Here is a 229,949-nt window from a genome sequence, read left to right on the forward strand (position 1 = left end):
CAAGGGCAACGGCGTTCACCAGGCCATGCTCGGCATCGCCCGGCTACACAACCTGGCCCTCGCCCGATAACCCACGCCCCATACGGGACAACCTCTAGGGCTGCGGGACTGTGTCCATGTGCGGCTCCGCCGCGTGGGCGTGACCAGCCCCCACGACGCGGCACCCGCCGCACCGCCTACGCGTGCACCTCCCGATGCGCCTTCGCCAGCTCGGCGTACATCGTGCCGTTGAGGGTGACCCCCTGCCGCTCCTCCTCCGACAGCTCCCGCCGTACCTTCGCAGGCACGCCCGCCACCAGCGACCCGGGCGGCACGACCATCCCCTGCGGCACCAGCGCCTGCGCGGCGACGAGCGACCCGGCCCCGATCACCGCGCCGTTCAGGACCGTCGCACCCATCCCGATCAGACAGTCGTCCTCGACCGTCGCCCCGTGCACCACCGCGTTGTGCCCGATGCTCACCCGCTCACCGACGCTCACGGGAAACCCCGGGTCGGCGTGGAGCGTGCAGTTGTCCTGGACGTTGCTGCTCGCCCCGACGGAGATCGCCTCGACGTCACCGCGCACCACGGCGCCGTACCAGACGCTCGCCCCCGCCGCCAGCGTCACGCCCCCGATGACCGACGCCGTCGGCGCCACGAACGCCGTCTCGTCGATCTCCGGCTCCCTGCCGCCGATCCCGGTGATCATCGCCCGCTGACCCATGTCCGCCTCCCAGCGCCGTAGACAACGCGCACACCGTACGCCACCCTGTGGGGCGAAGATCACAGGTATCCGACGCAGCGGGTGGAGCTACCGCTGAGTACCGTGAGCGCGTGCCGAAGCGCAAGAACACGTTCTCATCCTGGCGGCGGGGCCTGACGCAGCGCGCCGTCCACGCGGGCTGGGCCTGGGTGCAGCGCAGGGGCTCCGTCACCGCCGAGCACCCCGGCCGCTACCGCTTCGGGGCGATGGGAACAGGTACCAGGCTGGCCTTCCCGCTCGGCACGGTCTTCGGTGAACCCTGGATCCACCTCGGCTCCCACTGCATCATCGGCGAGCAGGTCACCCTCACCGCGGGTCTGATGCCCGACCTCGACCTGGGCCCGGACGCGATCCTGCGGCTCGGCGACGGCGTCGTCCTGGGCCGCGGCAGCCACGTCATCGCCGACACGACGGTCACGATCGGCAGCGACTGCTACTTCGGCCCGTACGTCTACGTCACCTCCACGAACCACTCCTACGACGATCCGCACGAGCCGATCGGCAAGCAGTGGCCGCGGATGGAGCCGGTGGAGATCGGGCCCGGCTGCTGGATCGGAACCGGCGCGGTGATCCTGCCGGGCGCCCGGATCGGGCGGAACGTGGTGGTGGCCGCGGGCGCGGTCGTGCGGGGCACGGTGCCCGACCACGCCGTGGTGGCGGGCGCACCGGCCCGCGTCGTACGGCGCTGGACCGCCGCCGACGGCTGGCAGCCGCCCCTGCGCACCCCGGCGCCGGTCCCGATACCGGAGGGCGTCACCCCCGAGCAGCTGCGCGCGCTGTCGGGCCTGGACGAGGAGACGGCGGCCCGGCTGGCCGAGCTCGACGAGGAGCCGGCGTCCGGACTCGCGGAGCTGGAGCCGGATTCCTGAACCGTGGGTCCGCCCGGCGCCGGCAGCATCCCCGGAGCCGGAGCCGGAGCCGGAGCCGGAGCCGGAGCCGGAGCCGGAGCCCGGGCCGTTCGGGTCAGCCCGACGCCAGCAACACCGTCCCCACCAGCGCCAGCCCCGCCCCCGCGGCCTGCACGGCCCGCAGCCGTTCGCGGAGGACGCCCCGCGCGGCCACGGCCGTCACCACCGGGTACAGGGAGGCCAGCACGGCGGCGACCGTCACCGGGCCGTGCTGCGCGGCGATGGAGTACGTGCCGTTCGCGGCGACGTCCGCGAGGCCCACGAAGGCGAGGGCGGGCAGGGTGCGCCAGGGGAAGCCCTCCGCCGCGAGGGCGGGCGCACCGCGTCGTACCGACACGAACAGCGCGAGCCCGCCCGCGGCGACGTTGGTCACCCGCTGGACGAACAGGGCGAGGAACAGACCGGTCAGCGTCGTCGACGCCTCGGCGATGAGGGCCATCACCGCGCCGAAGCCGAACGCGGCGAGCAGGGTCAGGGCGACGGCCTGACGCTGGACGGGGGCGCCGCGGAACTGGGGGCCGCCGGCGAGGCACACACCGGCGACGGCGACCAGGATGCCGACGAACTGCAGCAGGCCGGGACGCTCGCCCAGCACCAGGCCCACTCCGACCGGCACCGCCACACCGATCGACCCCAGCGGCGAGACCACCCCCATCGGGCCCAGCGCGAGCGCCTTGTAGAAGGCGAGCATCGCCACCGGCCCGACCAGCCCGGCCGCCACGGCGAACCACAGCTGCGGCCCCGCTTCGCTCCAGCCGCCGGTCGCCACCACGACGGCGCCGAGCACCACCACCGCGATCGACTGCGAGACCACGACCACCGTGAGCGCGGGCGTGCGCCGGGTCAGCAGACCGCCACCGAAGTCGGCCAGTCCCCACAACAGGCTGGTGGCCAGGGCGAAGAGCGCTGTCATGGGACGGATGCCTCGCAGTACAGTTCGGTGAACGATCAGGTCAACCACACCGTAGTGCAGTCGGCTGCACTATGTCATACAGAATATTGGACGGAACGTGTCGGACCTCGACCTGCTGACCCAGTCCCTGGCGCGGAGCGTCAAGCACTGGCGCGCGGTGCGCGGCTTCACCCTGGACGTGCTCGCCGCCCGGGCGGGGGTCAGCCGCGGCATGCTCATCCAGATCGAGCAGGCCCGCACCAACCCCAGCCTCGGCACCGTCGTCAAGATCGGCGACGCGCTCGGCGTCAGCATCACGACCCTGCTCGACTACGAACAGGGCCCGCACGTCCGCATCGTCCCGGCCGAGCAGGCCGTACGGCTGTGGCACACCGACGCCGGCAGCTACAACCGGCTCCTCGCGGGCACCGAGGCGCCCGGCCCGCTGGAGCTGTGGGACTGGCGGCTCATGCCCGGCGAGAGCAGCCCGTCGGACCCGCACCCCGCCGGCACGACCGAACTGCTGCACGTCACGGCGGGCGAACTGACCCTCACCGTCGACGGCGTCGAGCACCGGGTGCCCGCGGGCGCCAGCGTCCACTTCGAGGCCAACGTCCCGCACACGTACGGCAACGCCGGTGATGCGCCCATGGAGATGGTCATGGCCGTCTCGGTGCCGCCCGTGACCTGAGACGCCCGGTCCGCCAACGGTCCGCTGTTGTTAGCGTGCGGCCCATGCGCGCACCCATCGGAGACTTCGACAACGCCCGCCCGGCCCCCGCCTGCCTCGACGAACTCACCGCCCCGGTCGCCGACGCCGTACGCCACTGGCGGGGCATCGTCCCCGCCGAGCACCTCGTCTACGTCGACACCGACCCCGAGTGGGCCGACACCGCCACCTTCGTGGAGCACTACGGGCAGGACCTGCTGGAGCGGTCGGCGAACTGCGTGGTCGTCGCGGGCAGGCGCGGCGGCGATTCCACGCTCGCCGCGTGCGTCGTGCCGTCCACCACCCGGGTCGACGTGAACGGCGTCGTGCGCCGCCGGCTCGGTGCCCGCAAGGCCTCCTTCGCCTCCATGGACACGGCCACCGGCGAGACCGGCATGGAGTACGGCGGCATCACCCCGCTCGGGCTGCCGGACGGCTGGCCGGTCCTCGTGGACGCCGCCGTCGTCGACCTGCCGTACGTGCTGGTCGGCAGCGGCCGGCGGCGCGGCAAGCTGCTGGTCCCGGGCAAGGCGTTCGCGGAACTGCCGGGTGCCGTGGTGCTGGAAGGGCTCGGGGTCTCCTGACCTACGCCGCGACGTGGTGGGCCAGTGGCAGATGGGGGTCGCTCTCGCCCGGGGCCGGCTCCGGATCCGCGTGCACCAGGGCCGCGGTCAGGCGCGGTACCGCGTGCAGCAGTGCGTGCTCGGCGTCCACGGCGATGCGGTGGGCCTCGCGCACCGTCACGTCGCCGTCCACCACGACCGCCACCTCGGCGCGCAGCCGGTGGCCGATCCAGCGCAACCGCAGCTCACCCACGCCGCGCACCCCGGGGACCTCGGTCAGGGCCCGCTCGGCCCGGTCCACCAGCGCCGGGTCGACGGCGTCCATCACCCGGCGGAACACCTCCCGGGCCGCGTCCCGCAGGACCAGGACGATCGCCGCCGTGATCACCAGCCCGACGATCGGGTCCGCCCGTTGCCATCCGAGGGCCGAGCCACCGGCGCCCAGCAGCACGGCCAGTGAGGTGAATCCGTCGGTACGGGCGTGCAGACCGTCGGCGACCAGCGCCGCCGAGCCGATCGAGCGGCCGACGCGGATGCGGTAGCGGGCCACCCACTCGTTGCCGGCGAAGCCGACGAGAGCGGCCACGGCGACCGCCGGGACGTGTGTGACCGGGCGCGGATCCAGCAGCCGGTCCACGGCCGTCCAGCCCGCGAAGGCCGCGGAGGCGGCGATCGTCAGCACGATCACCAGCCCCGCCAGGTCCTCGGCCCGCCCGTAGCCGTAGGTGAAGCGGCGCGTGGCCGCGCGCCGGCCCAGCACGAAGGCGATCCCGAGCGGGACGGCGGTCAGCGCGTCCGCGGTGTTGTGCACCGTGTCCCCGAGCAGCGCCACCGACCCGGAGAAGGCCACCACGACCGCCTGGGCCAGCGCCGTCACGCCGAGAACGACGAGCGAGACCCACAGCGCCCGCATCCCGCGGGCCGAGGACTCCAGGGCGGAGTCGACCTTGTCGGCCGTCTCGTGGGAGTGCGGGGCGAGGAGGTGGCCGATCCGATGGCGCAGGCCGTGCCGCTGCCCGTGGGTGTGGTGCTGCGGGTGGGAGTGCTCGTGCCGGTCGCTCACGTGGATCCCCTTTCGGTGCGCGCGAGAGTGGACGTACCCGTGCCGTGGCGCCATTATGTGCGTATGAGCGCACGCATGCACCTGTCAGCTGCGCATGATGCGCATCCGCGCAGCCCCGGCGAGGAGCAGCTCGCGCTCGCCGCGGAACTGCTCGCCCTGCTGGGGGACCGCACCCGGCTCGCCCTGCTGCACGCGCTGACCGGCACAGAGGCCGACGTCACCACGCTCACGGAGGCGTGCGGGGCGGCCAGACCGGCCGTCAGCCAGCACCTGGCGCGACTGCGCCTCGCGGGCCTGGTGGACACGCGCAAAGAGGGCCGCCGGGTGATCTACTCACTCCGCGACGGCCATCTGCGCCGGCTCGTCGACGAGGCGCTGAACGTGGCCGACCACCGCCTCAGCGACCGCCCCCCGCACGACTGAGCACGGCTCGCTCAATGACGCGCCGCCGTGCCGAGGTACTGCTCGGCGAAGGCGGCGGCCGCCGCGGGCGAGGTGAACAGACGGCGCAGCCGCGCGAGCGTGGTGCCCGCGCGGAAAGGGTCGCCCGCCGCCGTACCGTGGTACACCTCGGACAGCCACTGCGAGAACTCCTGGTAGTCCCACACGCGCCGCAGACACGCCTGCGCGTAGCCGTCGAGGCCGCTGCCGTCACCGGTGGTCAGCCGGGCGACCAGAGCGTCGCCGAGCAGGAAGGCGTCGTGCAGGGCGAGGTTCATGCCCTTGGCGGCGATGGGGGCGACCAGGTGGGCCGCGTCGCCGGCGAGGTGGAGCCGGCCGTGCACCATCGGCTCGACCACGTAGTCGTGCATGTCCAGTACGCGCTTCTCGATCAGCCGCCCCTCGGTCAGCGGCGGCACACCGGCCGCCCCGAGCCGTTCCTGGAGCTCCGACCAGACGCGCTCGTGCGGCCAGTTCTCCGGAGCGTCGCCCGGCGGGCACTGGAGGTAGTAGCGGGTCACCTGCGGGCTGCGGGGCATCTGGCCGGCGAAGCCGCGCGCGTGGCAGCCGAACAGCACGCAGTCGGCGGAGGGCGGCGCCTCGGCGAGCAGGGCAAGCCAGCCGATGCCGTAGTCGTGCCGCGCGATCCGGACCCGCTCGGGCGGGAGTGAGGCCCGGGTCGCCCCGCGTGCCCCGTCGCACCCGGCCACGAAGTCGCAGTGCACGACGTGGCGTTCACCCGTCTCGGGGCAGGTGTACGACACCGACGGCCGGTCGGTGTCCAGGTCGTGGACCTGCACGTCCCGGACCCCGAAGCGGATGTGACCGCCCCGGACGTCGGCGTACTCGCGCACCAGGTCCGTCACCAGCAAGGGCTGCGGGTAGACGAAGTGGTGGCTGCCCGTCAGCTCGCCGTACGGGAAGCGGTAGCGCTCCCCGTCGAAGCGGAACTCGCACGCGGTGTGCAGTTCCGCGCGGTCCAGCAGATTGCGGGCGAGGCCGCGCTTCTCCAAGCCGCGTACGGCCCATTCCTCGATGACCCCGGCCCGGGGCCGCCGTTCGATGAACTCCCGGGTCTCGCTCTCCAGCACCAGGCAGTCCACGGACGCGGCCCGCAGGATGTTGCCGACCGTCAGACCTGCGGGACCGGCGCCCACGACAACGACCGGGAAGCGTTGCGGGGCGCCGGAGTCCGCGGGCGGAAAGGCGTGGGTCATGCGCACATTATGGAGGCCGGTCTCAGTGCACGGGCACCTCCTCGACCGTCACCTCCTCGATGCTCCGCTCGATCTCCGCGGACGGGGAGGCGCAGGCCCGGGCCCAGTAGTAGACAGCCAGCGAGAACACCGCGACGACCAGGATGTCCCACCACAGTCCGAGGTGCCCCTGGCCGCCGAAGCCGCCCTGCCAGGAGATGACGCCCATGCCCAGCAGGTAGACGGGCAGCCACCGGGCGGCCCTGAAGTCGAGGCGGGGCGCGTCGGGCAGGCCCTTTCGGGTGGCGTACCAGGCGTAGCCGCCGAGCAGGACGTAGCCGAGGACGATGGCCACGCCGAGCCGCCACAGGGTGTCCCAGGTGGACCAGTAGATGATGAGGTTGGCCACCACGAAGGACAGCGGCGAGAGGGCCTTCCCGGCGGGCAGGCGGTACGGGCGTGCCCGGTGCGGCAGCCGGTCCGCGAAGACGCCGTAGGCCAGCGGGGCGCCCGCGTACATCAGCACGCTCGCCGAGGTGATGAAGCTGACCAGCTGCTGCCAGCTCGGAAACGGCAGGAAGCAGACCACGCCGGTCACGAAGGACACGATCAGCCCGAACCACGGCACACCGCGCGCGTCGGTGCGGACGAAGAGCTTCGGCGCGTAGCCGTTGCGGGCCAGTCCGTAGGAGACGCGCGACGTGGCCGTCGTGTAGATCAGGCCGGTGCCGGCCGGGGAGACCACCGCGTCCAGGTACAGCACCACGCTCAGCCAGCCGAGTCCCACCAGGGTCGCGAGCCCCGCCCACGGACCGCTGATGCCGGGGTAGTCGAGCCTGGTCCAGCCGTGCGCGAAGGAGCTCAGCGGCAGGGCGGCGATGAAGACGACCTGGAGCAGGACGTAGATGGCCGCCCCGATGGCGACCGAGCCGATCGTGGCGCGCGGCAGGTCCCGCTGCGGGTCGCGGCTCTCGCCCGCCAGCTGGATCGCCTGCTCGAAGCCCAGCAGGGCGAAGATGATGCCGCTGGAACTGACGGCGCTCAGCACCCCGTGGGCGCCGAACGGGGCGAAGCCGTGCTCGGTGAAGTTGCCCGGGTGGAAGTTGCCGGCCGCGATGATGAAGATCGCGGCCAGCGGCACGGCCACCTTCCACCAGGTGGCGGCGCTGTTGGTGTGGGCCAGGATCCGCACGCCGAGGAAGTTGACGACGACGAACACGGCCATCAGCAGGACGGCGACGACGAAGCCGCTCGTCGTCAGCGTCCCGTCCTGCGCGTGCTGGAGGCCTTGCGCCCAGTGCCAGTGCCCGGCGTAGCCGATCATGGCCTCGACCTCGATCGGGGCCACCGTCGCCGCCTGGAGCCAGGAGAACCAGCCGAAGGACATGCCCGCCAGTCCGCCGAACGCGTAGTGCGGGTAGCGGGCCGTGCCGCCCGCGACCGGGAACATGCCGCCGAGTTCCGCGTGCACCAGGGCCAGCAGCACGATCGCCACGGCGCCGATGAGCCAGGACAGGATCGCCGCGGGGCCGGCCGCAACGACGGCCTTCTCGGCGCCGTACAACCAGCCCGAGCCGATGATGGATCCGACCGACGCCCACATGAGCCCGATCAGCCCGACGTCCCGGCGCAGACCGTCTCTCTCCATGAATGCGGGGCCTCTCATCAGTGAACTCGAAGAGTCCGGCGAGCAAGAGGCCTCAGGTTAGGAATCGGTCAGCCGGCGGAAGAAGACGAGTTGTGCAGCCTTGACCGGGCGCGGGTATTTCGTGGGAAACGCTTCAGGATTCCTGTACGCGGTGATGAGACAGCCGTGGGATCTCGATCGCCGGGCAGCGGTCCATCACCATCTCCAGTCCCGCCGAGCGGGTCCGGTCGTACGCCCCCTCGTCGATGACGCCGAGCTGGAACCAGACGGCCTTCGCGCCCTTGGCGGCCGCCTCGTCCGCGACGGCCCCGGCGAGGTCGCTGTTCACGAACACGTCGACGACGTCCACGGCGAAGGGGATGTCCGCCAGGCTCGCGTACCCCTTCTCCCCGTGCACCGTCTCCGCCTTCGGATGCACCGGCACGACGCGCTTGCCGAAGCGCTGGAGCACTGCGGCGACGCCGTACGCCGCCCGCTGCCGGTTCGACGACAGGCCCACCACCGCCCACGTGTCGCCGAGCTCGGTGAGGATCCTGCGGACCGCTGCCTCGTCGCCGTACACCGGCGGCCTCCTCGAGAGTCGTGACGAACTGCTCTCCCGGCAACGACGCGGAGTGCGCGGTGATTCCCCGAGAGCCTCCGTGATAGCTTGCCGAGGCCAGTCGAACCCATGTACGTGGGTCAGGGAATCCGGTGCGAATCCGGAACTGACGCGCAGCGGTGAGGGGGACGGGCGGGGCCTCGGCCACTGGACGACTCGGTCGTCCGGGAAGGCGTCCCGTACCGGATGAACCCGAGTCCGAAGACCTGCTGGCGGCCCCCGCGGCCGCACGCGGCGGGGGAGCACCGTACGACCGGGCTCCGCGAATGGGCCCTCGACGACTGAGGACTGGTTCCCGTGCCCCTCGCTCCACCCGCCCGTGCCGCTGCCCTGCTCGCGGCCGGCTCCCTGCTCCTGACCGGCTGCGGCGGCGCCGACTCCACCGACGCGAAGGCCGCCGTCACGCTCTCCAACTGCGGGCACGAGGTCCGCGTCGCGGCCGCGCCGCAGCACGCCGTGTCCCTCAACCAGGGCACCACCGAGATCCTGCTCTCCCTCGGCCTGGCCGACCGCCTCGCGGGCACGGCCACCTGGACCGACCCCGTGATGAAGGGGCTGGAGAAGGCCGACGCCGAGGTGCCGCGCATCGCCGACAACAACCCGTCCCTCGAACGCGTCCTGGACACCGAGCCCGACTTCGTCGCCGCGTCGTTCGTCTCCACCCTCGGCAAAGGCGGCGTCGCCACCCGCGAGCAGTTCGAGAAGCTCGGCGTCCCCACCTACGTCTCCCCGTCCGACTGCGCCGGCAAGGACAACTCGGGCGGCGGTGACGGCGCACGCGACAAGGCTCTGGGCATCGACACCGTCTACGGCGAAGTACATGACCTCGCGACCGTGTTCGGGGTGAAGGAACGCGGCGACGCACTCGTGTCGTCCCTCCGGCAGCGCATGAAGAAGGCCACGGCGGGCATCGACGCCTCCGACGTCACCCTCCTCTACTGGTTCGCGAACTCCGAGTCGCCCTACATGGCGGGCTGCTGCGGAGCACCCGGCATCATCACCCAGGCCCTCGGCGCGAAGAACGTCTTCGACGACACGCACGAGGAGTGGCCGCAGGTCAACTGGGAGACGGTCGCCGACCGCGACCCCGACGTCCTCGTCATCGGCGACCTGACCCGTAAGTCGCAGACCGCGGAGTCGGCCGCGAAGAAGATCGCCTTCCTGGAGTCCAACCCGGTCACCAGGAACATGGACGCCGTCCGGCACAAGCGGTACGTGCTGCTCAGCGGGCAGGCCATGAACCCGACCATCCGCACCGTCGAGGGCGTGGAGCAGGTGGCCGCCGGGCTGCGCCGGTCCGGGCTGGTGAAGTGACCGCCCAAGGTCGGCCGGGTGCCGGGGTCCGGCCCCGGCGCGGGTCCGGGCTCGCCCTGGGGGCGGCCGGGGCCGTCGCGCTGACCGCGTCCCTCGCCGTGACCCTCACCATCGGTCCCGCCGACATCCGCGTCGGCGACGTCTGGTCCGTCGTGGCAGCCCATCTCGGCCTCGGCAGCTCGCAGCTGACGCCGATCCGGGACGGGATCGTCTGGCAGCTGCGGCTGCCGCGCACCCTGCTCGCGGCCGTGTGCGGAGCCGGACTCGCCGTCTGCGGGGCGGTGATGCAGTCGCTGCTGCGCAACCCGCTCGCCGACCCCTTCGTGCTCGGGGTGTCCTCCGGCGCCTCCACCGGAGCGGTCCTCGTGGTCGTGCTCGGCGCGGGCGGCGGTGCCCTCTCGGTGTCCGCGGGCGCGTTCCTCGGCGCCCTGCTGTCGTTCGCGCTGGTGCTGCTGCTCAGCCACACCCTCGGCGGCACCACCGACCGGGTGGTCCTCGCGGGCGTCGCCGCCATGCAGCTCTTCTCCGCGCTCACCTCCTTCGTCGTGATGACCTCCGCCGACGCCGAGACCACCCGCGGCGTGCTGTTCTGGCTCCTCGGCTCGCTCGGCGGCGCCGGCTGGACCGACGTATGGCTGTGCCTGGCGGTGCTGGCCGTGGCGCTCGTGGTGTGCCTGTCGTACGCCCGTACCCTCGACGCCTTCGCCTTCGGGCAGGACGCGGCGGCCGCCCTCGGGGTGTCCGTCGCCCGCACCCGCCTGGTGCTGCTGTGCGCCACGGCCCTGCTCACGGCCGCGCTGGTCAGCTCGGCCGGGGCGATCGGCTTCGTCGGACTGGTCCTGCCGCACGCCGCCCGGGCCCTGACCGGCCCCGGGCACACGCGGCTGCTGCCGGTCACCGCCCTCGCGGGAGCGGTGTTCCTCGTATGGGTGGACACCCTGGCCCGAACGGTCCTCGATCCGCAGGAGATTCCGGTGGGGGTCGTGACGTCGCTGATCGGCGTGCCGGCGTTCGTGGCGGTGCTGTACCGGACGCGGAGGGCGCGGTGAGTGGCGCAGGTGCGACGGCGGAGGCGGGGCTGCGGGCCGACCGGGTCAGCCGCCGTGCCGACGGGCGTCTCATCCTGGACGGCGTCGCCCTCGCCCCGAAGACCGGCTCCACGGTCGGCGTCCTCGGTCCCAACGGCTCCGGCAAGTCCACACTGCTGCGGCTGCTGGCCGGGTTGCTCATGCCGACCTCCGGAGTCGTCACCCTCGACGGCACACCGCTGAGCGACCTGCCCCGCCGCACGGTCGCACGCCGCCTCGCCGTGGTCGAGCAACAGTCGGACACCCAGGTCGAGTTGACGGTCGAGGACATCGTGCGGCTGGGCCGGGTCCCGCACCGCCGGGCCTGGACACCCGCCTCCGCGGACGACGAGCGGGCCGTGCGCGCCGCCCTGGAGCGCACGGGCCTCGACGCCCACTCCGGCCGGCTCTGGCACACCCTCTCGGGTGGCGAACGCCAGCGGGTGCAGATCGCCCGCGCGCTCGCCCAGGAACCCCGCGAACTCCTCCTCGACGAGCCCACCAACCACCTCGACATCCACCACCAGCTCGACCTGCTCACCCTGGTCACGGGCCTGCCGGTCACCACCGTCGTCGCCCTGCACGACCTCAACCTCGCGGCGATGTACTGCGATCGGGTCGTCGTGCTGTCCGCGGGGCGGGTCGTGGCGGGAGGCCCCCCCCGAGGACGTCCTCACGGCCGGGCTCATCGCCGAGGTGTACGGGGTGCGGGCCGCCGTCAGCCGCGAAGGACCCGAGGGGCGGCCCCATGTGCGGTTCCTCGGCACGCTGGGCTGAGAGGAGCGGGCCGGCACGCCATTGGTGGGGCGATTGTCGCCACGGTGGCCGGAAAACGCCGAACCTGCCTGCGCGTGCCCGCCCGCCCGCCCGCCTACGCTCACCTCGTGCTGCGCATCATCGACGCCCGAACCCGCGAGCCGGTCGACGCCGCCCCGGCCCGCCGGGGCCTGACCCGTGTCGTGGTGCACGCTTCCGGCTCCGACTCGACGAACCTGCGGGTGCTGCTCGTCGGGGACCTGCTCGTCCGGACCCTGGAACTCGGCGGCACACCGGTCTGGGCCCTGCTGGCCGGCGGCCGCCGGCAACCGGAGCTGCGCGCGGGCGCCGCGGCGCTCGGCATCCACCCCTTCGAGGACAGTCCCGACGCCGGTGCGGGCCTGGGCGAGGCCCAGGTCGTCCATGTCACCGCCGAGGGCGGGGCGGTGCCCGACGGTGTGCGGATCGCCGTCGCGCCGGTGGAGCCGGATCCACCGGACCACTCCGACCCCGCCGCCCTGCGCCTCGCCCTGATCACCCGTCACCACAGCGCCCCGGTCCGGCTGGAGGCGGCCGGACTCGACGACGCCCGCGCCACCCTCGCCCGCTGGCGCGGTGCGGTCGCCCGCTGGGCACGGCAGCCCTCACGGCCGATTCCCGACACCGTGCGGGGACGGCTGCGCGACGCCTGGGAGGACGACCTGGACGTACCCCGGGTGCTGGGCGTGCTCCATCAGGTCGAGACCGAGCCGGACCTGGCCGACGGCGCCCGGTTCGAGACGTACGCCTACGCCGACCGGCTCCTCGGCCTCGACCTCACCCGCGACCTGGGATCCCCGTCATGATCGAACGCGCCGGAGCAGGCCCGCTGCGCCGCCTGGTCGTGCTGCGGCACGCCAAGTCCGCCTGGCCCTTGGACGTCGCCGACCACGAACGCCCCCTCGCCCCGCGCGGCCGCCGGGACGCCCCCGCGGCGGGGCGGGCACTGGCCGGTGCGGACCTCCTGCCGGACCTCGCGCTGTGCTCCACCGCCGTCCGCGCCCGCCGGACCTGGGACCTGGCCGCCGCCGAGTGGGGCACACCCCCGCCGGTCCGTCACGACCGGCGCCTGTACGCCGCCGGTCCCTCCGGCCTGCTGGCCGTCGTCCACGAGGTGCCCGCCGAGGTGGAGACGCTGCTGCTGATCGGGCACAACCCCGGGCTGGAGGAACTGGTCCTGGCCCTCGCCGGCGACGGCCTCGCCGACACCCTGGAGCAGGTCCGTACGAAGTTCCCCACCTCGGCGATCGCCGTCCTGTCCTGGCGCGGCACGGCCTGGCGGTCCCTCGCCCCCGGCACCGCGCTGCTCACGTCCGTGACCGTGCCCCGGGGCGCGAAGCAGTAGCCCGGGCACCGTGAGAGCAGTCATGCATGCCGTGATTCGACGGTACGAAGGGGTGACCGACCCGGCTGAGGCGGGACGCCGGGTGAACGAGGAGTTCCTGCCGCTCCTCCGTCAGGTCCGGGGGTTCGTGGCCTACTACTGGGTCGACGCCGGCGGCGGGGTGAGGTGTCGGCCGGTGTCTTCCAGGACCGGGCCGGCGCCGAGGAGTCGACCGGGAGGGCGGGGGACTTCGTACGGGAACGGCTCGCCTAGCTGCTGCCCAACCCGCCCCAGGTGACGGCCGGCGAGGTCGTGGCCCACTCGTAGCGGAGGTCCCGGCGGCTCCGGCCGGCCGCCCCGCCGGGACGCCGGCGGCCACGCGATTAGGCTGGCCGGATGCAGGACGAATACCGCACGGTCGCCGCTGCCGGCGTGCACGAGACCGAGGTCAACCGCTCCCGCTTCCTGTGCGCCCTCGCCCCGGCGGCCACCGAGCAGGAGGCGCAGGACTTCATCGCCTCGGTCCGCAAGGAGCACGCCGACGCCTCCCACAACTGCTGGGCCTATGTGATCGGCGCCGACGCCTCCGTCCAGAAGGCGAGCGACGACGGCGAGCCGGGCGGCACCGCCGGCGTCCCCATGCTCCAGATGCTGCTGCGCCGCGACATGAGGTACGTCGTCGCCGTCGTCACCCGCTACTTCGGCGGGGCCAAACTCGGCGCCGGCGGGCTCATCCGCGCGTACGGCGGAGCGGTCGGCGAGGCCCTGGACACCCTCGGCACCCGCACCCGCCGCCGCTTCCGGCTGGCCACGGTCACCGTCGACCACCAGCGGGCCGGCAAGCTGGAGAACGACCTGCGCACCACTGGGCGCGAAGTCCGCGACGTGCGCTACGGGGACGCGGTCACGATCGAGATCGCCCTCCCGGACGCCGACGTGGACGCCTTCCGGTCATGGCTCGCCGACGCCACCGCCGGGACGGCCGGCTTCGCACCGGGCGGGGAGGCGTACGGGGACGCCTGACGGCGGTTCCGTCCCGGACCGCCACGCCGTCGCCGACGGGGTCAGCGGTCTGCGCCGGCCCGGTCCTCGGCGTCCGCCGCGTTCCCGGTCGCCCCACCCGCCGGGACGCGCCCCAGCCGGAACGCGAGCAACGCCGTGCTGACGGCGAGGGCCGCGAGGACGTACGCGGTGAGGTCGAAGGCCCGCGCGAAGTCGGCCGAGTCCGTGTCCGGACCCGGGGACTGGGGATTGCTGCCCAGGAAGCCGCGGTACATGGCCCCGATGACGGCGGCCCCGAAGGCCATCCCCGCCTGGGTCACGGTGTTCAGCACACCCGACCCGGCGCCCGCGTCGTCCGGATGGACCCGGGTGAGAACGGCGTCCACCAAGGGCGCGACGACCAGGCCCTGCCCGGGCCCGGAGACGCCCATCACCGCCGCGAGCGCGACCGCCTGGGCCGAGCGGTCCAGGCCGGTGACCGCGGGCACGGCCACGAGACCGGCCGCCATCACGAGGCCGCCGGCCATCGACACCCCGATCCCGAACCGGGCGGCGAGCCGGCGGCACGCGGCCGAGGCGACGATGAACCCGAAGCCGAGCGGCACGAAGACCAGGCTCGCTGCCGGCGGGGTCTGCCCCAGGCCCGACTGGAGGGGGTGGTGAGCACCAGGAACAGCCCGGCGTTGCCCGAGAAGAACATCAGCACCGTGCCCATGCTCAGCGGGAAGCCCCTGGCCCGCAGCAGCCGGCCCGGCAGCAGCGGGTCGTTGCCGGCGGTCTCCGTCCGGCGCTCCCAGCGCAGGAACGCCAGGACGCCGGCCGCGGGACGAAGCAGAGGTAGGTCCACCAGGGCCAGCCGTGTTCGCCGCCGAGGATCAGCGGGATCAGCACGAGGGGCAGCAGCACGGCGGTGAAGGCCGCGCCGCCGATGTCGAGGAGCGGCAGGTCCGCGCTGCGGCTCTCGCTGACGGCGGGCACGGCCGCGCACAGGATCGCCGCACCGATCGGCACGTTGATCAGGAAGATCATGCGCCGGCCCAGGCCCGCCACGTCCAGGTCCAGCAGCAGGCCGCCGCCGACGAGGCCGGCGATGACGCCCGCGCCGATCGAGGCACCGTAGGCGCCGACGGCCCGGGCCCGGTCGCGTTCGTGTACGAAGACGGCCCGGATGAGGGACAGCACCTGCGGTGTCATCACCGCTGCCGACAGTCCCTGCAGCACCCGGGCCGCGATGAGCGTGCCCGGGCCCGGGGCGAGCGCGCACAGCAGGGAGGTCAGGGTGAAGGCGGCCACGCCGTTTCGCAGCACAGTTGCGACATTCCCCCTGAATTGCCGTCGGATGGGCGTGGCGGTCCGAGGTTGGTGGTGGACCAGGGGCCCACACGCGTTAGCGTGGTGGGTCTGACAGCGAGCGGGTACCGGCTCGTGCCGGTGGAGAGCGACAGCAGGGGGAGACATGCAGGCCGGGGCGGCGTCTTGAGGCTGCTGCACACCTCCGACTGGCATCTCGGCCGCGCCTTCCACCGGGTGAACATGCTCGGCGCCCAGGCCGAGTTCATCGGCCACCTCGTCACGACCGTGCGGGAGCGGGCCGTGGACGCGGTGGTCGTGTCGGGAGACGTGTACGACCGTGCCGTGCCGCCGCTCGCCGCGGTCGAGCTGTTCGACGACGCCCTGCACCGCCTCGCCGCTCTCGGCGTGCCCACGGTGATGATCTCCGGGAACCACGACTCGGCCCGCCGGCTGGGCGTCGGCGCCGGGCTGATCGGGCGGGCCGGCATCCATCTGCGGACCGAGCCGTCGGCGGCAGGCACCCCCGTGGTGCTGGCCGACGCCGACGGGGAGGTCGCCTTCTACGGGTTGCCCTACCTCGAACCGGCCGTGGTGAAAGACGAGTTCGGTGTGGAGAAGGCCGGACACGAGGCCGTGCTCGCCGCCGCCATGGACCGGGTCCGCGCCGACCTCGCCGCCCGCCCGGCCGGCACCCGCTCCGTCGTCCTCGCGCACGCCTTCGTCACCGGCGGCGAACCCAGCGACAGCGAGCGGGACATCACCGTCGGCGGCGTCGCCGCGGTACCGGCCGGGGTGTTCGACGGCGTCGACTACGTGGCGCTCGGGCATCTGCACGGCTGCCAGACCCTCACCGACCGCGTCCGCTACTCCGGCTCCCCGCTGCCCTACTCCTTCTCGGAGGCCGCCCACCGCAAGAGCATGTGGCTGGTCGACCTGGCCGCGGACGGCTCCGTCGACGCCGAGCGCGTCGACTGCCCCGTGCCCCGCGCCCTGGCCCGGATCCGCGGCACGCTGGAAGACCTCCTCGCCGACCCGGAACTGACCCGGCACGAGGAGGCGTGGGTCGAGGCGACCCTCACCGACCCCGTCCGCCCGGCCGACCCGATGGCCCGGCTCGCCGCCCGCTTCCCGCACACGCTCAGCCTCGTCTTCGACCCCGACCGCGACGAGGACGAGTCCGAGGTGTCGTACGCCCGGCGTCTCGCCGGCCGCAGTGACCAGGAGATCGCCGAGGACTTCGTCGCCCATGTGCGCGGCGCCGGCCCCGACGCGCGCGAACAGGGCGTGCTGCGGGACGCGTTCGACGCCGTGCGGGCCGACGAGACCGTCCGGGAGGTGGCCCGGTGAGGCTCCACCGGCTCGCGGTCACCGCCTTCGGTCCCTTCGGAGGCACCCAGACCGTCGACTTCGACGACCTGTCGAGCGCCGGGCTGTTCCTGCTGCACGGCCCCACCGGCGCGGGCAAGACATCCGTCCTCGACGCCGTCTGCTACGCCCTCTACGGCTCGGTGCCGGGCGCCCGGCAGGGCGTCGGGCAGGGCACGACCCTGCGCAGCGACCACGCCGCCCCCGCGACCCGCACCGAGGTCACCCTCGACCTCACCGTCGCCGGGCGGCGCCTGGAGGTCACCCGCCAGCCGCCCTGGGAGCGCCCCAAGAAGCGCGGCACCGGCACGACCCTGGACAAGGCCCAGACGTGGCTGCGCGAGTACGACGCGACGGCGGGGGCCTGGAAGGACCTCAGCCGCTCCCACCAGGAGATCGGCGAGGAGATCACCCAGCTCCTCGGCATGAGCCGGGAGCAGTTCTGCCAGGTCGTGCTGCTGCCGCAGGGCGACTTCGCCCGGTTCCTGCGCGCCGACGCCGAGGCCCGCGGCAAGCTGCTGGGCCGCCTGTTCGACACCCGCCGCTTCGCCGACGTCGAAAAGCGCCTGGCCGAGCGCCGCCGCGCCACCGAGGCCCGGGTGCGGGACGGGGACGCGGAGCTGCTGGCCGACGCCCACCGCATGCAGCAGGCCGCGGGCGACGCCATGGAGCTGCCCGGACTCGCCCCGGGCGAACCGGGGCTCGCCGAGGCCGTCCTGAGTGCGGCCGCAATCGCCCGCAGCACCGCCCGCGAGCAGCTCACCGTCGCCGCGTGCACGCTCACCGCCGCCGAGTCCGCGCAGGCCGCCGCCGGCCGCGCCCTGGACGATGCCCGCGAACTGGATCGCCTCCAGCGGCGGTTCGCCCAGGCACGGGAACGGGCGGCGAGTCTGGAGCAGGGAGCCGCCGCCTACCGGGAGGCGCAGGCGCTCATGGACCGGGCCCGCAAGGCCGAAGCGGTCGCCCCCGCCCTGGACCTGCGGGAATCCTCCGAAGCCGAACACCGCCGGGCAGCCGCCGCCGAGGTACGCGCGCGTGCCCTGCTGCCGGAGACCTTCGCCGACGCGGGTGCGGCCGGACTCGCCTCCGCCGCACGCCGGACCGCCGAGGAACTGGGCGGACTCGACTCGGCCCGCCGCGCCGAGCGGCGGCTGGCCGAACTCCTCGACGAGCGCGTTGGTTTGGACCGTCAGGAGCACGCCGACGCCGACCTCTTGCAGGAGGCGGAGGCCTGGCTCGACGGCTGGGAGGAGACGCGCACCGCACTCCAGGCGCGGGTCGACTCCGCCCAGAAGGACGCCGCCCTCGCCGAGCAGCTCGCCGAACGGCGCGAGCCCGCGCGGCAGCGGCTGCGGGCGGCCCGCCTGCGCGACCAGCTCGCCCACGACACGGACCAGGCGGTCGAACAGGTCCGCATCGCACAGGACAAGACACTGCGGGCCAAGCAACACTGGCTCGACCTCAAGGAACAGCGCCTGAACGGCATCGCCGCCGAACTGGCCGCGAACCTCACCGACGGCGCACCCTGCGCCGTCTGCGGCGCCACCGAACACCCCGCCCCCGCCCGCAAGGACGCAGGACACGTCGACCGCGAGGCGGAGGAGCACGCCCTCACCGCCTACCAGCGCGCCGACGAACAGCACGCCGATGACGAGCGGCGCCTCGGGGTCGTACGGGAGGCACTGGCCGCCGCCACCGCGGAGGCCGGTGACACTCCTACCAGCCAACTCGCCCGGGAAGTGGAGGAGCTGGAGGAGCGGTACGCGCGGGCCCGCAGCGCCGCAGCCGAGCTGCACGCCGCGCAGGAGCGCCTGCGACAGGCCGGGCACGAACGCGAACGGCGCCTCGCCACCCGGCAGGAGGCCGCCGTACGGACCGCGTCCCGGGTCGGCCACCGGGAGCGGCTGGACCGCGAACGGGCCGCTCTGGAGGAGGAGCTGGACCGGGTACGGGGCTCCCTGGGCAGTGTCGCCGCGCGGGCCGCACAGCTGGAGCGGCAAACCGCGCTGCTCACGGACGCCGCCGACGCCGCCCGGGCCGCCGAGGACAGCGCCCAGCGGCTCAAGGACGCCGACGCCCGGCTCGCCGACGCCGCCTTCCGTGCCGGCTTCGATACGCCGCAGGCCGCGGCCGCCGCCCTCCTCGACGACGCCGCCCACCGTGAGCTGCAACACCGCCTGGACGCCTGGCAGCACGAAGAGGCCGCCGTCCGGGCCGTCCTCGCCGAGGCCGACACGGCCGCCGCCGCCCGCGAGCCGCGGGCCGACCTGGACGCGGCGCAGCGGACGGCCGACGAGGCGGACCGGCGGCTGCGCGACGCCGCCTCCGCCCACGACGCCGCCCGTCGGCGCTGTGCCGAACTCGACCGGCTGTCCGCCCGGGCGACCGCCTCCGTGCGCCGGCTGGCGCCGCTGCGCGAGGAGTACGACCGTGTCGCCCGGATGGCCGGTCTCGCCGCCGGCACCTCGGCGGACAACGAACGCCGGATGCGCCTGGAGTCGTATGTCCTCGCGGCCCGGCTGGAGCAGGTCGCCGCCGCCGCGACCGTACGGCTGCGCCGCATGTCGTCGGGCCGCTACACCCTCGTCCACTCGGACGACCGCACCGGACGCGGCCGCAGCGGGCTCGGACTGCACGTCGTGGACGCCTGGACCGGCCGCGAACGCGACACGGCGACGCTGTCGGGCGGCGAGACGTTCTTCGCCTCGCTGGCCCTGGCCCTGGGCCTCGCGGACGTCGTCACGGATGAGGCGGGCGGGGGGCGACTGGACACCCTCTTCATCGACGAGGGCTTCGGCAGCCTCGACGACCAGACCCTCGACGAGGTCCTCGACGTCCTCGACTCCCTGCGCGAACGCGACCGCAGCGTCGGCATCGTCAGCCATGTCCCCGACCTGCGGCGGCGGATCCACGCCCAGCTGGAGGTCGTCAAGGGGCGGTCCGGGTCGGCACTGCGGCAGCGCGGCGCCTGAGGTCAGCGGCCCACCTGCCGACCACGCCTGTGGACACCGGTGACTTCGGCCGCTGAACCCCCGATCTTTTGCCGCGACTTGACCCTGTAGGTTCTTGCGCCATGGTGCGATACGCGGAGCCGGGCGCAGTGGAATGGGTGGAGTCGGGCGGCGGGCCGCTGATAGCGGTACCGGAGACCGTCCTGCCGTTCTGGACGGGCGCCGACGGCGAGGAGACGGCATCGGACTACGACCGGGCCTGCGAGGTGGACGGCCACGTCGGCCTCCTCCCGGTCGGCGACTGCACCGCCCTGGTCCTGGGTGACGAGCCCGCCTCGACCGCCTATCTGCCCGACCACGGCATGTTCGTCCGCTGGTGCGCCGGCGACTCGGAGGACGAGCTGCTGGCGAGCGTCCCGCCGGCCGTCGACGGCGCGGAGTGGGAACCGGAGGTGCACTGGGAGGTGCCGGGCACGGTCCTCCTGTTCGACGCCGCCTGGCCCGGGTCGCACCCGTCGGGGTCCGAGCACGTGCGGGTGGCCCTGGAACCGGGCCGATACGCCGTGCGCGCGGCGAGGGTCCAGCCCGGCCCGGAGACCTGGCTGGGCCTGGTCCAGCTCCGGCTGCTCGCGCGGAGATGACCCAGCGTCACTGACGGGGAAAACCGTGTGCGCCGGGCGGCCGGCCCGATCACGATGAACTCATGCCACGCTTTCCCCACCCCACCCCTGAGGAACTGCGCCGCGACACGCTGCCCCTGCGCGGCCGTACCGCGCTGGTCACCGGAGCCAGCCGCCGCGGCGGCATCGGGCACGCCGTGGCCCGCCGCCTGGCCGCCTACGGCGCGAGCGTCTACCTGCACCACCACGTCCCGCACGACGCCGGCCGGCCCTGGGGCGCTGACCGCCCCGAAGACGTTGTCGCGTCCGTGCGCGCCGCAGCCGGCGATCCCGGCGCCCGGATCGTCGCGGGCCCCGGCGACCTGGCCGGCCCGGACGTGCCCGCCGAACTCGTCACCAGGGCCGTCGAAGCCCTCGGCGGACGCCTCGACATCCTCGTCGCCAACCACGCGCAGAGCGGGTTCGACGGCTCCCTGGACGAGATCGGCACGGAGATGCTCGACCGGCACTGGGCGGTCGGCACCCGCGCGGTCCTGCTGCTCATCCAGGCCCATGCCCGGTTGCGGCCCCCCGGCCCCGGAGGCCGTGTGGTGATGATGACCTCCGGCCAGGACATCGCGGGCGGCATGCCGGGCGAGATCGCCTACGCCCTCCAGAAGGGCGCCCTCGCTTCGATCACCCGCTCCCTGTCGACCACGCTCGTCGAGCGGGGCATCACGGTCAACACCGTCAACCCCGGCCCCGTGGACACGGACTACCTGACCGGCGAGGACTATGAGGCGGTGGCCGCCCGCTTCCCCTCCGGACGGTGGGGCATGCCCGACGACCCGGCCCGCCTCATCGCCTGGCTCGCGACCGACGAGGCGGGCTGGATCACCGGGGAGGTCATCAGCTCCGAGGGCGGATTCCGGCGCTGATCAGAGGGCGGACAGCTCGTCCACCAGATCGTCCAGTCCCAGCGACCCCTGCGACAGCGCGGCCATGTGCCACGCCTTCGGGTCGAAGGCGTCGCCGTGCCGGGCGCGGGCGTTCTCGCGGCCCAGGAGCCAGGCCCGCTCGCCGAGTTTGTAGCCGATGGCCTGGCCCGGCATGGACAGGTAGCGGGTCAGCTCGCTCTCCACGAAGTCCGCCGGCCGGCTGCTGTGCGAGCCGAAGAACTCCTGCGCCAGCTCGGCCGTCCAGCGCTCGCCGGGGTGGAAGGGCGAGTCGTCCGGGATCGTCAGCTCCAGGTGCATACCGATGTCGATGATGACGCGCACGGCCCGCATCATCTGGGCGTCCAGGTAGCCGAGCCGGCGCTCCGGGTCGGTCAGGAAGCCCAGTTCGTCCATCAGCCGCTCCGCGTACAGCGCCCAGCCCTCGGCGTTGGCGCTCACCATGCCGACGCTCGCCTGGTAGCGGGAGAGGTTCTCCGCCACGTGCTTCCACTGGGCCAGCTGGAGGTGATGGCCCGGCACGCCCTCGTGGTACCAGGTCGACACCAGGTCGTAGACCGGGAAGCGCGTCTCGCCCATGGTGGGCAGCCAGGTGCAGCCCGGGCGGGAGAAGTCGTCCGACGGCGGCGTGTAGTAGGGGGCCGCGGCGCTGCCCGGAGGGGCGATGCGCGACTCCACCCGGCGCACCCGCTCGGCCAGGTCGAAGTGGGTGCCGTCGAGCGCGTCCATCGCCTCGTCCATGAGGCTCTGCAGCCAGTCGCGGACCTCGTCGACGCCCTCGATGTGCGTGCCCTGCTCGTCGAGGTGGGCCAGCGCCTCCCATGGTGTGCCGGCGCCGGGCAGGATCTTCTCGGCCTCGCTCTTCATCTCGCCGAGGAGGCGGTGGTATTCGGACCAGCCGTAGGCGTACGCCTCGTCCAGGTCGAGGTCCGTGCCGTTGAAGTAGCGCACCCAGCGCGCGTACCGCTCGCGGCCCACCACGTCCGGCGCGCCCTCGATCGCCGGGGCGTACACGTCCCGCATCCAGTCGCGCAGCCGCACGACGGCCTCGGTGGCCGAGCGGGCGGCCGTGTCCAGCTCGGACCGCAGGGGCTCGGGGCCGGCGGCCGCGTACTGCTCGAACCAGCCGTGGCCCTCGCCGTCCGCGTCGGCCCATTCGCCCAGCTGCCGCACGAACGTGGCCGTGGCGCGGGGCCCGCCGTACAGCTTCCGTTCCAGTCCGAGCGCCAGGGACTCCTGGTAGCCCGCCAGTGCGGCCGGGACCGCGCGCAGCCGCTCGGCGATCGCCGTCCAGTCCTCCTGCGTCTGCGCCGGCGTCACGGTGAACACCTGCCGCACCGCATGGGCGATGGAGCTCAGGTTGCTGACGGAGCGCAGGCTCTCGTCGGCCTCGTGCACCGCGAGTTCGGCGCCCAGCCGCTCGCGCAGCAGCCGCGCGCACCGGCGTTCGATGTCACTGTCCGCGCCGGGCAGCCGCTCGGCCTCGTCCAGCCGGGCCAGCGTCCGGCGCGCCAGCTCCGCGAGTGCCTCCTGGCCCGCGGGCGAGGTGTCGGGCAGCCTGCTCGAACTCTCCTTGTCGCCGAGGAACGTACCGGTGATCGGGTCGAGGGCGACGAGCTCGTCGACGTACGCGTCGGCGACCTCACGGGGCAGCGGGCTCTTGATCTCAGACATGCGGCCATCCTCGTACGACGGACCGCACACGTCACGCGGATTGAGCCGAGGGCGAAGGCGGCAGCAGCGGCCCGCACTCCCACTGCTGGAAGATCAGCCGGGTCTCCACCCGCGCCACCTCCCGCCGTGAGGTGAACCCGTCCAGCACCAGCCGTTGCAGATCGGCCATGTCCGCGACCGCGACATGGACCAGGTAGTCGTCCGGACCGGTCAGGTGGAAGACGGTCCGCGACTCCGGCAGAGCCCGGATCCGCTCCACGAACGGCCCCACCAGCTCCCGCCGGTGCGGCCTGACCTGCACCGACAGCAGGGCCTCGAGCCCTCGCCCGAGCTTGGCCGGATCCAGCTCCAGCCGGTGCCCGAGGATCACGCCCGAGCGGCGCAGCCGCGTCACCCGGTCCAGACAGGTCGACGGCGCCACCCCGACCTGCGCGGCGAGATCCCGGTACGTCGCCCGGGCGTCGTTCTGCAACAGCCGCAGCAGATGGAGGTCCACCGGATCCAGTACGACAGATTCAGCCATCGGCCGAACGTAGCACGGGACGCTCACCCGGTAGCCCGGCCGATGTTCACCCTTGCCCACCATGGACATGGACACAACGAGCACGCGCGCCCACGACGGACACCCCGCACCGCGAGCCCTCGCCACCGAGGCCGTGCACGCCGGGCGGGACGACCTCGCCCGGCAGGGCCTGCACGCCCCGCCGATCGACCTGTCCACCACCTACCCGTCGTACGACAGCCGCGGCGAGGCGGCCCGCATCGACGCGTTCGCCACCACCGGCGCCGAACCCGACGGCCCGCCCGTGTACGGGCGGCTCGGCAACCCGACCGTCGCCCGCTTCGAGACGGCCCTGGCCCGTCTCGAAGGCACCGAGGCGGCGGTGGCCTTCGCCAGCGGCATGGCAGCGCTGAGCGCCGTCCTCCTCGTCCGCGGCTCGATGGGCCTGCGCCACGTCGTCGCCGTACGCCCCCTCTACGGCTGCAGCGACCACCTGCTGACCGCCGGGCTGCTGGGCTCGGAGGTGACCTGGACCGACCCCGCGGGTGTCGCCGACGCGCTGCGCCCGGACACCGGCCTGGTCATGGTCGAGTCCCCGGCCAACCCCACCCTCGCCGAGGTCGACCTGCGGGCCGTGGCGCACGCCTGCGGCTCGGTGCCGCTGCTTGTGGACAGCACCTTCGCCACACCCGTTCTCCAGCGCCCCGCCGAGCACGGCGCGCGGCTGGTCCTGCACAGCGCCACCAAGTACCTCGGCGGCCACGGAGACGTCCTGGCGGGCGTGGTCGCCTGCGACGAGGAGCTCGCGGGCCGGCTGCGCCAGGTGCGCTTCGCCACGGGCGGCGTCCTGCACCCGCTGGCCGGCTACCTGCTGCTGCGCGGCCTGTCGACCCTCCCCGTCCGGGTCCGGGCGGCCTCCGCCACGGCAGCCGAACTGGCCCGCCGCCTCACCGCCGACCCGCGAGTGGCCCGCGTGCACTACCCCCGCATCGGCGGCGCGATGGTCGCCTTCGAGGTGTACGACGACCCGCACGAGGTGATCGGCGCGGTCCGCCTGATCACCCCGGCGGTCAGCCTCGGCAGCGTGGACACCCTCATCCAGCACCCCGCCTCCATCAGCCACCGCATCGTCGACGCGGACGACCGCAGGGGAGCCGGGGTGAGCGACCACCTCCTGCGCATGTCGGTGGGCCTGGAGGACGTGGAGGACCTCTGGTCGGATCTGGACGCGGCGTTGGGACGAGGCCCCTCAAGGGGCGCGGGGAGCTGCGCGAACAGCCACAGCGCACCCGCACTCGCCACCTGACCAACGCCCCCTACGGCGCCGAGGCGCTCCCGACTTCACCCGCACGCGTCGGAACGGGCTCACCCAGCCGCGCGGTGATCACCAGCGTCCCCTCCTCGACCTGATAGTCGAGAGGAAGCCCGAGCCCCCGCATCGCCGCGACCATCCCGGTGTTGGACGCCTGCGTCACGGCATACACGCTCGAGCACCCGGCCTCCACGGCCATGGCCACGAGCCGACTCAGCAACTGCGCACCCACACCCCGCCGCTGCCACGCGTCCTCGACGAGCAGCGCGATCTCCGTCTCGTCCCCGTCCCACAGGAGGTGCCCGAGCCCGACGATCCGCCCGGAGGCCGTCTGTACGGCGAGGGTGCGGCCGAACCTCGGACTGAGCAGGTGGTTGAGGTACCGGTCGGCGTCACGGACCGGCCCGTGATAGCGAAGCCTCAGCGTGCGTGCCGAGCACCGCTCGTGCAGAGCCCGGGCGGCCTCCAGATCACGCGTATCGGCCCGCCGCACGGTGATGTCGCTGCCCTCGGCGAGCGTGAGCACGTCCCGTCCGTGCGGGAGGCGCGGTCCGAGCCGGGCGTCCAGTTCCACCAGAGCCCTGGCCCGGGCGAACTCGGTCGGCGTGAACGGCAGATACGGCCGCTCCACGGTGATCACTCCGCCTTCCGGGGCACGCAGGCGCATCACCGTGTCGTCGAGGGCCCCCTCCACCGCGAGGCCCCCCGGCGCCCGGCCGGCACCGGTCGGAGCGGGCTGGGACCGGATCGTGCACCGGCCCAGCAACTGCCGCAGGGCCAGCGGCAGTTCCGCCGAGTCCAGGGCGGTGCGGGCGGCCAGTCCGAGGATCCGGGTCGGCGCGTCCACCAGGTCGTGGGCGTCGGCCCGCTCGATCCAGGTGTCGGCGCCGCCGGCCGACTCGACGGCCGTGGTGATCGCGGACGCCGGCAGGCCGGCCGGGCCCCGCAGCAGGAACTCGTCGACCGTGCCCTCGGCCAGCGGGTGCGTCTGGAGGCTCAGGATGTCGACGCGCCGCCCGGCCAGGGCGACGCACAGCGCCGCCAGTGACCCCGGCTCGTCCTGAACCGTGGTCCGCATCCGCCACAGGCTGTTCGCCCCCGGCACCGGCTCCGGTGCCGGGGACTCGGTATCACCCGTCGGCGGTGCGTGTTCCTGGCGTCGTGTCCGCCAGGTGTGGAACGCCGCCGCGACCCGCTGCCACGAGGTGGCGGGGCGGCAGTTGTCCTCGGAGTGCGTCACATGGGTCACTTCTCGCGTCATGCACCCACTGTGACGGAACGGTGTTGCGTGATCGCGAACGCATTGTGACCGGCGGGTAAAAGGGGCAGTCTGCCCCCTTTGTCGACGCTTCAAACGTTGCGATCCGTACCTACTGGCCGACCAGGCCCGGCTGGAGCGTCTGCGTGAACAGCACCGTGCCGTCCTGCTCCCGCAGACGGACCGTCAGCTCGCCGCTGTGGCCGTCGATGTCGACCTCGCCGAAGAACTGGAATCCCCCGGCGGGCGAGACGTTGGCGGTCGTCGGCGCCTTCACGAACACACGGTCCGGGCCGAAGGTGCCGTCGAGCGCGCTCGCCGGGAAGGCACCGGCGTTGAGGGGACCCGAGACGAACTCCCAGAACGGCTCGAAGTCGGTGAAGGCGGCCTTCGACGGCAGGTAGTGCTGCGCCGAGGTGTGGTGCACGTCGGCCGTCAGCCACACCGTGCCCGTGATCCGCCGGTGCTTGACGAACCGCAGCAGCTCGGCGATCTGCAGCTCCCGGCCGAGCGGCTTGCCGGGGTCGCCCTGAGCGACGGCCTCGATGTTCGTCGCGTCCGGGACGACGAGGCCGATCGGCATGTCGGCGGCGATCACCTTCCACACCGCCCGGGAGCGGGACAGCTCGCGCTTGAGCCACTCCAGTTGCTCGCGGCCGAGGATGCCCTGCGGGTCGGTGGGCTGGTCGCCCGGCGAGTTCGCGTTGCGGTAGGTGCGCATGTCCAGGACGAACACGTCCAGCAGCGGGCCGTGGTGCTGCACGCGGTACACCCGGCCGTCGGGGCGGCGCAGCGTGGAGATCGGGAAGTACTCGCAGAAGGCCCGGCGGGCGCGGGCGGCGAGCACGTCGACGCGCTTCTCGGTGTACCGGGTGTCGGTGAGGATCTCGCCCGGATACCAGTTGTTGGTGACCTCGTGGTCGTCCCACTGGACGATGGAGGGGACCCGGGCGTTGAAGGCCCGCAGGTTCTCGTCCAGCAGGTTGTAGCGGAAGTTGCCGCGGAACTCCGCGAGTGTCTCGGCGACTTTCGCCTTCTCCTCGGTCGTGATGTTCCGCCAGGTCCGGCCGTCGGGCAGGGCCACGGTCCCGGTGATCGGGCCGTCGGCGTAGATGTTGTCGCCGCTGCACAGGAAGAAGTCCGGGTCGAGGGCGGCCATCGCGTTGTAGATCGTGTAGCCGCCGAACTCCGGGTTGATGCCCCAGCCCTGCCCGGCCAGGTCGCCGGACCAGACGAACCGCACTCCGTCGCGGCGCTTGGCGGACGCCGTGCGGAAGGAGCCGGTGACCGGTTCACCGGTGCGGCGCGGGTCGTCCGGGTCGGCGAGCAGCACACGGTAGTGGATCTGCTCCCCGGACGGCAGACCGCGCAGCGGGGTGGTGCCGGTGAAGTCGGTGCCCGGGCCCAGCAGCGGGCCGTGCCATCTGCGGGGGTTGCGGAACGACTCGGTCGCCGACGTCTCGACGATCATCCGGGCCGGCCGGTCGGAGCGCACCCACACCAGCCCGGAGTCGCAGGTCACGTCTCCCGCCTGCACACCCCACCCCGCGGTGGGGCGCCCCGAGCGGGCGAAGGCAGGAGCCGCGCCGAGAGCGGTGGGCAGGGACAGGGCCGCCGACGCGGCGAGGGAGCCACGCAGGACGCTACGGCGCCCGGGCAACGGACGGTGTGACATGGATGCGCCTCCAGGGACGGGATCCGGCCAAGTGTGCAGAGCCACAACTACTGGCACGCCGCAGCGCACACACGAACCCCAAGTGAACAACTGGCCGCGGGGTGAGGGAACCCGCGAACCGGTCGGCTCACCCGGCCGCCGCCGCCATCAGACGCACCCCTTCGGCGATCCGGGCGGGCGGCACATGGGCGTAGCCCAGGACCAGCCGGATCTCCTCAACCCCCTCGGGCCCCGCCCGTGTGTGGGCGTAGGCCGACAGTGGGCGCACCGCCACGCCCGCCTGGGCCACTCGCGCCAGGAAACGCTCCTCGGGCCCGTACCGCCGCGGCACTGTGGCGATCACGTGCAGGCCCGCGGCGATCCCCGACACCTCCGAGCCGGGGAAGTGCGCGTGCAGGGCGGCGACCAGCGCGTCGCGCCGGTCGCGGTAGGCGCGCTGGCAGCGGCGCAACTGGCGGTCGTAGTCGCCGCGCTCCAGGAAGCGGGCGAACAGGGCCTGGTCGAGGGCCGGGTGACCGAGATCCATGGCGCGCTTGCGTTCGACGATCTCCTCCGCCCAGGACTCCGGCACCAGCATCCAGCCCAGCCGCAGGCCCGGCGCGAGGGACTTGCTGACCGAGCCCGTGTAGGCCACATGGTCCGGGTCGAGGCCCTGGAGCGCGCCGACGGGAGCACGGTCGTAACGGAAGTCGCCGTCGTAGTCGTCCTCCAGGACGATGCCGTCCACCGACCGCGCCCAGTCCAGCAGCTCGGCGCGACGCCTGGCCGAGTAGGCGATGCCGGTGGGGAACTGGTGGGCCGGAGTCGTCACCACGGCCCGGACACCCGATGCCCGCAGCGGTTCCGGGGCCACTCCCTCGTCGTCCAACGGCAGCGGCACGGCGGTGACCCCGGCCGCGCCGTACAGCGCGCTGTGCTGGGGGCTGCCCGGGTCCTCCACGCCGACCGTGCGCACCCCGCGCGCGTGCAGCGCGAAACCGAGCAGGGCCGTCGCCTGGGCCACCCCCGAGACGACCACGATCCGCTCCGGGTCGGCCACCACGCCCCGCCGCCGCGCGAGCAGTTCGGCCAGCGCGGTACGCAGCCCCGGCAGCCCGCGCGGATCGGGGTAGCCCAGCTCCTGGTGCGGCAGTTCCGCCAGCACACCGCGCTGCGCGGCGGCCCACGCCGCGCGCGGGAACAGCGCCAGGTCCGGCGTCCCGGGCACGAAGTCCGCGCGCGTGCCGGGGGAACGCGGAGCGAGATCGTGCGCTCGCGGCTCCACGGCCCGGACGGCCGCGCCCACCCAGGTGCCCGCGCCCCGGCCGCTGCGCAGATACCCCTCGGCCGTCAGCTGCCCGTACGCCTCCGTGACCAGCCCGCGCGAGACCCCCAGGTCCGCCGCGAGATCCCGGCTCGACGGCAGCCGCGTGCCCGGCGCGAGCCGGCCCGAGCGGACCGCCTCGCGCAGTGCCGCCTGCAGGGAACGGCCACGGGTGCGGGCCGGAGCGGATGCGGCGGGGAGCAGCAGCTCCCAGGCGGCGGACGCGGCACCTTCGCCCGGGTCGCTCTGCGATGGCCTCATGAGGGGAGACCTTAGAGGCTCTGCCGCCCGCCCCGGGGCCGGTCAGCGGCTGCCGTCGAGGACCACCCGGGCCACCAGGGCCGGGTCGTCGTTCATCGGGACGTGGCCGCAGCCGGGCAGCCGCACCAGCCGGGCCTGGGGGATGACGCCCTTGGCGCGCACACCCTGGCGGGGGATGAGCAGCCGGTCCCGGCTGCCCCACGCCACGGTGACCGGCGTGCCCACGATGTCGTCGGTGAACTGCACGGTCCGGCCGGAGCGCAGCGTCTCGGAGAACCCCTCGGCCCGGGCGAGCGCGAGGGTCTCGGCGACCACGGCCTCGGGGGAACGGCGGCCCGGGCGGGCGTAGATGGTGCTCGTCAGCAGGGTGCGGCCGAGGGCCGGGCGGGCCAGCCGCTCGACCACGGGCAGCGGCATCCGCCGGGCGATCTGGCGCATCGCCATCAGCACGGTGAAGGCGTAGCGGCGCTCGGCGTCGTTCCAGAACCCGGCGGGGGACAGGGCGGTGACGGAGCGGACGAGTCGCGCCCGGGCCAGGTCCAGCGCCAGCAGGCCGCCCAGCGAGTTGCCCGCCACGTGCGGCCGTTCGATCTCCAGCGCCCCGAAGAGCGCCGTCAGGACCGTGCTCATCGTGGGCAGGTCGTGCGCCATGCCGTCCGGGAGCGCCGGCGACTCACCGCAGCCCGGCAGGTCCACGGCGATCACGTCGCGCTCGGCCGCCAGCGCGGGGATGACCGGGTCCCACACCTGCCGGTGGTGGCCGATGCCGTGCAGCAGGAGCAGCGGTTCGCCGCTGCCCCGGCGCGTGTAGGACAGGGTCACGCTCTGCTCGCCCTGCGCGGAGGCGACTTTGAAGGAGACGGTGGCGGACATGGGGTGCTCCTCGGCTGTACTCGCTGACGGACGCTGTAGACAGCTTGTCAGCAATTGCTACCCGCTGGTAGCCCCATGGTGTCCGCACGTTCACGGCATCGGGCCGCTCAACGGGCCCGCCGCACCTCCAGGTTGAACTCACCGTGCCCGAACTTCCGAAACAGGCCGGCCCTCAGGGGCAGCCGCATCTCCACGGCCCGGGCCGCCCGGACGCCCCCGAGGCCGAGCACACGGTCCGCATTCACCCTCCTCCAGCGCCGGCGGGTCCCCGCGGCGGCGGCCCACTGCACGCGGCCGTGGTCTCCCGCGTGCGCGAGCCGAGCCGCACCTCGTGCCCCAGCTCCGCCAGCCGTCCGCCCGGCGTGCGGCCGGCCTGCCCCGTGCCCGGCACCGCGTACCGCAGCGCCGCCTCCGCGGCCGTGCCGCCGAGCACCGGCGTCCTGTCGGCCATTCTGTCCGGGAAGGGATGATTCGCCTGGACAGAGCCGCACCCGTGGGCTGGGATGGAGCCGTGACCACCGAGACCGCGACCGACGTCTTCGAAACGCACCGTCCCGTCCTGCTGGGCGTCGCCTACCGCATGCTGGGACGCGTGGCCGACGCGGAGGACGTGGTCCAGGAGGCCTGGCTGCGCTGGTCCGGTGCCGCGCGCGACGACGTACGCGAACCGCGCGGCTACCTCGTACGGATCACCACCCGCCTCGCCATCGACCGGTTGCGCCAGATCAGGGCCCGTGGCGAGACGTACGTCGGACCCTGGCTGCCCGAGCCGTACGTCACCGACTTCGGCGACACCGTGCCGGACACCGCCGAGCGGGCCGTGCTCGCCGACTCCGTCTCCCTCGCCGTCCTCGTCGTACTGGAGTCGCTGTCACCGCTGGAGCGCGCCGTGTTCGTGCTGCGCGAGGCCTTCGGCTTCCCGTACGCCGACATCGCCGCCATGCTCGACCGCGGCGAACCGGCGGTGCGTCAGCTGTCCGGGCGGGCCCGCAGGCACGTCGAGGAGCGGCGCCCGCGCTACGAGGTCGACCCCGCCCAGCGGCGCGACCTCACCGAACGGTTCCTCGCCGCGGCGGCGGACGGCGACCTCGAAGGCCTGATGGCGCTGCTCGCCCCGGAGGTCCGGCTGGTCGGCGACAGCGGCGGCAAGTCGAGGGCGCCGCTGCGCGTCCTGCAGACCGCCGACAAGGTCGGCCGCTTCCTCGTCGGCGCCGCGCGGAAGGGTCTACCGGGCCTGTCCGTGCGCTTCCTGGAGCTCAACGGCGGCCCGGCCGCGCTGATCCTGTCCGGCGGCAAGCCCGACTCCGTCTTCCAGCTCGACGTGGCCGACGGCCGCGTGCAGTCGGTCTACGTCATCCGCAACCCCGACAAGCTGCGATCCCTGGCCGCCGCCTGAACGGCCCGCGGGGGCCGGTCCACGGCCCACACGAACGCCCCGTGAACGTTCCCGGCCATTGGTCTTGACCAAGGATCAGGGCCGCCCTATGGTCGCAGAGAAGTGCAACAACCTTTAATAAACAAGGGCGCTAAAAGGCCGCCGACCACGGCGATTGCGGAGGACAGGGTGGGGACCACGCAGCTGGAATCGGTACAGGAACCGAAGTACTGGCATCTCAAGACAGTGCTCAGCCAAGCGCTCGACTCGGAGTTCTCGGTGGGGGAGATCCTGCCCAACGAGCGCGATCTCGCGGCCCGCTTCGGCGTCGCCCGCGCCACGCTCCGGCAGGCCCTGGAGCAACTCGAACTCGAAGGCAGGCTGCAGCGCCGCAGGGGCGTCGGAACGACCGTCGCGCCGCCCCGCGTGGGCGTCTCCCTCGGCACCGGCCCGCACACCTGGCCGGGCGGCCCCGAGGACGCCTGGCAGCCCGTCGACTGCACGACGGCCGTGCCGCCGCCGGCCGTCGCCGACGCGCTGGAGACCGGCCGGGACGAGCCCGTGCACATCGTGCGCCGCTCCCGTGTCTCGCACGGCCGGCCGGTGGCCGCGGAGCTGCTGTACATCCCGCAGTCCTCGGTGCCCGAGCTCTCCGGCATCGACGCGCCGTCCGGAGCGGCCCGCGCGCGGGCGGTGCTGCGGGAACTGCAACGGCTGGAGCTGGAGCGGCAGGAGAATGCGGTGGAGCTCGGCTCCGCCGGCGCCGACGAGGCGAAGGAGCTGGACCGGCTGCCCGGGGCACCCGTGCTGGTGGTGACCACGCGGTTCGTCGCCGGGGGGCGGACGGCTGCGTCGTCGGTGGCGACGTATCGCGCTGACACGTGCCGCCTCACCTTCGGTGACTCGGGGGGTGTGGAGATCCACGCCGGGATTCAGCAGAGGGCGTCCTGACCGTGCCGTTCGGGGTGGTGCGCTGCGTGGCGGGCTGCGAGCCCGTCGTGGCCGGTCGCGCAGTTCCCCGCGCCCCTTGCAGGGCGTTGTCGGCCAGAGGCGTTCCGCTGTGAGGACTGCGCGCTGACACGTGCCGGTTGACCTTCGGTGACTCGGGGGCTGCGGGTTCGTTGTGGCTGGTCGCGCAGTTCCCCGCGCCCCCGGGGGCTACGGGCGTTCCACCGTGAAGAGTTGGTCTTCCACGTGGTCCAGGGCGAGGCGCAGGGCTCCCGTTGCCACTGCCGCGTCTCCGAGGCTGGAGAGGGTCACCCGCGGGGGGCGCAGGCAGTAGCGGGCGAGTTCCTGGCGGAGGGGGGCCAGGACGCCGTCCAGGCCCGCCGCCCAGCCGCCGATGACGACCAGCTCCGGGTCCAGGGCGAGGACGAGTGCGGCCACGTCGTGGACCAGGCGCCGGATGAAACGGTCGACGGCCGCGCGGGCCCGATGGTCGCCCTCGCGGGCCTGCGCGAAGACCTCGGCGACCGCCTGCTCGTCGAGGGGGTGGAGGGGTTCGTCCGTGGTCGAGAGGAGTCTCTCGGGCGTCACCTCCCGGCCCAGCAGGTGCAGCGCGCCGATCTCGCCGGCCGCTCCGCCGTAGCCCCGGTGCAGCCGGCCCCCGATCAGCGACCCGGCGCCCGGGCTGAGCCCCGCCAGCACGAACACCACGTCGTCCGACTCGGTGGCCGCGCCCTTCCAGTGCTCGGCGACGGCAGCCGCGTTGGCGTCGTTCTCGACCAGCACCGGGCATTTGAACGACCGGCTCAGCCGCTCGCCCAGCCGCAGCCCCGTCCACCCCGGCAGCGCCGTGCCCAGCCGCACCGTCCCGTCGGCCTCGACGATCCCGGGCGTCGCCACGCCCACCGCCCGCAGCGACCCGCGTGCGACCCCGGCCCGCCGCAACAGCTCGGCGACGGCCCCGCGCAGCCGCTCCAGCCGCTCGTCGGCCCCCGCCGTCTCGGGCACCTCCCTGGCCTGGGCGCCGATCACCCGGCCGTCCAGGTCGGACAGCAGCGCGGCCACCCGGTGCGCCCCGATCTCCAGCCCCAGCAGATGCCCGGCCTCCGCCCGGAACCGGAACCGCCGCGCGGGACGCCCCTGCCGCCGGGCAGCGCCCTCCTCGGCCGCCTTCTCGACCACCAGCCCGGCTTCGATGAGCCCCTCGACGACGCCCTCGACGGTCGGCCGGGACAGCCCCGTCACCCGGGTGATCTCGGTCAGCGTCGCGCAGTCCGTGGCACGCAGCGCGTGCAGCACCACCGCGGAGTTGATCCTTCGCAGCAGCGAGGGATCCCCGCCGGTCAGCCGCCCCACCGTCCGTCCTCCCAGGTCGTGCGCGTGTTGGCCGGATCGTACTTCGACCCGGCACACCCGGGCGAGGGGCAGACACCGGCCCCTCGGCGATCAGCGCGGCGCCACGAAGCCCGACTCGTACGCCGCGATCACCGCCTGGGTGCGGTCCCGCGCCCCCAACTTCGCCAGCACCGAGCTGACATGCGACTTCACCGTCTCGGTCCCCACGACCAGCCGGTCGGCGATCTCCGCGTTCGACAGGCCCCGCGCCATCAGGCGCAGCACCTCGGCCTCGCGCTCGGTCAGCCGGGCCCGCTCCAGCACGGCCCGTGCCGCCCGGTTCCCGCCGGTGTCGCCGTACTCGGCGGCGAGCTGCCGCACCGAGGCCGGGAAGAGCAGCGACTCACCCTCGGCGATCAGCCGTACCGCGTGCACGATCTCGGCGGGCCGGGCCCGCTTGAGCAGGAACCCGTCGGCTCCCGCCCGCAGCGCCTCGTACACGTACTCGTCGTTCTCGAAGGTCGTCACCACGAGGATCCGGGGCGGTTCGTCGACCGTCCGCAGCAGGGTCCGGGTGGCTTCGATGCCGTCCAGCAGCGGCATCCGGACGTCCATGGCGACCACGTCCGGCCGCAGCTGCCGTACGAGCGGGATCACCGCCGCCCCGTCCGCCGCCTCGCCGACGACCTCGATGTCGGGCTGCGCCTCAAGCACGGCCCGCAGACCGGTGCGCACCAGGGGTTCGTCGTCGACGAGGAGAACGGTGACCGGCATCGGACCAGCGTAGATCAACGCAACGGCAGCTCGGCATGGACCTGCCAGTCGCCTTCGTCGGGTCCGGTCCTGGCCCGCCCGCCGAGCAGGGCCGCGCGTTCCCGGATCCCGCGCAGCCCGCTGCCCCGCCCGGAGCCGGGCGTCCCGGCCGGCAGCGGATTGCGTATCGCGAGGACGAGGGTGTCGTCGGCGACGTCCACACGGACGTGCACCGGGACCGCCCCCGCGTGCCGCAGCACGTTGGTCAGCGACTCCTGGAGGATCCGGTAGCCCTCCCGGGACACCGGCCCGGGCACCGTCTCCACCGGGCCGGTCACCTCGGCGTCGACCTTCGCCCCGGAGGCGCGCGCCGACTCCAGCAGCCGGTCGGCGTCCGCGAGGGTCGGTCTGCCGCTCACCGGTTTCTCCGACTCGCGCAGGACGCCGAGCACCCGCTCCAGATCCTCCAGGGCGGCCCGTCCCGTCTCCTCGATGGCGCCCAGGGCGCGAGCGGTGAAGGCGGGATCGCCCGCCGCCCGAGCGGCCCCGGCCTGCACGACGGCGACGGTGAGCGCGTGGCCGATGGAGTCGTGCAACTCGCGGGCGATACGGGTGCGTTCCAGGAGCTGTTCCGTGCGCTCCTCCAGTGCGGCGAGCCGCTCGGCGGGGGAAGGGCCGAGCAGGCGCAGGGCGATGCGGGTGATGAGGTGCCCCGAGCCGACCACGACCGCGGCCGCCAGGACCAGGGGCAGGGGCGCGAGCAGGGCGTGCCACCAGTGACGGCCCTCGACGGCGAGCCAGGCACCGCCGCGCTCACCGCTGATCGCTGTCGACACCAGGTCCACCGCGAGGAAGAGGAGCTGGAGCGAGAGGTGCGAGACAAGGACGCCGAGGAACAGCCGCGTCTGGAGCCACAGCACCATCCGCCCGCGGTCGCCCCACGTGGCCGAGGGGGCGACGACGATCTCCGAGCTCTCACCGACGTCCCCATGGCCGGTCAGCAGCAGCCTGGCCTGCAATCCCTCCACGACCCGCACGGCGGGGACGAGGCCCGCGAGACCGAGCAGCACGGTCGCCGTGCCCACGGTCCACCACGCCTCGTCGATGAACAGCCACAGGGACGGCCACACGATGGCCATGGCGAGATGCAGCCACCGCGTGTACGTCACCGCCCGGGTGAACGGGCGCAGGATGCGGACCATGGCGTCATCGTGCCAGCCGGCACCGCCGGCGAGCCTCCCCCGCACGGGGGAGACGATCTCCACCACCGGGGGAGGACCGCACCCCGGGCCGACCGCCACGCTGGTGCCATGACCAGCATCGACGTGCAGGACCTCACCAAGGAGTTCGGCAGCCGGCGAGCCGTGGACCGGCTCACCTTCCGCGTACAGCCCGGCCGAGTCACCGGCTTCCTCGGCCCGAACGGCGCCGGAAAGTCCACCACCATGCGGCTGGTGCTCGGCCTCGACCGGCCGACCGCCGGTGCCGCCACGATCGGCGGCCGGCCCTATTCGACGCTGCGCGAACCCCTGCGCCACGTGGGCGCCCTGCTCGACGCGCAGGCGGCGCACGGCTCCCGCACCGCCCGCGACCACCTCCGTGTCCTGGCGGCGAGCAACCGCATCCCGGACCGCCGGGTCGACGAGGTCCTGGAGGAGACGGGCCTGGCCTCGGTGGCCCGGCGCCGCGTGCGGACGTACTCCCTGGGCATGCGCCAGCGGCTCGGCATGGCCGCCGCTCTGCTGGGCGACCCCGAGGTGGTCATGCTGGACGAGCCGTCCAACGGCCTCGACCCCGAAGGCATCGTGTGGATCCGGACGTTGCTGCGCCGGCTGGCGGGGGAGGGCCGCACGGTCCTGGTCTCCAGTCATCTGATGAACGAGACCGCGTCCTTCGCCGACCACCTTGTCGTCCTCGGCCGGGGCCGGCTCCTCGCCGACACCCCGCTGCGGGACTTCATCGAAGCGCGCGTGCGGCCCCGCGTCCGCATCCGCACGACCGACCCCGTCGCCCTCGAGTCGGCCCTCACCCGGCACGGCCACACCGCCGAGGAACAGGCGGACGGGCACTGGGCCGTGCACGACGCGCGCGTGGACGACATCGGCCGCATCGCCTCGGCCGCCGGCGTGCCGGTTCTGGAACTGGCCGCCGACGAGGGCACCTTGGAGCAGGCCTACTTCGACCTCACCGGCGCCGAGACCGAGTTCACCGCACAGCCTCAGGAGGCCTGACCATGGAATTCACGCCCGTACTGCGCTCCGAGTGGCTGAAGATCCGTACGCTGCGCTCGCTCCCGGGAGCGCTGCTGGCGCTGTTCGCGGCCACCCTCGCGTTCTCCGCGATCGCCGGCGTCTCCGATGCCTCGGACCCGGGGTTCGATCCGCTGTTCACGGCCCTGTCCGGCGTCATTCCGGGCCAGATCGCGGCGATTTCCTTCGGTGCCATGGCCGTGTCGTCGGAGTTCCACCAGGGCGCGCTCCGGCTGTCCCTGGCCGCCGTGCCGAGACGCGGCCGGTGGTTCGCGGCCAAGGCGGCCGTCATCGCCGTACCGGCGCTCCTCGTGGGAGTGTCGACGGCCCTCGCCGCCCTCCTCGTGGGGCGGGCCGGGCTCGGCCCGGCGGCCGACGGGCTCAGCACCGGTGAGCAGGTGCGCGGTGTCGTGGGCTGCGGCGTCTACCTCATGCTGATGGCCCTGCTCTCCGCCGGGATCGCCGCCCTGCTGCGCAGCGGCGTGGCCACCCTCTCCCTGCTGGTGCCGTTCATCCTCGTCGTGTCGTTCGTGATCGGCGACGCGACGGGCACCGTCGCCGACTTCCTGCCGGACAAGGCGGGACAGCTCGTCCTCCGGGAGACGTACGACGGCACCCTCGGGCCATGGTGGGGGCTCGCGGTGACCGGGCTGTGGACGGCCGCCGCGCTGCTGGCGGGAGCCTGGAGCGTGCGGCGCAGGGACGCCTGACGGGGAGCCGGATGATGCCCCGCCAAGTGTCAGTGGGGCCGGGTTTACTGGACCCATGAACATCGCACAGCACATCGCCCTCATCGACGAGCTGTGCTACCGCCCCTTTCCGGCGGAGCACGGCCCGTCGGACGTCGGCGTCTCGGGGCCCGGTCACCACATCGCGGTGTTAGCAGCCGCCACCGGCGACGACCCGGCGGCCCGTGCGGTGACGATCGACCAGTTCGAGAAGGACCGGGACGCCGTCCACGAGCTCCTCGCCTCCCGCTGGGGCGACACGGACCCCTACAACCTGCAGACCGTCCTGCTGCGCACCGAGCGGGAGGAGATACCCCGGCCCTGGGCCGAGTTGAGCGCGCGGGCGAGCGTCGCCCACGTGTGGGAGGTGGAGGGCACGGGCCGCTGGGTCGCCGTGGCGGTCGGCGACCGGGACGCGTCCCGGGAGGTCCAGCTGCTGGCCCTGGTCACGGAGACCGACCCGCCGTAGGAGATCAGGCCCCGGCGGCGTCCCGCAGCCGCCCGAACTCCTCCGCCATCGTCTCGAGCGTCCAGTGCGCGTTCAGCCCGCTCGGATTGGGCAGCACCCACACGCGCGTGTCCCCGATCGTCCGCGACTGCGGCCCCACCCGTGCCTTGCGGTCGTCGAACGCGGCACGGTACGCGGTCACCCCCACCACGGCCAGCCAGCGCGGCCGCAGCCGTTCCACCTTCGCCGCGAGCAGCCGCCCGCCTTCCCGGTACTCCCCGGCGCTCAGCTCGTCGGCCCGGGCCGAGGGCCGCGCCACGACGTTGGTGATGCCGAGCCCGTACGACAGCAACTCCTGCTGCTCGGACGGCTTCAGCAGCCGCGGCGTGAAGCCGGACCGGTGCAGCACCGGCCAGAAGCGGTTGCCCGGGCGGGCGAAGTGATGACCCGTCGCGGCCGTCAGCAGGCCCGGGTTGATGCCGCAGAACAGGACGTGCAGACCCTCCGCGACCACGTCGGGCACGACGCGGTCGCGGGCGGCCTCCAGCTCCTCGGGCGTGAAACGCGGCACCGTCGGCTACCCGGCCGGCGCGTCAGAGGATCGCGCCGGGCGTGTAGCCCGCGGCCTGGGGGTGCTGCTTCACGATCTCCTCGATCCGGGCGACGACGGTGGCCACCTGGTCGCCCGCGGCGCCCGTGAAGGACAGCTTGTCGGCCATCAGCGCGTCCAGCTGTTCCCGGTCCAGCGGGATGCGGGTGTCGGCGGCCAGCTTGTCGAGCAGCTCGTTGCGCTCGGCGCCCTGCTCACGCATGGCGAGCGCGGAGGCGACGGCGTTCTCCTTGATCGCCTCGTGCGCGAGCTCCCGGCCGACGCCCGCGCGCACGGCCCCCATCAGCACCTTGGTGGTGGCGAGGAACGGCAGGTAGCGGTCCAGCTCCCGGGCGACGACCGCCGGGAACGCGCCGAACTCGTCGAGCACCGTCAGGAACGTCTCCAGCAGGCCGTCCAGCGCGAAGAACGCGTCCGGCAGCGCGACCCGGCGCACCACCGAGCAGGACACGTCGCCCTCGTTCCACTGGTCGCCCGCCAGCTCGCCCGTCATCGAGGCGTAGCCGCGCAGGATCACCATCAGGCCGTTGACGCGCTCGCAGGAGCGGGTGTTCATCTTGTGCGGCATCGCCGAGGAGCCGACCTGGCCGGGCTTGAAGCCCTCGGTGACCAGCTCGTGCCCGGCCATCAGGCGGATCGTCTTCGCCAGCGACGACGGGGCCGACGCCAGCTGCACCAGCGCCGTGACGACCTCGTAGTCCAGCGAGCGCGGGTAGACCTGCCCGACCGAGGTGAACGCCTGTGAGAAGCCCAGGTGGGAGGCGATCCGCTGCTCCAGGTCCGCGAGCTTCGCGGCGTCCCCGCCCAGCAGGTCCAGCATGTCCTGCGCGGTGCCGACCGGGCCCTTGATGCCGCGCAGCGGGTAACGGCCCAGCAGCTCCTCGACCCGGCCGTACGCCACGAGCAGCTCGTCGGCGGCGGTCGCGAAACGCTTGCCGAGGGTGGTGGCCTGGGCGGCGACGTTGTGCGAGCGGCCGGCCATGACCAGCTCGCCGTACTCGCCGGCCAGCTTGCCCAGCCGTGCCAGGACAGCCACCGCGCGGTCGCGGATCAGCTCCAGCGAGAGCCGAATCTGGAGCTGCTCGACGTTCTCGGTGAGGTCGCGGGAGGTCATGCCCTTGTGCACGTGCTCGTGCCCGGCGAGGTCGTTGAACTCCTCGATCCGCGCCTTCACGTCGTGCCGCGTGACCTTCTCGCGCTCGGCGATGGAGGCCAGGTCGACGGTGTCGAGGACACGCTCGTAGTCGGCGAGCGCCGCGTCCGGCACCTCGATCCCGAGGTCCTTCTGGGCCCGCAGCACGGCGAGCCAGAGCTGCCGCTCCAGCTTCACCTTCTGCTCGGGCGACCAGAGCGTGGCGAGCTCGGCGGAGGCGTAGCGTCCGGCGAGGACGTTCGGGATGCGGGGCTTGGCGGGAGCGGAAGTCACGTGCACGGATTCTACTGGCGATTCGTGCAGGCCAGCGCCGCGGGTGCCTTTGTCGGAAGCTACGAGAGCGCCTCGCCCGTCTCCACCTGCGGCTACGCCGGATCCTCGTAGGGCAGCAGCTCCGGCCGCTTCGGGGGCAGGCCGTCCCCCGAGGAGCGGCCCGTCAGACGGCGGGCGATCCAGGGCAGCAGGTGCTGCCGGGCGAAGCGCGCGTCGGCCACGCGCCGCATGACCCAGCCCGGCGGCAGCGTCGCCGGCATCGGCGTGTGCCAGTCGGCGTCCTCCGGGTCGTAGCCGAGCTGCTGCCACACCGCTTCCGCGACCCGGCGGTGGCCCTCGGCCGTCAGATGCAGCCGGTCCACGTCCCACAGCCGCGGGTCGCTGAGGGAGGGCGCGCCGTACAGGTCGACGGCGATCGCGCCGTGCCGGGCGGCCAGCTCGTCGACGCAGGCGAACAGTTCCTCCATGCGCGGCCGGAACCGCTCCAGGACGGGGCCCTGCCGGCCCGGGCTGCGCATCAGGACGAGCTGCCGGCACGCGGGGGCCAGCTTCTCCACGGCCTCCTCCAGGAGCCCGCGCACCCGGCCCATGTCGCACGTGGGCCGCAGCGTGTCGTTGAGCCCGCCGACGAGGGTGATCACGTCGGCGCCCATGGCCGCCGCGACGTCGACCTGCTCGTCGACGATCTGCCGGATCAGTTTGCCGCGGACCGCGAGGTTGGCGTACCGGAAGCCGGGCGTGCGGGCCGCCATCCGCGCGGCGAGCAGGTCGGCCCAGCCCCGGTACGTGCCGTCGGGCATCAGGTCCGACATGCCCTCGGTGAAGGAGTCGCCGACCGCGACCAGGCTGCTGTAGGTGGGGTTCGTCTGCATGGCGACGGAAATGGTATCCCGTTCACATACCCATCAGTCGGTCGGCCTCCGGCCCGGCACCTCCAGGACGCCGGGCGCCTCCTCAGGCGCGCTGACCGAACAGCTCCCGCAGCACGTCCTCCATGGTCACCAGCCCGGCGAGCCGCCCGTCCGTCCCGAGGACGGCCGCGAGGTGCGTACGGCTGCCCCGCATTGCCGTGAGGACGTCGTCCAGCGGCGTGTGTTCCCGCACGCGGGCGATGGGGCGCATGTCCCGCAGCCGGAACGGTGTGTCCCGCCCGACGGCGTCCAGAGCGTCCTTCACATGCAGGTAGCCGACGATCCGCCGCCCCTCGTCCACCACCGGGAAGCGGGAGAACCCCGACTCCGCCGACAGCCGCTCCAGCCCCTCCGGAGTGACACCCATGCTCGCGTGCACCACGCCTTCCACCGGCAGCACCACGTCCCGCACCGGGCGGCGGCCCAGCTCCAGCGCGTCGCGCAGCCGCTCCTGGGCACGGTCGTCGATCAGGCCGGCCTCGCCGGAGTCCTTCACGATCTGTGCGATCTCCGCGTCCGAGTAGGAGGCGGCTACCTCCTCCCGGGCCTCCACACGCAGCAGCTTCAGCAGCGCGTTGGCGAACGCGTTCACCGTGAAGATCACCGGGCGCAGCGCCCGGGACAGCGCCACCAGGGGCGGTCCGAGCGCCAGCGCGCTGCGCACCGGCTCGGCGAGCGCGATGTTCTTCGGCACCATCTCGCCGAGCAGCATGTGCAGATAGGTCGCGAGGGACAGTGCGATCACGAAGGACACCGCGTGCCCGGCGCCCTCGGGCACGCCCACCGCGTGGAACGCCGGCTCCAGCAGATGCGCGATCGCCGGCTCGGCCACCACGCCCAGCACCAGCGTGCACAGCGTGATGCCGAGCTGGGCGGCCGCCATCAGCGCGGACACGTGTTCCAGGCCCCACAGCACGCTCTTCGCGCGCCGGTCGCCCCGGTCGGCGTAGGGCTCGATCTGGCTGCGGCGCACCGAGATCAGCGCGAACTCGGCGCCGACGAAGAAGGCGTTGACGACGAGCGTCGCCAGTCCGATCAGCAACTGGACGGCGGTCACAGCTCCACCCCCTTCTCGTCGGGCTTCCGGTCGTCGAGGGGGGCGCGCAGCCGCACGCGGGCCGCCCGGCGCCCCGTCGCGTCCAGGACCTCCAGGTGCCAGCCGGCGATCTCGAGGGTGTCACCGGCGGCCGGTATCCGGCCGAGCACCGTCGCCACCAGCCCGGCGAGCGTCTCGTAGGGCCCCTCCGGCGCGCGCAGCCCGACGCGTTCCAGGTGGTCCACGCGCGCGGAGCCGTCGGCCGAGTACAGCGCGTGCCCGGTCTCGTCCGTGCCGGCCGCGGCCAGATCCGGGGCCTCGTGCGGGTCGTGCTCGTCGCGCACCTCGCCGACGACCTCCTCGACGATGTCCTCCAGCGTGGCCACTCCCGCCGTGCCGCCGTACTCGTCGATCACGACGGCCATCGTGCGCTTGCCGGAGAGCCGGTCCAGGAGCCGGTCGACGGTGAGCGACTCCGGGACCAGCAGCGGCTCGCGCATCAGCTCGGAGACGTAGATCCGGGTGCGGCGCTCGGCCGGTACGGCCAGCACGTCCTTGACGTGGGCCGTTCCGACGACCGAATCGAGGGTCCCGCGGTAGACGGGGAACCGGGAGAGGCCGGTCGCCCGGGTCGCGTTCGCGACGTCCTCCAGGGTCGCCTGCACCTCCAGCGCGACGACCTGCACGCGGGGCGTCATCACGTTCTCCGCGGTCAGGTCGGCGAGGTTCAGCGTGCGCACGAACAGCTCGGCGGTGTCGGGCTCCAGGGCGCCCTGCCTCGCGGAGTGCCGGGCGAGGGCCGCCAGCTCCTGCGGCCCGCGTGCCGAGGCGAGCTCCTCGGCGGGCTCCACACCGATCCGCCGCACGACCCGGTTCGCCGTGTTGTTGAGATGCCTGATGAAGGGCCGGAACGCGGCACTGAACCAGCGCTGCGCGTTGCCCACGGTCTTGGCGACGGCCAGCGGGGAGGAGATCGCCCAGTTCTTGGGCACCAGCTCGCCGACGACCATGAGGAACACCGTCGACGCGGCCGTACCGAGCACCAGCGCGACGCTGCGCGACGCCGAGCGCGAGACTCCGAGGTCCTCCAACGGCCCGGCGATCAGGGCGGCGATCGACGGCTCGGCGAGCATGCCGACCACCAGGTTCGTGACGGTGATGCCGAGCTGCGCACCGGAGAGCTGGAACGTCAGACTCCGTACGGCCTTCAGTGCGCCCTGCGCTCCCCGCTCGCCGCGCTCGGCGGCCCGCTCCAGTTCGCCGCGCTCGACCGTGGTGAGGGAGAACTCGGCCGCCACGAAGGCGCCGCAGGCGAGCGAGAGCAGGATCGCCGTCAGGAGGAGGAGCACTTCGGTCATCGGTTCACCCCCGTTCCATGGTTCTCCAGGACGGGGCGGAACGCGCGGTGTCGCGCACGGGGAGGCTCGCCCATGGGCGGACGCTCACAACCTTTCATCAGAACCGAGTGGCCATTCAAGAGTAAAGGATGGGCAAAGTCCTGTACTGGGCCGCGATCACCGAGCCGGGGCCACGCCTAGTCGGTGAGCGGCTTCACCCAGCGCCGCCACTGCTCCTCGGGCCCGTAGCCCGCGGCGCCCCACGCCCGGTGCGCGGTCTCGTTGCGCGTGAGGACCATCGCGTCCGCGCGGCGACCGCCGAGCCGTACGAACCGCTCCTCCGCGGCGGCGAGCAGCGCGGAGGCGATGCCCTGGCGGCGGAGGTCCGGGTGCACGGCGAGCCGGTACAGATGGCAGCGCCAGCCGTCGAACCCGGCGATCACCGTGCCGGCCAGTCCGCCGCTGTGCTGTTCGGCCAGGATCAGCGCCTCGGGGTCGCGCGCGACCAGCCGCTCCACACCACCGCGGTCGTCACTGATGCTCGTGCCCTCGGCGGCCACCTTCCAGAAGGCCAGCACGGCGTCGAGGTCCTCGGGCGTCGCGGCCCGGATACGCAAGTCGGTCATCCCAAGATCACATCACCCGCGCCGACGCGCGTCAGACCGTTTCACCATCCGGACGTCACTCGTGCGCGATGGCCGCCAGGACGTTCATCCGGGATGCGCGCAACGCCGGCAGCAGCGCCGCCACGACTCCGACCACCGCCGAGCCGACCACCACCAGCACGATCGTGACCCACGGGATCGCCAGGGCCGTCATGCCCTGGAGCGCCAGTACCTGCTGCATGCACACGCCCCACACCAGCCCCAGCACGAGCCCGAGGACCGCCCCGAACACCGCGATCACCACCGACTCCAGCCGGATCATCCGCCGCAGCTGGCGCCGGGCCAGCCCGATCGCCCGCAACAGGCCGATCTCCCGGGTGCGTTCGACGACCGACAGCGCGAGGGTGTTGACCACGCCGAGCACGGCGATGATGATCGCCAGCCCGAGCAGCGCGTACACGAGGTACAGCAGGACGGCGATCTGGTCGTGGACCAGCTGCTTGTAGTCGGCCAGGTCCCGCACCTGTACCTGCGGATACGGATCCAGGGTCTCCTCCAGGTGCGCGCGCAGGTCGTCGTCGCCGGTGCCGCCCGCGGCGTTGACGTACAGCGCGGAGTCCTGCCCGCCCGGCGCGTACCGTTCCAGGGTCCCCAGCCCGAAGAACAGCCCGCCCTGGGTGCCGAACCCCTCGGCGGAGTCCTGGTCGGTGAGCGCGCCGACCGTCAGCTCGGCCGAGCGTCCGCCCGGGAACTCCACCGGCAGGGTGCCGCCCACCCGCACGCCGTGGTCGCGGGCGAAGTCCCGGTCCATGGCCAGGTTCCCGCCGGCCAGCGCGGCCGCGGAGTCCCCTTGCGTGTAGGTGATGTTGGCGACCTCGTCGAGGCGCGGACCGTAGCCCGCGGCGGTGGTCTCCACGCGGTCGCCGTCCGGGAGCCGCACCGCGACCGGCGTGAACCGCCCGCGCACCACCAGGCCCACGCCGTCGGTGCCGCGCACCTTGTCGGTGACCTCCGGCGGGAACGGCTGGAAGTTGCTGTTCTGGATCACGAAGTCGGCGCCCAGCGTCTTGTCGATCTGCCGGTCGAACGACGCGGTCATCGACTCGCTCGCCACCGACATCCCGCCCACCAGGGCGATCCCCACCATCAGGGCAGCCGCGGTGGCCCCGGTACGGCGCGGATTGCGCAGGGCGTTGCGCTGGCTCATCCGGCCGATCGTCCCGAACAGCGCGGGGAAGGCCCCGCCGAGCACCCGGATCACCGGGCGCACCAGCAGCGGCCCGGCGATCACGGTGGCGATCAGGGTGAGCACCACACCGAGCCCCAGCAGGGACGCCGCCGACGACGTCTGCCCCGACACCGCGCAGCCCGCGAGCGCCGCCGCACCGGCCGCGCCGGCGATCCCGCCCGCCACCGCGCGCACCCGCAGCGGCCGGCCCACCCCGGCGACCTCGGCGTCCGAGAGCGCGGCCATCGGCGACACGCCCGCGGCCCGCCGCGCCGGGAGGTAGGCGGCGACGAAGGTGACACCGAGCCCGACGACGTACGCCGCCACCGGTGTCACCCAGCCGATCTCCATCTCGTCGGCGTCGATGTTCATCCCGAGCAGGCCCATCAGCTCGATCAGCCCGGCCGCGAGCCCGATGCCCGCGGCGAGCCCCAGCGTGGAGCCGACCAGCCCGAGCAGCAGGGCCTCGGTGAGCACCGAGTTCCGGACCTGGCGCCGGTCGGCACCCAGCGCCCGCAGCAGGCCCAGCTCGCGGGTGCGCTGGGCGATGAGCATGGAGAAGGTGTTGACGATCAGGAACACGCCGACCAGTACGGCGATCCCGGCGAAGCCGAGCATCACGTACTTGATGACGTCGAGGAACCCGCCCAGCTGCTCGACATCGGACTCGGCCTGTTCGTCGGCCGTCCTGAGGTCGTAGGTGTGCGCGCCGAGCGCGCCGGCCACGTGCCGTTTGAGCTGATCGTCGCTGACGCCCTCCGCCGCGTCGACCGAGATGCCGGTGGCCGCCCCCGGCCGGCCCAGCAGCTTCGTCTGCGCGGTGGGGGTGTCGAAGTAGAGCAGCGCGGAGCCGGGGTTCGTGGTCGTGAACGTGACGATGCCGACCACCCGGACCCGGAACGACCCGGGGGGCGCGATGACGGTGAGGGTGTCGCCGATGTGCACGTTCTTGCGGCCGGCGGTCTCGGAGTCGAGCAGCGCCTGGGCAGGACCGCGCGGGGCGTGGCCCGAGGTGAGCTTCACGGGGCTGCGCTCGTTCGGGGCCCAGGCGTTGCCGAGCGTCGGCGCCCCGGTGGTCGGGCCGACCGGCTCGTTCTTCTCGTCGACGACCGTGAGGCCGTTCACCTTCACGTCGGCGCGGGCCGCCGCGACTCCGTCGACCTGCCGGAGGCGTGCGGCGAGCGCGGCCGGCAGGGTGGCGGTCCGGCCGGAGGGCACCGCCTCGTCGAGGTCCTCCTTCGGGCTGACCGTGACATCGGCCGCGGTGGAGGCGAACAGCCGGTCGAACGTGCGGCTGACGGTGTCCGAGAAGATCAGGCTCCCCGTGACGAACGCGACGGACAGCAGGACGGCGAGCGCGGAGAGCAGCAGCCGCCCCTTGTGCGCCAGGAAGCTCCGCAGGGTCGCCTTGAGCACGGGCTCAGTTCTCCTCGGGTGACACCGGGGCGCCGGCGTCCTCGTAGCGGGTGCGGATCACGTCGAACCTCTTCATCCGCTCCAGGACCGCCTCCGCCGTGGGGCGCCGCATCTCGTCGACGATCCGGCCGTCCCCGAGGAAGAGCACCAGGTCCGAGTGGGCGGCCGCGCCCGGGTCGTGGGTGACCATGACGACGGTCTGCCCCAGCTGGTCCACCGCCTCGCGCAGGAAGCCGAGCACCTCCAGGCCGGCGCGCGAGTCGAGGTTGCCGGTCGGCTCGTCCGCGAAGATCAGCTCGGGCCGGGAGGCCAGGGCCCGCGCGCACGCCACGCGCTGCTGCTGTCCGCCGGAGAGCTGCGACGGCCGGTGACTGAGCCGGTCCCGCAGCCCCAGGGTGTCGATCACCCGGTCCAGCCACGTCCCGTCGGGCTTCCGGCCCGCGATGTCCATGGGCAGGGTGATGTTCTCCAGCGCGTTGAGGGTCGGGATGAGGTTGAACGACTGGAACATGAACCCGATCCGGTCCCGGCGCAGCCGCGTCAGCTCGCGTTCCCTCAGCCCCGTGATCTCCGTGTCGCCGAGCCACACCTGTCCGGCCGAGACGGTGTCGAGCCCCGCCAGACAGTGCATGAGCGTGGACTTCCCGGAGCCCGACGGGCCCATCACGGCGGTGAACCGGCCCCGGACGACGTCCACGTCCACCGAGTCGAGCGCGAGCACGGCCGTCTCGCCCGAGCCGTACGCCTTGGTCAGAGAGCGGGCGCGGGCCGCGATCCCGTCGGCCGGCGCGAGGCCGGGAGTGTGCTCCGCAGCAGGTGTGGACAAGGCCGCCTCCTCGGGGTGGACGTCTGGACCTCCTGGCCCTGCCCGAGGGTAATGTGACCCGGCCCACACTCGGTATCCTCCGCGGGTCGGACACCGCCGCCGGCTTCAGGAAGCAGTACGAGTCCGTCTCGGCCGAGGGGTGCGGCGCAGACCGTGAGCACGCGCGAAGGGCGCCACTGAACCGTTGGACGACCTCGAGCGGGTCCGCGATCCCGCCCGGCTGGTCAGGGGCGGCGAGGCGTCCGTACGGGGCAACGGGCGGGAGCCGCGCCGGTGGAGCCCGCGATCACCCGCTGACCGGGCGCCACGCCGTCCCGAGCACGCAGTACGAGGCGGGCAGTCTCGGTCCCTCCGCCGGCATCAGCACCTGCCGGTAGGGGCCGAGCTCGAACCCGGCGCTCCGCAGCGCCCGCACCGGCTCCCGCGCCACATGGCAGCCCCCGCTCAGCAGCGGCCACACCGTCCGGTCCAGCGCCTGCTGCGTGAAGGTCATCGCCCGCCCACCGCCCCGGCCGTGCTCGAAGAACCGCACCTCGCCGCCCGGGCGCAGCGCCCGCCGCAGTTCCCCGAGCGCCCGGGGCACGTCCCGCACACTGCACAGCACCAGTGACACCACGGCCGCGTCGAAGCCCTCGCTCTTGACCGGCAGCGCCTCGGCCGCACCCGGAACGACGTCCACCGGCACCTCGGCGCGCAGCGCGGCCTCCACGGCCAGGTGCCGCAGCCGCCGCTCCGGCTCGATGGCGACGACCTCCGCGACGGTGCCCGGATAGTGCGCGAAGTTCAGCCCGTTGCCCGCGCCGATCTCGATCACCCGCCCGGACAGCCCGCCGAGCAGCCTCTCGCGTATCCGGCCCATGCCCATCCGGGTCTCGGCGGCCACACTGGCCCGGGCGTAGCAGCGGGCGAACAGCGGATGGTGCACGGCGTCCCGTGGCACCTTGCCGGGGCGAAGCGGCATGAGGACCTCCCAGACGAGGCTGGCCTTACCGCGATTCTCCCCGCAACGGGCCCCGCGCACCCCTACCGCCTACCGCAGGCGTACGCGGCCCAATACCGGAAGGTGGTCGCTCCTGGTCGCCTCCAGGGCCGTCACCTCCGTCACCTGGGCCCCTCTGGCCAGCACCTGGTCGATCCTCGCCACCGGCAGGCCGGCCGGCCAGCTGAACGCGAACCTTCTGGGCGGGGCGTGCAGTCGGGAGGTGAGCGGGCCGAGGCCACGGTCCTGCACCGTGCCGTTCAGATCGCCCACCACCAGGAGCCGGCCGGCCGGGTCGGCGGCGATCCTGGTCCCGAGCAGGGCCGCGCTCTCGTCACGGGCCGCCGAGGTGAGGCCCGTCGGGCCCAGGCGCACGGACGGCAGATGGACCACGTACACCGCGACCCTGCCGCCGGGTGCGGACACCGTCGCCCGCAGACCGCGTCGCCAGCTCTCCGGGAAGCCCTCGGGCCGGATGTCCACGGGCCGCACGTCCGACAGCGGATACGCCGACCAGAGCCCGACCGTCCCGTGGACCGCCCGATGCGGATGAGAGGCGCCCAGGACACCCTGGTACGCGGGCCGCGCCGCGGGCGTCAGTTCCTCCACGGCGATCAGGCCGGCGCGGGCGGCGAGCAGTGCCCGCGCCGTGCCGGCGGGGTCGGCGTTGTCGTCGGCCACGTTGTGCTGGACGACGGTCAGGTCGTACGAGCCCGGGGGCGCGGAGAACCACATTCCGCCGAACATCCAGAGCCAGACGAGGGCGGGTGCCGGACAGGCGAGCAGCCCCGGCACCGACCGTTTGAGCGCGGCGAGGCAGGCCAGGAGCGGCACCGCCAAGCCCAGCCACGGCAGGAACGTCTCCAGCAGGCTTCCCAGCCGCCCGACCCCGTTGGGCACGGCGGAGTGCAGCGCCGACAGACCGGCGACACCGGCCGCGCCGCCGACGAGCCAGGCGTCCCACGACGTCCTGCCGTGGCCGGCCACGCTAGGCGAGTTCCGTCGCCAGCAGTGCGGCCGTCCGGGCCACCAGCGGGTTGTCGGCCGGGGCGTCCTCCTCCGGCTGGGTGGTCAGGACCGACATCACGATCGGCGGGCCGTCCGGCGGCCAGGTGACGCCCACGTCGTTGTTGCCGCCGTACCGCCCGCCCCCCGTCTTGTCGGCGATCAGCCAGTCGGCCGGCAGGGCCTTGCGGAACTTCTCCCCGCTCGTGGTGTTGCGCAGCAGCCAGTCGGTGAGCCGGGCCCTGTCCCGGGGCTGCAGCGCGTCGCCGAGCACGAGACGGGCGTACGTCAGGCCGATGGCACGCGGGGAGGTCGTGTCGGTCACGCGCCACGGCTCCGCGGAGTTGAGTTCGGGCTCCCAGCGGTCCAGACGGGTGACGCGGTCACCGGCCGAACGGGCGAAGCGCGTGATCGCGGTCGGTCCGCCCAGCTCCTCGAGCAGCAGGTTGCCCGCGGTGTTGTCGCTGAAGCGGATGGTGGCGTCGCACAGTTCGCCGACGGTCATGCCGGTCGCGACATGGTCCTCGGTGATGGGGGAGTAGCCCGACTTCGTGACGTACTCCTGGGTGTAGTGGACGCGCCGGGCCAGGAACTCGCCGTCCCGGTCGAGGTCGCGCAGGACGGCCGCGGCGGCGAGCGTCTTGAACACCGAGGCCATCGGGAAGCGTTCATCGGCCCGGTAGGCCACCGTCCGGCCCGTTCGCATGTTGCGCGCGTACACGCCGAGCCGGGCGGTGTGCTCCCGCTCGATCTCTCTCAGCCGCGCGGTGACGCCGCCCGTGCCGGGCGACGCGTGGGCCGTGCCGCCGCCCAGCGGGAGAGCGGCGGCAGCGCCCAGCGCGAGGACCGTACGGCGTGCCGGGAGTAGGTGCTTCGCGTACAAGGTGGTCCCTTCGGAAGTGATCACGTACGTAGGTCAACACGCGATCACTTGCGCGCTGGTTTCACAGCGCGCCCCGGGAACTCAGGTCGCCGGGGGCGCCTCCCGCACCCGGAACGCCTCCGCGTCCCACGTGCCGTCCAGGGGCGGAGCCAGCCAGTGCGGAGCCGACGACCGGAACGCGGCGGGGGAGAGGGCCCCCGACCCGGCGGGAACCGCCCCCAGCAGCGGTGCCGCGGCCACCTCCGGCAGGTCCGCGAGATTGCAGCGCGCGGCGAGATCCGGTGCGGCGGGCCAGCTCCCGATCACGACCCCGGCCAGGTCCAGCCCCCGCGACCGCAGTTCACGCGCCGTCAGCTCCGTCGAGTTCAGGGTGCCGAGCCCCGCCGGCGCCACGACCAGCACCGGCGCCGACAGCAACCCGGCCGCGTCCGCCAGGGTGCCGCCGACGGCGTCGAACCGGACGAGCAGTCCGCCCGCTCCCTCCACCAGCACCAGGTCGTGCTCGGTGGCCAGCTTGGCGGCGGCCTCCGCGACCTCGTGCGGATGGACCGGGGCGAGACCGGCCCGGCGGGCGGCCGTGGCCGGGGCCAACGGCTCCGGATAGCGGGCCGGTTCGGCTGTTGTCAACGGGCCCGCGAGGCGCGCCACCTCGGCGGCGTCCCCGGGCTCGTCCGGACGTACGCCCGTCTGCGCGGCCTTCAGCACGGCCACCGAACGGCCGGCGGCCAGTGCCGTCGCGGCGACGGCGGCGGTCACGACCGTCTTGCCGACCTCCGTGCCCGTGCCCGTGATCACCAGTACCGGCATGTCATCCCTCCCGCGCCGCCGCGCACACGGCCCGGGCGATCCGCGTCAGGTCCGCGTCGCCCGTGACGTACGGCGGCATGGTGTAGATCAGATCGTGGAACGGCCGCAGCCACACGCCCTCGCGCACGGCCGCCTCCGTCGCCGCCTTCATGTCCACGGCGTGATCCAGCTGCACGACGCCGATGGCGCCCAGCACCCGCACGTCCCTCACGCCCGGCAGGCCGGAGGCGGCCGAGAGCCCGTCCCGCAGCCCCGCCTCGATCCGCTTGACCTCCGCGAGCCAGTCCTGCCCGAGCAGCAGCTCGACCGAGGCGCAGGCCACCGCCGCCGCCAGCGGATTGCCCATGAACGTCGGGCCGTGCGCGAGCACCGGCACCTCGCCCCGCGAGATGCCGTCGGCCACCCGCGCGGTGCACAACGTCGCCGCCATCGTCATGTAGCCGCCGGTCAGTGCCTTGCCCACGCACATCACGTCCGGCGTCACGGCCGCGTGCCCCGCCGCGAACATCGCGCCCGTACGGCCGAATCCGGTGGCGATCTCGTCGAACACCAGCAGCACGTCGTGTGCGTCGCACGCCTCGCGCAGCACCCGCAGATACGCGGGGGAGTGGAACCGCATCCCGCCCGCGCCCTGCACCACCGGCTCGACGATCACCGCCGCCAGCTCGTCGGCGTGCCGCTCGATCAGCGACCGCAGTTGCTCGGCGTACGCCTCCTCGTACTCCGCGGGGGGCGGGCCGGCGAACACCTGACGCTGGAGCACCCCGGTCCACAACTCGTGCATCCCGCCCTCGGGATCGCACACCGACATCGGCTGCCAGGTGTCGCCGTGGTAGCCGCCGCGCCAGGTCAGCAGCCGCTGCTTGCCGGGGCGGCCCAGGGAACGCCAGTACTGCAGGCACATCTTGACCGCGACCTCGACCGACACCGACCCCGAGTCGGCGAGGAAGACATGCTCCAGCCCCTCGGGCGACATGTCGACAAGGAGCTTCGCCAGCCGTACGGCGGGCTCATGCGTGAGGCCCCCGAACATCACATGGCTCATCCGCCCCAACTGCTCGCGCGCGGCCTCGTTGAGCACCGGGTGGTTGTAGCCGTGGATCGCCGACCACCAGGACGACATCCCGTCGACCAGCTCTCCCGAGCCGTCGGCGAGCCGCAGCCGCACCCCGCTCGCCGACTCCACGACGAGCGGTTCCTGCCGCCCGGGCATGGGGCCGTACGGGTGCCACACGTGCCGCCGGTCGAGCTCCAGCAGCTCGGCGACGGTCGGCTCAGGCATTGGGCGCGAGGTCCGTCCCGGCGCCCCGGCGGCGCACGGCGACCAGGTCGGTCCGGGGTTCGTCGGTCCGGGAAGGCGCTGCCGTCCCGGCGGAACCGCAGGCCCCGCCGCTCTCCTGCGAGCCGCACCCGCCACCCTCGCCGCAACCCCCGGACGCCCGGTGCTCCGGCAGCGTCACCTGGTCGGTGCCCTCCACCTCGAACCCGGCGTCCGCGATCATCTCCAGGTCGGCCTTGCCGGCCTGGCCCTCGCTGGTGAGGTAGTCGCCGAGGAAGATCGAGTTGGCCAGGTGCAGGGCGAGCGGCTGCATCGTGCGCAGATGGACCTCGCGCCCGCCGGCGATCCGCACCTCGACGTCGGGGCAGACGAACCGCGTCATCGCCAGGATCCTGAGGCACCGCTGCGGGGTCAGGTTCCACTCCTTGCCGAGCGGGGTGCCCTCGAACGGGATCAGGAAGTTGACCGGCACCGAGTCCGGGTCCAGCTCACGGAGCGAGAAGACGACGTCCACCAGGTCCTCGTCCGTCTCGCCCATGCCGGCGATCAGCCCGGAACAGGCGGACAGACCGGCCGCGTGCGCCTTCTGCACGGTGTCGACGCGGTCCTCGTACGTGTGCGTGGTGGTGATCTCCCCGTACGTCGCCTCGGACGTGTTGAGGTTGTGGTTGTAGGCGTCGGCGCCGGCCTCGCGCAGCCGCTCCGCCTGTCCGTCGGAGAGCAGACCGAGGCAGGCGCACACCTCGACGCCCTCGTTGTTGTCCTTGATCGTCCTGATGGTCTCGGAGACCCGGTCCACGTCCCGGTCGGTCGGGCCGCGCCCGCTGGCCACCAGGCACACCCGCTTGGCCCCTCCGGCCACACCCGCCGCCGCCGCGTCGGACGCCTGGCCGGGCTTCAGCCAGGTGTACTTCAGGATCCCGGCCGTCGAGCCGAGCCGCTGCGAACAGTACGAGCAGTCCTCGGGGCACAGGCCGGACTTGAGATTGACGAGATAGTTCAGTTTCACCCGCCGGCCGAACCAGTGCCGCCGCACCTTTCCGGCCGCGGTCACCACATCGAGCAGGTCGTCGTCGGACGTCGCGAGGACGGCCAGTGCCTCGTCGCGGGTCGGCAGCTCGCGCCGAAGCCCCTTGTCCACCAGCGTGTTCAGCAGGTCCATGAAAGCCGATCCTGTCCTAAGGAGGCGGCCGGGGCCAAGGAGAGTTCGCACAACAGAGTCGCTTCGAGGTGTGGGTATTGCCACACACTGACCTGCTGGTCGCCCCGCTAGTGTCTGTGCACTGCCTACAAATTCCCCGGAGGACCACCCATGGCGTTCGGCTGGATCGACGAGCAGGCGGAGCTGCGCGCCCGCGCCGGACTCGTACGGACTCTGCGCCCCCGTCCGGCCGATTCGCCGCTCCTCGACCTGGCGAGCAACGACTACCTCGGGCTGGCCCGCCACCCCGAGATCACCGAGGGCGCCGCCCGGGCCGCGCGGACCTGGGGCGGCGGCTCGACGGGCTCCCGGCTCGTCACCGGCACCACCGAACTGCACGCCGAACTGGAACGGGAACTGGCCGATTTCTGCGGTTTCGAGGCGGCCCTCGTCTTCTCCTCCGGCTACGCGGCCAATCTCGCCGCGGTCACCGCGCTGGCCCCGCACGGCTCGCTGATCGTCTCCGACGCGGGGAACCACGCCTCGCTCATCGACGGCTGCCGGCTGGCCCGCGGCAGCACCCAGGTCGTGGCGCACGCCGAGCCGGACGCCGTGCGCAAGGCGCTGGCCACCCACGAGGGCACGGCGATCACCGTGTCCGACACGGTCTTCTCGGTCGACGGCGACGCGGCTCCGCTCGGCGCGCTGGCGGAGGCCTGCCGGGAGCACGGTGCGGGGCTGGTCGTCGACGACGCCCACGGTCTGGGCGTCCTGGGCGACGGCGGCCGCGGCGCCCCGTACGCGGCGGGCCTCGCGGGCGCCGGCGACGTCGTCGCCACGGTCACCCTGTCCAAGTCGCTCGGCAGCCAGGGCGGAGCCGTCCTCGGCCCCGCCCGGGTAGTCGACCACCTGGTCAACGCGGCCCGGACGTTCATCTTCGACACGGGACTCGCCCCCGCGGCGGCGGGAGCGGCCCTGTCGGCCCTGCGGCTGCTGCGCCGCGAGCCGGAACGGGCGGCGCGGGCCCGCGAGGTGGCGGGCGAACTGCACGCACGCCTGACCGCCGCGGGCCTGGAAGCGGTACGTCCGGACGCCGCGGTGGTCTCGGTGCGGGCGCCCTCTGCCGAGGACGCCGTGCGCTGGGCGGCACAGGTCCGCGCGGCGGGCCTGGCCGTGGGCTGCTTCCGGCCGCCTTCCGTGCCGGACGGCATCTCACGGCTCAGACTGACCGCCCGCGCGGACCTGACCGGTCAGCAGATCGAACGTGCTGTACGGCTGATCGGCGAGACGCGGCCATGAGTCGGCGTGACACGGCCGTGCGTCGCACGATGACGGTGTGACCGCACGCGGTCACATGCGGTCCACCCCGGCCGCGAACGTCGCCCAGCTCCCCGGAGTGAAGAGCAGCGCGGGTCCGGCCGGGTCCTTGGAGTCGCGCACGGCGAGCAGTCCGGCCCAGGGCGGGGCATCCGGACACCCGGTCTCGACGCAGTTGTTCGCGCCGGTGCTGTAGCTGCTGCGCAACCACCGCACACCGTGCAGTTCGATGCTTGAGGGGACGTGACGAGGCAGTGCACGCATGGTGCCTCCTTACGCGCCGGCGGCTGTCCCGGCGATGAAATCCAACGAGTCCTCGGGCGAAAGGGCGTGGATCTGAAGGGCGTTGAAGGCCTCCGTGTAGGCCTGGAGGTCTTCTTTCCGTTCGAGGTAGAGGCTACTCGTCAAGTGGTCGAGAACAACCACATCCAGATCAGAAGTGCTCGAAAATGAGAAGATAACGAAAGGGCCGGTGACGCCGATGTGCGCTCCGGCGGCGAACGGCAGTACCTGAAGCCGCACTTGGGGCAGCCGGGCCGCCTCGATCAGCCGTTCCAGCTGGCGTGCCATGACCCCGGGTCCGCCGACCTCCCGCCGCAGCACCGCCTCGTCCAGGACGGCACTGAGTCTCAGCGGGGGATCCGCGCGCAGCACGTCCTGCCGGGCCAGCCGCACCTCGACCAGCGTGTCGAGCCTGTCCTCCGGGAGCCCCTCCACCGCGGCCCCTGTCACCGCACGCGCGTACTCGGGCGTCTGGAGCAGGCCCGGGACGACGGTGGTCTCCAGCGTGCGCATCGCGCCGGCCTGGGACTCCAGGCTGATGAAGTCCCGGTAGGTCGGCGGCAGCACCCCGCGGTAGGCGTGCCACCAGTGGTGCCGTCCGTCGCTGTCGTCGGATCCCGCCAACGCCATGAGCAGTCCGCGAAGTTGGGAGTCAGCCACACCGTAGGCGTCGAGAAGTAACCGGACATCGGCCGGTTTCACCCCGCTCGTGCCCGTCTCGATCCGGCTGACCTTGGACTGGTGCCAGCCCACCAGGCGGGCCGCCTCACCGCTCGTGAGCCCCGCCGAGGTGCGCAGCGCACGCAGTTCGGCGCCCAGTTTCCGGCGGCGCACCGCGGGACCGTGCTGCATGGGCTCCTCCTTACTCCTTCCGAGCCACCCAAATACGGTCTCGCGTCGCAGAGTTCACCGCTTTGAGCGACAGATATATGCATATCCTGGTGGATCGCCGCCCTTCGTGGGTGTTCTGGTGGCAGTCTGGCGACGAAGCACCAGTCCGGGACCGTACTCGAACCATCTGCTCCGTGTCGGGCTGCGGGTCCCGTGGGAAAGGGACGACGTCGCCATGGCAGACCATCTGGAAGCATCCGTCACTCTGCCGAGCGATCCCGCCTCGGTCTCCGCAGCGCGTGCCTACGTGGTGGGCACGCTGGCGGAGTGGGGCCTGCCGGCGGACACGGAAGTGTCCGACACCGTCCGGCTCATCATCTCCGAACTCGCCACCAACGCCGTCCAGCACACCTTCGGTCAGTCGCCCACGTTCACCGTGGACGTCGAGCTCGACCGCGACGAGCACCTGCGCATCGGTGTCACGGACAGCCACCCGCGTTTCCCCAGACGCCTGCCCGCCGCCGTCCAGCAGGACAACGGCCGCGGCCTGGTCATCATCCGCTGGCTGACCGCGGAGTGCGGCGGCCGACTCCGCATCCGCCCCACCCGGGAGGGCGGCAAGACCATCTCGATCGAGCTCCCGTGGGTCCTCCCGGTCCAGCCGGTGACGACAGCGCTCCGGCAGGAGCCGTAGTCACGCGCAGCAGGACAGGGAAGTCCTCCCCGGCGGGTGCCGTACGCGCCCCCGGCTCGCGCCCCCGCCTCCCGGCCGTCCTCTCGGCTGCGGTGCCCGCGTCGAGCCTCATGACCCGCCGGAGCCCGCGGCCGTCACCGGTGCCGTGCCGGCTCCTCCCGGTGCGCTGGCGCCCCGCGAAGCCCTGAGGGCTGTCCGACGGTGTGCCGCAGCGGTGCGGGGATCCTGACGCCGCCCCGTGCCGGTTCCTCCTCGGTGGTCTCCCCGGTGCCGTCCGTCTCCGCACGCGGCCCCGCCCGCCGCACCAGCCGCGGGAGCAGCCCCCACAGACCGACGCAGACCAGGAAGGTCGCGGCGCCCGCGGCGATACCACCGGCCCGGCCCGTGGTCACATCGACCACCAGCAGCACGGAACCGCTGAACGCGAACACCAGCACGCACAGGCCGGCGGTGGCCAGGCGCGAGGAGACCTGCACGATGCGGGGCTTGGCGCCCTGCTGGAAGAGGGAGCGGTGCAGCGCGGCCGGCGCGGTGAAGAGCGCGGCGGCCAGGACCGCCAGCAGCAGCGTGATGACGTAGGTGACGCGCTGGACCGTGTCGAGGTCCTCGAAGCGCGATGTGAAAGCGAGCGACAGCAGGAAGGCGAAGAGGATCTGCACACCCGTCTGGGTGACGCGGAGTTCCTGGAGCAGCTCGACGAAGTTGCGGTCGGCGCGTTGCAGCGGAGTCTCGTTGTGCGCGGTGCAGGGACGGTGCTCGGCCATGGAGTGACGGGTATCCATTCAAGCCCGTGTCACGCTCCGGCGTGCGGCGGCGCGTCAAGGACGCCGCCGCACGCCGGGCGGATCACTTCACGCGCCCGTACCAGACGCTCTTGGTCCAGATCTTCTGGAGCCGCACCACGTCCCCGCTTTTCGGGGAGTGCCAGAGCTTGTTCTTACCCGCGTAGATACCGACGTGGTACACGTTGCTGCCCGAGTGGAAGAACACCAGGTCTCCCGCCTTGCGGTTCTTGGCGGAGATGTGGCGCGTTTTGTTGTACTGCTGGGCAGCCGTGCGGGGGAGCTTCTTGCCGGCCTTCTTGAACGAGTAGAGCGTGAGCCCGGAGCAGTCGAACCGGTGCGGACCGGTGGCCCCGTACTTGTACGGTGAGCCCTTCTTGGAGGCCGCTATCTGGAGTGCCTTGGTCGCCGGCGTGGCTGCCGCGGCCTCGGAGGTGAAGCCGGGCGCCACGATCGAGCCGCTCACGGCGGCGATGGTGAGCGCCGAGGCCGTGCCGGCCCGGACCATGAGCGACGGGACACGATTGAGCGCAGTCATGCGCAACCCTTCGTCAGCCGCCTGTGAAGGATGACCTGTCGGATTCGGGCTGGCGAAGTTGCCCGGCCGCTGACGCGGCTTCACCCCAAGGGCTGCTCGGGCCAGGTCATGGCGTGACCGTCCCGGCGACCCGTCGTGCTTGGGTCCTCCACTCCTGCCGATCCACTCCTGTCGACCGGTCATCCGGGTGGCGGCAGGACTCGGCGTCCGCCCGGATCGCCCCGCCACAGCGGCGGGGGCTTGTCGTCAGACAGGGATCTTGGCGCATGGCTGTCCCGATTTCCCAACGGAACCGGGGGTTTGTGTTGTTACTCACCACTCACCCGTTCGGGTGGACACGTGTGCGTTCGTGCCCCTGTCCACGGGTTCGCGGAGCGCCGGACCAGCGACGGAATGCCCCATTCCGTCCGAGGGCCACGCGTGTTGCGCAACCGGGAGGGTCCCAAAATAGGTCTCCCGCCTACTCCGAACAGGGGTACGTCTTTTGGTCCGTTTCGACTCAGGTCCGGACGCTCCGCCGACAGGAGGGGCATCCGGACCGAGGGATCGCCTCAACTGACGGAATCCGGGGGCAGGGTGAGCCGGGCCGTGCGCCGCTCGCCGTCCAGCACCCGCAGCGCCCGGGCCAGAGTGCCGGCGTGCAGTTCCGTCTCGCCCCGCTGATGCATCAGGGTCAGCGCGTCGCGCAGCGCGGTCGCCTTGCCGACCAGGGCCTGGGCGGCGCGAAGTCCGCGGTAGGTGTCGCCGTCCCGGGCCGGGTTGATGCGGCCGAGCAGGTCGACGACCTCGAGGTATCGGTCGATCAGTTCCGCCTCGGCTCGCGTCAGGGCGGGCAGCGGCGGCAGTTCGGGCGGGAGCACCAGGGCCTCACCGTCCGGCCGGCGGGGCCTGGGTGGCCTTGCGGCTCGGGATGACGCCGTCCACCAGGCCGTACTCCACCGCCTCCCGGGCGGTGAGGATCTTGTCCCGCTCGATGTCCGTGCTCACCTGCTCCCGGGTGCGGCCGGTGTGCAGTGCGAGCATCTCCTCCATCCGGTTGCGGATGCGCGTCAACTCGTCGGCCTGGAGGGCCAGATCGCTCGCCTGCCCCCGGACCGGCTCGGGCAGCGCGGGCTGATGGATCACCAGGCGGGCGTCGGGCAGCGCGAATCGCTTGCCGGGCGTGCCCGCCGCCAGCAGTACCGAGGAGGCGGCACCGGCCTGGCCCAGGCAGATCGTCTCCACGTCGCAGGAGACGTACTGCATCGTGTCGTAGATCGCCGTCATCGCGTGGAAGGTGCCGCCGGGGGAGTTGATGTACAGCGAGATGTCGCGATCCGGAGCCTGGTGCTCCAAATGCATGAACTGGGCCATCACGTCGTTCGCCGAGGTCTCGTCCACCGGCGCCCCGAGGAAAACGATCCGCTCCTCCAGAAGCTTCGAGTACGGATCCATCGTCCGTTGCCCGGACCCTGTGCGTTCGGTGAACTCGGGCAGCACGTAGCGGGCGGACGGTCGGCTCATGGTGAACCCCTCCTCGCGGCGCAGCTGTCTCCGGCGACAGCTGTCTCTGTAAAAAATGTACAGGACGTACGTCACGTTATGATGGGGGCATGGCCTACGAGATTCCGGTGACGCAAGCCAGGGCTGAACTCGCCGACCTGATCAACCGCGTGGTGTACGCCGGTGAACGCGTCGTCGTCACCCGGCACGGCAAGCCCCTCGTCGCCCTCGTCTCGGCCGATGACCTGCGGCGACTCGAAGAGATCCAGGAGTTCACGGAGACCGCGGAGGAGCAGGTGATCACCGCCGTCTCCACGGTCCGCGAGGCCGCGTCCTCTCCTGGCGAACCGCAGCGGTTCGGGATCGCGGCGGAACACCGGCGGGGCGGCCACTAAAGAGAAGCCCGGACAGACGAAAGACCGTGCGTCCCCGTCCGCTACAGCGGGGACGCACAGTCGCTTCGTGGGGGTGCCGGTCAGCCGACGGTCGAGAGCTCCCGCCGGTCGGCCCCGGGCTCGGCGCCCGCCTTCCGTGCCCTGAGCGAGCCGCCGAGTAGTACGGCGCCCAGGCCCAGCACCGCCCACCAGGTCAGAGTCAGGGCGGGTCCGGTCGCCGCCGCGCCGTCGAAGAAGGACACCGAGCGCAGCAGCGTCGTGCCCGCGCCGGGCGGCAGCCACTGGCCGATCGCGCCGGCCGGCTCCGGCAGCATCTGCGGGGCCGACGTGGCGCCGGAGAAGGGGTTGCCCAGCAGCATCACCATGGCGGCGCCGATACCGATGCCGGCGGTGCCGAGAAGGGCGGCGAGCCCGGCGACGGCACCGCCGACGGCCAGCGTGGACAGGCCGAGCACCGACGCCTCCGTCCACCAGTCACCGCCGAGCGCCCCGAGCCAGCTGTGCGCGATCCCGGCCGCGATCACGCCCACCAGGGCGGATGCGCCGAGCAGCGCGGTCACGGCCCGGAAGCCGCGCAGTCCCAGGAGGGTGACCAGCGCGCCCGCCGCGATGCCGGCCAGGGCGAGCGGCAATGCGGCGGCGTTCAGCACCGCGCCGCGCGGATCACCGGCCGGGGTGGGTACGACATCGACCGTCTCGACCTGTGTGCCACCGGCGGCGGCCTGTTGCGCCACGGCCTCCTGGAGGAACTGTGCGACGACCGGTCCGGCCGCGGACGCGGTGAGCAGTTCGGGCCCCTGTGGCGTGGCCACGACCGCGCCATACACGTTCCGGTCCTCGATGGCGTCCCGGGCGGCGGCCTCGTCGGCGTAGCGGTGGATCTCGAAGGCGCCCTCGTGCCGCTCCAGTCGCCGCTCGACCTGGGCCGCGGCGGCGGGTGGTCCGGCCACGCCCAGCGGCAGGTCGCGGGGCGCGATACGGGAGGCCGGCCAGGCGAAGGCCCACAGTGCGAGGGCGGCCAGGACGGGTACGAGGACGACGACCGCGATCACATGGCGGTTGCGGGAAGGCATGAGGGTCTCCTGGGGTGAGCCGACCGGAGCACTAAAAAGAAGGATCATTCGTTTTGCTGTGCTCTCACCGTGCTCCGCTCGCGGCGCCTTGTCAAGAATGAATATTCGTTTTAGGTTGTGGACATGGCCCGCGTGTCCCAGGAACATCTCGACGCCCGCCGACGCCAGATCCTCGACGGCGCCGCGCTCTGCTTCGCCCGCAACGGCTTCCACGCCACGTCCATGCAGGACGTGCTGAAGGAGGTCGACCTCTCGGCAGGTGCGGTGTACCGCTACTTCAGCGGCAAGGAGGAGCTGATCGGCGCGATCGTCGCCGAGACGCTCGACTCCGTCCGCGAGGCCTTCGAGGAGGCGGCACGCCAGAGTCCGCCACCGCCGCCGGACGAACTCGTCGCCTCGGTCCTCGGCAGGACGCTCGCCGCCCGTGAGTCCCTGGTCGTGGACGGCCGGCCCGCTTTTCCGCGGCTCGTCATCCAGGTGTGGACGGAGACACTGCGCAACGAGGAACTGGCGGTCCTCTTGCGGGAGGGCTACGGCTCGGTCCGCGCGGCCTGGGGGAGGATCGTCGAGGGCTATCAGGAGGCCGGCATGATGCGGTCGGACGTGGCGCCGGACCATGTGGCCCGCACGATGATCGCCTCCGTGCTCGGGTTCATCGCGCAGCAGTCCCTCTTCGGACCCGCCCCGGTCGAGGTCCTCCGGGACGGTCTGCGGGCCCTGACGGGCATGCGCGGCGAGGGCACCGGCGGATCACAGCTCGGTTAACGTGCCCGAAACGCGGTCCAATTAGCCTGCCGGTCCACGCCACCTGGCACTTTGCCCCGTGGCAGCGGCAGCCGGGCCCCGCACGGCCCGGAGCGAGGACTGTGAGGTGGGACGTGCAACTGACCCCGCACGAGCAAGAACGACTGCTGATCCACGTGGCGGCCGACGTGGCCGAGAAGCGCCGGGCCCGTGGACTGAAGCTCAACCACCCCGAGGCGGTCGCGCTCATCACCTCGCACATCCTCGAAGGTGCGCGGGACGGCCGTACCGTCGCCGAACTCATGTCCTCCGGACGCAAGCTCCTGACCAGGGGCGACGTCATGGAGGGCATCCCGGAGATGATCCACGACGTCCAGGTCGAGGCCACCTTCCCGGACGGCACCAAGCTCGTCACCGTCCATGAGCCGATCGTCTGACGGGGAGGCCACCGTGATTCCCGGAGAGTTCCTGTTCGCCGACCGGCCGATCGCCTTCAACGAGGGCCGGGAGGTCACCCGGCTCACCGTCCTCAACGCCGCCGACCGGCCCGTGCAGGTCGGCTCCCACTACCACTTCGCCGAGGCCAACCCCGGTCTGGAATTCGACCGCGCCGCCGCGCGCGGCAAGCGGCTGAACGTCGCCGCCGGCACCGCCGTGCGCTTCGAGCCCGGGATCCCCGTCGACGTCGAACTCGTTCCGCTGGCCGGCGCCCGAGTGGTGCCCGGCCTGCGCGGGGAGACCGGAGGTGCCCTCGATGCCTGAGATCTCGCGTGCCGCGTACGCCGACCTGTTCGGCCCGACGACCGGCGACCGGATCCGGCTCGCCGACACCGACCTGCTGGTCGAGATCGAGGAGGATCGTTCCGGCGGCCCCGGGCTGGCCGGTGACGAGGCCGTGTTCGGCGGTGGCAAGGTCATCCGCGAGTCCATGGGCCAGGCGCGTGCCACGCGGGCGGAAGGAACCCCCGACACCGTCATCACCGGCGCGGTGATCATCGACCACTGGGGCATCGTCAAGGCCGACGTCGGCATCCGCGACGGCCGCATCACCGGCATCGGCAAGGCCGGCAACCCCGACACCATGGACGGCGTCCACCCGGACCTGGTCATCGGCCCGGAGACCGAGATCATCGCCGGCAACGGGCGGATCCTCACGGCGGGCGCGATCGACGCGCACGTCCACTTCATCTGCCCGCAGATCGCCGACGAGGCGCTGTCCTCCGGCATCACGACCCTCGTCGGCGGCGGTACGGGGCCGGCCGAGGGCTCCAAGGCGACCACCGTGACGCCCGGCCCCTGGCACCTCGCGCGGATGCTGGAGGCCATGGAGGCCCATCCGCTCAACATCGGACTGCTCGGCAAGGGCAACACCGTCTCCCACGAGGCGATGCTGTCGCAGATCCGCGGCGGCGCGCTCGGCCTGAAGCTGCACGAGGACTGGGGCTCCACCCCGGCCGTCATCGACGCCTCGCTGACCGTCGCCGAGCGGACGGGCATCCAGGTCGCGATCCACACGGACACGCTCAACGAGGCCGGGTTCGTCGGCGACACCCTCGCCGCGATCGCCGGGCGGGGCATCCACGCGTACCACACCGAGGGCGCGGGCGGCGGGCACGCGCCGGACATCATGACCGTGGTCTCCGAGCCGCACGTGCTGCCCAGCTCCACGAACCCGACCCGGCCGTTCACCGTCAACACCGCCGAGGAACATCTCGACATGCTGATGGTGTGCCACCACCTCAACCCGGCGGTGCCGGAGGACCTGGCCTTCGCCGAGTCCCGGATCCGGCCGTCCACGATCGGGGCGGAGGACGTGCTGCACGACCTGGGCGCGATCTCGATCATCTCCTCCGACTCCCAGGCCATGGGCCGCGTCGGCGAAGTCGTCATGCGGACCTGGCAGACCGCGCACGTGATGAAGCGCCGGCGGGGAGCCCTGCCCGGGGACGGGCGGGCCGACAACCGCCGGGTACGCCGCTATGTCGCCAAGTACACGATCAATCCGGCGCTCGCCCAGGGGCTGGCCCGGGAGGTCGGGTCGGTGGAGAGCGGCAAGCTGGCCGACCTGGTGCTCTGGGAACCGGCGTTCTTCGGTGTGAAGCCGCACCTCGTCATCAAGGGCGGGCAGATCGCCTACGCGCAGATGGGCGACGCGAACGCCTCGATCCCGACGCCGCAGCCGATCCTGCCGCGGCCGATGTACGGGGCGATCGGCCGGGCACCGGCCTCCAACTCCGTCAACTTCGTCGCGCCCCTGGCCGTCGAGGCCGGGCTGCCGGAGCGGCTGGGGCTCGGGAAGCGGTTCGTGCCGATCGAGTCGACGCGCGGGGTGACCAAGGCCGACATGCGCGAGAACGACGCGCGCCCCGAGGTGCGGGTCGACCCCGACAGCTTCGCCGTACACATCGACGGAGAGCTGGTCGAGGCGGCGCCGGCGGCCGAACTGCCCATGGCCCAGCGGTACTTCCTGTTCTGAGGGTGGTCTGATGTCGCGTGCAGCGCTTCTCGTCCTGGCCGACGGGCGGTTTCCCGCCGGGGGGCATGCGCACTCCGGCGGTGCCGAGGCGGCGGTCAAGGCCGGGCGGATCAGTGGGGCGGCGAGCCTGGGGGAGTTCTGCCGGGGGCGGTTGCACACGGCGGGGCTGGTGGCGGCGGGGCTGTCCGCGGCCGCGGCGCTCGGGATCGATCCCGTCGCGCTCGACCGTGCCGCGGACGCGCGTACGCCGTCCCCCGCGCTGCGGGTCGCCGCGCGGAAGCTGGGGCGGCAGTTGCTGCGTGCGGCGCGCGCGACCTGGCCGTCCGCCGAGCTGGACGCGCTCGGCAGGGAGTTCCCCAAGGGGGCCCATCAGCCGGTGGTGCTGGGGCTGGCGGCCCGGGCGGCGGGGCTGGGGCCGGTGGACGCGGCGTACTGCGCGGCGTACGAGAACGTGAGCGGGCCCGCGTCGGCGACGGTGCGGCTGCTCAGTCTGGATCCGTTCGACGCGACGAGGGTGCTGGCCCGGCTCGCGCCTGAGGTGGACCGCGTCGTGGACCGGGCGGTGGAGGCGGCCCGGAAGGTGGTCGACGAGGGCGTCGACGCGTTGCCGGCCGGGTCGGCGCCTCTGCTGGAGATCGGCGCGGAGGCGCATGCGGGGTGGCCGGTACGGCTGTTCGCCTCGTAGCTGCCCTGAGAAACGCCGCGAAGACCAACCCCGCCCAGGGGCGCGGGGAACTGCGCGACCAGCCCCCACGCACCCGCACCCCGACGCCGGCGCCCGCCATCCCGCATCGCCCGCAAACCCGGGCCCGCCCCACCAGGAGCCTCACATGCACCTCGACCACCACCACAACGCCCCCACCGCCCTCAGTGCGGACGCCCACCGCCCCGACGGCACCCGCAGAGCGCTCCGCATCGGGCTCGGCGGCCCGGTGGGGTCCGGGAAGACCGCCACGGTCGCCGCGCTCTGCCGGGCGTTGCGGGACGAGCTGTCGCTCGCCGTCGTCACCAACGACATCTACACGAGGGAGGACGCCGAGTTCCTGCTCCGTGAGGCGGTGCTGCCGCCCGAGCGGATCACCGCCGTGGAGACCGGGGCCTGCCCGCACACCGCCATCCGGGACGACATCTCCGCGAACCTGGAAGCGGTGGAGGACCTGGAGGACGCGGTCGGGCCGCTGGATCTGGTGCTCGTGGAGTCCGGCGGGGACAACCTCACCGCGACCTTCTCCCGGGGGCTCGTCGACGCGCAGATCTTCGTCATCGACGTGGCCGGGGGCGACGACATCCCGCGCAAGGGCGGGCCGGGCGTGACCACCGCCGACCTGCTCGTCGTCAACAAGACCGACCTCGCCCCGTACGTCGGCTCCGACCTCGCCCGGATGGCCGCCGACGCCAAGGCCCAGCGTGCCGAACTGCCCGTCGCCTTTCAGTCGTTGCGCAGCGAGACCGGGGTGGCGGACGTCGCCGCGTGGGTGCGTGCGCAGCTCGCCGCGTGGACGGCCTGACCGTGCGTGCCGGCGCCGGTGCCGGGGTGCGGTCCGTCGCGCGGATCGTCGCCCGTGACGACGGGCGGGGCGGGACCTCGCTGCCCGTGCTGGAGAGCGACGGGCCCCTGGCACTGCGGCGCACCCGGTCCACCGGCCCCGAGGCGCGGGTCATGCTGGTCGGTGCGATGAGCGGGCCGCTCGGCGGTGACCACTTCACCGTGGAGGGCCGGGTGGAGGAGGGAGCGCGGCTGTCCGTCGGGTCGGCCGCCGCGACCATCGCGCTGCCCGGGCAGGCGAAGGGCGACGCCCGCTACGACGTCCGGCTCGACGTCGCCGACCACGGTGAACTGCACTGGCTGCCCGAGCAGTTGATCTCCGCCCGGGGCAGTGACCTCCATGTCGCCACCCGCGTCGAGCTCGCCGCCACGGCCCGGCTCGTGCTGCGCGAGGAGCAGGTGCTCGGACGCGTCGGTGAGGAAGCGGGGCGGCTCACCAGCCGTCTGACCGTGCGGGTCGCCGGGCAGGCCGTACTCGACCAGGAGCTGGCCTGCGGGCCCGGCGCGCCGGGCGGCTGGGACGGGCCCGCCGTGCTGGCGGGGTACCAGGCCGTCGGTCAACTGGTCGTGGTGCGGCCGGAGTTCGGCGCCGAGCCGGTGACGGCCAGGGTGCTGGGGGAGGGAGCCTCGGTCGTGCCGCTCGCGGGGCCCGCCGCGCTGGTGACGGCGGTGGCGCCGGACGCCCTGCTGCTGCGGCGGCTGCTCGACGAGGCCCTCGCGTCGCTCCAGCAGACGTAGGCGTCCGCAGAGCAGCACGTGTTCTCCGTTTATCGGATTGGCAAAGAAGGGCGTCCGGCCCTGTTGTCAGGGACCTCACAACCGGGAGGATCTCCCGTACTGATCGCAACAAGGTACGGGGAGGTCCCCCTTGAGGGGTTCGAGACCGAAGAGGCGGGTGGCGGCGCTCGGTTCGGCCGGCGCGCTCGTCACGGCCACACTGATAGCCGGCGCCGTCGCGGCGCCCACGGCGAACGCCGACGCGGGCCGTGGCCACGGCCAGGACCGGGAGGCCCGGGGCGCCGCGATCGCCGCCGCCCGGGCCGCGAAGGCCGGCATCGACTGGCAGGACTGCCCGGCCGACTGGAATCTGGCCAAGCCGATCCAGTGCGGGTACGTCACCGTGCCGCTCGACTACGCCAAGCCCCACGGCAAGCAGATCAAGCTCGCCGTCGACCGCATCGGCAACACGGGCACCAAGGCCGAGCGGCAGGGCGCGCTCATCTACAACCCCGGCGGCCCCGGTGGCTCCGGACTGCGCTTCCCGGCCCGGGTCACCAGCAAGAACGCCGTCTGGGCCAACGCGGCCAAGGCCTACGACTTCGTGGGCTTCGACCCGCGCGGCGTCGGCAAGTCCGCGCCCATCTCCTGCGTCGACCCGCAGGAGTTCGTCAAGGCGCCCAAGGCCGACCCGGTGCCCGACTCCGAGGCCGACAAGCTCGCCCAGCGCAAGCTGGCCCGCGAGTACGCCGAGGGCTGCCAGGAGCGCAGCGGCGCGATGCTGCCGCACATGACCACGCCGAACACCGCGCGCGACCTCGACGTCATCCGCGCCGCCCTCGGCGAGAAGAAGCTCAACTTCCTCGGCGTCTCCTACGGCACCTACCTGGGCGCCGTCTACGGCACCCTCTTCCCGGGCCACGTGCGCCGCATGGTCGTCGACAGCGTCGTCAACCCCTCCCGCGACAAGATCTGGTACCAGGCCAACCTGGACCAGGACGTCGCGTTCGAGGGCCGCTGGAAGGACTGGCAGGACTGGGTCGCGAAGAACGACGCGACCTACCACCTCGGCACCACCCGCGCCGCCGTCCAGGCGAAGTGGCTTCAGCTGCGCGCCACCGCGAAGAAGAACCCCATCGGCGGGGTCGTCGGCCCGGCCGAGCTCATCTCCTTCTTCCAGAGCGCCCCGTACTACGACTCCGCCTGGGCGCCGACCGCCTCGGTCTTCAGCAAGTACGTCGCCGGCGACACCCAGGCGCTCGTCGACGCCGCGGCCCCCGACCTGTCCGACACGGCGGGCAACGCGTCCTCGGAGAACGGCAACGCCGTTTACACCGCCGTCGAGTGCGCCGACGCCAAGTGGCCCACCAGCTGGCGCAAGTGGGACCGGGACAACACCCGGTTGCACCGGGACCACCCCTTCATGACCTGGGCCAACGCCTGGATGAACCTGCCGTGCGCCACCTGGCCGGCCAAGCAGCAGACGCCGGTCAACGTCAAGACCGGCAAGGGCCTGCCCGGCGTGCTCATCGTCCAGTCCGAGCGGGACGCGGCCACCCCGTACGAGGGCGCCGTGGAGCTGCACAAGCGGTTCAAGGGTTCCCGCCTGATCACGGAGAAGGACGCGGGCTCCCACGGCGTCACCAGCCTGGTCAACCCGTGCATCAACCCCCGCGTGGACGCCTATCTGCTCACCGGCAAGCTGGACGGCGCCGACGTGACCTGCGCGCCGCACGCCACGCCGAAGCCGTAGTCGTAAGCGACTCCGTTCGGTGGTGAGGGGCGGCCGGGACACCGGCCGCCCCTTCCTCAAGCCGGCCGGGCCGCGAACCAGGCGTCCTCCGCCGCGTAGTCGAAGAGGTCCGGGTAGGCGCGGGCGAGGGTGGGGAACGCCTCCCGCCAGTCCTGGCCGGACAGCCGGTGGACGAGCCACTCGACCGTCTCCGGCAGGCTCTCCGGGTAGGACACGACCGGCCGGTAGCCCAGCTCCCGTTGTGCGGCGGACATGTCGCACACCACCGGCAGCTCCACCGACCAGGGGGAACCGCCCACGGACCCCTGCGCCGGCCCGTCGAGCAGAACGGTCTGCGTCTTCACCCCCATGACCGCGTCCACGGCGGCCCCGATCTCCGACACGGCCGGTGGCAGCGGATCGCAGGCGTTGAGCACCCGGGAGCCCGGCCGGGCCGCAGCCAGCCGGATCAGTTCGGCGATGTTGCGTGCCGCCGACGTGTGGAAGAGGCTCTCGCCCCGGAAGGCGAGCACCCGCCTGCGCCGGCCGTCGAGGTTGCGTTTGACGAAGTACAGCTCGCGGGGGAGCGGGCTGTACGGCCCGTGGATCGCGCCCGGGCGCAGCACGGTCGTGGGCAACCGGTCCGCCGCCGAGAGGAGTTCACGCTCCAGGGCCACCTTGCCGGTGCTGTACGTGGCGTCCCCCGGCGGGACCGTCACCTGGTCCTCCGCGATCGGCACGGGGTACCGCGGGAGCCCGCCCGGCTCGCCCATGGTGTCGAAGCCACGGCCCTTGCCGTCCTCGTACACCGACACGGTCGACACCACCACGGCCGCGCCGATCCGGTCGGCCAGGCCCGTCAACTGCCGTGCGTGCCGCGCACCGTAGGCGACCATGTCGACCACGAGGTCGCATCCGTCTCCGATCAGGGCGCCGAGCGCCGCGTCGTCCTCGCGGTCCAGCCGCCGCGTCCGCACCTCGCCGGGCCAGTTCCCGTCCCGGCCGCCGCCGCGCGACGCGGCCGTCACCTGCCAGCCGTCCCGCGCCAGCGCCTCCACCGCCGGCCTCCCGATCTGCCCGCCCGCCCCGATCACCACAGCACGTCTCATGCCACGACCGTAGATCGCCGCAGGCCGGCGGGTAACCGGCTTCTGCCGACAGCAGAGCTCAACGGAGGGGCATGCGCCGGAACTTCCGCTCCTTCGTGGCGGTCTCCTCGGCCTTCACCACGGCCGCGTAACGGTCGACGTACTCCTGCTCGGACAGGGAGAGGATCGCGTACATGATCTCGTCGGTGATGGCGCGCAGGATGGCCTTCTCGTTCTCCATGCCCTCGTAGCGGGAGAAGTCGAGGGGCTCGCCGAAGCGGATCACGACGGGGTGGAGGTTGGGGATGACCTTGCCGGGCGGCTGCGCCTCGAAGGTGCCGATCATCGCGCAGGGGATCACCGGGACACCGGCCTTGAGTGCCATCACCGCCACTCCGACCTTGCCCTTGTAGAGCCGGCCGTCGTGCGAGCGGGTGCCCTCGGGGTAGATGCCGAGCAGCTCGTCCTTGCTCAGCACGCCCAGGCCCTCGCGGATCGCGGCCTGGCCCGCGTCCTTTCCGGAGCGGTCGACGGGGATCTGCCCCGCGCTGCGGAAGAAGAAGGCCGTCAGGCGGCCCTTGACGCCGGGGCCCGTGAAGTACTCGGCCTTCGCGAGGAAGGTGATGCGCCGCTTGAGGATCGCGGGCATCAGGAAGTGGTCCGAGAACGACAGGTGGTTGCCGGCGATGATGGCGGCGCCCTCCGCGGGAACGTGCTCCAGGCCTTCTATCCGAGGCCGGAAAACCAGTCTCAGCAGCGGGCCCAGCAGCACGTATTTCAGCAGGTAGTAGAACAAAGCGGGCGCTCCTCGACTCTCGCGGTGGACTCAGCCGCCGCGTTCCAGCAGGTCAACCGGCATGTCGTGGGGTGCCAGTGTAGGTGCAGGCGCGACCGCCGGGCACCTCGTGCGGGCGGACCGCACAGATCCTTCGCCAATTGACTGACGGTCAGTCAGGCGGGTGCATCCGGTGGTGCCCATGCGGCTGGGGAGTACCGCGCGACCAGCGTGCTGCGCGGCCCGGGTGGCGGGCAAGCCGAACGGGTGGCCTGGCGCGATGGCGGGGGTGGGTGGCGGGCCGCCGGCTCTTGCGGGCGAACGGCTGCTGTGGGCCGGTGGCCCGCACCGCTCGGCCGAGTAACCTGCCAGGCATGCGGATCTCTGTTTCCTCGGACATGGACGAACCCGTCGCCCGCTCCCTCGTGGCCGCCCTGCGCGAGCGGGGGCACGAGGTGCGGCCGCACGGCGCGCTGCACCCGGGTGACGACCCGCAGTGGGCGGTGTGCTCCGAGGCCGCCGCCCGCGAGGTCGCCGACGGCACGGCCGACCAGGCCGTGGTGTGCTGCTGGACCGGCACGGGCGCCTCGATCGCCGCGAACAAGGTGCCCGGCGTACGGGCCGCCCTGTGCGCGGACGCCTACACGGCCGACGGGGCCCGCCGCTGGAACGACGCCAACGTGCTCGCGCTCAGCCTGCGGCTGACCTCGGAGCCGCTGCTGGCGGAGATCCTCGACGCGTGGTTCGCCGGTGAGCCCAGCGGAGACACCGAGGACCGGCAGAACGTCGACCGCATCCGGCTGCTCGACCACGGCAAGACCCGTATGTAGGTCACAGGCGCACGATGATCAGCGCGGTGTCGTCGGTGGCGCCGCCGGGCGGCAGCAACTCCGACAGCACGGTGTCGGCAAGGGTCTCGAGGTCCTGGTCGCGGTGCTCGCGCAGGGCGTCGGCGAGCCGTTCCAGGCCCTTGTCGATGTCCTCGCGGCGCCGTTCGATCAGGCCGTCGGTGTAGAGCACGAGCGTGGCGCCCGGCGTGAACGTGGTCTCGGCCTGGGGTCTGGGGATCGGGTCCGGGCGGGCGTCGAGCGGCGTGTCCGTGGCCTGGTCGAGGAACTCCGTGCGGCCGTCGGCGTGGACGAGCACGGGCGGGGGATGGCCGGCGCTGCTGTACGTGATGACGTGGCGGTCGCAGTCGATGAAGGTGGTCACGGCGGTCGCCGACTCGGCCCCGTCGATCACGTGGGCATAGCGCCCCAGCACGTCCAGGGCCTGGGCCGGCCCCGCGGCGACCCGGGAGGCCGCGCTGAGCGCACTGCGCAGCTGGCCCATCACACCGGCGGCCCGCAGCCCATGCCCGACCACGTCGCCCACGGCCACGCCGATCCGGTCGCCGCCCACCAGATCGACCAGGTCGTACCAGTCCCCGCACACATTGAGCGCGCCCACGGCGGGCCGGTAGCGGACGGCGGCCCGGTGGTGGCCGACCTGCCGGGGCGCGGGCAGCATCGCCTCCTGCAGCGCCAGTGCCACCTCCCGCTCCCGGGAGTGCGCCTGACGCAGCCGCTCGTTGAGCTCCTGCAGATCACGGGCGCGGGTGTACAGCTCGGCCTCCAGCACCCTGGCCTTGCTGCCACGGTTCCCCGGAGGGCCGGTCCGGGCCCGGATCAGCTCCGTGACCTCCTCCACGCGGTGCAGGATCAGCACGACCTTGCCGTCCGAGCCGAGCAGCGGCGCGTTGACCGGGCTCCAGTAGCGCTTCTGCCACTCGCCGGGCCGCTCGGGGTCCTCGACGTCGTAGCGCTGCAGGGCCATGGTGTCGCGCTCCCCGGTGGCCAGGACGCGGTACAGCGAGGCCTCCAGATTGCGCATGCCGGTAGCTGTGGGGTCCTTGGGGTTGTCCGGGAAGACGTCGAACAGGTAGTTGCCGATCAGTTGCTCGCGCGAACGGCCGGAGAGGCGGACGAACTCCTCGTTGACGTCCGCGTACACGAGGTCGGGGGTCAGGAGCGCCACCATGCCGGGCAGGGCCTTGAACACCGAGCCGTAGTCGATTTCCGTCTCCGCCATGGCTGCCGCCTCACCGCTGCCGGGGTCACCAGTTTCCCACGGTATGAGTCAATCTGGGCCGGTCTATTCCGCGAGGTCCGCCAGGGACTGCTCGGCCCAGATGATCTTTCCTTCGGGGACGAACCGGGTGCCCCACCGCTGCGTGAGCTGGGAGACCAGCAGCAGTCCGCGCCCGCCCTCGTCCGTCGTACGGGGATGGCGCAGATGGGGCGCGGTGGCGCCGCCGTCGAGGACCTCGCAGACCAGGGCGCGCTCCCGGATCAGCCGGAGCCGGATGGTCCCGGTGGCGTACCGCATGGCGTTGGTGACCAGCTCGCTCACCACCAGCTCCGTGGTGAAGGCCAGCTCGTCCAGGCCCCAGTGCGCCAGCTGCCGGGTGGCCGTGCGGCGGGCGTCGGCGACCACGGCCGGGTCCGAGGGCAGGTCCCAGGCCGCTACCTGCCCGGTGCCGAGACGTTTCGTCCGGGCCATCAGCAGGACCACGTCGTCGTACGGGCGGGCCGGGACCAGCGCGTCGACCACGGACCGGCAGTACGACTCGAGCGGACCCGCCCGCTCCAGCGCCCGGCGCAACCGCTCCCGGCCCGCGTCGACGGCCCAGGTCTCGCCCCTGGCCAGCAGACCGTCGGTGTGCAGGGCGAGCGTGCTGCCCTCCGCCAGGGTCAGCTCGGCCGCCTCGAAGGGCGGGCCGCCCACGCCGAGCGGCGGCCCCTGCGGCAGATCGACGAACATGACCGAGCCGTCGGGAAGCACCACGGCCGGGGCGGGATGTCCCGCCGCGGCCATCGCACACCCGCCGTCGACCGGGTCGTACACGACGTACAGGCACCCGGAGCCCACAGACTGCGTCCCCGCGGAGCCCACCGTGCCGGGCTCCGCACCCTCCTCCCGGGCCGACCGCGCCACCAGGTCGTCGAGGTGCGCCAGCACCTCCTCGGGCGGCAGTTCCAAAGCCGCCAGCGTCCGTACGGCGGTCCGCAGCTGCCCCATGGCGGCGGCGGCGTCGATGCCGTGCCCGGGCACCTCGCCCACGACCAGCGCGACGCGCGCCCCGGACAGCGGGATGAGGTCGTACCAGTCGCCGCCGAGACCGGTCAGCTCGTCGGCGGGCCGGTAGCACGCGGCCACGTCGACCGCGTCCTGCTCGGGCAGCCGGTGGGGGAGCAGACTGCGCTGCAGGACGAGCGCGGCGTCCCGCTCGCGGGTGTAGCGGCGGGCGTTGTCCACGCAGACCGCCGCGCGGGCGACGAGATCCTCGGCCAGCCGCAGGTCCTCCTCGTCGAAGGACTCCCGGTGGTGGCGCCGGTAGAAGGTCGTGATGCCCAGGGTGGTTCCGCGCGAACGGATCGGCACGGTCATCACGCTGTGCAGGTCCAGCTCCCGGAACGTGGCCCGGTGGCCGCTCGGGGTGTCCGTGGTCCAGTCCCGGGTCAGCGGGTCGAGCCGCTCCTCGCGCCAGGACCGTCCCGTGGCCAGACAGCGGAAAGGCGGCGTTCCGGCCCGGAAGGCCACCACCTCGCCGATCTCGATGACGGCTTCCGCGAGGTCGTCCTGCGCGGACCGGTAGCCGGCGCGGCGCAGCTCCACCGGCTCCTCCGAGTCCGCGAGCGGCCCGGTAGCCGGCTCGGCGCCCCGCAGCACCGACTCCAGCAGGTCCACGGTGACGAAGTCGGCCAGCCCCGGCACCGCCACGTCCGCCAGCTCCTGCGCGGTGCGCGTGAGGTCCAGGCTGCGGCCGATGCTCTCGCCGGCCCGGTCGAGCAGCGCCAGCCGCTGCCGCGCACGGTGCCGCTCCGTCATGTCCACGACCGTGTAGTACACGCCGATCGGATGACCCCGGTCGTCCTCGAGCCGGGTGAACGACAGCATGTGCGCCGTCTCGCGCAACGGGGCCGAGCGCACATGGCCCACGTGCTCGTAGCCGATCACCGCCTCGCCGGTCTCCAGCACGTGCCGCATCTGGGCCTCGACCGCCAGGGCGTCCATGCCGGGCTGGACGTCCGCGAAGCGCAGACCGAGCCGGCGCGCCGCCGGGCCGCCGCCGAACTGCTCCAGGGCGGCGTTCGACCACACGAAGCGCAGATCCGTGTCCACGATCGCGATACCGACCGGGGCGCCCGCCGTCATCTGTTCCAGGACCGTGCGGCTCATGTCCCAGCCGGGGGCGCCGGCCAGCTCCGACAGGAGCATCAGCCAGCGCGAGCCGCCGTGCGCCTCCTCCGCCGAGGCGATCCGGGCCGCGACCTTCACCGGCTGCCCGTCCCTGCGGCGGACCGTCAGCAGACCCGTCCAGCCGCCGTCCCTGCGGCACCGCTCGACCAGGTCCGGCATGCGCTGGGCGTCCTCGGTGGCCAGCAGGTCGGCCAGCTTCTTGCCGACCGCCTCGGCGGCCGGGTACGCGAGCAGCCGCCGGGCACCGCTGGTCCAGCCCGTCACCACGCCCCGTGGATCGAGCAACAGGGGCGCCGCGTCGGCCACATCGAACCGTTGCCGGGCAACGCCGTACACCTCGTCTGCGCCCACGGCCGACCTCTCTGTCGCTGAGAGTGGTCTACCACCTCTTGCCCCAATCTTCACCCTTCCGGCCACGCGAGGCGGCTTGTGCAGGGCCGGTCGGGGCGGCGGAGGCGGCTGGGGCGACGTTCCACTTGCGAGGGGAAGCGGGATGGTGGACGGGGGCCGGGCACCCGGTCCCGGTTCCGCTTGCGCGGGGGGCAGGACCGGCCGAAACGGGACGGCCAACTCCTGCGCGCAGGGCAGGCCGCAGTCGTTCCGTCTGCGCGCGGAGAGGCGGGGCCGGTCCGGGCTGGGCAGGCCCGCCGGGGGCGCCGGCGCGCGGTGCGGCCGACCGGCGCCGGTCGTCGCCGGTCGGCCGCGCGGGCAGGGGCCCTGCTCCGTCCAGGCCGCGTGCGGACCTCTCCCTGCCGGTGAGCGATGCCGCGGTCGGCCCCGCGCCGCGCCCTCGCGGGGAGCGGCTGACCCGCCCGAGGACGCCGCTCCCCGCCCCGGTGACCGCCGGTCCTCTACCCCAGCGCCTTCTCCAGCGCCGCGAGCGCTCCCCTCAGCTCCTCGCCGGTGATGGTGAGCGGTGGGGCCAGGCGGATCGTGGAGCCGTGGGTGTCCTTCGCCAGGACTCCCTCCCGCATGAGCCGCTCGCTGATCTCGCGGCCGGTGCCGAGCGCGGGGTCGATGTCGACGCCCGCCCACAGGCCGCGCGAGCGGAAGCCGACGACGCCCTTGCCGACCAGCCCCGTCAGACCGTCACGCAGGATCACGCCGAGCTCGGCCGCCCGGCGCTGGAACTCGCCCGTCTCCAGCAGCTCCACCACCGCCGTACCCACCGCCGCCGCCAGCGGGTTGCCGCCGAAGGTGGAGCCGTGCTCCCCGGGATGCAGCACCCCGAGCACCTCCCGGCGCCCCACCACCGCCGACACCGGCACGATGCCGCCGCCCAGCGCCTTGCCCAGCAACAGCACGTCCGGCACGACCGGCTCGTGCTCGACCGCCAGCGTGCGGCCCGTGCGGCCGAGCCCGGACTGGATCTCGTCCGCGATGAACAGACACCCCTTGCGGCGGGTGAGCTCACGCACGCCGGCCAGATAGCCGTCGTCGGGGATGATCACCCCCGCCTCACCCTGGATCGGCTCGATCAGCACCGCCGCCGTCGTCTCGTCGACCGCCGCCTCCATCGCGGCCAGGTCGTTGTACGGCACCACCCGGAAACCCGGCGTGAAGGGCCCGAAGCCCGCCCGGGCCGTCTCGTCCGTGGAGAAGCTGACGATCGTCGTCGTACGGCCGTGGAAGTTGTCCGCCGCGACCACGATCGTCGCCCGGCCGGCCGGGACGCCCTTGATGTCGTAGGCCCACTTGCGGGCCACCTTCACCCCGCTCTCCACCGCCTCGGCGCCGGTGTTCATGGGCAGCACCATGTCCATACCGGTCAGCGCGGCCAGCCGCTCCGCGAACTCGGCGAGCCGGTCGTTGTGGAAGGCACGCGAGGTGAGGGTCAGACGGTCGAGCTGGCGATGGGCCGCCTCGATCAGCGCCGGGTGCCGGTGGCCGAAGTTGAGGGCCGAGTAGCCGGCCAGCATGTCGAGGTAGCGCCGCCCCTCCACGTCCTCCACCCAGGTGCCCTCGGCACGCGCCACGACCACCGGCAGCGGGTGGTAGTTGTGCGCGAGGACCGGTCCCTCCGCGCGGATCAGCTCCTGCGAGCCACGGGTCTCCCGCGAGCCGCGGGCCTCCTGCGAGTCCTCGGTGCGGACGGGTGCGGTCATGAGCGGATCTCCCGGATCTCCTGGGTGCAGCACTTGATGCCGCCACCGGCCTTCTGGAACTCGGACAGGTCGAGGGGGACGGGGACGTAACCGCGGTCGGCGAGCTGCCCGGCCAGGTCCGTCGCCCCGGGCGGGATGAACACGTGACGCCCGTCGGAGACGGAGTTGAGCCCGAACGCCATCGCGTCCGCGCGGGTGGCCAGCACCGCGTCCGGGTACAGCCGGGCCAGCACCTCGCGGCTGCCCGGGGAGAACGCTTCGGGGTAGTAGGCGATGTTCTCGTCGTCGAGGACGAACAGCGCCGTGTCCAGGTGGTAGAAGTACGGATCCACCAGCGTCAGGCTGATCACCGGCGTCCCGAAGTACTCCTGCACCTCGCTGTGGGCCTCCCGGGTCGTACGGAAGCCCGTCCCGGCCAGGATCCAGCGGCCGGCCGGAACCAGGTCGCCCTCGCCCTCGCACACGGACTCGGGGTGGTACACGTCATAGCCCTCCGCCTTGAACCACGCCTCGTAGGGCACGGATTCGGGACGGCGCTCGGGCGCGTGGAAGAGCGAGCCGAAGACGCGGCCGTCGACGACGACCGCCGCGTTCGCGGCGAAAACCATGTCGGGCAGGCCGGGAACGGGTTTCACACTGTCCACGGTATGGCCGTGGGCCCGGTAGGTGTCGACCAGCGCCTGCCACTGGTCCAGGGCGCGGATGACGTCGACGGGTTCGTCGGGATGCATCCACGGGTTGATCGCGTACTGCACGGCGAAGTGTCTGGGTTCGCAGACGAGGTAGCGCCGCCGGCGCGGCACACGGGAGTCGGGCACAGAGGGGTCCCTCCGCTTCCTCACGGTGTGTGACTGGTGGTTGACACAACGGTAGGAACTGACTGAGGTGCCCGACAAGGAACAAAGGTTGCGCGTCCGCGCAGGAACGCTGCGTCTTCCGTCCGCTCAGCGCACGTCTGCTGCGCCGCCCCGGGGCTCCTGCGGCGCCGGCTGGCTGGCCCCCGCCTCCGGGCTCTCGGGGAGCAGATGGGACAGCACCATCACGCTGATGGTCTTCCGGATGAACGGCTCCTGCCGGATCCGCTCCAGCACCTCCTCGAAGTGCTCCACGTCCCGCGCCCGCACATGTAGCAACGCGTCCGCGCCGCCGGTCACGGTCATCGCCGCGGCGATCTCCGGATAGTCGCGCACCACCTCGGCCAGCCGCCGCGGCGGGGCCGCGCCCTCGCAGTACACCTCGACGTAGGCCTCCGTACGCCAGCCCAGCGCCGACGGCTTCACCGTCGCCGAGAACCCGGTGATCACGCCCGTCTCGCGCAGCCGGTCGACCCGCCGCTTGACCGCCGTGGCCGACAGCCCGATCGCCGTGCCGATCTCGGCGAACGACGTCCTGGCGTTCGCCATCAACGCCGTGATGATCTTCCGGTCGAGTTCGTCGAACGGCGTGGACCTGCTGTTCATGCGGGCACTGTATCCACCGGCCTCCCGGTCCGCGCCCGGCCCGCGCGGGCACCGTGTCCAGCGCAGACGCCCACCCCCGGCACATGTCCAGACGTACGGATCACCCCTACACTCCACGTTCATGCTGCGCGCCCTGGCTGTCGACGACGAACGCCCCTCCCTGGAGGAGCTGCTCTACCTCCTGCACGCCGACCCCCGCATCGGCAGCGCGGAGGGCGCCGGTGACGCCACCGAGGCACTGCGCCGCATGAACCGAGCCCTGGAGTCCGGCCCGGGCGGGCCCGAGGCCATCGACGTCGTCTTCCTCGACATCCAGATGCCCGGCCTCGACGGTCTCGACCTCGCCCGGCTGCTCACCGGGTTCGCCCGGCCGCCGCTGGTCGTGTTCGTCACCGCCCACGAGGACTTCGCCGTGCAGGCCTTCGACCTCAAGGCCGTCGACTACGTTCTCAAACCGGTCCGCAAGGAACGCCTCGCCGAGGCCGTCCGCCGGGCCGCCGAGCTGCGCGGCGCCGCCCCGCGCATCCCCGTGCACGAACCCGACCCGGACCACATACCCGTCGAACTCGGCGGCGTGACCCGCTTCGTCTCGGTCGACGACATCACTCACGTCGAGGCCCAGGGTGACTACGCCCGGCTGCACACCGGCAAGGGCAGCCACCTGGTGCGGATCCCGCTGTCCACCCTGGAGGAGCGCTGGCGCACCCGCGGCTTCGTCCGTATCCACCGCCGCCACCTCGTCGCCCTGCGCCACATCGGCGAACTCCGCCTCGACGCGGGCACCGTCAGCGTCCTGATCGGCTCCGAGGAGCTCCAGGTCAGCCGCCGCCACACGCGCGAACTGCGCGACCTGCTCATGAGGAGGCCGTGACGGTGCCCCAGGACCACACCGAACGCCGCGTCGTCGTCACCGGCCCGGCCCGCCGCACCCGGCGGGCCTCCGGCTACTACCGCCCGCGCACCGAGATCGACGAACAGACCACCCTCGGCCACACCTATGTCCGTTCCCTGATGCGCACCCAACTGCGCGCCGCCCTCACCGTGTTCGCCATCCTCGGCCTGCTCGTCGGCCCGCTCCCGCTGCTCTTCGCGGCGATGCCCGACGCCCGCCGCCTGGAATGGGCCGTCCTCGGCTTCGGCCTCTACGCCCCCCTCGTCCTGCTCGCCCGCTGGTACGTCCGCCGTGCCGAGCGCAACGAACGCGACTTCGTGCGCCTCGTCGAAGACCGATGAACGACCACTGACGGACCGACGCCCGATGAACTCCAGCTACGCCATCCCCGCCGTCGCCCTCGTCGTCGTCGCGACGGTCCTGGTCGGCGCCTTCGGCCTGCGCATCTCCCGCACCACCTCCGACTTCTACGTCGCCTCCCGCACCGTCGGCCCCCGCCTCAACGCCGCCGCCATCAGCGGCGAGTACCTCTCCGCCGCCTCCTTCCTGGGCATAGCGGGCCTCGTCCTGGTCCAGGGCCCCGACATGCTCTGGTACCCGGTCGGCTACACCGCCGGCTACCTGGTCCTGCTCCTCTTCGTCGCGGCCCCGCTGCGCCGCTCCGGTGCCTACACGCTCCCCGACTTCGCCGAGGCCCGCCTCGCCTCCCAGGCGGTGCGCCGGCTGGCCGGTGCCTTCGTCGTCGGCGTCGGCTGGCTGTACCTGCTGCCCCAGCTCCAGGGCGCCGGACTCACCCTGACCGTGCTGACCGGGGCGCACGACTGGCTCGGCGGAGTGATCGTCGCCGTCGTCGTGACCGCCACCGTCGCCGCCGGCGGCATGCGCAGCATCACCTTCGTGCAGGCCTTCCAGTACTGGCTCAAGCTCACCGCCCTGCTCGTCCCCGCCCTGTTCCTGGTCCTCACCTGGCAGAGCGACGGCGCGCCCCGGCACGCCTTCGACGAACCGGCCACCTTCCGCGAGCAGCGTGTCGTACGCGTCGACGACAGCATCGACCTCACCCTCGACCGGCCCCTGAGCGTCACGGTGACCGGCACCGTCGACGGCCGGACGCACACCGGGACCCGCCTCGAACTTCCCGCCGGCACCCACCGCATCGAACACGGCACCCAGCTCACCTTCGCCGCGGGCGCCCCCGTCCCCCGGGCCGAGCGCAGCGGCGGCGGTGACCTGTCGCCGTCACAGGCCGAGAGCCGCGAGGAACGCCCGCTGTACGCCACGTACGGGCTGATCCTCGCCACCTTCCTCGGCACCATGGGCCTGCCGCACGTCGTGGTCCGCTTCTACACCAGCCCGCACGGCGTCGCCGCCCGCCGCACCACCGTCGCGGTCCTCGGCCTGATCGGCGCCTTCTACCTCCTGCCACCCCTCTACGGCGCTCTCGGCCGCCTCTACGCCCCCGAGCTCACCCTCACCGGCGACCCGGACGCCGCCGTCCTCCTCCTGCCCGACCGCATGATCGGGGGAGTGGGCGGCGACCTGCTGGGCGCGTTGGTCGCAGGGGGCGCTTTCGCCGCGTTCCTGTCCACGGCCTCGGGGCTGACCATGGCGGTCGCGGGCGTCCTCACCCAGGACGTCCTGCCGTCCCGGGGCGTACGGCACTTCCGGCTCGGCACCGCCCTGGCCATGTCCGTGCCGCTCGCGGCGAGTGTCCTGGTCGGCGGGCTCCCGGTCGCCGACGCCGTCGGGCTCGCCTTCGCCGTGTCGGCGTCCTCGTTCTGCCCGCTGCTCGTGCTCGGCATCTGGTGGCGGCGGCTGACCCCGCCCGGCGCCGCCGCCGGAATGCTGGTCGGCGGGGGTTCCGCACTGCTCGCCGTCGCCGCGACCATGGCGGGCTATCCGGGCGAGGGCGCCGCCCTGCACGCCCTGCTCGCCTGGCCCGCGCTGTGGTCGGTGCCGCTGGGCTTCCTCACCATGATCCTGGTGTCGCTGGCCACCCCCGGCCGGGTACCGCCCGGTACGGCGGCGGTCCTGGCCCGGTTCCACCTGCCCGAGGAACTGCGCACCGAGGTGACGGCATGAGCGGCTTCCTGGCGGGCCTGTGCGTCGCCGTGCTCCCGGTGCTCGCCCTGGGGGTCTGGCTGGGCCGGCGTACCGCCCGGGCCAAGAGCCTCGCCGGTCTCGGCACCCCCGTCGAGCACGCGACCTTCGAGACCCTGCACACGGCGTCCCTCGCCGCGCCCCCCCTGCGGTCCGGCCTGACGGAGGAGACCGCCCGCAAATCCGCCCGCAAACTGCGCTCCCTGCTCGGCACGGACGCCCTCTGCCTCACTGACATGAAGCAGGTCCTGGTCTGGGACGGCGACGGCGCCCACCACCGAACCGAGATCATGGAACGTCTCGCGGGCCCCCTGGAGACCGGCCGCGGCGAGGCCTTCCGGCTCACCTGCGACAGCCTCGACTGCTCGGTGCGCTGGGCGGTCGTCGCCCCGCTCACCGTCGACGACCGGGTGCACGGCGCCCTCGTCGCCTGCGCGCCCCGCGAGTCGGCGGTGCTCGTCCGGGCCGCCGGCGAGGTCGCCCGCTGGGTCTCGGTCCAGCTGGAGCTGGCCGACCTCGACCAGTCCCGAACCCGCCTCATCGAGGCCGAGATCAAGGCGCTGCGGGCCCAGATCTCCCCGCACTTCATCTTCAACTCGCTCGCGGTGATCGCCTCGTTCGTCCGCACCGATCCCGAGCGTGCCCGCGAACTGCTCCTGGAGTTCGCCGACTTCACCCGCTACTCGTTCCGCCGGCACGGCGACTTCACCACCCTCGCCGAGGAACTGCACGCCATCGACCACTACCTGGCGCTCGTGCGGGCGCGCTTCGGCGACCGCCTGTCCGTCACCCTCCAGATAGCCCCGGAGGTGCTGCCGGTGACCCTGCCCTTTCTGTGCCTTCAGCCGCTCGTCGAGAACGCCGTCAAGCACGGACTGGAGGGCAAGGCCGTGTCCTCCGGCAAGTGCCACATCCAGATCACCGCCCAGGACACGGGCGCCGAGGCCCTCGTCGTCATCGAGGACGACGGCGCCGGCATGGACCCCGGCCTGCTGCGCCGCATCCTCGCCCGCGAGGTCAGCCCCTCGGGTGGCATCGGCCTCTCCAACGTCGACGACCGGCTCCGCCAGGTCTACGGCGACGACTACGGCCTCGTGATCGAGACCGCCGCGGGCGCGGGCATGAAGATCACCGTCCGGCTCCCGAAGTACCAGCCGGGAGTCCACCCGGCGGGCCGGCTGCCCCGGGAGTGAGCCGTCAGGTGCTGCGCGTGGTGACCACCATCCCGAGGGTGATCAAACCCAGGACCACCCAGCCGAACCACAGCCAGCCGTTGCTCCCGAGCGCCACCGTGTAGGCCGTCACCACGACCAGCCCGCCTACGGTGAGCACTCCCATGGTCTTCGTCGAGTTGGAACCGTTCGTGGAACCGGGCATCGCAACACCCTCCTCATGGTTCGGTGACTCCATGGTGCCCGGCGAACGCCCGGCGCGCACGGCCCGTACACGAGCGGTGTTCAGCGCCCCGGCGCGTTCAGCGAGGCCAGGTAGGCGTTGTATGCCTCGAGCTCCTTGTCCCCGTCGCGGTCGGCGGCCCGGTCCGTGCGCCTGGCCTGCCGCTGGTCCGAGGCGTGCCACTGGAACAGCAGGGCCACCAGTACCAGCACGGAGGGGATCTCACTGAACGCCCAGGCGATACCGCCCGCCGCGTTCTGGTCCGAGAGCGCCTCGATGCCGAGCGAGGCGGGCGGGTTCTTGAACGTCTCGACCATCGGCTGGGACGCCATCATCAGGGCGATCCCGAAGAACGCGTGGAACGGCATGCCCGCGAACAGCTCCAGCATCCGCATCAGGTAGCCCGGGCGGTGCGGGCCCGGGTCCACGCCCATGATCGGCCAGAAGAACACCAGACCCACGGCGAGGAAGTGCACCATCATCGCGACATGGCCGGGCTTGGAGCCCATCAGGGTGTCGAAGATGGGCGTGAAGTACAGCCCGTACAGGCTCGCGATGAACAGCGGGATCGTGAACGCCGGGTGCGTGATGATCCGCATGTACCGGCTGTGCAGGAACATCAGCAGCAGCTCACGCGGCCCCTTGCGCCCCCGCCCCGCGGTCGGCAGGGCCCGCAGCGCCAGCGTGATCGGCGCCCCGAGCAGGATGAGGATCGGCGACACCATGCTGATGACCATGTGCTGCACCATGTGCACGCTGAACATCACCATGCCGTAGTCGTTCAGCTGCGTGCACATCATGAGCATGATGCTCAGCACGCCCAGGGTGAAAGCGACCGTCCGCCCCACGGGCCACTTGTCGCCGCGCCGGGCGAGCCGCACGACACCCCACGCGTACAGGGCCAGTCCGGCCAGGCAGGCGACGAGAAAGAACGGGTCCGGGGACCACTCCAGCCCTCGCCCCAGCGTGAACGGCGGCAGATCCATCGTCATGCCGTGCCCGCTGTGATCCATTCCGCCGGCTCCTGTTTCGTGGGGGTGTGCAGCCATCTGTCCGCCCACAAGAGTAGAACCGCCCCCGGTCACGACTACGACCGGGGGCGGTTCAGCATCCCAAGGGGCGCGGGGAACTGCGCGACAAGCCACAGACCACCCGCACCCGGCTGTTCACAGCAACCTCAGAGAACGGTCTCCGCCTCGGCATACCGCTCGTCCGGCACCGTCTTCAGCGTCTGAACGGCCTCGGCCAGCGACACCATCACGATGTCCGTCCCGCGCAGCGCGGTCATCCGCCCGAACTCACCCCGGTGCACGGCCTCCACCGCGTGCCACCCGAACCGCGTGGCCAGCACCCGGTCATAGGCGGTCGGCGTCCCGCCCCGCTGCACATGCCCGAGGATCACCGGCCGGGCTTCCTTCCCGAGCCGCCCCTCCAGCTCCACGGACAGCTGCCGGGCGATCCCGGCGAACCGCTCGTGGCCGTAGATGTCCTTGCCGCCCTCGTCGAACTCCATGGTCCCGGCGCGGGGCTTCGCCCCCTCCGCGGCCACCACGATCGCGAAGCGCTTGCCCGCCTCGAACCGTTCGCCGACCCGGCGGGTCAGCTCCTCTATGTCGAAGGGCCGCTCGGGGACGACGATGGCGTGCGCGCCGGCCGCCATGCCGGAGTGCAGCGCGATCCAGCCGGTGTGCCGGCCCATGACCTCGACCACCAGGACCCGCTGGTGGGACTCGGCGGTGGTCTTCAGCCGGTCCAGGGCCTCGGTCGCCACACCCACGGCCGTGTCGAAGCCGAAGGTGACGTCCGTGACGGCGATGTCGTTGTCGATGGTCTTCGGCACACCCACGACGGGCAGACCGCTGTCCGACATCAGCCGCGCGGCCTTGAGCGTGCCCTCGCCGCCGATGGGGATGATCGCGTCGAGGCCGAGCTCCTCGACATGGCCCTTGGCCCGCTCCACACCGTCCCGCAGATGGGAGGGCTGGACCCGGGAGGACCCGAGAATCGTGCCGCCGCGGGCGAGGATGCCACCCACCGCGTCGAGGTCGAGCTTGACGTAGTCGCACTCCAGGAGGCCCTTCCAGCCGTCCCGGAAGCCGATGACCTCGTCGCCGTGGTCGACGACGGCGCGGTGCACGACGGACCGGATGACGGCGTTCAGGCCGGGGCAGTCGCCGCCGGACGTGAGGACACCAATGCGCATAGCCCGAATACCTTCTCGACGTGGGCCGGGTCCGGACCACGTTGTCCGGCTGGAATCCCCGCCACCCTAGCGGCATCGAGGGGCCGGACCGAAGCACGCGTCCGCCTGCTGGACGACCCCGCTCACCTGTGCGGATGTGCCGTCAGACGGGCTGCTGACCGGCAGGTTGACGCGTGCTTCGCACACGCTGCGGCGCAGCGCTCACGCAGGCTGCTGAGCAGCGGCGATGCGCTCGTTCCGCAGAGCCTCGTACCAGCGGTCGTCGGTCGGCGGCAGCGCGTTGACGTCGAGGGCCAGCTTCAGCAGCAGGTCCGCGATCAGCGGGTTGCGCGCGAGCACCGGCCCGTGCATGTACGTGCCGAAGACGGTGTCGTTGTACGCGCCCTCCGTGCCGTCGCCCGTGCCGTTGCCGTTGCCGAAGCGCACCCGGGCGAGGGGACGGGCGGTGGGGCCGAGGTGGGTGACGCCCTGGTGGTTCTCGAAGCCGGTCAGCGGGGGCAGGCCGAGCCGCCCGTCGACGTCGCCCAGCACGTCACCGACGCAGCGGGCGCCCTCACCGCGCGTCGACACCACGTCCAGCAGCCCGAGGCCGGGCTCGCGCTGGCCGAGGTCGTTGATGAACTCGTGGCCCAGGATCTGGTAGCCGGCGCACACGGAGAACACGATGGCGCCGTTCTCCACGGCCCGGGTCAGCCCGCCGTCCCGGCGCAGCCGCTCGGCGGCGAGCCGCTGCGGACGGTCCTCGCCGCCGCCGATCAGGTAGATGTCGCCGGAGGTCGGGATCGGCTGGTCGCTGCGTACGTCCAGCCGGGCCACGTCCAGGCCGCGCTGCTGGGCCCGGCGTTCGACGACGAGGACGTTGCCCTGGTCGCCGTAGGTGCTGAGCAGGTCGGGATAGATCCAGACGATGCGCAGTTGGTTGTCGCTCACAAAAGTCCCCTGACGTCTCGTGCTCAGTTGCCGACGCGGCGGCGGAGGTCCTGGAACGCCGTGTAGTTGGCGATGACCTCGATCCGGCCCGGCGGGCAGGCGGCCACGGCCTGGTCGAGGTTCTCGTAGACCTGGAAGTGCTGGTCGGCGACCTCCAGGCGCACCGCCAGGTCCAGGCGCCGGTCACCGACCACGCAGATCGGGTGGCCGGTCAGACGCGTGTAGTCGACGTCCCACAGCCAGGAGGTGTCGGTGCCGTCGGCGCCGCGCGCGTTCACGGAGAGGATGACCGGCGTGGGCGGCGGGTCGATCAGGGAGAACGTCTCCAGCCAGCCGGCCGGGTTCTTCGCGAGCAGGAGCCGCAGGTCACGGCCCTGGAACTGGACGACGTCGTACCGTCCGGCCACTGCCTGCACCTGGTACATGCGCTCCAGCGCGACCTGCGGCGGCACGCCGAACACGGCGGCGACGGCGGCCGAGGAGGCGGCGTTGGCCTTGTTGGCGCGGCCGGGCAGCTGGAGGTGGATCGGCCAGGCCGAGCCGTGCGGGTCGAGGACGTGGTCGCCGGAGAGCGCCCAGCTCGGCGTCGGACGGCGGAAGCCGCACTCGCCGCAGAACCAGTCGTCGCCGGGGCGCTGCATCACGCCACCGCACGACGGGCACGACCAGGCGTCGTCCTTCCACATCTGCCCCGCCGCGACCCAGATCACGTTGGGGGAGGAGGACGCCGCCCACACCACCAGGGGGTCGTCGCAGTTGGCCACGACGACGGCCTTGGAACCCGCGAGTCCCTCCCGCCAGTTCTCGGCGAGCATGCGGGTCTCGGCGGCACGGTCGAGCTGGTCGCGCGAGAGGTTGAGCAGGGCGATGCACTTCGGGGCGGTGTCCCGGGCGACGCCTGCGAGGTACTTCTCGTCGACCTCGATGACGCCGTAGCGGGCGTCCGAGCTGCCGGCGAGGGCCGAGGTGATGCCGGCCGGCATGTTGGCGCCGAGCGCGTTGGAGACCACCGGTCCCGCCGCGCGCAGGGCCTCGGCGATGAGCCGGGTGGTGGTGGTCTTGCCGTTCGTCGCGGAGACCAGGATCACGTCCAGGTTCTGGGCGAGCCGGGCGAGGAGGTCGGGGTCGAGTTTGAGCGCGACCCGGCCGCCGATCACCGAACCGCTGCCGCGCCCTGCGGCGCGCGATGCCGCCGCGACCGCCTTGCCCGCGGTCACGGCCAGCTTGGCCCGCGGCGAGAGCGGGTCCGAGTTGCCTGCCATCAGTTCTCGATCCTCCTTGCGTACGCGCCGCGCCTTGAAGCCTGACGGCCACGTGGTGTGGACCTCAGCCTATCGAGATCCATTCGCACTCCCGCACCGCGGCACTGTGGCGAACTCGTGTGGGAGGCGCGGACCGACAGGACCTTACTCTTGCCGCCATGCGACACAGCTCCATCCCCGGCGCCCACGGCCGCGTGAGAGACCTCACCCTGCACGGCGACCCGCTCCTGCACACACCCTCCGCGGAGGTCACCGACTTCGGCCCCGAACTGGCCCGGCTGGTCGAGGACTTGTTCGCGACCATGTACGCCGCCCAGGGCGTCGGCCTCGCCGCCAACCAGGTCGGCGTGCCCCTGCGGGTCTTCGTCTACGACTGCCCCGACGACGAGGACGTCCGCCATGTGGGCCATGTGATCAACCCCCGCCTGACCGAGGCGGACGGCGTGGTGATCCGGGGCCCGGAGGGCTGCCTGTCCCTGCCGGGCCTGGAAGCGGGCACGGAGCGCTACGACCACGCGGTGGTCGAGGGCCTCACGGTGACCGGCGACCCGGTCACCGTCCACGGCACGGGCTTCTTCGCCCGCTGCCTGCAACACGAGTGCGACCACCTGGAAGGCCGCGTGTACGCGGACCACCTCAAGGGCTGGCGCCGCCGCAAACTGATGCGCCAGGTGGCCCGGGCCCCGTGGAGCGCCTGAGCGTCATCGCCTCAGGAACGCGGGGACGCCCGGGCCTCGTGGAGCGCCTGAGCGTCACCGCCTCAGGGGCGCGGGGAACTGCGCGAACAACCCCCACCGGCCGTCAGCCGAGACACGACGGTCAGAACCCCGGACCTCCGACCCGATCCCCCGCAGCCGCGAGACGCCCCCACAACAGGTCCGCCAGACTCCGCACCAACTCCGCACGGGAACAGGGCCGTTCCCCCAGCCACCAGTCCCCGGCGGCGTGCATCATGCCGACGATCCCGTGCCCCCACACCCGCGCCAGCTGCTGACCGCCGGGCCCGAGATCCAGCCGCTCCTCGATGACCTGCGCCAGCTCCTCGCCCATCCGCCGCAGCAGCGGCGCACTGTGCTTGCCGACATCGAACCCCTGATCCCCCGGCTGGCCCCCCTCCGCCGGATGCATCAGGAACCGGTACACCTGGGGCCGCGCCTCGATCGCCGCGAGGTACGTGTCCAACGTCGCCTCGACCCGCTCCCGTCGGTCCGCCGGCGCGTCCAGCGCCGCGCGCAGCGAGTCCAGCAGTGCGTCCGTGTGCCGCATGGCAAGGGCAGCGTAAAGTCCGCCCTTGTCGCCGAAGTGGCGGTAGAGAATCGGCTTGGTGATGCCGGCTTCCGCGGCGATCGCGTTCATCGAGGCATGCGGACCGTCGCGCAGCACCACTCGGTCGGCGGCCTCCAGCAGCTCACGCCGACGGCGATCGGCGGACCGTTGCTGATCGGTCCGCTGCGTGGTGTCCATGGTCTCTCCCCACCCGTGCTGTTTCGATGACGCCTGCGCAAACTAACACTGAAGCATGCCCACGACACCGGACGGGTGCCGACCGGTCGGTAGGAGTTGACTTCCACTACCCACCGGTAACAGACTGCTGTTACCGCAAGTAACATGCACGTGCCGCTGAAGGGGACGACATGGCCGAGGCCGAGTTCACCATGGAGCTCAACGACGAACAGAAGGAGGTCCGCGACTGGATCCACGGCTTCGCCGCCGAGGTGATCCGCCCCGCGGCCGCCGAATGGGACGAGCGTGAGGAGACTCCCTGGCCGGTCATCCAGGAGGCCGCCAAGGTCGGCATCTACTCTCTGGACTTCTACGCCCAGCAGTACTTCGACCCCACCGGCCTCGGCATCCCGATGGCGATGGAGGAGCTGTTCTGGGGCGACGCGGGCATAGCCCTGTCCATCGTCGGCACCGGTCTCGCCGCCGTCGGCGTCCTCGCCAACGGCACCGAGGAGCAGATCGGCACCTGGATCCCCCAGATGTACGGCGACGCCAACGATGTCAAGGTCGCCGCGTTCTGCTCCTCCGAGCCCGACGCCGGCTCCGACGTGGCCTCCATGCGGACCCGGGCCGTGTACGACGAGGCCAAGGACGAGTGGGTGCTCAACGGCACCAAGACCTGGGCGACCAACGGCGGCATCGCCAACGTCCATGTCGTCGTCGCGGTCGTCGACGCCGAGCTCGGCTCCAAGGGCCACGCCTCGTTCATCGTCCCGCCGGGCACCGAGGGACTCGCCCAGGGGCAGAAGTTCAAGAAGCACGGCATCCGCGCCTCGCACACCGCCGAGGTCATCCTCGACAACGTGCGCGTCCCCGGCTCCTGCCTGCTCGGCGGCAAGGAGAAGCTCGACGAACGGCTCGCCCGCGCCCGGGAGAAGGCCAGGCAGGGCGGTGAGCGCGTGAAGAACGCGGCCATGGCCACGTTCGAGGCCTCGCGCCCGGCCGTCGGCGCCATGGCGGTCGGTACCGCCCGCGCCGCCTACGAGGTCGCCCTCGACTACGCCAGGACGCGCGAGCAGTTCGGGCGTCCCATCATCGACAACCAGGGTGTCGCCTTCCAGCTCGCGGACATGCGGACGTCCATCGACGCGGCCCGGCTGCTGGTGTGGCGCGCGTCCTGGATGGCGGTCAACGGCAAGCCGTTCACGGCCGCCGAGGGCTCGATGTCCAAGCTGTTCGCCAGCGAGACGGCCAAGAAGGTCACGGCCCAGGCGATCCAGATCCTCGGCGGCAACGGCTACACCCGGGAGTACCCCGTCGAGCGGATGCACCGGGACGCGGCCATCTACACCATCTTCGAGGGCACGAGCGAGATCCAGCGCCTGGTCATCGCCCGGACCCTCGCCGGCGTGCCCATCCGCTAGCGGTGCCGGAGCGGCGTCAGCTGCTCGATGTCGTAGCGCGCCCGCAGCTCCTCGATCGCCGCGTGGTCCGGCGGGCCCCCGCTGCCGAGGATCTCCAGCAGCTCCTCGAAGTACCGCTCGTGGTCCGGCGGCGGGCTCGCCTGGAAGAACATCTTGGCGGGCTCGCCCGTCGGGTTGGCGAACGCGTGCGGGCACCCCGGGGGTACGGCGATCACCGTTCCCGGGACCGCCCGCACCACCCGGTTGCCGGAAGGGGACTCCCACCGCTGCCAGTTGTCGGGAGTACGGATCCGCGGCTCGAAGGCGAGGACGTCCAGCTCGCCTTCGAGGACGTAGAACAACTCCTCGCTGCGGGTGTGCACATGGGCGCCGACGTCGAAACCCGGGGGCACGACCACCTCGAAGGTGGAGGCCATGCGGGAGTGCGTGCCGGTCACCTTGAAGGTGACGTGCTGAGCGGGGGCCGCCACCACCCGGCCGTGCCCCGGAGGGACCAGCAGCCCTTCCGTCGCCGTCATCGTGTGCTCACCACGTCACGGGCAGGGCCTCGGGCCCGCGGATCAGCGCGCCCTTCCTGAACGGCACCTCCTCGGCCGGCACGGCGAGCCGCAGGTTCGGTACACCGTCGAGGAGCGCGTCGACCAGGAGCTCCGACTCCAGCCGGGCCAGCATGCCGCCCGGGCAGTAGTGCGGGCCGAAGCCGAAGGAGACGTGCGGGTTCGGGCTGCGGCCGAAGTCGATCGTCTCCGGGTCGGGGAAGACGTCCGGGTCGCGGTTCGCGGCCAGGTACGACACGTAGATCGCGTCGCCCTCCCGGATCCGTACGCCCTGGATCTCCACGTCCTCCATGGCGATCCTGGACAGCCCGACCGCGTTGCGGTGGGGGATCCAGCGCAGCAGTTCGTCGATGGCTTGGGGGCGGATCTCCGGTTCGTCACGCAGCCGTTCGGCCAGCTCGGGCCGGGTCAGCAGCACGTAGAACATCTGGCCGCTGTTGTTGGTGACCGCCTCGCCGCCGATCTGGAGGAGGACCGCGAGTCCGACCGCCTCGTCCAGGGTGACCTCTCCGCGGCCCACGGCGGCGCCGAGCAGGGAGGCGACGTCCTCGCCCGTGCTGCCCTCGCGCAGACCGACGAGGTCCGAGAAGTAGGCGCCCATCTCCTTCTTGGCCTTCTCGCTGACCTCGGCGCCGTGCGAGGAGGACAGGATCAGCTGGGTCCAGGTGTGCATGCCCTGCCGGTCGGCGGGCGGGACGCCCATCAGCTCGCAGATCACCGCGATGGGGAACGGGCTGAGCACGGCCTCCGTCAGGTCGGCGGGCGGACCGTCCTGGAGCATCTCGTCGATCAGTTCCGCCAGCATGCGGCGGGACCGCTCGCGCACCCGCTCCACCCCGCGCGCCGTGAACGCGGCGGCGACGCTGCGGCGCAGCCGGGTGTGGTCCGGCGGGTCCAGGAAGCCGACCGCGCCACGGGCCGGGATGAAGTGCGGGGCCAGCCGGGTGACCTGCCGGTCCATGACGGCCTCGCGGCTGAAGCGCGGGTCGTTGGTCACCGTCCGCACATCGTCGTAGCGGGTGACCAGCCAGGCCCAGCCCTCGCCGTTGGGCAGCTTGACACGGGTGACCGGGCCCTCGTCCATCAGTTCCCGCAGGACCGGGTCGAAGTCCGCGCCGGACAGGTCGAGCGCGGGCCAGTCCCGGACCGGGGGCAGGGTTTCGGTGATCGTCTCTTCGCTCATGTCACCTCGTCTCGTCCGCGCTGTGCCAGCGGCCCAGGGCCATCTCGGCGGTGATACCGGGTCCGAACCCGGCGAGCAGCCCGCGCGCCCGGTGTTCGGCGCCGCCCTCGTCGAACAGCCGGCGCAGCGCGTCCAGGACGACGGCGCTGGCGATGTTGCCGTACTCGGTGAGCGTCGACCGGCTGAACCGGAAGGCGTGCGGGTCGACCTGGAGGAAGGTGCTGAGGTCGTCGAGGATGCGGGGGCCGCCCGCGTGAACTATGTAGAAGTCCAGGTCGGAGGCGTTCCATCCGTGGTCTCCGGCCAGGTCCTTCAGCGCCGGCGCGAGGGGCTCCATGGTGGCCGGGACCCGCTTGTCCAGCAGGAAGTGGAAGCCGGTGGCCTTCACGTCGTACATGATCCACTCTTCGGTCTTGGGGATCAGGTACGAGCCGTTGCGCTCCAGGACGACGCCCTCGCCGCCCCGGCCGCGCACCGCGGCGGCGGCGATGCCGTCACCGAACAGGCCGTTCGACAGGAGGGAGCCGACACCGATGTCGGTGGGCTGGTAGCACAGCGAGCAGAACTCGCAGGCCACGATCAGCGCGTTGGCCTCGGGGTAGGCCGTGCAGAAGTCGTGGGCCCGGTTGATCGCCGCGCCGCCGGCCGCGCAGCCCAGCTGGGCTATCGGCAGCTGCCGCGTGGTCGGGTCGAAGCCCATCTCGTTGATCAGCCAGGCCGTGAGCGAGGGCATCATGAAGCCCGTGCACGACACGTAGATGATCAGGTCGACGTCGGTGGTGAGCAGCTCTGCGTCGTCGAGGGCCCGCTGGATGACCGCGGGGACCCGGGCCTTGGCCTCTGCCGCGTAGAGCTTGTTGCGGTCCTCGAATCCGGGGTGTTTCAGGGTTTCCTCGATGGGCTGCACGATGCGCCGCGTGCGCACACCGGTGTTCTCGATCAGCCGGAGGGCCAGCGGCAGTTGGGGGTGGTCGGCGTGGCGCTCACGCGCCAGCTCCAGCGTCTCCTCCATCGTGATCACGTGCTCTGGAACGGACACCGAGGGTCTGCACAAAGTCGCCATGAACCGTGCCTGCTTTCGCCTCCCGGAAGGCCCTTCGCCCCCCGGTCAGAAGGTGGTTCACCTCAAGGGGTGGTCCACCCACGATCACCCGGTGGGCCGCCGATCTCGCGCCGGACTACTCCGTCTCGGGGACGCCGTGCCAGGCTCGTCCCGACACTTCGACGACGGAGGACGCGATGACGCACCCGGCCCGGGACCTGCTGAAGACGGCCACCGCGACCCTCGCCCCGGATCCTGGCGCCAACCCCTTGGTCCCCCGGATCGCCGACGGTACGGCCCCTGTGGCCACGCTCGCCGCCCTCGCCCTGGAACAGACCTGGGTGATCCCCGCGGACCGCCGCGCGTTCGAGCACCTGGCAGTCCGCTCCGAGGCGACCGACCCGGAGGCGGCGGCCTTCTTCACGGTCCTCGCGGAGGGGGAGGCGCTGGCGGGCGAGCGACTGGTTGCCTTCGCACGGGCGTGCGATGCGGAGGGGGTGTCGTACGAGCCGCTTTCCGGCTGCCAGGCATACCCCGCGTACGTGGCCTGGCTGGCCCTGAACGCCTCACCGGCGGACGTGGTCCTGGCCCTGACGGCCAACTTCTCGGCGTGGGGCGGCTACTGCGCGACGATCGCGAAGGCCCTGCGCGACCACTACGGCTTCACGGACGAGGCCTGCGCCTTCTTCGACTTCTTCGCGCAGCCGTCACCCGACCTGGACCGGCTGGCGACGGCAGCGGTAGGGGCCGCTCTGGACGCCGGTCGTCTCGACGAGAGGCGAGCACACACGTATGGCCGCCTGCTGCAGGCATACGAGACGAGCTTCTGGTCCGCGCTCGCGGAGCCGGCCTCTTAGTACCTGCCCGTGCACCGGTCGCGGGTGGTGATCGGCTCTTCCCACGTCAGGGCGGCGCGGCGCCGAAACGATCAGCTGCACTGGCTTGATCACACAGCTCGCCCGCTGTCGGCGTCTCTCCACAGACAACCCACAGACACCCCTCCGCGTCCTAGGCGACGCGAGAGGCGCCCGGGACCGACGGGACGTCTGCGCACGGGGTTTTGAGGAGAGGATCATTGATCCGTGCCCGGCGAACATGTGTGACCGCCGTGGCGGTACTGGCGGCCCTGGCGGGCTCGCCCGGACTGGCACAGGCTGAACAGCCGCACGCATCGGGGCTGTTGGGCGCGACGGACGACAACCCACTTCCGCCGGGGTGGCGGATCGACGGGGAGGGCGGGGCGCGGAAGCTGGTCTGGCGTGCCCCGAAGACCGTGCCCATGGGGGATGCGCGGGTCGAGTTCCGTACCGGCGACCGGCTGCTCGGAGTGCCGAAGCCGGCGAGGGACGGGCGGACCTTCCGGCTCGCTCTCGGCGAGAGGCAGCCCGAGCAGCTGACCACCCTTCAAGTGACGGCCGCGGGGCGTCGGCTGGACGTCGTGGCCGACGACGGGCACAGGTCCGGCTCGCGCGTGGCACGAATACCCGCCCAGGCGCCCGCGAACGGCGTTGATCCGGGCAGACCCGGCTCGTACCGCACGGTCACCGGGGAGTACGATCTCGACCCGGTGCGTCTGCCCGGGTACGCCGCCCCGGTGGAGATGACCGCCAAGGTGGTGGCGCCGAAGGGTGGCACCGGCAGCCGGCCGCTCGCGCTGTTCCTGCACGGCCGCCACGGCACCTGCTACAAGCCGGGCTCCGAGGACGACGTGGCCCGCGACTGGCCCTGTGCGGACGGCTACAAGCCGATCCCGAGCTACCTGGGCTATCTGCGCGACCAGCAACTGCTGGCCTCCCAGGGCTATGTGACGGTGTCGATCTCGGCGAACGGCATCAACGCCCAGGACCAGGAGACCGAGGACGCCGGCGCGCAGGCGCGTTCCTCGCTGGTGCGGCAGCACCTGGCCCGCTGGGCCGACTGGACCGCCCCTGGCTCCTCCGCCCCGGCCGTCGTCCGCGAGGCGGCGAAGGCGGACCTCTCCCAGGTCCTGCTCGTCGGCCACTCGCGCGGTGGCGAGGGCGTCAACCGGGCCGCCATGGACAGCCTCTCCCCGCCGCCGGCCGCCGAGGACGGCTACCGGGGCCCGGTGCGCTGGAAGGTGCGCGGAACGGTGCTCATCGCACCGACGATCTTCGGCCGGAATCCAGTGGCCGACGTGCCGTCCGTGACGCTGCTGCCGGGCTGCGACGGCGACGTGTCGGACCTGCAAGGGCAGGACTTCGTCGACGGGACGCGCGGGATCAGCCGGGGCACGGCACTGCACAGCGCGGTCTACATGGTCGGCGCCAACCACAACTACTTCAACAGCGAGTGGACCCCGGGCGAGGCCGTCGCACCGGCCAGGGACGACTTCGGGACCGACCCGGAGCAGCCGGACCCGGTGTGCGCGCCGGGTGCCGCGACCCGGCTGACCGCCGCCCAGCAGCACAAGGCGGGCGCCACGTACATCGCCGCCGCGGCCCGGCTCTTCCTCGCCGGGGACGACCGGGTGCGTCCGCTGCTCGACGGTTCCGGCAAGCGAGCCCCGTCCGCGGACCCGGCCCGGGTCCTGACCCACGCGGTCGGCGGCCGCCGCAGCGCCGGTTTCCTGCCGGACGGCGGGGCGAAGGTGACCGGCGCCCGGCTGTGTTCGGCGATCGACCCCGACCCTGCCATGTCCTGTCTGGACCCGGAGGCCCCCGGATCGTCACCGCACTTCGCGTCGTGGGAGACGGAACAGGAGACCGGCCGCAGCGCGGTGGACCTGAAGTGGTCCGCGCCGGGCACGGCCGCGCGTATCACCCCGGCCGAGCCGCTCTCCCTCGGTGACTCTCAGAAGCTCGCGCTCCGGGTCTTCGTACCGCCGAACACGACCGGCACGAAGTTCGACGTGTCCGTCACCGACTCCTCCAACCGTCTGGTGACGCTGGGCTCGGTCCGGGTGGACGGGCTCCCGGGCTCCGCGAACACCGCCTCCCACTGGGCTCAGGAGCTGCGCGTCCCGCTGTCGGCCGCGACCCGGGCCGGGCTCGATCTCAGGCATGTCAAGTCCCTTGAGGTGACGCCCCGTTCCCAGTCCGGGCGGGCCTGGCTGATGGACGCCTGGGGCTGGGCGCCGGGCACTCCCACGGTGAAGGCGGCCGCGCTGCCGCGTGTCGACGTGGGCCGCACGATCGTCAAGGAGGGCGACTCGGGCACCCGCACCTACCGGATCCCGGTCGAGATCTCCGGGCACGGCAGCGGGCAGGTCCGCGTGTACGTCCTCGATCCGGACAGCGGCCGGTCCGAGAACCGCCTCGTGACCGTACGGCCCGGCAGCGACGCGATCGACGTGCCGGTCGAGGTGAAGGGCGACACGGTCTACGGCGACGACGTGGAGCACGACATCGCCGTCAAGGCCGTCCGCAACGCCGTCGTCGGCAAGTACCGGGGCGGGATCATCGTCGAGAACGACGACCCGGAGCCGGTGATCACCCTGTCGCCGGTCGCGGACCGGGTGACCGAGGGAGAGACGCTGACCTGGCGGCTGTCCCTGGACGCGCCTGCGGCGGTGGACCTCTGGGAGCCGGTGCGGGTGCTCCCGGTCACCGAGGGCGCCGAGCTGTCCACCAAGGACGTGGACCCGCAGTGGCTCAAGGACTCGTCCGGTGACGTGCCCGACCCCGAGCGGCCGCTGTCCGACGCGAGCCTGTGGGTGTGGGTGAACATCCCGCCCGGGAGCAGCAGCGTGGACTTCGTCGTGCCGACCGTGCGGGACCAGGTGGCCGAGCCGGCCGAGTCGATGCGCCTCGCGCTGACCGACAGGAACGCCGAGCCGCTGCCCGACAGGCCGGTGCTGACGGGGACGGTGCTCGACAAGCCGTAAACAGGCTGTACGAGGGATCGTGAGCGCCCTCTTGTGCGGGGTCCGGCCTGTCCGGGCCCCGCGCTTCACAACGTCACAATCTGAAGGCCCCCCACGAACCCGCCCCCGCACGCCTCAGGTCGCCCCCCCGCTGCTGTGCGCGATACAGGCCACGTCGATACGGTCGGCCAGCTTCGCCAGCTCGATGGCCAACTCGGCGACCGTGTCCTCGTCGAGCCCCGACTCCCCGGCCTCGACAAGCCGCACCCACCGGCCCCCCACCGTCCGCAAGAGCTTGCTGACATCCGCGGCAGCCACCTGCAAGGTCCCGCGGTCGTCGACGATCAGAGGCAGAGTCACTTCGCGGTTCACAGACGGGATCGTAGCCCCGCAACACTCACGCACCATGCCAAACAGTGGTGATGTTGCAGAACTCGCGGATTCCCTGCCCGGACAGCTCACGGCCGTACCCGGACCGCTTCACTCCGCCGAACGGGAACGCCGGATGGGACGCCGTCATGCCGTTGAAGAACACCCCGCCGGCCTCCAGATCCCTGACGAACCGGTCGACCTCTCCCTCGTCCCGCGTCCACACGTTCGAACTCAGTCCGAACGGCGAGTCGTTCGCGATCAGCACGGCCTCGTCCACGTCGGCCACCCGGTACAGCGTGGCGACCGGCCCGAACGCCTCCTCCCGGTGGATCCGCATCTCACGGGTGATACCGGCGAGGATCGTCGGCGTGTAGTACCAGCCGGGCCCGTCCGGCCGTTCGCCACCGCACAGCACCTGCGCCCCGCCGCGCACCGCGTCGTCGACCAGTTCCTCCAGATCGCTCAGTCCCTGCTCGCTGGAGAGCGGCCCGACCTCGGTGTCGTCGGCCATGGGGTCGCCGACCTTCAGGGCCTTCATGCCCTCGGCGAACCGCTCGGCGAAGGCGTCGTAGACGTCCGTGTGCACGATGAACCGCTTCGCGGCGATGCAGGACTGCCCGGTGTTCTGCACGCGCGCGGTCACCGCGACCTTCGCGGCCCGGTCGATGTCGGCGGAGGGCATGACGACGAACGGGTCGCTGCCGCCCAGCTCCAGCACCGTCTTCTTGATCATCTCTCCGGCGGTGGAGGCGACCGCGCGGCCCGCGGGCTCGCTGCCGGTGAGCGTGGCGGCCTTGACCCGCTCGTCGCGCAGGATCTCGTCGACCGCGGCGGAGCCGATCAGCAGGGTCTGGAAGGTGCCCTCGCTGAAGCCCGCCCGGTGGAAGAGGTCCTCCAGGTAGAGGGCGGTCTGCGGGACGTTGGAGGCGTGCTTGAGCAGGCCCACATTGCCCGCCATCAGCGCGGGTGCGGCGAAACGGACCACCTGCCACAGCGGGAAGTTCCACGGCATCACCGCGAGCACCGGGCCGAGCGGGCGGTAACGCACCCGTACGCGTGAGGCGCCGGAGTCCTTCACGTCGGAGTCGGCGGGCTCCTCGTCGGCGAGCAGCTCCTGGGCGTGGTCGGCGTACCAGCGCATCGCCTTGGCGCACTTCGCCGCCTCGGCCCGGGCCTGCTTGACCGGCTTGCCCATCTCGGTGGTCATCACGCGGGCGATGTCCTGCTGGTCCTCTTCGAGGAGGTCGGCGGCCCGGTGCAGCAGCCGGGCGCGCTCGTCGAAGCTCGTCGTGCGGTAGGTGCGGAACGTGGCCTCCGCGAGCTGGAGCCGGCGCTCGATCTCCTCCTCGCCCATGGCCTCGTACGTCTTGAGCGTCTCGCCGTTCGCCGGGTTCACCGTTGCGATGGGCATGGCTGACCTCCCTCGGAGCGGGCTGTGTCTCGACCTTCCCGCGCGGCGGAGGGGACCGCAACGCGGGAGGTCTCCTCAGGTCGAGTGCTCCGCCAGCCGGTCGAGAAACGCCGCCTGCGCCGTGACGATCACCTCGCGGGCCCGGTCCAGGCCGAACCACTGCACCCGGTCAAGCTCGGGGAACTCCTGGAGCCGCCCCGACCTCGGCGGCCACTCCATCCGGAACGTGCCGGGCACGATCGCCGACGGGTCGAGATGCGCCTGGATCGCCCAGGCCGTGACGACCTTGCCGCCTGTCTGCCGGACCTCACCGAGGTCGATGGCCTTCCCGTCGGGCGGGGGCAGCCCCAGTTCCTCCTGGAACTCGCGGCGGGCGGCCTCCCAGGCGGGCTCGTCCGGCTCGTACTCGCCCTTGGGCACGGTCCACGCCCCGGCGTCGCGCCGGGCGAAGAACGGGCCGCCCATGTGGCCGAGCAGTACCTCGAGGCCGTGGTCGGTGGGGTGGAAGAGCAGCAGCCCGGCACTGCGCCTCACGGCTTCACGTCCGGGTGCGCGGCGAGCAGCGTCTCGACCGTGTCGGCGTCCTCGGGGCGCTTGTCCTCCCGGTAGCGGATGACGCGGGCGAAGCGGAGGGTGACGCCGGCCGGGTAGCGGGTGGAGCGCTGCAGGCCGTCGTAGGCGATCTCGACGACGAGTTCCGGGCGTACGGTCACGACGTGGCCGTTGTCGTCGACGGCGAGCTGCTGGAGCCGTTCGGTCTGCCAGGTGAGCAGCGCGTCGGTCATGCCCTTGAAGGTCTTGCCCAGCATCGCGAGGCCGCCGTCGGCGGTGCGGGCGCCCAGGTGGAGGTTGGAGAGCTTGCCGGTGCGGCGGCCGTGGCCCCACTCGGCGGCCAGGACGACCAGGTCGAGGGTGTGGACGGGCTTGACCTTCAGCCAGGACGCCCCGCGCCGCCCCGCGCTGTAGGGGGCGTCGAGGGCCTTGGCGACGACGCCCTCGTGGCCGCGCTTCAGGGTCTCGGCGAGGAACTTCTCCGCCGTGGGCGTGTCGCCCGGCCCGGACACCAGCGTGCGCCGCACCCGCATCGGCTCGGGGACGAGGCGGGCCAGCTCGGCGTGCCGTTCGGCGAAGGGCAGGTCGAGCAGGTCGTGGCCGTCGACGGACAGCGCGTCGAAGAAGACGGGGGAGACCGGCACCGCGCGGGCGGCCGTCGCCACGTCCGTGCGGGAGCCGACGCGGCCGGCGGTCTCCTGGAAGGAACGGGGGCGCCCGCCCTCGTCGAAGGAGATCACCTCGCCGTCCAGGATGAACCGCTCGCCGCGCAACCCCAGTGCGGCGGCCGTCACTTCGGGCAGCCGGTCGGTGATGTCGTCGAGCGTGCGGGTGTAGAGCCGAACGGTTCGGCCGTCCCGGTGCACCTGGACGCGGATGCCGTCCAGCTTCTCCTCGACCGCGCAGGCACCGAGCTTGTCCACCGCCTCGGCGACCGAGGAGGCACTGTGCGCCAGCATCGGCCAGACCGGGCGGCCGACGGTGAGGCGGAAGCGGTCCAGGGCGGCGGGGCCGTCCGCGAGCAACGCCTCGGCCACCGTCTGGAGGGAACCGGCGAGCATCACGGCCCGCCGTACGTCCGCGGGCGGCGCCCCGGTCGCCTGGGCCAGGCCCTCGACCGCGACGGCATCCAGTGCACCCTGCCGGACCTCGCCGGTGAGCAGCCCGAGCAGGAACCGCTGCTCCTCCTCGGTGGCCGCGCCCATCAACTCCCGGACCAGACGGGCTCGTTCGGCCTGGGAGCCGGGGCCGGACACCTTGGCGAGCCCGGACAGCCGGGCGTCCACGTCCCGTACGGTCAGGCCCGGCTCGGCGGCCGGGGCGACCGGGTGACCGAGCACCTTCCAGCCGACGCCGATCCGGCCCTGCGGCAGCCGTCCCGCCAGGTAGGGGATGACGATGGGCACGTCCTCCGCCTCCGCGTCCCGGAAGAGCTCCGCGAGCAGGGCCGTCTTCCGGGACCGCGCCGAGGTGGCGGCGACCTCCTGGGACACTCGGGCCAGCCGGTGCAGCAGCATGCAGCCATGGTGCACCGGAGGCGATGCCTCTACACCTGGGCGGCCGCGTCCAGGTCGGTCATCAGCAGGTCCCCGACGATCGCGGACGCCGCCCGATACCCGCCGCTCGCCGCGTGCACGACCTGCTCGGCGAAGCCGATCGCGTTGCCCGCGGCCCACGCGCCCGGCACGGTCGTCAGGCCGGTCGGGTCGACCACCGGGTACGCGCCGAACGGCGTCTCGTGCAGTTCGGCGCCGAGCCGCTCCAGAAGGCCGGTCTGCGGCACGGGCCGCGGTGCGGTGAACAGCACCGAGCGGGGGTGCGTCGTGCCCTCGGCGAGCCGGATGCCGGTGAGCCGGTCGTCCTCGACCACCAGCTCCGTGACCTCCCCGGGCACCACCTCCACCCCGGCCGCGGCGAGCCGGCGCAGATCCTCGTCGGACAGTTCCTCCTCGGCGACCGTGTGCAGGAAGAACCGCACGTCCTTCGACCACTGGGACACCATCAGCGCCTGGTGCACGCTCGCAGGGCTCGAGGCAAGCACCCCGAACGGCTGGTCGCGCACCTCCCAGCCGTGGCAGAACGGGCAGTGCAGCACGTCCCGGCCGAACCGCTCGGCGACCCCGGCGACCGCCGGCAGCTCGTCCTTCAGCCCCGTCGCCACGACCAGCCGCCGGGCCTGCACGGTGCGGCCACCGGCCGCCACCACGGTGAAGTCCTCGCCCTTCTCCACCTCCACCACCCGGTCCTGCACGAGCTCCACGCCGTAGCGCGCGATCTCCTCCCGGCCGATGTCCAGGAACTCCGCGGGCGGCATGCCGTCCCGGGACAGATAGCCCTGCATGTGCGCTGCGGGCGCGTTGCGCGGCTCGCCCGCGTCGATCACCAGCGTGCGGAGCCGGGCCCGCCCCAGCACCAGCGCGGCGGACAGGCCCGCGGCGCCCCCGCCGACGACGACCACTGCGTACTTCTCGGTCATGTGACCACCTCCGCTGCCGAGCGTCGCCCCGGCCCTGCGGGATTGACAAACGGCTTTGCCGAACCTGCAATACGACCATGACGACGGACGAGGTACTCGCGGGCGTGGGCCCCCGGCTGCGGCAGATGCGCAAGGACCGGGAGGTGACCCTGGCGGCGCTCTCCGAGACCACCGGCATCTCCGTCAGCACCCTCTCGCGGCTGGAGTCCGGCCTGCGTAAACCCAGTCTGGAACTGCTGCTGCCGATCGCGCGCGCCCACCAGGTGGCGCTGGACGAGCTGGTCGGCACCCCGCCGACCGGTGATCCGCGCGTGCGGTCGAAGCCGATCGTCATGGGCGGCCGCACCCATTGGCCGCTCACCCGCCAGCCCGGCGGCCTCCAGGCCTACAAGGTCCTGGAGCCCCGGCGCAGACAGGAGCCGGAGCCGCGGACGCACGAGGGCTACGAGTGGCTGTACGTGCTGTCCGGGAGGCTGCGCCTGGTGCTGGGCGAGCATGACGTGGTGCTCACGGCCGGGGAGGCCGCCGAGTTCGACACCCGGGTACCGCACTGGTTCGGCTCGACGGGGGAGGGGCCCGTGGAGTTCCTCAGCCTGTTCGGACCGCAGGGCGAACGGATGCATGTACGGGCCCGGCCGAAGGGCGCATGACCTACGGGTGGTCCCCGGGCCCGACTTTGCCGGGGACTGTTCCCTAGCGGGCAAGCGACCGCTTAGTATGCGAACCGACCCCGGTCAGACGAAGCAGTCCCCCGTGGAGGCCCCGCATGCAGGCATGGCAAGTACACGAGAACGGCGAGCCGGGCGAGGTGATGCGGCTCGAGAAGGTGGAGCCCCCCACGCCCGGTGACGGCCAGGTCCTGCTGAAGGTGCGTGCCGCCAACATCAACTTCCCGGACGCCCTGCTGTGCCGCGGCCAGTACCAGGTCAGGCCGCCGCTGCCGTTCACGCCGGGAGTGGAGATCTGCGGCGAGACCGAGGACGGCCGCCGGGTGATGGCCAACCCGGCGCTGCCCCACGGCGGCTTCGCCGAGTACGCCGTCGCGGACGCCGCCGCCCTGCTGCCCGCGCCGGACGCCCTCGACGACGCCGAGGCCGCGGCCCTGCACATCGGCTACCAGACCGGCTGGTTCGGACTGCACCGCAGGGCCCGTCTGGAGGCCGGCGATACCCTGCTCGTCCACGCTGCCGCAGGAGGGGTCGGCAGCGCGGCCGTGCAGCTCGGGAAGGCCGCCGGCGCCACCGTCATCGGTGTCGTCGGCGGCTCCGGGAAGGCGGCCGTCGCCCGCGAGCTGGGCTGCGACGTCGTGATCGACCGGCACTCCCAGGACGTCGTCGCCGCCGTCAAGGAGGCCACCGGCGGCCGGGGCGCCGACGTGATCTACGACCCGGTCGGCGGCGAGGCCTACACCCAGTCCGCCAAGGCCGTCGCCTTCGAAGGACGCATCGTCGTCGTCGGCTTCGCCAGCGGCACGATCCCCAGCCCGGGCCTGAACCACGCCCTGGTGAAGAACTACTCGATCCTCGGCCTGCACTGGGGCCTGTACAACACCAAGAACCCCAAGCTGGTCCAGCACTGCCACGAGCAGCTCACCGAGCTGGCCGCCCGGGGCGCGATCAAGCCGCTGGTGAGCGAGCGCGTGCCGCTCGGCTCGGCGGCCGCCGCCGTGCAGAAGGTGGCGGACGGTCTGACCACCGGCCGGGTCGCGGTCGTCATGGAGGAGGCAGCATGACCGACACCGAGGAACTGCGCCGCCGCACCCGGGAATTGCTCGCCGCTCACCCCCCGGCCACCACCGACCGGCTGGACTTCCTCCGGGCCCGCTTCGACGCCGGACTCGCCTGGGTGCACTACCCGGAGGGCCTCGGCGGACTCGGCGCCCCCCGGTCCCTCCAGGCCGTCGTGGACGCCGAGTTGGAGGCCGCCGGGGCGCCCGACAACGACCCGCGGCGCATCGGCATCGGTCTCGGCATGGCCGCGCCGACCATCCTGGGCTACGGCACCGACGAGCAGAAGCGGCGGTACCTCAGGCCCCTGTGGACGGGCGAGGAGGTCTGGTGCCAGCTGTTCAGCGAGCCGGGCGCCGGGTCCGACCTGGCCGCGCTGGGCACGCGGGCGGTCCGAGAGGGCGACGACTGGGTGGTCAACGGGCAGAAGGTATGGACGTCCAGCGCCCACGTGGCCCGCTGGGCGATCCTCATCGCCCGCACCGACCCGGACGTGCCCAAGCACCGGGGCATCACGTACTTCGTCTGCGACATGACCGACCCGGGCGTCGACGTGCGGCCGCTGCGGCAGATCACCGGCGAGGCCGAGTTCAACGAGGTGTTCCTCACCGACGTCCGCATCCCCGACGCGCGCCGCCTCGGTGCGGTCGGCGAGGGCTGGAAGGTCGCGCAGACCACGCTCAACAACGAGCGCGTGGCCATCGGCGGCATGCGGCTGCCCCGCGAGGGCGGCATGATCGGCCCGATCTCGAAGACCTGGCGCGAGCGGCCCGAGCTGCGCACCCACGATCTGCACCAGCGGCTGCTGAAGCTCTGGGTGGAGACCGAGGTCTCCCGCCTCACCGCGGAGCGGCTGCGCCAGCAGCTCGTCGTGGGCCAGCCCGGCCCCGAGGGCGCCGGCATGAAGCTGGCCTTCGCCCGCCTCAACCAGGAGATCAGCGGTCTGGAGGTGGAACTCCTCGGTGAGGAGGGCCTGCTGTACGACGACTGGACCATGCGGCGCCCGGAGTCGGTCGACTTCACCGGCCGCGACGCCGGCTACCGCTACCTGCGCTCCAAGGGCAACAGCATCGAGGGCGGGACCAGCGAGGTCCTGCTGAACATCGTCGCCGAGCGCGTCCTGGGCCTGCCCGCCGAGCCGCGCACCGACAAGGACGTCGCCTGGAAGGACCTGGCCCGGTGAAGAACGAGCGCGACCTGTTGTACTCGGAAGAGGAAGAGGCGCTGCGCGCCGCCGTCCGCGACCTGCTCACCGACCACTGCGACGCGCCCGGCGTCATCGCCCGCACCGAGTCGGACGCCCCGCACCACCGGGCCCTGTGGAAGGCCCTCACCGAGGGCATGGGCCTCGCCGGCCTGCTGGTGCCCGAGGAACTCGACGGCCAGGGCGCCACGCACCGCGAGGCCGCCGTGGTGCTGGAGGAGCTGGGGCGCGCGGTCGCGCCCGTGCCGTATCTGACGAGCGCGGTCGTCGCCACCGAGGCCCTGCTGGCCTGCGGTGCCGGCGAACTCCTGCGCGGCCTCGCGACCGGGACGACGATCGGCGCCCTCGCGGTCGCCCTCAGCGTCGCGCCGGGTGCCGCCTACCGGGTCGTCCGGCACGAGGACGGGCTGCTGCACGGCGAACTGACCGGCATCGCGGACGCGGCCTTGGCCGACGTGCTGCTCGTGCCGGCCGACGACGGCGGTCTGTACGCGGTCGACGCCACCGCCGCGACCGTCACGCCCCAGACCTCCCTGGACCTGACCCGGCCGCTCGCGACCGTCACCCTCGACGGTGCGCGGGGCCGGCTGCTGGGCGACGCCGAGCCCGCCGTACGCCGAGCCCTGCGCGCCGGCGCCGGGCTGCTCGCCTCCGAGCAGTTCGGACTGGCCGAGTGGACGCTGACGGAGACCGTCCGCTACCTGAGGGAACGCAAGCAGTTCAACCGGCCCGTCGGCGGCTTCCAGGCGATCAAGCACCGGCTGGCCCAGCTGTGGCTGGAGGTCGTCAACACCCGCGCGGCCGCCCGCAACGCCGCCGACGCCCTGGCGAAGGGCGAGGACGCGGACGTGGCCGTCACCGTCGCCCAGGCCTACGCGGCACCCGTGGCCGTGCACGCCGCCGAGGAAGCCCTGCAACTGCACGGCGGCATCGGCATGACGTGGGAGCACCCCGCGCATCTGTACCTCAAGCGTGCCAAGGCCGACTCGATCGCCTACGGCACGCCGGGTGCCCACCGGGAGGCACTGGCCGCGCTGGTCGACCTCCGGGCCCCCTGACGTACACCCCGCCCGACGCCCGGCACCGCCCGAAAAAGGCCCGTCCCCTCCAGGGGCGGGCCTTTCGGTGCGCCCCCGTCCGCCGAAGTGAACGCATGGCGGCAGTCCGGCCAACTCCGTGCGCGAGCCTGCTCCTTGAGCCCACCGGGACCCCATACTCGCAGGGTTCCCGTACGGCACCTCCAGGGAGGCAGAGCATGGCCCTCACCACCCGTCGCACGGCCCTCACCACCCTCGGCGCGGCCCTCGCGGGCTCGATCGCCCTCCCCGCCGCCCCCGCACCGGCCGGCGAACGCACACACAGGCCCCGCCCGTTGTGGCGCGCCCACGCCCACAACGACTACGAGCACCCGCGCCCGCTGTCCGACGCCCTCGACCACCGCTTCGGCAGCGTCGAAGCCGACATCCACCTCGTCGGTGACCAGCTCCTCGTCGCCCACGACCCGGAGGACCTCGACCCCTCCCGCACCCTTGAGTCCCTCTACCTCGCCCCGCTCGCCGCACGCGTCCGCGCCAACCACGGCTCGGTGTACCGGGGGTACCGCGGCGCGCTGTACCTGCTCATCGACATCAAGACCGAGGGCTCGTCGACGTACCTCGAACTCGACCGCCACCTCCGGCGCCACCGGCACCTGTTCACCACGTACGCCCACGGCCGGGTCTTCCGCGGCCCGGTCACAGCCGTCGTCTCCGGTGACCGCGCGGCCCGCGCGCCCATGGAGGCCCAGACCGTCCGGCGCGCCTTCTACGACGGCCGGCTCACCGACCTCGGCAGCCCGGCGCCGGCCTCCTTCATCCCGCTGATCAGCGACAATTGGACGCTCAACTTCACCTGGCAGGGTGTCGGCGCCTTCCCGGCGGCCGAGCGGCAGAAACTGCGGCACATCGTCAGGACCGCCCACCGGCGCGGGCAGCAGGTGCGGTTCTGGGCGACCCCGGACGTGGCCGGCCCCGCCCGCGACGCCCTCTGGGGCGAACTGCTCGCCGCCGGCGTCGACTACCTCAACACCGACGACCTCGCCGGCCTGGAGGCGTTCCTCGACGCCCGGCACACCCCCTAGGGCCGCGAGAGGTCACAGGACACCACACGTTCGGCGGACAGGTCAGCCGCCCGGACGCACCCTCCGCTACGCCACACTTGCGGCCGAACGCCGTGAAACGGACATGGCGGCGTGGCGGAGGAGTTGACGATGGCCATTTCCATCTCTGTGGTCCTGCTGCTGATGATCCTGGCGGTGATCTTCCTGCGCAGCGGTGGTCTGAAGGTCTCCCATGCGCTGGTCTGCCTGCTGCTCGGGTTCTATCTGGCCAGCACCAGCATCGCCCCCACCATTCACAGCGGCCTCACGGCGACGGCGGACATCGTCAGTGGTCTGCGGCCCTGAGTCACCCCGAGAACACGCCGATACCGTTCGGCACCGGGCGTTCGGCGCCGCCGCTGGGGTGGTTGCGCACCGAGACCGCGCTCTCGCCCGGCTTCCGGGCGACCAGGGTCGACGACCCCCCGCCGTCCAGGCTGAAGGCGTCCTCCGAGCCCAGCTTCTGCAGGGTGCCGGCGACTTCGGCGATCGTCAGACCGCTGCGGTAGGCGGCGGCGCCGTCCAGCGCGAGCAGCAGCACGCGCCGCCCGCCGTCGGCGATCCCCACGGCCGTACGGACGGCCGACGTCGCGTTGTCGAGCCCCGGCAGCGGCCGGCCGCCCGAGAGTACCGGGTAGCCGCCGAGGGCGAGCTGGTAGGCGACACCGTCCGTCGCCGCCACGAGGCCGTGCTCGACCTCGACCGGTTCGCCGGCGGAGAGCTTGCGCAGCTGCTGGGCGCCCTCCTCCCGGCCGACCAGCACGGTGGTCCCCGCGGCGACGGGGCCGCTGCCTGGGGTGTCGGCGGCCGAGACGACCTTGCCGTCGCGGACCGTCACCTCGTAGGTGTCCGTACTGCACGGAGCGGCGCGGTCGGTGTCCGTGCCGCAGGTGGCGCGCACCCGGGAGACGGAGCCCCACTCGGAGGTGAACGCACCGACGGAACCCACCGGCAGCGCGTACTGGTTGAGCCCGCCGAGAGGCAGCTGCGCCTCGGCCGTGCGGACCGAACCCCTGAGCGCCAGCCGGTCCAGCCGGGCCCGCCCGTCGGTGCCGACGCCGAAGACGTCCTCGGTGGTCGTGCCGGGCGGCAGCGCCGGCCCGAAACGCTGGCCGTTCGGCACGGCCGCCTTGAGCGTCCGCCCGGCCGTGATCGCCGGACCCACACTCGCGCCGGTCGCCTCGACGCCTGGGTGCTGCGTCTCGGTGATGTTGAAGAAGTCGCCGTTGACGCCGGCTACCGCGCCCTGGCTGTTCGCCATGGCCGAGACCCGCCCGCGTGCGGCCACCGCCCCCGGATACAGCAGATCGACCCGTACCTGAGGATGGCTCAGATCGACCCTCAGCACATGCGCGTGCGTCACCCCCTCGGCCGCCCTGATGTCGAACTCCTCGTACGTCACGCCCGGCGCGACCCGTACGCCCTTCTGGACGGCGCCGGCCGGAGCCGCCCCCGCCAGGGCCGAGCCGGTCAGTGCGCCGAACGCCGTGAGAAGCGCCAGTACCGCTCTGCCTGCACCGCGTCGCCTGCGACGACCTGCCACCGTGCCCCCTGATGTCTCGTCAACTGTCGGGACCCTCAGGGGCAGTGCACCAGACGACGGGGGCCGGCGAGGCGGCTGAGCACCTACGGCGCGGGAACGGCTGAAAAAACGCACCCCTCTGGGTGCTTCAGCTGTCGCCTGTTCCGATGTCGTACGGCGTGAAATGCGCGGGCGTGTGGTCGATCGGCAGATCGGGCCGCCATGCGGTGAGGGCCTGGGCGCTGCACACGAACAGCTGCTCCGGCAGCCGGTCCAGGGCGAACCAGCGCCAGCGGCCCACGCTCTCGCCGGGCTGGTCCGACGGCTCCCCCCGCCAGAGGGTGACCCGGGCGGGCACGGTGACGCGGATGACACCTCCCGCCTCGTCCAGGAGCGTCCCGAGCAGCCGGACGTCCTCAGGCCGCGCCGCCAGCCCCGTCTCCTCGCCGAGCTCGCGCACGACCGTCTCCCGCAACGACTCCCCGGGTTCCACCGTCCCGCCCGGCAGCTCCCACGTCCCGCGCCGGTGCCGGCCCAGGAGCAGCCCGCGCGGCCCGTACACGACGGCGCCCACCCCGAGCGCGGCGTGCGCGTGCGGCGGCCCGCCGACGCGCGGCCGGGAGGAGACCCGGACCGGCCGGGTCACCCGGAAGAGCCGGTAGGAGGCCCTGTTGCCGTCCTCCGGCGTGTCGAGGACGTCGATCCCCTCCACGCGCAGCCCGTACTCGGTGAGCAGCGCCGTCCAGAGCTCCGGGGTGAGCACCCACATCTGGACGGTGACCTCACCGCCACCCGCCAGCCGCAGGATCTCGGGCCGGGCCGCGACCCGGTCCGACGGTCCGTCACCACGACTGTTGCTGTGCAGCACCGTGAAGCAGAACCTGCCACCCGGCCTCAGCGCTCCGGCGAGGGCGGGCAGCAGCCGGTGCGGATCGATGTACGGGACGGCGTTGACGGAGTAGACGACGTCGTACGGCTCGGCCTCACGCAGATGCTCCACCGCGTCGCCCAGGACCAGCCGCAGCCCGGGCAGCGAGCCGTAACGGGCACGGGCCCGCTCGTACTGCCCGGCCGAGGCGTCGACCCCGTCCACCAGTGCGCCGTGGGCCCGGACCAGATGGACAGCGTGCCGGGCCGGACCGCACCCGAGGTCCAGCACCCGCCGGCCCGTCAGTTCCCCCAGAACCTCGCTCCCCGGCCCGCCGCCCTCGAACCCCCAGTCGACCCGGGTCGCTTCGGGCAGCGCCGTGCCCCGTCGCAGATGATGCGCCCCGTACCTGCCCCAGGCCTCGGCGTTGACCGCCTCCGGTGCGTCCGCCAAGGCTCAGCCGCCCGCCACGGCGTCACGCGGAAGCACCGTGACCCGGTGGAAGTTGCACCCGGCGAGACGCGGCTCGCCGTCATCGGCTCGTGGGGTCTGGTGGGCCTTGAGGGCGATGCTCACCAGACCGAGCAGCAGGTCGACGTCCGCCTCGCAGTCGAGGTGGACCGTCACCCAGCCCGACCCGGGCAGCAGGTGGATCGCGCTCGAACCGGCGAGGTCGTAGTGGATGCGCTGGATGGCGCCGCGAGTGAGGTGGAGGTCCACGTCCCGTGAGGAGTGGAAGTGGACGATCTCGTCGCGGACGGAACGGAGCGCCCGTCCGGTACCGCAACTCGCCGGGCCCACCATCAGGTCGGGCCAGGCCTGCAGGCGCTCCATGGCGCGCTGGGCCAGAGTCATGCCCCCATCGTCGCCTGCTTACCGGTCCGCAACCAGAGGTTGAGCGATTTGTAACCGGGACGTGAGGTGGCCCGCAGGGGTTCCGACCAGGTCCTCAGGCGGACTTGACGAGTCTGAGGTAGCGGTTCCAGTCCCAGTGCCGGCCCGGATCGGTGTGGTCGCTGCCCGGTACCTCGTGGTGGCCGATGATGTGCGCGCGATTCCTCGGGATGCCGTACCTCGCGCAGATCGCCGCGGTGAGGCGGGCCGACCGCTCGTACATGGCGTCGGTGAAGTACCCGGGCCGGTCCACCCAGCCTTCGTGCTCGATGCCGATGCTGCGGGTGTTGTAGTCCCAGTTCCCCGCGTGCCAGGCGATGTCGGACTCGCGCACGCACTGCGCGACATGCCCGTCGGAGGAGCGCACCACGTAGTGCGCGGACACCTTCCTGCTCGGGTTCCGGAAGACGGAGACGGTGCCGGAGTAGGTCGTCTGCGCCACGTGGATGATCACGTAGTGCAGCGGGTGGGCGCGCGGGCGGTTGGACGGTGTGTAGTTGCTGCGGCTCGCCGGATGCCATGCCGCTCCGGGGTGATCGACGGCCCGGGGCCGGGCGTCGGCCCGGGTGGCGAAGAGCAGGGCGGACGGGACGGCGGTGAGGGCGGCGCCGGCCAGGATGCCGCGCCTGCTGGGGAAGGGAGTGGTCCGTTCCATGGGTGTGTGCCTTCCGGACTCGACAGGAGGGTGGCTCTTGCTCAACTGCGGGAACTGCGGCCGTTGCGGTCGTGGCCCGCGGTGATCAAGTTACGGCGCCTGCCGACCCGCCAGGAGGATGCGGCGCGATGCGGTGGACGGGCCTGCGGATGTGGACAACTCCCTCACCCAGTCGGATGGTTCGGAAGGGAGGAGACTCGCAGGTGACCGTCTGCGACGGCCGTTTCAGGCCTGCCGGGCGACGGCCGCCGGATCGTCCAGCACCGCCCGGACCACCGAGTGCGCGGCCCCCAGCAGCGGGCCCTGAGGGCCCAGCCGTGACACGGACACGGGGCACACCGGACCTGCCGTACGCCGCGCCAGTTCGTCCCGCAGCGAGGGCAGCAGCCAGGGCGCCAGTCCGGACAGTTCCCCGCCCAGCACCACGCTCTCCGGGTCGAGCAGGTTGACCGCCCCGGTCAGGGCCACACCGAGCGCCGTCCCCGCGTCGCGCAGAGCACGGCGTACGCCCTCGTCGCCCTCGGCGGCGCGCCCCGCGAGCAGCCCGACGCGGTCCTCGCCGGGTTCCAGACCGGCCGCGCGCAGCACGGCCTCCTCGCCGGCGTACTGCTCCAGGCAGCCCCGGCCACCGCAGGCGCACTCCGGCCCGTCCGGCTGGACCGGCACGTGCCCCAACTCGCCCGCGAAACCGCGGGTTCCGCGCAGCAGCCCGCCGTCCACCACGACCGCGGCACCGATTCCGATCTCCGCCGAGACGTGCAGGAAGTCGCGGGGTGTGCCGTCACCCAGCCAGAGTTCGGCGAGGGCGCCGAAGTTGGCCTCGTTGTCCACCGTCAGCGGAAGGTCCGCCGGCAGCAGTGTGCCGAGGTCCGTGTCGTGCCATCCGAGGTTCGGCGCGCGCACGACCGTCCGGGCGTCGCGTGCCACCAGGCCGGGCACGGCCACGGCGAGTCCGGCCGGCCACAGGCCCTCGCTCTCCGCCTCGGCGACGACCTGCCGGATCAGCTCGGTGAGTTCCGCGAGCACGGGCTGAGGGGAGCGGTCGCGGTTCGCTCCCTGGCGTATCGCCCGCGACCGGGTCGTGCCGCGCAGGTCGACGGCGCAGACCGCGAGATGGTCGACGCCGATCTCCGCTCCGATGCCGGCCGGGCCGCGTCCGCTGACGGCGAGCGCGGAGCCGGGCCGGCCCACCCGTCCGGGCCGCTCGGGCCCCAGCTCCTCGAGGAGCCCCGAGCGGATGAGTTCGTCGACGAGTGTCGAGACCGCCGCCCGGGTCAGGCCGATCCGTGAGGCGACGGCGGCCCGGGACAGCGGCCCCTCGGCGCGGACGGTGTGCAGGACGCGGGCGAGGTTGCGGCGGCGCATGCCCTGCTGGGTGTCGGGCAGGGCGCGCCCCGGCCCCGCGGGACGGGCCTCGTGCAGCGGTGCGGTCATGCCTGACGCCAGTCCTCAGTGGGAGTCGGTGGGCCGCTCCAGCAGCGGAGCCGCGTCGGAGAGTACCCCGGCGATCCTGGCCAGCGTCTCCTCGTCCCGCTCGACGGCGTCGAGCACCGGCCCGGCTGCCGTGTCCCAGCGGCGCGCGACCGCCGCCGGGTCCTCCCCGGTCAGCAGCCCGGCCGCCTGCGCGGCAGCACCGAGCGCGACCAGCTCCCTGGCCTCCGGCACCTGCACGGGACGCCCCGACAGCCGCCGCACGGTCTGCTGCCAGGCGGTGCCCCGGGCGCCGCCGCCGATCAGCAGCAAGGGTTCCGAGGGGTCCGCGTCCTCGTCGAGGACCAGGTCGAGCGCCCCGAGCAGGGAGTGCACGGCACCGTCGTAGGCGGCCTGGAGCAGCTGGCCGGCGGTCGTGTCGTGGCGCAGGCCGTGCAGCAGGCCGGAGGCGTTCGGCAGGTTCGGGGTGCGTTCGCCGTCCAGGTAGGGCAGCAGCGTCACGGCCGTGCCGGGCTCCACGGCCTCGCGGTCCAGACCCAGCAGCGCCGCGACACGGTCGACGGCGAGCGTGCAGTTCAGGGTGCAGGTCAGCGGCAGCCAGTCACCGCGGGCGTCGGCGAAACCCGCCACCGTGCCGCTCGGGTCGGCGGGGCGCCGCTGCGAGACGGCGTACACCGTGCCCGAGGTGCCGAGGCTCATCACCGGCACGCCCGGCCGCACCCCGAGGCCCAGCGCGGCGGCGGCGTTGTCACCCGTGCCGGCCGCGACCAGGGTGCCCCGGGAGAACGGCAGGTCATGGCCGTCACGCACCGTGCCCGCCACCTCGCCGGGCCGGACCACGCGGGGCAGCAGGGCCGGGTCGAGCCCGACGTGCGCCAGGATCTCCTCGTCGTACGCCTCCGTCCCGGACGCCCACCAGCCCGTCCCGGAGACGTCGCCGCGGTCGGTCGTGCCCTGCCCGGTGAGCCGCTCGGTGAGGTAGTCGTGCGGGAGACGCACGGCCTTCGTGGCGCGCACCGCCTCCGGCTCGTGCTCGGCCAGCCACGCCCACTTGGTGACCGTGAACGAGGCGGCGGGCACGCTTCCGGTGCGGTCCGCCCAGAACTTCGCGCCGCCCAGCTCCTCCGTCAGCCGGCGGGCCTGCGGCGCCGAGCGCACGTCGTTCCACAGCAGGGCGGGCCGCACCGGCTCGCCCCGGCCGTCCAGGGTGACGAGGCCGTGCTGCTGCCCGCCCACCGACACGGCGGCGGCCTCGTGCGCCGCGTCACCGCACTGGCGCAGAGCCTCGCACAGCGCGTCCCACCACTGGCGCGGGTCGGTCTCGCGCCCGGCCCCCGAGGAGACCGTGTGCGGCGCCTGGCCGCTCGCGACCACCCGGCCGGTGGACGCGTCGACGACCAGCGCCTTGGTGGACTGGGTGGACGAGTCCACACCGACGACGAGCGGACCCTCGGCTGCTGACATCGGGCTTCTCCCTACTGCGCGCGGCACGTGTCTCCGTTCGGAGGCACCTGGTCTCTTCCCAGAGAGGTGCTCGCATACTAATTTGTAAATCGGCATGACGAAATAGCCTCAGCGAGCAAGGAGCCGCGGCATGAGCTACCAGCCCACCCCCGAGGACAGGTTCACGTTCGGCCTGTGGACCGTCGGCTGGCAGGGACGGGATCCCTTCGGCGACGCCACGCGGCGTGCCCTCGACCCCGTCGAGACGGTGCAGCGCCTGGCAGAGCTGGGCGCCCACGGCGTGACCTTCCACGACGACGACCTGATCCCGTTCGGCTCGAGCGACACCGAGCGCGAGGCGCACATCAAGCGCTTCCGGCAGGCACTGGACGCCACGGGCATGAAGGTCCCGATGGCCACCACCAACCTCTTCACGCACCCGGTCTTCAAGGACGGCGCGTTCACCGCCAACGACCGCGACGTGCGCCGCTACGCCCTGCGCAAGACCATCCGCAACATCGACCTCGCCGTCGAGCTCGGCGCCCAGGTGTACGTGGCCTGGGGCGGCCGTGAAGGTGCCGAGTCCGGCGCCGCCAAGGACGTCCGCGCGGCCCTGGACCGGATGAAGGAGGCCTTCGACCTGCTCGGCGAGTACGTCACCTCCCAGGGCTACGACCTCCGCTTCGCGATCGAGCCCAAGCCGAACGAGCCGCGCGGCGACATCCTGCTGCCGACCGTCGGCCACGCCCTGGCGTTCATCGAGCGCCTGGAGCGTCCGGAGCTGTACGGCGTCAATCCCGAGGTCGGCCACGAGCAGATGGCCGGGCTGAACTTCCCGCACGGGATCGCGCAGGCGCTGTGGGCGGACAAGCTGTTCCACATCGACCTCAACGGCCAGTCCGGCATCAAGTACGACCAGGACCTGCGCTTCGGCGCCGGCGACCTGCGTGCCGCGTTCTGGCTGGTCGACCTGCTGGAGTCGGCCGGCTACACCGGTCCGCGGCACTTCGACTTCAAGCCGCCGCGGACCGAGGACCTCGACGGGGTGTGGGCCTCGGCGGCCGGCTGCATGCGCAACTACCTCGTCCTCAAGGACCGCGCCGCCGCCTTCCGCGCCGACCCGGAGGTCCAGGAGGCCCTGCGCGCGGCCCGTCTCGAGGAGCTGGCCCAGCCCACCGCCGCGGACGGCCTGCAGGCCCTGCTCGCCGACCGGTCGGCGTTCGAGGCGTTCGATGTGGAGGCGGCTGCCGCGCGCGGCATGGCCTTCGAGCACCTGGACCAGCTGGCGATGGACCACCTGCTGGGCGCACGCGGCTGAGCCCACGCGCGCGTGCGGGCCCGCCGGCCGGTGGTCACCACGGCCGGGCGGCGAGCCCGTCATGCCGCGGAATCGTGCGATCCACGCCATGAGTCCGCATCAGCTTCCGTGCGCCCCTACCGGCTTGAGCGGTGCCGGCGACTCTGGCGGGTATGGCCATGCCGCCCGTACCGCCGCACCCGCCCGGGCCTCCCCGCCGCCAGAATCCGCTGCTCGTCCTGCTCACCGTGCTCGTGGCCGTCGCAGCCGTGTCTCTCGTGGTGCTGATGGCCTCGGGACGGGACGACTCACCGGACGGGGAGCCGGGGGGCGAGAGCGCGAGCCGCACTCCCGCTCCCTCCTTCGGCCTCCCCAGCACGCTGCCCACGAGGCTGCCCAGCGAGCTGCCGACGCGGCTGCCGTCGGGATTCCCCACTCAACTGCCGAGCGGACTGCCCAGCGATCTCCCGAGCGGCCTCGAATCCCTCGTCCCGTCCCTGGACCCCGGCGAGCTGCTGCCCTGAGCCCGGCCGTCTTCCCACCCTGCGCAGGGCCGGGCTCCCACCATCCGGCACGGCGGTCGAAGTGGCCCTGCCGCCGGACCTCACAAGGAGTTCCCTTCCCCAGGAGCGAGTTCGGCCGAAGCCGGTGCCGTCGCCGAGGCCAGGGCCGTCGCCGGGTCCTGGGCGGCGCCTCCCGCGGGCTGCCAGCGGCCGCGTTCCTTGCGGTAGGGCCACCAGCGGCCGTCCCGGCCGAGACGCAGCTGGACGGGCGTGCCGGCGACCGTCCAGCGATTGCCCCGCGCCCTCAGCTCCGGCCGTTCGCCGGTGTCCCAGGCCGACTCCAGGGCGGCACGCGCGCGTGCGAGCGTTTCGCCCTCCGCACGCCACTCCTCGTCGAGGACGGACAGCGCGGCCGCGCCGCCGTGACGCCAGGCGCGCACGGCCGTGGCCAGCCCCTCCCGGCCGCGTCCCGACCCCTCGGCGAGCCGGTCGGCCACCTCCCGGCCGGGGTCACCGGCGGCCAGCCGCACCGCGTCCTGCGCCGGCGTCGCGCGCAAGTCGCCCTGGAGCGCTCCCCTGAGCAGGCCGTGAGCCCGTACGGCGGTCTGCGCGGCCAGGAACGACAGTGCGGCCGGGTCGATGCCGGGGGCCGGCGGTGCCTCGGTCTCCAGGGACGGCGGACGACCGGGTCCGCCGGGGAGCCCGGGCAGATCCGGGAGCGGCGGCAGGATGTCACCGGCGGCGTACGCCTCGGCCGCGTCCACGCCCTCCGGCTCGGCGGAGTCCGTGGTGGACGCGCCGCTGCGCGCCTGCAGGTCCTCCAGCAGGGTGGTCTCGTCGCGCCCGCGCATCAGCAGCAGCACGAACGGGTCCTGGTCCAGCAGCCGCGCCACCTGGTAACACAGCGCCGCCGTGTGCCCGCAGTGGTCCCAGGCCCCGCAGTCGCACTCCGGCTCCAGGTCGCCCAGGCCGGGGAGCAGCTCGACGCCCGAGTCCGCCGCGTCCTCGACCAGGTGCGGCGGCATCTCCCGGTCCAGCAGCGCCGCCACGTGACCGGCCCGCTCCGCGGTCATGTCCAGGAAGCGGTCCCACTGCCCGGGCGAGAGCTCCTCCAGCAGGACGTCCGCCCGGTGCGCCGTACGGTCGCGGTCCTGGACGACGGCTGTCAGCCGCCCCGGGCGCACCGACACCGCGCCGACCGCACCCGCGCGGGCGAGCCGGCGGCCCGTCTTGAGCTGTGCCGAGTCCAGCGCCGTGCCCTCCAGGGCCTTCAGCCAGGCCTGGCCCCACCAGGTCTGCGCGAAGCCCCGCCCGTGCGCGGGCGGCAGCGCGGCGAAGGTGCGTTCCATGTCGTCCTCGTGCCGAGTCATCACAGGCCCCCTCGCAGTCCGACCAGATCCGCCAGTTCCGCGTCCGTCAGTTCCGTGAGCGCGGCCTCGCCGGCGCCCAGGACCGCGTCCGCCAGCTCCCGCTTGCGCATCAGCAGTTCGGCGATGCGGTCCTCGATCGTTCCCTCCGCGATGATCCGGTGCACCTGCACGGGCCGGGTCTGGCCGATGCGGTACGCGCGGTCGGTCGCCTGCGCCTCGACGGCCGGGTTCCACCAGCGGTCGTAGTGCACGACATGCTCGGCCCGGGTGAGGTTCAGTCCGGTGCCCGCCGCCTTCAACGACAACAGGAACACCGGCACTTCGCCGTCCTGGAAACGCCGCACCATGGCCTCGCGCCCGGCGACGGACGTCCCTCCGTGGAGGAACTGCGAGAGCGTGCCGCGGGCGGCGAGGTGCCGTTCGAGGAGGCGGGCCATCTGCACGTACTGGGTGAACACCAGCACCCCCGCCCGCTCGGCGAGGATCGTGTCGAGCAGCTCGTCCAGCAGCTCCAGCTTGCCGGAGCGCCCGGAGATCACCGGCCGCTCCTCCTTGAGGTACTGCGCCGGATGGTTGCAGATCTGCTTGAGGCCGGTGAGCAGCTTCACGATCAGGCCCCGCCGGGCCATGCTGCCGGCGCCGGAGATCTCCGCGAGCGCCTCGCGCACCACTGCTTCGTACAGCGCCGCCTGCTCCTCGGTGAGCGACACGGCGTGATCGGTCTCCGTCTTCGGGGGAAGCTCGGGCGCGATCCCCGGGTCCGACTTGCGGCGGCGCAGCAGGAACGGCCGTACGAGCCGGGCGAGCCGGTCGGCCGCGGCCGGGTCCTGACCGCCCTCGACGGCTTCCGCGTACCGCCTGCGGAAGGTACCGAGCCGGCCCAGCAGCCCCGGAGTCGTCCAGTCGAGGATCGCCCACAGCTCCGACAGGTTGTTCTCCACCGGGGTGCCGGTGAGCGCCACACGCGCGCGTGCGCCGATGGAACGCAGCTCCCGCGCGGTCGAGGAGTGCGGATTCTTCACGTGCTGGGCCTCGTCCGCCACGAGCATGCCCCACGGCACCCCGGCGAGCCGGGGCGCGTCCAGGCGCATCGTGCCGTACGTGGTGAGCACGAACTCCCCGTCGGCCAGGCCGTCCAGGTCGCGCCGCGCGCCGTGGAAGCGCCGCACCGGTGTGCCGGGCGCGAACCGTTCGATCTCCCGCTGCCAGTTGCCCATCAGGGACGTCGGGCAGACCACCAGGGTCGGTCCGGCGGATTCGGCGTCGGACTGCCGGTGCAGGTGGAGAGCGATCAGCGTGATCGTCTTGCCGAGCCCCATGTCGTCGGCGAGACAGCAGCCCAGACCCAGTGACGTCATACCGGCGAGCCAGTTCAGGCCCCGCCGCTGGTAGTCCCGCAGGGTGGCGGCGAGGCCGGCCGGCTGCTCCACGGGCCGCTGCGCCTCGGGGTCCTCGAGCCGCTCCCGCAGGGCTGCCAGCCATCCGGTGGGCCGCACCTCGACCCGGCGGCCGTCCACCTCCGCCCAGCCCGTCAGGGCCGCGCCCAGGGCGTCCACCGGCGTCACCTTGCGGTCCTGCCGGGAGCGGGCCAGGCGCGCCTCCTGAGGGTCGATCAGGACCCACTGGTCGCGCAGCCGCACCACCGGGCGCTTCGCCTCGGCGAGACGGTCCAGCTCCGCACGGTCCAGCCGCCTGTCACCCAGGGCGAACGACCACGTGAAGGCGAGCAGTGCGTCGGCGGACAGGAACGACGGCACGGCCGCTGAGGCATGGCCGGCCTCCGGACCGCCCTCGGAAGGCCCTACCTCCGCGTGCGTGCGGAGCCCACGGGAGAGGCCCTTCGGCCAGTGCACGTCGACCCCGGCCGCGCTCAGCGCGACGGCGCCCGCCCCGAGAAGCTCGGTGACCTCTTCGTCGGCGAGTACGGCCGCGTCCGGCACGGCCGCCGCCAGCAGGGGCGTGAGCGGGGCCCAGGCCCGGGCCGCACGGCGCAGGGCGAGCAGCGCGTCCATCCGGGCGCGGGGACCGAAGGTCTCGCCCCTGGTGCCGGCCCAGACGTCCGCGGCGTCCGCGACGAGCGCCGGATCGCTGACGCTGTGCACCTGCAGCACGGCCCGGAACGTCACGTCCGAATCGTCGTCCGCCGCGTCCGTCAGGCCGTCCGCCTCGATCCGCAGGGACAGCCGCACGCCCGCGTCGTGCCCCGCGGCGACCTCGGCGGCCCAGGCGCGCTGCTCGGGCAGCCGCACCGGCTCCGGCGAAGCGTAGGCGGGGCCGCCCGTCACCAGCGGCGCGGCGGGGGAGCGGGGCAGGGTGTCGGCGACCGCGTCGAGGAAGGCGCGCAGGAGCTGCTCCGGGTCGGGCAGCCGCAGCGGCGCGGTGCCTGCCAGGGGCACGGCGTGCGCCTCGGGCGGCATCGCGGCGGCGAGGCGGCGCAGGGCCTCGGTGTCCTGGGCGCGCAGCGGGCCCGTGCGCCAGGCGTCGTGGTCGCCCGGGGACAGCCCTGGCAGCAGCAGTCCCCGGGCCACGAGGTGCAGGGCGTGCAGGGCCGCCGCACCCCAGAAGACGGTGGACCGGTGCCCCTGCCCGCCGGCACGCGCACGCGCGAGGACCGGCAGGGCCGTGTGCACCGGCACCAGGACGGCGGGCACGCTCGCTTCCTCGACCCCGCCGTCACGGGGCACGACGACGGTCAGGTCCGCGACGGATGCCGACGCCACCGCCGGAGGGGCGGCGCCGTCAGGCCGCCAGAAGGCGACACTCCCGGTGCGCGCGGGGTCGCCGGGCAGGAACACGGAGCGGCAGAGGGCCAGTTCGGAGAGGTCGGAGGAGGATGCCGGGAGAGTCGGATGCTCGGGTATGGCGGATTCCTCAAATTTGACTAGTGGGAGCGGAGTCGCCGAGAGTACAGCACTTCTGGCGCACATGGGTATGGCTGGGCTGTGAGCTGGGTCACCATAGAGGTCTCAGGGGTGCTTCGGGATCGCACCTCGGGGATGTCTCAGGGTCGCGGTCAGGAACCGCCGTGAACGCGGGTCCGTTTTCGAGACAGAGAGCGGCAGTGGCCGCGAAGGAGGCGACAGTCATGTCGAAGAACGCCAAGATCGCCGCGGGCGGTGTGGCAGTCGGGCTCATCCTGCTGATCTGGCTGCCCTGGTGGGCATCGCTCCTGATCATCCTGGGAGTCCCGGCCGCCGCGTACCTCACGCTGGACCCGTCGCAGCGGCGCAGGCTGCGCCGTGCCACCCGCAAGGAGATCGGCCGCTGAGGCGCTGAAGGCCGGCTCCGCCCGGCCCACACCGCAGCGGCCCGGCCGAACCGGCTCAGCCCGGCCGAACCGGCTCAGCCCGGCCGAACCGGCTCAGCCCGGCCGAACCGGCTCAGCCCGGCAGAACGGGCTCAGTTCGGCCGTACGGCCATCTTGTCCAGCGCCTCGAGGAGATTCGGCAGCTCCGGCCCCCGGCCCACCGGCAGGACCTCGCCGGGTTCCTCGTCGAGCAGCACGAAGGCGATGTCGTCGGTCCTGGCGACGAGCGACCAGCCGGGGCCGTCGGCCCGCAGGGTCCGGGCGTCACCCGGCGCGAAGGACGACCGGACCCGGCCCAGCGGCGGCGGCGAGTCGACATAGGTCCGGGCCTCCGCGAGGACGCGCCGGATGCCGCTGTGGCCACCCTTCTGTCCGTTCTCCCCGCGTCCGTCCGGAGCGCCGGCCGCCCCGCCCTCCTCCTCCGGTGTTCCCGAGGGCGCAGGCGTCGGGAACACCGCGTCGTCGACCTGTTCCCGCCACGTCGCCCACTGCAGCGCGATCTCGTCCGCGCCCAGTCGCCGCTGGGCCGGGCCCCACACGGTGGTGTCCGGCGGAGCCAGCGGGGGCCGGTCGTCGGCCTCCGGGCCCGGATCGTGCGGAGCGGGCACCCCGGGGGCCGCGACGGCGACCGCGAGGGGCCAGCCGGGCAGGGCCGCGACGACCGTGCGCTCGTCGGGCGACAGCTCGTACTCCATGCCGCAGTCCCAGGACGCGATCGCGACGGCCACCAGGGAGACGTCGTCGATGGCGACCGTCCACCGGGCGCCCTCGCCGTCCTGGCCGAGCACCAGCCCGTACCCGTCGGCGAGCGGCGCGAGACCGAGCGCCGCGCATGCCTCGGGGTAGTCGTCGCCCAGCACGCTCGGGAACTTCGCCGGCGTCAGCAGCACCGCCGTGAGCACATAGAGCGCATCGTCCGCGGCGGCGACGGCTTCCTCGTCCGTCCCGGCCATCCCAGCCTCCCCATCGGTTCGTCCACCGGCGCGCACCCTAATGCGCCCGCAAGCCCCTTGTCACGGCCCCGCATGCGCACGCGGAGCTGCAGTTATCCGGCGGACGGGGCGAATCGGCCGTCGTGCGGTGCCCATCACGCCGCCGGCAGCCCCAGCAAGTCGCGGGCCACGGTCTCCGGCGACTCGCCGCGCTCCCGGGCGAGCGCGATCACGGCCCGGCAGGCAAGCTCGTTCACGCCGAACGACAGCGCCTCCGGCGAGACCCAGCCGGCCGCCTCGTCGGCCCGCTCCCGGTCGTCCTCCGCGCATGCCGTGACATAGGTCGCCGCGGCCTCGAAAAGATTGTGCGGACGCTTGTCCTCACCGGCCTTCGGCTCCGTGCGCAAGGCATGAGCGACCCTTCCCCCGGCCTTGCGGAACCTGTCCCACATGCTGACCACCTGCCCCCTGTGCGCCTGCGCTGCCTGGTCGATCATCTCTTGGTCACCAACGTAGAGTTGGAGAAGCTGCGGCAGAAGGGGGACAGCATAGTGAAGCGCTTCTCACGGCTCGAACAGATCCGGCGGATGGACCCGTACCAGGAGGCTACGGAGATCTACCGGCTCAGCGTGGCGTACGAGTTCCCCTGGGACTTCGCACGCGCCCTGGAGCTGGCCCTGTACCGGACCTACGCCGTCCCGAGCATCGGCCGGCTGCTCGCGCGGACGGCGGAGCTCACGGACCGGACGCAAAAGCGCTACGACGACACCTCGCTGCTCCTGGACACCATCGTCGAGCACGGCTTCGGCAGCGACCGGGGCAGGACCGCGATCCGCCGCATCAATCAGATGCACCGCAGCTACGACATCAGCGACGACGACATGCGCTACGTGCTCTGCACATTCGTCGTGATGCCCAAACGGTGGATCGACGCCTACGGCTGGCGCCGGATGTCACGCCACGAGATCGTCGCCGGTGTCGTCCACTACCGCACACTGGGCCGGCACATGGGCATCAAGGACATCCCCGAGACCTACGAGGAGTTCGAGACCTGCCTCGACTCCTACGAGGCCGCCCACTTCGCCTGGGACGAGGACGCCCGGCGCGTCTCGGACGCCACCCTCGGCCTGATGGCCTCCTGGTACCCCGGCCCGCTCGCACCCCTGCTGCGCACCACGACCCTCGCACTGCTCGACGACTCGCTGCTGCGCGCCTTCCGCTACACCCCGCCGCGTGCCGCCACGCGCGCGTGGGTGCGTCGCGCGGTCCGGCTCCGGGGCCGTGCCGTCCGCCTGCTGCCGCCTCGGCGCGCCCCGCACTTCGCCCGCCAGAACCGGGAGATCAAGGGCTACCCGTACGGCTACCGCATCGCCGACCTGGGCACACGCCCGGTCCCGGGCGTCCGGGGCTGCCCCGTGAGGCACGCGGCTCCCGACGCAGAGGCCGGGTGACGCGGCGCCTCAGTTCTCGCGCACGGCGAGGGCCAGGAAACGCGAGGCCTCGTCGACGTACGACGTCAGGAGCCATCCCGAACCGGCCAGCAACGGACGGAGGTTGGGCTCGGCGCGCAGGTCGTCCGGGGTGAGCGGCCGGCCGTGGCGTGCCGCGAGCGCCGCCCTGCCGATCGGATGGAACAGCGCCAGCACCCCACCGGGGCGCACCACACGCGCCAGCTCCCGCAGGTTCTCGGCGGGGCTCTCGAGGTGCGAGATGAGGCCCGCCCCGAACACGGCGTCCAGCGACCGCGGGCGCAGGGGCAGCGCGGCGACGTCCGTGAGCAGCAGCTGCCCGTCACGGTCCCGTCCGGCCCGTACGGCCTCCCGCAGCATGGCGGGTGTCAGGTCGGCTCCGAGGACCACCCCCGAGGCCCCCACGGCGGCTCGCAGCGGCGGCAGGGCGCGTCCGGTGCCGCACCCCGCGTCGAGCACCCGGTCGCCCGCCCGCAGTCCGATCTCCGCTACCGCGGCCGCGTACGCCGGACCGTCGTCGGGGAACCGGCTGTCCCAGTCGGCGGCGCGGGAGGTGAAGAACTCCTGGACACGCGTCTGCTCGTCGCTCATGTACCGCATGATTCCTCACCGGCGCGGATGACGCCTCACCGGCACGGGGACGCCTCAGTGCACACGTTCGAGCGTGACCCGATCGTTCCGGTACCTCCTTGGGTCATATTCCAACACCTTTCGAAATGCGCCCCCTTCGCGCGCCTCTGCCGGGTCTAGCGTCCCGGGGCCATGGGACACCTGGACCACGCAGCCCTGGGGTGGCTGACCCCCGCACTGTCGTACGTGATGGCCTGCATAGGTGCCGCGCTCGGTCTGCGCTGCACCGTCCGCGCGCTCGCCACCACCGGGCGCTCGCGCCGCAACTGGCTCGTCACCGCCGCCTCGGCGATCGGCACCGGCATCTGGACCATGCACTTCGTGGCCATGCTCGGTTTCGGCGTCACCGGCACCGACATCCGCTACGACGTGCCGCTCACTCTGCTGAGCCTGCTCGTCGCCATGCTCGTCGTCTGCGCCGGCGTCTTCGCCGTCGGCTACAGCAGGGACCGCGGCCGGGCCCTGCTCGTCGGCGGGCTGACCACCGGCCTCGGCGTCGCGAGCATGCACTACCTCGGCATGGCGGCCGTCCGGCTGCACGGCGACGTGACCTACGACCCGCTGCTCGTCGGGCTCTCCGTCCTGATCGCCGTCGTCGCCGCGACGGCGGCCCTGTGGGCGGCCCTCAACATCAAGTCGCCCGTGGCGGTCACCATCGCCTCCCTGATCATGGGCGCGGCCGTCAGCAGCATGCACTACACCGGGATGTTCGCGGTGGGCGTGCGCGTCACGCCCTCCGGGGAGGCCCTCCCCGGGGCCACGGCGATGCAGTTCATCTTCCCCCTCGCCGTCGGCCTCGGCTCCTACCTCTTCCTGACCTCGGCCTTCGTCGCGCTGTCGCCGACGGCGGGAGAGCGTGCGGCGTCCGCGTCGGCCCAGCGGCCGGTACGGAGCGTCGCTCCTTGGCCGCGCGGGTGACCACTGACGGCGGCTGACGGCCCGGGGCGCGGGGCGCGGGATCACGGACAGCTCACCTGGCGGTCGGGAAGGCCGGCGGTCAGGAAGGCCGGTCCAGCGGCCCGGGTGGCGCCACCAGCGGCTTGAACGGCCCGCCCTCACCCGGCCCGTCCGCGTCGCGCCCGACGGTGTGCTCAACGCCCCACGGCGCTCTGAGCCCTACGGCGCGCTCGGACGGCAGCGCGCCGCCCCAGCCGGAACGCCGGCCCGCACGCCCCCGACCCACTCCCGAGCGAGGAGTCCATGCGAACACCCCGTAGGACCGCACCAGCCGGCGCCGAGCCGCCGCCCCAGCCCGTGCGCGGTCGCCGAGCGCATGCCGGACCACCGGCCGACGAGAGCCCCGGCACGCCCTCGGAGGCCGCACCGGACGTGGCGCCCACCCGCGCGGAGCGCTGGCACATACGCCCCCGCACCGTGCGCGCCAAGATCGTCTGCCTGCTGATGGTGCCGGTCGTCTCCCTCCTGGCCCTGTGGGCCTACGCCACCGTCACCACCGCCCAGGACATCTCCCGGCTGCGGCAGGTCCAGCGCGTCGACGCCACGGTCCGCGCCCCCGTCTCCGCCGCCGTCACCGCCCTCCAGGCCGAACGTGCGGCCGCCGTACGCCACGCCACCGACCCGTCCAGCGTCCGCACCGGCGAACTGGACGAGCTCGCCCGGCGTACCGACCGGGCCGTCGCGAAACTGCGGCTCGGCAAGGGCACCACCGTCGCCGACAGCGGGGAACTGCCGGCCGGAGTCGCCCAGCGGCTGAAGGCGTTCGTCTCCGGGGCCGAGCAACTGCGGCCGCTGCGCACCGCGGTGCAGGACCGGCGCGCGGGCTGGGCCGAGACGTACGACCGCTACACCCGGACCATCTCGGCCGCCTTCGGCGTCGGCGGCGCACTCACCGGTATCCGGGACGCCGACCTCGGCTCCGACGCGCGCGTGCTGCTCGAATTCGCCCGCGCGGGCGAGGCACTGGCCCAGGAGGACGCGGTGCTGGCGAGCGCCCGCCTGGACGGCACCCTGACCGGGGAGCGGCTCCGGCTCTTCACCGGCGCCGTCGACCTGCGCCGCACCCTCACCGAGTCGGCCGTCGCCGACCTCAGCGGCCCCGAGCGCTCCGCCTGGGACGCCCTCGCCGACAGCAGCGCCTACACCGGCCTGGGCGACGCCGAGGACGGGGTCCTCGCCGGCGGGCCGGGCACCGAGGCGGTGGACGCGGCACCCGAGAGCACCTGGAACACGGCCCACGCGCGCGTGCAGAACGGCATGCGCATCATCGAGGACGACGCGGCACGGGGGGTCGCGGAGCGGGCCGACCCGTTCACCCGAGGGCTGCTCACCCCCGCCGGCGCCGCCGTCCTGCTCGGCCTCGCCGCTGTCGCCGCCTCGCTCGTCATCTCCGTGCGTATCGGGCGCGGCCTCGTGGTCGAACTGGTCAGCCTGCGCAACAGCGCCCTGGAGATCGCCCGGCGCAAACTCCCCGACGCCATGCGGAAACTGCGCGCGGGCGAGGAGATCGACATCCGCGCCGAGGCCCCGCCGGGAGCCTCCGCGGAGGACGAGACCGGGCAGGTCGCCGAGGCCCTCACCACCGTGCACCGCGCCGCGCTGCGGGCCGCCGTGGAACGCGCCGAACTCGCCAGCGGCATCTCCGGCGTCTTCGTCAACCTCGCCCGCCGCAGCCAGATCCTCGTGCACCGGCAGCTCGCCCTCCTCGACAGCATGGAACGCCGCTCCGACGACCCGAACGAGCTGAGCGACCTCTTCCGCCTCGACCACCTCACCACCCGCATGCGGCGCCACGCGGAGAGCCTGATCATCCTCTCCGGAGCCGCCCCCGGCCGGGCCTGGCGCATGCCGGTCTCCCTGACGAACGTGGTCCGCGCGGCCGTCTCCGAAGTGGAGGACTACGCGCGCGTGGAGGTACGGCAACTCCCCGAGGCAGCCGTGGCCGGCGCGGCCGTCGCCGACCTCACGCACCTGCTGGCCGAGATCATCGAGAACGCCGCCCAGTTCTCCCCGCCCCACACACGCGTGCGCGTCACCGGCGAACCCGTCGGCAACGGCTACGCGGTCGAGGTCGAGGACCGCGGTCTCGGCATGGGCAAGGAGACCCTTGCCGAAGCCAACCGCCGCATCGCCCAGTCCGAGGCGCTCGACCTGTTCGACAGTGACCGGCTCGGCCTGTTCGTGGTCAGCAGGCTCGCCGCTCGGCACGACGTCAAGGTCCACCTGAGGACCTCCCCGTACGGCGGCACCACCGCGGTCGTCCTGCTGCCCACCGCCCTGCTCCACACAGGCGCGGCGGAACGATCCCCCGAGGCGGCGGAATCCGCGCGACAGCCCGAGGCACGCGCCTACGCGCGCGTGCCCGACGACACCCCCCTCCAGGACGCAGTCCCCGCCCAGACCGACCGGCGCGCCCTCGTGGCCCCCGTACCGGCCGCGGCACAGACCGAGTCCCCGCTTCACGCGGACATCCCGCTTCACGCGGACAACTCCCGGCACGCGGACGGTCCGCGTCACCCGTCGACCCCGAGCCAGACCCCACCCCCAGGAGTCGCCACCTTGCGACTGCACCGCCCGCCACAGCAGCCCGACGACTCCGACGACCTCCCGCGCCGCGTACGACAGGCCAGCCTGGCTCCCCAACTGCGCGACAGGCGCCCCGAGGAGCAGCCACCGGCACCCGGTTTCCGGGACGACGAGCGCACCCCCGAACTCGTACGGGACCGCATGGCGGACTACCGCGCCGGCTGGGCGCGCGGCGGCGGCAGGCAACCCGGCCGCGGCACCACGCCCGGCCCCGCGACGGGCAGCGACAGCAGCGAAGGAGACCCCGCATGATCCAGGACCCGAGCACCCAGTCCGCCCGGCGCTCCGGCGAACTCGACTGGCTGCTGGACGATCTGGTGCTCCGCGTGAGCGACATCCGGCACGCCGTGGTGCTGTCCAACGACGGCCTCGCCGTGGGTGCCTCCACCGGCCTGCGCCGCGAGGACGCCGAGCACCTCGCCGCGGTCGCCTCCGGTTTCCACAGCCTCGCCAAGGGCGCGGGACGGCACTTCGGCGCCGGCGGGGTCCGCCAGACCATGGTGGAGATGGACGAGGGCTTCCTGTTCGTGGCCGCCGCGGGCGACGGCTCCTGCCTCGCCCTCCTCACCGCCGTCACCGCCGACATCGGCCTCGTGGCCTACGAGATGGCACGCCTGGTCAAGCGCGTCGGCGAGCACCTCGGCACGGCGCCCCGCGTGACCGCGCGGCCCCCCGCCGCAGGATGAACCGGGAGAACGGTCCGCACAGATGACCGAGGACATGACGGGCGCCCCGCGCGAGCAGGGCAGCCAGTGGTACGACAACGAGGCCGGACCGCTCGTCCGCCCCTACGCCATGACGGGCGGACGCACCCGGCCCGGCCCCACGGGCGTTCGGTTCGACCTGATCGCCCTGGTCACGCTCGACCCGGGCGCACCCGCGCTGGACGACGCCCCGCTCGGCCCGGAACACCGCAACCTCCTCGACCTGTGCTGCCCGGAGACCCAGTCGGTCGCCGAACTCGCGGCCGGCGCGGACCTGCCCGTCGGCGTGGTGAGGGTCCTCCTCGGCGACCTTCTGGAACTCGGCTGTGTCACCGTCAGCCGCCCCGTCCCACCGGCGCAGCTCCCCGACGAACGCATTCTGCGCGAGGTGATCGAGGGCCTGAGAGCGCTGTAGCCCAACGCCCACCGCTCACGCACCGGCTGGACGCACACCACCCCGCACCGGCCGAATCCACACCACTCACGCACTCACGACACCCGGCACTCCTGAGAGAAGTGATCAATGGTCTCCGAGCACTCCGACGCCCAGGGCGGCGAGACCGCCGCCCTGGCGTTGAAGATTCTGGTCGCCGGCGGATTCGGCGTGGGCAAGACCACCCTGGTGGGCGCCGTCAGCGAGATCCGGCCGCTGCGCACCGAGGAACTCCTCAGCGAAGCAGGCCAGTCGGTGGACGACACCGACGGCGTGGCCCAGAAGACGACCACGACCGTCGCCATGGACTTCGGGCGCATCACCATCCGGTCCGGCCTCTCCCTGTACCTGTTCGGCACGCCGGGCCAGGACCGGTTCTGGTTCCTGTGGGACGAGTTGTCGCAAGGGGCGCTCGGTGCGGTCGTCCTCGCGGACACCCGTCGCCTGGAGGACTGCTTCCCCGCGGTCGACTACTTCGAGCACCGGCGCATCCCCTTCGTCGTGGCCGTCAACTGCTTCGCGGGCGCCCGGCAGCACAGGGCCCCGGACGTCTCGCGCGCCCTCGACCTCGACGAAGGCACCCCCGTGGTGCTGTGCGACGCCCGCGACCGCGACTCGGGAAAGGAGGTGCTGATCCGGCTCGTCGAGTACGCCGGGCGGATGCACACCGCCCGGCTGCTCGACTCGGTCGGCTGACCGGAGACCCCGGGGGGGGGCTTCCCTGTGGCCGGTTCGCGGTCAGTTCGCGACGTCCCGCTCCGCCAGCACCCTGTCGACGGTGACACGGACGAGGAGTTCGCCGGGGACGCCGTTGCGCGCGCCGAACTCCTCGGCCCGCTCCTCGCCCATGTACCGGGCACCGATCCGGGTGGCCCAGTGCCGTATCTCGTCGAGGTCTTCCGAGACACGGGCGCGGCCCCGCAGCACCACGAAGGAGTACGGCGGCCGGTCGTCGTCCACGCACAGCGCGATCCGGCCGTCCCGGACGATGTTGCGCCCCTTGACCGTGTCCTTGCCGGTGTTGAACACCACCTCGTCCCCGTCCAGCAGGAACCAGATCGGAGCCACGTGCGGGCTGCCGTCGGCCCGCACTGTGGACAGCTTTGCGGTGCGGGTGCCGTGGGAAACGAACTCCCGCCATTGCGCGTCGGTCATCTTCTCTGCCATGGCTCCCATCCTCCTTGCCCCGGCCGCGGTCGTGGGGAAGGCTGAGATGGAGATCCTCCGGCCAGGAGGGGAAGCGCACGGGGAGAAAACGGGGAGAACGGAAGATGGCGCAGAACCAGGGACTCGACTGGCTGCTGGACGACTTGACCGAGCGCGTCCACGAGGTGCGGCACGCACTGGTCCTGTCCAACGACGGTCTGGTGACCGGCGCGAGCACCGGACTGCGCCGCGAGGACGCTGAGCACCTCGCGGCCGTGTCGTCCGGGCTGCACAGTCTGGCCAAGGGCTCCGGACGGCATTTCGGCGCGGGCAGCGTACGCCAGACGATGATCGAGTTCGACGACGCGGTGCTCTTCGTCACCGCCGCCGGAACGGGCAGTTGTCTGTGCGTCCTCAGCGGCGCGGAGGCGGACATCGGCCAGATCGCCTACGAGATGACACTGCTGGTCAACCGGGTCGGCGAGCACCTCGACGTCGATGCCCGCCAGCCCGAACCAAAACCGATAGCAGACCTCTGACCTGCACGTTCGTCATCCCCGTGGAGTTATCCACAGGCTCGCCACCCGATCCGCCGAAGCGGCTACGGTTTTTTTCACGGCGACCGCACACGGCGTGAGCGCCGACTCCACGGGGGAGACCGACCATGTCACGCACCGGCACCACACCCGACCGCCTCACCTGCGCCCCGAGCCGGGCCGCCCGCGAACTGGACCTCAGGCGGGGCGAGTTCGACCTCGCGGCGAACCTGGGGCTCATCCGGACCGTTCCCGACGAAGGAGGCGGGGGCCGGCGCGTGGCCCGGGCCGAGATCGACCGGCTGCGTTCCGGTGACGGCTTCCCGGGCGTCCTGCGCGAGCGCGTCGCGACCGCCGGTACCACCGAGGGCGCCCAGCTCCTGGGGGTGACGCCCACCAGGTTCACGAGCCTCGCGCGCTATGGCCTGCTGGTCCCGGTGGCGTTCTACCTCAACCGCTATCGGACGGTCGTCTGGCGGTATCTGGCCGAAGAGCTCCGGCAATTCGCGGCCGAGGGGAGCAACGCGAGGCTGCTGACCGCCCGTCGCACACCCGCGGAGATCCGCGAAGGGCTGAAGGCGGGGATGGACCGGCGGCCCCGCAACTGGCGGGGGCGGCACGTCGGATTTCTGACGCGGCAGGCGGGGGACGACCCCTGGGCGCGCGCGGCAGCGGTCGCCTGTCTCCTCGACCCGGCCGACGTGGCGGACGTCGTCCAGGATCCCCACGAGCGCGCCCGTCTGGACCGCTGCCGCCCCCGGCTCCCGGCGTACGGCGCCCCCGGTTCACCCACCGCCGAGCTGGCCGAGACGCTCATGACGGCGAGCGAGCCGGACGAAGTGTCCTGGTTCCGCGCGGACCTGGCCCACACGATGGAGACGGCCCGAAGGCACCACCCCGTGGTGGAGGCGCTGTCCCCGACACCGCCGGCAGGACCCGATCCCCTCGCGCCACCCCCGGCGCCGGCGGCGGAGCGGCCCGTGCCTGTGGACCCCGCCCCTCACCACGGCCTGGTGAGCCGGCTCCGCCACAGAGGCCGGCGGCCGGCCGGCTGACCCCAGTGGTACCGCGCCACCGTCGGCCGGCCCGCTGACCGATGAGTCTCCGGATGCGCCCGGGCCCGATCCTGAGGAGACTGTGTCCGGGAGGCGATCATGTTCGGTGAGACGAAGGCGTTCAGCGGGTTCTCGGTGAACGACATCGACGCGGCCAGGGCGTTCTACGCCGATACGCTCGGGCTGCGGGTGTCGGAGGAGAACGGCCTGCTGTTCCTGCACATCGCGGGGGACCGGGACATCCTGGTCTACCCCAAGCCGGACCACACCCCGGCGACGTTCACCATCCTCAACTTCCCGGTGGACGACATCGAGGCAGCGGTCGACGAGCTGACCGAAAGAGGGGTGCGTTTCGCAAGCTATGACCACCTCAAGACGGACGACAAGGGCATCTTCCGCGGCGGCGGCCCCCTGATCGCCTGGTTCAGCGACCCTGCGGGGAACGTGCTGTCCGTCCTCCAGGAAACCTGACACACCGGTCGTGCCCGAGCTCCCCGACGTCGAGGGCTTCCGGCAGGTGCTCGAGTCCTGCGCGAAAGGACGCGTCATCCGGCGGGTCGACGTGCGGGACACGGGCGTCCTGCACGAGGTCGACGCCCGGCGGCTGCGGGACGCGCTGGAGGGGCGGCGGTTCGGGACGCCGGAGCGGCACGGCAAGTGGCTGCTCGCCCGCACCGGCGGCCCCACCCTCGTCCTGCACTTCGGCATGACCGGGCGGCTGGTCTGCGGGCATGCCGATGAGCCCGTCGAAGCGCATGACCGCGTCCTGTTCACCCTGGGCGGCGGCCGTCAGCTGCGCTTCCGCGACCAGCGCAAGCTGCAGGGACTCTGGCTGGCCCACGACGAGTCCGACGTCGAGCGGCTGCTGCGGCGGCAGGGGCCCGATGCGCTGACGGTGGACCGTGCGGAGTTCGAGGAGGTGCTCTCGTCGCGCCGCGGGCATCTCAAGTCGGCTCTCACCGACCAGTCCGTTCTCGCCGGCCTCGGCAATCTCCTCGCCGACGAGATCCTGTGGCGGGCCCGGTTGCGCCCCGACCGCGGGGTGCGTGACCTGACCGGGGAGGACTGCCGCCGCCTCTACGGCGAGATGCGCCGCACCCTGCGCTCGTCCGTCACCGCCGGCTGCGTACCGCCGCGTGACTCCTGGCTCACCGGCCACCGGGACGACCGGGACCCCAGGTGCCCGCGGTGCGACAGCGGCCTGCGCAGGTCCCGTATGGCCGGGCGGGGCACGGTGTGGTGCCCCCGGTGCCAGCCCGGCCGGTGACCCGGCCAGGGCTGGTCGGTCCGCCCGGTCAGCCGCGGGGCGTCTTCGCGGCCCTGCCGCTGGGGCGTCTCGCCGGCTCAGTCGCCGGGAGTCAGGACGGCCGGCGCCCCGGCCAGGACGCCGCCGTCCATTTCGGCCGCCAGGGCACGTGTCACCGCGGATCGGATGCCTCCGGCCCCGCCGGTGACGATCGCCACCCGCTCGCTGGGGCGTTCCATGGTGGACCTCCTTCGCTCAGGGTGCCGCCGCGCTCTCGCGCTCCTCGTCCGGGGCCACCAGCGACTGCGTGAACGGAATCCGCGCCAGCGCCAGCACACCCGCGGCGATCAGCGCGACGCCGAACAGCTGGGGCAGCAGCCACCACCCGGAGCGGACGGTCTCCTCGTACAGGATGATGCCGAGGGCGAGGCTCACCAGGGCGTCGCCGAGGGTGAGTGCGGGCTGCGAGGCGACCAGCGGGCCGGCCTGCAATGCGTTCTCCAGCAGGAACAGCGCGCACACGCCGGTGGCGGCGAAGGCGTAGGTCTGCCAGGCGGTGAGGAAGCCGACGAGGCCCTGCTCGTCGAGGATGTGCATGGCGGCCTTCATCAGCGCGGCGGTCACCGCGTAGCTGATGGCCGTCGCGGCACCCAGGCAGGCGGCCCGGGCGCGGCCCTCCGGGCGCCGGAGGGCCGCCAGAGCCAGAGCGACGACCGCCCCGGCGCACACGGCGAGCGCGGGAATCCAGCGGTCCAGCGCCACATGGGTGCGGTTGCCGGCGGGGGAGGCCGCGGCGAGCGCGACCGCCAGACCGGCCACCACCACCGCCACGGCCAGCCAGCCCGTGGCCGGCAGATGCCGGTGCATCAGGAGGGAGGCGACGATGAGGGTGAGCGGCAGTTCCAGCACGAACAACGGCTGCACGATCGTCAGCGGCCCGGTGGCCAGCGCCAGCGCCTGGCAGACGGCGGCGCCGATCACGGCGAGGACGCCGGCCAGCCACACGGGCCGGCGCAGCAGGTCGACGATCAGCCCGGCCCGCAGCCCTTGGGAGGCGGGCACGGTGAGCGCGGCCTTGCGTTGCAGCACGGTCGCCACGGCGTTGCTGAAGGCCGCGCAGATCGCGAACACGACGGGAAGCACGGTGTGCAGCGCGGCCACCTCCCGGATCGGCGGGCGTGTGACGTCGGCAGTGCCTGCTCCTGCCATGGTCGCCGGATCCGGTCAGGGGCGCGATCGGAAGCCCGCGCACCGGGCCCCGATCGTCGAACGGTCAGGTCAGTCCAGCTTCCGGAAGAGCCCCTCCTGCACCACGGACACGACCAGCCGGCCCTCACGGTCGTAGATCCGGCCGCGGGCCAGGCCACGGCCGCCGACCGCGATCGGCGACTCCTGGTCGTAGAGGAGCCATTCGTCCGCGCGGAACGGGCGGTGGAACCACATCGCGTGGTCGAGCGACGCCATGTCGAAGCCGCGCGGGCCCCACAGTGGCTCCACCGGAATGCGGACGGCGTCCAGAAGGGTCATGTCGCTGGCGTAGGTGAGGGCGCAGGTGTGCACGAGCGGGTCGTCGCCGAGCGGCCCGACCGCGCGCATCCACACGGCGCTGCGCGGCTCGGCGTCCTCGGCCTCCGCGGCGGTCCAGCGCAGCCGGTCCACGTAGCGGATGTCGAAGGGCTGGCGCCGGGCCATCCGCTCCAGCTGCTCGGGCAGCGCGCCCAGGTGCTCCCGGATCTCGTCCGTGACCGTGGGCAGGGACTCCGGGTCCGGTACCTTGCGGGCCGGGGGCAGCTGGTGCTCGAAGCTGCCCTCCTCCGGCTTGTGGAAGGAGGCGGTGAGGTTGAAGATCGTGCGGCCCTGCTGCACGGCTGTGACCCGCCGGGTGGTGAACGACCGCCCGTCGCGCACATGCTCGACCTGGTAGACGATCGGCACGCCCGGCCGGCCCGGGCGCAGGAAGTACGCGTGCAGCGAGTGCACGGGACGGTCGCCCTCCGTGGTGCGGCCCGCGGCGACCAGCGCCTGCCCCGCCACCTGGCCACCGAAGACCCGCTGCAGGGACTCCTGCGGACTGCGGCCGCGGAAGATGTTGAGCTCGATCTGCTCCAGGTCGAGCAGGTCGACGAGCCTCTCGGCCGGGTTCGTCGTCATGGGTGGGATGCTCCTGTGCTCGCTGCTGCCCGGCCTGTCACAGCTGGCCGACGTCGGTGACGCGGACGATCGCCCGGCCCTCCGCGTCCGAGGCGGTGAGGTCGACCTCCGCGCTGATGCCCCAGTCGTGGTCGCCGTTCGGGTCGTGGAAGATCTGCCGGACCCGCCACAGGGCGTTCTCCGGCTCCTCCTCGATGATCAGCAGCTTGGGGCCGCGGGCGTCGGGGCCGGTGCCGAGATCGTCGTACTCGTCCCAGTACTTGTCCATCGCCTCGCCCCACGCGTCGGCGTCCCAGCCGGACTCCCCGTCCATCTCGCCCAGTTCCCCGACCTGGTCGAGGGCGGCCAGCTCCACGCGGCGGAACATGGCGTTGCGGACCAGGACGCGGAAGGCGCGCGCGTTGGCGGTGACCGGCTTGACCTCATCGGCCTTCTCCTGGGCCTCCTCGGCGGTCATCTCCGCCGGGTTGGCCAGCTGCTCCCACTCGTCCAGCAGGCTGGAGTCGACCTGGCGCACCATCTCGCCCAGCCAGGCGATCAGGTCCTGAAGGTCCTCGGACTTGAGGTCGTCCGGGACGGTGTGGTCCAGGGCCTTGTAGGCGCTGGCGAGGTAGCGCAGCACGATGCCCTCGGTGCGGGCCAGCTCGTAGTGGGACACCAACTCGGTGAAGGACATCGCCCGTTCGTACATGTCGCGGATGACCGACTTCGGCGACAGCGGATGGTCCCCGACCCAGGGATGACTCTTGCGGTACGTGTCGTACGCGTGGAAGAGCAGCTCCTCCAGGGGCTTCGGGTAGGTGATGTCCTGGAGGCGCTCCATGCGCTCCTCGTACTCCACGCCGTCGGCCTTCATCGCGGCGACGGCCTCGCCGCGCGCCTTGTTCTGCTGGGCGGCGAGGATCTGCCGCGGGTCGTCCAGGGTCGACTCCACGACGGACACCATGTCGAGCGCGTACGACGGCGACTCGGGGTCGAGCAGTTCGAACGCGGCGAGCGCGAACGTGGACAGCGGCTGGTTGAGCGCGAAGTCCTGCTGGAGGTCGACCGTGAGGCGGACGACGCGGCCGCTGGCGTCCGGCTCGTCGAGCTTCTCGACGATGCCGCCGTCCAGCAGCGAACGGTAGATCGCGATGGCCCGGCGGATGTGCCGCAACTGCTGCTTGCGCGGCTCGTGGTTGTCCTCCAGCAGCCGGCGCATCGCCTCGAAGGCGTTGCCGGGGCGGGCGATCACCGACAGCAGCATGGTGTGCGTCACCCGGAACCGGGAGCTCAGCGGCTCCGGTTCGGAGCCGATGAGCTTCTCGAAGGTCTGCTCCGACCACGCGACGAAGCCCTCCGGGGCCTTCTTGCGAACGACCTTGCGGCGCTTCTTGGGGTCGTCGCCCGCCTTGGCGAGGGCCTTCTCGTTCTCGACGACGTGCTCGGGGGCCTGCGCGACGACGAAGCCCTCCGTGTCGTAGCCGGCCCGCCCGGCCCGGCCGGCGATCTGGTGGAACTCCCGGGCCCGCAGGGTGCGCACACGGGTGCCGTCGTACTTGGTGAGGGCCGTGAACAGCACCGTGCGGATGGGGACGTTGACGCCCACGCCGAGCGTGTCCGTGCCGCAGATGACCTTCAGCAGACCGGCCTGCGCGAGCTTCTCCACCAGACGGCGGTACTTGGGCAGCATGCCGGCGTGGTGCACGCCGATGCCGTGCCGGACGTAACGGGAGAGGTTGCGGCCGAACTTGGTGGTGAAGCGGAAGTTGCCGATCAGCTCGGCGATCTGTTCCTTCTCCGCCTTCGAGCACATGTTGATGCTCATCAGCGCCTGCGCCCTCTCCACGGCCTGCGCCTGTGTGAAGTGGACGATGTACACGGGCGCCTGCCGGGCCGCCAGCAGATCGGTGAGCGTCTCGGTGAGCGGGGTGTAGCGGTACTCGTAGGACAGCGGCACCGGCCGGGTCGCCGAGCGGACCACCGCGGTCGGGCGGTTCGTGCGTCGGGTGAGGTCCTTCTCGAAGAAGGAGACGTCGCCGAGCGTCGCCGACATCAGGACGAACTGTGCCTGCGGCAGCTCCAGGATGGGGATCTGCCAGGCCCAGCCGCGGTCTCCCTCGGCGTAGAAGTGGAACTCGTCCATCACGACCTGGCCGACGTCCGCGGCCTTGCCGTCGCGCAGCGCGATCGACGCCAGCACCTCGGCGGTGCAGCAGATCACGGGGGCGTCGGCGTTCACGGACGCGTCGCCGGTCAGCATGCCGACGTTCTCCGTGCCGAAGATCTTGCACAGCTCGAAGAACTTCTCCGACACCAGCGCCTTGATCGGGGCGGTGTAGAAGGTGACCTCGTCCCGGGCCAGCGCGGCGAAGTGCGCACCCGCCGCGATCATGCTCTTGCCGGAGCCGGTGGGGGTCGACACGATCACGTTCGCACCGGAGACCACCTCGATCAGCGCCTCCTCCTGGTGGGAGTAGAGCGTGAGCCCCCGCTCGCCGGCCCACGACTCGAAGGCTTCGTACAGGGCGTCGGGGTCGGCGGTCCGCGGCAGCTGATCGATGAGGGTCACGCCCCCCATCTTGCCTGGCCCGATGCCTGATGCGGGAATCGGCTGCGGGCCCGAAGATCACGAACGCTACGCTGGGGCGCCGGCGGGACGTCAGCACGCCCGGTCAACTGGACAGCGGCACACGAGGAATGGGGCGGGCAGCGGCCATGATGGGACCAGCACACTCACTGTCGGGAGCCGCCGCCTGGCTCGGCGTCGGTGCCGCCGCCGCGGCGGCCGGGCACCCGATGCCCTGGCCGGTCCTCCTCGTCGGTGCCCTGATCTGCGCCGGTGCCGCCCTCGCCCCGGACCTCGACCACAAGGCGGCGACCATCTCCCGGTCCTTCGGACCGGTGTCGCGCTGGCTGTGCGAGATCGTCGACAAGCTGTCCTACGCCGTCTACAAGGCCACCAGGAAGCAGGGCGACCCGCGCCGCTCCGGCGGGCACCGCACCCTGACGCACACCTGGCTGTGGGCGGTACTGATCGGTGCGGGCACCTCGGCGGTGGCGATCACCAGCGACCGCTGGGGCGTGCTCGCGATCCTCTTCGTGCACATGGTCCTGGCCATCGAGGGCCTGCTGTGGCGGGCGACGCGCGGCTCCAGCAGCGAGGTCCTGGTGTGGCTGCTGGCCGCGACCACCGCGTGGATCCTCGCGGGTGTGCTGGACAAGCCGGGCAACGGCGCGGACTGGCTGTTCACGGCTCCGGGCCAGGAGTACCTCTGGCTGGGGCTGCCGGTGGTGCTGGGTGCGATCGTGCACGACATCGGGGACGCGCTCACCGTGTCCGGCTGCCCGATCCTGTGGCCCATCCCGGTCGGGCGCAAGCGCTGGTACCCCATCGGGCCGCCGAAGGCCATGCGGTTCCGGGCGGGCAGCTGGGTCGAGCTCAAGGTGCTGATGCCGGTGTTCATGCTGCTCGGCGGGGTGGGCTGCGCGGCGGCGCTCAACGTCATCTGAACGCGGCCTGCGGAAGGAGCCTCAGCCGCCGCCGTAGCGCCGCTCGAACGCGGCGACCCGGCCCTCCGTGTCCACCGTGCGGGCCTTGCCCGTGTAGAAGGGGTGGCTCTCCGAGGAGATCTCCACGTCCACGACCGGGTAGGTCTCGCCGTCGTCCCACTCGATGGTCTGGTCGCTGGACGCGGTGGAGCGGGTGAGGAACGCGTATCCGGCGGCACGGTCGCGGAAGACGACGGGGTGGTAGTCGGGGTGCTTGTCCTGCTGCATGAATGCTCCTCGAACGGCTCGGGCCGGTTTCGCGATCAGCCGGACAGGGTGTCCTCGTCGACGATGTGCACGGCGGCCTCCTCGGCCGACGCCGCGGCGCCGTCGATGCCCACGTCCATGGCGACCAGTGCCTCCTCCTCGTCCTCGTGGGCGCCCTCGTCGGGTGCCACGAGCCGGCCGGAGCGCGCGGCGCCGACCTCGTTGTCCAGGAGTTCCCCGTCGGTGCCCGCGCAGTCCCCGAGACCGTCACCGTCCGGGGCAGCGGCATCCGGCAGCTCTTCGGAGAGCCGCTGGTCCAGCGTCTCGCCCCGCTGCCGCTCGGCCGCCGTCACGCCGAGGTGCTCCACGGCCCAGGGCCGCTCGGGAGGGGACCAGCCCCGGTCCAGGGGATCGTCGACGCCGTCGTTCTCCAGGGTGTCCTCGGCGTCGAGCAGCCCCGTGTCCTCCCTCTGCTCGTCTTGGTCCGGCTGGTAGACGTCGTCTCCCCAGCCGTCGGAGCTGTTCACGGGTACCTCCAGGGGGTGGGGACGGGCCCGTCCTCACGGGACCCGCACCGGGCCGCCGCCGCACGGAGCACCGACACCGCCCGAACCGCTGCTTCCCGGGCGTTCCCCGAGCCGGTGCCTGATTCCAGCCTTCCACCCCGGCTCGGGACCGCGCAACGCCAAGGACGCGGCCGTCCCCCGAGGGGGGCGCGCCACCCGGCTCGACGAGGTGCTCACCCGTGCCACGACCTCCACAGCGCCGCGTATGCCCCGTCCGCCGCGACCAGCTCGTCGTGGCTGCCCAGCTCGCTGATGCGGCCGTTCTCGACGACGGCGATGACGTCCGCGTCATGGGCGGTGTGCAGCCGGTGCGCGATGGCGACGACGGTGCGGCCGTCGAGGACCCGGGCCAGGGACCGCTCCAGGTCGCGGGCGGCCCGCGGGTCGAGCAGGGACGTCGCCTCGTCCAGGACCAGCGTGTGCGGGTCGGCCAGCACCAGGCGGGCCAGGGCGATCTGCTGGGCCTGGGCCGGGGTGAGCGCCGTACCGCCCGAGCCGACCTCGGTGTCCAGGCCCTCCTCCAGCGCCCGGGCCCAGCCGTCCGCGTCGACCGCGCCCAGCGCCGCCCACAGCTCGGCGTCGACGGCACCGGTCCGCGCGAGCCGGAGGTTGTCGCGCAGGGACCCGACGAAGACGTGGTGCTCCTGGTTGACCAGGGCCACATGGGAGCGGACGCGCTCGGCGGGCATCCGGGACAGCTCGGCGCTGCCCAGGGTGATGTGACCCTCCCGGGGCGCGTAGATCCCGGCGAGCAGCCGGCCCAGCGTGGACTTGCCCGCACCCGAGGGGCCGACCAGGGCCAGCCGGGTGCCGGGGGAGACCTCCAGGGACACCTTGCGCAGGACGTCCACGCCCTCCAGGTAGCCGAAGTGCACCCGGTCGGCGTGCACATGACGTCCCTCGGGGACCACCGCCCGATCCCCGGCGTCCGGCTCGATGTCCCGGACCCCGACGAGCCGGGCCAGCGACACCTGGGCCACCTGCAACTCGTCGTACCAGCGCAGGATCATGCCCACCGGGTCGACCAGCATCTGGGCGATCAGCGCGCCGGTCGTCAGCTGGCCGACGTCGATCCACCCGTGCAGGGCGAACACGCCGCCGATCATCAGGACCGAGGCGAGCACGGTCACGTGGGTGACGTTGATGACCGGGAAGAGCACCGACCGCAGCCAGAGCGTGTACCGCTCCCAGGCCGTCCACTCCTGGATCCGGCGCTCCGACAGCGCGACGCGGCGGTCGCCGAGGCGGTGGGCCTCGACGGTGTGTCCGGCGTCCACGGTCTCGGCGAGTGCGGCGGCCACGGCGGCGTACCCGGCTGCCTCCGAACGGTAGGCCGAGGGGGCGCGCCGGAAGTACCAGCGGCAGCCGACGATCAGCAGCGGCAGGGCGAGCAGCACGGCGAGCGCCAGCGGCGGCGCCGTGATCACCAGGCCGCCCATCAGCAGGACCACCCACACCACGCCGATCGACAGCTGCGGCACGGCCTCGCGCATGGCGTTGCCCAAGCGGTCGATGTCCGTCGTGATGCGCGACAGCAGGTCGCCGGTCCCGGCCCGCTCCAGCACCCCCGGCGGCAGCCCGACCGACCGGACGAGGAAGTCCTCGCGCAGGTCGGCCAGCATCCGCTCGCCCAGCATCGCGCCGCGCAGCCGCACCTGACGGACGAACACGGCCTGGACGGCCAGGGCGGTCATGAAGAACCCGGCCGTGAGTTCCAGCCGCAGGTCCCGTGCCCCCTCGGACACCCGCTCCACCAGTGAGCCCAGCAGCCAGGGACCGGCCATCGAGGCGATCACGGCGGCCGTGTTGACGGCGACCAGCAGCAGGAACGCCCGCCGGTGCCGGCGCAGCAGTTCGGCCACGTAGGCGCGGACGGTCTCGGGGGCGCCGACCGGCAGGGTGCTCGCCGTGGTCGGGGCCGCCGGGTCGTACGCCGGTGGCGCGACGCCGATCATGCCTTCTCCTCGATCTCTTCCAGTTCCTGCAGTACGTCGTTCAGGGCGACGGAGCCGTTCAGCGCGGCCTCGTCGTCCGTCTCGCGCGTGACCACCGCCCGGTAGCGGGGCTCGGTACGCACCAGCTCGCGGTGGGCGCCGACCGCCACGGCCTCGCCGTCGTGCAGGAACACGACCCGGTCGGCGCGGTCCAGCAACAGCGGGGAGGAGGTGAACACCACGGTCGTGCGCCCCGCGCGCAACTCCCGCACGCCCTGCGCGATCCGTGCCTCGGTGTGCGAGTCGACGGCCGAGGTCGGTTCGTCCAGGACGAGCGCCTCCGGGTCGGTGACCAGCGACCGGGCCAGCGCGAGCCGTTGCCGCTGACCGCCGGACAGGGACCGGCCGCGTTCGGTGATCCGCGCGTCCATGGGGTCGGCGGCGTCCAGCGAGCCCTGCACCAGCGCCGCCAGCACGTCGTCGCACTGCGCGGCCGCCAGCGCCGCCTGCGGCGAGACGTCACCCGACGCGGGTACGTCGAGCAGCTCGCGCAGCGTGCCGGACAGCAGCACCGGGTCCTTGTCCTGGACGAGGACGGCCGTACGGGCGCTGTCCAGCGGGAGTTCGTCGAGCGGCACACCGCCCAGCAGCACCGAGGTGCCCTCCTGGGACGGGTGCCCGCCCAGCCGTTCCGCCAGCAGGCCCGCCGCGTCCGGGTCGCCGCACACCACGGCCGTGAGCCGGCCGGTGGGCGCGAGCAGCCCGGTCTCCGGGTCGTACAGGTCGCCGGAAGGGACGTCGGCGGCGCGCGATCCGGCGGTGTCCGTGGGCCGCTGGAGCGACAGCACTCCCGCGGCCCGCTTGGCGGAGGGCCGGGAGAAGGAGTACGCCATGGCGATCTCCTCGAAGTGCCGCAACGGGTAGGTGAGGACCATCACCGAGCTGTAGACGGTGACCAGTTCGCCGACGGTGATCCGGCCCTCGCGCGCCAGCCGTACGCCGTACCAGACGACGGCGATGAGCAGCAGTCCCGGCAGCAGGACCTGGATCGCGGAGATCAGGGACCACATCCGGGCGCTGCGCACGGCCGCGTGGCGGACCTCCTGGGAGGCGCTGCGGTAGCGGTCGAGGAACAGCTCCTCGCCGCCGATGCCACGCAGCACGCGAAGGCCGGCGACGGTGTCCGAGGCGAGTTCGGTGGCCCGTCCGGCCTTCTCGCGCTGGGTGTCGGCGCGCCGGGTGGCGCGGGGGAGCAGCGGCAGCACGGCGAGCGCCAGCGCGGGCAGCCCCACCGCGACGACCACGCCGAGCGCCGGCTGGTAGACCAGCAGGCCGACACAGACCAGCACGATCGTGACCAAGGCCGCGGTGAAGCGGGACAGGGCCTCGACGAACCAGCCGATCTTCTCGACGTCCCCCGTCGAAACCGCCACCACTTCACCGGCCGCGACCCGCCGGGTCAGCGCCGAGCCCAGATGGGCGGCCTTGCGGGCGAGGAGTTGCTGGACGCGGGCGGCCGCCGTGATCCAGTTGGTGATCGCGGTGCGGTGCAGGAAGGTGTCGCCGACCGCGTTGCCCACGCAGGCCAGCGCCAGCAGGCCGCCCGCCAGGGCCAGTCGCGAGCCGGAGCGGTCCACGACGGCCTGCACGGCGACCCCGACACAGAACGGCAGCGCGGCGACGGAGGCGAAGTGCAGCAGCCCCCAGGCCAGCGACTTGAGCTGACCGCCCAGCTGATTGCGGAAGAGCCACCACAGGAATCGGGGACCCGAACGCGCGTCGGGCACACCCGGGTCGGGGTACGGAAGGTCTTGAATCTGCATGACGTCCCAGTGGCTCGTGTCAGGGGGATGGGGTCCGGCCGAAGGCAGCAAACCGTGACAGGTTCGCCTCGCCGCGTGGTCGGAGGCAACAGGTTTTCCGTCCACCGAACGGAACCGGCCGACCGGGCGGGAACCGGGCTGTCCCGGCGGACCGGTACTCATTGCGGAGGCGGCCTGGGCCCCGTAGAACACCGCCCATGAAGAGACGGATCGTCATGTCCATGCTCTCCGGAGCGGCCCTCCTCGCGAGCACCCTCCTCGGCACCGGGTCCGCCGGTGCGGCGGATGCCCCGGCCCCGGCGGCCGATGTCCCCGCGGAGTTCGGCACCGACTGGCACGACCCGGTCACGGCCGCCCCGCCCGTCCGGAGGCCCGCCGGAAAGTCCTGCGAAGTCACCCTCGCCCGGGCGCAGTTCCGTGACTTCACCCCGTACCGCGGCACGTACACCCCGCCCGAAGGCTGCGGCGACCGCTGGAGCAAGGTGGTGCTCCGGCTCGACGGCAAGGTCAAGGGGCGCCAGTACGACCGGCTCGGCTACGTCCACGTCGGCGGGGCCGAGATCCTCCGGACGTCGACGCCGCAGCCCTCGCCGGACGGCATCGAGTGGTCCGTGGAGAAGGACGTCACGCGCTACAGCGACACCTTCCGCGCGAGCCGGGACGTCGAGATGCTCATCGGGAACGTCGTCGACGACACCTACACGGGTGTCCTCGACGTCAAGGTCACGCTGACGTTCTACCAGGGCCGCCCCGACGCGAAGGGCCCCGACCGGGTCCTCACCCTCGACGGCGACTCGGCCCTCACGACCCCGCGCAACAGCGAGCGCATCGTCGCCGAGGTGTACGCGACCGGCTCCGGCGGTGGCTGCGAGGAGTACTGGTACCTGACGGTGCCCGAGCCCGCGCCGTACTCCTGCAAGGCCGGTCGAGGCCCGTACCGGCAGGTGCAGATCAGCGTGGACGGCCGGCTCGCCGGCATCGCCGCACCGTTCCCGACCGTGTGGACCGGAGGCTGGTCCAACCCGTTCCTCTGGTACGTGATCCCGGGCCCGCGCGCCCTCGACATCAAGCCGATCACCTACGACCTCACCCCCTTCGCCGGGATCCTCAACGACGGCCGCCCGCACCGCGTCGAGGTCTCGGTCGTCGGCGTGCCCGAGGGGCAGACCGGCTGGAGCACGCCGGTGAACGTCCTCGTCTGGCAGGACGAGCAGCGCGAGCGGGTCACCGGGAAGCTCACCGTGCACCGGGAGGGCGAGCTCACCGACTCGTCGGTGTACACGCCCGGTTCGGAGCACCGGGTCGACTCGGAGGGTGCCCACCGGCTGACCGTCGGCGGCTATGTCGACACGTCGCACGGCCGCGTCGGGACCACTGTCAGCCGCTCGCTCGCCCATGCCTCCACGCACCGCTGGACCGACGGCGAGACGCGTGACGCTCTGGAAGCCACCTGGACCGACGACGAGTCGGTGACCGTCGGCGGCCGCGCCACGCGCACCCACCGCACCTACACGATGGACGGCACGACCATCCTCGGTGCGGGCGACCGGCTGCGCACCGTGCTGGACCTCGGGGACCGCGCCCTGACCGTCGAGACGCGCGGCGCGCGGCGCACCGCGTGGTCGCGGCTCGACAACGCCTACACGGGGGACGCCACGTATACGGCGAACGTCCCGCGCGACCAGCGGCACGCGGTCGGCACCACCAGCGAGCGTTACCGGTGTACGGCTCACACGGCTGTTACGACCGCACGCTGACCACGGTGCAGGGGGTGGTCACGGGGAACCGCAGCCGTTGCTGAGGGGGCCGGTGTGACACGTGTGACGCGCCTCACGCAGGGCTTTACATGGCTGAAACGTCGCGGTCTTGTGCACGATCAAGACAGCCTCCAGAGTGTGCGGTCACGGAAACCGCTTTCCGTATAGCAGAAGTCCCCTCCGGCTTCTGTGTGAACCGTTCCCCTAGGAGGCCTCGTGCCACCGTCTGTACCGTCCCTGCCGCGGCGCGTCGCCCGCACCCTGCGTACCTCGCTCTTCGCGCAGGTCCTCTGCGCGCTCGTCCTCGGAATCGTCGTCGGAAAGCTGTGGCCGGACACGGCCACGGCTCTCCAGCCGCTCGGCGACGGTTTCACCCGGCTCATCAAGACGGTGATCTCGCCGCTGGTGTTCTGCGTGGTCGTCGTCGGCATCGCCAAGGCCGGTGACCTGAAGGCATTCGGCCGGATCGGGGTCAAGGCCCTCGTCTGGTTCGAGATCGCCTCCACGGCCGCCCTGGTCATCGGCCTCGTCGCCGCCAACGTCGTCGGCCCCGGCAAGGGCATGAACGTCGACCCGTCCTCGCTGAACGCCGCGGCGGTGGACGAGACGACGGGCGGCGGCCAGCTGCCCACGACGACCGAGTTCGTCCTGAACGCACTGCCGCAGAGTTTCGTCGGCTCCTTCGCCGAGAACGAGCTGCTCCAGGTCCTCATCCTGGCCTGTCTGGTCGGCGCCGCCCTGCTGCATCTCGGGCACACCAAGGTGCCGAAGATCCTGCCCGCGGTCGAGCAGGCCCAGGAGATCATCTTCGCGGTCGTCGGCTTCATCATGCGGCTGGCCCCGCTCGCGGTGTTCGGCGCGATGGCCCACCTGGTCGGCAGCTACGGCCTGGGCGTGATGAGGACGTACGCCAAGCTCATCGTGCTCTGCTATCTGGCCGCGGCGCTGTTCCTCGCACTGCTCGCCATCGCCCTGAAGGCCGTCACCGGGCTCAGTCTGTGGAAGTTCCTGCGCTACATCCGCGAGGAGATGCTGCTCGCGCTCGGTACCGCGTCCACCGAGTCGGTCATGCCGCGCGTGATGCAGAAGCTGCGCCGGGCCGGCGCCCGCGACGACGCCGTGGGGCTGGTGCTCCCCACCGGCTACTCCTTCAACCTCGACGGCGCCTCGCTCTACCTGTCCATCGGCACGCTGTTCATCGCCCAGGCCGTGGGCGTGGACCTGAGCCTGGGGCAGCAGGTCACCGTCGTCCTGGTGCTGATGCTGACCAGCAAGGGCATGGCGGGCATTCCCGGTTCGGCGTTCCTCGCCCTGTCCGCGACCGCCTCGTCCCTGGGGGCGATCCCCGCCGGGGCCGTCGCGCTGCTGCTCGGCGTGGACCGCATCATGGACTCGATGCGTGTCGTCACGAACCTGCTCGGCAACTGCGTCGCCGTCTTCGCGGTGTCCCGCTGGGAGGGGGCCCTGGACACCGCGCGGGCGAAGAGGGTGCTCGACGGGGAGGACGGCTTCGGGCCGGACGACGGTGACGAGGACCCGGGCGGCGAGACCGGCACCGAGGCGCTGGTTCCGGCCATCCCGGCCCAGAAGCCCAAGGAGCTCAAGGAGCCCAGCCCCGAGGCCGGCTGACCGAGGCCGAACGGGCCGCGGCCGGCGCTCCGGCAGGAGAGCGGCGGCCGCCGCCCGTTTTCCGTGTCCCGGCCGGTCAGCAGGACTGCACCGGCGTCCCGTCGATCAGCGTGTCGAGCAATCCCCCGAGCGCCTCCCGCTGAGCGCCCGTCAGCGGAGCGAGGATCTCCTCGGCGGCCGACCTGCGCGCCGCCCGCAGCTCGCGCAACGCGCCCCGGCCGTCGTCCGTGAGCTCGATGCGGATCACCCGCCGGTTAGCCGGGTCCGGGACCCGCCGCACCTTGCCGCCCGCCTCCAGGCCGTCGACCAGCGTCGTCACGGCCCGTGGTACCACCTCCAGGCGCTCGGCCAGATCGGCCATGCGCGGCGGCGAGCCCCAGTGCGCCAGCGTGCGCAGCAGCCGGGACTGGGCCGGGGTGATGCCGAGGTCGCTGTGCTCCAGATGGCGCTTCTGGATGCGGTGCACCCGGCGGGTGAGCCGCAGCAACTGCTCGGCGAGCAGGCCGTCGGGGTCGGGCGTGGTCATGCGGGAACAATATCAGGATGACGTTCATTGTGAGTATAGGTAACAATGAGCTGTGATCTGATCCGCCGCATCCCTCGTAGGAGCCCATGCATCCCGACCGTGAAGCCTCCTGGACCCCGCCGGCCGACTCGGAGGGACAACCCCGGCAGGTCCGCCGCATCCTCGGCCTCTTCCGCCCCTACCGGGGCCGCCTCGCGATCGTCGGCCTGCTGGTCGGTGCCGCGTCGCTGGTCTCGGTCGCCACGCCCTTCCTGCTGAAGGAGATCCTCGACGTCGCGATCCCCGAGGGGCGCACGGGCCTGCTCAGCCTGCTCGCCCTCGGCATGATCCTCAGCGCCGTCCTCACCAGCGTCTTCGGGGTTCTCCAGACCCTGATCTCCACGACGGTCGGCCAGCGCGTCATGCACGACCTGCGCACCGCCGTCTACGGCCGGCTCCAGCGCATGTCCCTCGCCTTCTTCACGCGTACGCGCACGGGCGAGGTGCAGTCCCGCATCGCCAACGACATCGGCGGCATGCAGGCCACCGTCACCTCCACCGCGACCTCGCTGGTCTCCAACCTCACCAGCGTGGTCGCCACGATCGTCGCGATGGTCGTCCTCGACTGGCGCCTGACCGTCGTCTCGCTGCTGTTGCTGCCGGTGTTCGTGTGGATCAGCCGCCGGGTCGGCAACGAACGCCGGAAGATCACCACCCAGCGCCAGAAGCAGATGGCCGCCATGGCCGCCACCGTCACCGAGTCGCTCTCCGTCAGCGGCATCCTGCTCGGCCGCACGATGGGCCGCTCCGACTCGCTGACGAAGTCCTTCTCCGACGAGTCCGAGGAACTCGTCGACCTGGAGGTGCGGTCGAACATGGCGGGCCGCTGGCGCATGGCCGTCATCACGATCGTCATGGCCGCCCTGCCCGCCGTCATCTACTGGACCGCCGGCATGGCACTCCAACTGGGCGGCCCCGAGGTCTCCCTCGGCACGATCGTCGCCTTCGTCTCGCTTCAGCAGGGCCTGTTCCGCCCGGCCGTGAGCCTGCTGTCGACCGGTGTGCAGATCCAGACCTCGCTCGCCCTCTTCCAGCGCATCTTCGAGTACCTGGATCTGCCGATCGACATCACCGAGCGCCCCGACCCCGTGCGCCTGGACCGGATCAAGGGCGAGGTCCGCTTCGAGAACGTCTCCTTCGGCTACGGCGGCGAGGACGGCCCGGTCCTCGACGGCATCGACCTCACCGTCCCGGCCGGCGGCAGCCTCGCGATCGTCGGCCCCACCGGCGCCGGCAAGTCCACCCTCGGCTACCTGGTGCCCCGCCTGTACGACGTGACCGGCGGCCGTGTGACCCTCGACGGGGTCGACGTCCGCGACCTCGACTTCGACACCCTGGCGCGCGCGGTGGGCGTCGTCTCGCAGGAGACGTACCTCTTCCACGCCTCGGTCGCCGACAATCTGCGCTTCGCCAAGCCCGACGCCACCGACGAGGAACTCCACCGGGCGGCGCGGGCGGCGCAGATCCACGACCACATCGCGGCCCTGCCCGACGGCTACGACACCGTCGTGGGCGAGCGCGGCCACCGCTTCTCCGGCGGTGAGAAGCAGCGCCTGGCCATCGCCCGCACCATCCTGCGCGACCCGCCGGTGCTCATCCTCGACGAGGCCACCAGTGCGCTGGACACCCGGACCGAGGCCGCCGTCCAGGACGCCATCGACACTCTGTCGGCCAACCGCACCACCCTCACCATCGCCCACCGGCTGTCCACCGTGCGCGGCGCCGACCAGATCGTGGTTCTCGACTCGGGGCGGGCGGTCGAACGCGGCACGCACGAGGAGCTTCTGGAGGAGGGCGGCCGGTACGCGGCGCTCGTACGCCGGGACGCCCAACTGGAACCGACAAGATGAAAATATGCCGGGTTTGTGACGATATGCGGGTTACCGTGCCCGCATGCAGAAGAACACTCCGCCACGGAGCACGATTCGACTGACGCGCCGGGGCCGTATCGCCCTCGTCGCGACCGGAGCCGTCGTGGTCGGTACCGCCGTGGCGGTGCCGCTGCTGACCCTGGAGACCGAGGAGGAGGGCCGGCCCACGACCCTGGCCGTCCCGGAGGGCTGGCGCGCGAGCCAGGTCTACGCGGCTGTCGACAAGGCCCTCGCCCTGCCCGCCGGCAGTACGAAGAAGTCCCTGGACAAGGCCGTGCTGAAACTGCCGAACGAGGCCGAGGGCAACCCGGAGGGCTACCTCTTCCCGGCCACCTATCCGCTCCAGGAGAAGGTCACGCCGGACAAGCTCCTCGCTTTGATGGTCGACACCGCCAACGACAAGTTCAACGGCGCGCCCATCGCCGCCGGTGCGCAGCGCAACGCCATGAACGTGTATCAGGCCGTCACCATCGCGAGCATCGTCCAGGCGGAGGCGGCCACCAAGGCCGACATGGGCAAGGTGGCCCGCGTCATCTTCAACCGCCTCGAGCGCGGGATGCCGCTGCAGATGGACTCCACCATCAACTACGCCCTCAATCGCTCCACCCTCAGCACGACGGAGAGCGACACCCGGATCGACAGCCCCTACAACTCGTACCAGCGCATGGGTCTGCCGCCCACGCCCATCGACAACCCCGGCGAGGAGGCGATGCGCGCAGCCATCAACCCGCCCCCGGGCAACTGGCTGTACTTCGTCACGGTCCGCCCGGGCGACACCCGCTTCACCGCGGACTACCAGGAACACCAGCGCAACGTCGCGGAGTTCAACGCGCAGCGGAAGAAGAGCGGGGCGCAGGCGGCCGGGTGAGGGCCCGGCGGGCCCGGTCCCGCTTCACGCCGCGACCGGTTCCCGCGCCAGCAGCCGCCTGATGTCCCGCACGGCCGCGCGGCCGGCCCGGTTGGCACCGATCGTGCTGGCCGACGGTCCGTAGCCGACCAGGTGGATACGGGGGTCCGCGGCCGCGTGAGTGCCTTCCATGCGGATGCCGCCGCCGGGGGCGCGCAGCCGGAGGGGGGCGAGGTGGTCGAGGGCGGCACGGAAGCCGGTGGCCCAGAGGATGACGTCGGCGTCGATGTGGCGTCCGTCCTCCCAGTCCACACCCGTGGGCGTGATGCGGTCGAACATCGGCTGCCGGTCGAGCACTCCGTCCTCGATGCCCTGCCGGATCGCGTCGTTGAGCGGCAGCCCGGTGACCGAGACCACGCTGCGAGGCGGCAGTCCCCGCCGGACCCGTTCCTCGACGAGCGCGACCGCCGCGCGGCCCGCTTCCTCGTCGAAGGGCCCCTCACGGAAGACGGGCGGGCGTCGCGTCACCCAGGTGGTGGCCGTCGCGTACGAGGCGATCTCCAGCAGGTGCTGGGTGCCCGAGGCGCCGCCGCCGACCACCACGGCCCGCTGCCCGGCGAACTCCTCGGGTCCGGAGTACTGCGCGGTGTGCAACTGGCGCCCCCGGAAGGTCTCCTGGCCCGGATAGCGCGGCCAGAACGGCCGGTCCCAGGTGCCGGTCGCGTTGATCAGCGCCCGCGCCGACCAGTCGCCGTCCGAGGTCTCCACGAGCAGTCGCCCGCCGGGCCCCTCGCGCACGGCCCGTACGTCCACCGGGCGCCTGACCCGCAGGTCGAAGGTCCGCTCGTAACGGTCGAAGTACTCGCCGATCACCTCGGCGGACGGCCGCGCCGGATCCGCGTCCGTGAGCTCCATGCCCGGCAGGGCGTGCATCCCGTGCACCTTGCCGTACGTCAGCGACGGCCACCGGAACTGCCAGGCGCCGCCGGGGCCGGGGGAGTGGTCCAGGACGACGAAGTCGCGCCCCGGCCCGAAACCGGAGCGCCGCAGGTGATAGGCGGCTGCCAGACCGGCCTGACCGGCGCCGATGACCACTGCTTCGACCTCGCGCGTGTTGTTCACTCTTCTACTAACCAGGTCGGAGTCGGGGATCTTCCCGGCGGGCGGCCCGTGCGGCTCCGCACGTAGCCGTCGACGCTGCTCGCCCGGGCGAGCAGCGCGGTCGCGACCCCCGACCACGTCTACGGCGGCTCGGTCATCACCAGGCCGTGACACGCAGGGTCCCCCGCCCCGCGGCGGGGGACCCCCACGGCTGCCTCACGAACCGGTGGAAGGGCGCGCCCGTGTCGTCGACGGCGGCAGATCGCCGTTGAAGCGTGTGTCGGTGAACTCGGCGAAGTCCACCTTGCGCGGGATGAGCTTCAACGCTGTGAACGTGTCGGCGATCTCCTGCTCGGAGGCGATCAGCGGCTTGTCGACGGCGACCGCGATCCGGGTCGTGTAGGTGCGCTTCACCGCGGCCAGCGCCACGTCCTCGGGAAGCCCGGTGTCCTGTGACCAGACTTTCGCCCATTCCTCCTCGTGGTCGTACACCCAGGTGTAGGCGCGCCGCAGCCGCTCCAGGTAGTCCTTGAGGGCCGCGGCCTTCTTCTTGTCCTTCAGGGCTGCCGGGGCCGCGACCTGGAAGGTGTGGCCGTTGGTCACGCCGTCGCCGTCGGTCAGCACCCGCCCTTGCTGTGTCCGCAGGATCTGCGAGGTGTACGGGTCCCAGACCGCCCACGCGTCGACCTTGCCGGACGTGAACGCGGCGAGGGCGTCGGCCGGCTGGAGGTACTTGACCCTGACGTCGCTCAGTTTCAGCCCGGCCTTCCTCAGGGACGCGACCAGCTGGAAGTGTGCCGAGGAGCCCTGGGCGACGGCGACCGAACGTCCCTTGAGCTGCTCCGGGTTCTTCAGGGGCGAGTCCTTGGGGACCAGGATGGTGTCGCCCCTGGACGTGCCGTGCCAGGCGGCCACGACCTTGATCTTCGAACCCGCGCCGGCCGCGAAGACCGGTGGGGTGTTGCCCACCCCTCCCGTGTCGACGGCCCCGGCGTTGACGGCCTCCAGCAGCGGCGGGCCGGAGGTGAACGTCGACCACTTGATCTTGTAGTCGAGGTCCTTCAGTTCCCCGGCGGCCCGCAGGATGGCCTCCGAACCGCCTTTCTGGTCACCGACATCGAGAGTGACCGAGCCGTGCCCGTCGGTGCCGCCGTCCGACGTGCCGGCTGCCGAGGTGCCGCCGCAGGCGGTGAGCAGAAGGGCGAGGGGGAGGAGCAGGGCGGCGGGGGCGAGGCGTCGTCGTCGCATGGCGGTTCCGTTCGTGTGGGTCGTACGGGGTGTACGGGCGGTACGCGGGGAGGTTCAGGCGGCGTCGGCGGCCGTCGCCTCGACGCCGAGGCGTTCGAGGAGGCCGGCGCGCAGGGCGGCGAAGCGGGGGTCGGTGATGTCGCGGGGGCGTCCGAGGCCGATGTGCTGCTCGTGGGCGATGACCCCGCGGTCCATCACCAGGACGCGGTCGGCGAGCAGTACGGCCTCCTCGACGTCATGGGTGACGAGGAGTACCGCGCAGCCGCGGCGCTGCCACAACTCGCCCACGAGCCGCTGGGCCTTGATGCGGGTGAGCGCGTCGAGCGCGCCGAACGGCTCGTCGAGCAGCAGCAGATCGGGCTCGCGCACCAACGCCCTGGCAAGAGAAGCGCGTTGGGCCTCGCCCCCGGAGAGGGTCTTGGGCCAGGCGTCCGTGCGGTGGCCGAGGCCGACCTCGTCGAGGGCCTGCTCGGCGACGGCGCGATCGGGCGTGCCGGGCAGACCGAGCAGCACGTTGCGCCACACCTTCTTCCACGGCATCAGCCGCGGCGCCTGGAAGGCGACGGCCTTGCGGCGCGGCACCAGGACGGTGCCCTCGATGTCGCGGTCGAGTCCGGCGAGGATGCGCAGCAGCGTCGACTTGCCGCAGCCGCTTCGGCCGAGCAGGGCCACGAACTCGCCCGGCCGGACGTCCAGTCGCAGGTCGTCGATGACGGCACGGCCGTCGAAGGAACGGGTGAGACCCTCGACGTGGACCGCCTGGGGGGTCACCGGCCGGTGAACGTCGGTCGCCATTGCAGCAGCACCTTTTCGAGAGAGCGGACGATGAAGTCGGCAAGCAGGCCGAGGAAGGCGTAGACGACCAGGCAGACCACGATCACGTCGGTCCGCAGGAAGTCCCGCGCCTGCACCATCAGGAACCCGATGCCGGAGTCGGCGTTGACCTGCTCGGCGAAGACCAGGGCGAGCCAGGCGATGCCGAGCGAGTAGCGCAGGCCGGTCATGGCGCTGGGCAGCGCGCCCGGGAGGACGACATGCCGCACGAGTCCCCAGCGCGACAGTCCGAGGGATTCCCCGGCCTCGATCAACTGGGCGTCCACGCCCCGGATTCCGGCGTAGACGTTGAGGTAGAGCGGGAAGGTCACGCCGAGCGTGATGATGGCGACCTTGGGGGCCTCGCCGATGCCGAACCAGATGATGAACAGCGGGATGAGACCCACGAACGGCACGGTCCGCAGCATCTGTACGGGTGCGTCCACGAGATCCTCGCCGATCCGGAACAGGCCCGAGACCAGGGCGAGACCGGTGCCGACGACCAGGCCGAGCAGCAGCCCGCCGGCTACCCGCTGGAGCGAGGTGCCCATGGCCGCGGGAAGGGAACCGTCGGCCAGCATGTCTCCGGCGACCCGGGCGATCCGGCCGGGCGAGGCGAGCACGTCCGGGGGCAACGCGCCCGTGCCGCTGAGGAGTTGCCACAGGGCCAGCAGCAGCACCGGGCCGGTGGTGCGGCGCAGCCAGCGCGGGACGCGGGTACGGCGGGAGGAGGTGGGGACCAGGGGCTGAAGGTCGAGATCAGAAACCGATACAGGCGAAATATCGGGTTCTTCGGACACGGGCGGGGCATGGCTGATGCTCATGAGGGCTCCGCAGGGGGAGAGCGTGGGCTGGGGGAGAGCGCGGGCCGGGGAGGTGAGGCCCAGGGGAGGGTGACGCCCGGGGAGGCGTGCCTCGCCGCCGCCGGCCGGCGGGATCAGGAGCGATCAGCGGGCAGGCGGAACGTCGGCGAAGGAGCCGGGAGGTGAGGAGAGGAGAAGGGCGTCAGCAGCCGCGGCGACACGCGGCAGAAGTCACCCGCAGCAGGTCGATGTGACCGCGCGTGGTGAGCAGGGCTGAACGCAACATGCCGCAGAACCTAGCCAGCTGGCATGCGCACGGTCAACGGTGTCTCGATCGGTGGGACGTCCGTATCGCCACCCGGCCCGGCGTGGCCCGGCGGAGCCCGGCGCGTGCGTCAGGATGGGGGCATGTCAGATGTCTTCACCACCCGAGTTCTGAACGTCAGCACCGGTGCCGCGGAGAGGGTCCTCGACATCACCGGTGACTGCGAGTCCTTCCTGCGTGAGGCGGCGGCCGGCCGCGACGGCCTCCTCAATGTCTTCGTGCCGCACGCGACGGCCGGTATCGCCGTCCTGGAGACCGGCGCCGGCAGCGACGACGACCTCCTGGCCGCGCTGCATACCCTGCTGCCCGCCGACGACCGCTGGCAGCACCGGCACGGCAGCCCCGGCCACGGCCGCGACCACGTACTGCCCGCCCTCGTCCCGCCCCACGCGACCCTGCCGGTGCTGGGCGGCCGGCTGGAGCTCGGCACGTGGCAGTCGGTGTGCCTGGTGGACACCAACAGGGACAATCCGGAACGGAAGGTGCGCTTGAGTTTTCTGGGGTGAGTGCGGTTCCGCCTCCCCGGCCTGCCGGTCGCCGGTGCCGAGTGGTTCCGGTGCGCCGTGACGCCCGCCCGTAATGCCCGTATCCTCATCAATGCCAGATTCTCTTCCGAGCAGCGGGTTGTCGCGGGCGCAAGTGAGGCGAAGCGTGGTTCGATCCGGCGAGGAACCCAGGCCGGCGGGGCGTGCGACGGACGGCACGGGGCCCGCCAGTCTTCGCGAGCTGTTTCTCCAGGGCGAGCCGGTCGAGACGGGTGTGCGGACGTCCATCCTGAACTCGTGGCAGCGCTGCCGGTCCCTGGGTCTGTCGCCGGACACGCTCGACCTGCCCTACCGGGAGGACTTCGACCAGGGCGGCCGTATCGTCCGGGCGGCCGCGCCGGTGCTCGACCGGCTGCAGGGCACGTTCGCCGGCAGCCAGGTCAACATCTCGGTCGCCGACGCGAACGGGACGGTCCTGCTGCGCCGCTTCGGGGACCCGTCGATGGCCAGGAGCCTCCCGGCCATCCAGGTCGTCCCGGGGTTCGTGTTCGCCGAGCAGGTCGCCGGCACCAACGGCATCGGGCTGGCCCTGGCGGAGCGGCAGCTCATCCGCGTCTACGGCGCCGAGCACTTCGCGGAGCGCTCCCAGCAGAGCGCCTGCGTCGCGCTGCCCGTCCGCGACCCGCTCAGCGGACGCATCGAGGGCGTCCTGTGCCTGGGCTACCCGCGCGGCTTCGAGCGGCCCGCACTGGGCGTCGCGATCCGCAGGGCGGCCGAGGGCATCGAGCGGCGGCTGCTGGGGCAGAGCTCCGCGCGCGAGAGCGCCCTGCTGCGGAGGTACCTGGCCACCGGGGCAGGAGCCGCCGGTCCGCATCGCGGTGTGGCCCTGGACGTGCTGGCGAACGAGTTCCACCCCCGTGACCAGGACATTCTGCGGGAGAAGGCTGCCGAGCTGATCTCCGGTGCGCAGCGGGGAGCCGCCGACGTGACCCTGCCCGACGGGCGGCGGGTGACGCTCGTGAGCCGTCCGGTGACGAGCGGCTCCGGTGTACGGGGCATCGCCATCGAGGCCGTGCTGCCCGGCTCCCCGGCGGGGGCACCGCTCGTCATACCGCACCAGACGGACGAGCTGTCCGGACTGACGGCCCCCGCCGTCTCGCTCTCCGCCGCCCGCCCGGCGATCACCCTGCCCTCCGGGCACCTCGCCGCGGCCCCCGGCTCGGTCGTCACGACCGACGGGAACGGCGGGACGGCGGGGCCCGGCAGGACGGACGGGCCAGACCCGCCCGTCGCCCCCGGCACGACCGTCCCGGCGCCCACACCCCCGACTCTCGCCGGACCCGCCACGGCGGACGGCGACCGGCCCGCCGGACAGCCCGCCACGGCCGACAGTCACGGGAGCAGTGCCGAGCCCGTCACGGCCGACAGCGGGCGGGGTTTCGGTGGGCCCGGTGCGGGCGTCGCCGGCGGCGGGGTCGTCGCGGCCGGTGGAGGGCGGGGTGCGGCGGGGGAGCACTCCGAAGCGGCGTTCCCGGCCCGGGGGCTGGTGATGCTGGGGGAGCCGCAGGTCGGGGCCTACGCCCTGGCCGCGCGCCGCCGTCTGGAGCTGCTGTCCGAGGCCAGCACCCGCATCGGCACCACCCTGGACGTGCGCCGTACCGCCGAGGAACTGGCCGAGACCGCGGTCCCCGGCCTTGCCGACTTCGTCACCATCGACCTGCCCGATGCCGTGCTGCGCGGGGAGGAGTCCGCCGAGCCCCTCGCCGATCTGCGCCGCACGGTCGTCCTCGGCATCCGTGAGGGCCTGCCCTTCACGCCGCTCGGCAAGCGCGTCGACTTCGGCCCGGCCACGCCCCAGCTGCGCTGCCTCAGCAGGGGTGAGGCCGTGCTGGAACCGGACCTGAAGGCCGCCGCGGGCTGGCTCGCCCAGGATCCGGAGCACACCGCGCGCCTGCTGGCCCACGTCCACTCCCTCATCGCGGTGCCCCTGCTCGCCCGCGGTGTCGTCCTGGGTGTCGCCTGCTTCTACCGGGCCGGCGGCTCCTTCGGGGACGACGACCGCTCCCTGGCCCAGGAACTCGCCTCCCGTGCCGCCCTGTCCATCGACAACGCCCGGCGCTACACCCACGAGCGCACCATGGTCCTGGCGCTCCAGCGCCGGCTCCTCCCGCACGGCCTGCCCGACCAGGACGCCGTCGAGGTCGCCCATCGCTATCTGCCCGCCGAGTCGGACGTGGGCGGCGACTGGTATGACGTCATCCCCCTGTCCGGCGCCCGCGTCGGGCTCCTGGTCGGCGACGTCGTCGGTCACGGCATGCTCTCCGCGGCCACCATGGGCCGGCTGCGCACCGCCGCCCGCAGCTTCGCCGAGCTCGACTTCCCGCCCGACGAGGTCCTCACCCACCTGGACAACCTCGTGGGCCGCCTGGACCGGGAGGACCCCGACGGCAAGGGTGCCGGCGTCATCGGCGCCACCTGCCTCTACGCCGTCTACGACCCGACCACGCAGCGGTGCCTGATGGCCCGCGCCGGTCACCCGCCGCCCGCGATCGTCCGCCCCGACGGCACCGTGACCTACCCCGACCTGCCGGCGGGGCCCCCGCTCGGCCTGGGCGGCCTGCCCTTCGACGCCGTCGAGGTCGACCTTCCCGAGGGCAGTCAGCTGGTCCTGTACACCGACGGGCTCATCGAGGACCGGCATCGCGACGTCGACGTGGTCCTGGAGCAGCTGCGCGAGGCCCTGGCCCATCCCGAGCGCGCCCCCGAGGCGACCTGTCAGGCGGTCCTGGACACGGTGGCACCCGCGCACCCGCACGACGACATCGCCCTGCTCGTCGCCCGCGTCCACGCCCTGGACCCGCGCCGGATCGCCACCTGGGAGCTGTCCGCCGACCCGGCCCTGGTCGGCGGGGTCCGGGCGTCCGCCATGCGGTGGCTGTCCGACCGGGGGCTCGACGAGACCGGGTTCGCCGCGGAGCTGATCCTCAGCGAGCTGATCACCAACGCCATCCGGCACGGCGCCGCGCCCATCCGGGTGCGGCTGCTCTACGGCCGGACCCTGATCTGCGAGGTCTCCGACGCCAGCAACACCGCACCGCACCTGCGGCGTGCCGCCAGTACGGACGAGGGCGGGCGCGGCCTGTTCCTCGTCGCGCAGCTCTCGCAGAGCTGGGGCACGCGCTATCTGCCGGAGGGGAAGGTCATCTGGGCCGAGTGCGGGCTCGACGCGGCGTGACGCGGCCACCGGCCCGGGCCGGCCGCATGCCGGCCGCGTTCCGGCCGCCCGGGGCCGGGCCACGTTCCTCGGACGTCGCAGCAAGCCAAGAAATGCCCGAAATGCTGTAATTTGATCGGGTGCGCGACGCTCCTGACACGCCCCCGGAGGCGACATCACCCTTCGGGCCGGAACCCCTGGTCCGGATCCGCGGACTCAGCAAGCGGTTCGGCGGCACCGTCGCGCTGGCCGGGGCCGACCTCGACGTCCACCCCGGCAGCGTCCTCGCGCTGCTCGGGCCCAACGGTGCCGGCAAGTCCACCCTCATCAAGATCCTCGCCGGTGTCCACCACGCCGACGCGGGACAGATCACCGTCGCCGGTGAACCCCTCGGCAGCCCCGCCGCCACCCGGAGCATGTCGTTCATCCACCAGGACCTCGGTCTCGTGGAGTGGATGACGGTCGCCGAGAACATCGCCCTGACCACCGGGTACGGGCGCCGGACCGGGCTGATCTCCTGGCGGCGCACCCGCGCCCGCTGTGTCGAGGCCCTGGGGATCGTCGCCGCCCACCTCGATCCGGACACGCAGGTCTCCGGCCTCGCGCCCGCCGACCGCTCCCTGGTCGCGATCGCCCGGGCCCTGGCGGCACGCGCGCGGCTCATCGTCCTCGACGAGCCGACCGCCCGCCTGCCCGCCGCCGACTGCGCACACCTCTTTCGCGTCCTGCACGGCCTGCGCGACCGCGGACACGCGATCCTCTACGTCAGCCACCGCCTGGACGAGGTGTACCGGGTCGCCGACACCTACGCCGTCCTGCGGGACGGCCGCGTCGTCAGCCACGGCCGGCTCGCCGACCACAGCCCCGCCCGCCTGGTCCGCGACATCGTCGGCGAGGCGGACGAACCGGCCGTCCACCGCCCCGCCGCGTCCCCGGTCGGCGCACCCCCCGCCCTGGCCCTCGACGGCGTGCGCACCGCCCGCGCCGGACCCGTCGGCTTCGAGCTCGCGGCCGGGGAGGTCCTCGGCCTGGTCGGCCTCTCCGGCGCCGGGCACATGGACCTGGGCCGCGCCCTCGCCGGCGCCCGCCCCCTCCTGAACGGGCAGGCCCTGCTGCACGGGCGGCCGTACCGGCCCCGCACGGTGGCGGAGGCCGTCTCCCTCGGGGTCGGGTTCGTGCCGGGCGACCGGTTGCGGGAGGGCTGCCTCGCCGAGCTGACCGTACGGGAGAACCTCTTGGCCAACCCCCGGGCCGGAGGCCCGCCCGCACCGCGGTGGATCGGCCCCCGTGGTGAACGCGCCCGGGCCGCCGCTCTGATGGACCGCTTCTCGGTGCGCCCCCGCGACAGCGAGACCCCCATCGCCACGCTGTCCGGCGGGAACCAGCAGAAGGTCATGATCGGCCGCTGGCTGCGCGCGGACCTGCGGCTGCTGATCCTGGAGGAGCCGACCGCGAGCGTCGACGTCGGCGCCAAGGCCGCGATCCACCGCCTGCTCCATGAGGCGCTGGAGGCGGGCCTCGCGGTGCTGCTGCTGTCCACCGACTTCGAGGAGGTGGCGAGCGTGTGCCGGCGCACGCTGGTCTTCGTGCGCGGAAGGGTGACGGCGGAGCTGAGCGGCCCCGCCCTCACCGTCGCCGGACTCACCCGGGCGGCCTCGGCCCTGCCCCCGTCCACGGCCGGTCACCCGTGACGCCGCCGCCGCGGCCGGGCCGCCGCCCCGGCGGCCACCACATCGGCGCCTACGGCCTGCTCGTCCTCACCGCCCTGCTCTACCTGGCCTTCTCCCTCGCCCTGCCGGACACCTTCCCCACGCTGGACACCCTCGACTCGATCCTGTCCAACCAGTCCATCCCGGCCGTCCTCGCGCTCGCCGCCATGGTGCCCGTCGTCACCGGCGCGTTCGACCTCTCCATCGGCTACGGCCTCGGCCTGGCCCATGTGATGGTGCTGCAGCTCGTCGTCAACGAGGGCTGGCCCTGGCCGCTCGCCTGCCTCACCGTGCTCGCCGGAGGACTGGTCGTGGGCGTCCTCAACGGCGTCGTCGTCGAGTTCGGCCGGATCGACTCCTTCATCGCCACCCTCGGCACCGGCAGCATGATGTACGCCGTGACCGGCTGGATCACCGACGGCGGCCGGATCGTCCCAGGCCCGCAGGGACTGCCGCCCGCGTTCACCGACCTTTACGACTCCTCGTTCCTCGGCCTCCCGGTCCCCGCCTTCTACGTGCTCGCCCTCGCGGCCGTCCTGTGGCTGGTGCTGGAGCGGCTGCCGCTCGGCCGGTACCTGTACGTCGTCGGGTCCAACCCGCGGGCGGCCGAGCTCGTGGGCATTCCGACCCGCACGTACACCGTCTACGCGTTCGCCGCCTCGGGTCTGATCGTCGGCTTCGCCGGTGTGCTGCTTGCCGCCCAGCAGCAGATCGGCAACCCGAGCGTGGGCCTCGACTACCTGCTGCCCGCCTTCGTCGGCGCCCTCCTCGGCTCCACGGCGATCAAGCCCGGCAGGCCCAACGCCCCAGGCACCGTCGTCGCCGTCGCCGTCCTCGCCGTCGGTCTCACCGGCATCGCCCAGCTGGGCGCCGAGTTCTGGACGGTCCCGCTGTTCAACGGCGGCACCCTGCTCATCGCCGTGGGCCTGGCCGGATACGCCGCCCGCCGCCGGCTGCGCGGCGGCGCGGCCCGCGACACACCCGTCGCGCCGCCCCCGTCCTCCCCGTCACGGGAGGGCGGCACGGCCCCGCCCTGACCCTCCCGGCACCCCCTGCCGCGCCGATCCCCTCACTGGAGTTCCCGTGCACCGCACCCGCAAGGCCGCCCCCGCAGTCCGCACCGCGCGGCTCGCCGCCTGCGCCCTGCTGGCCACGGCCGCCGCCCTCGCCGGCTGCGAACGCGGTTCCTCCGACGGCGCGGACGAGACCGCGACGGGCCCCAGTGGCTGCCCCGCCGTCCACGCCCGGGCCCGGGAAGCCGTCACCCGGGCGGAGCGGGCCGAGATCCCCTGGGGAGGGCCCACCAGCGGCCCTGAGGCGGTGTCCGGCAAGACCATCGTCTACGTCGCCCAGACCATGACCAACCCCGGTGTCGCGGGCGCGGCGAACGGGGTGCGGGACGCCGCGCGGGCCATTGGCTGGAACGTCCGGGTGATCGACGGCGGCGGTACCCCGGCCGGTATCCAGGCGGCCATGAGCGAAGCCGTGGCCCTGCGGCCCTCGGGCATCGTCATCGGCGGGTTCGACCCGGACTCGACGGCGCAGCAGTCCGCCCGGGCCAACGCGCAGCGCATCCCGCTCATCGGCTGGCACGCGGTCCCCGAGCCGGGCCCCAGCCGGCAGCCCGACCTGTTCACCAACGTCACCACCCGCGTCCAGGACGTGGCCCGCATCAGCGCGCAGTGGATCATCTCCGACTCGAACGGCCGCGCCGGGGTCGTGCTCATCACCGACGCGTCGATCCCCTTCGCGCGGAACAAGTCCGACCTGATCCGCAAGGAACTGGCGAGCTGTCAGGGGGTGCGGCTGCTCTCGGTGGAGAACATCCCGATCCCCGACGCCAGCAGCCGCACCCCCCGGGAGATCTCCTCCCTGCTCTCCCGCTTCCAGGACCGCTGGACCCACTCCGTGGCCATCAACGACCTGTACTTCGCCGATGCCGCCCCCGCCTTCCGCGCCGCCGGCGAGAAGGGCTCCGGGCCGCCCTTCAACATCGGGGCCGGTGACGGCGACCCGTCCGCCTTCCAGCGCGTCAACAGCAGGCAGTACCAGGCCGCCACCGTTCCCGAGCCGCTGTCCCTCCAGGGCTGGCAGATCGTCGACGAGTTCAACCGCGCCTTCTCCGGCCGCCCCGACAGCGGGTACGTGGCTCCCGTGCACATCGCCACGGCCGGCAACAGCGAAGGCGCCTCCAGCTGGGACCCGTCGGGCTACCGGGAGGCGTACCGGAAGATCTGGGGCAAGTGACGGCCGGTCAGGTGCCGATCTCTTCACGGAACATGCACGGAACCTCGGAATCCCTTTAGAGTTCAAGCGCTACTGTCGCGTCAGTCGAGTGGCCGCCGGGGGTCGATCCGAGCGGGGCCCGTCCGCGGCGGCCCTCGCGCCCCCCACAAGGCACAGGAGACTCGGTGTGTACGACGGCGACGTAGTGGTGATCGGCGGCGGCTACGCCGGTGTCCGGCTGGCCAGGCGGCTGGACGACACCGCCCGGGTCACCCTGGTGGACCGCAAGGAGGTCTTCTTCCACCGCATCGCCTCCCTGCGCGCCGGAGTGCACCCCGAGTGGACGCACACCCCCTTCATCCCCTACGACCGGCTGCTGCGCCACGGCCGGGTGGCCACCGGCAAGGCCGTCCGCATCGACACCGCCGAACGACAGGTCGTCCTGGCCACGGGCGAGCGGCTGCCGTACGACGTGGTCGTGATCGCCACCGGCGCCGACTACCCCGAACCGGCCCGCTTCACCGGCACCACGACCGAGGAAGCGGCCAAGTCGTTCACCGAGCACCAGCGCAACGTCGCCACGGCCGAGCACGTCCTGGTCGTCGGCGGCGGCCCCGGCGGCGTCGAACTCAGCGCCGAGATCCGCCTCGCCCGCCCGGACGCCCGCGTCACCCTCGCCCACTCCGGGCCCGCTCTGCTCGACACCGACGGCAGCGCCCGACCTGGGCGCAAGGCCCTGGCCTGGCTGGAGTCCCACGACATCGAGGTACGGCTCGACTCCTTCATGTCGCCCGGCAACGACTTCGGCACCTACCGCGACGCCCGCGGCACGGTCATCGAGGCCGACCTGTCCTTCTGGGCGACGGGCACCACCCCCAACACCCTCTGGCTGCGCCTGGCCGGCCACGGCGACTGGCTCAACGGGGCCGGGCGCGTGAAGGTCGACCGGACGCTGCGGGTCGAGGGCAGGCTGGACGTGTTCGCCGTCGGCGACGTGAACGACGTCAGCGAACTCAAGGTCACCCCCGCCGCCCTCGCCCAGGCGGACATCGCCTCCCACAACATCCGCGCCTACCTGCAGAGTTCCGGCAAGCACCGCAAGGAGCCGCGCCTGTACCGCCCGATCAGGCGCACCCCGCTCATCGTGCCGTTCGGCCCCGCCGACGGACTGACCGTGCTGCCCGTGCCGGGCGGCGAGCCCGCCGTCCTCGGCAGCCGCACGACCACCCTGGCCAAGGCGAAGAGCCTCATGACGCCCTACATGCGCCGTCAACTCGGTTACACGGCGGCCTGACCGGCGGCCGGGCCGCCCCCACCGCCCCACCCCCGTCGTTACCCGTCGGTCCAGCCTGGGGTAGGGTCCCCACCGTTTCCGGCTACCGACTGATGGTGTGCCGGTACAGGGCGTGTCGGAGGGTGGCAAGACGATGGAATCCCAGTGGGGTGACGGCGGATCCGTGGACCTGGACGACACGAGGCTGGAGACACTCGATCCCGAACCGCTGCTGACGAGGGATTACGAGACGCGTCCCGCGCTCGTGTACGAGCGGCTGCGCCGGCAGCACGGCCCGGTCGCGCCGGTCGACCTGCTGGGGGTGCCCGCGTGGCTGGTCCTCGGCTACCGCGAGTCGCTCCAGGTGCTCCAGGACGACGACGGCTATCCCAAGGGCCTGGAGAACTGGCGGGCCCGCTCCGAGGGCAGGGTGCCCGCCGACTGGCCGCTCGGACCCTCCCTGGAGGTCAACCACATCCTGATCCAGGGCGGCGCCGGCTACCGGCCGCTGCGCACCGCCTGGGACGTCGCCCTCAAGCCCTTCCAGGACCCCCGCCACCCCCAGGCCAAGCGGTTGAAGTCCGCCGTCACCGCGTACGCCGACGAGCTGATCACCCTCGTCGGGCAGGGCGGCAAGACCGGCGTGGCGGACCTGTCCGCGCAGTTCTCCCGGCCACTGCCGCTGATGGTGGCCAGCCACCTGCTGGGCTTCCCCGGCTCGCAGGGCGACGACGCGCTGATGGACATGTGGCGCGTGCTCGACGCGGGCCCGGACGCCGAGCCCGCCCTGGAACGCCTGCTGGCGACGCTGGCCGAACTGGCCGCGCTGAAGCTGGAGAAGCCGGGCGACGACTTCCCCTCGTACCTGCTGGCCGCCCACCCGGACCTGTCGCTCGACCATCTCGCCCGCGAGTTGTTCATGCTGCTCGGCATGACCTCCGACCACGTCGGCATCCTCATCTCCAACACCGTCGTGGAGGTCATCTCGGGAGAGGGCAGCGTGCGCGCCAGCCTGTCCGCCGGGATGGTCAGGGAGACCATGAACCGGGTGGTCATGCGCAAGCCGCCGCTGGTCAACTTCGTCCCGCGCTTCGCGGCCCGGGACACCCGGCTCGGCAACTACACGATCCGGGCCGGTGATCCGGTGTGGGTCTCCCCGGGCGCCGCCCACGCCGACCCGCTCTTCGCCGACCACGTCGCCTCGGGCACCGCCATCAGCACCCGGGCCCACCTGTCCTGGGGAGCCGGACCGCGCCAGTGCCCGGCGCGGGAGCTCGCCTCGGCGGTCGCGGCGGCCGGAGTGGGGCGCCTGTTCGAGCGGTTCGACTACCTCGACCTCGCCCTGCCCGCCGATCAACTCCCTTGGCGATCCTCGCCGTTCATGCGGGGCCTGCGCTCCCTGCCCGTGCGGTACGAACTCGCCTCCGCGCCGCCCCCGCGGCCGTGGGCGGACGACCCCGCGCCGGGGGCGGCCGAGGAGGTCCTGCCGGACCCGTCCGCCCGGCAGCGCTCCTCGCTGTGGCGCTATCTGACGGGGCTCATCCGCGGCGGCCGCTGACCCCGGAACGACCGAGTCGAACGCCCATCCCGCATCGGCGTTCTCACGGTCCCGGGATGACGCATGCACGCCGCACACGTGACAAAGGGTGCTGGTCGGCGGCGGGCCTGTCGTGCGATGCTCGTTGCATATCCCGGGACAGGGCGCGAGGGCCTGCGGGGGCCGGGCAGGTACACCTCGATGACCTGCCCGGCCGTTCCTGTCTCAGGGCGCGGCGGACAGACCCAGCCGCTCGGATGTCGTCGAGGCCGTCATCAGCAGCATCCGGCACTCCGGCAGCCGCGCCCGCAGGTCGCCCAGGACGGCGATCTCCTCACCCTCCCTGTGGTCCACGCCGATCACCGCCACCTCCGGCCGGCACGCCACGGCACGCGCGACCACGTCGCCGTCACCGCCGGACCCGGCGACGACCCTGATGTCGTCCTCCCGCGACAGCAGAGCCGTCCACCGAGGCGGCCGCCGGGGCCGACGGTGATCGAGTGGTGAGGTGCGGGGGCCGGGCGTACCGTCGAACGGTGGACACCGCAGGCAGCAGCCCGCAGCCGGCTTCACCACAGGCGACCACCACCAGGGAATCCGGTGGTGGCGGGAACGCGATGGCGCTGCTCGTCATCGCCTCGTGCCAGTTGATGGTGGTCCTCGACATCACCATCGTGAACATCGCGCTGCCGCACATCCAGAGTTCGCTCGAGTTCTCCACCACGAGCCTGTCCTGGGTGGTGAACGCCTACACCCTCACCTTCGGCGGTCTGCTGCTGCTCGGCGGCCGGGCCGGAGACATCCTCGGCCGGCGGCGGGTCTTCATCTTCGGCGTGCTGCTCTTCGTGCTCGCCTCCCTGCTCGGCGGATTCGCCCAGAACGCAGGCCAACTCCTCGGAGCCCGCGCCCTGCAGGGCGTCGGCGGCGCCATCGCCTCCCCGACGTCCCTCGCGCTCATCAGCACCACCTTCCGCGAGGGACCGGAACGCAACCGCGCCTTCGGCGTCTTCGCCGCGGTCTCGGCCGGCGGCGGGGCGATCGGCCTGCTCGCGGGCGGCATGCTGGTGGAGTGGCTGAACTGGCGGTGGGTGCTCTTCGTCAACGTGCCCATCGGCCTGCTCATCGTCCTCGCCACACCGCGCTTCATCAGGGAGTCCGAACGCCACCCCGGCCGCTTCGACATCATCGGCGCGCTCACCTCCACGGCCGGGATGGTGCTGCTCGTCTACGGCTTCATCAGAGCCGCGCAGGAAGGCTGGCGGGACGCCCTCACTCTCGCCTCGTTCGCCGGAGCGGTCGTCCTCCTGACGGCCTTCATCCTCATCGAGCGGCGTTCGAAACAGCCCATCACGCCGCTGCACATGTTCGCCGACCGCAACCGCGCGGGCACGTACGGCATCATGCTGTGTCTGGCCGCCGCCATCTTCGGCATGTTCTTCTTCCTCACGCTCTTCGTGCAGAACGTGCTCGGATTCAGCCCGCTCGCGGCCGGACTGGCCTTCCTGCCGGTCAGTGCGGTCATCGCCGTCGGCGCCGGACTCGCCTCGCGGTTCCTGCCCGTCTACGGGCCCAAGCCGTTCATGGTGGTGGGCGCGATCCTGGCGGCACTGGGTCTGGCCTGGCTGACCCTGACCGATGTCCACTCCACCTACGCTGGCAGCGTCCTCGGCCCGATGCTCGTCTTCAGCCTGGGCATGGGCATGGAGTTCGTGTCACTGACCCTCATGGCGCTGTCCAACGTATCCACGCCGGAGACCGGCGCGGCCTCCGGACTCCTCAACGCCACCCAGCAGGTCGGCGGCTCCCTCGGACTGTCCATCCTGGTCACGATGTACGGCACGGCCAGCACCAACGAGGCGGACAAGCAGGTCCCGGCCTTCCTCCAGCAGGCGACCCCGGCCGAACGCATCCGGTTCGAACGCACCGGTCAACTGCCCAAACCCTGGTCCGACGAGATCCTCACCGCCGGCGTCTCGGCCGCCTTCATCATGGCGGCGATCTTCACCGCCGTGGCCGCGCTGATCGCCCTGGTCGTCATCCAGGTCCGCCCCTCCGACCTGGAACGCCTCAAGGGAGGAGCGGGCCCCGGCCCGATGTGAGACCCGCCCCGACCCTTCAGGCCCGCTACGAACCGATCCGCGCCGCGATGACCGGCGCCAGCCGGTCGGCGATGACCCGGTGTCCCCGGTCGTTGGGATGCACCGAGTCCGTCAGATCGCCCGAGCCCAGCCAGCCGGTCGTGTCGACGAAGGACACCCGTGCGTCACCACCGGCGACGGCGGCCTTCACCGCCGCCTCGGTCTGCGGTACGAACCGCCCGCGGAACGTCTCCAGTGCGAAGATCCACGCCTGCGGATACGCGGCCCGCACCTTGCGCAGCAGACTGCTGTACGCCGACTGGAACTGCGCCGAACTCACCCCGTGCCCGACGTCGTTGGTGCCGAGGTTGATGACGACCGCGTCGGCCCGGTAGCGGGAGAAGTTCCAGTCGGGCGTCGCCGCGTTCGGGTTGAGCTTGGTGAACTGCCGCTCCAGCCCCACGCATCCGTCCGCCGCGGCCACCAGACACGCCCCGCCCTGCGCGATCTGCGTGTGCTCGACACCCAGCCGCTCCCCGATCAGCCAGCCGTACGCGGTACGGGCGTTCTGCGAGCTCGTCGTGCCTACGGTGATCGAGTCGCCGACGAACTCGACCAGCTTGGCCGGGGCCGGCGGTGCGAACGTCGTCGCGCCGCTGTCCAGGACCAGCCCCTGGAAGACGGCGTCGCCCTTGTACGACCCTGCCACCACCTGGTAGTTGACCTGGAGCGTGTGGTTGCCCGGGGAGAGGGCCGCCGGGGTGAGGTTCACCGTGCCCTTGACGTCGTCGAAGAACTTCACGGGCCCGTTGTCGATCCGCGCCCACAGGTCGATGGTGCCCCGCTGCTTCAGCTTGACCGTCCGGCCGGTGAAGCCGACCCGGTAGTACGCGCCGGCCCAGTACGGGGTGTAGGCGGTGCTGGAATTGGCGGTGTCCCAGCGGCCGACGAACTTGATGTTGGGGTCGCCGGGCTGCCCCGGTGCCGCTGCCTTCACCGCGGCGCCGCTGCCGAGCCGGGCGCGGACGACCGGGGCCAGTCGTTCGGCGAATTTGCTGTGACCCGCCTCGTTGGGATGCCCGTTGCCGTCCTCGTAGTCGGTGCCGTCCGCGAGCCAGCCCGTGGTGTCGACGTAGTGCACCCGTGCGTCACCGGCGCTGTTGCGGGCGCTGACGGCCGCCCTGGTCTCGGTGACGTAGCGCTTCTTCAGCGTCTGCACCGCGAAGAGCTGCGCCGCGGGGTACTTGGCGCGCACGTCCCGCAGGAACGTCGTGTACGCCGACCGGAAGGCGGCGCCGGACACGCCGTGTCCGATGTCGTTGGTACCGAGGTTGATGACGACCGCGTCGGCCCGGTAGCGGGAGAAGTCCCAGTCCGTGCCGCCCGTGCTCGCCGTCCTGAAGAACTGCCCGCTCAGACCGGTGCACCCCGACTGTGCGACGAGGCAGTACCCGGAGCGGGCGATCTGCGTGTGCCGCATGCCCAGCCGCTCGCCGGTCTTCCACGCGTACGAGTCCAGCGCCAGCCGGTCGGTGAGGGCCCCGGCCGTGATGGAGTCGCCGACGAACTCCACCAGCCCGGCCGGGGCCTCGGCGGTGACGGTCCGGGCGCCCGGGTCCAGGACCAGGCCCTGGAAGACGGTGTCGCCGGAGCGGTAGGTCAGGCGCAAGGTGTGGGTGCCGGGGGACAGCGGCCGGTCAGTGAGGTTCACCGTGCCGCGCACACCCGCGTGGAACACCTCGGGACCGCCGTCGATGCTCGCGTAGAAGTTGACCGCGTTCCTGGCCCTGACCTTGACCGTGGTGCCGGTGAAGCCGGTCTGCAGATAGGCGCCGGTCCAGTGGGGCACGGCGGCGGTATCCGAGGAGGTGTCCCAGCGTCCGGAATACGCGATGTTGGGATCGGACACCGAGCCGTCACCGGGCGCGGCCTGCGCGGACGAACCGCCGGCCCAGGACAGCAGGCAGGCCATGAGCACGGCCGCGAGGAGGGCCGGCAGGGCGCGTCTGCGGGAGATCTGGGGGGATGTCTGCACGGGGTTCCCTTCACGTGGGGGAGTGGGAGCGCTCCCATAGGCAGCCTTTCGAGGGAACCAGTGAAACGGTTCAACGTCAAGTGGTCGCATACGTAAGGGTTTTGAGGAGCAGGCCTCCCGGGCGTCTCGGCGGTGGGCGCCGATGGGGCGGCCCCCAGGTCCCCAGGCCCCCTGGGCCTCGGTGCCGCGTCGGGCCCGTCCGGGCGCTACGCGGCGGCCTGCCCGTGGCCGCCACCTGTCACGGCCGCGGGCGGGGGAACGTCGCCAGAGCCTCGGCCAGGCCCGTCGCGTCCGTGCCGATCTTGCGGTACACGGACGACAGCAGTTGCCGCACACCCTGCTCTGTGAGGTGCAGTTCCTTGGCGACGACCGCCGTGGCCTGGCCCCGCACCGTCCTCTCGGCGGCCTTGCGCTCCTGTGCGGTGAGGGTGTCCGTCTGCGGGTAGCGCAGCGGCAGCGGCCGCAGTCCGGCCGCGGACAGTTCGCGCCTGGCCCGGGCGGCGAGGCCCTCGGCACCGCAGTGCACCGCTCCTTCCAGGCCCTGGTAGAGCCGGTCGGCGGCGTCGTGCAGGCGGCCCACGCGGGCCAGCGCGGCGCCGTGGCCGACCAGGGCACGGGCCAGTTCGTACGCGGCGGGCGACCGCTGCAGATGGTCGACGGCCTGCGCGTGCAGATCGAGCCCCGCCTCACCGCCCGTCACCTCCGCCTCGGTGCGCAGCGCCTGGCCGATCGCGGAGGCCGCGCCGAAGTCCCGGGCCCGCTTCACGGCGTCCCGCGCATGGCGCACCGCCCGGTCGGGAGCGCTGCGGGACAGCGCCGAGGCCAGTCCCAGCTGCCAGGGGCACCACGCAGGGTTGCGCCAGTCCCGGCCCTCCAGCCACTCGCCGACGCCGGACAGCAGGGGAGCGGCTTCCTCGGGCCGGCCCCCTCCGCCAGGAGCAGCTCGGCGTAGACGGTGCGCGGGTCGGGGTAGATGACGGAGTTCGGGATGACGTCGCCGTAGTGGTACTTGTCGGCGAGCCGGCGTGCCGCCACGACGCGGCCGCGGGCCAGGAGGGTCTCGATCAGGATGCCGATGGCGAACCACTGGGCGGGCATCGCACCTTCCACCCGGTCGGCGATGCGCAGGCCCTCCCGCACCAGGTTCTCGGCCTCGGCCAGGCAGCCGCGCCGGAACCTGATGTACCCGGAGAGCGTCTGGCCCAGGGCCAGATGGGAGCCGCGCCAGCCCTTCGACGCGCACTCCGCCATGCCCTTCGCGAACAGTTCCTCGGCCCGCCGCGGCTGGTCGCAGTACATGAGCACCAGCGCGACCGAGACGGGCACCTCGAAGCCCCGGTTCTCATGGGTCCAGCTCAGCCCGCCGCGCAGGGCCTCCTCGGCGTAAGCGAGGGCCTTCTGCCGGGGCTCGCCGCACATCATGGCGTCCCAGGCACGCGACCCGAGGATGTAGCGCTCCTCCAGACCGCGGCCGGGCAGCCGGTCGGCGAGCCGGGCCAGCGCCCGCGAACGGCCGGACGAGTCCGCCTCGTCGGTGCGGAACGCGCTCCACACGAAGTGGTCGGCCTGCATCCGCAGCCGGATCCGGGGATGGGCGGCGGCCCGCTGCGCCTCGTCGGCGGCCACCGTCGCGGCCTCCGCCATCCGGTCGGTGTGGGCCAGCGCCTGGGTCAGCCGGTACACCATCGAGGCACGCAGCTCGGGATCGATGCCCGGTTCCGCGAGTGCCTCCCGCAGATGCGCCACGGTGGCCGTGGGCTTGATGAGGAAGGTCGCGCAGGCGAGTTCGTGCAGCAGCGCGGCGCGCTCCTCCGGCAGCGGCGGCTCCTGCAGGGCCCGGTTCAACAGCCGCCGGGCCGCCTCCGGGGCGCCGGAGCGCAGGGCTTCTCGGGCGGCCTCGCGCAGACAGGCGACAGCCTCGGTGCTGCCCTCGCAGGGCACCTCCAGCAGGTGCCGGGCCGCGGCGGCGTGGCCGAGTCCGGCCGCCCGGACGGCCTCCGCGGCCGAGTTGTGCAGGCCCTCGCGCAGGCTCGGCCTGATGGACCGGTAGATCGTGGTGGCGATCAGCGGGTGGACGAAGTCCAGGCTCTCTCCCGGCCCTTCGCCGTCGGCCAGAATGCGGGCGGCGCGCAGCTTCTCCGTGGCCTCGGCCGCCGCCGTGCTGCCGATCGCGGCGATACGGGCGGCCAGTTCCGGCGAGATGGCCTGCCCGAGGACGGCCGCCGCATAGGCGAAGCGGACGGTGGTGGTGCCCAGCCGCTGAAGTCGCTCGATCAGCCCGGGCCCTTTCACCGCGGCGGCCAGGTCGCGCATCGTGGGCAGGTCCTCGCTGGTGCCCCGCAGATTGCGCTCGCCGAGCCGGATGGAGAGTTCCACCGCCTCGAACGGGCTCCCGCCGGTGACCTCCCAGCATTCCTCGCAGAACCCGTCCTCGGCCTCCTCGCCGACCTCGTCCCTGACGATCCGGGCCACGGCCGTGGCGCTGAGCGGCGCCAGGGCGAACGGACGGTTCCCCAGGTCGGCGGCCGGGGCGCTCAAGGCGGCCGCCTCGAGCGGCAGTTCCTCGGGCCGGAAGGCCACGACGATCAGCAGCGACAGGTCCACGGCCCGGGGCGCGAACGAGTCGAGCCAGCTCAGTGACTCGACGTCGGCCCAGTGCAGGTCGTCCAGCAGCAGGACGAGGGGTGCCTTCATCACCGCGAGGCGCGTCATCACCCAGTCGAGACCGTCACGCACCCCGGTCGGATCCGGCACATGGCCGCTCGGCGTCGCGACCAGGCCGAGCGCCGCGGCGACGATGTCGTACCAGCCGCCCAGGAAGGCACGGAGTTTCATCTCGTCCATCGACGCGAGCGCGGGCTGGACCACCTGGCGCACCACATGGAACGCCAGCCCCTGTTCCTTCTCGCCGCCCCTGCCCGACAGCACGGTGAACCCCTGCGCCCGGGCCCGGGCCCGGGCCTCGGTCAACAGGGCCGTCTTGCCCATCCCTCCCGGGCCGGTGAAGGCGAGGAGCCCCCCGCGTGGCGCCTGGGACACGCCGTCGACGGTGTCCCGCAGGCCCGTCAACGCCGAGTCGAGCGCCCGGAGCTCCTTGCGGCGCTCGAGCAACGGCCGGGGCTCGGGCGTGGGTTGCCGCAGCTCATTCGCCATGCGCCGTACCGCTTCCTGTCGTCGGCCATCGGGAGGCAGCGTGAGCGTACGCCTCCCGATGGGTACCGTTCCGGGTTCTGGAACGAGCACGACGAAGAAGGGTGAATGACCGGCTGTAGCCGCGTGAAGTGCGGGCTGTGCGGGTACCGTGGCTCGAATGGGCACCCGCCCCGCGGCCTGACGAAGCGCTCCCTCACCCCACCGGGGCCGCCGCGTCCGCGTAGCGCGGCACGGTGCGGGACCAGTAGTAGCAGCCGCGGATCCAGCCGGCCATGCCTTCCACATAGCCGACGCCCGAAGGGCTCAACCCCGGTTTGATCTCGTCGTAGAGCCTCTCGAACTCGCGGATCGTGCGGTTGATCTGCTGGATGGCCAGGGTGACGGCGACCGGCAGGGGACACTGGTGGGCCCGTTGGTAGGCGAGGGCCAGGTTGATCATCTCGCCGGACCGTTGTTCCTTGACCGCGGAGAAGAGATCGGGGATCCACACGGCCGCGTCGGCCGACAGCCGGCTGAGGCGCTGCATGAGCGGGTGATGGAGTTCCCCGGGGGTCAGCTCGCACGGCTGCGCGGCTTCGCACAGCGGGTAGAAGGGCTCGACGCCCGCGGTGAGGGACCGTATCGAGGTGCACAGCCCGGCCCGCACGGGGGAGGGGTGGGCCTGGGCCACGGCCTCGTAGAGCAGTCCGTGCACGTACTCCCGGCTCTTCCAGGCCCAGCGCGCGGCCTGTGCCGGTGTGCACCGTTCGCGGATCTGCCGGTAGAGGTCGGACAGGGCCGCTCCCAGCGGGGTGCCGGGCGGTGCGCCGTCCCGCAGGATCGCGATGCTCTCGCACAGCATGGGCAGCAACTGGCCGGGCCGGTGCCGGCCGACCTCCTCGGCCCGGTCGTCGAAGACGAACTGGTAGGCGATCTGGTGCGCGACGAGCTGCAGAACGCCGGGGTCCGCATCAGGGCTGTTGTAGGACGCCAGCTCGGCCGGGCGGGTGTGGGAGATCATGGCCGAGACCCCCGGTTCCTCGCTCAGCCCGGTCGCGCGCAGCCACTGGTCGACACCTGCCGCGGCCGCCGGCTCGTGGGGATTGCGCCGGAACGGGAAGGGCATGTAGAGGTGAGCGTCGATCAGGTCGGCCAGGGTGGTAGCGGGAATCACGTCCTGCGCGAGGGCCGCCCTCTCCTCATGCGTGGTGGACACCGTTGTCACCGTCCCTCCGGGTCTTCTCCGTCCCGGACGCCGCCGGGGCTCCGGGTGCGAGGGCGACGGCGTGCGGCGCGGTGCCGCCCGGTGCGTCCGCCCGTGAGGTGCAGATCATCGTCAGGGACCTCGGTCCCAGCGTCGCCCCGGGGCGCGGTGGCGCGATGCGCCCTGCCGGATGCCGCAGCCGCCAGCGACCGGCGATGGTCGCCAGGGCCACCGTCATCTCGGCCATGGAGAACAGGTCGCCCATGCACTTGCGGTTGCCCGCGGCGAACGGGATCAGCGCCCCGTGCGGACCGGTGGCGGCCTCGCCCTCGAGCCGGCGCTCGGGCAGGAACCGGTCGGGCTCGGGGAACGACGCGGGGTCGTGGTGCAGGAGGTAGGGGCTGTACAGAACCGTGGTTCCCCGCGGCAGCCGCCGTCCGGCCAGTTCCGTCTCCCGGGTCGTGACCCGGGTGAAGAGCCAGCCGGGAGGGGAGTGGCGCAGCGTCTCCGTGATGACGGACCGGGTGTAGACCAGACGCGGCAGGTCGTCGACGTCCGGTAACCGGCCGGCGAGGACGGTGTCGACCTCGGCGTGCAGTCGCCGTTCCACCTCCGGGTGCTGGGCGAGGAGGCTGAAGGTGGAGGCCAGGCACATCGAAGGGCTCTCGGAACCGGTGAGCAGGAGGGACACCACCTGGTCGTGGACCTCGCGGTCGGTGACCGGGATGCCGTCGTCCCCGGCCTCGGCGGCGGCCAGCAGGAGGCTTAGCAGATCGTCGCGCGGAGTGCCCTGGCGGCGCTCGGTGATGGCCGCGTCGATGAGCTCGCGCACCCGCTCCACCGCACGCCGGTAGCGGCGGTTCGCGGGTGTGGGAAGCCGGAACAGGGCGTCGACCGGAACGACCGTGCGCACGAACAGGCCGCGCACGATGGCGGCGAGGCAGTGCCGCACCTCGTCGGCCGCGGCGGGACCGAGCGAGTCGGACATCAGGAGGCGGCTGATCAGCCGGGTCGTCAGGCTCAGCGTGGCGGCACTGACGTCGATCGTCTGCCCAGTGCGCCAGTCACGGCACAGCGACTCGGCCTCTTCGGCCATCAGGTCCGTCTGCGCGGCGACGGAGGAAGGGCGGAAGGTGGGTTGCAGCAATCGGCGCTGGCGCCGGTGCTCCGCATGCGGGCAGGTGACGACGCCGTCGCCCATCAGGGCCCGCAGCCTCTCGTACTGCGGTCCGCCCTTGTCGAACGTGCGGGTGTCCCGGAGTATCCGGTGGACCAGTTCCGGGTGACACACCATCCACGCCCGCTGGGGGCCCAGACGTATCTCGACCAGATCGCCCCGCGCGGGAAGAGAATTCAGAAACTCCAGCGGCCGGCGGAACAAGGCGATACCGTGGCCGATGGATGGGAATATGCCTGGAGCAGTACCAACCGTCCATGCCTGTTCCGATTCAGGAACGCAGCCGTTCATCGAATACCACCTGCTTCAGTCGACCAGGGAAAACGGTGACGTTTCAACGACGTGGCGCTTGCACCATGTCCTGCCCAGTCCAAGCCTGCCGCCGACTAGGCGAACCCCTTTTCCAGGGGGGCGCACAGGTGCACAGGGAAGGCGCTGGGTGAATCACTTCCGATGCACGTCCCGCGACAGGTGGTCTTCTTCCGTCACTCGGGCTCCTCGGAGCGTCCCTACGTCTTTTCCGTGTACACGGATCCGGAGAAGAACGCGGTGGTGACGGACCGGGCGGCAGCCCTGGCCGACGGACGACTCCGCCCGGTCCGATCCGGTCAGTCGCGGCGGTAACTCTCGGGCGGCGCCAGATACCCGCCCGCCAGCCCACCCGTGTCGATCACGATCTGGTCCACCGCCATCCCCGGATCCACCATGAACACCCTCAGCACGTGCTCACCGGGCGCGGACACGGTCACCCGGGCCGTCAGCTTCTCGACGCCCTCCTCCACGTTGCGGGCCCAGGCGTCTCCCCGGTTGCCGGTGGCGATCGCCTGGCCCGACAGGACCGTCGGGGGTTGGTCGTCCAGACCGACCGCGAGACGCCGCTTGCCGCGTTCGTCGAGGGAGGGCAGCCGGAAGACCGTCACCGGAAACGTGCCGGCCGTGGCGAAACGGACCCGGTACCGCAGCTCCGGTGACCGGGCGGTGAGGTCCTCGGTGACCGGCCGCGCCGTCGTCGGTACCGCCTCGACGGCGGCCGTACGGCGGCCCAGCCCGCGGACGATCCGCCACCGCGCCCCGCCCCGCGGCACCTCGCGGTCGAAGTGCGCGGCGTCGATCGACACATAGCCGTGGGCCTCCACGAAGCCGCGGGCGCGCCGGCGGGCCCGTTCCCCGTCGTCGACCACGAGCAGCGGCACCTGGATGCTCCGGCCGGCACCGGTGAAGGTCAGCGTCGGGCGGTGTGTGCCCTCCGGCACCCGCGGCCAGTCGATCTCGGCCCACACCCGGACCTGGTCCGTGAGTTCCCCTCCCGTCGTGCTCAGCCGGATCCATGGAGCGCTCGGCTCGGCCCGCCACTCCAGCGGCAGGAAGCCGGTGTTGAAGACGTCCACGAAGCGGCGGTCCCGGGTGTAGGAGGAGAACGACAACGGGCGGTCGGCTCCCGTCTCGTTGCCCTCGGAGGCCAGCCCCAGGCCCGACGTCTCCTGCCGGGGGACCCTGGTCACGGCCGGGCGGCCCGGCGCTTTCGGGATCTGGGAGGGGTAGGGATTGACGATGCCGTCCCACTTCCCGCCCGCGATCTCGGTGTTGTAGCGACGGGTGATCGCCTGCTCCTCGGCGTGCGCCGCCTCGGCCAGGTCGGCGAAACGGTTCGTGCCCGCCCCGCGGCCCTGACGCACGGCGAGCGCGTTGCGGTCCGCCCAGTAGTACTTCAGGTTCATCAACCAGGCGCCGTGGACGGGGTATTCGACCAGCTCGTAGTAGGCGTCCCGGTAGGCCTCGGGCAGCTTCGAGCCCAGCCGCCGCGCACGGTCCAGCAACTGCTCGTAGGCCGTCATGCGCCGGCCCGCCTCGTCGCCGTGGTGCACCGTCGAGAAGACCGCCTTGTCGATGAACTCCGGGCGTCGCTGCGCCGCCAGGCGGTAGTACTCCGTGCGGATCGCGGCGATCTCCGAGCCGTACCGCCGGCCGAACTGGCGCCCGGCCCACTCCACGAGGAAGTCCTCGACGTCGCCGGGGCCCCAGCGGTCCACGTCCCAGGCCATGTCCAGGCAGAAGGACAGCCCCGTCTCGATCGACTTGATGTCACCGACGTTGAAGATCCACATGCGGTCCGCCTGGTGCTCGTGGACCCGGCGCAGTTCCTGCCACACCTTGCTCAGCTGGGTGGTGTCCAGCCACAGATAGCTCCGGGGGCGTCCCCAGTAGGAGAGGTGATAGTAGATGCCGTTGCCGCCGGGGCGGCGGCGCTCTGCGTCGTTCGGGAGCTGACGCATGTTGCCGTGGTTGTCGTCCGGCCAGATCAGCGTGACGTCGTCGGGGACCTGGACGCCCGCGTTGTACAGCTCCAGGACCTCCTTGTACGGGATGAAGATCTGCGGCGCGGCCGCCGGGCCCACCTCCTCGGCCAGGATGCGGCGCTGGTCGGCGATGATGTCGTTCATCACCAGGACCTTCTCCGGGACGGTCGTGGCGTGCTGAGTCTCCAGCGCGGAGTCGTGCAGGCCGCGCATGCCGATCGTCCAGCTGCTCTCGTAGGCGGCGTTCTCGCGGGCCCGGGCCCGCCAGTACGCGGAGATGACCGAGGGGTTCACCGTGTAGTCGTAGAGGGGCAGGGTGCCGTCTTCGGTCCGGTGCTCCTCGGCCCACGGCTCCCATTCGTGGACGCCGTTGCGCAGCATGGCCTCGGGGTGGCTGGAGCCGACCACGATGCCGTAGCGGTCGGCCAGTTCGGGGTTCTCGCGGTGCTTGTTGAAGAAGTCGGAGTAGGGGTGCATCGCGGGCCAGAGGTAGTTGGCCTTGAGGCGGAGCAGCAGCTCGAAGACCCGCTCGTAGGTTCTCGGGCCGATGTGCTTGTCCGGCTCCTGGGTGCGGTGGGACCAGGTGGTGAGGTTCTGCTCGTCGTTGATGAAGATGCCCCGGTAGCGGACGGCGGGTTCCCGGCGGACGAACGGGCCCGCCGGGACCGTCACCGTGTCACGGCGGGCCACCGGGACATCGGCCCACCAGTACCAGGGCGAGACGCCGATGCGTTCCGAGGTGTCGTAGACGCCGTAGACCGTGCCGCGGCGGTCGCTTCCGGCGATGACCAGGGCACGTCCCACTCCGGGCAGCGGGCGGTCCACGACCTGGGTGACGGACGCCTCCCAGCGGCCCTTCACCCGGGAGACGTCCAGGCGTCTCTGCCCGATGAGCCGGTCGATCACCGGGCTCGCGCCGATCGTCCCCACCAGGACCAGGAGTTCGGCGCGCGGTGGCACGGTGTGCAGGAGCCGTGGCCGCACGCCGCCGACGCGCTCCAGGTCCGCCTGGAGGTCACCTGCCGCGCGGATGACGGCGGGGTCGTCCGCCGCGTCCACGAACACGTCCACGGCGGTGCCGTCATGGAGCAGGGGGAAGTCGGAGCGGCGGACCGGGACAGCGGCCTCGGCGGCGGCGACCGGAAGCAGGGGGGCGGCGCCTGCGGCTGCCATCCCCCGTAAGAAGGACTTGCGGGTCACGGACGGGAACGACGGTCTCTGCGGCACTGGGCACTGCCTTTCCGCGCCGGCTCCGCGGCGGTTCCTCGTACGGGCCGTCGGCGGGGCTGCGCGCACAGGGGGTTGGCATGGGCAGGCTAGAAAGCGCTTGCCGCTGCACCCTAGGCGAGGCCACCTGGGGGCGTCCAGATGTGGGCGGTGGGTCTGCCGTTGCCCTCGCATCAGGCAGGGAGGTCCCGGCCAACCACGCGGTACCCGGCGGGAGACGGGGCAGCGGCCGGTGTGCGCACCGGGGTCGTCGCCGTCGTGCGCCCCGAGGGCGATCGATAGGTTGACGCTTGCCTCGCCCCCCGGACCGGGTCCGGCACCAGCAGCCGTGCGATCAGCGGCCCGAGGGGGCCGGCCCGGGCCGGCTCGGGCCGGCTCGGGCCCTGCACCTGAAGGGCTTCGGACCGGCGCTGCCGTCGGTGTGTGCCGGCTCCTGGTGAGCCCTGCGGCTCAGAGGGAGCGTTCGGTCTCGACGAGCCGGGCCAGGTTGGCCAGGGCCATGCGCGTGCCCGTCTCGTTGTCGGCGGCGGGCACGGCGTCGGGGATGTCCTCGTGGACCATGAGGACGTCGGTGCCGCCGCCCTCCGCGTCGGTGAGCGTGGTCGTCAGCGTCATGGCGCCGTGCAGCGCGGGGTCGGCGGCCTCGAACTCGAGCACCTCGACGACCTGCTCGTCCGGCACCAGCCGCGCGAAGTGGCCGTGGTAGGTGTCGGTGTGGGCGGCCGACTTCCCGGAGGCGTCCAGGGCCTCGTAGGTGAGGGAGACGCGGAACCTGCCGCCCTCGCGGGCGTCGAACTCGTGCACCTCGCCGCTCATGCCGGCCGGCACCCGCCAGCGCGCGATCGCCTCCGCGCTCACCAGGGCCCGGTAGACGGCGGCACGGGGAGCGTCGACGTGGCCGGAGACCCGGGAGGTGTACATGGGCCCACCCTAGGCTGTGCGGTCCGCCCCGTTCGGCAGGGGCGGTTCCGAATCGAGGCGGCGCAGCTCCTCGTCGGTGAGGAGGCGGGAGCGGAGCAGGAAGCGGACGCCCTCCGGGGCCTCCAGCGAGAAGCCGCTGCCGCGGCCGGGGACCACGTCCACGGTGAGGTGGGTGTGCGACCAGTACGCGAACTGGTCCGCGCTCATCCAGAACGGGGTGTCCCCGGCCACGTGCCCCAGCAGGACGTCCGAGGCGCCGACCCGGAACTCGCCGCGCGGGTAGCACATCGGGGCGCTGCCGTCGCAGCAGCCGCCGGACTGGTGGAACATCACCGGCCCGTGCGTCCCGGTGAGCCGCCGCAACAGTTCCTCGGCCGGCGGGGTCAGTTCGACACGTCCGGTGCGCACGGTCATGTGTTCCTCCTGGCGGCTGACGGCGGGGTCGGGAACCGGCCCGTGTCGCGCGCCCTCCAGTATCCGCCGCCGTACGGGCGGGGTCCACAAGGCGGGAGCGGTACCTGCCCGCTGCCGCAATCGTGGGGTACTCGGATCAGGCCGCCGGGGCCCCCGCAGCCTCCCGCCAGACTGCTCCGCCCGCGATGGCGTGCCGCCAGGCGCGCACCGCCCTGGGCGGCATGCCCACCGCCAGGGCGCCGGTCAGCCGGTCGCCCGTGCGGTACGCGGCCACGAACCGCCTCTCGGCCAAGTCGCCGTCCACGACGGTGACTTCGTCGTGCCCGCGCAGAAAGCCGTAGGCCTGGATCTTCATGTCGTACTGGTCCGACCAGAAGTACGGCACCGGCGCGAACGGCCTGCGGGCGTCCGGCGCGGCGAGCAGGTTGCGGGCGGCGGCCATGCCCTGTTCGGCGGCGTTGGTGCGGTGCTCGATCCGCATGGACGCCCGGAACAGCGGGTTGTCCCAGCGGGCCACGTCACCGGCCGCGTACACGCCCGGCGCGGCCTCGCAGTACGCGTCGCACAGCACCCCGTCGCCGACCGGCAGCCCGCTGCCCGAAAGCCACTCGGTGTTGGGCAGCGCACCGACGGCGACCAGGACCTCGTCGGCCTCGACCACCTCGCCGCCGGCCAGCCGTACGCCCCCGCCGGTCACCTCGGTCACGGTGACGCCGGTGCGCAGCTCGACTCCGTGGTCGAGGTGCGCCCGGCTGAGCAGCCGGCCGACCTCGGTGCCGACGGCCCGGGCCAGCGGGACGGGAGCCGGTTCGAGCAGGGTCACGTGCGCGCCCAGCCGCCGGGCCACCGCGGCGGCCTCGGCGCCGAGGAACCCGGCACCCACCACGACCAGACGGCGGCCGGGATTCAGCCGGTCGCGCAACGCGAGGGCGTCGTCCAGGGTGCGCAGCACATGCGCGTCCTCGTCTCCGGGCAGGCGCCGGGGCCGGACGCCCGTCGCCACGATCAGCCCGTCGTACGGCACCCGTGACCCATCGGCCAGCCGTACCGTACGGCCCGCCAGGTCCAGCTCCGTCGCCGCCGTCCCGAGCCGCAGGTCGAGGCCGAGGGCGTCGAGGTCGGCCGGCGTGCGCAAGGGGAGCCGCCCGGTGGTCCATTCGCCGGAGAGGATCTGCTTGGACAACGGGGGACGGTCGTAGGGGGCGTGCGGCTCGTCGCCGACGAGGGTGAGCGTGCCGTCGAAGCCCGCCCGGCGCAGCGTCTCGACCGCAGCGAGCCCCGCGGCCGAGGCGCCGACGACCGCGACGCGCCTCACCGCTCCACCAGCCGGATCGCCGCGGCCGGGCAGACGGCCACGGCTTCACGCACCTCGTCGAGCAGTTCCTCGCCCGGCCTCTCCTCCAGCAGGATCGCGACGCCGTCGTCGTCCCGCTGGTCGAAGACGTCAGGGGCGGCCATCACGCACTGGCCCGACGCCACACACTTCGGTGCATCCAGTTCCACACGCATGCTTGTCATCCCGCTTCTCTCGGTCGGTGGGAGGGGTCACCAGGCCACGGGCATGCTGTGCACGCCGTAGGTGGTCCCGGTGTGGTCGAACTCCAGGTCTTCGACGGGGACCGCCAGCCGCAGGGTGGGGACACGGCGGTAGAGGGTGCCGTACACGACCTGGAGCTCCAGCCGGGCCAGGTTCTGGCCGAGGCACTGGTGAGGGCCGTAGCCGAACGCCTGGTGGATCCGGGCGGGGCGGGTGATGTCGAGCCGTTCGGCCTCGGGGAAGACCTCCGGGTCCCAGTTCGCGGCGTGCAGGTCGAAGACGATGCCGTCCCCCTTGCGGATGACGACGTCGCCGATCTCGATGTCGTCCTTGGCGACGCGGCGTACGCCGGTCTGGACGATGGTCAGGTAACGCAGCACCTCGTCCACGGCGTTGGCGATCAGCTTCGGGTCGTCGGTCTCGCGCAGCAGCGCGAGCTGGGCGGGGTGCTGGAGCAGGGCGAGGGTGCCGAGGCTGATCATCGTCGCGGTGGTCTCGTGGCCGGCGATGAGCATGGCGACGCCCATGTGCACGGCCTCGGTGCGCGTCATCTCGCCCGCCCGCACCCGCCCGGCCATCTCCGACAGCACGTCCTCGCCCGGCCCGGTCGTCTTCCTGTCGATCAAGTCGTCGAGGTAGGCGACCAGTTCACCGCTGGCCCGCCGGGCTTCCTCCGGCGGCGCGCAGCCGTCCAGCACGAGACTGCTGCTGCGCTGGAAGAAGTCGTGGTCCGTGTACGGCACTCCGAGCAGCTCGGCGATCACCAGCGACGGCACCGGCAGGGCGAACGCCTGGAGCAGGTCGACCGGGCGGGGGCCGTCCAGCATCCGGTCGACGAGCTCGTCGACGATCTTCTGGACCGGCTCCCGCATCTTTTCGATCCGCTTGACCACGAACGGCGCGTTGACGGTCCGCCGCAACCGGGTGTGCTCCGGGGCGTCGGTGTTGGTGATGAGCCGCGGTGTGACCGGCGCGATCTCCGCCCGGTGTGCGTTGACGTAGGGGAAGCCGGGGTCGAGATCGTCGTCGCTGACGCGCGGGTCGGGCAGCAGGGCCCGCTGGTCGGCGTGCCGGGTGATCAGCCAGGGCGTGCTGCCGTTCCAGATCCGCACCCGCGTGATCGGCTTCTCCGCCCGCAGCTCCTGCGCGGCCGGGGCCGGTGCGAGCGGGCATTCGTCCGCCCTGGGCAGCGGATACTCGGGCAGTGGCCCGGAGGCACCGCTGACAGGGCAGGACAGGACATCGGACATGGCGTCTCCTCAGTGAGGGTGCGGTGGGTGGAGGGCCGGCCAGACATGACTGCGGGGGCCGGAGCCGGCGCGGAGGCGGTGGAGCGACCGGTCCACCGGCTGTGAAGCGGAGCGGGCGGACGCCTACCGGTCAGCCCCCCGGCGTCAAGCCGACGGTGGTGCCGGGCGGCTGCCGGGGATGGGCCGCTCTGCGGCGGTGCGCGAGGATCCCGCCTGCCGCACCCAGGGCGACCAGGCCCATGGCGGCTCCGGCGGCGGCTCCCTTCACCCCGTTCAGGGCGAAGTACAGGACCACGGCTGCACCGCCGTTGAAGAGGAACAGGAACCACAGCGTGGCGGACCTGGCCAGGAACGCCGCGATCCCCGGCTTCCTGGCGAGACGCGTGCCGGTGACGAGCGCGATCGCGGACCCGGCGATCGTGGCCACGTCCTGCTGCGTGCCGTCGAGGACGGCACCGGCGCCCAGGGCGGCGGCCAGCCCTCCGGCGAAGAAGACCCGGAGCAGAGAATCGGCGACGGATGACTCGACGGTGGCGGGGGAGGGAGACATGGGGGCACCTCTCAGTGGGACGCGGCGGGTGGGGAGGGCGGTCAGGCCTGGGCGCCGGAGGCTTCGGCCCGCTCGGCACCGGCCGGCCGGCGCGGGAGGAAGGAGGCGAGCAGGAAGGCGAGTACTGCGGCACCGGCGCCGAGCGCCATGACCGACTTGAAGCCGTTCTCGGAGGGCAGGGGGTAGCCGCCGAAGTCGGTGGTCAGCTGCGCCAGGATGACGCCGGCGAGGGCACTGGCGAACGAGGTGCCCATGGAACGCATCAGGGTGTTGAGGCTGTTGGCCGCGGCCGTCTCGGAGGCGGACACCGCACTCATGATCAGGGCGGGCATCGCGCCGTAGGCGAAGCCGACACCGCCGCCGATGACACAGGCCACCAGGACGATGTGCCAGACCTCGGACATCAGCACCAGGCTCAGGCCGTACCCGGCGGCCACGACGACCGCGCCGATCATCAGGGTGACCTTGGGTCCCTTCGCCCTGGTGATGCCCGCGGACACCGCGGACACGGCCATCATGACCAGGCCCTGCGGGGCCAGGATCAGGCCGACGGCCAGCATCGACCTGCCCAGGCCGTAGCCGGTCTGCTCGGGCAGCTGGAGGACCTGCGGCAGGACGAGTGACATCGCGAACATCGAGAAGCCGAGCGCGACCGAGGCGAGGTTGGTGAACAGCACCTGACGGCGGGCGGTGGTGCGCAGGTCCACCAGGGGCTGGTCGGTGCGCAGCTCGTACCACCCCCATGCCAGGAAGACCACGACCGCGCCGGCCAGCAGCCCCAGGGTCGTCGCGCTGGTCCAGCCCCAGTCGCCGCCCTTGGAGACGGCCAGCAGCAGGGACACCAGCGCGGTGGACAGGCCGAGGGAGCCGGGCAGGTCGAAGCTCCCGCCGGTGCGTTCCTCCGACTCGGGTACGACCAGCACGACGAGCGCGAGGGCCGCGGCACCGAGGACCGCGGAGATCCAGAACAGCGTGTGCCAGTCGTAGTCGTCGGCGATGAAGGCGGCCGCGGGCAGTCCGAGCGCGCCGCCCACGCCGAGGGAGGCGCTCATCAGGGCGGTGGAGCCGGCGAGCCGCTCGGCGGGCAGCACATCGCGCATGATGCTGATGCCGAGCGGGACGACCGCTGCCGACAGGCCCTGGAGCGTGCGGCCCACGATCATCGGGACGAGCGAGTCGCTCAGCGCGCAGACGACCGATCCGGACACCAGCAGCACGATGCTGACCAGGAGCAGGCGGCGCTTGCCGAACATGTCACCCAGCCGGCCGACGACCGGGGTGGCGACGGCGGCGGCCAGCAGGGTGGCGGTGATCGCCCAGGCGGCGTTCGACGCCGAGGCGTCCAGATACCTGGGCAGCTCGGGAACGATCGGGATGATCAGGGTCTGCATCAGCGAGACCACGATCCCGGCGAGAGCCAGCACCGCTACGACGCCGTTCGATCTGTTCGGCGCGGAGGGCCCGGCCTTGGTGCGGGGAGCAAGAGTGTGGGACATGGAAGTGACTCCGAGGACGACGGGCGGGATTGCTTGACTTAGGCAAGCAGAAGCTCATTGCGTAAGTCAAGCAACTTTGCCTTTCGCTTAACTCACGCAAGCACTCGCCCGCCACCCCGAGATCGAGACCGGCGCCCGCCCCCCGGCCGTGCCACCCGGCCCGGGTACCTGACCGCGGGCCCTGGTTGAATGCCGGGCGTGATCGAAACCGACGCGCACGAGACCGATCGCTGGGTTCAGTACTTCGCCCGGCGCGGATACCCGCGTGCACGACGGCTCGCCTCCGGCATGGAAGGAACCGTCTACCGGCTTGAGGACGGGATCGTCGCGAAGGTGTGGGCCGGGCGCACTCCCGGCGACTTCGGCCTCACCCGACGGCTCTACGCCGACATCGCCGGGCGTTCCCTGCCCTTCGGCACTCCCGAGATCCTCGACGCCGAGGAGTGCGACGGCGTGCTCGTCAGCTATGAACGCGAGCTCCGCGGGCGCCCGCTGCGCTCCGGCCAGGACGGCGACGCGCCCGCCCGCGAGCTGCCCCGCCGGGAGACCGACGCCCTGCTCACCGTCCTGCGCGGACTGGCCTCCGTGCCGGGCACCGAGGCCATGCGCAGCATGGTGTTCCAGGGGGACGACCGGCCGCTCTGGCAGGGACACTCCCGTTTTTCGGACGCGCTCGCCGCCCTCGTGGAGCGGGCCGCCGGCCGGAACCTCGACGCCCTTGCCACGCAGGTCCTCGCGCCGGCGGACGTCGTGTCCCGCACGGCCGCCTCGCTGCGGGCGCTGCCCGACCAGGCCGACAGCGTCATCCACGGCGACCTGGTGCCGCCCAACATCCACGTGGACGAGGCCGGGCACCCGGTCGCCGTCCTCGACTTCGGCTTCTGCACCACCGCCGGCGACCCTGCCTTCGAGGCCGCGGTCACGGCCGCCGTCTGGGACATGTACGGGCCCCACGCCGCCCGGCACACCGCCGAGCTGAGCCGCCTCTTCGCCCGGGAACTGGGCCATGCCGAGGAGGTCCTGGCCCTCTACCGGCGGGCCTACGCCCTCATCACGTACGACCTCTTCGGCATGGGCCCGCACGACGGCCACTTCCGCTGGTGCGCCGCGCAGCTGAGCTGACGCGGCGCACCAGGACTACAGCAGGTCGCGGGGGACCTTCTCGTTCCAGGTGCGGGAGAAGACCCGGCGGTCGGCCTCGTACGCGTCGAGGGTCGCGTCGACGAAGAAGTCCGTCTCGTCACACGTGAGCTGGGTCTGGGTGACCACCCGCACGTCCCAGTCGTCCCGCCGGAACCGCATGGTCCACGTGGTCTCGCCGCCGACCGAGGTGAAGTCGTCCGCGACCGCCGTGTAGCGCTCGTGGGCGCGGCGGCCGGCCTCCAGGCCGATGTCCTCGAAGCGGACCGTGCCCCGGTCCTTCACGATGTCCAGCTCGGAGTGGTAGCCGATCAGGTCCCGCTTGACCTCCCAGCGCTCCTCCGGGGGCGTCACCTGGCTCATGGCGAGCGGGGGAGTGCCCTCGGGTTCGCCGAAGGGGGACGACGGCACCTCGTCGGGCTCGTCGACCGGCCGCACCGGCAGAGTGAGGGCGCTGGAGTGCTCGTACACGCTCAGCAGGGCCGGCTTCGGCGCCGGCCAGGCCAGCGGCCAGTACGACGTCGACAGGGACAGCCGGATGCGATGGCCCGGCGGGAAAGCCTGCGCCACACCGTTCAGCGGGATGGTGGCCCGGTAGCGCCGGCCCGGCTCCAACGGCTCGGGAGACTCCGTGCTGTCCCGGCGGGTCAGATTGAGGATGCCGTAGGAGACGCGCGTCGCGGCGCCGTCGGGGCTCACGTCGGACAGCCGCGCGGCCACCATGGCCACCGGCTCGCTGACCGACAGGTCGAGCTCCACGCTCGGCGAGCCGAGGATCTCCACCGGCTCGGTCAGCGGCTCGCTGTCGAAGACGAGTGAACCGCCGTCCTCCTCCCGCTGGTCGTAGGGCAGGTCCGGGGGCGCGTTGTAGGAGGCCCACTTGCCCGCGAACTGGCCGACGGACAGCGGCGACCGCACGGTCATCGCCTCACCGCCCTCGGAGGGCACCGCCGCAGCGTCCTGCGCGGGCCCGATCGTGTGCCGGGTGAGCGGGTGCGTCTCGGGCCGGATGTGCGGGGACGGCCAGTCCGGTTCGCCGACCCAGCGGCCGGGCCGCTCCTCGTAGGACGTGGAGGGCGGCACGCTGTCCTGCATCCACGCCTGGAGCATGGGCCCGTCCATGACGCCGTTGTCGACGCCCTTCAGCCAGTGGTCCCACCACCGCACGAGCTCCTGGAGGTAGCCGATCGCGGGGCCGGGCTCCCCGAGGTGGGGGAACTTGTGCGACCAGGGTCCGATCAGCCCCTTGCGGGGTACGTCCAGGTTCCCGAGCAGCCGGGTCACGGCGTTGGAGTAGCCGTCCGCCCAGCCGCTGGAGGCCAGGACCGGGCAGCGCACGCTCGCGTAGTCCTCGCACACCGAGGCGTGCCGCCAGTAGTCGTCGCGCCGCTGGTGGCGCAGCCACTCCAGCACCCAGGGCTCGGTGTTCTCCAGCCGCTCGTGCCACATCTCGCGCCAGCGGTCGCCGACCACGGCCGGGTCGGGCGGGCAGGTGCCGTAGGCGAACATGGTGCCCGCCTCGGCCAGGTTGTCCGACAGCAGGGCACCGCCCATGTAGTGCATGTCGTCGGCGTGCCGGTCGTCGGTGAACGAGGCGATGGCGATGGCCTTCAGGCCCGGCGGCCGGCGGGCCGCCACCTGGAGCGCCGCGAACGCGCCCCAGGAGATGCCCATCATGCCCGTCCCGCCGTCGCACCAGGGCTGCTCCGCCAGCCAGGCCAGGACCTCCTCGGCGTCGGCCTGCTCCCGTTCCAGGTACTCGTCGCGCAGCACGCCCTCGGAGTCGCCGGTGCCGCGCAGGTCGACGCGGACACAGGCGTAGCCGTGCCCGGCGAGGTAGGGGTGATGGATCGAGTCCCGTACGGCCGTCAGATCGCGCTTGCGGTACGGGATGTACTCCAGCACCGCCGGCACCGGCTCCTGGTCGGAGGAGGTGGGGCGCCAGATGTGCGCGGAGAGCCGGACCCCGTCGGACATCGGGATCGTGACGTGCTCTTCTTCCTTCGTCTCGTACGGCAGGTTGCTCACGTAACGCATGGAAGTGACGTGCTCCTCACTTTCGCGTGGCTTCGGCCTCGGACGGGGCGTCTTCGAAGGCCAGGCCCAGAGCGGCCACGCAGTGGTCGAACTTCTCCCGCAGCTCCGCCTCGTCGGCACCGCCGGTGTAGATGTGCGCCAGTTCGTAGCTGTAGCTGTCCTGCCCGGGGAGTTCCGAGAGCCTGGCGCCCTGCTCGGGGATCACCTCGATGCGCACTCCCGGGGTCTCCCGCTCGATGCGGGCGATCTCCTCGGGGCTAGGCACCCGGCTTACCACACCGTCGGTGAACCAGCGGTGGTACCACTTCGCCGCCATCGCGTACGACCCCTCGCGGTGTGGCATGTGCGGGTCCTCGCCGAGGGCGAGGCTGACCATGCAGTGGTGGTTGGGCACGCCGTCGACGTACTGGAACAGCTCCGCGTGCGACTGGGAGTGCCGGGGGTTGATCTCCAGCAGGTTGATCTCCTGGGTCCGCGGGTCGTAGAAGTACTCGATGCTGAAGGTGGCCGAGTCCATCCCGATCTGCCGCATCACCCGCTCGCTGACGTCGTGCAGCCGGGCGATGACCGGGGGCGGCAGCATCGAGGGGTACTGGTGGCGCAGGAAGCAGGGGGAGTCCGGGTACTGGATGGAGTCCAGGACCCCGTAGATCGTCACTTCGCCCTGGTGGACGTAGCCCTCGACGGCGACCTGGACGCCGGACATCGCCTCCTCGGCGAGACAGACCCGGCCGCCCACGCCGTGCATCTCCGGCGGCAGGTCGATGCGTTCGAGGATGTGCTCGAAGGGGCGGCCGATGCGGGATATGCCGTCGCGGATCTCGGTGACGGCCTTGTGGAACTCCTCTTCGTCATCCACTCCGAAGGCGAGTTCGGAGGAGTACGAGAGGGCGGGCTTGAGCCACATCGGGTAGCTCACGTTCTCGGGCGGGCGCGGCGGCTCGGCCGACAGGTCGACCTGGCCGAAGCGCGGGTGCCGGTCGGTGGCCTTCTGCTGCTCCAGCCGGCTCCAGTACTTGTGCTCGCACTTGACCACCGACTCCAGGCTGGTGCTGCGGGTGCCGTAGCGCTCGCTCAGCATCGGGACGAGGGTGCTGACCGGGAAGTCCCAGTAGCCGACGATCGCGTCGATGCTGCCGTCGAACGCGTCGAGCACGCCCTGGGCCTTGTCGAGCAGCGTGGGCAGGTGCACCTCGCCGACCTGGAGTTCCTCGACCGTCAGCAGCTGGTGAAAGCGCAGCCGGTCGGCTCCCGGGACCTGCTGGAGCGTGGGCAGATTGGCCTCGTCGAGCCCGATCACGAAGACGTTCTTCACCGTCTTGTCAGACACGGCTCTCCTTCCGATGGAGTATGGCCCTGAGGCCTGCTTGCAAGATCGACGGAGTACCCGTCGTGCCTGCCGGCATGCCGGTCCGGGCATCGCGCCCGTTCCGGGCGGCCGGGGACATGCCTGCCGCCAGACGGGAACGCGGCCCGGGCAAGGTCGGCGGGGCCGGTGAAGCGGGCCGCGCCGTGGACGACACCGGCAAGGGGAAGTCGTGCAGCCCGAGCAGGAGAAGTCCGTACCCCAGGTCGTGTCCGAGCCGGACCTGCCCTACGACTCCGACAAGCAGCGGCGGCCCGGCCTCGAGGCCGACATGCGCACCAAGCCGCGCTACCGGGCGAGCCGTTCCCGGGCCAGTGGGAAGCTGGAGGGGAAGACCGCGCTGATCACCCGGCGACTCCGGTATCGGACGGGCCGTGGCGCTGCTGTACGCGCGGGAGGGCGCCGACGTCGCCGTCGTCCATCTGCCCGAGGAGCGGGTGGACGCGGAAGGCGTGCGCGGCGAGGTCGAGGAGCAGGGCAGGCGCTGTCTGCTGCTGCCCGGCGACCTCACCGACCCGGCGTTCTGCCGCGAGGCCGTCGGCTGAACATCCTGGTGAGCAACGCCGCCTACCTCAACAGCAAGCTGAACTGGAGCAGCTGACCGCGGAGGACTTCGATGTGACGTTCAAGACGAACGTCTACGCGTACGTCCACCTGCTCATGGCGGCCCTGCTCCATCTGGAGCCCGGCGACGCGGTCATCGCCACCGCGACCGAGGAGGCTCTCAAGGGCAGTACAACGATGATCGACTACGCGGCGTCCAAGGCCGCGCTGATCACCCTGACCAAATCGGTCGCCCTACACCTGGCCAAGCGGGGCGTGCGCGCCAACGTGGTCGCGCCGGCCCGACCTGGACGCCCCTCAACGAGGCGGACCCGCACATGCCGCCGGACGGGCTCGCCCGCATCGGCAGCGAGGCCCCTCCGGAACGCGCGGCACAGCCCGAGGAGATCGCGCCGACGTACGTCTACCTCGCCTCCGACGCCGACTCCAGCTACACCGTCGGCGAGGTCATCGCGGTGACCGGCGGCATCGTCGACACGCGGTAGCCCCGGCTCACATCCCGGCGGGCAGGGGCTGCTCCGCCCAGATGGTCTTGCCCGTGGCCGTCTGGCGGCTGCCCCACCGCTCGGCGAGCTGGGCGACGAGCAGCAGCCCCCGTCCGCCCTCGTCGAAGACCCGGGCCCGGCGCAGATGCGGCGCGGTGTTGCTGCCGTCGGACACCTCGCAGACGAGGGTCGAGTCGCGGATCAGCCGCAGCTCGATGGGGGCGCCGCCGTACCGCAGCGCGTTGGTGACCAGCTCGCTGACGATCAGTTCGGTGGCGAACTCCGCCTCGGACAGCCCCCATTCGGCCAGCTGCTCGCCCGCCATCTTGCGGGCCCGGGCCACGGCGGTGGGCTCCGGCGGCAGCTGCCAGGCGCGGACCTTCCCGGCGTCCAGCACGGCCGTCCGCGCCAGCATCAGCACGATGTCGTCGTCGGGCCGGCCGGTCAGCACGGTGCGCAGCACCCGGTCGCAGGTCTCGTCGAGCGTGCCCGCGGGGCCGCTCAGCGCCCGGTGCAGCAGTCCGATCCCGACCTCGATGTCGTGGTCGGGCGCCTCGATCAGGCCGTCGGTGTACAGCGCCAGCAGGCTGTTCTCCTCCAGCTGCACCTCGGCGGCCTCGAACGGCAGGCCGCCCAGACCCAGCGGAGGCCCGGCCGGCAGATCCAGGAACCGCACATCGCCCCCGGGCGTGACCAGCGCGGGCGCCGGATGCCCGGCGCGCGCCATGGTGCAACGCCGGGACACCGGGTCGTACACCGCGTACAGACAGGTGGCGCCGACCTGGCCCGACGCCTCCTGCGCGCCGCGCGCCTCCGGGCCCTCCTCCCGGTCCAGCCGGATGACCAGGTCGTCCAGCTGGGTGAGCAGCTCGTCGGGCGCGAGATCGACGTCGGCGAGCGTGCGTACGGCCGTCCGCAGCCGGCCCATCGTGGCCGACGCCTGGATGCCGTGGCCCACCACGTCGCCCACGACCAGGGCGACCCGGGCGCCGGACAGCGGGATCACGTCGAACCAGTCACCCCCGATGTCCGCGCCGGCCCCGGTCGGCAGATAGCGGTAGGCGACGTCCATCGCCGCCAGCTCGGGAGGCCGCTCGGGGAGCAGACTGCGCTGGAGCGCCAGTGCCGTGCGGCGTTCACGGGTGTAGCGGCGGGCGTTGTCCACGCTCACCGCCGCCCGGGCGGCGATCTCCTCCGCGAGCAGTAGATCGTCCTCGCTGAACCACTCCGGCGTCCGGTGCCGCATGTAGTGCACCAGGCCCAGCGTCACACCCCGGGCGCGCAGCGGCACCATCATCACCGAGTGGATCATGTACTCGGACACGGACACGGACACGGACTCGGCACGGCCGGGGGAGGCGCTGAGCCACTCCCGCAGCTCCGGGTCCCCCGGACGGTGCCGGGCGCCACGGTCGGTGCCCAGGGTCCGCAGCGGCAGCGTCCCCACCGGGTAGCGGGTCGTCTCTCCCGAGGCGACCACCGACTCCGGGCAGCCCTCCAGCACCGACCGCTGCGCGGTGCGCCGCACGGTGACCGGCGTGTCCGGCGGCAGCGGCCCCGGCTCGTCGCCCAGGGTGACGGACTCCAGCAGATCCACGGTGACGAAGTCCGCGAACCCCCCGGCCACGGCCACCTCGGCCAGCTCCTCGGCCGTCCGGGTCACGTCCAGGGTGCTGCCGATCCGCAGACTGGCCTCGTTGAGCACCGCCAGCCGGCGGCGGCTCCAGTACTGCTCCGTCGTGTCGAACACGGTCGCCGACATGCCCTGGACCGCGCCGGCCCCGTCCTTCAGCGGCGACAGGAACATGGACCAGGCGTGCGGCCGGGTCTCGCCCGGGGCCTTGCTGTGCTCCTCGTGGAAGATCATCTCGCCGGTGCGCAGGACCTCCCGCTGGAGGCGGTCGTATGTGTCGAAGGGCGGGTTCGGTTCGATCTCCCACAGGGTCAGGCCCTGCATCTCCTCCTCGGACCTGCCCATGACCTCGGTCATGATCTCGTTGGCGGCGACCAGCCGGGCGTCCCGGTCGTAGACCGCCACCGGCACGGGGAGCTGGGCGAGCGTGAGGTCCCACAGCGGCAGGGTGCCGTGCTCGGCCCGCGCCGCCGTGTACACCGGCACGGTGCCGGTCACGAGCCAGAGCCGCCCGCCTCTCGCGTCCCGCAGCGGCGTCCCTTGCAGGCGGACCACGACGCGGTTGCCGTCCCGGTGGCGCAGTGCCACCTCACCGGCCCAGCGCCGGCCGTCGGCCGCGTGCCGCCGCGTGGACTCCGGGAGGTCGGTGGCGAGCAGGTCGGTGACGGGCGTGCCCAGGAGCTCGGCCGGTTCGTATCCGAGCAGGCGGCGAGCACCGTCGCTCCACACCATGATCGCCCCGTCGGCGTCGACGACGACCGCCAAGTCCTCCGGTACGCGTCCCTCCACGGTGCCTCCGGATGTGCCGCCCCCGTGTGCTCACGACTCCCTGCACCGATTGTCCCGCTACCGACTCGCTGAGGCTCGTCTGCCGACGGGCACCGCGGTGACCAGTGCGAACGCTCAGATGGCGGCGCGGATCGCCTGCTCGAACCCCTCGACGTGCCCCCGGGCGAGCCGCGCCGCCTTCTCCGGCTCACCCGCGACGATCGCCTCGATCAGCGGCCCGTGCTCCTCGACGTGACCCGCCATGTCGGACAGGCGGTCGATGAACAGGCACCAGATGCGGGTGGCGAGGTTGTCGTGGCGGACGAGGGTGTCCTCCAGATACGGGTTGTGCGCGGCTGCGTAGACCGCGCGGTGGACCTGGAGGTCCAGGTGCATCAGCCCGGTGGCGTCCCGCCGAGCGGGGTCCGCGCTCTCCAGCTCCCGCCGCAGGGCCGTCAGGACCGCCCGGTCCGCCGCCGTGGCACGCCGCGCGGCCTGGGCTGCGGCCAGGGGTTCCAGCTCCTGGCGAACCTCGGAGATATGGGCGAGGTCGGTGATGTTGACCTCGGTGGCGAAGGTGCCGCGCCGGGGGTAGGTCGTGATCAGGCGCTCGTACTGGAGCCGCTTCAGCGCCTCGCGCACCGGCGTCCGGCCGACGCCGAGGGACTGCGCCAGCTGCTCCTCGTGGATCGGCGCGCCCGGCCGGATCTCGAGCATGACGAGCCGGTCGCGGATGGCACGGTAGGCGCGCTCGGCGAGGGACAGCTCCTCACCGCCGGGTTCCGCGCCCCGGGAATCCCCGCTCCTGGCATCGGCCGCCAGCTGCCGCATGAATGCCCCCTTGACCTGTCCGGCGAGCTCCCATACCGTACCGCACAGTCTGATATATCAGTTGCGCATTAGTTGGCTCCCAGGATGGTGCACCCATGGCAACCAGCCCTTCGACCAGCACCCTCGTTTCCCCCCTCACCCCGCCGCTCGGTGACCTGGACCCGGAGGTCGCCACCGCCGTACGGGCCGAGCCGCACCGCCGGCGGTCGACGCTGGAAACGATCGCCTCGGAGAACCTCGCCCCGGCCGCCGTGCCGGAGGCCCAGGGCTCGGTCCTGCCCGGCCCGCCGATGGTGTCGTCGGGGCTGCGCATCGGCACCCCGGCCCCGGCCACCCGCGGCTTCGGCGCGACGGAGTTCCGGGAGACCGCCGACATCATCGCCGAGACCCTGAAGGGCGAACAGCCGGACGGCGCACTGCGCGAGCGGGTCGCCGAACTCGCCGCCGCCTTCCCCCTCTACGTGGACGGAGCCCCGGCATGACCACCCGGCCGCTGCCCGAGCACCCGGACTTCCTCTGGCGCAACCCCGAGCCGCGCTCCTCGTACGACGTCGTCATCGTCGGCGCGGGCGGCCACGGCCTGGCCACCGCCTACTACCTCGCCGAGAACCACGGCATCAGCAACGTCGCCGTCCTGGAGAAGGGCTGGCTGGCCGGCGGCAACATGGCCCGCAACACCACGATCATCCGCTCCAACTACCTCCGGGACGAGAGCGCCGCGATCTACGAGCACGCGCTCAAACTGTGGGAGCGGCTGCCCGAGGAGCTCGACTACGACTTCCTGTTCAGCCAGCGAGGTGTCCTCAACCTCGCCCACACCCCCCAGGACGTCCGCGAGGGCATGCGCCGGGTGAACGCCAACCGCCTCAACGGAGTCGACGCCGAGTGGCTCGACCCGGACCAGGCGGCCAAGGTCTGCCCCATCCTCAACGTCTCGCCCCGCACCCGCTATCCCGTCCTCGGCGGCACCTTCCAGCCCCGGGCCGGCATCGCCAAGCACGACCACGTGGCCTGGGCGCTCGCCCGCCGTGCCGACGAGCTGGGAGTGGACCTGATCCAGGGCTGCGAGGTCACCGGCTTCCTCAAGGACGGCGACCGGGTCGTGGGCGTGGAGACCGACCGGGGCCGCATCCACGCCGGCCGGGTCGGCCTCGCCGCGGCCGGGCACAGCAGCGTGCTGGCCGAACGGGCGGGCGTACGGCTGCCGGTGCAGTCGCACCCGTTGCAGGCGCTGGTCTCGGAGCTGCACGAGCCGGTGCACCCGACGGTCGTCATGTCGAACCACGTACACGTCTACGTGTCCCAGGCCCACAAGGGCGAGCTGGTGATGGGCGCCGGCGTCGACTCCTACAACGGGTACGGCCAGCGCGGCTCGTTCCACGTCATCGAGCGGCAGATGGCCGCCGCCGTCGAGCTGTTCCCCGTGTTCGCCCGCGCGCACGTGCTGCGTACCTGGGGCGGCATCGTCGACGTCACTCCCGACGCCTCGCCGATCATCGGCCGTACCCCTGTGGAGGGCTTGTACGTCAACTGCGGCTGGGGCACCGGCGGCTTCAAGGCCACGCCGGCCGCCGGCTGGACCTTCGCGCACACGCTCGCCACGGGCGAACCGCATCCGCTGAACGTCCCCTTCGCACTCGACCGTTTCACGACGGGGGCCCTGATCGACGAACACGGCGCAGCGGCCGTGGCCCACTGAGGAGGACACCACCGTGCTGCTGATCACCTGCCCGTGGTGCGGGCCGCGGGACGAGACCGAGTACCACTACGGCGGACAGGCCCACGTCCCGCACCCCGAGTCCCCGGCCTGCCTCACCGACGAGCAGTGGGCCGCGTACGTCTTCTACCGCGACAACCCCAAGGGCCCCTTCGCCGAACGCTGGATGCACAGCACCGGCTGCCGCCGCTGGTTCAACGTCCTGCGCGACACCGCGACCTACGAGGTGCTGACCACCTACCGGCTCGACGAGCCACGCCCCGGAGGGACCCGATGACCGACCAGCGCTTCCGGCTGCCGCAGGGGGGCCGCATCGACCGCGGCACCGTGCTGCGCTTCACCGTCGACGGACGGGAGTCGACCGGGCACCCCGGTGACACCCTCGCCTCCGCGATGCTGGCGAACGGACTCGTCGAGGTCGCCCCGTCGCTGTATCGCGGCCGCCCGCGCGGCATCGTCGCCGCGGGCGTCGAGGAGCCCAACGCCCTGGTGCGGCTGGGCGGTTCCTGCGCGGAGAGCATGCTGCCCGCGACGACGGTGGAACTGTACGACGGCTTGTCCGCCACCACGCTGTCCGGGACGGGCCGGCTCGACCCCACCCCCGACGCCGCCGTCTACGACAAGAAGTTCGTCCACACCGACGTCCTGATCGTCGGCGCCGGCCCGGCCGGACTCGCGGCCGCCGCCTCAGCCGCCGGTTCCGGTGCCCGGGTGATCCTCGTCGACGACCAGCCCCAGCCCGGCGGTTCACTGCACTCCGACACCGAGTGGGTCGCGGACGTCCGCGCGGCCCTCGACTCCGCCCCCGAGGCCGTCGTACTGCAACGCACCACGGCCTTCGGGTCGTACGACGACAACTACGTGCTCGCCCTCCAGCGCCGCACCGACCACCTCGGCACCGCCGCCCCCGAAGGCGTCTCGCGCCAGCGGCTGTGGCACATCCGGGCCCGCCGGGTGGTGCTGGCGACCGGAGCGCACGAGCGTCCGCTGGTCTTCGCCGGCAACGACCGGCCCGGGGTGATGCTCTCCTCGGCCGTGCGGACGTACCTCAACCGGTACGCCGTGGCTCCCGGTTCACGGGCCGTGGTGAGCACGACCAACGACAGCGCCTACGACACGGTCGCCGATCTGCACACGGCAGGGATCGGTGTCGCCGCTGTCGTGGACGCCCGGCCCGGACTGTCCCGGCGGGCCGCCGAGGTCGCCGGGGCGACCGGGGCACGGGTGCTGACGGGCAGCGCGGTGGTCGGCACGGCCGGATCGGGACGGCTCACCGGCGTCACCGTCCGGGGGCTCGACGAGAACGGCCGACTCAGCGGCGCCCGGGAGGCGTTCGACTGCGACCTGCTCGCCGTCTCGGGCGGATGGAGCCCGGTGGTGCATCTGCACAGCCAGCGGCAGGGCCGGCTGCGCTGGGACGAGGAACTGGTCGCCTTCGTGCCCGACGGTGCCGTGCGACACCAGCGGGTCGTCGGCGCGGCTCGCGGCACGTACGACCTCGACGGCTGCCGTGCCGAAGGGGCGCGGGCGGGTGCGCTGGCCGCGACGGAGGCCGGGTTCCCGGTCGCCGTGCCGCCCGAGGGCGCGCGGCTCCCCGCCGGCCCGACCCGCGCCCTCTGGCTGGTCCCCGGCCCCGACGGCGAACCCGGCACCTGGGACAGCCACTTCGTCGACCTCCAGCGCGATGCCACCGTCGCCGACGTCTGGCGGTCCACCGGCGCCGGTATGCGCGGCGTCGAGCACGTCAAGCGCTACACCTCCCTCGGCACCGCGAACGACCAGGGCAAGACGTCCGGCGTAAACGCCATCGGCGTCATCGCCGAGGCGCTCGGCGGTTCACCGGGGGAGATCGGCACCACGGCCTACCGGGCGCCGTACACGCCGATCGCCTTCGCCGCCCTGGCCGGACGGGAGCGCGGCGAGCTGTTCGACCCGGAGCGGACCACGCCCCTCCACAGCTGGCACGTGGCGCACGGCGCGGAGTTCGAGGATGTCGGGCAGTGGAAGCGCCCCCGGTACTACCCCGGGCCCGGGGAGGACATGGACGCCGCTGTGGCCCGCGAGTGCCGTGCGGCCCGTGAGGGGGTGGCCTTCATGGACGCCTCCACCCTCGGCAAGATCGAGATCCGGGGCGCGGACGCGGGCGAGTTCCTCAACCGGATCTACACCAACGCCTTCAAGAAGCTGAAGCCGGGAACGGCCCGCTACGGCGTCATGTGCAAGCCCGACGGCATGATCTTCGACGACGGTGTGACGCTGCGCCTGGACGACGACCGCTACTTCATGACCACCACGACCGGCGGCGCCGCGAACGTCCTGGACTGGCTGGAGGAGTGGCTCCAGACCGAGTGGCCCCAACTCGACGTCCACTGCACCTCGGTGACCGAGCAGTGGTCGACCATCGCCGTCGTGGGCCCGAAGTCCCGGCAGGTCGTCGCCCGGCTCGCGCCCGGCCTCGACCTGTCCGCCGAGGCGTTCCCCTTCATGGCCTTCCGCGAGACCACCCTGGCCTGCGGCGTCCCGGCCCGCATCTGCCGGATCTCCTTCTCCGGCGAACTGGCTTACGAGATCAACGTCTCCGGGTGGTACGGCCTGGCCGTCTGGGAGCAGGTGCACGAGGCCGGGCAGCTGTACGGCATCACCCCGTACGGCACCGAGACCATGCACGTGCTGCGGGCCGAAAAGGGCTACATCATCGTCGGGCAGGACACCGACGGCACCGTCACCCCGCACGACGCGGGCATGTCCTGGGTGGTCTCCCGGCAGAAGGACTTCATCGGCAAACGCTCCTTCTCCCGCGCCGACACCGCCCGCGCCGACCGCGGGCACCTGGTCGGCCTGCTGCCGCGCGACGGTACGACCCGGCTGCCCGAGGGCACCCAACTCGTCGCCCCTGACGCCACCCTGGATGCGGTGCCGGTGCCGATGCTCGGCCACGTCACCTCCAGCTATCACAGCGCGGCCCTCGGCCGCCCCTTCGCCCTCGCCCTGGTCGCCGGCGGGCGGGCCAGGATCGGTGAGACCCTCCTCGCCCCCGTGGGCGAGGACCTCGTCCCCGTCGAGGTGACCGACTGCGTCCTCTACGACCCCGAAGGGAGCAGGCGAGATGGCTGAGCGGACGATCCACACCGGCGTGACGTCCCTGCGCAGGAGTCCCCTGGCCGGCCTGGCGGAGCGGATGCGTGCCGCTGCCGTCACCGGCGCCCGGGGCGTCACCCTGACGGAACTGCCGTTCCTCACCATGGTGAACGTGCGCGTCGACCCCGCCTCGGAGGCGGCCGTCCGGATCGGGACGGCCCTGGGGGCGCCGCTCCCGCGCCGGTGCGGTGACACCGCCGCGTCCGGCCCCCGCACGGTCCTCTGGCTGGGGCCCGACGAGTGGCTCGTGCTCTCCCGGTCCGACGAGGCCCCCGCGCTGCGGGAGGCGCTGGGGCCGGATCCGGGGTCGGTCGTGGACGTCTCCGCGAACCGCACCACGCTGGAGCTGAGCGGCCCGTCCGCCCGGCAGGTGCTGGAGAAGGGCTGCCCGCTGGACCTGCATCCCCGGGCCTTCGGTCCGGGCCGGGCGGTGTCGACCACGGTCGGGCCCGTCGCCGTACTGCTCTGGCAGGTCGACGACGCGCCGACGTACCGCCTGTTGCCGCGCTCCTCGTTCGCCGGCTACCTCGGGCGCTGGATCGTCGACGCGATGAGCGAGTTCAGCGGACCGGAGGTGCCGTGACGGAACCGGCCGAGGACGTTCTCGTCCTCGGCTGCCCCGAGTCGTCGTGAGTCGGCGCACGGTGATCCCGCGGTGCGTCCGGGCCCGTCAGCCTGCCAGGCGCTCCACCAGCAGGAACCCTCCGATGACGATCATCATCACACCGGAGACACGGGTCACCGCCCTGGCCGCGGCAGGCCTGGTCCGCAGGACCGTGCGGGCCAGGACTCCGACGGTGAGGTAGACGACGGCACACGCGGTCATGTGCAGCGAGCCGAGCAGGCCGGTCTGGCCGGCGACCGGCCAGGCACCCGCGGGGTCGATGAACTGCGGGAACAGGGAGAAGTAGAGCAGCAGCGCCTTGGGGTTCAGCCCGCTGGTCCCGATCCCCTTGAGCATGACCCGCAGCCGGGAGGAGCCCCCGCAGCCCACTGTCTCCTCGGAGGCCGTCAAGGCGGCCGGCTGCCGGAGCACGCCCCAGCCGAGCCACACCAGGTAGCCGGACCCTGCCACGGTCAGCGCGGTGAGCAGCGTCCCCGAGCTCGCCACGATCACCACCAGCCCCGCCACGGCGAGCAGCGTGTAGCCCGCGTATCCGGCGATCAGCCCGGCGACCGCCGGCACGACCGACCGGTCCCGCAGACCCGCCGTGATGGCGTAGGCCCAGTCCGCACCGGGGGTGAATATCAGCAGCAGATCCACTGCCAGGAAGGCCGCCAGCGTGGTCGTGTCCATCGGTCGTTCCCTCTCGCGTGCTGTGGTGCGAGAGGAAGGCTAGGCCGGATCAGCCCGAAGGTGTTCCCTTCTTTACTCCTTGATCGCGGGATCTGGGGCAGAATCTTCTCCATGGATGCCCTGGACCGGAAAATTCTCACCGAGCTGCAACTGGATGGCCGCCTCACGGTCACCGAGCTGGCCGCACGCGTGAAACTGAGCGTCTCGCCCTGCCACCGCAGGCTGCGCGATCTCGAACGCGAGGGCGCGATCCGCGGGTATCGCGCGGTGGTGGACCCGGCCGCCGTGGGCCTGAACTTCGAGGCCCTGGTCTTCGCCACCCTGCGCTGGGAGGACGCCGACACGGTGTCCGCGTTCGAGGAGGCGGTGGCCGCCGTCCCGCACGTGCTGCAGGCCCAGCGCCTGTTCGGCGACCCCGACTACCTCCTGCGGGTCGCCACCACCGACCTGGCCGCCTTCCAGCGGCTCTACGACCAGCAGCTGGCCCGGCTCCCCGGCGTCCAGCGCCTCAACTCCACCCTCGTCATGAAGCACATCGTCGACGAGCGCCCGCTGCCCGAGTGAGCGGCCCCCACGCGGGCAACCGGCTCAGCCGCCCAGCCCCCCGGCGAACGGCATCGACCGCCACTGCTCGACGGCCGGCTTGAGCGCGTCGACCAGAAGCGGCAGCTGCGGAGCGAGCGCGAGGCACGCCACCGCGCGGGACATGCCCACCGCGTTGACGACCCGCAGCACGTCCTTGTCCAGCTGCCGCATCCCCAGGCGCCCGGCAGCCGCGTCGTACGCGGCCTCGCACTCGGGGCCGAGGGCCGCCACGTCCCACTCGACCGGTCCTAGCGTGGTCAGTTCGAAGTCGGAGTAGAGCGCGCCGTCCGGACCGGAGACGATGTTGGCCGCCGGGGCGTCCCCGTGGATCGGCTGGAAGTCGATGCCGGGGAACGCCGCCTCGAATCCCGCGCGTGAGCCGACGACCGGCTCCAGCACCTCCCACTCGCGCCGCGCCCGGTCGAGATCGGCCGGCTCCAGGAGATCGGGGCGCGCCTCGAGCGCGGCGAGCCCCTCGGTGACGAACCGCGGTTCGGCCGCCGAGAGGAACGGCAGCTCACCCGGGTAGGAGCGCAGCGCGGTGTGCAGGTCGGCGACCAGGCCGGCGTGGTGCACGAAGTCCGGCTCGGTGCTCTGGTCCAGCTCGACGAACTGCCAGAACGTCATCGAGAAACCGTCTCGCAGCACAGGCTCACGCGGCACGAGCGGGCTCGGCGGGATCACCGGGTGCCCCTGATCCGCGAGCCACCCGACCACGTCCAGCTCCTGCCGCTGCCGGGCAGCCTGGGAGTCGGCGTCGGCGTACGACGGCAGGACGGTCGGCACCCTGACCACCACGGGCGACGGAGCCAGGTGCACCACGACGGAGAACACGTCGTAGATGACCCTCGCGTCCGCCACGTCGAGCCCCAGATCGCGCCCCGCGGCGACGGCCGCGGCGAGGGCACGGGCGGTGCGGGCGGACATCTGATCAGGTGTCATGAACCCTTCCATGACGCCGATGCTGTCACGCCGGGCGCGGGGATTCACCGGATTAAGGATCGCCGGCCGCATGCGCGCCCCGGGTCTCCAACCGGTGGCCGTGCGGCAGTCGGCCCGTCCGCGTTCGTCCTGGCGTGGCCGGGTCCCTCCCACCAGCCGCTCGGAAACGAGGAGGCAGCACATGCCTGGCCTTCCGGGCGGCCTACGGGACGGCGCCCCGCGAGTGGCGGATCCACGGCCTGTCCGGCGAAGCGACGTCGGGCTCCGCAGCGCGGGAACGCCCCGGCGGACCGGCTCGTTACCCATGAGTTCGTCCACGTCCGAGTTCGCCCACGCCACCGGCCCAAGGAGCATCGTGCCCGACACCACGCCCGCCCCGTCCACCGTCCTTCCCGCACTCCCGGCCCTGAGCGCGCAGGCCGAGCGGCTCATCGAGCTGGGGGTGCACGAGACCGCCGGGCTGTCCGCCGACGAGATTCGCACGTTCGCCGTGAAGGCCGAAGCCGGGACCGAAGGCCAGGGTGGCCTGCTGGCCGTGCATCCGGACCGAGCCCCCGCCTCCGCCCTCGCCCCACTGCTCCGCCGCGACGGCAAACCGGGCTTCGTCGTCGTCGACATGCCCGACGTCGACGATTTCACCCCCTGCGCCCTCGAACTGCCCGACGCCCCGCTCTACGTCGTCACCGGCATCGACCGCGGCGACCACATGGCCAACTGGTCCCCGGACGAGGCGCTGCCCGCCCTCACGAAGGAGGACCGCACCCCGCTGGTGCTCACCGAAGGCGTCCACTGGGTGCTCCAGCAGCCCGAGGCCCTGGAGCGCAACCTCTGCTTCATGACCATCGGCTCCCGGCTGCGCAAGCCCAACGGCACCCTGGACGCCCGCACCCCGGCGATCTGGATCAGCAACGGCACCGGCCGGGACGGCCGCGAGCGCCGCAACGCCCCCAAGGTCGGCTGGTGCTGGTGGAACAACCGGCACACCTGGCTGGGCTTCGCCTCCGCGACAGGCCGCAGAGGCTGAGGTCCGTCACCGCACGAACCGGTGAGCGGCGCCGGCCGGCCCGCGGCCCGAGGCCGGCCGTGTCCAGCGGCCGGCGCCGCGACCGGGACCGCGCCGGGAGCGAACTCTCCCGTGTGTCCCGTCAGGAGCGCCACGGTGCGCGAGGTGGACATCGCCGAACGGTAACGTGAACCGGGCCCGGGCCTGCGTGAACCCTGGCATTCGGATCGGCTTCGTCCGAGACTCCCGGTGGTCTCGGCGGCCCGGAACGGTGGGATCGACGTCATGGAGGTGAAAGCGGCCGCCGGGGAGCTTCTCGCTTCCCTCGCGGCGCAGGCCGACGCGGACTTCGCGGCCAGAATGCAGCGGTACTTCCCGCAGGAGATTCGCGCGCTCGGCGTGAGCAACGCCTCCGTCGTCGAGCTCGCTCACGGCTACTTCCGTGCACGGCCGGACATTCCCGCGGCGACCCGGCTGGCCCTGACGGAAGAGGTGCTGTCGCGCGCCTCGTACCACGAAGAGGTCCTGCTGGGTTTCGCGCTCCTGCACAAGGTCGCCAGGACCGGGCTGGGCAGCGACCTCCTCGACCGCTGTGAGTACTGGCTCGAAACCCGTGTGTCCAACTGGGCGCAGTGCGACGACCTGTGCCTGAAGCTGCTGTATCCGTTCTTCCGCGGCCACCTCGACCAGATCCCGCGGACACGACGCTGGGTCGCATCCCGATCGCCGTGGGCGCGGCGCGCCGCGAATGTGGCCGTCGTGAAGTTCGTCCGGCGCACAGTGGGGCGGACGGTGTTCGAACTGCCCCTGTCGCACGTCTTCGACAACTGCACCCGGCTCATGCACGACGAGGACGTGTATGTCCAGAAGGGCTGCGGCTGGTTGCTCAAGGTCACCGCCGAGATCCATCAGGACGAGGTGGCCGCGTTCCTGCGCACGTGGCACACGGAAATGCCCCGCGTCACGTTCCGGTACGCGATCGAGAAGATGGACCCGGAAACTCGAACTTCCCTGTCGTTCCAGTCGACGCAGCAGCGTGCACGGAGGGAGAAGTGAAAAGTGTTACTCATCGAGGCGCAACCGTATGTCGGTCATCATTGCGAATCGACAGCCCTGGTCAACCTTCTCCGGCAGCGTGAGATCGCCTTGTCGGAGCCGCTCGTCTTCGGCCTCGGTAGTGGTTTGTCCTTCACCTACTGGCGTACGAAGCAGATGCCGACCCCGTTCCTCGGGGGCCGGATCAAGCCGGACCGGCTGACCGTCAACATCACCGAATCGCTGGGTCTGCGGCTGACCGTCAGGGAGACCTCCTCGGACAAACGGGCCCGCGAACAGCTGCTCCGGGAGCTCGACTCGGGGACGGTCGTCGGCCTCAAGCTCGACCGCTACCACCTCGACTACTCCACGGACGAGTACAGTTTCGCGGCCCATTACGTCGCCTGCGTCGGCTACGAGGACGACAGGTTCGCCCTCGTCGAGACCAGGCCGCTGGGGCTGCGGTGGGCCTCCGGCGAGTCCCTGGCGCGTGCGCGCGGTGCCCGGGCCCGATGAGCTCACGGAACCTCTCGTTCACCATCGCCCCGCCGGACGGCCCGCTGCCCGAACTGGGCGAGATCGCGCGCCGATCCATCCGGACGACAGCCGAGAGCTTCCTGAATCCGCCGATCAGCAATCTCGGATTCAAGGGAATGCACAAAGCCGCTGATCTCATGCCCGCCTGGATCGATGACCTCGAATCCCCCGAGGAAGCGCTTGTCGAGATCTCGACGATCATGGAGGAAGGCGGAACCGGCGGCGGCCTTTTCCGCACGCTGTGGGCGGACTTCCTCGCCGAGGCCGCCGATCTCACGGGTGCGGGGGAGTTCCGCGATGCTTCGGACGCGTACCGCGTGGTGTCGAGGAAATGGACCGAGGTGGCAGACCTCCTCCGCGAGGCGGGAACCACCGAAGACCGCGCCCCCATCCGGCACGCGTCGAAACTGGTCCACGAACTCGCGGAGGAGGAGCACCGCCTGATGAGCAGACTCCTGGACCTTGCCTGAGCCCTGCCCGCTCAGGCACCCGGGCGGCAGGTCACGCCCCGCACACCCCCCACACCAGCGAGGCGTTCAGGCCGGCTCGTCCGCGGGGCTCCGCAGCGCCTGGTACACGGACCACACCACGGCCACCAGCGGTACGGCCACCACCGCACCGATCACCCCCGCCGCGACCGCCCCGCCGACCACCGCCAGGGCGACCACCACCGGGTGCAACCGAACGGCCCAGCTCATCACGATGGGATGCAGCAGGTGGCCCTCGATCTGGCCGATGACCACGATCAGGGCCACGACCACCAGGGCGATGAGCGGTCCCTTCGACGCCAGGGCGACGACCGCCGCGACCGCCAGAGCGATGGGCGAGCCGATCAGCGGGATGAACGCCGCCAGGAACTCCAGCAGGGCCAACGGCACGGCGAGCGGCACCCCCAGGGCGAACAGCGCGATGCCCACGAGGACCGCGTTCGTCGCCGCCACCAGCAGGATGCCGTGCGTGTACCCGGTGAAGGTCCGCCAGGCGGCCCCGGCCCCCACCGCGAACCGCTGCCGGGCCCGGCCGGGGAGCTGTTCGCACTGCCACTGCCACTGCTTCTCGCCGGAGTACGTGAAGAAGACCGAGCAGAACAGGGCCAGCGCGAGCACCGTCAACACCTCCACCAGCCGGCTCGCGCCGCTGAGAGCCGTACTGATGAGGGTGGAGCGGTGGTCCGACAGGAGCTTGCCGATCCGGGACTGGAGATCGTCGAACGCGTCCGCGGGAAGCCGGAAGGGCGGTTCCTCCAGACGTCGCTCGATCCGGTCGACCCCCGCCACGAACTCCCTCTCCAGCCCGGTCCGCTGATCCGCCACGGTCTCACCCACCAGGGCCAGCGCCCCGAGGACGAGGACGATGCCACCGATGAGCGCGGCGGCGACCGCGAGCGGCCGGGGCACGAACCGGGCCAGCAGACCGGCCACGGGACGGAGCACCGCCGTGATGACGAGACCGAGGAAGACGGCGACGGCGATCCGGTGGAACTCCCCGAGCACGGAGAAGGCGAACCGGACGACGATGCCGACCGCGATGAGCCGCCACGCGTACGCGGCCGCGGTCCGCAGCACGCCCGGTACGCGCGACTCGGCGTCGGTCGGCCGCGGCAGCGCCGAGGCGGGTGGATCAGGGGGCGTCGACATCCCATGCCCGTACCACCCACCGGCCGTCGAACCGCGGGGCGGACCCGGAATTCCCCCGAAGGCCGGTACCGGCCCGGAGGGCGGGACACGCCGAACGACGTGGCGCATACCGCCCGGCACCCCTCAGCGCACGGGGAAGCCGAAGGAGTAGCCCTGCTCCTTCAGCCACGGCAGGACCTCTCGCAGAGCGGCGACGGTCTGCGAGCGCTCTCCTCCCGCGTCGTGGAAGAGGAGCGTCGGGCCGTTGGAGATCTCCTTCTTGACGGTGGCGACCATGGCGTTCGTGCCGGGGCGCTCGAAGTCCTTGGAGTCGATGTTCCAGCCGAGCGGGCGCATGCCGTGGGACGCGGCGAGGTGGCGGCTGTAGGGGGTGAAGGCCCCGCCGGGCGCCCGGTAGTACAGCGGGCGAACGCCTCCGGACGCCTTGGTGATCATGCGTTCGGCGTCCAGGATCTGCTGGGACTGGTAGGCCTCGGACTTGCGGTCCATGGTGACGTCGTGCGAGACCGTGTGGTCGCAGAGCCGGTGCCCGGCCGCCACGACCGTCTTGACCAGGTCCGGGTGGGCGCGAGCCTGTGTGCCCACCATGCAGAACGTGGCCTTCACACCGTGGTCGCGCAGCACTTGAAGCACTTCAGGTGTCCAGACGGGGTCCGGTCCGTCGTCGATGGTGATGTTGACGCCACGGGCACCGGCGTCCGACGCGTGCACGATGCCCGCCGGCACGGGCGCCGCCTTCCGGCCCTGCGACTGGGCGGGAGGCGCCGAGACGCCCCGGTCGGATCGTGACTCGGTGGCACCGACTTGCGCGTTCCAGAACGAGGTCAGGCCGGCCACCGCGGTCACCCCGAGCGCCGCCGCCAGCACTTTGGCGTACCATCCCCGTCCGCCACTTCGCACCATGTCTTGTGTTCCTTCGCCGTCGCCGTGGAGCCCGTGCATACGGCAAGAGGGCGGAAGGCGGCCGTCGGATCCGTCTGTTACCGATCACGGACAATCCTGCTGCTCGGCGGTGTCCGGACGGCCGGCACGGTGTGCCCGCGCCCGGTCCGCGGACGACGCCTCGATCCAGGTGCGCACGGCCGGAGCCGTTGACTCCGCGTGTTCCCGCATCATCGTCAGATGGTCGCCGGGGACGTCCAGGACGTCGTGCGCCGACGGCCAGGACGTACGCCAGTCGTCGGCGTCCGCGGAGGCGGCCATCGCGGGTGTCGGGCGCAGCGCGCGCACGGGGAGCGTCGGCGTGGTGACCGGCTCGGGGTGCCAGCCGAGGAAGATGCGGTTGTAGGCCCCCACCGCCGCGAGGGCGCTGTCGTCGTCCCCGGTGACGACGGGCCGTCCGGACTCCCCCGGCGGTGGAGCGGCCAGGGCCAGCAGCCAGCCCTTGCCCTGGTTGTCCGGCGTGACGTGGTACGTGTCCAGCAGGACCAGGCCGGCCGGTGCCCGGTCCATGCTCTCCAGCCGTCGGGCCACGAGATGTGCCACGTTGCCGCCCGCGGACCGTCCCACGATCACGAGAGGACCGTCGCCGGTGTGAGCCAGGAGGTTCTCGGCCTGCGTGCGCGCCAGCGCGGCGCGGTCCTCCGGCACGGCGGACCCGGCACCGATCCCGGGGTGCGGGAACTCCAGCACGTCCAGGTCGTGGTGGAACGCGCGGTGGAAGCGGGGGAAGTCACCACCTCCCGACGCGAGCGAGGGGTGGTAGGCGGGGAAGCAGGCGACCGTCGGCCTTCCCGGGCCGGGGCGGCCGTGGGAGCGGCGGATCGGGGGCAGCGCGTGCTCGTGGCCCCGGGCGGCCGTGAAGGTGGGCAGCGCCCAGGACGCGGTGACGAGCAGGTGCATCGCCGCCACCGGCTGCCCGCACGCACGCGATCGGCACCTCGCCGAGCACGTCGTGCGGCACCCCGACGGCCACGGCGTCGGACACGCCGGGACACCGCAGCAGGGCCTGCTCGATCTCCGTCGGGTGGATGTTCTCGCCACCTCGGATGATCAGTTCGCTGACGCGGCCGGTGACCCTCAGATGACCGTGCTCGACGCGGCGGCCGAGGTCGCCGGTGCGGTACCAGCCGTCGCGCAGAGCGGCGGCCGTCGCCTCGGGCCGGTCGTGGTACCCGCTCATCAGGCCCGGCGACCGCACCCAGAACTCGCCCTCGGCACCGTCCCCGACGTCCTCGCCGCTGCGCGGATCGACGACACGCACCTCCACGCCCGGCACGGGCGGCCCGCAGGAGCCGTCGACCCTGGGCCCCCGGGACGATCGGCCGCGATCATGCCGCAGGTCTCGGTGCTGCCGTACGCGTCGAACAGGGGAGCCCCCAGGTCCTCCTCCACGGCGGCGCGCAGAGCGGGACCGCTCGGTGCACCGGCGACGAGGCACATCCGCAGCGCCCGAGGTGCCGCACCGGCCGAGCCGACCAGCCGGTGATACGTGGCGGGCACGCCGGCCAGCACGGTGAAGGGCCCGCCGAGCTGCTCGTGCGCCGTGAGCAGCTCCTGCCGCAGACCGCCGGGGGCCGTCGGCTCCCCGGTGATCCGGGCGGCTCGCGCCCACGGCCGTCACGCCCAGGATCGCCAGCGAGTGGCTGAAGCTGTGGAACAGCGGAAGCGGCCAGAGCAGCCGGTCGGCGGACGAGAGACCGAACAGCGGCGCGTAGCAGGCGGCCACGGACCACAGCGCGGCCCGCTGTGTGGACAGCACGCCTTTGGGCCGGTGGGTGGTGCCGGAGGTGTAGAGCATCCACGCCGGGGCGTCGAGGCCGAGTGTGTCGATCTCCGCGGGCCCGTCGCTCTCGGCCGCGCTCCGGAACCACCGGGCCCCCTCCGGGGCCGGACCGGGCCCGGTGACGAGGGCTCCCAGACGGTCGTACGGTGATCCCAGGCGCCGCAGGCGTACGAGGTGCGCGGTGTCCGTGATGACGAACGCGGCGCCGCTGTCCCGCAGGAAGTGGGCCAGCTCGGCGTCGGAGGAGCGTGGATCGAGCGGGACGCCGACCATCCCGGCCCCCAGGACCGCGAGGCAACTCTCCACCATCTCCACGCAGTTGCCCAGGCAGATCGCGACCCGGTCGCCGCGGGCGAGTCCGGTCCGGGTGAGGTACCCGGCCAGCGCGCGGGTGCGGCGCTCCAGCTCGGCGTAGGTGACGCCGCGCGCGGAGTCGGCGTAGGCGACGCGTTCCGGTGCCACCAGCTCGGCGTGCTCCGTCAACAGTGCCGGCGCCGGCCGGATCAGCTCGTCCCGTGTCATGCTCCCCACCCCTCAAGTCCTGCGCAGCTCAACGATGTTGAGCCTATGTGGAGGGGCGGCGGACGGCGGGCGAGGACGTTCAGGACCTCCGGGCCGGCACCGGCGGCCCCGCTCGAGCAGTCTCCACCGCGAGTCGCCCGAACTCGTTCGACCAGTCGGACATTGTTCGGAACCTCTTGACGCTGCCCCGGGCGCCGACTGAAACTCTCGCAACACACTTCACCTGCGTGTAACGACAGGCCCACCGCAAGGGCTTGCCGTCGCCTCGTCGGCTCCTCGTCCTTCCGTTCCGCCTTGTCCGTCATCAGCCATGCCTCAGCAGGGAACCTCGACATGACGCACGTCGCACGACCTCGCAGCCGCGCGAGACGCCGGGCGGGCCATCTCGCCGGGCTGACCGCCGCGTCGATACTGCTCACCCTCGCCGGACCCACCGCTCCCGCTCAAGCGGCACCGGCGGCACCGGCGGCCGGGGCCGCGGAGATCACCGACGGCCTGGCTCTGTGGTACAAGCTGGACGCAGGCTCCGGCGGCACCGTGACCGACGCCTCCGGCAACGGCCGAAACGGCACGGTCAGCGGCACCGCCGACTGGTCGGCCTCCGGGCAGGGGCTCGCCTTCAACGGGTCGGACACCTACATCAAGGTGCCGGACGACGTCATGAAGGGCATGAACTCGATCACCGTCTCCATGGACGTACTGATCGACTCCGCCCAGAGCACGCCCTACTTCCTCTACGGCTTCGGCAACACCAGCGCGGGCAACGGCAACGGCTACCTGTTCACCACCGGCAACTCCTTCCGCACCTCCGTCGCGACGGGCAACTGGTCGACCGAGCAGACCACCAAGCCCTCCGACTCCCACAACCTGACCCGCGGCGTGTGGAAGCACATCACCTACGCCCAGACCGGCTCCACGGGCGTGCTCTACGAGGACGGCGTCGAGGTCGGCCGCAACACCTCCGTCACCACCACGCCCGGCGCCATCGGCTCCGGCACCACCAAGGCCAACTACATCGGCAAGTCCGTGTACGACGGCGACAGACTCTTCAAGGGCCGGATACGTGACTTCCGGGTCTACGACCGCGCGTTGGCCGAGCCGGAGGTCGAGCAGCTCTCCCTCCCCGTAGCCACACAGGGCGTCGCCGACGACAAGGACGCCCTCAGCCTGGGTGACACCGGCGGCGTCACCTCCGACCTGGACCTGCCGAAGACCGGCACGGCCGGTGGCTCTTCCATCAGCTGGGACAGCGACAACCCGTCCGTGGTGTCGGACACCGGCAAGGTGACCCGCCCCGAGGCGGGCTCACCGGACGGCCGCGCCACGCTCACGGCGACCCTGAAGAAGGGCACCGTGACCGGCACCAAGACCTTCGACGTCACGGTCCGGCCCGCGCTCGACGACGACGCCGCCACCCGGCAGGCCGCCGAGGCGCTCACGGTGCACAACCTCGGCGACGCACGCGGCAACCTCACCCTGCCCAGGAGCGGCGCCTTCGGCACGGCCGTCACCTGGTCCTCCGCGAAGCCGGACGTCGTCTCCGCCGGCGGCGAGGTCCACCGCCCCGCGCACGGCGACGGCGCCACCACCGTCGAGCTGACCGCCACCGTCACCAAGGGCGAGGCCCAGGCGACCCGCGTCATGACGGCCAAGGTGCCCGAACTGCCCGCCAGGGCCGCCCTCAAGGGCTACATGTTCAGCTACTTCACCGGCGAGGGCACCTCGGACGGCGAGCAGCTCTACGCCGCCCTCAGCAAGGGCGACGACCCGCTGCACTGGCGCGAGCTGAACGACGGCAAGCCGGTCCTCACCTCCACGCTCGGCGAGAAGGGCCTGCGCGACCCGTTCATCATCCGCTCCCCGGAGGGCGACAAGTTCTACCAGATCGCCACCGACCTCAGGATCTACGGCAACGGCGACTGGGACGCCTCCCAGCGCACCGGCAGCAAGTCCATCATGGTCTGGGAGTCCACCGACCTGGTCCACTGGACGAACCAGCGCCTGGTCAAGGTCTCGCCCGACAGCGCCGGCAACACCTGGGCGCCGGAAGCCTTCTACGACGCCGAGCGCGGCGAGTACGTCGTCTTCTGGGCGTCGAAGCTGTACGACAACGCCGACCACTCCGGCGACACGTACAACCGCATGATGTACGCCACCACCCGCGACTTCCACACCTTCAGTGAGCCCAAGGTCTGGATCGACCGCGGCTACTCGGTCATCGACTCCACGATGATCCGGCACGACGGGACGTACTACCGGCTGTCCAAGGACGAGCGGAACAACACCTCCTCCACCCCCAACAGCAAGTTCATCTTCCAGGAGAAGAGCGACTCGATCCTGAACCCGTCCTGGACGGCCGTCGCCGAGGGCATCGGCAAGGGCGCGATGAGCGCCGCCGAGGGGCCGCTGGTGTTCAAGTCCAACACCGAGGAGAAGTGGTACGCGTTCCTCGACGAGTTCGGCGGCCGCGGCTACATCCCCTTCGAGACGACCGACCTCGACTCCGGCACCTGGACCCCCTCCACCGGCTACGACCTGCCCGCCGAGCCCCGGCACGGCACCGTGCTGCCGGTCACCCAGGCCGAGTACGACCGGCTGCTGCGCGCCTACCAGCCGGACCAGGTCGTGCGGAGCGTCGAGGACGTCTCCGTGAAGACCGCGATCGGCAAGGCGCCGGTGCTGCCGGCCACGGTGATCGCCGAGTACGCCGACGGCGTCAAGCGTCCCGTCGCGGTCGCCTGGGAGGACGTACCGGCGTCCGAGTACGCCCAGTCCGGCACCTTCACCGTGACCGGCAGCCTGCCGGACGGCGCCGCGATCCCGGTCCGGGCCGAGGTCACCGTGTCCGACGAGGGACCGGGCGTTCCGTCCGGCCTGCTGCTGCACTACGACTTCGACGAGACCGGCGGCAGCATCGCCCGTGACTCCAGCGGACACGGCCACCACGGCACCTATGTGCGTACGCCCGAGTTCGGCACCGGTGTCGAGGGCGGCTCGTTCAAGATGTCCGGCGACTCCGACTCGCCGTACGTGAAGATCCCCAACGGTGTGCTGAAGAACGCCGACAGCGTGACGGTGTCGACGTACGCCAAGTGGAAGGGCGGCAGCGGCTTCCAGTGGCTGTTCGGGCTCGGACCCGACAGCGACAAGTATCTGTTCGCCACTCCGTCCAACGGCGGCTCCAGCCTCTACTCGGCCATCACGAAGGCCAGTTGGTCGGCGGAGTCGAAGCTGACAGCCGGCTCGCAGCTCACGCCCGGCCAGTGGCGGCACGTCACGGTCACACTGGACGGCGCCACCGGCGCGATGGTCCTCTACGCCGACGGCGTCGAGGCGGCCCGCACGACGACCACCATCAAACCGTCCGAGCTGTACGACGCGGCCAAGGACTACAGCGGCTACATCGGCCGCTCCCTGTACACGGCCGACCCGTACTTCGGCGGCGAGGTCGACGACTTCCGCGTCTACGACCGTGCCCTCACCGGTGCCGAGGTCATGGAACTCAGCGGAAACACCGCGGGCATCGCCAAGGCGACCCACCCGGCGCTCAAGGTCGACGCGCTCATCGACAACGCGGGCGGCACGATCACGCTGCCGATGAAGGCCGGCACCGATCTCACCGCGCTGGCACCGGAGTTCTCCCTCGCCCGTGGCGCGACGATCAGCCCCGCCTCCGGCAGCGTGCACGACTTCACCCGGCCGGTGACGTACGAGGTCACCGGGTCGGACGGCAAGAAGCGCACCTGGAAGGTCTCGGCACTGATCATGAAGACCCCGGTCCTGCCGGGGCTGAACGCCGACCCGAACATCGTGCGCTTCGGAGACACCTTCTACCTCTACCCGACGACCGACGGCTTCGAGGGCTGGAGCGGCACGCAGTTCAAGGCCTACTCGTCCACGGACCTGGTCCACTGGAAGGACCACGGCGTCATCCTCGACCTGGGGCCGGACGTCAGCTGGGCGGACAGCAGGGCCTGGGCGCCGGCGATGACGGAGAAGGACGGGAAGTACTACTTCTACTTCTGCGCCGACGCGAACATCGGCGTCGCGGTGTCCGACTCGCCCACCGGACCGTTCAAGGACGCCCTGGGCAAGCCGCTGCTGAAGGCCGGTGACTTCCGCGGCCAGATGATCGACCCGGCGGTCTTCACCGACGACGACGGCAAGCAGTACCTCTACTGGGGCAACGGCCGCGCCTACGTCGTCCCGCTGAACGACGACATGACCTCCATCGACACCTCGAAGGTCCAGGACATCACCCCGAGCGGCTACAACGAGGGCACCTTCGTCGTGAAGCGCAAGGGCACCTACTACTTCATGTGGTCGGAGAACGACACCCGGGACGAGAACTACCGCGTCGCCTACGCGACCGGCCCCTCGCCCACCGGCCCGTGGACCAAGCAGGGCGTGATCCTGGAGAAGGACCTGTCCCTGGGCATCAAGGGCCCGGGCCACCACTCCGTCGTCCACGTCCCGAACACCGATGACTGGTACATCGCCTACCACCGCTTCGCCATCCCCGGCGGTGACGGCACCCACCGCGAAACCACCGTCGACAAGCTGGAGTTCGGTTCCGACGGCCTGATCGAGAAGGTCGTTCCCACCCTCGGTGGCATCGACCCGGTCACCGTCGTCCACGCCGGACCGGACGCCACCGGTACCGAGGGCGAGGCGATCACGCTCGCCGGCACCGCCTCCGGGGCAGGCACTCCCAAGTGGGCCGTCCCGGACGGCGCCCCGTGCACCGTCAAGGACCCGGCGGCGGCCCGCACGACCCTCACCTGCACCGACGACGGCACCTTCCAGGTCACCCTGACCGGCGGGCGCGGCAGCGACACGGCGACGGTGAAGGTCTCGAACGTCGCCCCGTCGATCACGTACGCCAAGGGCCCCGGCTCGCCCGTCCCGGCGGGCAAGGCCGCCGTCGTCACGGCGTCCTTCGACGACCCGGGCACGGCCGACGGCCACACCTGCAAGGTCGACTGGAAGGACGGCACCCCGCCGACGGCCGGCACGGTCACCGACTCCGGCTGCCGCGCCGCGCACGTCTACGACGACGCGGGCATCCACCGCCCGGCCGTCACGGTCACCGACGACGACAAGGGAACGGACAGCACCACACTCGCCGAGCTGATCGTCTACGACCGTTCCGCCGGGCCCGCTGCCGGCGCCGGCACCATCACCTCGCCGGCCGGTGCCTACCCGGCCGAGCCGGGACTGACCGGCAAGGCGGCGTTCACCTTGGCCGCCCAGTACCGCAAGGGAGCCACTGTCCCCACCGGCAAGGCGACGTTCGTCTTCGGCCCGGCCCGGCTCACCTTCCGCTCGACCGGCTCCGACTGGCTCGTGGTGAACGGCTCCCAGGCCGTCCACCAGGGCACCGGCACCGTGGGCGGCAAGAGCGGTTACGCCTTCAGAGTCACCGCCACCGACGGGCCGGACACCTTCCGCATCAAGATCTGGAAGAAGTCCACCGGCGATGTCCTCTACGACAACAAGACCGGCGCCAGGACGAAGGGCATGGTCACCATCGGAAACCGGAAGTAACGGCTTCCGGCCTGCCGGTTCGCCGGGCTCCAGGAGTCCGGCAGATACGGGAGACGGCCGTGGCGGCCCCGGTGATCACCGGGAACGGGGCCGCGCGGCCGGCGACAGGAGGCGGCCCTGAATTCGGTGGGAGCCGAGGCGAGTTGCCGTAGCGATGGAAACAACGCGACGTATTCGGCAGGTCACTCTTCGTGATTCCGTCGCGGGCTGATCTCGCTTGACAGTCCAGCGAGTCACGGTATTAGCTAGGTGACGAGTTGATCACGGGGTGCGAGGTATCGAGCGCGCCGTGCAGCACGGGGGATAAAGGTGACGTCGACGAGGGCGGCTGACGGTATGTCAATTGCCGCGTCGGCCTTTACGGCATTTTTCTGAATGGTTTCCCCCTGCGTTGATGTCAATCGACCACGGGGGGACGGGAAATGTCGGAATCGCTTTCCTGGCGACGGACGAACGGCGATTCGTCGGCTTTACCCTGGGTCGTTTCCGCGCCCACCGAAGAGGCCTTGCGCGCCAGGGCGCGGCAGCTGCGAGAGCACCTCGGCACCCGGCCCGAGTGGACCGTCGCCGACATCGGACACGCACTCCTCGCGGACGACACCACCGCACCGCACCGGGCCGTCCTCATCGGTGCCGACCGCGAGGAACAGGACCTCGGACTGCGGGCGTTGGCGAACGGCACAGCCGCGCCCAACCTCGTCACCGGAACGGCCCGCGACGGTGCGCCCCCGGTCTTCCTGTTCCCCGGACAAGGCCCCCAGTGGCCTGGGATGGCCCGCGAACTCCTGCGCTCCTCGCCCGTCTTCCGAAACTCCCTGACGGAGTGCGCCGAGGCGCTGAAGCCGCACGTCGACTGGTCTCTCGAAGACCTCCTGACGAGCGATCAGGACCTCGCCCTCTGGGCGCGGCCCGACGTCACCCAGCCCGCACTCGTCGCCGTGATGATCTCCATCGCCGCCCTGTGGCGCTCCGCCGGAGTCGAACCCGGCGCGGTCGTCGGCCACAGCATGGGCGAGTTCGCCGCCGCCCACGTCGCCGGGGCGCTCTCCCTCCCCGACGCCCTGCACGCGGTCGCCGCCTTCAGCCGTGCCCAGATGTCCCTGGTCGGCCACGGCGAGATGCTCTCCGCCCTGCTCCCCGTCGACCAGCTGAGCCCGCGCTTGGAGCCGTGGGGCTCCCGCCTCGCGATCGCCGGCGTCAACAGCCCCTCGTGGACCGTCGTCTCCGGTGACACCGAGGCCGTCACCGCCCTGCGCGCCGATCTCGTCGCCGACGGCGTCCGCGCCCAGCTCATCTCCGTCGGCTACGCCGCCCACTCCCCGCACATCGAGTCCGTACGCGAGCGACTGCTACGGGACTTGGCCCCCATCACCGGCGCCCCCTCGACCATCCCCTTCTACTCGGGACTCACCGGCGGCCGCTACGACACCACCCGGTTCGACGCCGAGTACTGGTACCGGATGGTGCGCGGCACCGTCCTGTTCGAAGCCGCTGTCCGGGCCGCGCTCACCGAGCGGCCCACGGCTTTCGTCGAGATCAGCCCGCACCCCGTGCTGACGCTCGGCGTCCAGCAGACCCTGGACGACGCAGGCAGCACCGCCGCCGTCGTCGGCACCCTGCGGCGCGACGACGGCGGACGCGCACGGTGCCTGACCAGCATGGCCGAACTCCACGCACACGGCGGAAGCGTGGACTGGGCCGGTGGATTCGCCGGGACCGACCCGCGCCCCGTCGAGTTGCCCGCACCCGACCCCGGTGCGCACCAGGAGCCGGACCGGGCGGCTGCCGTCTCCCGCTTCGCCGCCCTGCCCGACACCGAACTGCCGCGCGCCCTTGCCGCGTTGGTGCGTTCCGAACTCGCCGCGGTCCTGGACGACCAGGCAGCCGTCGCCGCCGACTCCGGCCGTGCCTTCCGCGACCTCGGCATCGACTCCTCGGCCGCCGTGGCCCTGCGCAACCGGCTCGTCGCCGCCCTCGGCCTCAGGCTGCCTGCCGCCGTGGTCTTCGACCACCCCACCCTGGAGTCACTGGTACGACGGCTGCACACCGCCGTCCGCGGCACCGAGACCGAGCAGGCGACCGAGGCGGTGACCCCGGACACCGCCGACGACGAGCCGATCGCCATCGTCGGCATGGCCTGCCGCTTCCCCGGCGGAGTACACAGTCCCGAACAGCTGTGGGAGCTGCTGCTCGCCGGAGGCGACGCCATCACCGGCTTCCCCACCAACCGCGGCTGGGACCTCGACAAGCTGTACCATCCGGACCCCGCCCACCCCGGCACGTCGTACACCCGCGAAGGCGGATTCCTCCACGACGCCGACGAGTTCGACGCCGCCTTCTTCGGTATTCCGCCCCGCGAGGCACTCGCCATGGACCCGCAGCAGCGCCTGCTGCTGGAGACCTCCTGGCGGGCTTTCGAAGCGGCCGGCATCGACCCGGGCTCGCTCAAGGGCGGCCGCACCGGTGTCTTCATCGGCGCCATGACCCAGGACTACGGCCCGCGCATGCACCAGGCACCGGAGGGCGTCGAGGGCTTCCTGCTCACCGGCAACACCGCCAGCGTCGCCTCCGGCCGTATCGCCTACACCTACGGCTTCGAAGGTCCCGCCGTCACCGTCGACACCGCCTGCTCCTCCTCCCTGGTCGCCCTGCACCTGGCCGGTCAGGCGCTGCGCCAGGGCGACTGCACCCTCGCCGTCGCCGGCGGCGTCACCGTCATGCCCAACCCCGGCATGTTCGCCGAGTTCAGCCGCCAGCGCGGACTGGCCCCGGACGGCCGGTGCAAGCCGTTCGCCGAGGCCGCCGACGGCACCAGCTGGGCCGAGGGCGTCGGGCTGCTGGTCGTGGAACGGCTCTCCGACGCCCGCCGCAACGGCCACCAGGTGCTCGCCGTGATCCGCGGCACCGCCGTCAACCAGGACGGCGCCAGCAACGGCCTGTCCGCACCCAGCGGCCCCTCGCAGCAGCGCGTCATCCGCCAGGCCCTCGCCAACGCCCGGCTGACCGCCGCGGACATAGACGTCGTGGAGGCTCACGGCACCGGCACCCGGCTCGGCGACCCCATCGAGGCCGAGGCGCTGCTCGCCACCTACGGACACGGCCACACCGCCGAACAGCCGCTGCTGGTCGGCTCCCTGAAGTCCAACATCGGGCACACCCAGGCCGCCGCCGGAGTCGCCGGCGTCATCAAGACGGTGCTCGCGCTACGGCACGGGAAGCTGCCCGGCACCCTCCACGTGGACCGGCCGACCAGCCACGTCGACTGGTCGGCGGGGCACATCGAGCTGCTGACCGACACCGTCGACTGGCCCGGCAGCGGCACTGTACGGCGAGGCGGGGTCTCCGCCTTCGGCATCAGCGGCACCAACGCGCACGTGATCATCGAGTCGGAGCCGGCACCGGCCGATGCCGATGCCGATGCCGACCGCACGCAGGCCGCCGAGGCCGCCGACGCCGCCGACCAGTCCCCGCTGCCCTGGTCGCTGTCCGCGCGTTCCGAGCCCGCGCTGCGCGAGCAGTCGGCCCGGCTGCGTGCCCACCTCGAAGCCCGGCCCGGGCTGCGCACCGTCGACGTGGGACACACCCTGGCCACCGGCCGGCCTCAGCTGCCGCACCGCGCGGTGGTGGTGGCCGGAGACCGCGACGCAACCCTGACCGCGCTGAGCGCGCTGGCCGAGGGACGGGACGCCCCCGGACTGGTCCGCGGCGCCGCCCCCGTCGGTACCGACCGCGAAGCCGTGTTCGTCTTCCCCGGCCAGGGCTCCCAATGGGCGGGCATGGCCGCCGAACTCCTCGACACCTCACCCGTGTTCGAACAGCGCGTCCGGGAGTGCGCCGACGCCCTCGCCCCCTACGTCGACTGGTCCCTCAGCGACGTCCTGCGCGGCGCCCCCGGCGCGCCTGCGCTGGACCGCGACGACGTCGTCCAGCCCGCGCTGTTCGCGGTCATGGTGGCACTGGCCGAGGTCTGGCGCTCCTGCGGCGTGCGTCCCGCGGCCGTCGTCGGGCACTCCCAGGGCGAGATCGCCGCCGCCTGTGTGGCAGGCGCCCTCTCCCTGACCGACGCCGCCCGGATCGCGGCGCTGCGCAGCCAACTGCTGCTGGGCCTCGCCGGCACCGGCGGCATGGTCTCCCTCGCGCTGCCCGAGGCGCGCGCCCGTGAGCTGATCGCCGCCTGGTCCGGCCGGCTGACCGTCGCGGCCGTCAACGGACCGTCCTCCACCGTCGTCGCCGGTGACCCGGCGGCCCTCGACGAACTCCTCGCCCGGTGCACAGAACGGGATCTGCGCGCCCGCCGCGTGCCGATCGACTACCCGTCGCACACCGCCGGCGTCGAGGCCATCCGCGAACGGATGTCGGCAGAGCTGGCCTCGGTCGCCCCACGCGCCTGCGACGTGCCCTTCTACTCCACCGTGACCGGCACACGCCTCGACACCGCCGAACTCGACGCCGCGTACTGGTACCGCAACCTGCGCCACCCGGTGGAGTTCGAACGCACCACACGCGCTCTGCTCGCCGACGGCCACCGCGTCTTCGTGGAGGCCAGTCCGCATCCGGTGCTCAGCGTCGGGCTGGAGGAGACCTTCGCCGCCGCGGAGGCCGACGACGCCCGGGTCATCGGCACCCTGCGCCGCGCCGACGGCGGCCCCGCCCGGCTGCTGACCTCGCTCGCCGAGGCGCATGTCGCGGGCGTACCGGTGCGCTGGGCGCAGGCGTTCACCGGCCAGGACGTCCAGCGCGTGCCGCTGCCCGGCCACCCCTTCCACCGCGAGCGGTTCTGGCTGCTGCCCGGCACCGCCGACCGGAACGTCGGCGCGGCGGGCCTGCTGGACGGCGACCACCCGCTGCTGATGGCCGCCGCCGAACTCCCCGACTCCGACGGGCTGCTCTTCACCGGCCGGCTGTCCCTGGACACCCACCCATGGCTCGCCGACCACCAGGTCCTCGGCCAGGCCCTGCTGCCCGGCACCGCCTTCGTCGACATGGCCCTGCACGCCGCGACCGCCGCGGGCTGCGACCACATCGCCGAACTCACCGTCGAGGCGCCGCTCGTGCTGCCCGAGCACGGCGGTGTCCGCCTGCGGGTAGCCGTCGCCGCCCCGGACGCCACCGGCCACCGACCGGTCAGCGTGCACTCCCGCGCCGAGCAGGACAACGCCGACGCCCCCTGGATCCAGCACGCCACCTGCCTGCTGGGCAGCGCGCCGCCCGGCGCCCTCCCCGCACCGCCCGTCCCGTGGCCGCCGCAGGATGCGACCGCCGTCCCGCTGAGCGGTTTCTACACCGCGCTCGCCGACCTCGGGTACGTCTACGGACCCGAGTTCCGCGGCCTGCGCGGCGCCTGGCGCCGGGACACCGGCACCCCCGGGCGCACCGAGGTGTTCGCCGAGGTCACCCTGGACGGGGCGCAGCGCGCCGAGGCCGGCCGCTTCGGCATCCACCCCGCCCTGCTGGACGCCGCCCTGCACGCCGCCCTGCTCGACAGCGTCGGCGACGACACCGACACGCACGGCGCGGCCCCGCGGCTGCCCTTCGCGTTCAGCGGCGTCACCCTGCACTCCACCGGCGCCGACACCCTCCGTGTCCGCATCGCGTCCGGCGACCGCGCCGACGGCGCCGCGCTGACGGTCACCGCCACCGACCCGCTGGGCCGGCCGGTGGCCGTGATCGACTCGCTGGTGATGCGCCCGGTCACCGCCGACCGGCTGCGCTCCGCCGCCACCCGCTCGCTCTACCAGGTGGAGTGGGTCCCGCCGCAGACCACGGCCCCCCGCCTGGCCCCCGCCTCCTGGGCCGTCCTCGGCCCCGTGGCGGAGGACCTGGGCACCGCTCTCGCCGAGGCCGACGCGACCGTGGCGAGCCACCCCGACCTCGCCGCCCTGCGGCGGACCCTCGACTCCGGCGCCCCGTCCCCGGACGTCCTGCTGACCCTGCGCACCGCCGACGGGCACCCGGACACCGACGGGCCCGCCACCGCGGCCCGCGCCGGCACCGCCGATCTGCTGGCACTCGTCCAGGAGCTGCTGGCCGACCCCCGGCTCGCCGCGACCACGCTCGTGGTCGCCACCCGCGGCGCGATCGGCACCCGCCCCGAGGAACCCGTCACCGACCTGACGCACGCGCCGCTGTGGGGCCTGATCCGCTCGGCGCAAACCGAACACCCCGGCCGATTCGTCCTCGTCGACCTCGACACGGACGCCCGGTCGACGGTGGCGCTGCCCACCGCGGTCGCCTCCGGCGAGCCCCAACTCGCCCTGCGCTCCGGCACCCTCACCATCCCCCGGCTCACCGCGGCCCCGCCGGCCGGCCCCGGCACCCCGCTCCTCGACCCGGACGGCACGGTGCTCGTCACCGGCGCCACCGGCACCCTCGGACGGCTCGTCGCCCGCCACCTGGTCACCGAGCACGGCGCCCGGCATCTGCTCCTCACCGGCCGCCGCGGCCTCGACGCGCCCGGCATGCCCGGCTTCCGCGACGAACTGCGCGCCCTCGGCGCCGACGCCACCGTCGCCGCCTGCGACATCGCCGACCGCGACGCCCTGGCCTCGCTCCTCGCCCGGATCCCCGCCGCGCGCCCGCTGACCGCGGTCGTGCACACCGCGGGCCTGACCGACGACGGCGTCATCGAGGCCCTGACGCCCGGACGGGTCGACCAGGTGATGCGCCCCAAGACGGACGGCGCGTGGAACCTCCACCAGCTCACCCAGGACGCGAACCTCGCCGCGTTCGTGCTGTTCTCCTCCGTCAACGGGCAGCTCGGTGGCCCCGGCCAGGCCAACTACGCCGCCGCCAACACCTTCACCGACGCCCTCGCCCACACCCGCCGCGCCCAGGGCCTGCCCGCCACGGCGCCCGCATGGGGACTCTGGGAGCAGGCCTCCGCCATGACCGGCGAGCTGGCCGGGACCGACCTGCACCGGATGGCCCGCTCCGGCATACAGCCCATCCCCACCGAGCAGGGGCTGGCCCTGTTCGACATGGCCGTACGCCACGACCGCGCCCTGCTGGTGCCCGCCCGCCTCGACCTCGCCGGACTGCGCGCCCAGGCCGCCACCAGGCCCGTACCCGCCCTGCTGCGGCACCTCGTGCGGCCCGCCGCCCCGGCGCGCCCCGCCGCACCCGACGCCACCGACGCTCCGGGGTCCCTGGCCGGACGGCTCGCGTCCCTGCCCGAGGCGGAACAGCACCGCACCCTGCTCACCCTGGTGCGCGAGCAGGTGGCCGCCGTCCTCGGCCACGGGTCGGCCGACGCCGTCGGAGCCGAGCAGGCCTTCAAGGACCTCGGCTACGACTCGCTGACCGCGATCGAACTCCGCAACCAGCTGGGCACCGCGGTCGGACTGCGGCTGCCACCCACCGTGGTCTTCGACCACCCCACCCCGCTAGCCGTCGCCCGCCACCTGCACCGTGAACTGCTGCGCGACCGGGTGCCGGAGGCCGAGCCGCAGCAGGCGAAGGCGGATCCGGACGAGCCGATCGCCATCGTCGGCATGGCCTGCCGCTATCCCGGTGGCGTCAACTCCCCCGAGGAGCTGTGGCGGCTGATCGTCTCCGAACTGGAGGGCATCGGCGAGTTCCCCGCCGACCGCGGCTGGGACCTGGACAACCTGTACCACCCGGATCCCGACCACCACGGCACCTCCTACACCCGCTCCGGCGGATTCCTGTACGACGCCGGGCACTTCGACGCCGGACTGTTCGGCATCAGCCCGCGTGAGGCGCTGGCGATGGACCCGCAGCAGCGGCTGCTGCTGGAGACCTCCTGGGAGGTCTTCGAACGGGCGGGCCTCGACCCCACCGCCCTCAAGGGCAGCCGGACCGGTGTCTTCGCCGGGCTCATGTACCACGACTACGCCGCCCACTCCGCCGGACTCTCCGGTGAGGCCGAGGGCTACACGGTCACCGGCACGGCGGGCAGCGTGCTCTCCGGCCGGGTCTCCTACACCTTCGGCCTGGAGGGCCCGGCGGTGACCGTCGACACGGCCTGCTCCTCCTCCCTGGTGGCCCTGCATCTGGCCGCTCAGGCGCTGCGGCAGGGCGAGTGCGAACTGGCGCTGGCCGGTGGTGTCACCGTGATGGCAACGCCCTCCACCTTCGTGGAGTTCTCGCGTCAGCGCGGTCTCGCCGCCGACGGTCGCTGCAAGTCCTTCGCCAAGGACGCGGACGGCACCGGCTGGTCCGAGGGCGTCGGCATCCTTCTCGTGGAGCGGCTGTCGGACGCCCGGCGCAACGGCCACCAGGTGCTCGCGGTGCTCCGCGGCTCGGCCGTCAACCAGGACGGCGCGTCGAACGGCCTCACGGCACCCAACGGCCCCTCGCAGCAGCGGGTCATCCGCCAGGCCCTGTCCGGCGCGGGCCTGCCCGCCGCCGATGTCGACGTGGTCGAGGCACACGGCACGGGGACCCGGCTCGGCGACCCCATCGAGGTGCAGGCGCTGCTGGCCACGTACGGCCAGGGACGGCCCGAGGGCCGTCCGCTGTGGCTGGGGTCGGTGAAGTCCAACCTCGGGCACACCCAGGCCGCCGCCGGTGTCGCCGGTGTGATCAAGATGGTCATGGCGATGCGGCACGGAGTGCTGCCGCGCACTCTCCACGTCGACGAACCGACCCCCCAGGTCGACTGGTCGATGGGTGCGGTGGAACTGCTCACCGAGACCCGGGACTGGCCGGCCCTCGACCGGCCGCGCCGGGCGGCCGTCTCCTCCTTCGGCATCGGCGGCACCAACGCCCACGCCGTCCTCGAACAGGCACCGCCCGCCGACGAACCCACCGGCCCGGCCCGCGTCACCACCCCGGTCGTGCCGTGGCTGCTGTCGGCGGCCACCGCGTCGGGACTCGCGGGCCAGGCCAGGCGACTGCTCTCCCGCACCCGGGCCGCGGACACCCCCGAAACGGCCGACGTCGCCCTCACTCTGGCCACGGCCCGCGCGGCCCTGGACCACCGCGCCGTCGTCGTCGCCGACGACCGGAGTGCTTTCCTCACCGCGCTGACCGCCCTCGCGGAGGGCCGCGAGGCCCCCGGCGTGCTGCGGGGCATCGCCTCCGAGCCGGGCCGGGTCGGTTTCCTGTTCACGGGGCAGGGGGCGCAGCGGGCGGGTATGGGCCGGGAGTTGTATGGGGCGTTTCCGGTGTTCGCGGAGGCGTTCGATGCGGTGTGTGCGCGGTTCGACGGGGAGCTGGACCGGCCGCTGAAGGACGTGATCTTCGAGGACGCGGCCGCGCTGGATCAGACGGTGTACACGCAGGCGGCTCTGTTCGCTCTTGAGGTCGGGTTGTCGTGTCGATCGCCGCCGTCAACGGGCCCGAGTCCGTGGTGATTTCGGGTGATGAACGCCAAGTCCTCGAGATATCCGAGCGGTTCGCCGAGCAGGGTCGCAAGACCAAGCGGCTCACGGTCTCGCACGCTTTTCATTCGCCGCTCATGGAGCCGATGCTGGCGGAGTTCCGCCGGGTCGCCGAAGGACTGTCGTATCAGGCGCCGCGTATTGCGGTCGTATCCAATGTCACCGGTGCAACGGCGGGCGCCGAGGATTTGCGCGACCCGGAATACTGGGTACGGCATGTGCGCGAGGCGGTGCGATTCGCCGACGGTATGCGGACGTTGGCCGAACAGGGTGTGCGGACCCTCATCGAGCTGGGGCCGGAAGGTGTTCTCTCCGCGATGGGACAGGACGCCGGCGACGCGCAGTTCGTGCCCGCGCTGCGATCCGGCAGCCCCGAGGCGCAGACCCTGACCGCGGCCGTCGCGCACGCCCACGTCCGGGGCGTTCCCGTCGACTGGGCGGCCTTCTTCGCCGGACGCGGGGCGCGGCCGGTTCAGCTGCCGACGTACGCCTTCCAGCGGGAGCGGTACTGGCCCGAGCGCACCCCGGCGGCGGACACCGCCGACCCGGCGGACGCCGCGTTCTGGGACGCCGTCGAGCGCGCCGACGCCGGGACGGTCGCCGAGGTGCTGGAACTGGCCGAGGACGACCGGGCGTCGCTGACAGCGGCGCTCCCGGCACTGGCCTCGTGGCGCAGGCGGCACCGGACCCGGCACGTCGCCGACTCCTGGCGGTACCGGATCGCCTGGCAGCCCCTGGCGGACGGCCCGGAACCGGTACTGAGCGGCACCTGGCTGGCGGTGCTCCCGCAGGGCCTGGAGGGCCACCCGTGGGCGGCCGGATGCCTGCGGTCGCTGACCGTGCGAGGTGCCCGGACGCTGCCGATCGTGGTCGGCACGGCCGACGGCGAACGCGCGCCGCTCGCCGAGCGCATCGCCTCCGCCGTCGCCGAGACGGACGGACCCGTCGCCGGTGTCGTCTCCCTGCTGGCGCTCGCCGACGCACCGCACGCACAGCAACCGGCCGTCTCACAGGGCCTCGCCGCGACCCTCGCCCTGGTACAGGCGCTGGGCGACGCCGAGGTGGCGGCGCCGCTGTGGTGCCTGACGACCGGCGCGGTCTCGACCAGCCCCGCCGACCGCCCCGCCCACCCCGGACAGGCACAGATCTGGGGCCTGGGCCGGGTCATCGCGCTGGAGCACCCGGACCGCTGGGGCGGCCTGGTGGACCTGCCCGAGACCCCGGACGAGCGGTCCCTGACCCGTCTGACAGCCGCCCTCTCGGACCCGGCCTTCGAGGACCAACTGGCCGTACGCGCCTCGGGGACGGCCGTACGGCGCCTCACCCGCGCGCCGCGCGAGACAGCCGACGCCACGCCGTGGCAGCCGCACGGCACCGTGCTGGTGACCGGTGGCACCGGCGCGCTGGGCGCCGAAGTCGCCCGCTGGCTGGCCCGCGACGGGGCCGGGCACCTGCTGCTCACCAGCAGGCGCGGCCCGGCCGCGGACGGCGCCGCCGAACTCCGCGACGAACTGATCGCACTCGGCGCCGACGTGACGATCGCGGCCTGTGACGCGGCCGACCGGACGGCCCTCGCCGCCCTGCTCGCCGCCGTGCCCGCCGAACAGCCCCTGACCGCGGTGGTCCACGCGGCCGGAGTGCTGGACGACGGTGTGCTGGACGGGCAGACGCCCGAACGGTTCGCACGAGTGCTGCGGCCCAAGGCCGACGCGGCACGCAACCTGCACGAGCTGACTGCGGACCACGACCTGGCCGCGTTCGTGCTGTTCTCCTCCGTGGCCGGCACGCTGGGCAACGCCGGACAGGCCAACTACGCGGCCGCCAACGCCTACCTGGACGCCCTCGCCGAGCAGCGCCGTGCCGACGGCCTGCCCGCCACCACGATCGCCTGGGGCCCCTGGGCCGGGGCGGGCATGGCCGCCGCCGAAGACCCGGACGGCGACCGCCTGCGCCGCATCGGGCTCGCGCCCATGGACCGGGACACCGCTGTCGAGGCGCTGCGCCGGACCGTCGAGGGCGGTGCGGCGGTGACCGCCGTCGCCGACATCGACTGGGCCCGGTTCGCGGAGGTGTTCGCCGCACAGCGGCCGAGCGCCCTGCTGAGCGACCTCCCGGAGGCCCGTGGGCACCTGGCCGGCAGCGGCGGGCAGGTCACGGACCAGGCCGCCGAATGGCGGCTGCGGATCGCCGCGCTGCCCGAGAACGAACGCGAACCCGCCCTCCTGGAGCTGGTCCGCGAGCAGGTCGCGCTCGTCCTCGGACACGCCTCGGCGGCGGCGGTCCCCGCCGACAAGGCGTTCAAGGACACCGGCTTCGACTCGCTGGCAGCCGTCCAGCTGCGCAACCGGCTCGGCCAGGTCACCGGTCTGCGACTGCCCGCCACCCTGGTCTTCGACCACCCCACCCCGACCGCCCTGGCCCGCTTCCTGACGGCGGAGTCGGCCGGTTCCACGACCGCCGTGACCGTGCCGCAGGCCGCCGTCGCCGCCGCCGGGACGGAACCGATCGCGATCGTCGCCATGGCGTGCCGCTACCCGGGCGCAGCGGCCTCCCCGGAAGAGCTGTGGCGACTGGTCACGGACGGCGCCGACGCGATCTCCGGCTTCCCGACAGCCCGCGTGAGGCGCTGGCGATGGACCCGCAGCAGCGGCTGCTGCTGGAGACCTCCTGGGAAGCCTTCGAACGGGCGGGCATCGACCCGACCGGCCTCAAGGGCAGCCAGACCGGCATCTTCGCCGGCATCAGCAACCAGGACTACGGCGTCCTGTCCAGCGCCTCCACGGACGCCGCCGAGGGCTATATCGGCACCGGCAGCGCGGGCAGCGTGCTCTCCGGACGCGTCGCCTACACCTTCGGCTTCGAAGGCCCGGCGGTCACCGTCGACACCGCCTGCTCCTCCTCGCTGGTCGCCCTGCACCTGGCGGCCCAGGCCCTGCGCTCGGGGGAGTGCTCCCTGGCGCTGGCCGGCGGCGTGACCGTTCTGTCCACGCCCGGGCTGTTCATCGAGTTCTCCCGCCAGCGCGGACTCTCCCCGGACGGCCGTTGCAAGGCCTTCGCGGCCGGAGCGGACGGCACCGGCTGGGGTGAGGGTGTGGGCATGCTGCTGGTGGAGCGGCTGTCGGACGCCGAGCGGAACGGGCATCCGGTGCTGGCGGTGCTGCGGGGCAGCGCGATCAACCAGGACGGTGCGTCCAACGGGCTGACGGCGCCGAACGGCCCGTCGCAGCAACGGGTGATCCGGCAGGCGCTGGCGAACGCCCGGCTGACGGCGGCCGAGGTGGACGCGGTCGAGGCGCACGGCACGGGGACGACGCTGGGCGACCCGATCGAGGCGCAGGCCCTGCTCACCACGTACGGCCAGGACCGGCCCGGGGACCGGCCGTTGTGGCTGGGATCGGTGAAGTCGAACATCGGGCACACGCAGGCCGCCGCCGGTGTCGCCGGTGTCATCAAGATGGTGATGGCGATGCGGCACGGTGAACTCCCGCGCACACTGCACGTGGACGAGCCGTCCCCGCACGTCGACTGGTCCTCCGGCGCCGTCGCGCTGCTGACGCGGAACACGCCGTGGCCCCAGGGCGAGCGGCCCCGCCGCGCCGGCGTCTCCTCCTTCGGAGTCAGCGGCACCAACGCCCACGTCATCGTCGAGCAGGCGCCCGAGCCGGAACCGGCCGCACCCGCCGACGACCGCCCGGAGCCGGCCCCGCAGGACCGGCCGACCGCATGGCTGCTGTCCGCCGCCGACGACGCGGCGCTGCGCCGGCAGGCCGAGCGCCTGCTGGACCGTATGAGCACCGAACCGGCTCCCGCGGCCACGGACGTGGCGCACGCCCTGTTCGCCGGCCGGGCCGCCCTGGAACACCGGGCGGCGGTCGTGGCCGAGCGGCACGAGGACTTCCTCGCCGGCCTGCGCGCCCTCGCCGAGGGCGGCACCGCACCGAACCTGGTCCGGGGCACCGCCGGACCGGGCGGCAAGGTCGTCTTCGTCTTCCCCGGGCAGGGCGCCCAGTGGGCCGGCATGGCCCGCGAGCTGATGGCGTCCTCGGACGTGTTCCGCGAGAAGCTGCTGGCCTGCGAGGAGGCGCTGGCACCGTTCGTCGACTGGTCCCTGGGGGACGTACTGGGCGAGACGCGGGACGCGCCCTCCCTGGACCGTGTCGACGTCGTGCAGCCGGTGCTGTTCGCGGTGATGGTGTCCCTCGCCGCACTGTGGCGCTCCTGCGGTGTGCACCCCGACGCGGTGATCGGCCACTCCCAGGGCGAGATCGCCGCGGCCCACGTGGCCGGGGCGCTGACTCTGGAGGACGCCGCGCGCGTCGTCGCGCTGCGCAGCCGGGCCCTGGTGGCGCTGGCCGGGCAGGGCGGCATGATGTCCGTGGCGCTGCCGGAGGCGGAACTCGGCCCGTGGCTGGCGCCGTGGGGCGACCGGCTCGCCGTCGCCGCGCTCAACGGGCCCGGCTCGGTCGTGCTCGCCGGTGACCCCGACGCTTTGGACGGGCTGCACGCCGAGCTGAGTGCCGCCGACATCCGGGCCCGCCGCATCCCGGTCGACTACGCCTCGCACAGCCCCCAGGTCGAGGCGATCCGCGCCGAACTACTGGAGCTGCTGGCCCCCCTCACACCGGTCGCGTCCCGCGTGCCGTTCCACTCCACGGTGACCGGCGAGCGCGTCGACACCACCGGCCTGGGCGCGGCGTACTGGTACACCAATCTGCGGCAGACCGTGCAGTTCGCCCCCACCGTCCGCGCGTTGCTCGACTCGGGACACCGCGCGTTCATCGAGATGAGCCCGCACCCGGTTCTGGGCATGGCCCTCCAGGAAACCCTCGACGAGGGCGACGAGCCGGTGCGCGACGGCACGGTGGTGGGCTCACTCCGCCGTGACCAGGGTGGCCTGGACCGTTTCCTCACCTCGCTCGCCGAGGCCTACGTCCGCGGTACCGGGGCCGACTGGCCGGCCGTGCTCGGCGGACCCGCCCGGCAGCGGGTGGACCTGCCGACCTACGCCTTCCAGCGGGAACGTTTCTGGCCCACGCCCGCCCCGGTGACGGCGACCGCGGCCGACCCGACCGAGGCCCGCTTCTGGGAGGCCGTCGAGCAGGAGGACCTGGCGGCCCTCGCCGACGCGTTGCGCGTCGGGGAGACCGGCGACCGCTCCGCGCTGGCGACCATGCTGCCCGTCCTGTCGTCCTGGCGACGACAGCGCCAGGAGCGCACCACCGTCGACGGCTGGCGCTACCGGGTCGACTGGCAGCGCCTGCCCGAACCGTCCCCGCGCCCGCTGACCGGAACCTGGCTGCTGCTCGTGCCGCCGGGCCCGGAGGCACGGCGCGTCGCGGACGCCCTCGCCGACCTGGCGCCCCGTACCGTCCAGGTGACCGTCACTGACCGCGACGGCGACCGCGCGGCGCTCACCGCACGGCTGCGGGACGCGCTGCCCGAGGACGGTACGGCCGACGGCGTGCTGTCGCTGCTCGCCCTCGACGAGACCGCCCACCCGCGCCACCCCGCACTGCCGCTCGGCCAGGCCCTCACCGTGTCCCTGATCCAGGCACTCGGCGACCTGGGCGTCGGCGCACCGCTGTGGTGCGCCACCCGCGGCGCCGTCCAAGCGGCCCCGTCCGACCCGGTGGCCGCCCCCCTCCAGGCGCTGACCTGGGGACTGGGCCGGGTGATGGGCCTGGAGCACCCCAAGCGCTGGGGCGGCCTGGTGGACCTGCCCGACCTGCTCGACGAGCGGATACGCACCCGGCTGCGCGGCCTCCTGGCCGACCCGGGCGACGAGGACCAGCTGGCGATCCGCGCCTCCGGCATCCACGCCTGCAGGCTGGTCCCCGCCACCGGCACGGCCGGCGGCCGACCCTGGCGGCCCTCCGGGACCGTGCTCGTCACCGGCGGCACGGGCGCCCTCGGCAGCCAGGTCGCCCGCTGGCTGGCCCGCACCGGCGCCGACCATGTCGTCCTGGTCAGCCGCGCCGGGCGCGCCGCCCCGGACGCCGGCGAGCTGGAGACCGAACTGACCGAACTCGGCTGTCAGGTCACCCTGGCCGCCTGCGACGTCACCGATCGCACGGCCCTGGAAGCGCTGCTCGCGGACGTCGAACGCGACCACCCGCTGACGGCCGTGTTCCACACCGCGGGCGTCAACCGCCTGTCCACCCTGGAGGAACTGAAGCACGCCGAGCTGGCCCAGGTGGCCGGCGCCAAGGTCCACGGTGCCGCCCTCCTCGACGAACTCCTCCACGACCGCCCCCTCGACGCGTTCGTGCTGTTCTCCTCCATCGCCGGAGTCTGGGGCAGCGCCGAACACGCCGCATACGCGGCCGCCAACGCCTGCCTCGACGCGCTGGCCGGTCACCGCCGGGCGCGCGGACTGCCGGCCACCTCGGTGGCCTGGGGGCCGTGGGCCGAACGCGGCATGGTCGCCGACCACGTCGCCGAAGGCACCCTCGACCGGCGCGGACTCCCGCTGCTGCCGCCCAAGCTGGCGATCGAGGCACTGCAACAACTCCTGGACCGGGACGAGACCTTCCCGGTGGTCGCCGACGTCGACTGGAAACGGTTCGCCGCCGCCTTCACCGCGGCCCGCCCCAGTCCGCTGCTCGACGGCATCCCGGAGGTGCGCGCCCTGCTCGCCGCCGACGCCGCACCCGACGGCGACGAAGAGGGCGGCAGCCCGTTGCGGCGCCGCCTGGCCGGACTCACCGCCGCCCAGCGCAAGCGGGCCCTGGTGGACCTGGTCCGCGACGTGGTCGCGACCGTGCTGGGCCGCGGCGACGCCCGGGCCGTCGATGTGAACCGCCCGTTCAAGGACGTGGGTTTCGACTCGCTGACCGCGGTGGAGCTCCGCAACCGGCTGGGCGAGGCCACCGGCCTGCGGCTGCCCGTCACCGCCGTCTTCGACCATCCGACACCGGCAGTGCTCGCGGAGTTCCTGCGCGACCAACTCCTCGGCACACAGGCGGAACCGGATGCGCCCGGGGGGCCGGCGGACGAGGCGGAGACCCGGCGCCTGCTCACCACCATCCCGCTCGCCCGTCTCCAGGAGTCCGGCCTGCTGGACACCCTGCTGAAGCTGGCGGACGACACCGGCATCCCCGACGAGACAGCGCCCGAGCCGGTGGACGAGGACACGGCCGGCGAGATCGATCTGATGGACGTCGAGGGGCTCATCCAGCTGGCGCTCGACACCCCCGACTCTTGATGACGCTCGAAGTGTGAGGCCAAGGACATGACTGCATCCACCGACAAGGTCGTTGAAGCGCTGCGAGCGTCCCTGAAGGAGACCGAGCGTCTGCGGCAGCAGAACCGGGAACTCGTGGCGGCCGCGCACGAACCCATCGCCATCGTGGGCATGGCCTGCCGCTACCCCGGCGGGGTCACCTCCCCGGAAGACCTGTGGCGACTGGTCACCTCCGGCGGCGACGGGATCTCCGGGCTGCCCACCGACCGCGGCTGGGACCTGGAGAGCCTGTACGACCCCGACCCGGCGACCTCGGGCACCACCTACGTCCGCGAGGGTGGTTTCCTCCACGACGCCGGAGACTTCGACCCCGGACTCTTCGGCATCAGCCCGCGTGAAGCCCTGGCCATGGACCCGCAGCAGCGGCTGCTGCTCGAGACCTCCTGGGAAGCCCTGGAACGGGCGGGGATCAACCCCGCTGCCCTCAAGGGCAGCCGCACCGGAGTCTTCGCCGGAGCCAGCCACCAGTACTACGGTCCCAGGCTCCACGAACCGGCCGAAGGCGTCGAGGGACACCTGCTCACCGGCAGCGCGACCAGTGTGCTGTCCGGCCGCGTCGCCTACACCCTGGGCCTGGAGGGCCCGGCGGTGACCGTCGACACCGCCTGCTCGTCCTCCCTCGTCGCCCTGCATCTCGCCGCGCAGGCACTGCGCTCGGGGGAGTGCACGCTCGCCCTGGCCGGTGGCGTCGCCGTGATGGCGACCCCCGGCCCGCTGGTGGAGTTCTCCCGTCAGCGCGGCCTGGCCAAGGACGGCCGCTGCAAGGCGTTCTCGGCGGACGCTGACGGTATGGGCATGGCCGAGGGCGTGGGCATGCTGTTGCTGGAGCGGTTGTCGGACGCGCGGCGCCATGGTCACCGGGTGCTTGCGGTGGTGCGGGGCAGTGCGGTCAACCAGGACGGTGCGTCGAACGGTCTGACGGCGCCGAACGGTCCGTCGCAGCAGCGGGTGATCCGGCAGGCGCTGGCGAACGCCGGGCTGACGGCGGCCGAGGTGGACGCGGTCGAGGCGCACGGTACGGGCACCCGGCTGGGTGACCCGATCGAGGCGCAGGCCCTCTTCGCCACGTACGGGCAGGGACGTGAAGAGCCCCTGTGGCTGGGGTCGGTGAAGTCCAACATCGGGCACACCCAGGCCGCGGCGGGTGTGGCCGGTGTGATCAAGATGGTGCTGGCGATGCGGCACGGCGTACTGCCGCAGACCCTGCACGCCGCCGAACGCACCACGCAGGTCGACTGGTCCGCGGGCGCGGTCGAGCTGCTGGCCGAGGCGCGGGAGTGGCCGGAGAGCGGGCGACCCCGCCGGGCCGCCGTGTCCTCCTTCGGCATCAGCGGCACCAACGCCCACACGATCGTGGAACAGGCCCCCGAGCCGGGCTCCACCGACACCAGGCCCGAAAAAGCCGACCCGGTCCGCACGGTCGTGGTGCCCTGGGTGCTGTCCGGCCGGACCGAGGCAGCCCTGCGTGCCCAGGCCCAGCGCCTCGCCGAGCACGTGTGCGCCCGGCCCGAGGACGGACCGGCCGACATCGCCCTCTCCCTGGCCACATCCCGGTCGGCCCTGGAACACCGGGCCGCCGTGATAGCCGGGAACAGGGACGAACTCCTGGCCGGGCTGGAGGCGTTGGCCGAGGACCGGCAGACCCCCGCGCTCCGCCGCGGAGTGGCCCAGGGAGAGAGCCCGCTCGGGCCGCGTTTGTGGCGGGGGTGTGGTCGCTGGAGGACGCGTGTGTCCTGGTTGCGGCACGCGGCCGTCTGATGCAGGCGCTGCCCGCCGGTGGTGCGATGGTCGCGGTGCAGGCGAGCGAGGCAGAGGTCGCCGAGGCGCTCGGTGGCCTGGACGCGTTGTCGATCGCCGCCGTCAACGGGCCGACCTCCGTGGTGATATCGGGCGATGAACACCAAGTCCTGGAGA

General features: G+C 72.6%; 192 protein-coding genes, 7 pseudogenes and 1 riboswitch. Of the genes and pseudogenes, 88 read left to right on the forward strand and 111 right to left on the reverse strand.

Annotated features, from left to right (window positions below; genetic code table 11):
- Nucleotides 1-176: 176 nt before the first annotated feature.
- Nucleotides 177-704, reverse strand: a complete 528-nt coding sequence (locus IO24_RS0118185; protein WP_031136970.1) for a gamma carbonic anhydrase family protein — start codon at nt 702-704, stop codon at nt 177-179.
- Between the two features lie 110 nt (nt 705-814).
- Here IO24_RS0118185 and IO24_RS0118190 point away from each other — a divergent pair, with 110 nt between their 5' ends.
- Nucleotides 815-1,612, forward strand: a complete 798-nt coding sequence (locus tag IO24_RS0118190) for an acyltransferase (RefSeq protein WP_031136972.1) — start codon at nt 815-817, stop codon at nt 1,610-1,612.
- 94 nt (nt 1,613-1,706) lie between these two features.
- Here the strand turns inward: IO24_RS0118190 and IO24_RS0118195 are convergent, their stop codons facing one another.
- Nucleotides 1,707-2,564 carry a DMT family transporter gene (locus tag IO24_RS0118195; protein WP_031136973.1) on the reverse strand — a complete coding sequence of 286 codons (858 nt, stop codon included), beginning with the start codon at nt 2,562-2,564 and terminating at the stop codon, nt 1,707-1,709.
- A 97-nt stretch (nt 2,565-2,661) separates the two neighbouring features.
- On the opposite strand from IO24_RS0118195, the gene IO24_RS0118200 reads away from it, so the two are divergent.
- Together IO24_RS0118200 and IO24_RS0118205 are read left to right on the forward strand one after the other, a co-directional pair.
- Entirely contained in the window at nt 2,662-3,234 is a 573-nt protein-coding gene (locus IO24_RS0118200) for an XRE family transcriptional regulator (RefSeq protein ID WP_031136975.1), read from the forward strand.
- Nucleotides 3,235-3,278: 44 nt separating this feature from the next.
- On the forward strand, nt 3,279-3,836 hold the full coding sequence (locus IO24_RS0118205; protein ID WP_031136977.1) for a YbaK/EbsC family protein: 558 nt from the start codon (nt 3,279-3,281) through the stop codon (nt 3,834-3,836).
- Between the two features lies 1 nt (nt 3,837).
- Here the strand turns inward: IO24_RS0118205 and IO24_RS0118210 are convergent, their stop codons facing one another.
- Nucleotides 3,838-4,932, reverse strand: a complete 1,095-nt coding sequence (locus IO24_RS0118210) for a cation diffusion facilitator family transporter (protein ID WP_045296409.1) — start codon at nt 4,930-4,932, stop codon at nt 3,838-3,840.
- A 9-nt stretch (nt 4,933-4,941) separates the two neighbouring features.
- On the opposite strand from IO24_RS0118210, the gene IO24_RS0118215 reads away from it, so the two are divergent.
- A complete protein-coding gene (locus tag IO24_RS0118215) occupies nt 4,942-5,301 on the forward strand; it encodes an ArsR/SmtB family transcription factor (RefSeq protein WP_031136980.1) in 360 nt (119 codons plus the stop codon).
- Nucleotides 5,302-5,312: 11 nt separating this feature from the next.
- On the opposite strand, the gene IO24_RS0118220 is transcribed toward IO24_RS0118215, so the two are convergent.
- The 3 genes from IO24_RS0118220 to IO24_RS0118230 all read right to left on the reverse strand — a co-directional run bounded on the left by IO24_RS0118220 (nt 5,313) and on the right by IO24_RS0118230 (nt 8,725).
- A complete protein-coding gene (locus tag IO24_RS0118220) occupies nt 5,313-6,536 on the reverse strand; it encodes a 4-hydroxybenzoate 3-monooxygenase (RefSeq protein WP_031136982.1) in 1,224 nt (407 codons plus the stop codon).
- 22 nt (nt 6,537-6,558) lie between these two features.
- Nucleotides 6,559-8,163: an APC family permease gene (locus IO24_RS0118225; protein WP_045296410.1), complete on the reverse strand. Its 1,605-nt coding sequence runs from the start codon at nt 8,161-8,163 to the stop codon at nt 6,559-6,561.
- Nucleotides 8,164-8,296: 133 nt separating this feature from the next.
- A complete protein-coding gene (locus tag IO24_RS0118230; RefSeq protein ID WP_031136985.1) occupies nt 8,297-8,725 on the reverse strand; it encodes a CoA-binding protein in 429 nt (142 codons plus the stop codon).
- An 80-nt stretch (nt 8,726-8,805) separates the two neighbouring features.
- A riboswitch (cobalamin riboswitch) is annotated at nt 8,806-8,992 on the forward strand.
- A 69-nt stretch (nt 8,993-9,061) separates the two neighbouring features.
- Here IO24_RS0118230 and IO24_RS0118235 point away from each other — a divergent pair.
- From IO24_RS0118235 to IO24_RS0118265, 6 genes and pseudogenes are all read left to right on the forward strand, one after another.
- Nucleotides 9,062-10,078: an ABC transporter substrate-binding protein gene (locus tag IO24_RS0118235; RefSeq protein ID WP_031136986.1), complete on the forward strand. Its 1,017-nt coding sequence runs from the start codon at nt 9,062-9,064 to the stop codon at nt 10,076-10,078.
- On the forward strand, nt 10,075-11,127 hold the full coding sequence (locus IO24_RS0118240) for a FecCD family ABC transporter permease (RefSeq protein ID WP_031136988.1): 1,053 nt from the start codon (nt 10,075-10,077) through the stop codon (nt 11,125-11,127). Before IO24_RS0118235 ends, IO24_RS0118240 begins: the two co-directional genes overlap by 4 nt.
- Nucleotides 11,124-11,922, forward strand: a pseudogene (locus tag IO24_RS45990) (ABC transporter ATP-binding protein). The gene IO24_RS0118240 and the pseudogene IO24_RS45990 overlap by 4 nt, the downstream one beginning before the upstream one ends.
- 107 nt (nt 11,923-12,029) lie before the next feature.
- Nucleotides 12,030-12,746, forward strand: coding sequence for a hypothetical protein (locus tag IO24_RS0118250; protein ID WP_199808853.1), 717 nt, complete (start codon nt 12,030-12,032; stop codon nt 12,744-12,746).
- Complete coding sequence (locus tag IO24_RS0118255) at nt 12,743-13,285, forward strand: SixA phosphatase family protein (protein ID WP_031136991.1); 543 nt, start codon at nt 12,743-12,745, stop codon at nt 13,283-13,285. Before IO24_RS0118250 ends, IO24_RS0118255 begins: the two co-directional genes overlap by 4 nt.
- Nucleotides 13,286-13,660: 375 nt before the next feature.
- A complete protein-coding gene (locus tag IO24_RS0118265) occupies nt 13,661-14,287 on the forward strand; it encodes a YigZ family protein (RefSeq protein WP_031136992.1) in 627 nt (208 codons plus the stop codon).
- A 41-nt stretch (nt 14,288-14,328) separates the two neighbouring features.
- Here the strand turns inward: IO24_RS0118265 and IO24_RS46515 are convergent, their stop codons facing one another.
- Nucleotides 14,329-14,871, reverse strand: a complete 543-nt coding sequence (locus IO24_RS46515) for an MFS transporter (RefSeq protein WP_234335256.1) — start codon at nt 14,869-14,871, stop codon at nt 14,329-14,331.
- Nucleotides 14,872-14,983: 112 nt separating this feature from the next.
- Entirely contained in the window at nt 14,984-15,574 is a 591-nt protein-coding gene (locus tag IO24_RS46520; protein ID WP_234335257.1) for an MFS transporter, read from the reverse strand.
- Nucleotides 15,575-15,742: 168 nt separating this feature from the next.
- On the opposite strand from IO24_RS46520, the gene IO24_RS0118275 reads away from it, so the two are divergent.
- The 4 genes from IO24_RS0118275 (at nt 15,743) to IO24_RS0118290 (ending at nt 21,412) form a co-directional block, all read left to right on the forward strand.
- Complete coding sequence (locus IO24_RS0118275; RefSeq protein WP_031136994.1) at nt 15,743-16,906, forward strand: exonuclease SbcCD subunit D; 1,164 nt, start codon at nt 15,743-15,745, stop codon at nt 16,904-16,906.
- On the forward strand, nt 16,903-19,896 hold the full coding sequence (locus IO24_RS0118280) for an AAA family ATPase (protein ID WP_031136996.1): 2,994 nt from the start codon (nt 16,903-16,905) through the stop codon (nt 19,894-19,896). The genes IO24_RS0118275 and IO24_RS0118280 overlap by 4 nt, the downstream gene beginning before the upstream one ends.
- Nucleotides 19,897-19,997: 101 nt before the next feature.
- Nucleotides 19,998-20,516 (forward strand): immunity 21 family protein, encoded by a 519-nt coding sequence (locus tag IO24_RS0118285; protein ID WP_031136997.1) that lies wholly within the window; start codon nt 19,998-20,000, stop codon nt 20,514-20,516.
- Nucleotides 20,517-20,578: 62 nt separating this feature from the next.
- On the forward strand, nt 20,579-21,412 hold the full coding sequence (locus IO24_RS0118290) for an SDR family oxidoreductase (RefSeq protein WP_031136999.1): 834 nt from the start codon (nt 20,579-20,581) through the stop codon (nt 21,410-21,412).
- Here IO24_RS0118290 and IO24_RS0118295 read toward each other — a convergent pair whose 3' ends face one another.
- Nucleotides 21,413-23,104 (reverse strand): DUF885 domain-containing protein, encoded by a 1,692-nt coding sequence (locus IO24_RS0118295; protein WP_031137001.1) that lies wholly within the window; start codon nt 23,102-23,104, stop codon nt 21,413-21,415.
- Nucleotides 23,105-23,135: 31 nt separating this feature from the next.
- On the reverse strand, nt 23,136-23,627 hold the full coding sequence (locus IO24_RS0118300; RefSeq protein ID WP_031137002.1) for an Lrp/AsnC family transcriptional regulator: 492 nt from the start codon (nt 23,625-23,627) through the stop codon (nt 23,136-23,138).
- A gap of 67 nt (nt 23,628-23,694) precedes the next feature.
- Between IO24_RS0118300 and IO24_RS0118305 the strand changes: the two genes are divergently transcribed.
- Entirely contained in the window at nt 23,695-24,912 is a 1,218-nt protein-coding gene (locus tag IO24_RS0118305) for a trans-sulfuration enzyme family protein (RefSeq protein WP_045296412.1), read from the forward strand.
- Nucleotides 24,913-24,922: 10 nt separating this feature from the next.
- Here IO24_RS0118305 and IO24_RS0118310 read toward each other — a convergent pair whose 3' ends face one another.
- The 6 genes from IO24_RS0118310 to IO24_RS46530 form a co-directional block, all read right to left on the reverse strand.
- On the reverse strand, nt 24,923-26,179 hold the full coding sequence (locus IO24_RS0118310) for a GNAT family N-acetyltransferase (RefSeq protein ID WP_031137006.1): 1,257 nt from the start codon (nt 26,177-26,179) through the stop codon (nt 24,923-24,925).
- Between the two features lie 109 nt (nt 26,180-26,288).
- Nucleotides 26,289-27,851 carry an alkaline phosphatase D family protein gene (locus IO24_RS0118315; RefSeq protein ID WP_031137007.1) on the reverse strand — a complete coding sequence of 521 codons (1,563 nt, stop codon included), beginning with the start codon at nt 27,849-27,851 and terminating at the stop codon, nt 26,289-26,291.
- Between the two features lie 127 nt (nt 27,852-27,978).
- The gene (pdxR, locus tag IO24_RS0118320; RefSeq protein WP_031137009.1) at nt 27,979-29,415 is read right to left on the reverse strand and encodes a MocR-like pyridoxine biosynthesis transcription factor PdxR; all 1,437 of its coding nucleotides are present in this window, start codon (nt 29,413-29,415) and stop codon (nt 27,979-27,981) included.
- A gap of 42 nt (nt 29,416-29,457) precedes the next feature.
- Nucleotides 29,458-30,288: an alpha/beta fold hydrolase gene (locus tag IO24_RS0118325; RefSeq protein WP_031137010.1), complete on the reverse strand. Its 831-nt coding sequence runs from the start codon at nt 30,286-30,288 to the stop codon at nt 29,458-29,460.
- Nucleotides 30,289-30,395: 107 nt separating this feature from the next.
- Entirely contained in the window at nt 30,396-30,533 is a 138-nt protein-coding gene (locus IO24_RS46525; protein ID WP_234335258.1) for a hypothetical protein, read from the reverse strand.
- On the reverse strand, nt 30,530-30,739 hold the full coding sequence (locus tag IO24_RS46530; RefSeq protein WP_031137011.1) for a hypothetical protein: 210 nt from the start codon (nt 30,737-30,739) through the stop codon (nt 30,530-30,532). Before IO24_RS46530 ends, IO24_RS46525 begins: the two co-directional genes overlap by 4 nt.
- 60 nt (nt 30,740-30,799) lie before the next feature.
- Here IO24_RS46530 and IO24_RS0118340 point away from each other — a divergent pair, with 60 nt between their 5' ends.
- Together IO24_RS0118340 and IO24_RS0118345 are read left to right on the forward strand one after the other, a co-directional pair.
- Entirely contained in the window at nt 30,800-31,684 is an 885-nt protein-coding gene (locus IO24_RS0118340) for an RNA polymerase sigma-70 factor (protein ID WP_031137013.1), read from the forward strand.
- Between the two features lie 168 nt (nt 31,685-31,852).
- Nucleotides 31,853-32,614, forward strand: coding sequence for a GntR family transcriptional regulator (locus IO24_RS0118345; RefSeq protein ID WP_031137015.1), 762 nt, complete (start codon nt 31,853-31,855; stop codon nt 32,612-32,614).
- A gap of 207 nt (nt 32,615-32,821) precedes the next feature.
- On the opposite strand, the gene IO24_RS0118350 is transcribed toward IO24_RS0118345, so the two are convergent.
- From IO24_RS0118350 to IO24_RS0118360, 3 genes are all read right to left on the reverse strand, one after another.
- Nucleotides 32,822-33,964 (reverse strand): ROK family transcriptional regulator, encoded by a 1,143-nt coding sequence (locus IO24_RS0118350; RefSeq protein WP_031137017.1) that lies wholly within the window; start codon nt 33,962-33,964, stop codon nt 32,822-32,824.
- 90 nt (nt 33,965-34,054) lie between these two features.
- Complete coding sequence (locus tag IO24_RS0118355; protein WP_031137019.1) at nt 34,055-34,717, reverse strand: response regulator transcription factor; 663 nt, start codon at nt 34,715-34,717, stop codon at nt 34,055-34,057.
- A 14-nt stretch (nt 34,718-34,731) separates the two neighbouring features.
- The gene (locus tag IO24_RS0118360; protein WP_031137021.1) at nt 34,732-35,898 is read right to left on the reverse strand and encodes a sensor histidine kinase; all 1,167 of its coding nucleotides are present in this window, start codon (nt 35,896-35,898) and stop codon (nt 34,732-34,734) included.
- Between the two features lie 108 nt (nt 35,899-36,006).
- On the opposite strand from IO24_RS0118360, the gene IO24_RS0118365 reads away from it, so the two are divergent.
- Genes IO24_RS0118365 through IO24_RS0118375 form a run of 3 tightly spaced genes read left to right on the forward strand, consistent with a single transcriptional unit; the run spans nt 36,007 to nt 38,142 of the window.
- Nucleotides 36,007-36,927 (forward strand): ATP-binding cassette domain-containing protein, encoded by a 921-nt coding sequence (locus IO24_RS0118365; RefSeq protein ID WP_031137023.1) that lies wholly within the window; start codon nt 36,007-36,009, stop codon nt 36,925-36,927.
- Between the two features lie 2 nt (nt 36,928-36,929).
- Nucleotides 36,930-37,655, forward strand: coding sequence for an ABC transporter permease (locus IO24_RS0118370; RefSeq protein WP_031137024.1), 726 nt, complete (start codon nt 36,930-36,932; stop codon nt 37,653-37,655).
- A gap of 55 nt (nt 37,656-37,710) precedes the next feature.
- Nucleotides 37,711-38,142 (forward strand): hypothetical protein, encoded by a 432-nt coding sequence (locus IO24_RS0118375; protein WP_031137025.1) that lies wholly within the window; start codon nt 37,711-37,713, stop codon nt 38,140-38,142.
- 4 nt (nt 38,143-38,146) lie between these two features.
- Here IO24_RS0118375 and mug read toward each other — a convergent pair whose 3' ends face one another.
- From mug to bioB, 14 genes are all read right to left on the reverse strand, one after another.
- Nucleotides 38,147-38,692, reverse strand: a complete 546-nt coding sequence (gene mug, locus IO24_RS0118380; protein ID WP_031137027.1) for a G/U mismatch-specific DNA glycosylase — start codon at nt 38,690-38,692, stop codon at nt 38,147-38,149.
- Nucleotides 38,693-38,714: 22 nt separating this feature from the next.
- Nucleotides 38,715-40,157, reverse strand: a complete 1,443-nt coding sequence (purB, locus tag IO24_RS0118385) for an adenylosuccinate lyase (RefSeq protein WP_031137028.1) — start codon at nt 40,155-40,157, stop codon at nt 38,715-38,717.
- A gap of 92 nt (nt 40,158-40,249) precedes the next feature.
- Entirely contained in the window at nt 40,250-41,029 is a 780-nt protein-coding gene (locus tag IO24_RS0118390; RefSeq protein WP_031137030.1) for an SGNH/GDSL hydrolase family protein, read from the reverse strand.
- An 82-nt stretch (nt 41,030-41,111) separates the two neighbouring features.
- Nucleotides 41,112-42,125 (reverse strand): hemolysin family protein, encoded by a 1,014-nt coding sequence (locus IO24_RS0118395; protein WP_031137032.1) that lies wholly within the window; start codon nt 42,123-42,125, stop codon nt 41,112-41,114.
- The gene (locus IO24_RS0118400; protein ID WP_031137033.1) at nt 42,122-43,462 is read right to left on the reverse strand and encodes a hemolysin family protein; all 1,341 of its coding nucleotides are present in this window, start codon (nt 43,460-43,462) and stop codon (nt 42,122-42,124) included. Before IO24_RS0118400 ends, IO24_RS0118395 begins: the two co-directional genes overlap by 4 nt.
- 176 nt (nt 43,463-43,638) lie before the next feature.
- Nucleotides 43,639-44,067, reverse strand: a complete 429-nt coding sequence (locus IO24_RS0118405) for a GNAT family N-acetyltransferase (protein ID WP_031137034.1) — start codon at nt 44,065-44,067, stop codon at nt 43,639-43,641.
- 55 nt (nt 44,068-44,122) lie between these two features.
- Nucleotides 44,123-46,690: an ABC transporter permease gene (locus IO24_RS0118410; protein WP_031137036.1), complete on the reverse strand. Its 2,568-nt coding sequence runs from the start codon at nt 46,688-46,690 to the stop codon at nt 44,123-44,125.
- Between the two features lie 4 nt (nt 46,691-46,694).
- On the reverse strand, nt 46,695-47,516 hold the full coding sequence (locus IO24_RS0118415) for an ABC transporter ATP-binding protein (RefSeq protein WP_031137038.1): 822 nt from the start codon (nt 47,514-47,516) through the stop codon (nt 46,695-46,697).
- Nucleotides 47,517-47,802: 286 nt separating this feature from the next.
- Entirely contained in the window at nt 47,803-48,477 is a 675-nt protein-coding gene (locus tag IO24_RS0118420; protein ID WP_031137039.1) for a class I SAM-dependent methyltransferase, read from the reverse strand.
- Between the two features lie 69 nt (nt 48,478-48,546).
- The gene (locus IO24_RS0118425) at nt 48,547-49,482 is read right to left on the reverse strand and encodes an endonuclease/exonuclease/phosphatase family protein (RefSeq protein WP_031137041.1); all 936 of its coding nucleotides are present in this window, start codon (nt 49,480-49,482) and stop codon (nt 48,547-48,549) included.
- 1 nt (nt 49,483) lies between these two features.
- A complete protein-coding gene (gene bla, locus IO24_RS0118430) occupies nt 49,484-50,407 on the reverse strand; it encodes a class A beta-lactamase (protein ID WP_031137043.1) in 924 nt (307 codons plus the stop codon).
- 57 nt (nt 50,408-50,464) lie between these two features.
- Complete coding sequence (bioD, locus tag IO24_RS0118435) at nt 50,465-51,190, reverse strand: dethiobiotin synthase (RefSeq protein ID WP_031137044.1); 726 nt, start codon at nt 51,188-51,190, stop codon at nt 50,465-50,467.
- A 1-nt stretch (nt 51,191) separates the two neighbouring features.
- Nucleotides 51,192-52,472, reverse strand: coding sequence for an adenosylmethionine--8-amino-7-oxononanoate transaminase (locus IO24_RS0118440; RefSeq protein WP_031137045.1), 1,281 nt, complete (start codon nt 52,470-52,472; stop codon nt 51,192-51,194).
- Complete coding sequence (gene bioB / locus IO24_RS0118445) at nt 52,465-53,631, reverse strand: biotin synthase BioB (protein ID WP_031137047.1); 1,167 nt, start codon at nt 53,629-53,631, stop codon at nt 52,465-52,467. The genes IO24_RS0118440 and bioB overlap by 8 nt, the downstream gene beginning before the upstream one ends.
- 150 nt (nt 53,632-53,781) lie before the next feature.
- Here bioB and IO24_RS0118450 point away from each other — a divergent pair, with 150 nt between their 5' ends.
- Nucleotides 53,782-54,909, forward strand: a complete 1,128-nt coding sequence (locus IO24_RS0118450; RefSeq protein WP_031137049.1) for an 8-amino-7-oxononanoate synthase — start codon at nt 53,782-53,784, stop codon at nt 54,907-54,909.
- 51 nt (nt 54,910-54,960) lie between these two features.
- Here the strand turns inward: IO24_RS0118450 and IO24_RS0118455 are convergent, their stop codons facing one another.
- A complete protein-coding gene (locus IO24_RS0118455; protein WP_031137051.1) occupies nt 54,961-55,191 on the reverse strand; it encodes a DUF397 domain-containing protein in 231 nt (76 codons plus the stop codon).
- A gap of 9 nt (nt 55,192-55,200) precedes the next feature.
- The gene (locus IO24_RS0118460; RefSeq protein ID WP_031137053.1) at nt 55,201-56,061 is read right to left on the reverse strand and encodes a helix-turn-helix domain-containing protein; all 861 of its coding nucleotides are present in this window, start codon (nt 56,059-56,061) and stop codon (nt 55,201-55,203) included.
- A gap of 214 nt (nt 56,062-56,275) precedes the next feature.
- Between IO24_RS0118460 and IO24_RS0118465 the strand changes: the two genes are divergently transcribed.
- Nucleotides 56,276-56,734, forward strand: coding sequence for an ATP-binding protein (locus IO24_RS0118465; RefSeq protein ID WP_031137054.1), 459 nt, complete (start codon nt 56,276-56,278; stop codon nt 56,732-56,734).
- Nucleotides 56,735-56,868: 134 nt separating this feature from the next.
- Here IO24_RS0118465 and IO24_RS0118470 read toward each other — a convergent pair whose 3' ends face one another.
- From IO24_RS0118470 to IO24_RS0118485, 4 genes are all read right to left on the reverse strand, one after another.
- Nucleotides 56,869-57,498, reverse strand: coding sequence for a DUF6328 family protein (locus IO24_RS0118470; protein WP_031137056.1), 630 nt, complete (start codon nt 57,496-57,498; stop codon nt 56,869-56,871).
- A gap of 82 nt (nt 57,499-57,580) precedes the next feature.
- On the reverse strand, nt 57,581-58,054 hold the full coding sequence (locus IO24_RS0118475; RefSeq protein WP_031137058.1) for a C40 family peptidase: 474 nt from the start codon (nt 58,052-58,054) through the stop codon (nt 57,581-57,583).
- A 551-nt stretch (nt 58,055-58,605) separates the two neighbouring features.
- Nucleotides 58,606-58,914 (reverse strand): hypothetical protein, encoded by a 309-nt coding sequence (locus IO24_RS0118480; RefSeq protein WP_031137060.1) that lies wholly within the window; start codon nt 58,912-58,914, stop codon nt 58,606-58,608.
- A 7-nt stretch (nt 58,915-58,921) separates the two neighbouring features.
- On the reverse strand, nt 58,922-59,557 hold the full coding sequence (locus IO24_RS0118485) for an ATP-dependent Clp protease proteolytic subunit (protein ID WP_031137061.1): 636 nt from the start codon (nt 59,555-59,557) through the stop codon (nt 58,922-58,924).
- A gap of 89 nt (nt 59,558-59,646) precedes the next feature.
- Between IO24_RS0118485 and IO24_RS0118490 the strand changes: the two genes are divergently transcribed.
- Nucleotides 59,647-59,931, forward strand: coding sequence for a type II toxin-antitoxin system Phd/YefM family antitoxin (locus IO24_RS0118490; protein WP_031137064.1), 285 nt, complete (start codon nt 59,647-59,649; stop codon nt 59,929-59,931).
- Nucleotides 59,932-60,011: 80 nt separating this feature from the next.
- Here IO24_RS0118490 and IO24_RS0118495 read toward each other — a convergent pair whose 3' ends face one another.
- Complete coding sequence (locus IO24_RS0118495; protein ID WP_031137066.1) at nt 60,012-61,004, reverse strand: ABC transporter permease; 993 nt, start codon at nt 61,002-61,004, stop codon at nt 60,012-60,014.
- A 123-nt stretch (nt 61,005-61,127) separates the two neighbouring features.
- On the opposite strand from IO24_RS0118495, the gene IO24_RS0118500 reads away from it, so the two are divergent.
- The 8 genes from IO24_RS0118500 (at nt 61,128) to IO24_RS0118535 (ending at nt 68,240) form a co-directional block, all read left to right on the forward strand.
- A complete protein-coding gene (locus IO24_RS0118500) occupies nt 61,128-61,769 on the forward strand; it encodes a TetR/AcrR family transcriptional regulator (RefSeq protein WP_031137067.1) in 642 nt (213 codons plus the stop codon).
- 113 nt (nt 61,770-61,882) lie between these two features.
- Nucleotides 61,883-62,185 carry an urease subunit gamma gene (locus tag IO24_RS0118505; protein ID WP_031137069.1) on the forward strand — a complete coding sequence of 101 codons (303 nt, stop codon included), beginning with the start codon at nt 61,883-61,885 and terminating at the stop codon, nt 62,183-62,185.
- Between the two features lie 13 nt (nt 62,186-62,198).
- A complete protein-coding gene (locus IO24_RS0118510; protein ID WP_031137071.1) occupies nt 62,199-62,510 on the forward strand; it encodes an urease subunit beta in 312 nt (103 codons plus the stop codon).
- Entirely contained in the window at nt 62,503-64,224 is a 1,722-nt protein-coding gene (locus IO24_RS0118515; RefSeq protein ID WP_031137073.1) for an urease subunit alpha, read from the forward strand. Before IO24_RS0118510 ends, IO24_RS0118515 begins: the two co-directional genes overlap by 8 nt.
- Nucleotides 64,225-64,234: 10 nt before the next feature.
- Nucleotides 64,235-64,909, forward strand: coding sequence for an urease accessory protein UreF (locus IO24_RS0118520; protein ID WP_031137074.1), 675 nt, complete (start codon nt 64,235-64,237; stop codon nt 64,907-64,909).
- Nucleotides 64,910-65,054: 145 nt separating this feature from the next.
- Nucleotides 65,055-65,732, forward strand: a complete 678-nt coding sequence (gene ureG / locus IO24_RS0118525) for an urease accessory protein UreG (RefSeq protein WP_031137076.1) — start codon at nt 65,055-65,057, stop codon at nt 65,730-65,732.
- Nucleotides 65,720-66,508: an urease accessory protein UreD gene (locus tag IO24_RS0118530; RefSeq protein ID WP_031137078.1), complete on the forward strand. Its 789-nt coding sequence runs from the start codon at nt 65,720-65,722 to the stop codon at nt 66,506-66,508. Before ureG ends, IO24_RS0118530 begins: the two co-directional genes overlap by 13 nt.
- A gap of 130 nt (nt 66,509-66,638) precedes the next feature.
- A complete protein-coding gene (locus IO24_RS0118535; protein ID WP_031137079.1) occupies nt 66,639-68,240 on the forward strand; it encodes an alpha/beta hydrolase in 1,602 nt (533 codons plus the stop codon).
- A 56-nt stretch (nt 68,241-68,296) separates the two neighbouring features.
- Here the strand turns inward: IO24_RS0118535 and IO24_RS0118540 are convergent, their stop codons facing one another.
- A complete protein-coding gene (locus tag IO24_RS0118540) occupies nt 68,297-69,328 on the reverse strand; it encodes an NAD-dependent epimerase/dehydratase family protein (protein WP_199808854.1) in 1,032 nt (343 codons plus the stop codon).
- A 58-nt stretch (nt 69,329-69,386) separates the two neighbouring features.
- Nucleotides 69,387-70,103 (reverse strand): lysophospholipid acyltransferase family protein, encoded by a 717-nt coding sequence (locus IO24_RS0118545; RefSeq protein ID WP_031137082.1) that lies wholly within the window; start codon nt 70,101-70,103, stop codon nt 69,387-69,389.
- Between the two features lie 353 nt (nt 70,104-70,456).
- Here IO24_RS0118545 and IO24_RS0118550 point away from each other — a divergent pair, with 353 nt between their 5' ends.
- Nucleotides 70,457-70,912 (forward strand): RpiB/LacA/LacB family sugar-phosphate isomerase, encoded by a 456-nt coding sequence (locus IO24_RS0118550; RefSeq protein WP_031137084.1) that lies wholly within the window; start codon nt 70,457-70,459, stop codon nt 70,910-70,912.
- A 1-nt stretch (nt 70,913) separates the two neighbouring features.
- On the opposite strand, the gene IO24_RS0118555 is transcribed toward IO24_RS0118550, so the two are convergent.
- The 5 genes from IO24_RS0118555 to IO24_RS0118575 all read right to left on the reverse strand — a co-directional run bounded on the left by IO24_RS0118555 (nt 70,914) and on the right by IO24_RS0118575 (nt 77,889).
- Nucleotides 70,914-72,152, reverse strand: coding sequence for a PP2C family protein-serine/threonine phosphatase (locus IO24_RS0118555; protein WP_031137086.1), 1,239 nt, complete (start codon nt 72,150-72,152; stop codon nt 70,914-70,916).
- A gap of 63 nt (nt 72,153-72,215) precedes the next feature.
- On the reverse strand, nt 72,216-74,675 hold the full coding sequence (locus tag IO24_RS0118560; protein WP_031137087.1) for a SpoIIE family protein phosphatase: 2,460 nt from the start codon (nt 74,673-74,675) through the stop codon (nt 72,216-72,218).
- A gap of 500 nt (nt 74,676-75,175) precedes the next feature.
- Complete coding sequence (gene rocD / locus IO24_RS0118565; protein ID WP_031137089.1) at nt 75,176-76,429, reverse strand: ornithine--oxo-acid transaminase; 1,254 nt, start codon at nt 76,427-76,429, stop codon at nt 75,176-75,178.
- Nucleotides 76,426-77,247 carry a dimethylargininase gene (gene ddaH, locus IO24_RS0118570; RefSeq protein ID WP_031137091.1) on the reverse strand — a complete coding sequence of 274 codons (822 nt, stop codon included), beginning with the start codon at nt 77,245-77,247 and terminating at the stop codon, nt 76,426-76,428. The genes rocD and ddaH overlap by 4 nt, the downstream gene beginning before the upstream one ends.
- 126 nt (nt 77,248-77,373) lie before the next feature.
- Nucleotides 77,374-77,889: an Lrp/AsnC family transcriptional regulator gene (locus IO24_RS0118575; protein ID WP_031137092.1), complete on the reverse strand. Its 516-nt coding sequence runs from the start codon at nt 77,887-77,889 to the stop codon at nt 77,374-77,376.
- Between the two features lie 121 nt (nt 77,890-78,010).
- Here IO24_RS0118575 and IO24_RS0118580 point away from each other — a divergent pair, with 121 nt between their 5' ends.
- The 4 genes from IO24_RS0118580 to IO24_RS0118595 are packed head-to-tail and all read left to right on the forward strand — an operon-like array spanning nt 78,011 to nt 82,074.
- Nucleotides 78,011-78,760 carry a LytR/AlgR family response regulator transcription factor gene (locus IO24_RS0118580; RefSeq protein WP_031137093.1) on the forward strand — a complete coding sequence of 250 codons (750 nt, stop codon included), beginning with the start codon at nt 78,011-78,013 and terminating at the stop codon, nt 78,758-78,760.
- A gap of 2 nt (nt 78,761-78,762) precedes the next feature.
- The gene (locus IO24_RS0118585; RefSeq protein ID WP_031137095.1) at nt 78,763-79,122 is read left to right on the forward strand and encodes a hypothetical protein; all 360 of its coding nucleotides are present in this window, start codon (nt 78,763-78,765) and stop codon (nt 79,120-79,122) included.
- A 25-nt stretch (nt 79,123-79,147) separates the two neighbouring features.
- Nucleotides 79,148-80,863: a sodium/solute symporter gene (locus IO24_RS0118590; RefSeq protein ID WP_031137097.1), complete on the forward strand. Its 1,716-nt coding sequence runs from the start codon at nt 79,148-79,150 to the stop codon at nt 80,861-80,863.
- Nucleotides 80,860-82,074, forward strand: coding sequence for a sensor histidine kinase (locus IO24_RS0118595; RefSeq protein WP_031137098.1), 1,215 nt, complete (start codon nt 80,860-80,862; stop codon nt 82,072-82,074). The genes IO24_RS0118590 and IO24_RS0118595 overlap by 4 nt, the downstream gene beginning before the upstream one ends.
- A gap of 4 nt (nt 82,075-82,078) precedes the next feature.
- On the opposite strand, the gene IO24_RS0118600 is transcribed toward IO24_RS0118595, so the two are convergent.
- The 5 genes from IO24_RS0118600 to IO24_RS0118620 form a co-directional block, all read right to left on the reverse strand.
- On the reverse strand, nt 82,079-82,258 hold the full coding sequence (locus tag IO24_RS0118600; protein ID WP_031137100.1) for a hypothetical protein: 180 nt from the start codon (nt 82,256-82,258) through the stop codon (nt 82,079-82,081).
- 80 nt (nt 82,259-82,338) lie between these two features.
- On the reverse strand, nt 82,339-83,289 hold the full coding sequence (locus tag IO24_RS0118605; protein ID WP_031137101.1) for a cytochrome c oxidase assembly protein: 951 nt from the start codon (nt 83,287-83,289) through the stop codon (nt 82,339-82,341).
- A gap of 164 nt (nt 83,290-83,453) precedes the next feature.
- Nucleotides 83,454-84,479: a 6-phosphofructokinase gene (locus tag IO24_RS0118610; RefSeq protein ID WP_031137103.1), complete on the reverse strand. Its 1,026-nt coding sequence runs from the start codon at nt 84,477-84,479 to the stop codon at nt 83,454-83,456.
- Between the two features lie 201 nt (nt 84,480-84,680).
- Complete coding sequence (locus IO24_RS0118615) at nt 84,681-85,409, reverse strand: type 1 glutamine amidotransferase (protein WP_031137105.1); 729 nt, start codon at nt 85,407-85,409, stop codon at nt 84,681-84,683.
- Between the two features lie 23 nt (nt 85,410-85,432).
- On the reverse strand, nt 85,433-86,671 hold the full coding sequence (locus IO24_RS0118620; protein WP_030835363.1) for a MurT ligase domain-containing protein: 1,239 nt from the start codon (nt 86,669-86,671) through the stop codon (nt 85,433-85,435).
- 158 nt (nt 86,672-86,829) lie between these two features.
- On the opposite strand from IO24_RS0118620, the gene def reads away from it, so the two are divergent.
- Entirely contained in the window at nt 86,830-87,369 is a 540-nt protein-coding gene (gene def / locus IO24_RS0118625; protein ID WP_031137108.1) for a peptide deformylase, read from the forward strand.
- Nucleotides 87,370-87,490: 121 nt separating this feature from the next.
- On the opposite strand, the gene IO24_RS0118630 is transcribed toward def, so the two are convergent.
- A complete protein-coding gene (locus IO24_RS0118630) occupies nt 87,491-88,135 on the reverse strand; it encodes a TetR/AcrR family transcriptional regulator (protein WP_031137109.1) in 645 nt (214 codons plus the stop codon).
- A gap of 170 nt (nt 88,136-88,305) precedes the next feature.
- Here IO24_RS0118630 and IO24_RS0118635 point away from each other — a divergent pair, with 170 nt between their 5' ends.
- Nucleotides 88,306-89,538 (forward strand): acyl-CoA dehydrogenase family protein, encoded by a 1,233-nt coding sequence (locus tag IO24_RS0118635; RefSeq protein WP_031137112.1) that lies wholly within the window; start codon nt 88,306-88,308, stop codon nt 89,536-89,538.
- Here IO24_RS0118635 and IO24_RS0118640 read toward each other — a convergent pair.
- From IO24_RS0118640 to IO24_RS0118650, 3 genes and pseudogenes are all read right to left on the reverse strand, one after another.
- On the reverse strand, nt 89,535-90,056 hold the full coding sequence (locus IO24_RS0118640) for a cupin domain-containing protein (protein WP_031137114.1): 522 nt from the start codon (nt 90,054-90,056) through the stop codon (nt 89,535-89,537). The two genes, IO24_RS0118635 and IO24_RS0118640, sit on opposite strands and share 4 nt — an antisense overlap.
- A 7-nt stretch (nt 90,057-90,063) precedes the next feature.
- A complete protein-coding gene (locus IO24_RS0118645) occupies nt 90,064-91,278 on the reverse strand; it encodes a cytochrome P450 (RefSeq protein WP_031137116.1) in 1,215 nt (404 codons plus the stop codon).
- Nucleotide 91,279: 1 nt separating this feature from the next.
- Nucleotides 91,280-92,347 (reverse strand): annotated as a pseudogene (locus tag IO24_RS0118650) (type III polyketide synthase); the annotation flags it as partial.
- A 170-nt stretch (nt 92,348-92,517) separates the two neighbouring features.
- Between IO24_RS0118650 and IO24_RS0118655 the strand changes: the two are divergent.
- Together IO24_RS0118655 and IO24_RS0118660 are read left to right on the forward strand one after the other, a co-directional pair.
- Nucleotides 92,518-93,177 carry a TenA family protein gene (locus tag IO24_RS0118655; RefSeq protein ID WP_031137119.1) on the forward strand — a complete coding sequence of 220 codons (660 nt, stop codon included), beginning with the start codon at nt 92,518-92,520 and terminating at the stop codon, nt 93,175-93,177.
- Between the two features lie 218 nt (nt 93,178-93,395).
- A complete protein-coding gene (locus IO24_RS0118660; RefSeq protein ID WP_031137121.1) occupies nt 93,396-96,164 on the forward strand; it encodes an alpha/beta hydrolase in 2,769 nt (922 codons plus the stop codon).
- 114 nt (nt 96,165-96,278) lie between these two features.
- Here IO24_RS0118660 and IO24_RS0118665 read toward each other — a convergent pair whose 3' ends face one another.
- From IO24_RS0118665 to IO24_RS0118685, 5 genes are all read right to left on the reverse strand, one after another.
- Nucleotides 96,279-96,515, reverse strand: a complete 237-nt coding sequence (locus IO24_RS0118665) for a DUF6213 family protein (protein WP_031137122.1) — start codon at nt 96,513-96,515, stop codon at nt 96,279-96,281.
- Nucleotides 96,516-96,540: 25 nt separating this feature from the next.
- Nucleotides 96,541-97,926 (reverse strand): NADP-dependent succinic semialdehyde dehydrogenase, encoded by a 1,386-nt coding sequence (locus tag IO24_RS0118670; protein ID WP_031137124.1) that lies wholly within the window; start codon nt 97,924-97,926, stop codon nt 96,541-96,543.
- Between the two features lie 75 nt (nt 97,927-98,001).
- The gene (locus tag IO24_RS0118675; RefSeq protein ID WP_031137126.1) at nt 98,002-98,460 is read right to left on the reverse strand and encodes an NUDIX hydrolase; all 459 of its coding nucleotides are present in this window, start codon (nt 98,458-98,460) and stop codon (nt 98,002-98,004) included.
- Nucleotides 98,457-99,995, reverse strand: a complete 1,539-nt coding sequence (locus IO24_RS0118680; protein WP_031137127.1) for an ATP-dependent DNA ligase — start codon at nt 99,993-99,995, stop codon at nt 98,457-98,459. The genes IO24_RS0118675 and IO24_RS0118680 overlap by 4 nt, the downstream gene beginning before the upstream one ends.
- 29 nt (nt 99,996-100,024) lie before the next feature.
- Complete coding sequence (locus tag IO24_RS0118685) at nt 100,025-100,954, reverse strand: NAD(P)/FAD-dependent oxidoreductase (protein ID WP_031137129.1); 930 nt, start codon at nt 100,952-100,954, stop codon at nt 100,025-100,027.
- A gap of 77 nt (nt 100,955-101,031) precedes the next feature.
- On the opposite strand from IO24_RS0118685, the gene IO24_RS0118690 reads away from it, so the two are divergent.
- From IO24_RS0118690 to IO24_RS0118715, 6 genes are all read left to right on the forward strand, one after another.
- A complete protein-coding gene (locus IO24_RS0118690; RefSeq protein ID WP_031137131.1) occupies nt 101,032-101,604 on the forward strand; it encodes a helix-turn-helix domain-containing protein in 573 nt (190 codons plus the stop codon).
- Between the two features lie 116 nt (nt 101,605-101,720).
- Nucleotides 101,721-102,686 carry an NADPH:quinone oxidoreductase family protein gene (locus IO24_RS0118695; protein ID WP_031137133.1) on the forward strand — a complete coding sequence of 322 codons (966 nt, stop codon included), beginning with the start codon at nt 101,721-101,723 and terminating at the stop codon, nt 102,684-102,686.
- Entirely contained in the window at nt 102,683-103,864 is a 1,182-nt protein-coding gene (locus IO24_RS0118700; protein WP_031137134.1) for an acyl-CoA dehydrogenase family protein, read from the forward strand. The genes IO24_RS0118695 and IO24_RS0118700 overlap by 4 nt, the downstream gene beginning before the upstream one ends.
- Entirely contained in the window at nt 103,861-104,943 is a 1,083-nt protein-coding gene (locus tag IO24_RS0118705; protein ID WP_037668032.1) for an acyl-CoA dehydrogenase family protein, read from the forward strand. The genes IO24_RS0118700 and IO24_RS0118705 overlap by 4 nt, the downstream gene beginning before the upstream one ends.
- 197 nt (nt 104,944-105,140) lie before the next feature.
- Nucleotides 105,141-106,004: a phosphatidylinositol-specific phospholipase C/glycerophosphodiester phosphodiesterase family protein gene (locus IO24_RS0118710; RefSeq protein ID WP_031137138.1), complete on the forward strand. Its 864-nt coding sequence runs from the start codon at nt 105,141-105,143 to the stop codon at nt 106,002-106,004.
- A gap of 129 nt (nt 106,005-106,133) precedes the next feature.
- Nucleotides 106,134-106,328: a hypothetical protein gene (locus IO24_RS0118715; RefSeq protein ID WP_031137139.1), complete on the forward strand. Its 195-nt coding sequence runs from the start codon at nt 106,134-106,136 to the stop codon at nt 106,326-106,328.
- A gap of 1 nt (nt 106,329) precedes the next feature.
- Here IO24_RS0118715 and IO24_RS0118720 read toward each other — a convergent pair whose 3' ends face one another.
- The 6 genes from IO24_RS0118720 to xylB form a co-directional block, all read right to left on the reverse strand.
- The gene (locus IO24_RS0118720; RefSeq protein WP_031137141.1) at nt 106,330-107,565 is read right to left on the reverse strand and encodes a phosphodiester glycosidase family protein; all 1,236 of its coding nucleotides are present in this window, start codon (nt 107,563-107,565) and stop codon (nt 106,330-106,332) included.
- 127 nt (nt 107,566-107,692) lie between these two features.
- On the reverse strand, nt 107,693-108,865 hold the full coding sequence (locus IO24_RS0118725; RefSeq protein ID WP_031137143.1) for a bifunctional class I SAM-dependent methyltransferase/NUDIX hydrolase: 1,173 nt from the start codon (nt 108,863-108,865) through the stop codon (nt 107,693-107,695).
- Between the two features lie 3 nt (nt 108,866-108,868).
- Nucleotides 108,869-109,267 carry a luciferase domain-containing protein gene (locus IO24_RS0118730; RefSeq protein WP_031137144.1) on the reverse strand — a complete coding sequence of 133 codons (399 nt, stop codon included), beginning with the start codon at nt 109,265-109,267 and terminating at the stop codon, nt 108,869-108,871.
- A gap of 94 nt (nt 109,268-109,361) precedes the next feature.
- Nucleotides 109,362-109,961 carry an N-acetylmuramoyl-L-alanine amidase gene (locus IO24_RS0118735; RefSeq protein ID WP_031137147.1) on the reverse strand — a complete coding sequence of 200 codons (600 nt, stop codon included), beginning with the start codon at nt 109,959-109,961 and terminating at the stop codon, nt 109,362-109,364.
- A gap of 225 nt (nt 109,962-110,186) precedes the next feature.
- On the reverse strand, nt 110,187-111,395 hold the full coding sequence (locus tag IO24_RS0118740) for an ROK family transcriptional regulator (RefSeq protein ID WP_031137148.1): 1,209 nt from the start codon (nt 111,393-111,395) through the stop codon (nt 110,187-110,189).
- 15 nt (nt 111,396-111,410) lie between these two features.
- Nucleotides 111,411-112,856, reverse strand: a complete 1,446-nt coding sequence (xylB, locus tag IO24_RS0118745) for a xylulokinase (RefSeq protein WP_031137150.1) — start codon at nt 112,854-112,856, stop codon at nt 111,411-111,413.
- 130 nt (nt 112,857-112,986) lie between these two features.
- On the opposite strand from xylB, the gene xylA reads away from it, so the two are divergent.
- On the forward strand, nt 112,987-114,153 hold the full coding sequence (xylA, locus tag IO24_RS0118750; RefSeq protein ID WP_031137152.1) for a xylose isomerase: 1,167 nt from the start codon (nt 112,987-112,989) through the stop codon (nt 114,151-114,153).
- A 152-nt stretch (nt 114,154-114,305) separates the two neighbouring features.
- Complete coding sequence (locus IO24_RS0118755; protein WP_031137153.1) at nt 114,306-114,656, forward strand: hypothetical protein; 351 nt, start codon at nt 114,306-114,308, stop codon at nt 114,654-114,656.
- A gap of 80 nt (nt 114,657-114,736) precedes the next feature.
- On the opposite strand, the gene IO24_RS0118760 is transcribed toward IO24_RS0118755, so the two are convergent.
- A complete protein-coding gene (locus IO24_RS0118760) occupies nt 114,737-116,005 on the reverse strand; it encodes an SWIM zinc finger family protein (protein ID WP_031137155.1) in 1,269 nt (422 codons plus the stop codon).
- Nucleotides 116,005-118,932 carry a DEAD/DEAH box helicase gene (locus IO24_RS0118765; RefSeq protein WP_234335260.1) on the reverse strand — a complete coding sequence of 976 codons (2,928 nt, stop codon included), beginning with the start codon at nt 118,930-118,932 and terminating at the stop codon, nt 116,005-116,007. Before IO24_RS0118765 ends, IO24_RS0118760 begins: the two co-directional genes overlap by 1 nt.
- A gap of 158 nt (nt 118,933-119,090) precedes the next feature.
- On the opposite strand from IO24_RS0118765, the gene IO24_RS0118770 reads away from it, so the two are divergent.
- Nucleotides 119,091-119,273, forward strand: a complete 183-nt coding sequence (locus IO24_RS0118770; protein WP_031137158.1) for a hypothetical protein — start codon at nt 119,091-119,093, stop codon at nt 119,271-119,273.
- 131 nt (nt 119,274-119,404) lie between these two features.
- Here IO24_RS0118770 and IO24_RS0118775 read toward each other — a convergent pair whose 3' ends face one another.
- Both IO24_RS0118775 and IO24_RS0118780 read right to left on the reverse strand, forming a co-directional pair.
- Nucleotides 119,405-120,265, reverse strand: a complete 861-nt coding sequence (locus tag IO24_RS0118775; RefSeq protein ID WP_031137160.1) for a hypothetical protein — start codon at nt 120,263-120,265, stop codon at nt 119,405-119,407.
- Between the two features lie 134 nt (nt 120,266-120,399).
- The gene (locus tag IO24_RS0118780; protein ID WP_031137162.1) at nt 120,400-120,696 is read right to left on the reverse strand and encodes a hypothetical protein; all 297 of its coding nucleotides are present in this window, start codon (nt 120,694-120,696) and stop codon (nt 120,400-120,402) included.
- Between the two features lie 99 nt (nt 120,697-120,795).
- Here IO24_RS0118780 and IO24_RS0118785 point away from each other — a divergent pair, with 99 nt between their 5' ends.
- Nucleotides 120,796-121,695 (forward strand): oxygenase MpaB family protein, encoded by a 900-nt coding sequence (locus tag IO24_RS0118785; protein ID WP_031137163.1) that lies wholly within the window; start codon nt 120,796-120,798, stop codon nt 121,693-121,695.
- Nucleotides 121,696-121,704: 9 nt separating this feature from the next.
- On the opposite strand, the gene IO24_RS0118790 is transcribed toward IO24_RS0118785, so the two are convergent.
- On the reverse strand, nt 121,705-122,304 hold the full coding sequence (locus tag IO24_RS0118790; RefSeq protein WP_031137165.1) for a class I SAM-dependent methyltransferase: 600 nt from the start codon (nt 122,302-122,304) through the stop codon (nt 121,705-121,707).
- A 171-nt stretch (nt 122,305-122,475) separates the two neighbouring features.
- Here IO24_RS0118790 and IO24_RS0118795 point away from each other — a divergent pair, with 171 nt between their 5' ends.
- The 5 genes from IO24_RS0118795 to IO24_RS0118815 all read left to right on the forward strand — a co-directional run bounded on the left by IO24_RS0118795 (nt 122,476) and on the right by IO24_RS0118815 (nt 127,719).
- Nucleotides 122,476-123,261: an MHYT domain-containing protein gene (locus IO24_RS0118795; RefSeq protein ID WP_031137166.1), complete on the forward strand. Its 786-nt coding sequence runs from the start codon at nt 122,476-122,478 to the stop codon at nt 123,259-123,261.
- Between the two features lie 282 nt (nt 123,262-123,543).
- Nucleotides 123,544-126,138, forward strand: a complete 2,595-nt coding sequence (locus IO24_RS0118800) for a sensor histidine kinase (RefSeq protein ID WP_031137168.1) — start codon at nt 123,544-123,546, stop codon at nt 126,136-126,138.
- Nucleotides 126,135-126,572, forward strand: a complete 438-nt coding sequence (locus tag IO24_RS0118805; protein WP_031137169.1) for a roadblock/LC7 domain-containing protein — start codon at nt 126,135-126,137, stop codon at nt 126,570-126,572. The genes IO24_RS0118800 and IO24_RS0118805 overlap by 4 nt, the downstream gene beginning before the upstream one ends.
- A gap of 22 nt (nt 126,573-126,594) precedes the next feature.
- Nucleotides 126,595-127,005 carry a DUF742 domain-containing protein gene (locus IO24_RS0118810; protein ID WP_031137171.1) on the forward strand — a complete coding sequence of 137 codons (411 nt, stop codon included), beginning with the start codon at nt 126,595-126,597 and terminating at the stop codon, nt 127,003-127,005.
- Between the two features lie 108 nt (nt 127,006-127,113).
- Nucleotides 127,114-127,719 carry a GTP-binding protein gene (locus tag IO24_RS0118815; RefSeq protein WP_031137172.1) on the forward strand — a complete coding sequence of 202 codons (606 nt, stop codon included), beginning with the start codon at nt 127,114-127,116 and terminating at the stop codon, nt 127,717-127,719.
- 42 nt (nt 127,720-127,761) lie between these two features.
- Here the strand turns inward: IO24_RS0118815 and IO24_RS0118820 are convergent, their stop codons facing one another.
- Nucleotides 127,762-128,190, reverse strand: a complete 429-nt coding sequence (locus IO24_RS0118820) for a PPOX class F420-dependent oxidoreductase (RefSeq protein ID WP_031137174.1) — start codon at nt 128,188-128,190, stop codon at nt 127,762-127,764.
- 104 nt (nt 128,191-128,294) lie between these two features.
- Between IO24_RS0118820 and IO24_RS0118825 the strand changes: the two genes are divergently transcribed.
- The 4 genes from IO24_RS0118825 to IO24_RS0118840 all read left to right on the forward strand — a co-directional run bounded on the left by IO24_RS0118825 (nt 128,295) and on the right by IO24_RS0118840 (nt 131,027).
- On the forward strand, nt 128,295-128,708 hold the full coding sequence (locus IO24_RS0118825) for a roadblock/LC7 domain-containing protein (protein WP_031137176.1): 414 nt from the start codon (nt 128,295-128,297) through the stop codon (nt 128,706-128,708).
- Nucleotides 128,709-128,833: 125 nt separating this feature from the next.
- The gene (locus IO24_RS0118830) at nt 128,834-129,760 is read left to right on the forward strand and encodes a DUF6397 family protein (RefSeq protein WP_031137177.1); all 927 of its coding nucleotides are present in this window, start codon (nt 128,834-128,836) and stop codon (nt 129,758-129,760) included.
- A 99-nt stretch (nt 129,761-129,859) separates the two neighbouring features.
- Nucleotides 129,860-130,231, forward strand: a complete 372-nt coding sequence (locus tag IO24_RS0118835) for a VOC family protein (protein ID WP_031137179.1) — start codon at nt 129,860-129,862, stop codon at nt 130,229-130,231.
- Between the two features lie 10 nt (nt 130,232-130,241).
- Nucleotides 130,242-131,027, forward strand: a complete 786-nt coding sequence (locus IO24_RS0118840; RefSeq protein ID WP_031137181.1) for an Fpg/Nei family DNA glycosylase — start codon at nt 130,242-130,244, stop codon at nt 131,025-131,027.
- Nucleotides 131,028-131,104: 77 nt separating this feature from the next.
- Here the strand turns inward: IO24_RS0118840 and IO24_RS45235 are convergent, their stop codons facing one another.
- The 4 genes from IO24_RS45235 to IO24_RS0118860 all read right to left on the reverse strand — a co-directional run bounded on the left by IO24_RS45235 (nt 131,105) and on the right by IO24_RS0118860 (nt 135,708).
- On the reverse strand, nt 131,105-131,245 hold the full coding sequence (locus IO24_RS45235; protein ID WP_157851274.1) for a hypothetical protein: 141 nt from the start codon (nt 131,243-131,245) through the stop codon (nt 131,105-131,107).
- Nucleotides 131,246-131,261: 16 nt separating this feature from the next.
- Nucleotides 131,262-132,215, reverse strand: a complete 954-nt coding sequence (locus IO24_RS0118850; RefSeq protein WP_234335261.1) for a DMT family transporter — start codon at nt 132,213-132,215, stop codon at nt 131,262-131,264.
- Nucleotides 132,216-132,284: 69 nt separating this feature from the next.
- The gene (locus tag IO24_RS0118855; protein WP_031137184.1) at nt 132,285-133,157 is read right to left on the reverse strand and encodes an acyl-CoA thioesterase; all 873 of its coding nucleotides are present in this window, start codon (nt 133,155-133,157) and stop codon (nt 132,285-132,287) included.
- Nucleotides 133,158-133,194: 37 nt separating this feature from the next.
- Nucleotides 133,195-135,708 (reverse strand): DEAD/DEAH box helicase, encoded by a 2,514-nt coding sequence (locus IO24_RS0118860; protein WP_031137186.1) that lies wholly within the window; start codon nt 135,706-135,708, stop codon nt 133,195-133,197.
- A 146-nt stretch (nt 135,709-135,854) separates the two neighbouring features.
- Between IO24_RS0118860 and IO24_RS0118865 the strand changes: the two genes are divergently transcribed.
- Nucleotides 135,855-136,649 (forward strand): metal-dependent hydrolase, encoded by a 795-nt coding sequence (locus IO24_RS0118865; protein ID WP_031137187.1) that lies wholly within the window; start codon nt 135,855-135,857, stop codon nt 136,647-136,649.
- 21 nt (nt 136,650-136,670) lie between these two features.
- On the opposite strand, the gene IO24_RS0118870 is transcribed toward IO24_RS0118865, so the two are convergent.
- The 4 genes from IO24_RS0118870 to IO24_RS0118885 all read right to left on the reverse strand — a co-directional run bounded on the left by IO24_RS0118870 (nt 136,671) and on the right by IO24_RS0118885 (nt 141,218).
- Nucleotides 136,671-136,916: a type B 50S ribosomal protein L31 gene (locus IO24_RS0118870; protein WP_031137189.1), complete on the reverse strand. Its 246-nt coding sequence runs from the start codon at nt 136,914-136,916 to the stop codon at nt 136,671-136,673.
- Nucleotides 136,917-136,951: 35 nt separating this feature from the next.
- On the reverse strand, nt 136,952-137,422 hold the full coding sequence (locus IO24_RS0118875; protein WP_031137191.1) for a DUF5709 domain-containing protein: 471 nt from the start codon (nt 137,420-137,422) through the stop codon (nt 136,952-136,954).
- 212 nt (nt 137,423-137,634) lie between these two features.
- Nucleotides 137,635-139,416: an ABC transporter ATP-binding protein gene (locus tag IO24_RS0118880; protein ID WP_031137193.1), complete on the reverse strand. Its 1,782-nt coding sequence runs from the start codon at nt 139,414-139,416 to the stop codon at nt 137,635-137,637.
- Complete coding sequence (locus IO24_RS0118885; RefSeq protein WP_031137194.1) at nt 139,413-141,218, reverse strand: ABC transporter ATP-binding protein; 1,806 nt, start codon at nt 141,216-141,218, stop codon at nt 139,413-139,415. Before IO24_RS0118885 ends, IO24_RS0118880 begins: the two co-directional genes overlap by 4 nt.
- Before the next feature lie 197 nt (nt 141,219-141,415).
- On the opposite strand from IO24_RS0118885, the pseudogene IO24_RS40800 reads away from it, so the two are divergent.
- Both IO24_RS40800 and IO24_RS0118895 read left to right on the forward strand, forming a co-directional pair.
- A pseudogene (locus IO24_RS40800) lies at nt 141,416-143,019 on the forward strand (peptide-N4-asparagine amidase).
- 172 nt (nt 143,020-143,191) lie between these two features.
- Entirely contained in the window at nt 143,192-144,604 is a 1,413-nt protein-coding gene (locus IO24_RS0118895; protein WP_031137196.1) for a cation:dicarboxylate symporter family transporter, read from the forward strand.
- Between the two features lie 76 nt (nt 144,605-144,680).
- On the opposite strand, the gene IO24_RS0118900 is transcribed toward IO24_RS0118895, so the two are convergent.
- Entirely contained in the window at nt 144,681-145,130 is a 450-nt protein-coding gene (locus tag IO24_RS0118900; protein WP_031137198.1) for a MarR family winged helix-turn-helix transcriptional regulator, read from the reverse strand.
- Nucleotides 145,131-145,216: 86 nt separating this feature from the next.
- Between IO24_RS0118900 and IO24_RS0118905 the strand changes: the two genes are divergently transcribed.
- Complete coding sequence (locus IO24_RS0118905) at nt 145,217-147,019, forward strand: ABC transporter ATP-binding protein (protein WP_031137200.1); 1,803 nt, start codon at nt 145,217-145,219, stop codon at nt 147,017-147,019.
- Nucleotides 147,020-147,062: 43 nt separating this feature from the next.
- Nucleotides 147,063-147,908 (forward strand): endolytic transglycosylase MltG, encoded by an 846-nt coding sequence (gene mltG, locus IO24_RS0118910; protein ID WP_031137201.1) that lies wholly within the window; start codon nt 147,063-147,065, stop codon nt 147,906-147,908.
- A 24-nt stretch (nt 147,909-147,932) separates the two neighbouring features.
- Here mltG and IO24_RS0118915 read toward each other — a convergent pair whose 3' ends face one another.
- The 5 genes from IO24_RS0118915 to IO24_RS47630 all read right to left on the reverse strand — a co-directional run bounded on the left by IO24_RS0118915 (nt 147,933) and on the right by IO24_RS47630 (nt 152,138).
- Complete coding sequence (locus tag IO24_RS0118915; RefSeq protein ID WP_031137203.1) at nt 147,933-149,009, reverse strand: NAD(P)-binding domain-containing protein; 1,077 nt, start codon at nt 149,007-149,009, stop codon at nt 147,933-147,935.
- Nucleotides 149,010-149,204: 195 nt separating this feature from the next.
- The gene (locus IO24_RS0118920) at nt 149,205-150,236 is read right to left on the reverse strand and encodes an ABC transporter substrate-binding protein (RefSeq protein ID WP_031137205.1); all 1,032 of its coding nucleotides are present in this window, start codon (nt 150,234-150,236) and stop codon (nt 149,205-149,207) included.
- 54 nt (nt 150,237-150,290) lie between these two features.
- Nucleotides 150,291-151,031, reverse strand: coding sequence for an ABC transporter ATP-binding protein (locus tag IO24_RS0118925; protein WP_031137206.1), 741 nt, complete (start codon nt 151,029-151,031; stop codon nt 150,291-150,293).
- On the reverse strand, nt 151,004-151,873 hold the full coding sequence (locus tag IO24_RS0118930; RefSeq protein ID WP_031137208.1) for an ABC transporter permease: 870 nt from the start codon (nt 151,871-151,873) through the stop codon (nt 151,004-151,006). The genes IO24_RS0118925 and IO24_RS0118930 overlap by 28 nt, the downstream gene beginning before the upstream one ends.
- Nucleotides 151,874-152,054: 181 nt before the next feature.
- Complete coding sequence (locus IO24_RS47630) at nt 152,055-152,138, reverse strand: putative leader peptide (RefSeq protein ID WP_311737185.1); 84 nt, start codon at nt 152,136-152,138, stop codon at nt 152,055-152,057.
- 122 nt (nt 152,139-152,260) lie between these two features.
- On the opposite strand from IO24_RS47630, the gene IO24_RS0118935 reads away from it, so the two are divergent.
- The 7 genes from IO24_RS0118935 (at nt 152,261) to IO24_RS0118965 (ending at nt 162,642) form a co-directional block, all read left to right on the forward strand.
- Entirely contained in the window at nt 152,261-152,683 is a 423-nt protein-coding gene (locus tag IO24_RS0118935) for a YjbQ family protein (protein WP_031137210.1), read from the forward strand.
- Nucleotides 152,684-152,828: 145 nt separating this feature from the next.
- On the forward strand, nt 152,829-155,897 hold the full coding sequence (locus IO24_RS0118940) for a SpoIIE family protein phosphatase (protein ID WP_031137211.1): 3,069 nt from the start codon (nt 152,829-152,831) through the stop codon (nt 155,895-155,897).
- 119 nt (nt 155,898-156,016) lie between these two features.
- Nucleotides 156,017-157,567 (forward strand): sugar ABC transporter ATP-binding protein, encoded by a 1,551-nt coding sequence (locus IO24_RS0118945; RefSeq protein WP_031137214.1) that lies wholly within the window; start codon nt 156,017-156,019, stop codon nt 157,565-157,567.
- Nucleotides 157,564-158,622 carry an ABC transporter permease gene (locus tag IO24_RS0118950; protein ID WP_031137220.1) on the forward strand — a complete coding sequence of 353 codons (1,059 nt, stop codon included), beginning with the start codon at nt 157,564-157,566 and terminating at the stop codon, nt 158,620-158,622. Before IO24_RS0118945 ends, IO24_RS0118950 begins: the two co-directional genes overlap by 4 nt.
- A 46-nt stretch (nt 158,623-158,668) precedes the next feature.
- Nucleotides 158,669-159,832 carry a substrate-binding domain-containing protein gene (locus IO24_RS0118955; RefSeq protein WP_031137221.1) on the forward strand — a complete coding sequence of 388 codons (1,164 nt, stop codon included), beginning with the start codon at nt 158,669-158,671 and terminating at the stop codon, nt 159,830-159,832.
- Nucleotides 159,833-159,998: 166 nt separating this feature from the next.
- Nucleotides 159,999-161,105 carry an NAD(P)/FAD-dependent oxidoreductase gene (locus IO24_RS0118960; RefSeq protein ID WP_031137223.1) on the forward strand — a complete coding sequence of 369 codons (1,107 nt, stop codon included), beginning with the start codon at nt 159,999-160,001 and terminating at the stop codon, nt 161,103-161,105.
- 133 nt (nt 161,106-161,238) lie between these two features.
- Nucleotides 161,239-162,642 (forward strand): cytochrome P450, encoded by a 1,404-nt coding sequence (locus IO24_RS0118965; protein WP_031137224.1) that lies wholly within the window; start codon nt 161,239-161,241, stop codon nt 162,640-162,642.
- A gap of 204 nt (nt 162,643-162,846) precedes the next feature.
- On the opposite strand, the gene IO24_RS47170 is transcribed toward IO24_RS0118965, so the two are convergent.
- Nucleotides 162,847-162,975, reverse strand: coding sequence for a hypothetical protein (locus IO24_RS47170; RefSeq protein WP_267886824.1), 129 nt, complete (start codon nt 162,973-162,975; stop codon nt 162,847-162,849).
- 263 nt (nt 162,976-163,238) lie between these two features.
- Between IO24_RS47170 and IO24_RS0118975 the strand changes: the two genes are divergently transcribed.
- Nucleotides 163,239-164,720: an MFS transporter gene (locus IO24_RS0118975; protein ID WP_031137227.1), complete on the forward strand. Its 1,482-nt coding sequence runs from the start codon at nt 163,239-163,241 to the stop codon at nt 164,718-164,720.
- A gap of 25 nt (nt 164,721-164,745) precedes the next feature.
- On the opposite strand, the gene IO24_RS0118980 is transcribed toward IO24_RS0118975, so the two are convergent.
- The 13 genes from IO24_RS0118980 to IO24_RS0119040 all read right to left on the reverse strand — a co-directional run bounded on the left by IO24_RS0118980 (nt 164,746) and on the right by IO24_RS0119040 (nt 181,939).
- Entirely contained in the window at nt 164,746-166,734 is a 1,989-nt protein-coding gene (locus IO24_RS0118980; protein ID WP_031137229.1) for a GDSL-type esterase/lipase family protein, read from the reverse strand.
- A gap of 238 nt (nt 166,735-166,972) precedes the next feature.
- Complete coding sequence (locus IO24_RS47385; protein ID WP_338055583.1) at nt 166,973-167,521, reverse strand: LuxR C-terminal-related transcriptional regulator; 549 nt, start codon at nt 167,519-167,521, stop codon at nt 166,973-166,975.
- Nucleotides 167,497-169,887, reverse strand: coding sequence for an ATP-binding protein (locus IO24_RS40805; protein WP_338055584.1), 2,391 nt, complete (start codon nt 169,885-169,887; stop codon nt 167,497-167,499). The genes IO24_RS47385 and IO24_RS40805 overlap by 25 nt, the downstream gene beginning before the upstream one ends.
- A 193-nt stretch (nt 169,888-170,080) precedes the next feature.
- On the reverse strand, nt 170,081-171,082 hold the full coding sequence (locus IO24_RS0118990) for a (-)-alpha-amorphene synthase (RefSeq protein ID WP_031137230.1): 1,002 nt from the start codon (nt 171,080-171,082) through the stop codon (nt 170,081-170,083).
- The gene (locus IO24_RS0118995) at nt 171,066-172,451 is read right to left on the reverse strand and encodes a cytochrome P450 (protein WP_244310219.1); all 1,386 of its coding nucleotides are present in this window, start codon (nt 172,449-172,451) and stop codon (nt 171,066-171,068) included. The genes IO24_RS0118990 and IO24_RS0118995 overlap by 17 nt, the downstream gene beginning before the upstream one ends.
- 404 nt (nt 172,452-172,855) lie before the next feature.
- Complete coding sequence (locus tag IO24_RS0119005; protein ID WP_078899359.1) at nt 172,856-175,717, reverse strand: glycosyl hydrolase 115 family protein; 2,862 nt, start codon at nt 175,715-175,717, stop codon at nt 172,856-172,858.
- Nucleotides 175,718-176,221: 504 nt separating this feature from the next.
- A complete protein-coding gene (locus IO24_RS0119010; protein WP_031137236.1) occupies nt 176,222-176,692 on the reverse strand; it encodes an SRPBCC domain-containing protein in 471 nt (156 codons plus the stop codon).
- Nucleotides 176,693-176,701: 9 nt separating this feature from the next.
- Nucleotides 176,702-177,106 (reverse strand): DUF779 domain-containing protein, encoded by a 405-nt coding sequence (locus tag IO24_RS0119015; RefSeq protein WP_031137237.1) that lies wholly within the window; start codon nt 177,104-177,106, stop codon nt 176,702-176,704.
- Nucleotides 177,107-177,242: 136 nt separating this feature from the next.
- The gene (locus IO24_RS0119020; protein ID WP_031137240.1) at nt 177,243-178,421 is read right to left on the reverse strand and encodes an NAD(P)/FAD-dependent oxidoreductase; all 1,179 of its coding nucleotides are present in this window, start codon (nt 178,419-178,421) and stop codon (nt 177,243-177,245) included.
- Nucleotides 178,418-178,615: a ferredoxin gene (locus IO24_RS0119025; protein ID WP_031137241.1), complete on the reverse strand. Its 198-nt coding sequence runs from the start codon at nt 178,613-178,615 to the stop codon at nt 178,418-178,420. Before IO24_RS0119025 ends, IO24_RS0119020 begins: the two co-directional genes overlap by 4 nt.
- A gap of 36 nt (nt 178,616-178,651) precedes the next feature.
- Nucleotides 178,652-179,893, reverse strand: a complete 1,242-nt coding sequence (locus IO24_RS0119030) for a cytochrome P450 (protein ID WP_031137243.1) — start codon at nt 179,891-179,893, stop codon at nt 178,652-178,654.
- Nucleotides 179,894-180,023: 130 nt separating this feature from the next.
- On the reverse strand, nt 180,024-180,443 hold the full coding sequence (locus IO24_RS0119035) for a hypothetical protein (protein ID WP_045296420.1): 420 nt from the start codon (nt 180,441-180,443) through the stop codon (nt 180,024-180,026).
- A 41-nt stretch (nt 180,444-180,484) separates the two neighbouring features.
- Nucleotides 180,485-181,939: an MFS transporter gene (locus IO24_RS0119040; protein WP_031137246.1), complete on the reverse strand. Its 1,455-nt coding sequence runs from the start codon at nt 181,937-181,939 to the stop codon at nt 180,485-180,487.
- Nucleotides 181,940-182,128: 189 nt separating this feature from the next.
- On the opposite strand from IO24_RS0119040, the gene IO24_RS0119045 reads away from it, so the two are divergent.
- Nucleotides 182,129-183,061: a phosphotransferase family protein gene (locus IO24_RS0119045; RefSeq protein ID WP_031137248.1), complete on the forward strand. Its 933-nt coding sequence runs from the start codon at nt 182,129-182,131 to the stop codon at nt 183,059-183,061.
- A 15-nt stretch (nt 183,062-183,076) separates the two neighbouring features.
- Here the strand turns inward: IO24_RS0119045 and IO24_RS0119050 are convergent, their stop codons facing one another.
- Both IO24_RS0119050 and IO24_RS0119055 read right to left on the reverse strand, forming a co-directional pair.
- On the reverse strand, nt 183,077-185,116 hold the full coding sequence (locus IO24_RS0119050) for a CocE/NonD family hydrolase (protein WP_031137249.1): 2,040 nt from the start codon (nt 185,114-185,116) through the stop codon (nt 183,077-183,079).
- Nucleotides 185,117-185,132: 16 nt separating this feature from the next.
- A complete protein-coding gene (locus IO24_RS0119055) occupies nt 185,133-186,446 on the reverse strand; it encodes an ATP-grasp domain-containing protein (RefSeq protein ID WP_031137251.1) in 1,314 nt (437 codons plus the stop codon).
- 410 nt (nt 186,447-186,856) lie between these two features.
- Between IO24_RS0119055 and IO24_RS47175 the strand changes: the two genes are divergently transcribed.
- Both IO24_RS47175 and IO24_RS47180 read left to right on the forward strand, forming a co-directional pair.
- The gene (locus tag IO24_RS47175) at nt 186,857-187,027 is read left to right on the forward strand and encodes a hypothetical protein (protein WP_267886825.1); all 171 of its coding nucleotides are present in this window, start codon (nt 186,857-186,859) and stop codon (nt 187,025-187,027) included.
- A gap of 73 nt (nt 187,028-187,100) precedes the next feature.
- A pseudogene (locus IO24_RS47180) lies at nt 187,101-187,531 on the forward strand (SDR family oxidoreductase).
- Between the two features lie 7 nt (nt 187,532-187,538).
- Here IO24_RS47180 and IO24_RS0119065 read toward each other — a convergent pair.
- Complete coding sequence (locus IO24_RS0119065; protein ID WP_031137253.1) at nt 187,539-189,953, reverse strand: SpoIIE family protein phosphatase; 2,415 nt, start codon at nt 189,951-189,953, stop codon at nt 187,539-187,541.
- Between the two features lie 114 nt (nt 189,954-190,067).
- Nucleotides 190,068-190,763, reverse strand: a complete 696-nt coding sequence (locus tag IO24_RS0119070; protein ID WP_078899357.1) for a GntR family transcriptional regulator — start codon at nt 190,761-190,763, stop codon at nt 190,068-190,070.
- Between the two features lie 278 nt (nt 190,764-191,041).
- Between IO24_RS0119070 and IO24_RS46540 the strand changes: the two are divergent.
- The 5 genes and pseudogenes from IO24_RS46540 to IO24_RS0119095 form a co-directional block, all read left to right on the forward strand.
- Nucleotides 191,042-191,245, forward strand: a pseudogene (locus tag IO24_RS46540) (serine hydroxymethyltransferase); the annotation flags it as partial.
- Nucleotides 191,242-192,462, forward strand: coding sequence for a sarcosine oxidase subunit beta family protein (locus tag IO24_RS0119080; RefSeq protein WP_031137258.1), 1,221 nt, complete (start codon nt 191,242-191,244; stop codon nt 192,460-192,462). The pseudogene IO24_RS46540 and the gene IO24_RS0119080, both read left to right, overlap by 4 nt.
- A 13-nt stretch (nt 192,463-192,475) precedes the next feature.
- Nucleotides 192,476-192,757 carry a sarcosine oxidase subunit delta gene (locus IO24_RS0119085; protein WP_031137259.1) on the forward strand — a complete coding sequence of 94 codons (282 nt, stop codon included), beginning with the start codon at nt 192,476-192,478 and terminating at the stop codon, nt 192,755-192,757.
- On the forward strand, nt 192,754-195,594 hold the full coding sequence (locus IO24_RS0119090) for a sarcosine oxidase subunit alpha family protein (protein ID WP_031137260.1): 2,841 nt from the start codon (nt 192,754-192,756) through the stop codon (nt 195,592-195,594). The genes IO24_RS0119085 and IO24_RS0119090 overlap by 4 nt, the downstream gene beginning before the upstream one ends.
- The gene (locus IO24_RS0119095; RefSeq protein ID WP_031137262.1) at nt 195,587-196,201 is read left to right on the forward strand and encodes a sarcosine oxidase subunit gamma; all 615 of its coding nucleotides are present in this window, start codon (nt 195,587-195,589) and stop codon (nt 196,199-196,201) included. The genes IO24_RS0119090 and IO24_RS0119095 overlap by 8 nt, the downstream gene beginning before the upstream one ends.
- Nucleotides 196,202-196,288: 87 nt before the next feature.
- Here IO24_RS0119095 and IO24_RS0119100 read toward each other — a convergent pair whose 3' ends face one another.
- Nucleotides 196,289-196,915 carry a LysE family translocator gene (locus tag IO24_RS0119100; RefSeq protein ID WP_031137264.1) on the reverse strand — a complete coding sequence of 209 codons (627 nt, stop codon included), beginning with the start codon at nt 196,913-196,915 and terminating at the stop codon, nt 196,289-196,291.
- A 111-nt stretch (nt 196,916-197,026) separates the two neighbouring features.
- Between IO24_RS0119100 and IO24_RS0119105 the strand changes: the two genes are divergently transcribed.
- On the forward strand, nt 197,027-197,479 hold the full coding sequence (locus IO24_RS0119105) for an Lrp/AsnC family transcriptional regulator (RefSeq protein ID WP_031137265.1): 453 nt from the start codon (nt 197,027-197,029) through the stop codon (nt 197,477-197,479).
- A gap of 24 nt (nt 197,480-197,503) precedes the next feature.
- Here the strand turns inward: IO24_RS0119105 and IO24_RS0119110 are convergent, their stop codons facing one another.
- Nucleotides 197,504-198,442: an aminoglycoside phosphotransferase family protein gene (locus IO24_RS0119110; RefSeq protein ID WP_234335263.1), complete on the reverse strand. Its 939-nt coding sequence runs from the start codon at nt 198,440-198,442 to the stop codon at nt 197,504-197,506.
- Between the two features lie 355 nt (nt 198,443-198,797).
- Between IO24_RS0119110 and IO24_RS0119115 the strand changes: the two genes are divergently transcribed.
- The 4 genes from IO24_RS0119115 to IO24_RS46555 all read left to right on the forward strand — a co-directional run bounded on the left by IO24_RS0119115 (nt 198,798) and on the right by IO24_RS46555 (nt 201,487).
- Nucleotides 198,798-199,466 (forward strand): DUF5701 family protein, encoded by a 669-nt coding sequence (locus IO24_RS0119115; protein ID WP_031137270.1) that lies wholly within the window; start codon nt 198,798-198,800, stop codon nt 199,464-199,466.
- Nucleotides 199,467-199,730: 264 nt separating this feature from the next.
- Nucleotides 199,731-200,501, forward strand: coding sequence for a DNA alkylation repair protein (locus IO24_RS0119120; protein ID WP_045296429.1), 771 nt, complete (start codon nt 199,731-199,733; stop codon nt 200,499-200,501).
- Nucleotides 200,502-200,591: 90 nt separating this feature from the next.
- Nucleotides 200,592-200,996 carry a BtrH N-terminal domain-containing protein gene (locus IO24_RS46550; RefSeq protein ID WP_234335264.1) on the forward strand — a complete coding sequence of 135 codons (405 nt, stop codon included), beginning with the start codon at nt 200,592-200,594 and terminating at the stop codon, nt 200,994-200,996.
- Nucleotides 200,993-201,487 carry a DUF4872 domain-containing protein gene (locus IO24_RS46555; RefSeq protein WP_234335265.1) on the forward strand — a complete coding sequence of 165 codons (495 nt, stop codon included), beginning with the start codon at nt 200,993-200,995 and terminating at the stop codon, nt 201,485-201,487. Before IO24_RS46550 ends, IO24_RS46555 begins: the two co-directional genes overlap by 4 nt.
- A gap of 66 nt (nt 201,488-201,553) precedes the next feature.
- On the opposite strand, the gene IO24_RS0119130 is transcribed toward IO24_RS46555, so the two are convergent.
- The 4 genes from IO24_RS0119130 to IO24_RS47635 form a co-directional block, all read right to left on the reverse strand.
- On the reverse strand, nt 201,554-202,654 hold the full coding sequence (locus IO24_RS0119130) for an AI-2E family transporter (RefSeq protein WP_031137274.1): 1,101 nt from the start codon (nt 202,652-202,654) through the stop codon (nt 201,554-201,556).
- 123 nt (nt 202,655-202,777) lie between these two features.
- Nucleotides 202,778-203,557 (reverse strand): polysaccharide deacetylase family protein, encoded by a 780-nt coding sequence (locus IO24_RS0119135; protein ID WP_031137276.1) that lies wholly within the window; start codon nt 203,555-203,557, stop codon nt 202,778-202,780.
- An 84-nt stretch (nt 203,558-203,641) separates the two neighbouring features.
- Nucleotides 203,642-204,427 (reverse strand): thioesterase domain-containing protein, encoded by a 786-nt coding sequence (locus IO24_RS43125; protein WP_425274853.1) that lies wholly within the window; start codon nt 204,425-204,427, stop codon nt 203,642-203,644.
- Entirely contained in the window at nt 204,327-205,901 is a 1,575-nt protein-coding gene (locus IO24_RS47635; RefSeq protein ID WP_031137280.1) for a class I adenylate-forming enzyme family protein, read from the reverse strand. Before IO24_RS47635 ends, IO24_RS43125 begins: the two co-directional genes overlap by 101 nt.
- A gap of 333 nt (nt 205,902-206,234) precedes the next feature.
- Here IO24_RS47635 and IO24_RS0119150 point away from each other — a divergent pair, with 333 nt between their 5' ends.
- From IO24_RS0119150 to IO24_RS47645, 3 genes and pseudogenes are all read left to right on the forward strand, one after another.
- Nucleotides 206,235-211,448: a family 43 glycosylhydrolase gene (locus IO24_RS0119150; RefSeq protein WP_031137281.1), complete on the forward strand. Its 5,214-nt coding sequence runs from the start codon at nt 206,235-206,237 to the stop codon at nt 211,446-211,448.
- 422 nt (nt 211,449-211,870) lie between these two features.
- Nucleotides 211,871-216,082, forward strand: a pseudogene (locus IO24_RS47640) (acyltransferase domain-containing protein); the annotation flags it as partial.
- 186 nt (nt 216,083-216,268) lie between these two features.
- Nucleotides 216,269-229,949, forward strand: a pseudogene (locus tag IO24_RS47645) (type I polyketide synthase); the annotation flags it as partial.

Origin of the sequence: Streptomyces flavovariabilis (assembly GCF_000725785.1) — a bacterium.
In the GTDB taxonomy this organism is placed as follows: Bacteria; Actinomycetota; Actinomycetes; order Streptomycetales; family Streptomycetaceae; genus Streptomyces; species Streptomyces hawaiiensis.

Excerpts from the sequence above, each read along its gene's own strand:
- IO24_RS0118185 (WP_031136970.1), bottom strand. The coding sequence starts at position 704 with ATGGGTCAGCGGGCGATGATCACCGGGATCGGCGGCAGGGAGCCGGAG.
- IO24_RS0118195 (WP_031136973.1), bottom strand. The coding sequence starts at position 2,564 with ATGACAGCGCTCTTCGCCCTGGCCACCAGCCTGTTGTGGGGACTGGCC.
- IO24_RS0118205 (WP_031136977.1), top strand. The coding sequence starts at position 3,279 with ATGCGCGCACCCATCGGAGACTTCGACAACGCCCGCCCGGCCCCCGCC.
- IO24_RS0118210 (WP_045296409.1), bottom strand. The coding sequence starts at position 4,932 with ATGGCGCCACGGCACGGGTACGTCCACTCTCGCGCGCACCGAAAGGGG.
- IO24_RS0118215 (WP_031136980.1), top strand. The coding sequence starts at position 4,942 with ATGAGCGCACGCATGCACCTGTCAGCTGCGCATGATGCGCATCCGCGC.
- IO24_RS0118220 (WP_031136982.1), bottom strand. The coding sequence starts at position 6,536 with ATGACCCACGCCTTTCCGCCCGCGGACTCCGGCGCCCCGCAACGCTTC.
- IO24_RS0118225 (WP_045296410.1), bottom strand. The coding sequence starts at position 8,163 with ATGGAGAGAGACGGTCTGCGCCGGGACGTCGGGCTGATCGGGCTCATG.
- IO24_RS0118255 (WP_031136991.1), top strand. The coding sequence starts at position 12,743 with ATGATCGAACGCGCCGGAGCAGGCCCGCTGCGCCGCCTGGTCGTGCTG.
- IO24_RS0118265 (WP_031136992.1), top strand. The coding sequence starts at position 13,661 with ATGCAGGACGAATACCGCACGGTCGCCGCTGCCGGCGTGCACGAGACC.
- IO24_RS0118285 (WP_031136997.1), top strand. The coding sequence starts at position 19,998 with ATGGTGCGATACGCGGAGCCGGGCGCAGTGGAATGGGTGGAGTCGGGC.
- IO24_RS0118290 (WP_031136999.1), top strand. The coding sequence starts at position 20,579 with ATGCCACGCTTTCCCCACCCCACCCCTGAGGAACTGCGCCGCGACACG.
- IO24_RS0118295 (WP_031137001.1), bottom strand. The coding sequence starts at position 23,104 with ATGTCTGAGATCAAGAGCCCGCTGCCCCGTGAGGTCGCCGACGCGTAC.
- IO24_RS0118300 (WP_031137002.1), bottom strand. The coding sequence starts at position 23,627 with ATGGCTGAATCTGTCGTACTGGATCCGGTGGACCTCCATCTGCTGCGG.
- IO24_RS0118305 (WP_045296412.1), top strand. The coding sequence starts at position 23,695 with ATGGACACAACGAGCACGCGCGCCCACGACGGACACCCCGCACCGCGA.
- IO24_RS0118310 (WP_031137006.1), bottom strand. The coding sequence starts at position 26,179 with ATGACGCGAGAAGTGACCCATGTGACGCACTCCGAGGACAACTGCCGC.
- IO24_RS0118315 (WP_031137007.1), bottom strand. The coding sequence starts at position 27,851 with ATGTCACACCGTCCGTTGCCCGGGCGCCGTAGCGTCCTGCGTGGCTCC.
- pdxR (WP_031137009.1), bottom strand. The coding sequence starts at position 29,415 with ATGAGGCCATCGCAGAGCGACCCGGGCGAAGGTGCCGCGTCCGCCGCC.
- IO24_RS0118325 (WP_031137010.1), bottom strand. The coding sequence starts at position 30,288 with ATGTCCGCCACCGTCTCCTTCAAAGTCGCCTCCGCGCAGGGCGAGCAG.
- IO24_RS46530 (WP_031137011.1), bottom strand. The coding sequence starts at position 30,739 with ATGGCCGACAGGACGCCGGTGCTCGGCGGCACGGCCGCGGAGGCGGCG.
- IO24_RS0118355 (WP_031137019.1), bottom strand. The coding sequence starts at position 34,717 with ATGCCGGTCACCGTTCTCCTCGTCGACGACGAACCCCTGGTGCGCACC.
- IO24_RS0118360 (WP_031137021.1), bottom strand. The coding sequence starts at position 35,898 with ATGGTCCGCATCCTGCGCCCGTTCACCCGGGCGGTGACGTACACGCGG.
- IO24_RS0118365 (WP_031137023.1), top strand. The coding sequence starts at position 36,007 with ATGACCAGCATCGACGTGCAGGACCTCACCAAGGAGTTCGGCAGCCGG.
- IO24_RS0118370 (WP_031137024.1), top strand. The coding sequence starts at position 36,930 with ATGGAATTCACGCCCGTACTGCGCTCCGAGTGGCTGAAGATCCGTACG.
- IO24_RS0118375 (WP_031137025.1), top strand. The coding sequence starts at position 37,711 with ATGAACATCGCACAGCACATCGCCCTCATCGACGAGCTGTGCTACCGC.
- IO24_RS0118390 (WP_031137030.1), bottom strand. The coding sequence starts at position 41,029 with ATGCAGACGAACCCCACCTACAGCAGCCTGGTCGCGGTCGGCGACTCC.
- IO24_RS0118400 (WP_031137033.1), bottom strand. The coding sequence starts at position 43,462 with ATGACCGAAGTGCTCCTCCTCCTGACGGCGATCCTGCTCTCGCTCGCC.
- IO24_RS0118405 (WP_031137034.1), bottom strand. The coding sequence starts at position 44,067 with ATGACCGACTTGCGTATCCGGGCCGCGACGCCCGAGGACCTCGACGCC.
- IO24_RS0118420 (WP_031137039.1), bottom strand. The coding sequence starts at position 48,477 with ATGCCGCTTCGCCCCGGCAAGGTGCCACGGGACGCCGTGCACCATCCG.
- bioD (WP_031137044.1), bottom strand. The coding sequence starts at position 51,190 with ATGCCGGTACTGGTGATCACGGGCACGGGCACGGAGGTCGGCAAGACG.
- IO24_RS0118440 (WP_031137045.1), bottom strand. The coding sequence starts at position 52,472 with ATGCCTGAGCCGACCGTCGCCGAGCTGCTGGAGCTCGACCGGCGGCAC.
- bioB (WP_031137047.1), bottom strand. The coding sequence starts at position 53,631 with ATGGACCTGCTGAACACGCTGGTGGACAAGGGGCTTCGGCGCGAGCTG.
- IO24_RS0118450 (WP_031137049.1), top strand. The coding sequence starts at position 53,782 with ATGGCGTTCGGCTGGATCGACGAGCAGGCGGAGCTGCGCGCCCGCGCC.
- IO24_RS0118455 (WP_031137051.1), bottom strand. The coding sequence starts at position 55,191 with ATGCGTGCACTGCCTCGTCACGTCCCCTCAAGCATCGAACTGCACGGT.
- IO24_RS0118460 (WP_031137053.1), bottom strand. The coding sequence starts at position 56,061 with ATGCAGCACGGTCCCGCGGTGCGCCGCCGGAAACTGGGCGCCGAACTG.
- IO24_RS0118465 (WP_031137054.1), top strand. The coding sequence starts at position 56,276 with ATGGCAGACCATCTGGAAGCATCCGTCACTCTGCCGAGCGATCCCGCC.
- IO24_RS0118470 (WP_031137056.1), bottom strand. The coding sequence starts at position 57,498 with ATGGCCGAGCACCGTCCCTGCACCGCGCACAACGAGACTCCGCTGCAA.
- IO24_RS0118475 (WP_031137058.1), bottom strand. The coding sequence starts at position 58,054 with ATGACTGCGCTCAATCGTGTCCCGTCGCTCATGGTCCGGGCCGGCACG.
- IO24_RS0118485 (WP_031137061.1), bottom strand. The coding sequence starts at position 59,557 with ATGAGCCGACCGTCCGCCCGCTACGTGCTGCCCGAGTTCACCGAACGC.
- IO24_RS0118490 (WP_031137064.1), top strand. The coding sequence starts at position 59,647 with ATGGCCTACGAGATTCCGGTGACGCAAGCCAGGGCTGAACTCGCCGAC.
- IO24_RS0118495 (WP_031137066.1), bottom strand. The coding sequence starts at position 61,004 with ATGCCTTCCCGCAACCGCCATGTGATCGCGGTCGTCGTCCTCGTACCC.
- IO24_RS0118500 (WP_031137067.1), top strand. The coding sequence starts at position 61,128 with ATGGCCCGCGTGTCCCAGGAACATCTCGACGCCCGCCGACGCCAGATC.
- IO24_RS0118515 (WP_031137073.1), top strand. The coding sequence starts at position 62,503 with ATGCCTGAGATCTCGCGTGCCGCGTACGCCGACCTGTTCGGCCCGACG.
- IO24_RS0118520 (WP_031137074.1), top strand. The coding sequence starts at position 64,235 with ATGTCGCGTGCAGCGCTTCTCGTCCTGGCCGACGGGCGGTTTCCCGCC.
- ureG (WP_031137076.1), top strand. The coding sequence starts at position 65,055 with ATGCACCTCGACCACCACCACAACGCCCCCACCGCCCTCAGTGCGGAC.
- IO24_RS0118540 (WP_199808854.1), bottom strand. The coding sequence starts at position 69,328 with ATGAGACGTGCTGTGGTGATCGGGGCGGGCGGGCAGATCGGGAGGCCG.
- IO24_RS0118550 (WP_031137084.1), top strand. The coding sequence starts at position 70,457 with ATGCGGATCTCTGTTTCCTCGGACATGGACGAACCCGTCGCCCGCTCC.
- IO24_RS0118555 (WP_031137086.1), bottom strand. The coding sequence starts at position 72,152 with ATGGCGGAGACGGAAATCGACTACGGCTCGGTGTTCAAGGCCCTGCCC.
- rocD (WP_031137089.1), bottom strand. The coding sequence starts at position 76,429 with ATGACCGCACCCGTCCGCACCGAGGACTCGCAGGAGGCCCGCGGCTCG.
- IO24_RS0118575 (WP_031137092.1), bottom strand. The coding sequence starts at position 77,889 with ATGAACAGCAGGTCCACGCCGTTCGACGAACTCGACCGGAAGATCATC.
- IO24_RS0118580 (WP_031137093.1), top strand. The coding sequence starts at position 78,011 with ATGCTGCGCGCCCTGGCTGTCGACGACGAACGCCCCTCCCTGGAGGAG.
- IO24_RS0118590 (WP_031137097.1), top strand. The coding sequence starts at position 79,148 with ATGAACTCCAGCTACGCCATCCCCGCCGTCGCCCTCGTCGTCGTCGCG.
- IO24_RS0118595 (WP_031137098.1), top strand. The coding sequence starts at position 80,860 with ATGAGCGGCTTCCTGGCGGGCCTGTGCGTCGCCGTGCTCCCGGTGCTC.
- IO24_RS0118600 (WP_031137100.1), bottom strand. The coding sequence starts at position 82,258 with ATGCCCGGTTCCACGAACGGTTCCAACTCGACGAAGACCATGGGAGTG.
- IO24_RS0118605 (WP_031137101.1), bottom strand. The coding sequence starts at position 83,289 with ATGGATCACAGCGGGCACGGCATGACGATGGATCTGCCGCCGTTCACG.
- IO24_RS0118610 (WP_031137103.1), bottom strand. The coding sequence starts at position 84,479 with ATGCGCATTGGTGTCCTCACGTCCGGCGGCGACTGCCCCGGCCTGAAC.
- IO24_RS0118620 (WP_030835363.1), bottom strand. The coding sequence starts at position 86,671 with ATGGCAGGCAACTCGGACCCGCTCTCGCCGCGGGCCAAGCTGGCCGTG.
- def (WP_031137108.1), top strand. The coding sequence starts at position 86,830 with ATGCGACACAGCTCCATCCCCGGCGCCCACGGCCGCGTGAGAGACCTC.
- IO24_RS0118630 (WP_031137109.1), bottom strand. The coding sequence starts at position 88,135 with ATGGACACCACGCAGCGGACCGATCAGCAACGGTCCGCCGATCGCCGT.
- IO24_RS0118635 (WP_031137112.1), top strand. The coding sequence starts at position 88,306 with ATGGCCGAGGCCGAGTTCACCATGGAGCTCAACGACGAACAGAAGGAG.
- IO24_RS0118640 (WP_031137114.1), bottom strand. The coding sequence starts at position 90,056 with ATGACGGCGACGGAAGGGCTGCTGGTCCCTCCGGGGCACGGCCGGGTG.
- IO24_RS0118645 (WP_031137116.1), bottom strand. The coding sequence starts at position 91,278 with ATGAGCGAAGAGACGATCACCGAAACCCTGCCCCCGGTCCGGGACTGG.
- IO24_RS0118655 (WP_031137119.1), top strand. The coding sequence starts at position 92,518 with ATGACGCACCCGGCCCGGGACCTGCTGAAGACGGCCACCGCGACCCTC.
- IO24_RS0118670 (WP_031137124.1), bottom strand. The coding sequence starts at position 97,926 with ATGCCCATCGCAACGGTGAACCCGGCGAACGGCGAGACGCTCAAGACG.
- IO24_RS0118680 (WP_031137127.1), bottom strand. The coding sequence starts at position 99,995 with ATGCTGCTGCACCGGCTGGCCCGAGTGTCCCAGGAGGTCGCCGCCACC.
- IO24_RS0118685 (WP_031137129.1), bottom strand. The coding sequence starts at position 100,954 with ATGACCGAGAAGTACGCAGTGGTCGTCGTCGGCGGGGGCGCCGCGGGC.
- IO24_RS0118690 (WP_031137131.1), top strand. The coding sequence starts at position 101,032 with ATGACGACGGACGAGGTACTCGCGGGCGTGGGCCCCCGGCTGCGGCAG.
- IO24_RS0118695 (WP_031137133.1), top strand. The coding sequence starts at position 101,721 with ATGCAGGCATGGCAAGTACACGAGAACGGCGAGCCGGGCGAGGTGATG.
- IO24_RS0118700 (WP_031137134.1), top strand. The coding sequence starts at position 102,683 with ATGACCGACACCGAGGAACTGCGCCGCCGCACCCGGGAATTGCTCGCC.
- IO24_RS0118710 (WP_031137138.1), top strand. The coding sequence starts at position 105,141 with ATGGCCCTCACCACCCGTCGCACGGCCCTCACCACCCTCGGCGCGGCC.
- IO24_RS0118715 (WP_031137139.1), top strand. The coding sequence starts at position 106,134 with ATGGCCATTTCCATCTCTGTGGTCCTGCTGCTGATGATCCTGGCGGTG.
- IO24_RS0118730 (WP_031137144.1), bottom strand. The coding sequence starts at position 109,267 with ATGACTCTGGCCCAGCGCGCCATGGAGCGCCTGCAGGCCTGGCCCGAC.
- IO24_RS0118735 (WP_031137147.1), bottom strand. The coding sequence starts at position 109,961 with ATGGAACGGACCACTCCCTTCCCCAGCAGGCGCGGCATCCTGGCCGGC.
- IO24_RS0118740 (WP_031137148.1), bottom strand. The coding sequence starts at position 111,395 with ATGACCGCACCGCTGCACGAGGCCCGTCCCGCGGGGCCGGGGCGCGCC.
- xylB (WP_031137150.1), bottom strand. The coding sequence starts at position 112,856 with ATGTCAGCAGCCGAGGGTCCGCTCGTCGTCGGTGTGGACTCGTCCACC.
- xylA (WP_031137152.1), top strand. The coding sequence starts at position 112,987 with ATGAGCTACCAGCCCACCCCCGAGGACAGGTTCACGTTCGGCCTGTGG.
- IO24_RS0118755 (WP_031137153.1), top strand. The coding sequence starts at position 114,306 with ATGGCCATGCCGCCCGTACCGCCGCACCCGCCCGGGCCTCCCCGCCGC.
- IO24_RS0118760 (WP_031137155.1), bottom strand. The coding sequence starts at position 116,005 with ATGACTCGGCACGAGGACGACATGGAACGCACCTTCGCCGCGCTGCCG.
- IO24_RS0118765 (WP_234335260.1), bottom strand. The coding sequence starts at position 118,932 with ATGTGCGCCAGAAGTGCTGTACTCTCGGCGACTCCGCTCCCACTAGTC.
- IO24_RS0118770 (WP_031137158.1), top strand. The coding sequence starts at position 119,091 with ATGTCGAAGAACGCCAAGATCGCCGCGGGCGGTGTGGCAGTCGGGCTC.
- IO24_RS0118775 (WP_031137160.1), bottom strand. The coding sequence starts at position 120,265 with ATGGCCGGGACGGACGAGGAAGCCGTCGCCGCCGCGGACGATGCGCTC.
- IO24_RS0118780 (WP_031137162.1), bottom strand. The coding sequence starts at position 120,696 with ATGTGGGACAGGTTCCGCAAGGCCGGGGGAAGGGTCGCTCATGCCTTG.
- IO24_RS0118790 (WP_031137165.1), bottom strand. The coding sequence starts at position 122,304 with ATGAGCGACGAGCAGACGCGTGTCCAGGAGTTCTTCACCTCCCGCGCC.
- IO24_RS0118795 (WP_031137166.1), top strand. The coding sequence starts at position 122,476 with ATGGGACACCTGGACCACGCAGCCCTGGGGTGGCTGACCCCCGCACTG.
- IO24_RS0118800 (WP_031137168.1), top strand. The coding sequence starts at position 123,544 with ATGCGAACACCCCGTAGGACCGCACCAGCCGGCGCCGAGCCGCCGCCC.
- IO24_RS0118805 (WP_031137169.1), top strand. The coding sequence starts at position 126,135 with ATGATCCAGGACCCGAGCACCCAGTCCGCCCGGCGCTCCGGCGAACTC.
- IO24_RS0118810 (WP_031137171.1), top strand. The coding sequence starts at position 126,595 with ATGACCGAGGACATGACGGGCGCCCCGCGCGAGCAGGGCAGCCAGTGG.
- IO24_RS0118815 (WP_031137172.1), top strand. The coding sequence starts at position 127,114 with ATGGTCTCCGAGCACTCCGACGCCCAGGGCGGCGAGACCGCCGCCCTG.
- IO24_RS0118820 (WP_031137174.1), bottom strand. The coding sequence starts at position 128,190 with ATGGCAGAGAAGATGACCGACGCGCAATGGCGGGAGTTCGTTTCCCAC.
- IO24_RS0118825 (WP_031137176.1), top strand. The coding sequence starts at position 128,295 with ATGGCGCAGAACCAGGGACTCGACTGGCTGCTGGACGACTTGACCGAG.
- IO24_RS0118830 (WP_031137177.1), top strand. The coding sequence starts at position 128,834 with ATGTCACGCACCGGCACCACACCCGACCGCCTCACCTGCGCCCCGAGC.
- IO24_RS0118835 (WP_031137179.1), top strand. The coding sequence starts at position 129,860 with ATGTTCGGTGAGACGAAGGCGTTCAGCGGGTTCTCGGTGAACGACATC.
- IO24_RS45235 (WP_157851274.1), bottom strand. The coding sequence starts at position 131,245 with ATGGAACGCCCCAGCGAGCGGGTGGCGATCGTCACCGGCGGGGCCGGA.
- IO24_RS0118850 (WP_234335261.1), bottom strand. The coding sequence starts at position 132,215 with ATGGCAGGAGCAGGCACTGCCGACGTCACACGCCCGCCGATCCGGGAG.
- IO24_RS0118855 (WP_031137184.1), bottom strand. The coding sequence starts at position 133,157 with ATGACGACGAACCCGGCCGAGAGGCTCGTCGACCTGCTCGACCTGGAG.
- IO24_RS0118865 (WP_031137187.1), top strand. The coding sequence starts at position 135,855 with ATGATGGGACCAGCACACTCACTGTCGGGAGCCGCCGCCTGGCTCGGC.
- IO24_RS0118870 (WP_031137189.1), bottom strand. The coding sequence starts at position 136,916 with ATGCAGCAGGACAAGCACCCCGACTACCACCCCGTCGTCTTCCGCGAC.
- IO24_RS0118880 (WP_031137193.1), bottom strand. The coding sequence starts at position 139,416 with ATGATCGGCGTCGCGCCACCGGCGTACGACCCGGCGGCCCCGACCACG.
- IO24_RS0118885 (WP_031137194.1), bottom strand. The coding sequence starts at position 141,218 with ATGCAGATTCAAGACCTTCCGTACCCCGACCCGGGTGTGCCCGACGCG.
- IO24_RS0118900 (WP_031137198.1), bottom strand. The coding sequence starts at position 145,130 with ATGACCACGCCCGACCCCGACGGCCTGCTCGCCGAGCAGTTGCTGCGG.
- IO24_RS0118905 (WP_031137200.1), top strand. The coding sequence starts at position 145,217 with ATGCATCCCGACCGTGAAGCCTCCTGGACCCCGCCGGCCGACTCGGAG.
- mltG (WP_031137201.1), top strand. The coding sequence starts at position 147,063 with ATGCAGAAGAACACTCCGCCACGGAGCACGATTCGACTGACGCGCCGG.
- IO24_RS0118920 (WP_031137205.1), bottom strand. The coding sequence starts at position 150,236 with ATGCGACGACGACGCCTCGCCCCCGCCGCCCTGCTCCTCCCCCTCGCC.
- IO24_RS0118925 (WP_031137206.1), bottom strand. The coding sequence starts at position 151,031 with ATGGCGACCGACGTTCACCGGCCGGTGACCCCCCAGGCGGTCCACGTC.
- IO24_RS0118930 (WP_031137208.1), bottom strand. The coding sequence starts at position 151,873 with ATGAGCATCAGCCATGCCCCGCCCGTGTCCGAAGAACCCGATATTTCG.
- IO24_RS47630 (WP_311737185.1), bottom strand. The coding sequence starts at position 152,138 with ATGTTGCGTTCAGCCCTGCTCACCACGCGCGGTCACATCGACCTGCTG.
- IO24_RS0118935 (WP_031137210.1), top strand. The coding sequence starts at position 152,261 with ATGTCAGATGTCTTCACCACCCGAGTTCTGAACGTCAGCACCGGTGCC.
- IO24_RS0118965 (WP_031137224.1), top strand. The coding sequence starts at position 161,239 with ATGGAATCCCAGTGGGGTGACGGCGGATCCGTGGACCTGGACGACACG.
- IO24_RS0118975 (WP_031137227.1), top strand. The coding sequence starts at position 163,239 with ATGGCGCTGCTCGTCATCGCCTCGTGCCAGTTGATGGTGGTCCTCGAC.
- IO24_RS40805 (WP_338055584.1), bottom strand. The coding sequence starts at position 169,887 with ATGGCGAATGAGCTGCGGCAACCCACGCCCGAGCCCCGGCCGTTGCTC.
- IO24_RS0119005 (WP_078899359.1), bottom strand. The coding sequence starts at position 175,717 with ATGGCAGCCGCAGGCGCCGCCCCCCTGCTTCCGGTCGCCGCCGCCGAG.
- IO24_RS0119010 (WP_031137236.1), bottom strand. The coding sequence starts at position 176,692 with ATGTACACCTCCCGGGTCTCCGGCCACGTCGACGCTCCCCGTGCCGCC.
- IO24_RS0119015 (WP_031137237.1), bottom strand. The coding sequence starts at position 177,106 with ATGACCGTGCGCACCGGACGTGTCGAACTGACCCCGCCGGCCGAGGAA.
- IO24_RS0119025 (WP_031137241.1), bottom strand. The coding sequence starts at position 178,615 with ATGCGTGTGGAACTGGATGCACCGAAGTGTGTGGCGTCGGGCCAGTGC.
- IO24_RS0119030 (WP_031137243.1), bottom strand. The coding sequence starts at position 179,893 with ATGTCCGATGTCCTGTCCTGCCCTGTCAGCGGTGCCTCCGGGCCACTG.
- IO24_RS0119035 (WP_045296420.1), bottom strand. The coding sequence starts at position 180,443 with ATGTCTCCCTCCCCCGCCACCGTCGAGTCATCCGTCGCCGATTCTCTG.
- IO24_RS0119040 (WP_031137246.1), bottom strand. The coding sequence starts at position 181,939 with ATGTCCCACACTCTTGCTCCCCGCACCAAGGCCGGGCCCTCCGCGCCG.
- IO24_RS0119045 (WP_031137248.1), top strand. The coding sequence starts at position 182,129 with ATGCCGGGCGTGATCGAAACCGACGCGCACGAGACCGATCGCTGGGTT.
- IO24_RS0119050 (WP_031137249.1), bottom strand. The coding sequence starts at position 185,116 with ATGCGTTACGTGAGCAACCTGCCGTACGAGACGAAGGAAGAAGAGCAC.
- IO24_RS0119070 (WP_078899357.1), bottom strand. The coding sequence starts at position 190,763 with ATGCGGCAGCTGGCGGCCGATGCCAGGAGCGGGGATTCCCGGGGCGCG.
- IO24_RS0119080 (WP_031137258.1), top strand. The coding sequence starts at position 191,242 with ATGACCACCCGGCCGCTGCCCGAGCACCCGGACTTCCTCTGGCGCAAC.
- IO24_RS0119090 (WP_031137260.1), top strand. The coding sequence starts at position 192,754 with ATGACCGACCAGCGCTTCCGGCTGCCGCAGGGGGGCCGCATCGACCGC.
- IO24_RS0119095 (WP_031137262.1), top strand. The coding sequence starts at position 195,587 with ATGGCTGAGCGGACGATCCACACCGGCGTGACGTCCCTGCGCAGGAGT.
- IO24_RS0119100 (WP_031137264.1), bottom strand. The coding sequence starts at position 196,915 with ATGGACACGACCACGCTGGCGGCCTTCCTGGCAGTGGATCTGCTGCTG.
- IO24_RS0119105 (WP_031137265.1), top strand. The coding sequence starts at position 197,027 with ATGGATGCCCTGGACCGGAAAATTCTCACCGAGCTGCAACTGGATGGC.
- IO24_RS0119110 (WP_234335263.1), bottom strand. The coding sequence starts at position 198,442 with ATGACACCTGATCAGATGTCCGCCCGCACCGCCCGTGCCCTCGCCGCG.
- IO24_RS0119120 (WP_045296429.1), top strand. The coding sequence starts at position 199,731 with ATGGAGGTGAAAGCGGCCGCCGGGGAGCTTCTCGCTTCCCTCGCGGCG.
- IO24_RS46555 (WP_234335265.1), top strand. The coding sequence starts at position 200,993 with ATGAGCTCACGGAACCTCTCGTTCACCATCGCCCCGCCGGACGGCCCG.
- IO24_RS0119130 (WP_031137274.1), bottom strand. The coding sequence starts at position 202,654 with ATGTCGACGCCCCCTGATCCACCCGCCTCGGCGCTGCCGCGGCCGACC.
- IO24_RS0119135 (WP_031137276.1), bottom strand. The coding sequence starts at position 203,557 with ATGGTGCGAAGTGGCGGACGGGGATGGTACGCCAAAGTGCTGGCGGCG.
- IO24_RS47635 (WP_031137280.1), bottom strand. The coding sequence starts at position 205,901 with ATGACACGGGACGAGCTGATCCGGCCGGCGCCGGCACTGTTGACGGAG.
- IO24_RS0119150 (WP_031137281.1), top strand. The coding sequence starts at position 206,235 with ATGACGCACGTCGCACGACCTCGCAGCCGCGCGAGACGCCGGGCGGGC.